We start from the raw sequence: 227521 nt of genomic DNA on the forward strand, positions 1-227521 counted from the left end.
GGCGAAATTCGTCGTGCCAGCCGCTGCGCCATCCGCTGACGTCAGCTTGTACGTCATGCCATCAAAGCTGGCGCTGACCTCGTCGGCCTCGCTCTTCGACGAAAAATTTATGGCCTTCGTGGAAAAGTCGCCCGAGCGAAGATAGCTGATCGCCGGGTCGAAAATGCCGCTGAAGATGAAGGCATCGATGGCATAGGTAAAATCGGTTCTCGGCTGTCCGGGCGCCGTGAAATTCCCGGAAACATTGAGGGAATTGTTCCCTTCGACGCTCCAAAGGCCGGTATCGAGTGGTGTAGCGAACATCGACCAAGGCGTCAGGCCGGTGATTGCAAAGCTGCCCGGCTCGACCTTCTTCAAGAGCTTCACGAAATCATAGATGATCTCGTAGCGTGTCCCTGCTGGGTTCACGGTCACGAAGCCGTCTTTTGCCACACTCTTCGGCAGCAGCTTCGTCAGGCTTTCCTCGACCTGCTTTGCCCCGGCCTGGTTGATGTCGGCGGCATAGGCTGCAGATGCCAAGGCGAGCGCAATCGTGCTCGTTGCCGCAATGAGATTGACCCGCATACCTGAATTCCTCCGCCGCTTGCGTTTTGCGAGCATGTGAGGTTTCCGCACGACAGATGTCAAGGCGTGTTGCAGCGCCGCAGTCAGGCCGCCGCGTCGGTCTTCACGGCAACTGTCGAGCCATCGACTACGCCTGCACCGTCAGCATTGACGAAGGCCTCGATGTCAAGACGCGGCATCGGCCTTCCGAACAGAAAGCCCTGCACCTGCATGCAACCTTCGCGGCGAAGGAAATCGACATGCTCCTCCCGTTCCACGCCCTCGGCGAGAACCGGAATATCAAGGCTCTGCGCCAGAATAAGCGTCGAGCGGACAATCGCAGCCGACTGTTTGTTGGTGACGACGCCGTCGACGAAGGCACGATCGATCTTGATCTTGTCGAACGGGAAACTCTGCAACGTCGACAGCGAGGAATAGCCCGTGCCGTAGTCGTCCATTGCCACCTTGACGCCAAGCGCCTTCAGCCGCCGGATGGCATTCAGCGCATGCCCGTGGTCGGCAATGATGCCGGATTCCGTGATCTCGAGCTCGAGCCGCGGAGCCGCCAGACCCGTTTCCACCAGGATCTGATGGACGATCTGCGGCAGGCGGCTATCGGCGAGCTGCTGGGCCGCCACGTTGACGGCTATGTTCAACGGGTTCCTCCAGCTGGCCGCTTCGACGCAGGCGCTGCGCAGCACCCATTCGCCGAGTTCCATGATGAACCCCGTCTTCTCGGCGATCGGGATGAATTCCGCTGGCGAGATATGGCCGCGCGTCGGATGCTTCCAGCGCAGCAGCACTTCGAAGCCCAGCACCTCGCGCGTCACGGTATCGTTCTGCTGCTGATAGAACAGTTCGAATTCGCCCTTCTTCAGCCCTTCACGCATCTCGATCGCCAGCGCGTTTCGTTCCCGCGCCGCCTCGTCCATCGAGGGGTCGTAGAAGCAGATGCTGCTTCCCGCCGTCGTCTTGGCGCGGTACATGGCGACATCGGCCTGCGAAAGCAGGTCGTCGATGGTGCGCGCCCTGTCAGGGAAACTGGAAATGCCGATGCTGGATCCGACGCTGAGCGATTGGCCGTTCCAATCGACAGGCCGCTCGATCTCGTCGAGCAGGCGTTGTGCTACGCTCCTGGCCTCCGAACGGCCGGCATGATCGCGCATCACGACCACGAATTCATCACCGCCGACGCGGGCTGCAAACTGTCCCTTCTGCATGACCTTCGCCAGCCGCTCGCCGATCGCCCGGAGCACGGCGTCACCAGCGGCATGACCGTGGACGTCGTTGATTTCCTTGAACCGATCAAGGTCGAAGCAGAGGACGGCGACGTTCCAGCCGATTTCATGGGTGTTTTTGGTGGCAGTCGCCAGATGTTCGTTCAGCGCCGAGCGGTTTGCAAGGTTCGTCAGCGGATCGTGTAGCGACAGATGGCGATAGCGGGCGACGGCCGCTTCGGTCGACTGCATGTCGATGATGTAGGTGGAGGCGCCGAGAAGCAGGATGATGATCATGACTGCGCCGACAAGGCTGGTCATCACGCCGACGGAGAGAATTTCGCGGGGGACGGACACGGTTGCGTCGGGAACAATCGTCATGCCCGCCATGCCGAGGAAGTGCGTCGAAACGATTGCAAGGATCAGCGGCAGGGCGGCGGCGACCGGGCTGAAACGTGTCGTCGGGCGGGCAACCCGGCTCGTCACGAAGGCGCCGAACCCGGCCGCTGCAATCAGCGAGCAGATGACATAGGCGCTGTTCCACTGGATATCGCCGGCCACCCTGTAGCCTTCGATGCCGACATAGTGCATGGCTGCCACGCCAAGTCCGACGATGGCGCCGCCGGCCTCGACAAGCGCGTCCCGGCTTCGCATCGAGGCCACGGTAAAGCCGATCATCGTGGAGGCGATTCCAATGAAAAGCGACAGCAGCGTCAAATCGGGCTCATAGCCGCTGAGCGCCGGCGCCCGGAAACCGAGCATGGCAATAAAATGCGTCGTCCAGATCGTCGCGCCGCCAACGAACCCTGACAGGAACAACCAATTGAATTTTTGGAGCCCTTGGGTGCGCCGAACCCGCGAGAAAAGCCGTACCGTCAGCAAAGAGCCGAGAAGGCAGATGACCGTTGCAAAGATCAGGTGCGGCCAGCTATGGTCGACGGCAATGCAGGAGACGAGACGGAGCATGAGAAGGACCAGGTTGTGATTGGTCCCTGATAGCCGCCGTGACATTCTGTATTCGTTAATCTCGCGGGAAATCCGGCTTTATGGTTAAGCCTTCGCGATCGCCTTCAATTCTGAAATCGTTCCCTCGCCGACAGCGTGTCCGGGTTCCTGGCCGTTGCCGATGGCAAGGGAGCAGCTTGCGTTTCCGGTGCATCTATACTATAGCGCACGCGTCCGCGCAGACACCCTTGGAGGCAACGCGGATGAGGATGGGGTAACCCGCCTCCAGTTCCGCGGCAAGCATTGGCCTGCGCGGGGCTCTCCAAATAACCTCGGAAGGAAAAGTCATGAGCCACGAAAGCTACGAGCTCAAGGCCGAGGCGCGCGAACGGGTTGGTAAGGGGTCCGCCCGTGAACTTCGCCGCAACGGTTTGATTCCCGCTGTCATCTATGGTGACAAGCAGGCCCCCATTTCTATCGCTCTCAGCACCAATGAGGTGACGAAGCGCATTCACGCAGGTGGCTTCATGACCACCATCGCGACCATCGAAGTCGACGGCAAGACGTACAAGGTTCTGCCGAAGGACTATCAGCTCGATCCGGTCCGCGACTTCACGATGCACGTGGACTTCCTGCGCGTTTCCGGCAACACCCAGGTTACCGTTGAAATCCCGGTTCACTTCATCAACGAAGAAAAGTCCCAGGGTCTCAAGGCTGGCGGCGTCCTGAACATCGTTCGTCACGAAATCGAAGTGCAGTGCCCGGCCGATGCGATCCCGGAATTCTTCAACGTTGACCTGAGCGGCAAGAAGATCGGCGACAGCATCCACATCTCCGACCTCACCCTGCCGAAGGGTGTGGCGACGGTTATCGCGGACCGTGACTTCACGATCGCAACGATCATCGCCCCGGCTGGCGGCGTTGACGAAACGGTCGAAGAAGAAGGCGAAGCCGAAGCCTGATCGCTTCCATAATTTGTAAAGCATAAGGCCCGCTTTCTGACGAAAGCGGGCCTTTTCATTTGCGCGCGAGGAGCCCGTTTCAGCAACATTTAATACATTTCATGGAAGCATGCCGGTAGGTTTTTGAAGACCGGCGGGCGTAGAAAACCGTGAACGCAAAGTGCGGCTGGGGGCAAACGGAACAATGAACAATTCCGTTGAAAATCGTTTTTTGGCAATCATTTGCGGAGCTTTGCTCCTCTTCGTTGCTCCACTGTTCGTGCTTTTCCTTTTTCTTTCTTCCGAGCGCGCAGACAAGGAAATACGCGACCACATCTCGGTTCTTCTTGTCGCCATTCTCAGGCGCTCGCAAAGCCGCTCTGGGACCTCGATGATGACAGCGTAACCCAGATCAGCGCGACGACCGTTTCGCAGGGCGCCATCGTCAAGGTTCAGGTCCGGGATCAATCCGGCCAGCTCGACGTGACGCAATCGACAATACCGAAATCGTTCAACGGCAATCTCGTCCAGGTGTCGCGCGCGATCATATACAATACCATCGACGGCCCGAAGAATCTGGGCACCATCTCCGTCTTCTATCCGGCACTTGGCCTCTTCTCCGGCCTCAAGCACGAAGAGGTCGTCTTCATGTCGATCTTCATCTTCGCAGTGCTTGCCGTCTTCAGTGCGGCATTGATCGGCAATCGCATCTTTATCATCCGGCCGCTGATGCGCCTGACGGCAGCCGTCGAGGCCACCCGTCAACTCGGCTCGCGGCATCACGTCAACTGGCAATCGAACGACGAGATGGGCCGTCTGGCCCGCGGCTTCAACGAAATGCAATCGAAGCTCGAAAGCGAGGAATGCGAATTGAAGCTCGCGCATCGCCGTGCTGTCGACATCTACGACCTGACGCCGGCCATGCTGTTTTCGCTCGATGAGGATGATCGCATAACCGCCGTCAGCGACTACTGGCTCGTCGCGACCGGCTACGACCGGCCGCGCGTGATCGGCTGCAGGTTCGCAGATCTCGTGACATCCGATACGCGCGAAGCCTTCCTCAAGCGAAAGAACGACCTCGACGGCGGCGCCGCAGTCGACGTGACGGTAAAGTTCATATGCGCCGATGGCAGCCTCATGGATGTGCTCATCCTGGAATCGACAGCAGCCACTGCGGGTCATGACCGGCTCTCGCTATCGGTCATGACCGATGTCACGGAGCTGAAAGCCTCCGAAGCACGCAACCACCAGCAAGCCATCCGGGATCATCTGACCGGCCTGCTGAACCGCCAGGGCTTCGAAACGGTGCTCGACGCCAAGATCCTCGAAGTAGACGCCGCCGGCCAGGAACTCGCCTGCCTGTTCGTCGATCTCGACCGCTTCAAATGGATCAACGACAATCTCGGCCATGCCGAGGGCGACAGGGCGCTGCGTGAGTTTGTCGACCGGCTGAAGAGGCATCTGGCGCCATCGGATCAGGCGGCCCGCCTCGGTGGTGACGAATTCGCGATCCTTCTGCCGGCAAAGGACGCGGCCCGGCGGGCAAGCGCAATGGCCGAGCAGATCGCCTCCATCTTCATCGAGCCGTTCGGTCCGGATCTGCATCTGAGCGCCAGCGTCGGCATCGCCATCTACCCGCGCCATGCCTCGAACGCCGCCGAGTTGTTGCAGAAGTCGGATATGGCCATGTACGCGAAGAAGCGCGACGGCAAGAATGGCGCGCAACTCTTCGACACCAGCATGATGGACCACACGCGCGCTCGCGCCGAAATCGAGAACTATATTGAAGCCGGTCTCGCGGAGGACTGGTTCGACGCCTACCTGCAACCGATCGTCAGCCTGAACGGCCGCGGCGTTGCCGGTTTCGAGGCACTCATGCGCCTCAATCATCCGCAAAAGGGTTTGATGGCACCGGCGCAAATCATCAATGTCGCGGAGGAAACGGCCAAGATCGTTCGCGTCGGCAACGTCATCATGGAAAAGGCGATCGCCCATCTTGCGGCCATTTCCCGCCTCCCCGGCATGCAGGACAGCTATCTCGCCATCAACTTCTCGCCGCTGCAATTCGAAGCTGCCCTGCCCGCGCGGCTTGCCGCACTGCTCGGCCGCCACGGTATCCGCCCCCAGCGCATCGTCGTGGAAATCACAGAGGCGGTGCTGATGCACAACAATCCGCAAATCCGCACGATTGTCGCCGAGATGCGCCGCTTCGGCTGCCGGATTGCCCTCGACGACTTCGGCACGGGTTATTCGTCGCTGAGTTATCTCAACCGCTTCCCAGTCGATATCATCAAGATCGACCAGTCGTTCACGCAGTCGATCAACGACGCCAACGACGACGTTCGCGACAAGAGCCGTACGCTGGTGGAGAGCATCACAACGCTGTCTCACAAGATGGGGTGCATCGTCATTGCCGAGGGCATCGAGAGAGAGGACGAATGCCAGACCTTGCACAAAATGGGCCTCGACTTCGGCCAGGGATACCTATTCCATCGCCCGCAGCAAGCTGCGGCTCTGATCGAGCGTCTGTCTGCGACTGAACAGCGCATTGCGCGGGCCTCTTGAACCCAGAAAGGCAACACCATGAAGAAACTGCTGCTTTTCACTCTTTTGAGCATCTGCGCCTCCAGCCAAGCCATTGCAGCCGGCGTAATGCTCGCCACCGAGGAATACCCTCCCTTCAGCTACCGTGATGGAAAGACAATCAAGGGCGCTTCGGTCGAGCAAGTCGAAAAGGTCATGAAAGACGCCGGCATCGACTACAAGATCGAGATGATGCCTTGGGCCAGGGCCTACAATCTCGCCCAGACCACGCCTATGAGCTGCGTTTTCACGACCGCTCACAGCGCGAAACGCGACCCTATGTTCAGGTGGGTCGAGCCGTTGCTGGTCGATCGCAACATCCTCATCACCAGGTCCGGGTCAGGTGTGACAGCGAAGAACCTTGAGGAAGCGAGGCAATATACCGTCGGAACACAGCGCGACGATTATACAGAGGTGACGCTGAAGGAGAACGGCTTCACCAAGCTCGACGTCGCCACCGACTTCAACGCCACACTGCGCAAGCTGCTCAATGGTCGCATCGACATGATGCCGATCTCCGAGATCTACTTCGGCAAGCTCAAGGCGGAACAGCCGTTGGAGAAGCTCACGCTGCTCTCCTCACAGCCGATGGGGATCGCCTGCGAGAAGGACTTCCCAAGCGATCTGCTGGCCAAGATGCAGGCCGCGTTGGACAAGCTGATCGGCGATGGCACACAGCAAACCATCTTCACCAAGTATGGTCTAAGCTCGGCAGACTGATTTTTCTGCGCTTGCGGCCTCCGCGCCTTGACTTTGACGCCGTTTCGCGGTGGTGAACGATAACGCACATTTCAAGGAATGAACGAGCCATGCTGATCATCGCGGGTCTCGGCAATGCCGGCGGCAAGTACGCCGGAAACCGCCACAATATCGGCTTCATGGCTGCTGATGCCATCCACCGCCGCCATAATTTTTCGCCTTGGTCGAAGAAGTTCAAGGCTGAGATCGCCGAGGGCGAGATCGCCGGCGAGAAGGTGCTGCTCATCAAGCCGCAGACCTACATGAACCTCTCTGGTGAGGCCGTCGGCGAGGCCATGCGCTTCTATAAGCTGCAGCCCACCGACCTCGTCGCGATCTATGACGAACTCGACCTGCCGCCGGGCAAGGCGCGCCTGAAGACGGGCGGTGGCCATGGCGGCCACAACGGCATCAAGTCGTTGGACGCCCATTGCGGCAAGGACTATCGCCGCCTGCGCCTTGGCATCGGCCACCCCGGCGTCAAGGAACTGGTGCAGCATCACGTTCTCGGCGACTTCGCCAAGGCCGATCAGGCGTGGCTTGAGCCGCTGCTGCATGCCCTTGCCGACAACGCCGACATGCTGGTTCGCAAGGAAGACTCTCAGCTGATGAACAAGCTGGCGCTGGCGCTTGGCGGAAAAGCCGAAGAAGAAAAGCCGAAGCCGGAGAAGAAACCAACGGCGAAGTCTCATATCCACCAGGCTCGCAATCACAATCAGCCGAAGATGCCTGCAACCGGCCCGATGGCCGAAATGCTGAAGAAGATGTTCGGCAACAAGGGCGATTGAACCATGTCTGCCGGCGCGCTCATCATTCGCGCTGCTAAGGCACGCGACCTGCCCGGCCTGCTTGCCCTCTATCGTGAGCTGAACCCTGCCGATCCGACCATGGACCGCGCGCACGCCGAAGAGCGGTTTGGAGCTATCCGCGCGCAACCCGGCATGACGGTCTTCATCGGCGTCGCGGGCAAAACCGTCGCGGCGTCGGTGACGCTGGTCGTCGTCCCCAACGTGACCAGGAATGGCGCGTCCTATGCGCTGATCGACAACGTCGTCACCGCGGCCGATTACAGGCAGCGGGGGTATGGACGAGCCCTGATCCGGTACGCCAGCGCCGCAGCCTTTAAGGCCGGCTGCTATAAGGTGATGTTTCTGACCGGCTCGAAGGATCCGGCAACACTGCGCTTCGATGAGAATTGCGGCTTCGTCCAGGACAAGACCGGCTATCAGATCAGGCGACCGGCAGCCGGCTCATAGCAGCCCGATCGTGTGGAGCCTGAAAAGCAAGAGGTTCCAGACCCACGAAAGACCCCTTTCGATCAGCCAGGCCATGGCAATGGAAACACCCGGCGAAAACAGCATAGCCAGCAGACCGCCGACGACGCTCAGCATGCAGGAAATGCGGAAATTCTTGAGGCTGTCGAGACGATAATAGCCGCTGTCGTCATATTCGGTCCCGAAGAGCAGATCCGGAAGATTGTAACCACTCGACAGTGGCAAATCCATCAGAGGCCTGTCGGTTACGCGGTCAGGCAGAACGTTGAAGACCGCCCGGCAGAGATGACCGATCGCGCCAAGAAGGGCAAAAAGCCCCGCCGCCACAAAGTAGTGCCATGTTGCTGCCTCGCCCTGCATGAACGCCTCCGCTGCTGCGGACATTCTGCCTGAAAACAGCGGATGTCAGATTAAGGAGCCTGGTTAAGAGATCGCCAAGCTATTCCTCGGGCTCCGCCGTCAACATCAGCGGAAACCCGGCCTGCTTGGCATAGTCCATCGCCTCCTTGACCTTGGTCTCGGCGATATCCTTCGTGCAGACCACGACGACGCTCGATCCCAGCTTGTGCGCCGTCATCATCACGCGGTAGCCGACCTCCTCGCTCATGCGGAACACAGCCTTGAGGATCATCACCACGAATTCGCGCGGCGTATAGTCGTCGTTGAAGAGAATGACCTTGTAGAGCTTCGGCCGATCCAGCTTCGGTTTCGACTTTGTCTTCGGTTTAAGGGCAATACCGTTGTCACTCATCGGAAACCCACCCGTTGATGACATGGAGAGGCGAGAACAGTGCATCGATATCTATATTGCGCTGCAAAGGCGGGCGTTCAACCCCTCAGAATGCAAGAGACTTGCGCGAAAAGCTTGACCGCAAGGCGCGTTTTATCCCATAGCCAGCACCAACGAATTCAAGAACAGCAGGTTTCAGGCCATGGGCTTCAAATGCGGTATCGTCGGTTTGCCGAACGTCGGCAAATCGACCCTCTTCAACGCGCTGACCAAGACGGCGCAGGCGCAGGCGGCGAACTATCCCTTCTGCACGATCGAGCCGAACACCGGCGAAGTCGCGGTGCCGGACCCGCGCATGCAGAAGCTCGCAGCGATCGCCGGCTCCAAGGAAATCATCCCGACCCGGATCTCCTTCGTCGACATCGCCGGCCTCGTGCGCGGTGCATCGAAGGGTGAAGGCCTTGGCAACAAGTTCCTCGCCAACATCCGCGAAGTCGATGCCGTCGTGCATGTGCTGCGCTGCTTCGAGGACGACGACATCACCCACGTCGAGGGCCGCATCAACCCGGTCGGCGATGCCGACACGATCGAGACCGAGCTGATGCTCGCCGACCTCGAAAGCCTTGAGCGCCGCGTCGAGCAGACGCGCAAGCGCGCCGCCAGCAAAGACAAGGAATCGCTGGCGCAACTGCCTGTCATGGAAGCCGTGATCAAGCTCTTGAACGAGGGCAAGCCTGCACGCCTGCTTCTCAAGACGCTGGCGCCTGAGGAGATCGAGATCCTCAAGGGTCTCAACCTCCTGACCTCGCATCCGGTGCTCTACGTCTGCAACGTCGCCGAAGCCGATGCCTCGACCGGCAACGAGCACACCAAGGCCGTGGCCGCCATGGCGATGGAACAGGGCGCCGAATGCGTCATCATATCGGCTGCGATCGAATCCGAAGTGGCACAACTGCCGGAAGAAGAAGCCGTGGAGTTCCTGTCGGCGCTCGGCCTTGAGGAAGCCGGTCTTGATCGGTTGATCCGCGCCGGCTACCACCTGCTCGACCTGATCACCTATTTCACCGTAGGCCCCAAGGAAACCCGCGCCTGGACGATCGTCCGCGGCACCAAGGCGCCTGCCGCCGCCGGCGTGATCCACACCGATTTTGAACGCGGCTTCATCCGCGCCTTCACGATCGCCTATGACGACTACATCAACTTCAAGGGTGAAGTCGGCGCCAAGGAAGCAGGCAAAGGCCGGGACGAAGGCAAGGAATATGTCGTCCAGGACGGCGACGTGATCCACTTCCGCTTCAATACCTGACGCGAACTGAGAAACTGCCGCCTATGCCGGTGGCAGTTTCTCCTGCATGGCAGCCGGCAGCGTCCGTATGACGAGCCGCCGGAGCGGCATCCATCCGGTGCCGATGACGAGCACGATCGCGCCGACGGTCAGAAGCGTGATGTAGATGTAGGTATCGACAGAGGCGTCCCCCTGGCGGAAGATGCCGTAGAGCGCAAAGCCCAGCGACAGTAGTCCTGACGTCACGAATGCGCGCCGGTCGATGATGAGGCCGATCAGCATGAGCGCGACGACCGTCGCAACCACCACGGGCGTACGAAACGATACTGTCTGCAGCGCAGCAAGCGTACCGCCGCTCAGACCGGCAAGCGAAATGACGCTGTAGAGCAAAGCCGGTGCTGCGCCGAGATGGAGCCAGAAGGCAATATCGGAATTGACTGTACGACGAAGCGGGTCGCGCAGATCGAATTTCATGGCCAGTGCGAAAAGACCGACCGCGCATATGATCGCGATGATCGACAACACGACGGGATGATTGACCTCGAAGAGGGGATCGCCGCTGAGCCAGCCGAGGGTGCGCAAAACCAGCTGCAGAACAACCACCGCCGCCCCTATGATCGTGAGCGCAAGGGCGAGCGGGATGCGATACAGCAAATAGAAGAGACCGAACACAACCGGAAAGGCGAGCGTGTACTGCAGTGCCACGTTGCCGCCTATGGCAATGACAGCAGGGGAGCCTTCCAGCCAGCGCGCAGCCACCACTGCGGTCCAGAGCGCAAGCGTGACGGTCAAGGCGACAGCAGGCAATGCCAGCCTCTGGCGTCGAACAAGGATCTCCGCAAGAACGACGATTGCCGGCAACACCGCGAAGACCGAAGCGATGCCCCACAGCCCTGCCAGCGCCACGATGATGCCGATCGTAATCAGCACATCGTGAAAGCCGCGCACGAAACTCGGCGTCTCGGTGTCTGAGAAAGCTGTCGGCTCCGCGCGCTGCTCCACCGGCTGGCCATCCGCCTTGACGCCGCGCTCGATCAGAAACGGCAGAAGCCGCTCAGCAGCCCGGACTGGAATGATACCCTCACGTGTGGCTTCATCGAGGATCAATTTCAATTCGGGCATGGTCAAAATCTCGCGGGGTTCGTTGAGTCGCGTCGAATGCTATTGTAGTCGTTCTGAAACGCCAAAGCGGGGAAGAGAAATTTGTCCGATCAGAAACTTGCCTTCGAAGATTTCCAGCCGGGGCGACGTTTTGCACTCGGCCCGAGGCCGGTCACGGCAGCGGAGATCATCGCGTTCGCCCGCGAATTCGACCCGCAGCCGATGCATCTCGACGAGGCGGCCGGCCGCGCCAGCATCCTCGGTGGGTTGGCAGCATCCGGGTGGCATACGTCCGCACTGTTCATGCGCATGATGGCGGAGAGCTTCCTCATCAACTCGTTCTCTCAAGGCGCGCCCGGCGTCGATGTCATGGAATGGCGAAAGCCTGTTCTTGCCGGAGACACGCTTTCGGGCCATTCGACAGTCATGGAGACCCGTGCGCTGCGCTCCAGGCCCGGCATCGGCATGGTGAAGTTCCGCCATGAGGTTGAGAACCAGAAAGGCAAACTCGTCTGCGTGGCCGAGAATTCGATCATGTTCGTCCTGCGTGAAGCGCTGGAGAAGACCGCATGATCATGGCAGAACGCTACGCCAGCGGCGAGAAGACCGAAATCGGCAGCTACCTATTCACGGCCGAACGGATCGTTCGCTTTGCCGAGCGCTTCGACCCTCAACTGTTCCACATGGACGCGGAAGCCGCAAAGGCTACGCTCTTTGGCGGTCTCTGCGCTTCGGGATGGCACACTTGCGCGGCATGGATGAAGACCTTCGTCGCCTACTGGAGCGCAGAATGCGCTCGACTGACCGGCGAGGGCATCAAGCCGCCCAAGCTTGGCCCCTCCCCTGGCTTTCAGAAGCTTCAGTGGCTGCGGCCCGTCTTCGCCGGCGAGGAAGTGACTTATTCCGTCACGTTTCTTTCCAGCCGCCCCCTGGCGTCGCATCCGGGGCGTCGGTTGAACACTATCGTCTGCGAGGGCGCGATCGCTGACGGCGCGCCGGTCATCCGGTTCGAGAGCACCGTCATCGAATTCGAGTGATCGCGGGGCTCAGTGGCCTGAGAATTCCACCAGGGTTCGAACGTCGACGCCGAGATCCTCCAGCTTCCTGCGGCCGCCGAGATCCGGCAGGTCGATGACGAAGCAGGCTGAAACGACCTGCGCCCCCATTTGCCGCAGGAGCTGTGTGGCGGCCACCGCCGTTCCTCCAGTGGCGATCAGATCATCGACGAGGATGACCTTCTCGCCTGGCTGCACCGCATCCAGGTGCATCTCCATTTCGTCGACACCATATTCCAGGCTATAAGCGACACGCACGGTATCGCGTGGCAGCTTGCCTTTCTTGCGGATCGGTACGAACCCCGCCGAAAGCTGATGCGCCACCGCACCGCCCAGAATGAAGCCCCGCGCTTCGGTTCCGGCAATCTTGTCGATCTTCAGGCCTGCATAGGGCTGCACCAGTTCATCGACGGCGCGGCGGAAGGCGCGCGGATTGCCGAGAAGCGTGGTGATGTCACGGAAAATAATGCCGGGCTTTGGGTAGTCCGGGATGGAGCGGATGCTGGCTGCAAGCTCCGAAATCGTATCACTCATGGAGTATCCATATTCTGCAGGGCTTCATTCGGCGCACCCTATCAATTGCCACTGTCGGAACCAACAAAAAAGGCGGCACGAAGGCCGCCTTTCCCTAGATCCTGGAGCAAAGCTCTCAGTGTTCCTTGTTCGCATAGACCGAACGCTTGGTCAGATAGATCAGTCCCGTGAAGATCACCAGGAAGACCATGACCATGAAGCCGGTGCGCTTGCGATCTTCGAGATGCGGCTCGGCAGCCCACATCAAGAAGGACGAGACGTCCTTGGCGTACTGGTCGACCGTCGCCGGCGCACCGTCGTCATAGCTCACCTGGCCGTCGGACAGCGGCTTCGGCATCGCCAGAGCAGCGGCATTGGCGAAGTACGGGTTATAGTGCGTCCCATCGGCCACCTGAACGCCGGCCGGCGGCTGCTGGTCGTAGCCGGTCAGCAGCGAGTAGATGTAGTCAGGGCCACCTTCCTGATAACCGCCGACGAACGGGATCATGTCGATCAGGAATTGCGGGAAACCACGTTCGATGCCGCGCGCCTTGGCAATCAGCGAGAAATCCGGGGGCGCCGCGCCATTGTTGGCCGCTGCCGCCGCTTCGTGGTTCGGGAACGGCGATGGGAAGTAATCCGACGGGATGGCCTTGCGGGTGAACATGTCACCGCTGGCGTTCGGACCGTCCTGAACCTCGTAGTTGGCGGCAAAGGCCTTCACCTGAGCGTCCGAGTAGCCAAGATCCCCAAGCGTTCGGAAGGGCACAAGGCTCATCGAATGACAGGCCGCACAGACTTCCGTGTAGACCTTCAGACCGCGCTGCAACTGGCCCTTATCGTAGTGGCCGACAGGGCCGGCAAAGGTCCAGTGTTCATGCTTGGGATGAAGCAGCGGATAGTGCGGCGTCTCGCCTTCGGCATGATGCGCCGGCTCGGCGCCGTTCGAGGCGGCTTCCTGGGCGAATGCTGCGCCGCTCAAACCGGCGACGACAGCAAGCGACAGGAGGCTTGTAACAAGCTTTTTCATGTTTCTCTTCCCTTCCTGTCGCACGCTCAGGCCTTGACCGGCTCAGCGGCGGCAGCCTTGTTGCGCTTTTCCAGAACCGCTTCCGTAATTGAATTTGGCAAGCGGCGCGGCGTCTCGACGAGGCCGAGAACCGGCATGGCGACCAGGAAGAAGGCGAAGTATAGCAGCGTGCAGATCTGCGAGATGGTGGTGAACAGGCCCTCGGCAGGCTGGGAACCGAGCCAACCGAGAACGATGGCATTGGCGACGAACAGCCAGTAGAACACCCTGTACCACGGGCGATAGACAGCCGAGCGAACCTTCGACGTATCGAGCCAGGGCAGGAAGAACAGCACGATGATGGCGCCGAACATGACCAGGACGCCGGCGAGCTTGGAGTCGATCGGTCCGATGTTGAAGGTGATCGAGCGCAGCATCGCGTAGAACGGCAGGAAGTACCATTCCGGAACGATGTGGGCAGGCGTCTTCAACGGATCAGCCGGAATGTAGTTGTCCGGGTGGCCAAGGAAGTTCGGCATGTAGAAGACGAAGTAGGCGTAGACCAGCAGGAAGATCGACACACCAAGCGCATCCTTGAGGGTCGCGTAAGGTGTGAAGCGAACGGTATCCGTCTTGGTCTTGACCTCGACGCCGGTCGGATTCGTCTGACCGACAACGTGCAGCGCCCAGATATGCAGGACGACGACGCCGGCAATGACGAAGGGCAGCAGGTAGTGCAGCGAGAAGAAGCGGTTCAGCGTCGGGTTCTCGACGGCGAAACCACCGAGCAGGAACTGCTGGATCCACTCGCCGACCAGCGGGAATGCGGAGAAGAAGCCGGTGATAACGGTCGCGCCCCAGAAGGACATCTGACCCCAGGGCAGAACGTAGCCCATGAAGCCGGTCGCCATCATCAGGAGGTAGATGAGGACGCCGAGGATCCAGAGGATCTCACGCGGCGCCTTGTAGGAGCCGTAGTAGAGACCACGGGCGATGTGCAGATAGACGGCAACGAAGAAGAAGGAGGCGCCGTTGGCGTGCATATAGCGCAGCAGCCAGCCATGGTTGACGTCACGCATGATCTTCTCGACGGAGTTGAACGCAACCGTCGTTTCCGCGGCATAGTGCATGGCAAGCACGACGCCGGTTAAGATCTGCACGATGAGCATGACGGCAAGCATGGCGCCGAAGGTATAGGCATAGTTCAGGTTCCGCGGAACCGGATATGCGACGAAACTGTCGTAGACCATGCGCGGCAAAGGCAGGCGCGAATCGATCCACTTCTCTAGGCCGGTTGATGGCTCGTAGCTGGAATGGCCACTCATAAATCAGTCCCCCTCAACCGATCTTGATTACTTTATCGGAAATGAACGAATAGGTCGGGATCGCCAGGTTCTGCGGCGCCGGACCTTTGCGGATGCGGCCGGCCGTATCGTAGACCGAGCCATGGCAGGGACAGAACCAACCATTGTATTCGCCGGCCTGGCCGAGCGGGATGCAGCCGAGATGGGTGCACGAACCGATCATGACGATCCAGTTTTCCTTGTCCTTGCCGGCGGAACGGTCAACGCCAGTCGCCTGGGCGTCTGAAGGCAGGTTGGCGTTGCGCGCGACCGGATCCTTCAGATCGGACAGCGCAACCTCATCGGCAGCCTTCACTTCCTCAGGGGTACGGTTGCGGATGAAGATCGGCTTGCCGCGCCACTTGGCGGTCAGCGACATTCCGGGCTCGAGGCTGGAAACGTCGACTTCGATGGAAGCCAGAGCCAGCGTGGAGGCATCCGGACGCATCTGATCGATAAACGGCCAAGCGACCGAAACGGCGCCGACAGCGCCCGCCATACCAGTGGTGAGATAAAGGAAATCACGGCGAGTGGGCTCGCCCGTGATCTCGCTTGTCGTTTCGTGTTCGCTCACGGCTTAAACCATCCTCTACGCAATTTTTGCGGAACTCCGCCTTCCCCTCGCGGCGGCGAATCTGTCGCGACACAATTCGACCTTAGATTCCCCACCAATCCGGCGCGTTCTAAGCTTGATCGCAAATTATGTCCAGCCTTGGCAAGGCCATGTGGGCACAATGTCGCGGGAATTTTCAGATGATTTTCGAAGACAATCACATGCTTGCCACAGTTGTGCATTGCACCAATTCGAACCTCGTGCTAGGCGACCGCCACAAACCTCTCCCCATCCCAGCGCCCGCCGATGAAAGACACTTTATACTGCATAGGGAGTGTTCTCCTCTCGCTGTTACTGGCGCTGGTGTCTTTGCGCTATATCACACATGTGTGGCTTCTGGCCTTCGTCTATAGCTTTCAGATCCACTTTGCTCTGGTTGCGATCGCAGGCTGCCTGGTCCTTCTCATCCTCAGGCGGCACTGGTATGCCTACGTGCTGCTTTCCATCGCCGCGATGTTGCTTGGACATGGCGTGATCATGCTGCGGGAGTTTGAGGCACCCCCGGCACGTGCCGAGACGCCACCGCTTTTCAGGCTGATGTCCTTCAATATCGAGCACGAGAACGTCTCCAATGCAGCCCGCATTGCGGATTTCATCATCGCCTCGAATGCGGATGTCGTGAACATCCTGGAGGCTGCACCCCTTCGCCCGCACATCGCGCGCCTGTCTGGCACATATCCCTATCACATAGGCTGCGGTGCGGAGACCAACGAATGCGACACGCTTGTCCTCTCGAAGCGGCCGTTTGTCGACAAGAAGGTCAGCAGCCTAGGTGAGCTTTGGCGCAACCGGCTGACGCGCTCTGCCATCGACTTCGACGGAACCAAGGTCAATTTCCTGGCAGCCCACCTCGCCAAACCCTATTTCGATGACTTCCAGACAGACGAACTCGTCGATCTCAGATCGGCGGCAGGTGCGATCGACGGCCCGCTCGTTCTTGCCGGAGACTTCAATTCCGCAATCGCCGACCCACACATCCAGCGTTTGATGCGCAGGGCCGGCTTTCACTCCGTCTTTCCGGAACCGGCGACCTGGCCGATCAGGGCGGGCCGCCTCGGCATCGGCATCGACCACGTCCTCGCCCGCCCTCCGCTGCGGCTGAAGTCGGTCGAACGGATCGAAGACAATATGGGGTCAAACCACTTTGGCCTCATGGCCGAGTTTGCGGTCGACGGTTGACAGAGGCGTCGACGCCTCGAAATCGGTGGCGAGGAACCCGCCTGATTGCCGTGCCCAGAGTTCGGCATAGAGACCGCCACGCTTCAGCAGGGTCTCGTGTGTTCCCTCTTCGATGATCTCGCCCTCGTCGACGACGATCAATCGGTCGAGGGCGGCAATGGTCGAGAGCCGATGCGCGATGGCCAGCACCGTCTTGCCTTGCATCAGGCCGATCAGGTTGGATTGGATTGCCTCTTCCACCTCGGAATCCAGCGCCGAGGTGGCTTCGTCGAGCACGAGGATCGGCGCATCCTTCAGCATGATGCGTGCAATCGCGATGCGCTGGCGCTGACCGCCGGAGAGCTTCACGCCACGTTCCCCGACATGTGCATCGAAGCCGTTGCGGCCATTCTGGTCCTGCAGGCGCTCGATGAAGCCAAGCGCTTCTGCGCGCCGCGCCGCCTCCATCAGCCGCGCCTCGCCCGCATCAGGGCGCCCAAACAGGATATTGTCCCGGACCGAGCGATGCAGCAGCGACGTATCCTGGCTGACGACGCCGATCTGCATGCGCAGGGTTTCCTGCCTGACGGCTGCAATGTCCTGGCCATCGACCAATATCTGTCCGCCTTCGAGGTCGTAGAGGCGCAACAGCAGGTTCACCAGTGTGGACTTGCCAGCACCGGAGCGCCCGACGATACCGACCTTCTCCCCCGGTTCGATCGTCAGCGAGAAGTTGTCGATGACACCGCTTTCCCTGCCGTAGTGGAAGGAGACGTTCTCGAAGCGGATGCCGGGCTGTCGGATGACAAGGTCGGGCGCGTCGGGGCGATCGACCAGTCCGAGCGGCTGCGAAATCAGCTCGGCAGCATTCTGGATCGTGCCGAGGTTGCGCATGATGCCGTTGAACTGGGTCATCAGCCGACCCAGAAGGAAGTTGAGGCGCAAGACAAGCGCAAGCGAGAACGCCACAGCACCGGAACTGACAAGGCCGGCCAGCCACAAATGAACGCAGAGCGCCGCCATCGTGACGATCATGATGCCCGAGAGCAGCGCCATCGAGGCGCGTACGCCGGTGATGAAGCGCGTGAACCGCAGCACCGTCTCCTGATAGAAGTCGAAGCCTTGCCGCATGTAGCGGTCGCTCTCCTCATCGCGCGCAAACAGCTTCAAGGTCTGGATATTGCTGTACGCGTCCACCATGCGCCCGTTGATCATCGAGGCGGCTTCAGCTGTTTGGCGGGAATGAAACCGGATGCGCGGCACGAAATAGCGCGCCAGAACGGCGAAGGCGCACAGCCAGCAGAGCACGACCACGGCAAGCGAGAAATCGAGGCCTGCGACGAGCACCAGCGTCGTCGCCGCATAAATGCCGACGAACCAGACACTCTCCATCAGCGACGTGACCAAGTCGCCCGTGGCCTGCCCGGCCGACCAGACCTTGGTGACGATGCGACCCGAGAAATCGCTTTGGAAGAAGGACAGCGATTGTTTCGAAACATGCAGATAGGATTGCCAGCGCGCCAGGTTGTAGAAGCCGGGCGTGATCACCTGCTGATCGACGAGCGCGATCAACAGCGCGACGACAAAGCGGACAATGCCGATAAGAACGAGCATGCTGAACAACTCGGCGCCGTGCGCGGCAAGGAGACCGCTCCAGCCTGCCGCCGGCGTGATCGTCGAAAGAATATCCACGAGCCGCCCGACGAACCAGAACAGTGCCGCCTCGATCGCCGCCGACATCCCGCCGAGCAGGAGCATCGCCACGAACGGCGCCTTCGCTTGACCGATATAGAACCAGACGAATCCAAACGTAGAGCGCGGTGGTTGAATGTTTTCCCGCGGCGCAAAGGGATTAATCCAATTTTCGAAAGCACGGAGGAGTCGTTTTATCAGCATATTTGCGATATAGGCTTAATAGCCGGAGCGGGAAAGCGACGGCCCCAGGGCGCAACCCTATATTTTCGTAACAATCGGTAACAACAACGGCATCGTCGTTGAATGAGACTGACCTCGTCACAATCTCGGGGTACAATGGATTCTTACGGGAGACGGCCGCGATGCAAGCAAGAAAGGCAATCATGTCGAGTATTCCGCTGCCGCTTGCGGCACGACTTGATGCACTCGTTGAACAGTTGGACATATCCTACGACCAAGCTATTGCCGAGGCGATCTCTGCGTGGATCGATCGTGAGGAAGAGCGGCGTCTGTTCGCATTGCGTACGCTTGCGTCGACCAATAGCATGCTTGTCGAAGGAAACCGGGTGAAAGATTGGGCAGACAGCCTCTGACCCCACATCCATAGACTTAAAAAGAGAAGCCCTCTCCGCATCTGCAGGGAGGGCTTCTGGTTTATTCGGCCGCCTCTTCCGCCTCTTCCGAATGATCGGCCAGGAAGCCGCCCGATTGCCGGCTCCACAGGTCCGCATAGATGCCGCCTTGTTCGACAAGCTCGACATGGGCGCCGGCCTGGATGATCCTGCCCTTGTCGAGCACGATCAGACGGTCCATCTCGGTCAGGGTCGACAGGCGATGTGCGATTGCAATCACCGTCTTGCCTTCCATCAGCGCGAACAGGTTCTCCTGGATCGCCGCTTCGACCTCGGAGTCGAGCGCCGATGTCGCCTCGTCGAGGACCAAAATCGGCGCGTCCTTCAAGAAGACGCGGGCGATCGCGATGCGCTGGCGCTGACCGCCGGAGAGCTTGACACCACGCTCGCCAACCTGCGCGTCGAGCCCCTTGCGGCCCTGCATGTCGACAAGCCCGTCGATGAATTCCCAGGCGTTGGCCCGCTTGGCGGCTTCGATCACCTGGGCATCTGTCGCCTCGGGGCGGCCATAGGCGATGTTGTCGCGGATCGAACGGTGCAGCAGGGAGGTATCCTGCGTCACGACGCCGATCAGTTCGCGTAGGCTCTCCTGAGAAACGGTCGAGACGTCCTGCCCATCGATGGTGATGCGGCCAGCCTCCAGATCGTAGAAGCGCAGCAGCAGGTTCATCAGTGTGGTCTTGCCGGCGCCGGAACGACCGACCAGACCGACCTTCTCGCCCGCCTTGATGTCGAGAGAGAGACTGTCGATGACGCCCTTGCCCTTGCCGTAATGGAAGCGGATGCGGTCGTAGTGGATTGCACCCTTCTTGGCAGACAGTTGCGGCGCGCCCGGCTCGTCGACGATGTCGTGTTTCTTCGTCATCATTTCCATGCCGTCATAGACCGTGCCGATGTTCTCGAACAGCGCCGAGACCTCCCACATAATCCACTGCGACATGCCGTTGACGCGCATGGCAAGACCGATCGCGATGGCAATGGCGCCGACGGAGATCTGTCCGTTCAGCCAGAACCAGATGGACAGGCCCGACACCACGAACAACGCCACGCAGTTGTTCATGTAGACGGCGATGTGAAACAACGTGACGCGGCGCATCTGCGCATGAACGGTTCCAAGGAACTCCTCCATACCGCTACGCGCATAGGTCTCCTCGCGGCCGGCATGCGAAAACAGCTTGACCGTCGCGATGTTCGTGTAGCTGTCGACCACCCGACCCGTCATGATCGAGCGCGCATCCGCCTGCTGCGCCGCGATCCTGCGCAGCCGTGGCACGAAGTAGGACACGATGGCGACGTAGACGGCGAGCCAGACGAGGATCGGGATCATCAGCCGCCAGTCGGCAGCAGCGATGACGATGATCATCGACAGGAAATACGTCACGACATAGACGAAGACATCAAGGATCTTCATCGTCGTTTCACGCACCGCAAGCGAGGTCTGCATCACCTTCGTCGCAACGCGTCCGGCAAACTCGTTGGCAAAGAACGTCATGCTGTGACGCAGCAGGAAGCGGTGCATCTGCCAGCGCGCGATCATCGGGTAGTTGCCGAGAAGCACCTGATGCATGATGAGCGAATCTATGCCCGCCGCCAGCGGCAGGCCGATGAGGATCAACGCTCCCATCCATGCCAGCCTCGGCCACTCCGTTTGCAGGAACGTTGCCTTGTCGGCATTCGTCAGCCAGTCCACGATGTCGCCGAGGAACTGGAAGAGAGCCACCTCACCGACGGCGATCAGCGCCGTCAGGACCGCCATGATGGCAAGCCACGGTGCTGCCGGCTTCGTATAGTGCCAGCAAAAAGCAAAAAGGCCCTTCGGAGGAGCAACCGGCTCCTCGCTCGGGAAGGGGTTAAGTCGCTGTTCGAACCAGCCAAACATGAAAATGCTCCGAAACTTCGCAGTTCCGGCCTCCCGGCTCGGCCAAAAAGGGGGCGCTTGAGCTCATATGGGAACCGGATGTTCACGAGGCGAGGCCACGACAGCCGCGCAATGGATTACAAATGGGAATTCAGGAAAGAAATGGCACTAGGCGTGCCAGATCGCCACTCGTGGGTTCACGCGTCGAGAGCGCATACGCGGCAATATTTCCATCTGGCGCTCCCTGCTGGCGATTAAAAGATATGCACCGATAACGCGAATTCGATGAAATTTCCAGCCCCGATCTGCCGGAAATTGAACATTTCAGGGTCAAAATGCGTCCTATTGCACCGAAATCACAGTTGCAATAGGTCTCGTTCGACGAAAACCGAAGAAGACGACCGCACCATGGCAGACCTCAGACTAGCCCTCTATCAGCCTGACATCCCCGGCAATACCGGTACCATCCTGCGTCTTGCCGCCTGCCTCGGCTTTGGTGTCGATATCATCGAGCCGGCGGGCTTTGATATATCGGACCGAAACCTCAAGCGGGCCGGCATGGATTACATCGCCGCAGCCGCCCTCACCCGCCACGTCAATTGGGATCGCTTCGAAGATTGGCGAAAGAACACCGGCCGACGCCTGGTGCTGGCATCCACCAAGTCGTCCGGCCGTTACACCGACTTCGCGTTTCACGCCGACGACATCCTGCTTTTCGGCCGCGAAAGCGCCGGCGTCCCGGACCACGTGCATACGGCAGCCGACGCCCGGATCCTTGTTCCGATGGTTGAAGGTCAACGCTCGATCAATGTTGCCGTCTCGGCCGCGATGATCGTCGGAGAAGCCATGCGGCAGACTGTCTGGGGTTGATTTCCGGCCCGGTGACATGAAATGCCGATAGAGCCCCAGAATATGTCGCGAACGGCGTTGTGAATTTTCCTGAGCGGCGTATAGTTTTTAGCCGGACAATTAAAAAAGTGTGCGGAAGGCCATGTTTTCAATCACTTGGCAAAGAGAGATTCGAACAGGAAGGCGCCTGTTCGCATAAGAGACAAAAGAAACGGTAGAATGGAATCGACGATCGTCATGATCAACCTGTTCGGCGCGGTAGCCCTGCTACTGTTTGGCCTGGCACAGGTAAAGGACGGCGTTTCCCGAGCGTTTGGAGCGCGACTGCGCAGCGGCCTTGCGACCGGCACCCGCAGTGGCTTGCGCTCGTTCGCGTCCGGCTTCGTCGCCACGGTCGCGCTGCAGAGCTCGACCGCGACGGCCCTGATGGTCGCCTCCTTCGTCGAGCGCGAACTGGTGAAGCAGCGCATGGCGCAAGTCGTCCTGCTCGGCGCCAATGTCGGAACCGCGGTGACCGCCTGGATCGTCGCCACCGGCATCGCGTGGCTGTCTCCTCTGGTGATCCTTGCCGGAATGATCCTTCATCGCAGCGGCTCGTCGGCACGACAGGGCGGCGGCGCGGCCCTGATCGGCATCGGCCTGATGCTGCTGTCGCTGCATCTCCTGAGCAGCGCCACCGAGCCGATGCGGCAGTCGCCCGCCCTTAGTGCCTTCATCGCCCTGCTCGACAATGCCTGGCCGGTCGCACTTGCCTTTGCCACCGGCATCGCCTTCATCTCGTCGTCGAGCCTTGCCGCCGTCGTTCTCATTCTATCGCTTGCCTCGACGGGCATCCTGTCGGCCGGACTGGTCATCGTGCTGGTGCTCGGCGCCAACCTCGGCGGCGCCGTTCCCCCGGTCATTGCCTCGCTCGGCGGGCCGGCAGCCGCCAAGCGCGTCACACTGGGCAATCTGATCGTGCGGGCAACCGGCTGCCTGATCGCGTTGCCGCTCGCAGGCTACGGCGCGGAACTGCTGGCAACGCTGCCGCTGGCGCCGGCAAAACTGCCCGTCGACGCCCATCTCGGCTTCAACCTGATCCTCGCGGCGCTTGCCTGGCCCTTCTCGCGCCCACTCTCGCGGCTGATGCTGAGACTGGTGCCTGACGACACGCAGCCAGACAGCGCACCGAGATACCTCGACCAGCATGAACTTTCGACGCCTGTTGTCGCCCTCGCCAGCGCGACGCGGGAAGTGCTCGGCGTCGGCGATCTGATCGAACGCATGTTGTTGCGCGCCTCGAACGCTTTTGAAAACAACGAGCTGGCGAAGCTCAAGGAAATCCCGTCGCTGGAAAAGCGGGTCGACAGCCTGCAGCAGGAGGTGAAAATCTACCTGTCCAAGCTCGGCCACGCCGGTCTGAGCGAAGAGGATGGTCGCCGCTCCATCGTCATCATCGACTACGCGATCAACCTCGAACATATCGGTGACATCATCGAGAAGGGCCTGACGCCGCAGGTTTCGAAGAAGGTTTCGCTGGGCCTGAAATTTTCCGAGGAGGGCTACGAGGAACTGCGCAAGCTCTTCCACCTGACGATCGACAATCTGCGCATCGCCCAGACGATCCTCGTCACCCGCGACTTCAACCTTGCCAAGCAGCTGATGGAGGTGAAGGTCGAGGTTCGCCGGATGGAGAAGCAGTCCTCGGAACGACATCTGGAGCGCCTGCGCCACGGTCGCGCTGACAGCCTGCAGACAAGCTCATTGCACCTGGACATGCTGCGCGACCTGAAGCGCATCAACGCCCACATTGTTTCGGTCGCACACCCGATCCTCGACGAAAGCGGACTGCTCATCGAAAGCAGGCTGAAAGGCGCCGCCGAGTAACGCCGCTCAGTCGGCCGACGGCAGCCGGCGCATCGTGAATTCGATCTGGTCGCCTTCCAGCTGGCGCCAGCTCTCGACTTCCGTCCAATATGCAGCCTTGGGATATTCGTCGAACCATTCGCGCGCCTTGGCGCGGGCCTCGAGGAGATTGAGGCAATAGGTTTGTCGGACGAAACGGTCGTTCTTGCGGGGCGTGCCTTCCGCCCGGTGGGCAGCAATCCGTCGCTTGAGACCGTCGAACGACGGAGGTCCAGGAATTTTCGTCATGTGCCTACCTCTGTCGGAAAAAGGTAATATCGAAAATCGCGTTTTGCGAGTCGAATCTGAGGAAGCCTCAATCACCTGCTCTGCTGGCAGGACCCTGCCCCAGCTGCTATCAGAGCAGCAAAGACGAAAGCGCGAGTCGACTGGCGACCCGCTCGGAGAGAGACAGAATGGAAAGACCGGAACTTCCGATCGGCCTGCCGGATGATATCGAAGAGAAGAAGTCGACTGCCCGGGCATGGTTCGAAAGTCTTCGCGACACGATCTGCTCCTCGTTCGAAGCGCTGGAAGACGAACTCTCCGGCCCGCTCTGCGATAGAGAGCCGGGCCGCTTTGTGGCGAAGGACTGGTCGCGCGAAAATGGTGCCGGTGGCGGCGGCCGCATGTCGATGATGCACGGCCGCGTCTTCGAGAAGGTTGGGGTGCACACCTCCACCGTCTACGGAGAGTTCGCGCCGGACCTGCGCGCCCAGATGCCCGGCGCCAAGGAGGACCCTCGCTTCTGGGCCTCGGGCATTTCGCTGATCGCCCATCCTGTCAATCCCAACGTGCCGGCCGTTCACATGAACACGCGCATGGTGGTCACCTCGAGCCGCTGGTTTGGGGGCGGCGCCGACCTGACGCCGGTGCTTGATCGCCGCCGCACGCAGGAAGACGAGGACAGCCAGCTCTTCCACAAGGCCATGGAGATTGCCTGCCGAAGCCACTCCGGTGTCGCCGACTACGCCGCCTACAAGACGTGGTGCGACGAGTATTTCTTCCTCAAGCACCGCAACGAGCCGCGCGGCATCGGCGGCATCTTCTATGATTGGCTGCACTCCCGTGAGGAGGCCGGCGGCTGGGACGCCGATTTCGCCTTCACCCGCGACGTCGGAAGGGCGTTTGCCATGGTTTATCCACGGATCGTTCGCTCCAACCTCAATAAACCGTGGACAGACGCGGATCGTGACGAACAATTGATTCGCCGTGGACGCTATGTTGAGTTCAATTTGCTCTATGATCGAGGTACAATCTTTGGCCTCAAGACAGGAGGAAACGTAGAGTCCATTCTCTCATCCTTACCCCCGCTCGTCCGCTGGCCGTGACCTGACAAAAAAACGCGCCGGGAGGGCTTAAATTCGGAGACTGGACTACTAAGTTTATGCATGTACGCGTAACAATCGCAGGAGGATTGTCATGACGATACAAAGCAGCTCTGCAGCACCGGCGGGTGCTCCGGAGCCTCGCCCGCCCATCGATACGCCGGAGTTTTTGAGCCGGATTGCCGAAGGGTTTCGGGCGAAGAGTGGGTCCGATCTGCCACTTTCGTGCTTTATCGAGCAAGTGAAGCTTCAGCTGGCCGGTGGTAAGACGCCGGAAGAACTTGATCGTCTGGCAAAGATTCAGGACAGCAAAGCAGCAATCGATTGCTTCAGAGCCTGGGCGATGCCCGATTAACAAGAAAATGAAAAACCGGCCGGTCCTTCGCGCCGGCCGGAACCTTCCTACCGCTTCGAACATTCAGGCATTACGCAGCGCGTGACGTCGTTGAAATCCGAAAGAAGGAGGAAAGAATGAGACTCTTCGAATGTGGCACGCTCGTCCCCGGATGCGACTGGCATACCAGGGCGAATGATGATGCCGAAATCGTCCGCCGCGCTGTCGAGCATATGCGCAACGCCCACGGCGAAACCGTCATCCGCGAAAACATGATCGAGAACATCAAGGCTCGGATCCGCAACGAGGCGACGGCGGCCTGAGCTATTTTGTCAGATCATTCAGCCGGGCGAGCAGCGCCGCCCGGTCCGGCGTGAAGTTTTCCTCGACCCAGATGTCTTCCAATGCCGACAGCGTCTCACCGACCGGCTTCCCGGCCGGCACGCCCGCGCCCATGACGTCGCCGCCATTGATCGGGAACTTTGGTTTTTTCCAGTTTTCAGCCAGTTCGAGCAGCTTGCCGAGCCTTGCGCAGCGAGCCATCTCCTGCATGTCGGCTTCCGCCTTGCCCCGCGCCGTTGCCAGTGCAAGTTTCAAGCGGGTTGCAATCCCGTCCGCGCCGTGCCGATAGAGCAGCCGCGCAAAGGCGGCCGAAGACAATTCATCGTTGATAACGGGCGCCCTGGTCCACGCTTTGAAATAGGCGGCTTCCGCATTGGCGAGCTTGAGGCGCCTTGCCATCTTCTCCAGGCGATCGGCATCGCAAGGAACGATGGCGGCGAGGCGCAGAAGCGGGTCCGGCTTCCAGCCAAGCGCCCTCTCCGTGTTGATCAGCGTCGGAATGGTGTCGATCCCCCACTTCTCCGTCTCCGGCAGGATTTCGCTGAGCACGCCGACCTGTCGCATCCACAAGAGCGCCCGCCCGGGATCCTCCACGCTGAACAGCTTACGGAGTTCCGACCAGACCCGTTCGGCAGAAAGCGTCTTCAGCTTGGCGCGAGCCGATGCGCACGCCCTCAGCCCCTCGGCATCCGGACGGCCCGAACCATAATAGGCGAAAAACCGGAAAAATCGCAGGATACGCAGATAGTCCTCGGCAACACGCGTCGCGGCGTCCCCGATGAAGCGGATGTTGCGCTTCTCGATATCGGCAAGTCCACCGACCAGGTCGATCACATCGCCCTTGGAGTCGACATAAAGCGCATTGATCGTCAGGTCGCGGCGCTCCGCGTCAGTCTGCCAATCCGAGCTGAAGGCAACCTTGGCCCGGCGTCCGTCGGTCTCGACATCGGCCCTCAGCGTCGTGATTTCGAAGGGCTTGCCGTCGATGACAAGGGTCACCGTACCATGTGCAACGCCTGTCGGAACGGCTTTGATGGCAGCGGCGGCGGCGCGTTTGATGACCTGTTCCGGCGTGAGTGTCGTGGCCACGTCGATATCGCTGACGGGCAGACCCATCAGGCTGTTGCGGACCGCCCCGCCGACGACGCGCCCCTCTGCGCCGTCGGCGTTGAGAAGCGACAACACGCGTGTCAGAGCCGGATCCTTAAACCAAGCCTCGTGGCCAAGGTTGGTCATGCATAGAGCCTTTCATAGAGGGTGCGGACGATGCCCGCGGTAATGCCCCAGATCATCCGGCTTTCATAGGGCATCCGGTAGAAATGTCGTTCGAGACCGTCGAGCACACGCCTGTCGCGGCTGTGATTGGCCGGGTTCATGAGAAAGGACAGCGGCACTTCGAAGACGTCATCCACCTCGGTGGGGTTAAGCTTCAATTCGAAGCCGCGCCGGACGACCGCGAGCACCGGCGTAATACGGAAGCCAGTCGACGCGAGGTAGTTCGGAAGCCGCGCCACGGTCTCGACAAACGACCCGTCGATACCGATTTCCTCCTCGGTTTCCCGGATTGCAGCTCTTTCTGCGGATCCGTCGATGGCATCGATCTTGCCGCCCGGAAACGCGATCTGTCCGGAATGTTTGCGCAGTGTCGCTGTGCGCTGCGTGAAGATGACATGCGCCTCGTCCCCGTCGTCGATCACCGGCACCAGGACCGCAGCATCACGAAGCTTGAAGGACTCCACCTGCGCGACGATATCAGGATTGAGGATGTGATCGCCGTGGTCGCGCCATGACATATCCACCGGTCCGCCGCTCTGATGAAGCGCGCGACGACGAAATTCGGCCGCGGAATAGAGCGCGTGGCGGTCAGTCAAAACGTTGTTCATCGGGAAAGCTTATCCAGTTCGTCCGCCGGCATGACGGCAAACGTCACGCCACCGGAGCGCAGGCAGAACATCGTCTTGCCATCGACCTCAAGGCGTTCGCCGCATTCGACGAGTTCGTACATGATCGGGCGGGAAACCAGCGCCTCCAGTTGCCCGCGCACATGAAGATAGGGCTTCAACTGGCTGTTTTCGCCGTGAATTACAAAGCGGAGAGGATGCTCCACTCCGGCCTCTATCACGTCGCCAACATTGGTCCGGAACGTCAGCAACGGCTCGCCATCTCTTTCGCCGGCATTCATTTCAACCGCCACAAAGGGTGCGTCGACGACCCGGATGCCGACCTTTTCCACAGGCGTTACAAGATACGTCTTCCCGTCCTCATCCTTTCGGAGGACCGTTGAAAACAGTCTGACGAGCGGCGCCCGGCCGATCGGCGTTCCCATGTAGAACCATGTGCCGTCGGCGCGGATTTCCATGTCGATATCGCCACAGAAGGGCGGGTTCCATTTATCGACGGGAGGAAGCCCGCGCGTTTTGCTGCCCGCATCGCCGGCGGCGCGTGAAATCAGCGCTGCAAGACCGGCCGCGTCCGTCGTTGCTTTGATCTCTTCGGCTGCCATTCTTCTGTCCCGGTTTGTGTTTAACTCCAGAAGGTCACGAGATAGTCATTCGGAACCAACTTGTCAGCCCGCAACATCTCCATAACTCTATCTGGTATGAGGCTTGCGAGTAAGTCTGCCGATTCGCGACGAATGATATCAGCCGCTGGAGATGCCTAATGGGTATGATGAAGACCGAAGCCCCGCTTGATGAAAAGGCGATCGTCGCCGCGGCCGAGAAGGCACTTGCAGATATCGCCGCCATCCGGGGCGAAGTCTCCAAGGTGATCTTCGGCCAGGAAAGCGTCGTCGAGAACACCCTGCTTGCGGTTCTCTCGGGCGGCCATGCCCTGCTGGTGGGTGTGCCGGGTCTCGCCAAGACCAAACTCGTCACCACGCTCGGCGAAGTGCTTGGCCTCGCCTCCAACCGCATCCAGTTCACGCCGGATCTGATGCCGTCCGACATTCTTGGCTCGGAGGTGATGGACCAGGACGAGAGCGGCCGCCGCTCCTTCCGTTTCGTCAAGGGACCCGTGTTCGCCCAGCTCCTCATGGCCGACGAAATCAACCGCGCGTCGCCGCGCACGCAGTCGGCTTTGCTGCAGTCGATGCAGGAGTACCACATCACCGTCGCCGGTCATCGCTACGACCTGCCGGCCCCATTCCACGTCCTCGCCACTCAAAATCCACTGGAGCAGGAAGGCACCTACCCCTTGCCCGAGGCACAGCTCGACCGCTTCCTTCTCCAGGTCGACGTCCACTATCCGGAGCTCGCTGCCGAGCGACAGATCCTGCTCGAGACGACTGGCATCGGCGAAACGGCGCCGCAAGCAATCCTGAGTGCCGAGCGCCTCGTCGAAATCCAGACGCTCATCCGCCAGATGCCGGTGAGCGACAAAGTGGTCGACGCCATCCTCGCGCTTGTCCGTTCCGCCCGTCCGGGTCAGGGAAACGCCTCGACCGACAAGAACGTCGCCTGGGGTCCCGGCCCACGTGCCGGCCAGGCCATGATGCTCTGCGCCCGCGCCCGTGCCCTCTACGAAGGCCGCCTCGCACCGTCTGTCGACGACGTCCACGCGCTCGCCGAACCCGTCCTGCAGCACCGCATGGCGCTGACATTCGCGGCGCGCGCAGAAGGCATGTCGGTTCGTGATGTCATTGCCGCGCTGGTCAAGCAGGCCAAGGGATAAGGAAGCGTCTGCGTGGCACCCATCGGACAGATCGTCAATGCGACTTCGGGCAACGACGCCCTTGCTCGCGCAAGGCAGCGGGCAAGCCTGGTGCCGGATTGTCTGGTCGAGGCCAAGCGCATCGCCAACACGGTGATCGCCGGTTGGCATGGCCGCCGCAAACGCGGTATCGGCGAGAATTTCTGGCAGTTCCGTCCCTATACCGAGGGCGAGAGCCTGTCGCGCATCGATTGGCGCCGGTCCGCGCGCGACGATCACACCTACATCCGCGACCGCGAGTGGGAGGCTGCCCATACGATCTGGCTCTGGGCCGACATGTCTCCCTCGATGATGTACAAATCGACTTTCGGAAACGCCTCGAAGGAAGGCCGGGCACTCGTCATCATGCTGGCGCTTGCAGAGATTCTCGCGCGCTCCGGCGAGCGCATCGGATGCCCAGGCGTCATGGAACCGATCGCCGCGCGCAACGCTGCAGAGCGACTTGCAACGGCATTGATGCATACTCCGCTGAGCGGAGGCCTCCCGGAAACGGCCATGATTCGCGGCTGGAGCGAACTTGTGCTGATCGGTGATTTCCTCGACGACGCGCGTGCGGTCATGGCGCGCATCGGTCCCTTGGCGCGGCGCGGTCTGCGCGGCCACGTGATCGAGATCGCCGACCCGGCCGAAGAGCTCTTCCCCTATGATGGCCGCACCGAATTCACCGATCCCGAGACCGGTTCGAAACTGACAACCGGCCGCGCCGAGCATATCCGCGAAGCCTATACCCGCGCCTATCTCGGCCGCAGGGACGATCTCGGCCAGGCGCTGCGCCACATGGGCTGGACCTTTGTCAGCCATCGCACCGACCATCTCGCCTCCGAAGCACTGGTCGCCGTTCACATGTATCTGTCGGGTATGCCGGCCAGCGCGACGCATGGAGGGCAACGATGAACGCCCTTCCCTTCGCTTTCGCCTATCCTGCAATCCTCGGCGCGCTCGTCGCCCTGCCGATCATATGGTGGCTGCTGCGATTGACGCCGCCGCGCCCGAAGACCGAAGTCTTCCCGCCGCTGAAGATTCTCGCGACGGTTCTGAAGCGAGAGGAAACCCCGGCCCAGAGCCCCTGGTGGCTGACGCTGCTGCGCATGCTGCTTGCCGCGGCCGTCATCCTGGCGATCGCCGACCCTGTCTTCAATCCACGCGCGAATTCAATCGCTGCCGGCGGTCCGCTCGTGCTCTTTGTTGACAATGGCTGGGCTACGTCGCCGGATTGGGATCAGCGCGTCAAGACCGCCGACGCGCTGATTGACGACGCGGAAGCGGCCGGGACCCCTGTTGCCATCGCCTTCACCGCCGATCCGACCAACGACGCGGTTCCAGGAACGGCGTCCGTTGCCCGCGACAAGCTGCGCGCCGCGCAGCCGAAGCCGCTCGTGCCCGACCGCCAGCGCGCGTTTGAGGCGCTGCGTGCCGCCTTGAACGGCGTCCATCCCGGCACCCTCGCCTTCCTCACCGATGGCGCCGCCGCAAGCGACAGCGACGCAACGATCCGCCAACTTTCCGACCTCTCGCCTGCCCAGTTGCGCTTGGTGTCCGGCGACGCGGCCGAGACGATCGCCATCACGTCAGCCAACAATGCCGCGGATGCGATGACGGTGACCGCCACGCGCCTCGACAGCGCGGGTGCCGCATCGCTGCCCATGACCGCGCAGGATACACAAGGTCGCGCAATCGCCGCCGGTTCGATCGACTTCCAACAGGGGCAGAGCGTTGCCACTGGATCGATCACCGCACCGTTTGAAATGCGCAACGACTTCGCGCGCGTCAGCATTGACAGCCACGCCACGGCAGGCGCCGTGCATCTGCTCGATGATGGCTTCAAGCGCCGCCGCGTCGTCCTATTGTCCGGCGAAGTCGGCGATACGTTCCAGCCGCTGCTTTCGCCGCTCTATTACATTCAGCGCGCCCTGCAGCCCTATGCCGATCTGATAGAGCCGAACACGCCCGATCTCGCGTCCTCGATCCCGGATCTCCTGACGCAGAATCCGTCCGTGATCATCATGGCTGACATCGGCCGCCTGCCCCAGGAAACCTACGCGCCGTTGCAGCGCTGGATCGCGAATGGCGGAACCTTGATCCGCTTTGCCGGGCCGCGCCTTGCCGCCGCTCCGGCCGACGACCCGCTGGTTCCGGTCACGCTGCGCCAGGGCGAGCGTGCGCTTGGCGGCGCGCTGTCCTGGGCCGAACCGCAGCCGCTGGCCGAGTTTCCGGGATTCGGCCCGTTCGCTGGAATGGCGAAGCCGACGGACGTCACCATCAAGCGTCAGGTTCTCGCTGAGCCGACGCCTGATCTCGCCGAGCGCACCTGGGCAAGCCTTGCCGATGGGACACCGCTCGTGACCACGAAGCCGATCAATGCCGGCCGGATCGTCCTCTTCCACGTCAGCGCCGAGGCCACGTGGTCCAACCTGCCGATTTCGGGCAATTTCGTCGAAATGCTGCGCCGCCTCGTCCAGTTGTCGCGCTCGGGTGGTGTCAACGCCGAAGCGAATGGCGCTTCGAGCGCCGAGGCGTTGCCACCCTTCCGCCTGTTGACGGCCAGGGGCGCGCTGACGACCGAGACCGGCACAGCGCGTCCGCTGATCCCCAACGCGAAGGTCACGCCGCTTGCCAGCTTTGACAACCCGCCTGGCCTGTATGGGTCCGAGGAAGGATTTACCGCTCTGAACGTGCTGCCGAAGAACGCCGAACTGAGGCCACTCGACACGTCGGGGATCACCATCGTTCGCGAGGGACTGATCGGCGGTGAAACCTGGTCTGCAAAGCCTGCCCTGTTCCTGATCGCCTTCCTGCTGCTGCTGGCCGACAGCCTGATCGTGATGTTCATGAGCGGCGCCTTCTCGCGGCTGCGCCCAGCGGCCCGCACGGCAGCGCTTGTCGCCGTTGCTCTGAGTGCAGCAATCTTGCTGCAGCCCGGACAATCGCATGCAGATGACGCCAAGCCAGGCGACGAGCAGATCTTCCAGCGGCTCGACAATACGCACCTCGCCTTCGTCGTTACCGGCGAACAGGACGTCGATCGTATCTCCGAACGGGGGCTCGAGGGCCTGACGGACTTCCTGACCTATCGCACCACACTGGAGCCGTCGCCACCTGTTGGTCTGGATCTCACGAAGGATGAGCTCGCCTTCTACCCGATCATCTATTGGCCCGTCTCGGCGACCGCGCCGATGCCTTCGGCAGCGGCGATCAACAAGATTGACGCCTACATGCGCTCCGGCGGAACTGTGCTCTTCGACACACGCGACCAGTTCAGCGCACTCGACAACAATGGCGGCTCGGTCAGCGCCAATGGCGAGCGGCTGCAGCAGATCCTTGCCAATCTCGATATTCCGCCGTTGGAACCAGTGCCATCGGACCACGTGCTGACGAAATCCTTCTACCTGCTGTCGAGCTTCCCCGGCCGCTACACCGGAAGCCCCCTCTGGATCGAAGCGCGACAGGAAAACCGTGCCGCGGATGCCAAGTCGACCGGCACGGCAGACGGCGTTTCGCCGATCCTCATCACGGGCAACGACTTTGCCGGCGCCTGGGCCGTCGACGACAACGGGGTGCCGATGTTGCCGACGGTTCCGCCGGACGAGACGCAGCGCGAATACGCCTACCGCAGCGGCGTCAACATCATGATGTATATGCTGACCGGCAACTACAAGACCGATCAGGTCCACGTTCCCGCTCTCCTGGAACGGTTGGGACAGTGACATGACGGTTGATTTTTCGCCTTTCATTCCTTGGCCGGTCCTGGCGGGTCTGGCAGTCATTGTCGTCGCAACCGCCGCCTTTGCCATCTGGCGCCGGGTGCGCGGTGCCTGGATCCGCTCGATTGCTGCGCTTGCTTTGCTGACCGCCCTCGCCAACCCGCTGTTGCTGCAGGAAGATCGCGAGCAACTGTCGACCGTCGTGCCCGTCATCGTCGACCGCAGCCAGAGCCAAGAGACGCCTGAACGCATCAAGATGACCGACGATGCCCTGGCGCAGTTGAAGGAGCGTCTTGCTCGCTTCCCCAATATCGAACCGCGCTACGTCGACGCGACGGAACCGGACGATTCCGACGCACCCTCGACCCGGCTGTTCAACGCGCTTTCCGCGGCTGTCGCGGATGTGCCGCCCGCGCGCATTGGCGGCGCGATCATGCTGACGGACGGCGAGGTCCATGACGTTCCCGCCGTCAACCAGGCACTTGGCTTCGATGCACCGATCCACGGCCTGATCACGGGTAAAGCCAACGAATTCGACCGCCGTATCGAAGTCGTCAAGGCACCACGCTTCGGCATCGTCAACGAGGAGCAGCAATTGCTGCTGCGCGTCTTCGACGACGGCCCAAGCCCAGGCGGCACGGCCAATGTCACGGTCAAGCTCAACGGCAACGAGATCGCCACGCTCCAGGCCACGCCCGGTCGCGACACGCCGTTTTCGTTCAAGGTCGAACGCGGCGGCAGCAACGTTCTCGAATTTTCGGTCAGCGGCCTTCCAGGCGAGGTTACCGAGGCAAACAACCGCGCCGTCCATGTGATTGACGGCATTCGCGAGAACCTGCGCGTTCTGCTTGTCTCCGGCGAGCCGCATGCCGGCGAACGCGCCTGGCGCAACCTCCTGAAATCGGATGCGTCGGTGGATCTCGTCCATTTCACCATCCTGCGCCCGCCCGAAAAGCAGGACGGCACGCCGATCAACGAGCTGTCGCTGATCGCCTTCCCGACCCGCGAGCTGTTCGTCGACAAGATCAAGGACTTCGACCTGATCATCTTCGACCGCTACCAGCACCGTGGCGTGCTGCCGATCCTCTACTACGACTACATCGCCCAGTATGTGGAAAATGGCGGCGCCCTTTTGATCGCAGCTGGCCCTGAACACGCCGGCCAGGATTCGATTGCGCTGACGCCGCTGTCATCCGTGCTGCCGGCCGCCCCGACCGGCCAGATGATCGAGAAGGCGTTCTATCCCAGGCTTTCGGAAGAGGGCCGCAAGCATCCGGTCACCCGTGGCCTCGACGGATCCGCTGACGAGCCGCCTCATTGGGGCCGGTGGTTCCGCAGTGTCGATGTCGAGCCGCCGCAGGGCCAGACGGTAATGGTCGGAGCCGACAACCATCCGCTCCTCGTTCTCAATCGCGCCGGACAGGGTCGCGTCGCCATGCTGCTCTCCGACCAGGGCTGGCTGTGGGCCCGTGGCTTCGAGGGCGGTGGTCCGCATGTGTCGCTCTATCGCCGCGTCGCCCACTGGCTGATGAAAGAGCCGGCCCTTGAGGAAGAGGCGCTGACCGCTCGGGCATCCGGTCGCACGCTGGAGATCACGCGCCAGACGATCGGCGCCAACCCCGGCAACGCGACGGTGCGCTATCCCTCCGGCAAGACGGAGACGCTGACGCTGACGCAAGCCGAGCCCGGCCTCTTCAAAGCCGAGAAGAAGATGGACGAGATCGGCCTCTTCGAAATCAGGAACGGCGAGATGACGACGCTCGTTCATGTCGGCGCGGTCGATGCGCCGGAATTCAAGGCGATGATCTCGACGAGCGAGGCGTTGAAGCCCATTGCCGACAAGTCGAAGGGCCTCGTCACCCGCGTTTCCGATGCCAGCGGCGGGATCAGCATTCCGCCGATCCTGCCGGTTCGTGGCCAGGTCCGCGTTGCCGACAACGATCGCATGCAGATCCACCTTACCAACGAAACGGTGCTGAAAGGCATCAACACGCTGCCGCTGTTTGCCGGCTTCGCCGGTGTCGGTATCCTGTTGCTTGCATTCGGCGCCATGTGGTGGCGCGAAGGGCGTTAGCGGCATGGCTGAGTTTGAGGTCACAGGCTCGCCCGCTGCCGATGATCTCACGACGATCGGCGACGCGCTCTCGGCGTTCAATCTCGATGATGTTGGCCCTTCCGAACGCCGGCCGCTCGCGGTTCTCATTCGTGATACCGATGGAAACGTCAGCGGAGGCCTTTCCGGCTATACCGCCTGGGGCTGGCTGTTCACGCAGTTGCTGTACATTCCCGACAAGGAACGGGGCAAGGGCATGGCTGGCCAGATCCTTGCGTTGGCCGAAGAGGAAGCGGCCGCACGCGGCTGCCGCGGTGCCTGGATCGATACATTCAATCCGCAGGCGCTGCGGGCATACCAGCGCCAAGGCTACGAGATCTTCGGCGAATTGCCTGAATTCCCGAAAGGCCGCACCCGCACATTTCTGCGCAAGTGTCTCGATTAGACGCCGCAACAAGGTGCGCGATTTCGCCAGACATCGATGCTCCACCGTCCGGCCGAACGGTGGAGCACTGGTCGCTTTCAGCTGTCAGACGGCAATCTTTCCACCGCCGACCTTGGTGATCGCAACGACAGCCGGTCGGACCGGCATGTCCTCCTTGAAGTCCGGCCAGCGGGTGGAGAGATCCTCATAGTAGGACGGACGACCGTGGCCCGACCAGTCGTCGCCGCCGTCGCCGGGATGTTGCACGGCTACGAATGCCGTCTGGTCGTCCGGCAAAAAGAGCGGGCCGCAGAGCTCGGCACCCACCGGAACACGGTAGAAGAGCTTGGAGGTTGCGCGCGCGTCGCCTTCGGTGTCGACGGCCCAGAGACCGTCGGTGCGGCCTGTCGCCTTGTTGTTATTGCCGTCGGTCGCGACCCAGAGGCGGCCGGCAGCATCGATGGAACAGTTATCCGGCATGCCGAACCAGCCGTTCTTCGTCGTTTCGGTCGAGAAGGAAGCGCCGACGGCTGCGACGGCAGGGTCTCCACACTTCAGCAGGACTTCCCACTTGCCCGAGGTTGCCCCGAAGGCACCGCCATCCTCGGTGATCTCGATGATATGGCCGAAGGCGTTGTCGGCACGCGGATTGGCCGCGTCCACTTGCTCGGGCTTGCGCTTCGTGTTGTTGGTAAGCATCACATAGACCTTGCCGGTGACGGCATTGGGTTCGATGTCTTCCGGCCGGTCCATCTTCGTCGCCCCGAGCAGGTCCGCCGCGCGGCGGGTCTCGATCAGCACCTCGGCCTGGCTGGCAAAGCCGTTTTCCGCTGTCAACGGCCCCTGGCCGTGGACAACAGGCAACCACTGCAGCGTCCCGTCCTCGGTGAACTTGGCGACATAAAGCGTCCCTTCGTCGAGCAGCTTCATGTTGGCAGTGCGGTCGTTGGCCATGTAGGTGCCCGACGTCACGAACTTGTAGACGTAGTCGAAACGTTCGTCGTCGCCGAGGTAGAAGACGACGCGGCCATCCTTGTCGACGATCGATGCAGCGCCTTCGTGCTTCGTGCGTCCAAGCGCGCTGCGCTTCTTCGGGGTCGACGTCGGATCGAGGACATCGACCTCGACGATCCAGCCGAAGCGATTGGGTTCGTTTGGCTCCTTTGCAACATTGAAGCGGTCATAGAAGTGTGCCCACTCATAGGCGCCTTCCGGCACGCCGTAGCGCTTATGGTTCGCCGCCTCCTTGTGATCGGCAGGCAGTTCGCCGGAGAAATAGCCATGGAAATTTTCCTCGGCCATAATGTAGGTGCCCCAGGGCGTGACGCCGCCGGCGCAGTTGTTGAACGTGCCGATTACCTTGGTGCCGGTCGTATCGGCGGATGTCTTGACGCGCTCATGGCCCGCCACCGGACCGGTCAGTTCCGTCTCGGTCACCGAGGTTATGCGGCGATTGTACTTGCCGTCCGGCACGACCTGCCACTTGCCGTCGGCTTTTCGGATCTCGACGATCGTGCCGCCGTGAGCAGCCATCTCGATATCGACCTGCTCCTTGGTAAGCTTCGCTTGCTTGATCTTGCCGTCGGCGATCGTCACCAGGCCGGGGAACATCAAGTGCGGGTTTGTGTATTCGTGATTGACGACGAGGATACCGTGCTTTGACGAGCCATCGATCGGAATATAGCCGACATAATCGTTGTTGTAGCCGAACTGTCGGCTCTGCGCCGCAGCCGACTGTTGCTTCGGGTCGAAGACCGGCGAATCGGAGAAAAGGGCATCGCCCCAGCGCAAGAGAATATCGGCATTGTAGCCCTCGGCGACATGGTGGTCCGCATCGACGCCGGCCTCGACTTCAGTGAAGGAGAAGGCGGAGCCGCCTGCAGCGCGAGCCTTTTGCGCGCTCAACAGCGCGATTGGGCTGACAGTCGCGGCAATAGCCGAAACGGCAAGCGATCCTTGAAGGAAACCGCGACGCGAGAAGCGCCGGCCAATGATCTCCCCCATGGTGGGATTGTCGCAGCGGTTATGGCCGTCGCCGTCGGCATCCTCAAGCTGGCTGGTCGGAAAGATTTGTTTCTGTGAAATATGTTCGGTCATCGAACTACCCCCATCATATTGACACCACAGGTCCGCTTTGGAGCGCTTCCAAAGTCTAGGGAGCGCGCATGACAGTCGTGTGATCAACTGAATTTGACGTGGGGATGGCGATGCCTGGATCGGCCGCCCGCACACGTTTTTGCACACATTGCCGGTGCCGGAATCAGCTGAGCGCTGCCTGGCGCGTTTCTGCGTCGATCGCCATCGCGGCAAAGGCCGCCACGACCAGCAGGCCCGCAAACAGGCCGATGGCCAGGCCCAATCCACCTGATACGACGAATGCCATCAGGGACGGAGCAAGCAGCCCGCCGAGGCGCGCCATCGCGCCTGCCGATCCCATGCCCGTCGCCCGCGATGCGGTGGGGTAGAGCTCCGGCGTAAAGGCATAGAGCGCGCCCCACGTCCCGAGCAGCGCGAAGCTCATGACCAGCAGCGACGCGCCAACCAGCATGTCGCTCGGAGAAACCACGAAGAGCAGGCACCCCAGCGCAGAAAGCAGGCAGAAACAGATCAGCGTCGGCCTGCGCCCCCAAGCCTCGACGCCATAGGCGGCAAGCGCGTAGCCAGGTACCTGGGCAAGTGCGACGAACACCAGAAAGCCGTATCCGCGGACGAAGCCGAACCCGTCGCCGGCCAGCTTCGCCGGCATCCAGGTGAAGACGCCGTAGTAGGAAACGGAAACCAGGAACCAGATCGCCAGGATCAGTGCGCTTCGGCGACGAAGCTCTTCTGAGAAGATCCCTTCCGCCACCTGCGGCGTCGCGACGATCTCGTCGTCGGACCGCAGGGGCGCTTTTTGGTGCAGCGCCAGCATCCTGTTGACGATCATCTTGGCCTCGCCTGTCCGTCCGGTCCGAATGAGGTAGAGGGGAGATTCAGGAACGAAGAAGCGCAGCGTCAGGCCCAGCAGTGCCGGCAGTGCGGTGACCGCGAAAATATAGCGCCAGGGATCGCTCACCCCGGCAACGCTCGCAGCCCAGGCAGCCAATGCGACGATCAGCGTTCCGATCGCCCAGAAGCCTTCCAGCGCGACCAGCCAGCGGCCACGGCTCTTGGTGGGCAGGAACTCGGCCATCATCGCGTAGTCGACCGGCAACGTTCCGCCGACCGCCATGCCGGTGAGGAAGCGCAGCACGAGCAGGCTGGTAAAATCGGCAGCGAAGATCGAAAGCGTGCCGAAAAGCGCGTCGCAGGCAACCGTTGCGATCAACACCTGGCGCCGTCCGACCTTGTCGGCCAGGCGGCCGAAGGCGACGGCGCCGATGAGCATGCCGAGAAAGAACAGCGTGCCGGTCTGCAGAGCTTGCGGAACTGTCAATCCAAAGGTGGCTGCAATCGAGGCTGCGGTGAAGCCGACGGCGAGCACCTGCATTGCGTCCGCCGTCCAGACAAGTCCGAAGATGCCGATCAAGCGCCGCTGGAAAGAACCGGTCCCGGCGCGATCCAGCGCCTCGTCCATGGAAATGCGGCTCATGCTCAAAGCCCTTCAAGCTACTGAAAGATCACGCGAAGCGCGCGCCGAGGCGTAAGGCTCAATACCGCACGCGATCTATTTCCGCCAGCCGATAGTTCCCTTGAGCCTTACATGCGCATCCTCGGCGAGCGGCACCACCAGCACGCGCGCCGGATCGACTGGGCCCGGAAACGTCAGCGCATTGTGGGCAACCTTCTCGAAGCCGAGCGGGCAGTAGTAAGGCGGGTCGCCGATGAGAATGACCGCCTCCGACCCCTTGCGCCGCGCTGCGTCGACGGCAATCCGGACCAGTTCCCGGCCGATACCGCGACCCTTGTGGGACGGCCGAACGGCCAGCGGCCCAAGCAGGTGTCCATTGACCGAACCGGCTTGGACGGGCGTCATTCGCACCGATGCGATCGTTTCCCCGTCATCGGTGCAAATGAAGGAAAGCAAAAGGTCGTGTGGCCCCTGCTCGCGGATTCGGGCTGCGGCCCGCGTATGCCGGCCGGGACCGAAAGCTTCTTCGTTGATGTGTTCGATAGCAGCGTCGTGCGACGCATCCTCAGTGAGGTAGACCAGATCGTGCTTGTGCATGATGAGACGGAAACCGGATAGACAGAATTGATGGATCTCGAGCACGCCCTTTGGCGTTCGGGAGCATCAGCGTCGTCGCAGGTTTCTCGGGGCAAACATCAAATCGGGTTCCAGAAGTGTGAAATGGCCGATAGCAGGAAAAATTTCGGTCGTCCAACGGAAATTTAGCGGGAGACCACGCGACGTGACGCAGTGTTCAATCTTTGCCGCCTGCAAAGAAGCAAGAGCTGCGATATGTTCTGCCCCAGGATAATCTGAAGGATTACAACATGGGCATGCTGGTTGACGGCGTCTGGCATGACGTCTGGTACGATACAAAAGAAACCAAGGGGCACTTCAAGCGCGCCGCTTCGCAGTTTCGAAACTGGATTACGGCGGATGGAGCCCCTGGCCCTTCCGGTGCAGGCGGTTTCAAGGCCGAAGCCGACCGCTACCACCTTTACGTTTCGCTGGCGTGCCCTTGGGCGCACCGCACGCTGATCTTTCGCAAACTCAAGAAACTCGATGATCTCATCACCGTTTCCATCGTTGATCCCCTCATGCTGTCGCATGGCTGGGAGTTCAAGATCGGTGACGGCGCCACCGGCGACCATCTCTTCGGCGCCAAGACGCTATCGGAAATCTACGTGAAGGCCGATCCGCACTATTCCGGCCGCGTGACGGTGCCGGTCCTGTGGGACAAGAAGGCCAACACAATCGTCAACAACGAGTCTTCCGAGATCATCAGGATGTTCAACAGCGCCTTTGATCATCTGACCGGCTCAACTGTTGATTTTTATCCGCAGGATCTGCGCGCCGACATCGATGACGTCAATACCGTCGTCTACGATACCGTCAACAACGGCGTCTACAAGGCGGGCTTCGCCACGACGCAGGACGCCTACGGGGAGAATGTCGTCAGGCTTTTCGAAACGCTTGATATGCTCGAAGACCGTCTTTCCAAGGGTCGTTATCTCTTCGGCGATCGGCTGACCGAGGCCGATTGGCGGCTGTTCACGACATTGGTTCGCTTCGATGCCGTCTATGTCGGTCACTTCAAGTGCAACATCCGCCGCATCGACGACTACCCCAATCTGTCGGCCTACCTGCGCGACCTCTATCAGACGGCGGGCGTCAAGGAGACGGTGAATTTCCGCCATATCAAGGACCACTACTATCGCAGCCACAAGACGATCAATCCGACCGGCATTGTGCCTATCGGCCCGGCGCTCGATCTCGATCGCCCGCATGGCCGTGCCCGACTGGCAGCGGCCTAGCCCTGGGCTCTACCAGACGTGGGCGGGCTCCCGCTCGCCCGCCAGTTCAGCCAGGCGACGACGCGTCGCGTCAGTGGTGCCAGACGGCAGATCATCGATCGCGAAGAAGCCGCACTCGACGATTTCCCTGTCCGCTGGGCGCGGTGCGGTCTGCTCCACCTGTGTCTTATAGAAGAGAACATGGTCGCGTCGGCTGGCGGCCGTGTTGAAATAGATGTGAAACAGCTGCGGGCGACCGAGAATACGCAGGTTCCCCTCCTCACGAAGTTCCTTGATCAGCGCCTCCTCGGCAGTCTCATTGCGCTCAAGCCCGCCGCCGGGCATATGCCAGCCGGGCACGTAGCTGTGCCGCACGAGAAAGATGCGGCCCGCCGAATCGAAGCAGGCCGCCCGCACGCCCATCGTCATTCCGCGCGCGATCGCGAAATAGACATGCACGATACGCATCAGGAATCGCGACTGCCAGGGGCGGATGGTACCGATCACGCTTTTTCCAATTCCATTAATCCGTTCAAGCAGATGTGTTTGAATTGCAGAGTTACTGGGCTATGTGTCGTCGCATGTTCAAGCTCGCGCACATCTCCGATATCCATCTCGGCCCCCTCCCTCGCCTTTCCGTCCGCGAGCTCTTCTCCAAACGCATTACCGGCTTTGTGAACTGGCATCGCAACAGGCGCAAGCACCTTTTCGGCAGCACGCTGGATCTGTTGCTCGATGACATACGCGCGAAGCAAGCCGATCATCTGGCGGTCACCGGCGACCTGGTGAACCTCGCGAGCGGCTTGGAGATCCGCGCCGCCGCCGCATGGCTGAAAGAACTCGGCGACCCCGCAGACAATTCCGTCGTACCCGGAAACCATGATGCCTACGTCCCCGGTGCCTACGAAAAGTCGGTGCGTGCCTGGTATGACAATGTGCGCGGTGATCTTGCACCGGCTGAGTGGCAGGAAGACCGCCACGTTTTTCCCTACCTCCGCGTTCGCGGCAAGGTCGCCATCGTCGGCTGCTCGACTGCGGTCGCAACGCCCCCTTTCGCCGCCAGCGGCTTCTTCGGTGAACGCCAGGCCCGTGATACCGTGAACATGCTGCGTGCCGCTGGCGAGGCCGGCCTGTTTCGGGTCGTGATGATCCATCATCCGCCCATTCGTGGCGCAACGTCCTTCTACAAGCGGATGATCGGCATCCGCCGCTTCGGTGCCGTGATCTCCACCGGCGGCGCAGAACTGGTGCTCCACGGCCATACTCATTTGAACACGCTCCACTGGCTGCGCGGCCAGACTGGTCCCGTCCCCGTGGTCGGCATCGCCTCGGCATCGCAAGGGCCTGGAGGGCTGAAACCTCGCGCCGCCTACAATCTCTTCACGATCGATGGCTCTCCCGGCGCGTGGGAACTGACCGGCGAGCGCTTCAGCATCAACTCCATGGGCGACAGCATGGGCAGCGAAAGTGCAGATATTTTCAAGGCTTAGCGCCATTTTTGGAATCATCTTGTCGCCGAGCTCACTCGGAAACTCAAAATGACGATATCTTGAATTCGGAAGGCATCCGCGGCCTTGGCAATTGGCGATCGCCACGTACACTCGTTATCTCTGGACCCATCCATTCACGGAGCGTTGCATGCACGTGGCATCCTTTAGCCTTCGCGGCCTGGCGTTGGCCGGTTCCCTTGCCGTCGCCGTCTCTTCCGCAGCCTTTGCCATTGGCGACGAGAGCGACGAAACGAAGCCGCCGCCAAAGACCGAGACGACGACGAAATGCACCGACGGCAAGATCTGGGACGCAAAGCGCAAGGAGTGCGTGGTTGCGAAGAAGAGCTCGTTCAACGACGACGACCTCTACAAGGCAGCCCGCGAATTCGCCTATGCCGGCCAATTCGACAACGCCCTGACCGTGCTTCTCCTTGCCAGGAACCAGAACGATGCGCGCATCCTGAACTACCTCGGCTACGCCAACCGCAAGGCGGGCAGAATGGAACTGGGGATGTCGTATTACCGCAAGGCGCTGCAGGCCGACGAGAACTATGTTCTGGCACGGTCATACATGGGACAAGCTTTGGTGGAACAGGGTGATGTGCAGGGAGCGCGCGTCCAGCTCGTCGAGATGGGATCGGGGCGGCGAGCAGACATGGGCCTACCGCTCGCTACTGAAAACATTAAACGGCTACCGCACGTATTGAGGTTTGCCGCACTGGTGCCAGCGAAGAAAAGCTTTGAGAACCCGTGGGATACGCCGCCGGATGCTTGCGAAGTATCAGGTACTTGTTTCATAAAGGACACAGAAGCGATATAAATCGATTTCCTGCTGGGCGTTCTGCCCGAACGCCCATGCACTACTTGGAAAGACCATGCGTCAACCCGTGACGACCATCGATATCAGACGCGATCTGGTGGGCCTTCTGCCCCGGCTGCGGCGTTTCGCGATGACCCTTGCAGGTGACGCAGCGAGCGCCGACGAGCTCGTGCAGGCGGCTTGTCAGCGCGCCATCGCCAAAAGCAACCAGTGGAACGGCGAAGGCCGTCTGGAAAGCTGGGTTTACACCCTCGCCCGCCAGCAATGGAGCGATGACCATCGTCGTCGCAAGGCTCATACCTCTACTAAGACCAATGTGACCGATATCCGTGAGGCGAGCCGCGACCGCGCCTCGCTCATCGATCCCGATGTCATCCACCGCATGGTTTCCGAGATGCCAGAAGGCACCTCCAGCGCGTTTCTGCTGGTCGTCGTCGAGGGGCGCAGCTATCAACAGACGGCCGACATTATGGGTGTTGCCGTCAACATCGTCGTCTCACAACTCGCGGCGGCGAAACTGCACTTCGCCAGCGTCGCGGACAATGATCCTCACAGGTACTGAATTGCTCGATTTCAAGAAACTGCCGCTCGATGCTCAGCTGACCGCCCTGCTGGACGGTGAGGCGACGCCAGAACAGAAGCAGGAGCTCGAGCAGCGCTTGGCAACCGACGAAGGCGCCAAGCGGCTCTACGACAAGCTGCGGCACGGTGCGGACTTCGGGAAGCACCGTTTCGACGATATTCTCAAGGAGCCCGTTCCCCTTGCGCTCGTTCGGTCGATCAAGAGCGTACAGCCGCCGAAGGCTCCGGTTGCTGCACGCCTTTCGCGGCCTTCGCTGAAGCTTGCGCCGACCGGTCCGCAGGCTCTTGCCGCGGCAATCATCCTGTTCGTTGCCGGGTGCGGCATCGGTTATTTCGCCGCCGGCAGCACCAGCACCGTGCAGTCGGCGCAGCCGACAACGATCGAAGCCGCCTCGGATTCGAGCGAGTGGTTGACAGACGTCATCGCCAACCAACGTCTGATCGCCCGCCAGCCGCGTCATATTTTCGAAGTGCCGTCGACACAGGCGGAGGAAATTTCCACCTGGCTGACCTCAACGGTCGGCGTTGCGTTCCGCGTGCCAGACCTGTCAGATCAGGGCTGGACCTTCCAGGGCGCACGGATCTTCATCGGCGCCGGCCGGCCGGTCGGTCAGCTCGTCTACACGAGCTCCGATGGCGACCTTGCTTCCATCTGCTTCCGCAAGGACAACTTGCCCTCCGAGGCCGACGATTTCAAGGAAACGATCAAGGACGAGATCGGTGTGGTCGCCTGGCACAATGCCGGTACGTCCTATGTGCTCGTCGGCCCATCGTCGGAAGCCTCGCTCGGCCAGCTCGCGATGCAGGTCGCCACGTCGATCTGAGACGGTTTAGGCAACCGGCCACACGTGGCGCTAGGTAGCGACCGGTGCGCCCTATTCTCAGCAAGTTCCCGGAAAGAGGCGCAGCGGAGGAGACCGCTGCGCAGATCTTGTCAGGCCTTTCCGACCTTGACCTCGAGCACGCGGTTCGCCGCCGACACGATCGCTTCCAGCGACGCGCCGACGATGTTGGTGCTGATGCCAGCGCCGAAAAGCTTGCCGCCCGGATAGGAGGTCTCGACGTAGGAGATGGCGGCAGCATTAGAGCCGTGCTGCAACGAATGCTCCGAATAGTCCTCGACCGACATTTCGATGCCGAGATAGTGCGAGAGTGCATTGATGAAGCCGTCGACCGGGCCGTTGCCCCTGCCTTCGATGCGCTTCGTCTCACCATTGTCGGTAATCTCGGCAGCGACGATGCGCTGCCCCTTGTGCTCCGGATCGGCATAGGTGTGGTGGTCGACGAACTTGATGCGGCCCTTGGGCTGGGTCACGTAGCGCTCGATAAAGCGGTCATAAATCTTCCGTGACGGCAGCTCCTTGCCCTCTTCGTCGGTGATCCGCTGGATGTCCTCGCGGAATTCCACCTGCAGGTTGCGCGGCAGGTTGAGCCCGTAGTCCTGCTGCAGGATATAGGCGATGCCGCCCTTGCCGGACTGCGAGTTGATGCGGATGATCGCCTCGTAGGAACGGCCGACATCCTGCGGATCGATCGGCAGGTAGGGCACTTCCCAGACCGGGTGATTGGCGACCTTGATCGCCTTCATACCCTTGTTGATCGCATCCTGGTGGGAGCCGGAGAAGGCGGTATAGACCAGTTCGCCGACATAAGGGTGGCGCTCGCCGATCGGCATCTGGTTCGAATACTCGAACACTTCCTTCATGCGAACGATATTGGAGCAGTCGATCTGCGGGTCGACGCCCTGCGTGAACATGTTCAGCGCCATGGTGACGACATCGACGTTGCCGGTGCGCTCGCCATTGCCGAACAGCGTGCCCTCGACACGGTCTGCACCCGCCAGCAGTGCCAACTCGGCAGCGGCGATACCGGTGCCGCGGTCGTTGTGCGGATGCAACGAAATGATCAGGTTCTCGCGATTGTCGAGATTGCGGCACATCCACTCGATCTGGTCGGCATAGACGTTTGGAGTCGCCATTTCGACGGTGGACGGCAGGTTGATGATCAGCTTGTTGTCAGGCGTCGGCTTCATCACCTCGATGACGGCGTTGCAGATGTCTAAAGCCACGTCGAGTTCGGTGCCGGTGAAGCTCTCAGGCGAATATTCGAAACGATAGCCGCCGCCGGCCTTCGCCGCCATGTCGGAGATCATCTTCGCAGCATCGACTGCGATCTGCTTGATGCCCTGGACGTCCTTGGCGAACACGACACGACGCTGCAATTCGCTGGTCGAATTGTAGAAGTGAACGATCGGACGGTTCGCGCCTTCCAGCGCCTCAAAGGTGCGGGTGATCAGCTCCGGACGGCACTGCACCAGCACCTGCAGCGATACGTCGTCCGGCACGTTGCCCTGCTCCACGCACCAGCGCGCGAAGTCGAAATCGGTCTGCGACGCCGACGGGAAACCGATCTCGATTTCCTTGAAACCCATGTCGAGCAGCAGTTGAAACATCCGGGCCTTGCGGTCGTGGCCCATCGGGTCGACCAGCGCCTGGTTGCCGTCGCGCAAGTCAACCGAACACCAGATCGGCGCCTTGGTCAGCGTCTTGGACGGCCATGTGCGGTCCGGGATGTTCACCTGCGGATAAGGGCGGTACTTGATCGCCGCGTCGGGCATGCCTTTGGTCTGGGAGCCGGTGTTCGTGTCCATGTCTTTTCTTCCTCTTCCCGTCATCTGGCCAGCCGCGTCATAACGTATCGGGTCTGGCTTGGCGATGACGAATCCGGTGCGAATGCAATCCGGTTGATCAGCTTTCGGGATTGGTCACGAGGAGCGATGGCCTGGGCGGGCTTTCGGCCGCCGGGCGCTCCTCAATGGACCCGGCAACCGCGCGTAAGGCCGAGGAGAAGAAGCGAGGTAAGGGCGCGCGTATTGTCGCGGAGCGCGATGCGCCCGCGTGCAATCTGCTCAGAAATCATGATGCCCGTGCTCTTCATGGTCGCGCTTATAGCCGGGCTACAAAAAACTGGCAATCCCTCCGCCTATTTTTTCGCCGCTTGCACAAGACGTGACAATGCCAGCATCAGCCCTCCGCCGAGCAATCCCCAGAATGCGCCGGAGATACCGGCGAAGGAGACACCGGATGCGGTCACCAGAAACGTGATGGCTGCCGCCTCCCGCGATTCCGGCGCCTGGAAGGCGGCCATGGCCGAACCCGAGAAGGCGCCGACCAGCGCCAGCCCGGCCACGGCCTGGATCAGGATCGGCGGCGCGAGCGCCACGAAGGTCGTCACTGCGCCGGCAAGCAGCCCGAGAATGACATAGGAGATGCCTGAGACCAGGACCGCCCAGTAGCGCCGCGCCGGATCGGGATGCGCGTCCTGGCCAGCGCACATCGCCGCGGTAATCGCAGCAAGGTTCACCGCATGGCCTCCAAACGGCGCCGACAGTATCGAGAACAGGCCGGTCACGGAAAAGAGTGGCCCGGGCTTTGGCGCATAGCCATTCACCTTCAAGACCGCAATGCCGGGAATGTTCTGCGACGCCATAGTCACGATGAAGAGCGGCAGGGCGATGGAAATGAAAGCCGGCAGATTGAAGACAGGAGCCACGAACGCGACAGGGGGCCGCAGCGCCTGTTCGATCGAACCGAGCGCCCCTTGGGGAATGTCCACGCCGAAGGCTACCACCAGGACGAAAGCCGCTAGAGCCGCCGGCACCGCCCAGAGCCGCTTGAACGCGCCGACGACGATCCACGCCAGTACGATCGGCAAGCCAAGTAGCGGGTTGAAGCCGATCGCCCTGACCGGCGCAAAGCACAACCCGATCAGCACACCAGCGAGCATCGCATTGGCAAGAGGCGCGGGAATAGCCGCGACTGCCCGGCCGAGCGGCTTGAACAGGCCGGCAATAACGATCAGCAACGCGCAGATAAGAAACGCTCCGACCGCCGCATTGAACCCACCTTCGACCACACCGGTACTTGCAAGGAGCGCCCCACCCGGAGTGGACCATGCGATACTGATGGGCACACGCGTCACGGTGCTGAGCACGATCGCGCAAAGCCCCAGCGAGATCGACAGCGCCATAAGGCCCGACGCGGCCTGCGCATCCGTCGCGCCGACACTCTGCAGGCCATGCAGCACGACCGCGAAGGAGCTGGCAAATCCCACGAAAGTGGTGAGAACGCCCATGAACAGGGTTTGCACGGAGAAGTCTTTAAGCATGGCGGGACTCGAACTGAATGCAACTGCCGCATGGAGCATTAGACGTGGAAAGAACACAAGCCCGCGACGGCCAAGTTCCGTTCCCCTGCACCATCGAGCCGTCTTGCAAAAGAGACGCTCCCAATATTCGAAATACTGTTGACCTGTCCCCTGGGGCTGCCCCGATAAGCAGGGCGACAAACAAGCAACGAGGTGAGTCGTGGATCATTCCGCACACTTTTTGAGCCCGTCCGAGGCGGCAGCGCGGCTAGGTATCTCCATCAAGGCGCTGCGGATCTATGAGCAACGCGGCCTCGTCGACCCCCTGCGCACATCTTCCGGCTGGCGCGCATACGGGCCGGATGAGATGGCCCGCGCTGGCGAGATTGTGGGATTTCGTGCACTCGGCCTCAGCCTCACACAGATTGCGCAGGTTCTGAAGGGTGATCGCGGCGGCCTCGAACACGGACTCGCCTTGCACCAGGCATCGCTCGAAAACGGTGTGCAACGGCTCATCGAAACGATCGGCCGCGTCGCGACGTTCCGCAGGGCCATCGCCGCGGGCCACGCCCCGTCCCCTGCCCAACTGGCCTCGATCATGCCAACGTCTCCGGTTCTTGCAGTCTTTGAACTGCCTTGGCCATGGGGCGGTGAACGTTTTGAACTGCGAGACGTCAAGGCTCTGAACTACATCATCGGTCCGCTTGGAAGCGGCAAGACGCGGCTCGCCCATGCCATTGCTGACGCGTTGCCGGATGCCCGCTTCCTGGGGCTCGATCGCGCCGCCGCGACGAGCGCCGATATCGATGCGCGATTGGATATCGATCCGGCATCGAAGGCGCGCTTCCTGCAAGCCCTCGACTGGCTTATCGATGAGGGCGCCACCGCCTCACTCGCCTTGATCGCGCTTCTCGCCGAGTTGGAGGGGCAGCACCAGGGAATGCTCATCATCGACATGATCGAGCAGGGATTGGATCAGGCCACGCAGGAAGCCTTGATTTCTTACCTACGCAATCGTCCCGCAACCGCGCGCACTCTTTTCATGCTGACGCGTTCGAAGATGATCCTGGATCTCAGCGCGGTGACACCGAATGAAGCAATCATCTTTTGTCCGGCCAACCATAACCCACCGATGACCGTGCATCCCTATCCGGGGGCGCCGGGTTATGAGGCGGTCGCAACCTGCCTGGCGTCGCCGGATGTCCGCGCACGCACGGAAGGCGTCATCGCCTGGCGGCCCGCGGTCGCTTGACAGTGGACCTTGCCTCCTGAGTTACGACGCGCGCCGGACGACGAAGATCATCTCCTCGGCGTTTCGCTCGTCGAAAGGCTGGCGGTCCCAATCGCCGTAAACGGCGTCGGCGCGCAGCCCGGACGCCTGCAGGTGCCGCTCGATATCGTTGCGCGACAGAAACAGCAGCTCGCTTTTTGAGACAAGCGTCTCTTCGGGGAAATGATAGCGGGTTTCGAAATGGGCCCGCCCTTCCCCGTAAGAGACCACGTCGCGCGTCTTGCGAACGACAAGCCCGTCGTGAATGACCTCGAACACACCGCCGTCCCAACGTGCTTTCCAGTCTATTGCGGGATTGCGAGTCTCAAAGACGATCCGGCCGCCATCCGCCAGATGCTCGCGCATGACGGCAAGGGTTGCGAGGATGGCGTTCTCATCGAGCAATACCTGAAAGGCATGGCCGGTCATGATGATCAGATCGAAGCGTTTTTCAGATCGAAAGTCCTGCGAGTAACACTCTACCCATTCGATGCCGCAGCCATTCGGTTTGCGTCTAGCGATTTCGAGCATCCGTGCTGAAGGATCGGCGCCGGTCACGTCATGGCCACCTGCCGCGTAGGCATCGCAGATCAGCCCGGTGCCGCAGCCAAGATCGAGAATTGATTCGGCCCGCCGTCCGCCAGCGAGAGATAGAAATCGCGATCCTCCGACCAACCGCAGGCAAGATCATAAAGGGCTGCCAGACGCGGATGCTCATAGTGTAGATCGGGCATGTGGAAACCCCGCTCACCTCGGCTCGGGAAACAAAAAAACGCCCTCACCCGCCATCCAGCAAGCAAGGGCGCTTCTCATAGCACGAAATCAGATCTCGGACTGCGACGTTACAATGCGAGAAACGAGGCCGTAAGCCTTGGCTTCTTCCGCAGACAGCCAGTAGTCGCGGTCGGTATCGGCAGCGATCTTCTCGTAAGGCTGGCCGGTGGCCTCGGACATGATCTTGTTCAGACGCTCGTTCATCTTGATGATCTCGCGAGCCTGGATTTCAATGTCGGATGCCATGCCGCGCGTGCCGCCGGAGGGTTGGTGCAACAGGAAGCGCGTGTTCGGCAGGCAAATGCGCTGTTCCTTCGGCGCCGCGACAAAGATCAGCGCGCCCGCCGATGCGACCCAGCCCGTTCCGATCATCCAGACCTTCGGCTTGATGAACTTGATCATGTCATGGATCGAATCGCCGGATTCGACATGACCGCCAGGCGAGTTGACATAGATGCGAATGTCCTCGTCATTGGCCGCGGAAAGCGCCACAAGCTGCGTGCAGACCTTCTGCGCGAGTTCCTGCGTGATCGGCCCGTAGATGAAGATCGAACGCGACTTGAAAAGGTTCGCCTCCGTTTCCTTGCCGAGCGGCAGTTCCTTCGTCTTGTCGTCCTGTTCTTCTTCTTCGTACATTCGAACCTCTCTTACGTCGAATTCGGGTTCCCCGCACATAGTGCGACTCCATGCGTAAAACAATGCGGGAAAAAGACAAGCCACGGAACGGATGAAGATATGGTTAGGCAGCCCGGCGGCTTACCGAAATGTAACTTGGCGCGGCTTTGAAAAGTCGAAATCCGTTCCTACGTCATCCCTAGCGCAAATCGCCAGCAACAGAGGAGACCGGCCATGTCACCTGAAGAACGCCAATTGTTGACCGCCCTTTTCGAGCGCGTCCGCACCGCATCGGCAACGCCGCGTGACCATGACGCCGAAGCGCTGATCGATCAGGGAACGCGCGAGCAACCGTATGCCACCTATTATCTGGCGCAGGCTGTGATCGTGCAGGAAAAGGGCCTCGAAGCGGCGGCCAATCACATCAAGCAGTTGGAAGAGCGCATTCGTCTGCTCGAAGCCGACCAGAGCGAATATCACAAGGCTGAACAGGGCGGCGGCTTCTTGAGCTCGATCTTCGGCAGCAGCCAGAGCCCGCAGCAGCCGGCGTCCCCCCCGCCTTCCTCAGGAGGCCCATGGGGAAGCGCCCCGCGCCAGCAGATCCAGCAGGATCGCGGCTTCGACACTGCCCCGCGCGCCATGCCACAGCAACCGACCGGGCCCTGGAGCCCGCAGGCGGCGGCGCCCTCCGCAGGCGGCAGCTTCCTGCAGGGAGCGCTCGGCACCGCGGCAGGCGTCGCAGGTGGCATGCTGCTTGCCAACTCGCTGAGCGGGATCTTCGGGAGCCACATGTCGTCGCTTGGCTGGGGTTCACCGCTTGCCGGCAACAATCCCTTCGGCAACGCGCCGACCGAAGAGACCGTCATCAACAACTACTTCAGCAACGACGGGGACAAGCAGCAGGCAGCTGACAACACCACAAGTAACGATAAAAGCGACGACAACGACGCTGCCGGTCTGCAACAGGCAGACTACGACACCAACGATGACGCCTCTGCCGACAACGATCAATCCGACGTCGGCAATGACGACAGCTTCAACGTCTGAGGCGGTCTGGTTGCCTTCGCTTGGTGCCAGTCTGTCGGTCGCGGCGCACGACGATGCTCCCATCCGTTCTCGGACGTATATCAGCAACCGACAGATCAACCTTGACGAGAGAGGCGGAGTTCTCGATAAGGTCGGAAGCGTTATGACGGTGCAGCAGGCAAGAGCGTAGTGAATATCCTTATTATCAGTCGCAGGTCAGAGCACGAGAGAAGGCATTTTCAGTCTCAACAGATGGCGAGACTTGGATTGGAGTATCGTTTTCTTGATGCGTTTGAAGCAAGCGACCTATCGCCTGAAGACTGCCAGGGAGCCGCGAACAACTGGCCAAGTCCGACGCTTCGCCAGGACATAGCCTGCTTCACCTCGCATAGAATGGCATGGAACGCCGTCGTAGAGCGAAACGAAAAGACAATCATACTGGAAGACGATGCCGTCCTTTCGAGTGATATTGGCGACGTGATAACGACGATCCGCGACCGAGATGACGATTGGAATTGCGTCTACGATCTGGAGTTCGTCCCTCAGCCCCATATCGTGGCAAAGTCGCCGCTTTGGATAGATGATCGCACGGGCCACAAGGCCACGCGCGTCTTTCAAAATCGGCTCGGCCTGGCTGGCTATGTCATCGGCCCGCGAGCAGCCACCAGAATGCTTGAGGATACGAGGACGTATGCGCTGGTCGACGCGCATTTCTGGCATCGATCGTGGGTGACGGCCCTTCAGATCGAACCCGCTCCGGTCGTCCAGCTGCGTTTTATCGGCGACAGCACGGTCAGGGCGGCGCCCTTCCTTCGGACATCCGAAGACGATGCATTCAGGCCAAAGAGCAAGCTGCGCAAGCATTTCATGCGCTTGCGTCTCGAGCTCGTGAAGGCGCGCAATCTTATGCGAGCCGCCCATTTTCGAAGCGAGAAGCGCCAAATCCATATGGATCGCGCCAAGTTCACACTCGCGCCCGACCACGACAAGGTTTGAATTCCGGGACTCCCAGTCAAATCAACCCAGCCGCCGTCCGTTGGCGGCGGGATAACGGTGCTGTGTTGGTCAAACGAACGCCTCAGCCGCGACCGCGATAGGTCGCGACGCCCTGGTCGGGCAGCCACACGTTCTCCGGCGGCTTGCCGGTCTGCCAGAACACGTCGATCGGAATGCCACCGCGCGGATACCAGTAGGCGCCGATCCTGAGCCACTTCGGATCGAGCAGCTCGACCAGCCGCTTGGCGATATAGATCGAGCAATCCTCGTGGAAAGCGCCGTGGTTGCGGAAGGCATGCAGGAACAGCTTCAGCGACTTCGATTCCACCAGCCAGTCGTTCGGAATGTAGTCGATCACGATGTGGGCGAAATCGGGCTGCCCCGTCATCGGGCAAAGCGACGTGAACTCCGGCGCAGTGAAGCGGACGACATAGTCGGTGCCGGCGTGGCTCGACGGCACCCTCTCCAGCACCGCTTCCTCGGGTGATTTCGGAGATTCTGTCTGGCTGCCCAGCATGGACAGGTTGGACACGTCTGTGGTGGGCATTCAAGCCTCCTTGATGACTTTGACGCGGATGCCATGGGCTTTTTCACCCTCAGGCTCAACGTGAATGGCGATGCTGGAGCCCGGATGCGCTGCACGGATGGCATCTTCAAGGCGGTCGCAGATATCGTGCGCCTGCCTTACAGACAGGGCGGCCGGCACGACAAGGTGAAAATCGACGAAGGTGACAGTGCCGGCGCGGCGCGTCTTCAGGTCGTGCACGCCGATGGAGCCCGTGGCGTGCGTGGCGATCGCCTGCATAATCGCCTCTTCCTCATCGGGTGTGACCGCCTGATCCATCAGGCCGCCGATCGAATGCCAGATCACCTTGAAGCCCTGGTAGAGAATGTTGATGGCGACCAGAATGGCGAGCACTGGGTCGAAGATCGCATAACCGGTGGCCAGCGCCAGCAGCAGGCCGGCGAGAACGCCGACGGAGGTGACGACGTCGGACATGATGTGCTGACCATCCGCCGTCAGCGCCGCCGATCGGTACTTGCGTCCGGTCTTGATCAGGAGTTGCGCCCAGACGGCATTGATCACGCCGGCGACAAAGTTGATCGCCAGGCCGAGGGCCGGCGCATCCAGCATCCGCGGATCGGAGAGATGCCCGATCGCCTCATTGACGATCAGCAACGCCGCCACGACGATCAGTGCGCCCTCGGTCACCGCCGAAAAATATTCCGCCTTGTGATGGCCGAAGGGATGATCGTGGTCGGCCGGTTTCTGCGCATAGCGGATGACGAAGAAGGCGACGAAGGCGGCAACGACGTTCACCGTCGATTCCAGCCCGTCCGACAGCAACGCCACCGAGCCTGTCACCCACCATGCGACCATCTTCAAGCCCATGACGCCGAGCGACATCGGGATACCCCAGAGCGCCAGCCGCCGAACCGTAAGACTGCCCTTTTCGTTCATCTTCATCCCCTGCGCAGACATCGGTGCGGATGCGAATGAATTGCAGAAACCAGCCCATTCAAACGCAAAACCGCCCGCGCGAAAATCGCACAGGCGGCCCATGCGGCTCATATGTGTGATGATACCCATTTTGTCAAACAGGATCCGCAAGAAAGATCTCGACGGGTCGCCGTCGCAAACGGCGATCCTGACCGGTCGACGCGAATGCCGGGCGCGACCTCGGTCGCTAAGTACTCTCGGCCGGGCTTGAGGACGTCGATACTGCCGCACTTTCGGCTGTGAAACTGATTGATTGCGGCCAACGGAGGAGTGCCGCTTCGCCGGCTGGCGTCAGGGCATAGACACCCTTCTCCCGCCGTTCGAACCAGCCATACACATTGCCGAGCAGGATCTTCCCCGCATCCGGTGCCAGCGCCTTCATGTCGCGCGGCCGCACGAGCCCTTGATTGAGTACTGCGGCGCAGATGAGCGCCCGCTGGCGATAGGCCGTCATGATCGGCGCACGCGAGCCGCCGCCGACGGCCGGATCGCCGCGTCGGTGCTGATGTTCCTTGACGAGCCGCGACCGGCGCTTCGGATTGGTGCGCGGCATCGGCGAGACGGAACTGACGATGACGCTGACTTGTCCGGTATCGGAAACGCCGAGCATGCCGATCCCCAGCCGACGGCAAAGATCGCGATAGCGCTTGTCCGCCTCGCGGCCTCGTCCCTTGGCCGAAACGCGAGCCGCAATCCACACTTCATCACTCATCACAGCCCGATCGACCGCCTGTAGGACAAGCTCCAGATTGAAGCTGAGCTTCAGCTCACACACCACGACGACGGGCGGCTCACCCTCGCTCAAGCCGACGAGATCGCATCCGCCGATCTCGCCTTTGACGACATAGCCCGCAGCCTCCAGAAAGCTTTTCACCGGCAGGTAGAGCGAGGTTTCCATCATGGGTCGAGGTTATCAGGGGTTGATATCGGCGATGTCACCGTGCCGGACAATGAGCCGCGGCGACGACATATCGCCGGTCTCTTCATCGACCATCACGGCATAGGCCGCGACGCCGACGAAACGCGAGGCCATGGAGGTGGCAATCTTCTCCGCGCTGATGGCATTCGATGCCTGGCGCATCTCGCCCGGCACCAGATTGCCCCGGTTCTTACGGTACGGGAGCACGATAAATTTCTCAGCATTGGCCACGACGTTATTCCTCATTCATCGTTCCCGAAATGTTCTGATTTGTTGCAGGATGTCAATCAGAACCTGCCGGCTCTCGTCGCTGGTGTCCGAACTGCACACTGTCAAGCCGATGCGAGGCGAGGAGCGTGGGCGGCACAAAATCGTCCGCGCCGCCAAGGCGGCAGCCGCGCAAGATCGCAGTTCACGGCAGATTGTCGGAGACGGCTTCATGAGCAAATGCGGCCTGATCATTGTGGAGCCACAGGGAAGCTCTGAGCATCCATGGCAGCGCCGTCCACCACCCGGAAACGAGACCGGCCTGACGCAACGCCGTGGCAGTCCAGGTGTTGCACCCCAGGAAGGCATTGAAATAGCCCTCGGCTTCAAAGAAGGCATCGTTCTCGCCATAGGAGAATCCCGCCAGCGGCATCGGCTTGTCGACCTGCTTCGCGAAACTGCCGAGAACCAACCCGAGCAGGCGCCGGTATCCCTCCGCGCCGACATCGACTGCCACGACGCTCGGGTGATCGAGCGGAATGTCGCCGGCCAGCGAAACATGCATCACGGAATTGTCGGGGCTGAAGCACTTGAAGACCGGCATCGCCTTCAGGTCTGCCCAGGTCGGCGTTTCCGAATAGAACGACCGGCCTGCCCATCCGAGGATGATGTAGCCAAGGTTCGGGTCGTCCAGATCAAGCGCGCCGTCACGAAGGAAGCCGAACCGCGCAAGAGTGTCGGCGTCAACCGGCACGGCGATGTCGCTGTGGATCGGATTGCTGAGGACGAGGATGCGATGACGGACATCTCCCGGGGTCGGATCGTCGCGCCAGATCGGCCTTGGCAATCCGATGCCGGCCGCAGTTGCCGCAGCGATCAGCGCGATGATTTCAGGATCTTCAGGAGCACGCGGCCATCCATAGCCCCGGCGGCATGGCCACCACATTGGCCATGCCGCCGATTATCTCCAAGGAGGCCGAGACGGCCTCGCCTGAAGCGTCGTCTCAGGCCGCCTTTGTCTTTGCCTTGCGCGACAGATGGGCGACGACGTTCTCGATCATCCGCATGCCGGCATCGCCGCCAAGCGTCATGATCGATTCCGGGTGGAACTGCACGGCCGCAATCGGTTCCTTGTCGTGCTCGATGCCCATGATCGTGCCGTCTTCGCTTTCCGCCGTGATGATAAAATCACGCGGCAAGGTCGAGGGATCGGCGAAGATCGAGTGATAGCGGCCGACCGTCACCTCCTTGCCGAGGCCGGAGAAGACGATGCCCGGTTCCAGCACACGGATGCGCGACGGCTTGCCGTGCATCGGCAGCGCCAGATGGCGGAGTTCGCCGCCATAGGCCTCGGCCAGCGCCTGCAGTCCGAGGCAGACGCCGAAGATCGGCAGGTTGCGCGCCCGCGCCTTCTTGATCGTCGCCTTGCAATCGAAATCCTTCGGATTGCCGGGACCCGGCGACAGCACGACCAGATCCGGATCCAGCCGGTCGAAGATCTCGTCCGGCACCGGCGTGCGAACCGTCGAAACGGTCGCGCCGGTCTGGCGGAAGTAGTTGGCCAGCGTATGTACGAAGCTGTCCTCGTGATCAACAAGCAGGATATTGACGCCCTTGCCGACGGCAGCGACGTCGCGGCTGACCTTGCCGGAGTTGCCGGCCCTGGCATCGCGGATGGCGGAAAGCATGGCGGAGGCCTTCAGTTCGGTTTCGGCTTCTTCTTCGTGCGGATCGGAATCGTTGAGCAAGGTCGCCCCTGCCCTGACCTCCGCGATCCCGTCCTTGATCCGAACCGTGCGCAGCGTCAGGCCAGTGTTCATGTCGCCGTTGAAGCCGACCATGCCGATCGCCCCGCCGTACCAGGCGCGCGGGCTCTTCTCATGGCTTTCAATGAAGCGCATCGCCCAGAGCTTCGGCGCGCCGGTTACCGTCACGGCCCAGGCGTGGCTGAGGAAGCCGTCAAAAGCGTCCATGTCGTCGCGCAGCCGGCCCTCGATGTGGTCGACGGTGTGGATCAAGCGCGAATACATCTCGATCTGGCGGCGGCCGATGACCTTCACCGAGCCGGGTTCGCAAACGCGGCTCTTGTCATTGCGGTCGACGTCCGAGCACATCGTCAGCTCGGATTCGTCCTTCTTGGAATTCAGAAGCTTCAGGATCTGCTCGCTATCGGCGATCGGGTCCTCGCCACGCTTGATCGTGCCCGAGATCGGGCAGGTCTCGATGCGTCGGCCGGACACACGCACGAACATTTCAGGCGAGGCGCCGACCAGATACTCCTGGTTTCCAAGATTGATGAAGAAGGAATAGGGCGACGGGTTGATCGCCTTCAGGCGCTTGGAAATGTCGGACGGCTTGCTGTCGCAGCGCTCCATGAATTTCTGGCCGGGCACCACCTCGAAGAGATCACCTTTGCGGAAGCTTTCCTTGGCCTTCACCACCAACTCGGCATACTCGCCGGGGCGATGGTCGCTCTTCGGCGGAATGACGTTGGTGCGCTGGAACGGCTCGGCCGGAATGTCGCCCGCCTTGTCCTCGGTCGAAAGCCCGCTCTTTTCGAAATCGTAACGGTCGATCCAGGCCTTGGCAGAGTAGTTGTCGACGACGAGGATTTCATCCGGCAGATAGAGAACCATGTCGCGCTGGTCGGACGGGCGCGTCAGCTTCAGGTCGATTGCATCGAACTGGAAGGCAAGGTCGTAGCCGAAGGCGCCATAAAAGCCGAGGTTCGCATCCGCCTGCGAATGGAAGAGATCGGTGATAGCGCGCAGCACCGTGAAGATCGTCGGGATCTTCGAGCGTTCTTCCTCGGTAAAGGCGCGCTCCGGCGTCTTCACCGTCAAATCGAGGCGCCGCGCCGTGGAGGCGCCGAGCACCAGATCGGAGACCGTCTTCAAGCGCTCGGTAATGAAGGAGAGGATCACCTCACCGCGCTCGTTGTAGGCCTCGATCCAAACGTCGCGGCCATGGCAAGAAATCCCGAGTGGCGGATCGACGACGGCAGTGTCCCAGCGGGTATAACGGCCCGGATATTCGTAGTTCGACGAAAACACGGCGCCGCGGCGCTCGTCGAGCTTGTCGATATAAGAGGAGACCGCATCGGCATAGGGGATCGCCCGCCGCTGCCGGGTGACGGTAATCCCGCCCCGCGTCTCGTAGATTTCCGCTCCGTCATCCCGAAGGATCGTTACCATTGTTCCACTCCGTTATCGGGGCCCGGATGACAGGCAGCCTTAAAAACAAAAAAGCCGCCTGGCGTTTTCCGGGCGGCTCACTCGTCGTCTTTGGACACGATTGGTCGAGGCCGCCTCAGCGAGCCCACCACCAAACTGCAATGTTCAAGGACGTGTTCATGGGCGAAATTGTTAGCGTGAGATCGGATCGAGCGCAAGAGCCGAATCCGGGAATGAAAAAGGGCGGCCCAATGGCCGCCCTCCACATCTTAATGCCACTGGTTCAGAATCTGGCCTTGGCTGTCACCATGAAGGTACGACCGCGACCGGTGTCGATCGCCGTGCTCTGGATCGTGCTGGAAGCCGGCGTGTAGGTCTTGTCGAAGACGTTCGTCACGCTCGCCGTCAATTCCAGACCATTTTCCCACTTGTAGTTGGCAAAGAGGTCGACAACGCCATAGCCACTCATGAATCGTGGGCGCCCGGCATTCGTTGCATTGATTTGCCCGATGTCAGCCTTTCCGGCAGCGTAGAGGCGCGTGCCGAGTGTCAGGCGTTGATCTTCAAGGAAGCGCCCACCGAGGGTACCGCTGAAGATGTTTTCCGGAAGATAGCTCTGCACACCGAAGCCGTTGACCTGCGACGGAAGATTGGTATCGGTATGGGTATAGGCAAGATCGCCGAAGACGAAGCCCGCGTCGTACGCCGCCTGGATTTCAATGCCGCGAACGTTTGACGTACCGGGGTTGTTGACGAAGAAGGTCTGCCTGCCGCCTCCGGCAAACGCACCGGTGATGTAGTTGTCGATGTTGTCGTTGAAGTAGTTGGCTTTGAAGCGGAAGCTGTCGCCTGCATCCAGAATGCCATCCAGCTTGATGTTGGCGCCGACTTCCCAGCCCTTGGAGGTTTCCGGCTCCAGGAAAGGATTCGGGAAAAAGGTCTGGCCGGTAGAACCGGGGTGTGAGCCGCCAGCGAAGGTTTCATTGAGGGTCGGCGCGCGCTGGGTCTCAGCATACGTCACATAAGGCTGGAACCACTCGGTCGGATTCAGCGCAAAGGTGACACTGGGGTCCAGGCGCCCGTCGGACTTATCGACGCTATAAGGACCGGCCGGCATGCCCAGCGGATTGCCTGCGACGACAGAACCCGAACCGTCAAGATTGAAATGATTGTAGCGCAGGCCAAGCGTCAGATCCGCCATGCCGTAGGTCAACGTGGTTGTGTCGAAGACGCCGAGGATGCCGCTCTTGCCGCTACCGTTGACGCCACCCAAGGGCTGCGTCCGGCTGTTGATCACGTCGTAATCGTCGCGGAAATACTCGACACCATAGTTCGTGGAGACGGCGACGTCGCCAATGTCGAATTTGGAGGTGTTGGAAACGTCGAAGCCAATCCCGGTATCGGTAATCCGGCGACCGGCGGCCGCACCGCCGCCCGTGGCGTTCGTGTCATATTTCATCTCAAGGTGGTTGTAGTAAAAGTCCGTCTTGAAATCGATCAGCTCGTTGTCGCTGGGCGTATAGGCGTAGCTCGCGGCAAACGTCTTGTTCTTCACGTTCTGGAAATAGGAATTCGCGAAGAAGTCGTTGTCGTAGGTGATGCCGCCGAATTTGATCGTGTTTTCCGCATTCGGCGTAATCTCAGCCTTCAGCATGCCGGAAAGCAGATCCTGCTCGGTGAAAGGCACGGTAACGCCGTCGCCGTTCTCGTAGTTGCCCGGATCGCTCTTGCTGATACCGCCAAGGACGGCAAAGACATCATTGAACCGATAGGCGCCAATGGCCGATTCGGACCAACCAAGTTCGTTGGTTCCGACCGTCGCTGAGACGATACCACCGTAGTTCTTGTCGCCCTGGATCAGATCATCGATCTCGTAGGTTCGGAAATTGACTGTCCCGGCCAGTGCACCGCCGCCGATACCGGTGACTGCACCGCGGGTCACGTCGATGCCTGCCAGGAAGGCTGGATCCACATAGGTAAATCCTTGCGCCTCGTGGCCGGTGAAGCGGAAATTCTGGCGAACGCCATCGATCGACATGTTGACGCGGCCGGAGCCTTCGAAGCCGCGAATGTTCACGGCCACCCCCGGGTTCTGAGGATTGTTGGCCGTCGACGTTCCGGGAACACTGCGCAGCAGATCATCAGTGCCCTGACCGGACTGGAGGTTGATCTGGTCCGCGGTGACCGTGCTGAAAGGACCCGCCTTGTTGTAGGGATCGTTGGCCGCCTGCCGGCTGCCCTTCACGATGATTGGCGAGAGGAAGGTATCGCCCTCGTTCTTGGCCTTCTGCTCTTCGGCCGTCTGGGCAGTCGAAGGCGCGCTTTGCGCAAAAGCGATGGCGCAAGGCAAAACAATGGCGAGTGTTGTGCAGGCGAGTAGAACCGAGCGCGAGTGCCGGACGATCATGAAATCAACCCCTTGAGAAAAATATCCACCGGGCTGGCTGGTCGTGACGCGGTTGCGTTCTCGATGGGCTGGCTAGGCTTTCTGGCGACGTTTTTCGCCTTCTTTTTGCCGCATAAAAAACATGAGTTTAATTGTCAATATATCGGGAGCCAGTTATCTTGATTTAATAAATCATATTTTCATCGTAGCGATCAACGTTGCGATATTGCAACGAAAACCGCATCCGCACGTTCCCCTCCCGGGTCAACATACAACGGGTGGATGCGTGAAGAATATCATCGTGATTCTATCGGCACTGGGCTGCATCGGGCTTTTGACCGACGCACGTCTGCCGGACGAGGGCCCTTTTCCGGCGGTCCGTCCAGGTCAATCCAATACTGCAGCGCCCACCCCGCAACTTCCCCCGATACCTGAACCGAAACCGGAGCGAAGCGATGCTGACACGCCGCCCGCCAAACAGGGGCCTCCCGATTTTTCCAACCAGCCGGAAAAGCAGGGGCCGAAACTTCCCTCGCAGCAGACGCTGGAAGAGCAGCATCTGACGATCGCCGCAGAGAGCGATGCCGAGCATTCGGAATGTGAGAGGGAGCTTCAGGTCCTCGGCGTTGTCTTCAAGGATATCGCGCGCATCGACGATGGCAACGGCTGCGGAATCGACAAACCGATCAAGGTTTCCGAGGCTTTGCCGGGAATCAAATTGAAGCCCGAGGCGGTGTTTCGCTGTCCTGTCGCTCTCGCCTTGGCCCGCTGGATGAAGGAAAGCGTCATCCCGGCGGCAAGCGTCGCCGCAAAAGACCAGGGCCACATCGTCGCCGTCAATCAGGCGTCCTCCTATATCTGCCGCCTGCGCAATGGCGCGGAAATCGGCAAGGTTTCCGAGCACGCGCGCGGCAATGCGGTCGACATTGCAAGCTTCAGCTTCGAAAAAGGCAAGGACGTCGCCGTTCAGCCGCGCCGGGAGGATCCAACGCTGATCGGCGCCTTCCAGCGGACGATCAGCGCCGCCGGCTGCCTCTACTTCACGACGGTGCTGGACCCTGAAAGTGACGCAGCCCACGAAACGCACTTCCACCTCGACGTGTTGGAGCGGAACGGAGGATATCGCTACTGTCATTAGCGCGCCGTGCGTTCGAATGGGCGCACAAAGGACGCTCTAACTCTTTGAGCCCCCGCATCGTGCTTTCCGAAAATCGATTCCGATTTTTTCGCCGATGCTGTAGCTGGCGTCGCCACCTTAAAGGCGGATGTACCGGTTCAATGACCTGCGCGCCGCGTGCAGACATAGGGTTTCTTGATGCAGGCGATCGTCGGCGTCGAACAAGCGGCTTTGCCATCGACCACGGCGCAGGTCGAACACTGATCGCTAAATTCCATGCAATCGGGATGACCCTTCATGAAATCGGCCATGCTTTCGGCAACCGCCTGCTCGTCGGCCATAGCGCTGTTGGCGAGCAGCAAAAGGACCGCGGCCGCTGCGAAAGCACAGCGTCGAGTATAGCCACAGAGCGACATCGTCGTTTCCAATCCAAGCCGGGCGAACCGCACTAACGCCTTGCGTTGCTGAAAGGTTCAGAACAACCCCTCGATATAGCCCTGATCATTGAGGTAGATCCGCTCCGCCGAGGGCGATCTCGGCAGGCCGGGCATGGTCATGATTTCGCCGGTGATTGCGACCACGAAGCCGGCCCCCGCCGAGAGGCGGACTTCGCGCACCGGCACGATATGTCCTTCTGGCGCGCCGCGCAGGTTCGGATCGGTCGAAAAGGAGTATTGTGTCTTGGCCATGCAGACCGGCAGGTGCCCGTAACCCTGCTCCTCCCAGGCCAGCAGCTGGTCTCTCACAGCCTTGTCCGCCGTCACCTCGCCCGCGTGATAGATCTTCGAGGCCACGATCTCGATCTTCTCGAACAGGGAGACATCGTCGGGATAGAGCGGCTCGAATCTCGACTGTCCCGATTCCGCAAGTTCGACCACCTTGTAGGCAAGCTCCTCGATGCCGGCAGAACCCTCGGCCCAGTGCCGGCACAGGATCGCCTCCGCCCCCAGGCGGGAGACATACTCCCTCACCGCTGCGACTTCCGCATCCGTATCCGAGACAAAATGATTGATGGCGACGACGACGGGAACGCCGAACTTGCGAACATTGGCGATATGGCGGCCGAGGTTGGAGCAGCCCTTCTTCAGCGCGGCGACATTCTCCGTTCCGAGATCGTCCTTCCTCACCCCGCCATTCATCTTGAGCGCGCGCACCGTCGCAACGATGACGGCGGCATCGGGCTTCAATCCGGCTTTGCGGCATTTGATATCGAAGAATTTCTCGGCACCGAGATCCGCACCGAAACCCGCTTCGGTCACGACGTAGTCGCCGAGCTTCAACGCCGTCTTGGTGGCGATCACCGAGTTGCAGCCATGCGCGATATTGGCAAAGGGGCCTCCATGCACGAAGGCCGGATTGTTTTCCAATGTCTGGACGAGGTTGGGCTGCATGGCATCCTTCAGGAGAACCGCCATCGCGCCGTCCGCCTTCAAGTCGCGGGCATAGACGGCCGTTTTGTCGCGGCGGTAGCCGACGATGATATTGCCGAGACGCTCCTCCAGATCGTTGAGATCCCTGGCGAGGCAGAGAATGGCCATCACCTCGGAAGCCACCGTGATGTCGAAGCCGTTCTGCCTGGGAAAGCCGTTGGCGACGCCGCCCAGCGAGGAGACCATCTCGCGCAGCGCACGGTCGTTCATGTCCATCACGCGCCGCCACGTGACGCGCCTGAGATCGATATCCTGTTCGTTGCCCCAATAGATGTGATTGTCGATCATCGCGGCAAGCAGGTTATGGGCGGAGGTGATGGCGTGGAAATCGCCGGTGAAATGCAGGTTGATGTCCTCCATCGGAATGACCTGCGCATAGCCGCCGCCCGCAGCGCCGCCCTTCACCCCGAAGCATGGTCCGAGCGAAGCCTCGCGGATGCAGACGATGGCCTTCTTGCCGATCCGGTTCAGCCCATCGCCGAGGCCGACGGTCGTCGTCGTCTTGCCCTCGCCTGCCGGTGTCGGATTGATTGCCGTGACGAGGATCAGCTTGCCATCGGGCTTCTCTGCCTGCGCGGCAATGAATTGGGCGCTGAGCTTGGCCTTGTCATGCCCGTATGGCGCCAGTTGCTCGGCCGGAATGCCGAGCTTTGCACCGATTTCGAAGATCGGCTTCTTATCCGCCGCGCGCGCGATCTCGATGTCGGATTTGTATGGTGCCATCCCCGTTTCCCCACTCTTGTCTGCGCGCGATCGGCGCCACATATGTTTCAACGGGATAGCGAAATATGCCGCGACTGTGAATAGTGCACTGGTTGCCCAACGCTCGTCCAAGCCGCTATCAGTCAGACATCGAACCTATCCATTGCGAGGACAAGACATGAAATCACTCGAACTCATTGTCGAGCGCATCATCCTTTCGAGCTGACCAAAAAGCGAAGATAACGGACAAGATCTGATCCCGAAATGATTCGAAAGTCCTTGGCGCCTGGCCGCGGGCGCCCCCGGAATTCCGGCCCGCACGGGCGCTCAGTCGCCTTCGCACAGATGGAATGGTCCATTCCGTCTCCTTGGGTTGCGTTTCCAGCGGGCATGAAAACAACCATAGGCCGATCGCTGTGGTTAAAGTAATACAATTGAAATTAATCACTGCGCGCCGCGCTGTTTGGCACTAGCAAATATATCAGTTTGCATATTCTATTGCGCTGATATGAAGGTAAGCAGGGACGCATTCATGTCTTACATGACGACCTCGGAACGGCAGCTGTCTCTCGTCACGGAGATTTCAGCGGCCAACACCAGGGCCGAATTCGCACAAGCTCTCGTTGGGGCAGCACGCGCTTACGGTTTCCGGCATGTAACCTTGATGCATGCCCCCGCTCCCGAAAGCACTCTTCTCAAAACCCTTCTCATCGAAACCTCGCTTCCATCCGCATACTTCAACCAGTTTGACCGCGCCCGCATCATGCGCTTTCCGACGCTGCCGACGGGAATGGGCGACTCGGCCCTGCCGCGTTCCTGGAACCTTTCCGACAATGCCTGCGACAGTATTTTCCCGGATGAGTTGAGCAAGCTTCTGCGCGCCTTCGGCATACCGACGGGCGTCGCGGTGCCCGCCTATACACGCGACAGTGAGCGAATCCTGTTCTGGCTGGCGGGCGACCGCCAAGCGGTCGGGCAGACGGAGCTCAACGAACTCACCATGGTGACCCTCCATTTGCTCGACGCGTATCACCGCACGAAGCAATCGAAGCTCATGGAACACCCGCCCCTTTCTGCCCGCGAACGGGAGGTCGTCCGCTGGACGGCACAGGGAAAAACGTCGATCGAGATCGGCCAGATCCTTTCGCTATCCGATCACACCGTGAACGCCTATATGACAAGCGCCATCAAAAAGCTCGACTGCGTGAACCGGACGCAGCTTGTCGCCAAGGCGATCCGGATGAAACTGATCAACTGAACAAGGTGCTCAGCGATCGAGTACGGAGCGAATCTCGACGAGATTCGACCGGACGCGAAGAATGTAGAAGCCCATCGTCGCCAGATGGCTCGGCATGATCCAGCCGTCTTCCCGACCGTTGGAAATAATTGCCGGCTGGATCTGCAACGCCGCCTGGAACTGCCTCGTCGTTGCGCTAAAGATTGCGCCCAGATTGCGCTCCGCGACGACTTGGGAAAAGTCGGATTGTGCGGCCGCAAGGATCGCGTAGTAGGCATAAAGCTGACCGTAGGCGAACCAGAAGCGGTCGTCGGCGCGTGTATCGAACCAGCCGCGATGATGGTTCTGCGAGCGGTCGGCGAGCACATCAGAGGTGCTGCCGAGATCGTTGGCGATGCGGTCGACGAACTGGATCAGGTTGTCCGCGCGTCCATCGAAGATCGCGTTGCAGGCGGCTAGGTCGGCATTGAATTTGCGCAGGCTTTCGAGAGCGGAGCGATAATAGCTTGGTGTCGGCGTCTTCGGCCCGAACGGATCAAGTCCGAAATACCAGCTGTACTCGTCGAACTGCAAATTTCCGCGCGCCCTTTGCAGATCGTTGTTGATCCCCGACGTGCCCCGCACGCGGCCAAGCGTATCGACGAGTTCGACCGAGGTGCGACGGACCGCCTGGTTCACGCCACGCTGAAACGACGCCTTGTTGTCGAGGAACGGCGTGTGATCCCAGTCGATGCCGAAGAAGCCGAGACGATAGAGGAGCATGGAGGAGATCCACGCATTCTGATTGACGTTGAAGTCCGTCAGATCGGCGGCGACATCGACGATGGCCGAGCGCTGGCAGGTCTTCGTCGCCGACCCGTCTGTTGTCGGCAGTTCCTGACCGGCGGGAACCTTGCGCTCCGAAAGTCGATACTCGTTCACGAAAGAAGGGTTGAACCCGGACCAGACCTGCGTCTGCCAGATGAAATAGCAATAGAGAACAGCAAGCAGCCCGAGAAAGCCAAGGATCGGCAACCGGACCATCCATGTGCGCTGTACATACCAGCCACGGGCGGCGATAAATGGCCAGAAAGCCCAGGCGAAGAAGATCCGCGCAAAGCGTGCGATGGTCCGGCCGATCAGCCTGAAAAACCCGGCGATCCGGTCGAGCATCGTCTTCTCCTTGCCGTGATCGGCGAACGTTGTTTGCGCACTGACATATGCGCTCGCTCCGGCAAGGACAATATCATGCTGATATTATTGTTTCTTCGGCGAGAGGCTAAGAGCGCAGAAAGCGGAAGCGCAGACGCTTGGAGATTTTCGTCGTATCGATGATCGGCCCGCCGGAGCTTTCCTCCGGCGCCTGCTGGAAGGCCCCGAACTTGCTCGCGAAGACGGCGTCTGCCATCCGCTTGCGATGCTCCAATTCCTGCGGCACCAGCATGTTACGCTCAAACAGTTCAATCGGACCGGCAATGGCGGGAAAGAGTTCGGCTGAAATCTGGACCTTCGAACCCGGAATGTCCGTGTCGACCTGTGCCTGATAGATCAGCAGTCGCTCTTCGGTGTCGATCACCATCTTGCGGCTGAGGGCGTTGCACTGGCCGACCTGGCTATTCAGGGCATCGACGAAAACCTGGAAGAGATTGATGAAGCGTTCGCGGCGCTGGCTATCCTCGCGCATTGCGCGTTCTTCATCGGCAACGCGGCCAGCGTCCGCCTTCAGGGCGCGCCGCTCTTCTTCCATGCGCTCCCATTCGGCCTTGCTTCCGTAAAGGCCAATCCTGCCCTGCGTCGTCAGCGCCCTGGCATTCAATTCCCGGATGCGGAGGCGCGCGATATCGATCTTGTCGACAAGCCGACGGCGCTGCTCGACGACACCGATCAGCCCATGCTCCCCCAACTTATGAAAGTCGATGCCAATCGTGCGGTAGCTCGCGATGACACCCGTGGTGGCATCCGACTTCACCAGCAGGTCGCGCAGCCGCTCCACAACAGGAGCAGCGCGCACCCGCGCGCTATGGCGACGCCACATCCGCTGGCGCGAAAAGCGACCGATGAATCTTTCGCCCGCCGTCAGGCCACGGAAGCTGTCGAGATCCGACGAAACCTTGATCGTCAGCGTATCGAGGACGGAAACGAGTTCCGCGAGGAGATTGGTCAGGCTCGCGCCGTTTGCGACAAACGCCTGGAAGCGGCCGTTCTCGACAAGGAAGCGCTCATCGTCGACCGCGGCCCCATGGCGTGCAAACTCGCTGATGAACTCGACGCAGACCCTGGCTTCAAGACGCAACTGTTCCACGAGCGCTCGCGCGGCTTCCAGCTGCGTGTCGAAGGAAAAAGGCTTGCGCACGGGGACGCCTCCATCAATCGGTTATGGCGAAATGGCTCGGTTATGGCGAAACTAGCGCATAAGCCGCCGAACCGGAATCGATTTGAGGAACGGTCATACCGCTTCGGCGAGCCATTCCCCGTTCATGGCGTCATCCCAATGGCGCCGGCACAGAGACACGTACTTTTCGTTGCCGCCGACATCGATCTGCGCGCCTTCGCGCAGCACCTTTCCTTCTGCGTCGAGGCGTACCACCATCGTCGCCTTGCGCCCGCAATGGCAGATCGTCCGGACCTCGCGCATCTCGTCGGCGATCGCAAGAAGCTCCTCAGACGCGGGAAACAGTTTCCCTTGAAAATCGGTCCTGAGCCCATAGACCATGACCGGAATGTTCATGCGGTCGACGATCCGGGCGAGCTGCCAGACATGTTCGCGCGTCATGAAATGAGCTTCGTCGACGAAGACGCAAGCGATTGGCTCCCCCTCCTTGCTGAGGTCGCCGATCAAGGCCTGCAAGTCCGCTTCCGGTTCGAAGCCGACGGCGCTCGCCTTGAGCCCGATCCGGGAGCCGATAATCCCCTTTCCGACGCGCTCGTCGAAGGCCGCAATCAGCAAAACGACACGCATGCCGCGCTCCTCGTAATTATAGGAGGCCTGCAGCAGCATCGTCGACTTGCCGGCATTCATGGTCGAGTAGTTAAAATAGAGTTTTGCCATCGTTTTCTCCGTCTTTCGCTTTTTGGAAGCTCGAAACTGCGAAGAAAAGTCCCTCATTTTGATAATCACAGGAAAATCGAGGCCAGAAACCGTCAAAACCCTTGAAAACCCGGCATTCCGCGAAAAATGCCCTACGTCGCAATCGGGTACTGCAATGCGGCGCAAACGCGCTCGGGTCGCTTGTAAAACTCGGCTATTGGTGATTGGCTTGGGAACGCAAGACTGGGAGTCAAAAATGAAAACGACAAGCGCATTCAAACTGACCACCGCCACCGCAGTTGCCGCTCTCTCTGTTGCAACAGCAGCATTCGCCGCAGATCCCGATAGCTGCTTGGCCGTGCGTCTTTCAGACGTCGGCTGGACGGACATCACCGCCACCACCGCCACCGCCGCAGTCATTCTGAAGAACCTCGGCTACGAGCCGGATGTTAAGGTTCTCTCGGTTCCGGTCACCTATCAGTCGATGAAAAACAAGGACATCGACGTGTTCCTCGGCAACTGGATGCCGGCCCAGAAGAAGGACGTCCAGCCCTACCTCGATGAAAAGACTGTCGATTCCCTCGGCGTCAACCTCGAGGGCGCCAAGTACACGCTCGCGACCAATGCCAAGGGCGTTGAACTCGGCATCAAGGATTTCGGCGACATCGGCAAGCACAAGGACGAGCTCGACGGCAAGATCTACGGGATCGAGCCGGGCAACGACGGCAACCGCCTCGTCATGACCCTGATCGAAAAGAACGAGATGGGAATGGGCGGCCTTGAACTCGTGGAGTCCTCCGAACAAGGCATGCTGGCGCAGGTCGCCCGCGCCGAAAAGGAAGGCAAGCCGGTCGTATTCCTCGGTTGGGCGCCCCATCCGATGAACGAAAACTTCAAGATGACCTATCTGACGGGCGGCGACAGCACCTTCGGTCCGAACTTCGGTGGCGCGACGGTCTACACCAACACCCGTGCCGGCTACACCACCGAATGCCCCAACGTCGGCAAGTTCATCTCGAACCTGAAGTTCAATCTGGAAATGGAAAACCAGATCATGGGCAAGATCCTCAACGATGGTGAGGATCCGCAGGTCGCCGCGACCGAGTGGCTGAAGGCAAATCCGAACGCAGTCGATCCCTGGCTCGCAGGCATCACGACGAAGGATGGCAAGGACGCCCTTGCCGCCGTGAAGTCGGGCCTTGGCCTTTGAAACTGATGAACGGGGCGGCCCTCGCCGCCCCTTCTTGTTTCACCTCGATCTTTGCTCTTTCGGATAGGCGCGCTCCTTGAATTGGATCACCGACTATAAAATTCCTATTGGCCCGCTCGCCAAATCGACCGTCGATTGGCTGACATCGAGCGGCGAGTGGTTTTTCGACCGGCTTGCATTCTTTTTATCGCACGTTATCAATGCGTTGCTCTTCATTCTGCAAGCCCCGCATCCGCTCATCGTGCTGGCTGCGATCGTTGGGATCGCCTATTGGCTGCGCCGCTCGATCGGCGTCGCGGTCTTCACCCTGCTCGGCTTGCTGCTGATCATGAACCAGGGCTACTGGAAGGAGACGACGGAAACGCTGGCGCTCGTCCTGGCGTCGACGTTCGTCAGCATGGCGATCGGCATTCCGCTCGGTATCGCCGGGGCTCGACGCGCCTGGGTGTTTTCCATCATGCGGCCGGTCCTCGACCTGATGCAGACGATTCCGACCTTCGTGTACCTCATCCCAGCGCTCATTCTCTTCGGCCTCGGCATGGTTCCGGGCCTGATCGCAACCGTCATTTTCGCGATCCCCGCCCCAATCCGTCTGACGCGCCTCGGCATCATCTCGACCCCCTCCTCGCTCGTGGAGGCCGCGGAATCGTTCGGCGCGACGCCAATGCAGGTGCTGCGCAAGGTCGAGCTTCCCTTCGCCATGCCGCAGATCATGGCCGGCCTCACGCAGACGATCATGCTTTCTCTCTCGATGGTGGTTATCGCCGCGCTCGTCGGCGCCGATGGTCTCGGAAAGCCGGTGGTGCGCGCGCTCAATACGGTCAACGTCGCCATGGGCTTCCAAGCGGGTCTCTGTATCGTCATTCTTGCGATTATTCTCGACCGCATGTTCCGTGCGACAGGTGAAGGAGAAGGCGTATGACCGCGGTCCGCTTCGACAACGTCAGCATCGTCTTCGGCGACAAGCCGGAAAACGCCCTCGCCTTGGCCGATCAGGGCAAGAACCGCGACGAGATCGGTGCTGCGACTGGCCTCGTTCTCGGCGTGGCGGATGCCTCGCTCTCGGTTCAGGAAGGCGAGATTTTGGTCCTCATGGGACTTTCGGGCTCCGGCAAGTCGACCCTGCTGCGTGCGGTGAACGGGCTGGCGCCCGTCGTGCGCGGCGAGGTGTCGGTTGCAACGTCGAATGGGCCTTGCAATCCCTACAAGACCACTGCCAAGGGCTTGCGCGACTTGCGCATGCATACCGTTTCGATGGTCTTCCAGCAGTTCGCGCTGCTGCCGTGGCGCACCGTGGCGGAGAATGTCGGCTTCGGCCTTGAGCTTGCAGGTATGGCGGAAGCCGAGCGCAAGAAGCGCGTGGGCGAACAACTCGAACTCGTCAACCTGACGAAATGGGCCGACCGCAAGGTCAACGAGCTGTCCGGCGGCATGCAGCAGCGTGTCGGCCTGGCGCGTGCCTTTGCGACTGGTGCGCCGATCCTTTTGATGGACGAGCCGTTCTCGGCGCTCGATCCGCTGATCCGCACGCGCCTGCAGGATGAGCTTCTCGAGTTCCAGCGGCGGCTGAAGAAGACCATCCTGTTTGTCAGTCACGATCTCGACGAGGCGTTCCGCATCGGCAACCGCATCGCCATCATGGAGGGCGGGCGCATCATCCAGTGCGGCACGCCGCAGGAAATCGTCAAGAACCCGGCCGACCAGTACGTCGCCGATTTCGTCCAGCACATGAACCCGATCAGCATGCTGACTGCGCAGGACGTGATGCAGCCCGGGCTCGGTCATGCAGCGGCGGGCGCCAGCGTCAGCGGCACGGCGCGTGTCGAGACGCCACTGATCGACATTCTCGATGCGCTGTCGCGCCAGCCCGGAAGCATCGGCGTCGTGGAAAACGGCGCCATCGTTGGCACCATCTCGGCGCAGGATATCGTCGAAGGCTTGACCCAGCACCGGCGCAAAGAACAGGCTTGATCCCGCCGTCCGCTTCCGCCAGAAAGTGGACATGAAAGATCAAGCTTCCGTTCTCAGGGAAACGGACGGAGAAGCCCGCAAGCTCGCTCGCACGCTTCTCCGCTCCGCCCGCTACGCCGCAATTGCCGTTCTCGATCCCGCGACCGGCTTCCCCTTTGCGAGCCGCGTCCTGCTCGGCACCGACATCGATGGCGTTCCCGTCATTCTCGTCTCGGGTCTGTCGACGCATACGCGCGCGCTCGACGCCGATCGTCGGGCCTCGCTCCTGACGGGTGAGCCCGGCAAGGGCGATCCGCTTGCCCATGCCCGCCTGACAACCCAATGCCTTGCCGAACCGGTCGAGCGCGACAGCGAGGTCCATGCGCGAATTCGTAGCCGCTTCCTCAACCGCCATGCCAAGGCAAAGCTCTACATCGATTTCCCGGACTTCCGCTTCTTCCGGCTTGTGCCGCAGTCGGCAAGCCTCAATGGCGGATTTGGTCGCGCCTATCTTCTGCAAGGCGACGACCTGACGATTCGATCCTCCGGCAGCGAGGCCGTGGCGGCGCAAGCCGACGCGATAGTGCAAGAATTGCTAGGTAAGCGCCCCGATTTCGCCGCGACGATCGCAGCGGGCCTGAAGGCAGGCAACGGTGATTGGCGCATTTGTGGAGTCGATTGCGCCGGTTTCGATCTGATTTCGGGAGATTTTCTCTTGCGTTTCGAGTTTGACGCCGTCGCGCAAGGGGTTGAGGACGTTTATTCACATATATCTAACATAAAATACGCAATACCTGAAATTTAGCTATATACAATCTTGACGCGGTATTGATAGTTTTCGCCGTCCGGCATTGAGCGGGAACATGCGTTTTTGAAATTAGTTTCACATCGGGAAGAAGATATGGACACAATCGATTTAACCGCCAACGCAAACGTTGCAGCTGCCTTGTTGTCGGCCATGGCAAATCCGAAGAGACTCCTCATTCTGTGCAACCTCGTTAAGGGGGAAATTCCGGTCGGCGCGCTCGCGCAGCAGGTCGGCTTGAGCCAGTCCGCTCTCTCGCAGCACCTGTCCAAGCTGCGCGCGCAGAAGCTGGTAAAGACGCGCCGTGACGCCCAGACCATTTACTATTCCAGCAATTCCGAGCCGGTTCTCAGGATCCTTGAAGCCCTCACCGACATTTATGCCGTTCAGAGCCGCGCAAAGTCTGCGGCGTAAGGACGCGCTGACATAATGTCAGCCTATAAGTCGCGCTGCCGAGGGGATGTATCCCGGAATAGTGCGGCATTTCATTTCAGCACCTGAGTATTGGTTTTAGACCGGCAGGAATGCCGGTCTATTTTTTTGAAATGGTGCTCACCGATGCGGCGGCAGGGAAAGCCAGGTCGGCGATATTTGATCGTGGGCGACGCCCAGGCGGCAATGTCCGCGGCTTGACGCCCCGACAGGCGCTGATAATTTGACCGGGCAGTCAAAAACTGCCTCAGCAATACCGGGAACGGCCTCCGAAACGGCCATGGAGAACAGCATGTCCAACCGCCTCAATACCACGCCAAACGACCTTCGGGCCTTTTGGATGCCCTTCACTGCGAACCGTCAGTTCAAGAAGGAGCCGCGTCTGTTCGTCGGCGCCAAGGACATGTACTACACGACCCATGATGGCCGTCAGGTGCTCGACGGCACTGCCGGCCTCTGGTGCGTGAATGCCGGCCATTGCCGGCCGAAGATCACCGAGGCGATCCGCGAACAGGCCGGCGAGCTCGACTATGCACCGGCCTTCCAGCTCGGCCATCCCAAGGCCTTCGAGCTGGCCAACCGCCTTGTCGACATCGCACCCGAAGGCATGGACCACGTCCTCTATACAAATTCGGGATCGGAATCGGTCGAGACCGCCCTCAAGGTCGCCCTCGCCTATCATCGCGTGAAGGGCGATGGCTCCCGGTTCCGCCTGATCGGCCGCGAGCGCGGCTATCACGGCGTCAACTTCGGCGGCATCTCAGTCGGTGGCATCGTCTCCAACCGCAAGATGTTCGGCACGCTGCTGACGGGCGTCGATCACATGCCGCACACCCACCAGCCGGGCAAAAACGCCTTCACGCGCGGCCAGCCGGAGCATGGCGGCGATCTCGCGACCGAGCTCGAGCGTATCGTCACGCTGCATGACGCCTCCACCATCGCCGCCGTCATCGTCGAGCCGATCGCCGGCTCGACCGGGGTCCTGATCCCGCCGAAGGGCTACCTGCAGAAACTCCGCGAGATCTGCACCAAGCACGGTATCCTCTTGATCTTCGACGAAGTCATTACCGGCTTCGGCCGCCTGGGCGCGCCGTTCGCTGCCCAGTATTACGACGTCAAGCCTGATATGATCACCACCGCAAAAGGCCTGACCAACGGGGTCATTCCGATGGGCGCCGTCTTCGTGACCGCAGAGATCCATGACGCGTTCATGAACGGCCCGGAGCACATGATCGAGTTCATGCACGGCTACACCTACTCCGGCAATCCGATCGCTTCGGCGGCAGCGCTTGCGACGCTCGATACCTACAAGGAGGAAGGTCTGCTGACCCGCGCTGCGGAACTCTCCGACTACTGGGCCGACGCGCTGCACTCCTTGAAGGATTGCCCGAATGTCATCGACATCAGGAACACCGGTCTGATCGGCGCCATCGAACTGGACCCGATTGCCGGCGAGCCGACCAAGCGCGCCTTCACGGCCTTCCTGAAAGCCTACGAGAAGGGCCTGCTGATCCGCACCACCGGCGACATCATCGCGCTCTCGCCGCCGCTGATCATCGAGAAACACCACATCGACGAACTCTTCGCAAAACTGCGCGAAATTCTGCAAAACAACATCTGATATCGGCGGCGGTAGAGTGCCGCATTCAATCCTCTCCCCTGAGGGGGAGAGGCATCAAACGCGATTTGCACAAAACACGCGATGACCGGCCACCGCCTTGGTCGTCATGCACCGAATGACATCTCTATCAAGCCAAGACCTGAATCGCGTTACGGGTCTCCGCCACCGCATTTTTCCGCCAGAAAGGCCACGTTCCTTTCGATCGGAGATCATTGCCATGTTCACAAGACTGCTTGCGCTTTTCTGTCTGTTGCTCGTCGTCACATCCTCTGCCTATCCAGCCTCTGCTGCGTCGGGCTTTCGCGAAATGACCATCCCGGGCACTGCGAGCGATCATCCTTTGCATCTCAGCCTCTGGTATCCCACGGGTGCCGACACTGAACCGACCCGGCTTGGCGAGACGCCTGCCTTCGTCGGCCTTCCCGTCATCCGGGATGCCGACCCCGCGCCCGGCCCACACCCTCTGGTTATTCTCTCGCATGGCTACGGCGGAAGCTGGCGCAACCTCGCCTGGCTCGCCAGCGAACTCGTCGACCGAGGGTATGTCGTGGCCGCCCCAGATCACCCCGGCACGACCACCTTGGACATGGGGCCGGCGGACACCGTGACGCTCTGGAAGCGCCCCACCGACATCAGCCGGGCAATCGATGCCGTCCTTGGCGACACAACGCTCACCGGCGGCATTGCAGCCAACCGCATCGCCGCCATCGGCCATTCACTTGGCGGATGGACCGTCGTCGAACTCGCCGGCGGCCGCTTCGACGCCGAGGGTGTGATGACGGACTGCTTGGCGCAGTTCGGCGCCCTCTATTGCAAGATCTTTTCCGCACTCGGCGTTGGCCGCGATCCGGCAGCCACCGCAGCACTCGGCGCGGATCTCAGCGACAGCAGGCTCGGCGCGATCGTCACCCTCGACCTCGGCCCTGGGCGCGGTTTCACCCCACAGAGCCTCGCTGCAGTGCAGATACCCCTGCTTGTCCTTAGCGCCGGCGAGAACATTGATCCGCAGACGGCGCAAAGAGCTGGCATCGCAGCGACCAACAAGGACTCGTTCTATCTGGCCGGGCATCTGCCTTCGGCAACGACGCAATTTACTCTGGTTGCCGGCGCACTGCATTTCAGCTTCATGCAACTCTGCAAGCCGGGCGCAGCCGCACTGATCGAGGAAGAGGCGCCTGGTGAAAGCATCGTCTGCCGGGATGCGGCCGGCGCCAATCGACAATCGATCCACAGGCAGGTCAGCGACATGACTCTTGCCTTTCTAGCCAGAGCGCTTGCCACGAAATAGATGGCGCAGCGGAACAGACGGAACCGCGGATTTTCGTGTGAAAGTCGTGATTGCGGCGCAGCTCATTACAGAATTCGTCAAAAGTGGCGATCGATTTGCTATCTTCTTGCTTAATTGCCGTGAAATTCCTAAGAAACTTGCTGCGCACTCGCCGAAGCCAAACATGGAAGGCGGGTGTCTCGGCCGCGCAGCTGCTCATCGTCTCTTGGCGCATCCCGCAAGGGTTGTTGTACGATCTGGGTTCGCCGCTGCGGTACTCAAATCGCGGGTTTGAAACCCACCCAAGGAGAAAGAAAATGAGTCTGAAGACGTTGTCGGGCGCGACCCTCGTCGCCTCCCTTGCCTTTGCGCCGCTCGCCCATGCAGACATCACCATCGGCCTTATCGCGCCGCTGACCGGTCCGGTCGCTGCCTATGGCGATCAAGTGAAGAATGGCGCGCAGGCCGCTGTTGACGAGATCAACAAGAAGGGCGGCATCCTCGGCGAAAAAGTCATCCTCAAATATGCCGACGATGCCGGCGAGCCCAAGCAGGGCGTTTCCGCTGCAAACCAGATCGTCGGCGACGGCATCCGCTTCGTCGTCGGCCCGGTCACCTCAGGCGTCGCGATCCCGGCATCCGACGTTCTCGCCGAGAACGGCGTGCTGATGGTCACCCCGACTGCAACCGCCCCGGACCTGACCAAGCGCGGCCTCGCCAACGTCCTGCGCACCTGCGGTCGTGACGACCAGCAGGCCGAAGTCTCTGCCAACTACGTCCTGAAGAACTTCAAGGACAAGCGCGTCGCGATCATCAACGACAAGGGCGCTTACGGCAAGGGTCTGGCAGACGCCTTCAAGGCCACGCTGAACGCCGGCGGCATCAAGGAAGTTTTCGACGACTCGCTGACGCCAGGCGACAAGGACTTCAGCGCGCTGACCACTCGCCTGAAGGCCGAGAAGGTCGATGTCGTCTATTTCGGCGGCTATCACCCGGAAGGCGGCCTGCTGGCCCGCCAGCTGCATGACCTCTCGGTCAACGCCGTCATCATCGGCGGCGACGGCCTCTCAAACAGCGAGTTCTGGAACATCGGCACCGATGCGGCCGGCGGCACGATCTTCACCAACGCGGTGGACGCAACCAAGAGCCCGGACTCCAAGGCAGCGTCCGACGCGCTTGCCGCCAAGAGCATTCCGGCTGAAGCCTTCACGCTCAACGCCTACGCCGCAGTCGAAGTCCTGAAGGCAGGCATCGAGAAGGCCGGCAGCGCCGAAGATTCCGAAGCAGTCGCCAAGGCGCTGAAGGGCGGCGAGCCGATCTCGACGGCAATCGGCAAGCTGACCTACGGCGAAACCGGCGACCTGACCTCGCAGAGCTTCGCGCTCTACAAGTGGGAAGGCGGCAAGATCGTGCCGGCTGAGTAAGTCTTTCGATCTCTTCGATTTTTTGCCGGGCGCCCGTTTGGGGCGCCCGATTTCATTTGTGGAACGGGCATCTCACTGCAGCAAGCCAATCTCGCTTTGTCGCGCACATCGGCTATAACTGGACAAAAGCCAGCACGAGGATGCCCATGACCGCCAAGCTCGAACGCCTCATCGACCAGGGAACGGGACGCCTGCCTGCCGATATCGTGCTGAAAGGCGGACGCTTCTTCGATCTCGTGACCGGCGAACTTGTGGCATCGGATATCGCCATCGCCCAGGATCGCATCGTCGGCACATGCTCCAACTACGATGGCGAAACCGAAATCGATATTTCAGGCAAGATCGTCGTGCCTGGTTTCATCGACACGCATCTCCATATCGAGTCCTCGCTGGTGACGCCGCATGAGTTCGACCGCTGCGTCCTGCCCTATGGCATTACCACCGCCATCTGCGATCCGCATGAGATCGCCAATGTCCTTGGCACCGAAGGCATCCAGTACTTCCTGGATTCCTCCCTCGAGACGATCATGGACATCCGCGTCCAGCTTTCCTCCTGCGTCCCCGCCACGCATCTGGAAACATCGGGCGCCGATCTGCCGATCGAGCGGCTCCTTCCATTTCGCAGTCACCCGAAGGTCATCGGCCTTGCCGAGTTCATGAACTTCCCCGGCGTGATCCACAAGGATCCCATCTGCATGGCCAAGCTCGACGCCTTCCAGGGCGAGCATATCGACGGCCACGCGCCCCTGCTAACGGGCAACGACCTGAACGGTTATCTCGCTGCCGGCATCCGCACGGAACACGAATGCACGAGCGCTGCCGAAGCGCTGGAAAAGATCCGCAAGGGCATGCACATCCTCGTGCGTGAGGGCTCCGTGTCGAAAGACCTCGTGGCGCTGATGCCGATCATCACCGAGCGCCTGTCGCCGTATCTCGCGCTCTGCACCGACGACCGCAATCCGCTCGACATCGCCGAGCACGGCCATCTCGACTACATGATCCGCACCGCCATCAAGAACGGCGTCGAGCCGCTGGCCATCTACCGCGCCGCATCGATCTCTGCGGCGCGTGCCTTCGGGCTGAGAGATCGCGGCCTCGTCGCACCCGGCTGGCGCGCCGACCTCGTGGTCATCGACAGCCTGGCAAACTGCCGCGCCGACATCGTCTTTGCAGCCGGACGCCAGGTGACAGCGGAGCTTTTTGCAGCGCGCAAGCCGGTGGAGCCGGTCGGCCTCGACAGCGTCAAAGCCCGGCCCGTCAACGCCGCCCACTTCGGCGTCCCGGTAGCCGATGGTGAAACGCCTGTCATCGGCGTCACCCCCGGCAAGATCATCACCGAGCATCGCCGCTACCGGCTTCCGGTGAAGGGCAACCAGAGCGATGTCGATCTTAGCAACGACATCATCAAGGTCGCCGTCATCGAGCGGCACGGCAAGAACGGCAACCATGCCAACGGCTTCGTCCAGGGCTTCGGTCTCAACAAGGGCGCGATCGCTTCAACCGTCGGCCATGACAGCCACAACATCTGCGTCGTCGGCGTCGGCGAGGATGACATGGCGCTCGCTGCCAACCGTCTCAGCGAAATCAAGGGCGGCTTCGTGGTCGTCGAGGACGGCAAGATCACCGGCGAGATCGCCCTGCCCGTTGCCGGGCTGATGAGCCTCGAGCCCTACGAGACGGTGCGCGACACGCTCCACCATCTACGCCAAGCCGCCTATGCGCTCGGCACGACGCTGGAAGAACCCTTCCTGCAGGTCGCCTTCCTGCCGCTGCCGGTCATCCCGCACCTGAAGATCTCAGACCGCGGAATGGTGGATGTCGACACGTTCGCGTTGATCGGGTGAGTGCCTAGCCCGCTACCCGCGCGCAGAACGCATCCAGCGCTGCCAGCTTGATCGGCCCGGTTCCGATCACCGCCTCGAAACCCGGCATCGCCAGGCGTTCTCCGATCACCATTCTCGCCGGTGGCTCGAACTGTGCCGGCTTGCGCGTCAGGTTGAAGACGAAGAGCAGCTTCTCGCTTCCCTTCTGTCGCGTGAAGGCCAGAAGGTCCTGATTGGTCCCGATGAATTCCATCGTCCCGTCGAGCAACGCTGGATGGCTTTTGCGGAATTCGAGCGTCTGCCTGTAGTGATGCAGCACCGATTGCGGGTCGTTTTCCTGCGTATCGACCGAAAGAGCTGCCTGCTCGTAAGGCACAGGCAGCCACGACCTCTGCGCACCCGTGAAGCCGGCATGCGCCTTGGCAGCCTCCCAGGGCATCGGCGTGCGGCACCCGTCGCGTCCCTTGAAGGCCGGCCAGAAGCGGATGCCGTAGGGGTCACGCAGATCCTCGAAAGCAAGCTCGGCCTCCGGAAGTCCCAGTTCCTCGCCTTGATAGAGGCAGATCGAGCCGCGCAATGTTGCCAGCACCGACATGGCGAGCTTGGCGACGACAGGCCGCTCCGCTTCGGTCTTGGCAAAGCGGCTGACATGGCGGTTGACGTCGTGGTTCGAGAAGGCCCAGCAGACCCATCCATCCGCAACCGATGTCTGGAAGGCGTCGACGCAGCTGCGGATATGCGTGGCGGTGAAATCCGGCCCGAGCAGGTCGAAGGTGTAGCACATATGCAGTTTGTCGCCGCCGCCCGTATAGGCGGCCACTGTCTTCAATGAGCGGGCGCCGTCGCCAACCTCGCCGACCGCCGTGCGCGCCTCGTATCGGTTAAGCAAGGCCCGGAACCGCTGGAGGAAGCCGATATTCTCCGGCTGCGTCTTGTCATAGAGGTGGTTCTGCATGCCGTAGGGGTTCGTATCGGGTGCATCAAGGCCGGCATCGCTCTCGTCGGGCGCGTGCGCAGGGTTGTCGCGAAGCAGCTTGTCGCAGAAGTAATAATTGACCGTGTCGAGGCGAAAGCCGTCGACGCCGCGGTCGAGCCAGAACTTCACCGTGGCAAGCACGGCGTCCTGAACCTGCGCGCTGTGGAAGTTGAGATCCGGCTGCGAGGTCAGGAAGTTGTGCTGGTAATACTGCCGGCGCACGCCATCCCATTCCCATCCCGGCCCGCCAAAGATCGACAGCCAGTTGTTGGGCGCCGTGCCGTCGGGCTTCGGATTGGCCCAGACATACCAGTCCGCCTTGGGATTGGTCCGGCTCGAGCGGCTCTCGACGAACCAGGGATGAACGTCCGACGTATGGGAGATCACCTGGTCAATGACGACCTTGATGCCGAACCCGTGAGCCGTCGTCATCATCTCGTCGAAATCGGCAAGCGTGCCGAAAATCGGATCGACATCGCAATAGTCCGCAACATCGTAGCCCATATCGGCCATGGGCGACTTGAAGAACGGCGACAACCAGATGGCATCGACACCGAGGCTGGCGATATAGGGCAATCGCCGGGTAATGCCCTTCAGGTCGCCTAAACCATCTCCGTTCGTATCCTGAAAGGAACGCGGATAAACCTGATAAATCACAGCACCCCGCCACCAGTCCGCAGTCTTGTCCGCAACCGACATCAGCCGTTCCTCTCCTGCATCATCCGATGGTGCCCACACTAAAGCGGGAGAGACAAAATACAACCTTCAGCCGGGATCTGCCGCGCAGCCATGCTTCTTCATCTTGCGCCTGATCTTTTCGCGCTTCTTGATGTCTTTGCTCGGCAGCTTTCCGCCCGTCACATTGCGCTCCATGACGGCAAGCGTCGCGCAGTCCATCTTGCGCCCCTTTCCGCCACCGCCGTGCCCATAAACCAACGTCGCCGACACGATTGCTGCAGCTCCAATCGACAAAGCCAGGGGAAATCTTGTAACAGCGCGCATCGGTTCGCTCCGGGAGAACCTGCCTGTCGGCAATATGCGCTTCCTGTTCGGTTCAGGCAATTTCCCCGAAGGATGCAGCCGCCGCCAGTTCATAGCTTGTCAGGAAGGTGCTCTGCGCGTATCAGCGAAACGGGAAATTCAGGGAGGCTTTCTGTGAGCGGGCGTTTTTTATCGATCGGTGAATGCATGGTGGAGCTTTCGCAGGCCGGCGCCGGTCTGTTGCGCAAGGGCTTTGCCGGCGATACGCTGAACACCGCCTGGTATGCCCGCGCCTGCCTGCCGGCCGATTGGTCGGTGGAGTATTTTACCGCGCTCGGCGACGACGCCATGTCCGATGAGATGATCGCCTTCTTCAAGGAAGCCGACATCGGTACCGGGTTTATAGGCCGCATAAAGGGCAAGGCGCCCGGCCTCTACATGATCAGCCTGAAGGATGGCGAACGCTCCTTCAGCTATTGGCGAGACAACTCCGCGGCCCGCCAACTCGCGGCCGACGCGGAACTCCTGCGTGAGGCGATCGAGGCCTGCGACGTCATCTATTTCTCCGGCATCACGCTTGCAATCCTGTCACGCAATGACGCCGACACGTTGCTGGCCGAGGTCCGCCGCGCCAAGGCGGCCGGCAAGCTTGTCGCCTTCGACCCGAACATCCGTCCACGTCTCTGGTCGAGCTACGACGTGATGCATGCGACGATCAGCGAAGGCGCGCGCGCCGCCTCCCTCGTATTGCCGAGCTTCGATGACGAGGCGGTTCACTTCGGCGACGTCTCGATATCGGCAACGATAAAGCGATATCGGACGCTCGGGGCGAGCGACGTCGTCGTCAAGAATGGTGCCGAGGGTGCCACGCTGAGTTTCGATGGCGTGGAGAGCTTTGTTGCCGCCGAAAAGGTCGAGCAGGTCGTCGACACGACAAGTGCCGGCGACAGTTTCAATGGCGCATTTCTCGCGCGCTATCTCGAGACCAAGGACGCGCCGGGGGCTGCGGCATTTGCGGCAAAGGTCGCCGCTCGCGTGGTCAGCGAACACGGCGCCCTCGTCGCACGCGAAAAGCTCGGCTTGAAGACGACCTGATCAGCAACGAGCCCCGCAAAAGATCGCAGTCTGTCGGCGCAATGCGACTGTCATATTTCCATCATCGACGACCGCCAGAATGAGAGGCGCGGGAACGAGTCTCCGGGCCTGCCCGGAATTGAGCCGACGCCACTGCGGGCGCGGCATGGATGGAATTGGGGCGTGCTGCAAGGGATGTCGGATGTTGGAAGCGACGAAAGCCGGGCCGTGTCTCGGTTGGGCGTGGCGGAACGGCTCGTTATTGTCAGCGATGCCTGGCATCCGCAGGTCAATGGCGTCGTTCGCTCGATCGAGAACACCAATCGCGAACTGGCGACGATGGGGATCGAAGTGGCGATGGTGACGCCGCAGGGCTTTCACAGCATCCCCTGCCCCACCTATCCCGAAATTCGTCTTTCGATCGCCAATTATCGCCGCGTCGCGCGCGAGATCGAAAAGCACATGCCGTCCTACGTCCACATCGCGACGGAAGGCCCTCTGGGTCTCACGGCGCGGCGCTGGTGCCTGAGGAACCGCATGCCGTTTTCCACCAGCTATCACACCCGCTTTCCGGAATATGTCTCGGCGCGACTGCCCGTGCCGAAGAGCTGGCTTTATGCTTTCGTGCGCTGGTTCCACAATTCCGGCGCCGGCTGCATGGTCGCAACCCCCAGTCTTGCGCGTGAACTCTCCGAGAAAGGCATCCGAAACCTGATGCCATGGAGCCGAGGCATCGACGCGAACCAGTTCCGCCCGATGCCACTGGAGGAGGCGCCGTTCGGCCTGCCCCGCCCAATCTTCATGACGGTTGGCCGGGTGGCGTTGGAAAAGAACCTTCCGGCCTTTCTGGATCTCAATCTGCCCGGAACGAAGGTCGTCGTGGGTGACGGACCCGCCCGCGCCGAACTCGAGAAGCGCTACCCGAATGTACGTTTCACCGGTCTGAAGGTCGGCGAGGAACTGGCAGGGGCTTATGCCCAGGCGGACGTCTTCGTGTTCCCATCGCTGACCGATACGTTCGGCAATACGATCTTGGAGGCGCTCGCCTCCGGCGTTCCCGTCGCTGCCTATCCCGTGACCGGCCCGCTCGACATCATCGGCGAGGACAACGAGGTCGGCGCACTCGACAACGAGCTGAGGACAGCCTGCTTGGCAGCTCTGTCTGCCTCGCGCGAAAAGGCCCGCGATCTGGCCCTGCAATATTCGTGGGAAGCTGCGACCACGCAGTTCATCAACAACATTCGCGCCGCCAATGGCGTCATCACGCCAAAATGGAAAAAGGCTTGGCAATTTGCCGCCAAGTCGCTGCCAAGAACGAAAAAGCCCGGCGAAACCGCCGGGCCTATCTCGTCTGGAACCTGATCCACTTATTTCCTGAGCGCGTCGCGCAGCGTCTGGGTGGCGACGGAAATCGCGCTGCGTACCGCCGGTGTCTCGGCAATGGCGTTGAGAAGCACAAAGTCGTGGATCGTCCCGTTATAGCGGATCGAGGTCACCTTGACGCCGGCCTGGCTCAGCTTCCGGCCATAGGCCTCACCTTCGTCGCGCAGCACGTCGTTCTCATCGGTGATGATCAGTGCCGGCGGCAGGCCGTTCAGCTGATCGAGCGATGCCTGCAGCGGTGAAGCAGTCGGTTGCTTGCGCTTGGCTTCATCGGGCAGATAGGCGTTCCAGAACCACTTCATCGCCTCCTTCGTCAGCCACGGACCGTTGGCGAACTGGTTGTAGGAGCCGGTCTCGAAGTTGGCGTCCGTCACCGGATAGAAAAGAACCTGTTGGTCGATCGCCGGGCCGCCGCGCTCCTTGGCAAGCAAGGTGACTGCCGCCGCCATGTTGCCGCCCACGCTATCGCCGGCCACCGCCAGGCGGCTTGCGTCGACATTGAATTCCTTCTCATGCTCGGCGACATATTTCGTGGCGGCGTAGGCCTGCTCGATCGCGATCGGATAGCGCGCCTCCGGCGAGCGCTCGTAGTCAACGAAGACGACGGCGGCCTTGGCGCCATTGGCGATTTCGCGCACGAGGCGGTCATGCGTGTCGGCATCGCCGAGAACCCAACCGCCGCCGTGGAAATACATCACGACAGGAAGCTTGCCCTTCGCACTTTCCGGACGAACGATGCGCAACTTGATGCTGCCGGTCGGACCGGCCTTGATCGTCCCGTTTTCTTCCTTTGCCGCAAGCTTCTTGACGTCGCCCTTCTGCGCGCCAGCAAGCACGCCACGGGCGTCGGCGGGAGACAGCGTATAAATCGGCTTGGCGCCGGCCAGCGCGTCGATGAACTTTTGGGTCGTCGGTTCCAGTACCGGATCGGCCGCGGCGCCGAAGGTGGTGGCTGCCAGGATAGTTGCTGCGGAGACTGCGGTCTTTACGGTCGACATTGTTTTGTCCTTCCGGTTGCGGTTCGTCGTGAACACGCATTTTATTTATCGTGCGATTATTTATTGTACGATATAAAACTCGGCATGGCTCCCATGCGAAAAACTTCATTGCGATTATTTATCGCGCGATATATTGTTGCGCAATTTTGGAGATCACAGATATGAGCGACGATCTGAACCTCGACGATTTCGTCTGCTTCGCGCTTTACACCGCGAACCACGCTATGAACCGCGTCTACAAGCCGCTGCTTGACGCCCTGGACCTCACATACCCGCAATATCTGGTGATGGTCACCCTCTGGAACGAAGACGGTCAGACCGTCGGCGGCATTGGTGAGAAGCTGCTCCTCGAGTCGAGCACCCTCACCCCGCTTCTTAAGCGCCTGGAAGCGATAGGCTACGTCAAGCGCGAGCGTGGCAAGAACGATGAGCGCGTCGTCATCATCCGCTTGACCGGGGAAGGCCGGGAACTCAGACAACGCGCGGCTGCCATCCCCCGCTGCATCGCCGAGGCGTCAGGCAGGGAATTCGCAGAACTGAAGCGGCTAGGGGCCGACGTCATCGCACTGCGCGACGCGCTGCAACGCAAAACGGCCTAAACTCCGCTGCCGACTAGGTCCGTCGCTTCTTCGACTCGTACGGATTGTCAGGCGAGCGGTAGTGGATGCGGATCGGCACGCTCGGCATGTCGAAATCAGCACGCAGGCCATTGATCAGATAACGCGTATAGGATTCCGGCAACGCGTCCGAACGCGTGCAGGAAATCATGAAGGCCGGCGGGCGCGCCTTCACCTGCGTCATGTACTTGAGCTTGATGCGGCGGCCGGAGACTGCCGGCGGCGGGTGCTGCACCTGCTGCTGTTCCAGCCAGCGATTGAGGCGCGCCGTCGAAATGCGCTTGTTCCAGACCTCGTCCGTATCGATGATCGACTGCATCAGCTTGTCGAGACCACGCCCCGTCTGGCCGGAGATCGGTACAGCGCGGATGCCGCGCGCCTGCGGCAGCAGCCGGTCGGTCTTTTCGCGCAGATCGGCCAAAACCGCCTGCGGATCCTCGATCATGTCCCACTTGTTGAAGGCGAGCACAGCAGCACGGCCCTCACGCAGCACCAGATCGACGATGTGCAGATCCTGTTTCTCGAACGGGATCGTCGCGTCGAAGACGACGACGACGAGTTCGGCAAAGCGGATGGCGCGCAGCGCATCGGCGACCGAAAGCTTTTCCAGCTTCTCGATCACCTTTGCCTTGCGGCGCATGCCTGCCGTGTCGAACATCTTGATCGTGCGGCCGCGCCAGTCCCACTCGACGGAGATGGAATCGCGCGTAATACCGGCTTCCGGCCCGGTCAGCAGCCGGTCTTCGCCGAGGAAGCGATTGATCAGCGTCGACTTGCCGGCATTCGGGCGGCCGACGATCGCCACGCGCAGCGGCTTGCTGTCGTCGTAAGCCGGCTCTTCCTCGCCGTCGGCGCCGGTCGACTGCGGGATATCGACATCAGTGACGGCGACATCTTCCTTCGGTGGAAACGCACGCTCCTCGCCAAGCGCCGCAACGATCGCGTCGCGCAGGTCGAGCATACCCTGTCCGTGTTCGGCCGAAATCGGCGTGGGCTCCCCGAGGCCCAGCGAGTAGGCATCATAGAAACCAGCGTCGGAGCCGCGCGCTTCGGACTTGTTGGCGACCAGTATCACCGGTTTGCCGCGACGGCGCAGCATCTCGGCGAGCGCCGTATCGACAGGCGTCAGACCGGTCTTGGCGTCGACGACGAACAGAGAGAGATCGGCTTCGTCGATCGCCGCCTCGGTCTGCGCGCGCATCCGCCCCTGCAGGCTCTCTTCGTGGGCCTCCTCAAGGCCAGCGGTGTCGACGATGGTAAAGCGCAGGTCGACCAGCCGCGCGTCGCCGGGGCGGCGGTCGCGGGTGACACCCGGCGTGTCATCGACGAGCGCCAGCTTCTTTCCAACCAAGCGGTTGAAAAGCGTCGACTTGCCAACATTCGGGCGACCGACGATGGCGACCGTAAAGCTCATTGAAATTCCTTACATTCAGCCCTGTGCGGCGGGCGCCTTGCCGGATGCGGTGATGTTATCAAGCATCATCTGGGCACGATTGGCAACATTGCGCGGGCTCTGCGCATCATCGGCGATCGCCTGGAACCATTGGCGCGCCTGCGTCATGTTGCCGGCCTTATAGGCGGCAAGGCCGAGTGCCTCGCGGGCGGAGTGACGGAAGGCGTTGCCGGGAACAGCCATTTCCTCGACATGCGCGGAAACCTGATCGTAGGTGCCACCTTCGATCAGCAGCCAGCCAGCCCGCATCTTGGCGGCATCGCGAACGGCCTGTGGTGCTGCGTTGTCCTTGCCGATCACGTCGAAGGCGGAAACGGCACCTGGTGTATCGCCCTTCTGCGCCAGCACGGTGGCTGCACGCATCCGCGCCAGGATCGGGTAAGCTCCGTGACCTTCCTTTTCCAGCTTATTGAGCGCGGCCAGCGCCTCGTCGTTCTTGTTCTCGTCAGCGAGCTTCATGGCAGCAATGAACTGGTCGCCCGTGCCGGAGGACTGGTTGTCGTCCCAATACTCATAGACCTTGTAGCCGACGGTACCGAGGACGATCAGGACGGCAAGCGCAATCAGGTAGCGGCCGAACCGGCGCCATGCGCCCTTCACTTGGTCGGAACGCAGTTCTTCATTGACTTCACGAATGAAGCTGTCGTCGTTGAATGCCATTCTCGTCTCCGGCCGCGGATATGCTTCGTCATGCGGGTTGCACGCACATTGTGGGCCTTCTACCCCATTTTTCAGCAGTTGTAAGGGGGATTGGAAAGATTCGTCACATAACGATCGGCGCCACGCCAATCAACAGCTCGTGCAGCTTGAACGTGATGAGTGCCCAGGCAACGACGCCGATGATCACGGCATAGAGATCATACTTTCCCGAGACGAAAGGACGCAGGGTGAGCTCGCCGGCGCGCTCGCGGCGCTTCAGCGCAATGCGCAGGATCACGCCCCATGCGAGGAAGGCACCGAACAGCAGCACCGAGGAAGTCTCGCCGTTGGCCAAGAGGTGTGAGAAAGCCCAGATCTTCACCGACAGCACCATAGGATGCTTTGTCTTGACCGCGATATGCCCCGCCGGTAGCAGCGAGGCGACGAGACAGATGATGGCGAGCAGCATCAGCGTCAGGGTGACGTGCGCCATCCATACCGGCGGGGTGTAGAGCATGCCAGTCACCTGGCGGGCCTGACCAAAGCCGTAGATCAGCAGGATCAGCGAGAGGATGCTGACAATGGAGTAAGCGATCTTCCAGCCGTGCTCGCCGAGGCTGTCGATCATGGACTGTCGAAGGCCGGGCGCAATGACGCGGATCAGATGAAGCCCGAGGAAAATGATGATCCCGACGATTAGCAATGTCATGGCGATCTCCTGTGCGTTTTCCGAGACTTAGCCGCAGCCGGCGAAAAACGCCAGCGTCACCGCAGCTTCGCCGCATTTCTGTAACAGGAAAGCCGCAAACAAATTGTCGCGGTGTCCATGTTTCATTCGTTTTTCAAAGCCTCCCTCGCTCTTTCTTTGTTCATTCCCGGCGCAGCGGGCGCCAACGACCAGCCGAAGCAGCTGGTGATGATCTCGTTCGACGGTGCGCACGACAATGCGCTCTGGCAGAAAAGCCGTGAGATGGCGGCGAAGAACGGCGCGCATTTCACCTACTTCCTCTCCTGCACCTTCCTGATGAACCAGGCCGCCAAAAAGGCCTATCAGGCACCGCACCAGAAACAGGGCAAGTCGAATGTCGGCTTCGCCCAGAGCGACGACGAAATCCGCGAGCGGCTCGGCAATATCTGGCACGCCCACCTCGAGGGCCACGACATCTCGAGCCATGCCTGCGGCCATTTCGACGGGCGGCAGTGGAGCGAGGCCGACTGGTCGAAAGAATTCGCGACCTTCCATGCCACGCTGAAGAACGCCTGGAAGAGCGTCGATCTCGAAGAGCCGAACGGCTGGCAGGAGTTGGTCGACCACGGCATCCGTGGCTTTCGTGCACCCTACCTCTCGGCAACGCCGGGCGCAGACATGATCGCTGCGGAGAAGACGGCTGGCTTCGCCTATGACGCAAGCCTGGTGACCAAGGGACCGGCCATTCCGGTCGAGGAAGCCGGCATCGTGCGCTTCGGCTTGCCGCTGATCCCTGAAGGCCCGCGCGAGAAGCCGATTATCGGCATGGACTACAACCTGTTCGTTCGACACTCCAATGGCACTGAGGACAAGGCCGATTCGAAGGCATTCGAAGACCGCTCCTATGCGGCCTTCAAGGAGGCATTCGACAAGCAGTATTCAGGCAACCGCATCCCGCTGCAGCTCGGCTTCCATTTCGTGGAGATGAACGGCGGCGCTTATTGGCGCGCGCTCGACCGGCTTGTCAGCGATGTCTGTCGCCGCGCCGATGTCGCCTGCGTCAGCTATTCCGAGGCGATCCCGATGATCGAGGCGCGCGGCAAGTTGCTGGCGCAGACGCAGACCTCGGGGCTTTAAGCGAGCATTGCGGCGCCTTACATCCTTCCCTGTGCTTGCAGCGAATGAAAAACGCCGCGCGTCAGCCTGACGCGCGGCGTTTGTTTTCACCGAACGATAGCGTTAGCCGTCGGCGTGGATGATGCCTGCTTCGCGCTCCAGGTAGCGCTGGTCGATATCAGGCAGCGGCTCGCCCTCGATCGCGGATTCGAAGGTGCGCAGGCGCTTGTAGATCGACAAGAGTTCAACGATCGTCGTCCAGGAGTTGACGAGATACTGGAACGAGCCGCGCACCTGATCGAAGACATTGTTGATCTGCGTCAGCAGGCCGAGCGTCAGCTTGCCGGCCACGATCGACGGCACGAGCACGATCAGGCTGAACAGGTTGTCGGCCTGCAGATAGAAAATGCGGGCGACGTTGAAATACATGTAGTGGAAATAGAGCCGGAAATAGTTGCGGCGCACGTTGGCGAAGAGTTCGGCGACCGTCGGCGGCGTTGCCCGGTCGGCATGGTCTTCGCCGTAGACGAGTTCCTTGCGGTAGGATGCTTCGACGCGCTGGTTGCGGAACTCCAACCCCGGCAGCTTGATGCCGACGAGCCCGAGGAAGACAGTGCCGAAGATCGACCAGAAGAGCGCTGCCCAGACGAGCGCATGCGGCACCTCGCCGATCAGCGGCAGCTCGGTGATGTTGGAGCCGATCTTGAACAGCACGGGCAGGAAGGCGATCAGCGTCATGACCGAGCTGACGAGGCTGACGCCGAGGCTTTCAACCGTCGAGGAGAAGCGCATCGTGTCTTCCTGAACACGCTGCGAGGCACCCTCGATGTGTCGAAGCTTCGGCCAGTGCGCCATGTAGTATTCGTTCATCGCCGTGCGCCAGCGGAAAATCCAGTGGCTGACGAAGAAGAGATTGAGGACACCGACGGTGATCGCCACGAAGGCGATGCCGGCAAAGCCGAGCATGCCGAGGTAGAGCTGCGCTGCAGTGACCGGTGCCGTTTTCGCGAGAGCCTGCTGAATGAGATCATAGAACGGTCCGTACCAGGCATTGATGGCGACGCTCACCTGAACCGAGAAATAGGTATTGAAGATGATCAGCGCGGAGCCCAGCACCGACCACATCTGCCAGCGGTGCGGGCTATAGGTGAACCAGAAACTGGCAAAGAGCGCGACCGCCAACACATAGTAGATGTAGAACCACAGGAACGGGGCCGACCAGAAGACAGACACACCAATCGGCGCCTCCTGACCTGACGCCAGGGGCGGCAGGCCGACCACCGCACCGAGGCCGGAACCCACGAAATACCAAATGAGAACGGCAAGAAGCGCCCAAGCAACAGCTGAGATGAAGAAGAGGCTAGGCTTGGGGAAGTAGGATACGAACACGGGAGAGCTTGCTTTCCTGAACTGGAGTCTTCGGAGTCTCTAAACAGACCAATTGCGGCGAAAACTACGGCAGTTCGCAAAGAGCGGCAATGGGCTGACCCCATTGTTACGCACTTGTAACGCGCTATGACAACGTCCTGGTGACCGGTGTCACCAGCGCCGCGCACACCAGCAGCGCCGCGGCCGCGGCATAGGTCGGCGTCGTGAAGCTGCCCGTTTGCTCGGCCATCCACCCCGCGACAATGGGGCCGATGATCTGCCCGGATCCGAATGCTGCCGTCATCGTCGCGAGTATCCGGCGCGGGCTGGCGGGGGACAGTTTGCGACCGATCTGCAGGCCATAAGCGGTAATCGCGAGGAAGGTTGCCCCAAACAGCGCGCCACCGATGAGCGGCGCTACCGAATGCGGCAGGAGAACGGTTGCCAGCACGCCGACCGCCTCGATCAGCAGTGCGGCCACGTACACCTTCCCCAGTCCGAGCGGGCGGACGAACGGCTTCCAGGCAAAGAGCGCCACCGAAGCGGTCAGACCGGCGATGAACCAGCAAAGAAACTCAACGATCGGCCCGGCAGCATCCATGCGCGCGATCGTGACCAGAAACGTGCCGGTGATCACATAGCCGAAGCCGAATAGGCCATAAGATGCGGTCACAAGCAGCATCGGTGGGCTCCAGACGATCCGCGGTTCCCTGCCGGTCTGTGCCGCGACAGCCGGGCCTGCCGGCAGCAACCACCAGACCGCTATCAGGCTGACTGCCGAATAGACCGCACCACCGATCCAGGACGCTCGCCACGCCTCAGCGCTGCCGTGATAAAACAGCCCGATCAGTAGCACCATGACGGACGAGAGCGCGATACCGGCGCCTGGACCACCGAAATGCGCCGCCTGCACATGGTCGTTGCCAGCGATCGCGCCGTGGCTGAGCACGATCTGCGAACTGAAAACGAGAGCGAAGGCGCTGGCAACGCCGGCGAGGAAACGGATGACGGCAAAGGCCGGAACGGATGTCGTCATGGCCATGGCGGCAAGGAGGACCGCGGTTGCCGCAAGAGCAAGGAGCGCGACCTTGCGCTCGCGTCCTTCTGCCCAGCCATAGGCGGCCAGAACGGCACCGACGAGATAACCGACGAAATTCGCTGAGGCGATAAAGCCCGCATCTGCGGCCGAAAGCGGCACGCCGCTGATCATGCTCGGCAGGATCGGCGTGTAGGAAAAACGGCCGAACCCCATGGCGGCGGCCATGGCGATTGCGCCTGCCAGCCCGGTTCGGAACAGGTTTTCGGAGGAGGTGTCATTGCGTGCCAACATGGTCTGCTTATCGCGCTGCAGCATGACGCCGACAATCAAGATTTTCTGATCGATCGATCAATTGCACGAAATCATCCCTTCGCTCCTTGAAAGCGATTATCTTAAGATATATGTTTTAAGACATAGTGAAAGATACATCGAAGGAGTGACCTATGAGAGGTTTCAGAGGCGGAATGATGGGCGGCGGCGGTTTTCGCATGGGGCGGAAATTCGCGTCGGGCGACTTGCAGCTGGTGATTCTGGCGCTGCTGGTGGAACAGCCCCGCCACGGCTACGAGCTGATCAAGCTTTTGGAAGAGCGCTCAGGCGGCTTCTATGTTCCAAGCCCCGGCGTCATCTATCCGGCGCTGACTTACCTGGAAGAAACCGGTCTTGCCGATGTCGAGAGCGAGGGCGCCAAGAAGCTCTATAGCATCACCGAGAGCGGCCGCAGGCTCGTCGAGGAGAACCGCACGATGATCGACGTGACGCTCTCCAAGTTGGAGGGGATTGCTTCGAAGATGGCGCATGTCCGCAAGATCTTCGACCCCGAAAGCCGCGTTGGCGAACGAGACGATGACGGCTTTCCGGACGACAAAACCGAAGTTGCGGCGGCGCGCATGTTGCTGAAATCCGCGCTTAGGCTGCGCTATCCCTGGTCGAAGGATGAAGCCAAGCGCATCGCCGGCATTCTCGAGCGCGCGGCCGGCGAAATTCTTGCCGGCGGCCGTTCGGGCGCCTAACGCCTCAGGCGCCGCCTTCCGGCAGCGTCAGGATGACAGGACCATTTCGCGTGGCGACGATCGTGTGCTCGTATTGCACGGTCGGTGCCTCCGGGTCCGCGTAGAGCGTCCAGGCATCGTCGCCTCCCTCCGCCCATGTTGCGCCGAGCGAGAGGAAAGGCTCGACCGTGAAGACAAGGCCTTCCGTTATCATCCGCTTCTCGGATGGATCCGGCCAGGTCGAGAGCTCGGCCGGCTCTTCGTGTAGCGAACGGCCGATCCCGTGGCTCGCCAGATTGGCGACAAGGGTATAGCGGTTCTTCACGGCAAAGGCGCCGACAGCCTGGCCGATCCTGGCGAGAGGCTCGCCTGATTTCACCTGGTTGAGGCCGACCCACAGCGCCCGCTTGCCGTCGCGGCAGAGCTTCTCGATCTTCGACTTGTGCGGCGCAAGGCTGAAGGACGCACCGGTATCGGAAAAGAAACCGTCCTTTTCCGCCGATACGTCGATATTGACGAGGTCCCCCGGACGAATGACGCGCTGGCCCGGAATGCCATGGGCGATTTCCTCGTTGACGCTGATGCAGGTCGCACCGGGAAACTGGTAGCAAAGTTCGGGCGCGGAGCGCGCACCGGCTTCCTCCAGCACTTTACGGCCAATCTGATCGAGTTCCAGCGTCGTGATACCGGGTTCAAGCGATGCGCTCATCACCTGCAAGGCATTGGCGCAGATGCGGCCGATTTCCTTCAGCTTGAGGAGTTCGTCTTCGCTTTCAATGATCATGGATCTCTACCCGGCCTTCTTCGGCCGGTCGGCCGGCTCTCGATCAGGATGAGAGCACGACTGCGTTCGGAATCCAATTCATCCTTTACGGCATCATGCTCCAGCTTCAGGCGGTGGCTTTCGCCTCTTCGTCGCTTTCAGTCAATGCCTTTCTGACGATCGGCGCGACTTTCGTGCCGTACAACTCGATGCCGCGCATGATCTGGTCGTGCGGCATCAGGCCGATGGCCATCTGCAGCAGAAAGCGGTCATTCTTGAACAGTCGGTGATGCGCGATGATCTTCTCCGCCACCAGTTCCGGCTCTCCCACGAAGAGCGCGCCGTTGGGTCCGCGCGACATGTCGAAATGCGCCCGGTTCGTCGGTCCCCAGCCGCGTTCGCGGCCAATCCGGTTCATGACCTCAGCCTGCGGACCGTAGAACTGGTCGGCGGCAGCCTCCGTCGTATCCGCAATGAAGCCGTGCACGTTGATGCTGGTCTTGAGCTTCGACGCCTCCTGCCCGGCCCGGCGCGCCGCCTCGCGGTAGAGATCGAACAACGGCGCGAAGCGCCGCGGCTCACCGCCGATGATAGCCAGTGCTACCGGCAAGCCCATCGCGCCTGCACGCGCCAGCGATTGCGGCGTGCCGCCGACGGCGATCCACAAAGGCAAGGGCTCCTGCAGCGGCCGCGGATAAACCCCGCGCCCATTGATCGGCGCACGCAGTTCGCCCGACCAACTGACCGTCTCGTTGTCGCAAAGGGCCACCAGCAGGTCGAGCTTTTCCGCAAACAGCTGGTCGTAGTCTTCCAGATTATAGCCGAAGAGCGGGAAGGACTCGATGAACGAGCCTCGCCCCGCCATGATCTCGGCACGCCCATTGGAAAGCAGGTCGAGTGTCGCGAACTGCTGGAAGACCCGCACCGGATCATCCGAACTGAGCACGGTCACGGCGCTGGTCAGTCTGATATTCTTGGTTTTCACGGCAGCGGCGGCCAAGGCGACGGCGGGAGCGGAAGCGGCATAGTCCGGCCGGTGGTGCTCGCCCAGTCCGAACACATCGAGCCCGACCTGGTCGGCGAGTTCGATTTCCTCGATCAGATGCTTCAGGCGCTCAGCCCCTTCCTCACCCTTGCTTCGGCTCGGAACCGGGTTCACGTCGGCAAAAGTGTAGAGGCCTAGTTCCATGGTTCGCATCCCGTTGAATTCACTGATGGAGATAAGGATGACGCAGCCCTAGCGCAAATACAAATTCTGGAACCGATCGTTCGAGAATATCGATAGGCAGCATCGCCGCGACTCCGGCCGCGGCGGAATTTCCGTTCTGAAATCAACGACTTCAGACCTTGAATGGAATCATTTTCCGAAGGACTTCGTATCTGAGATAAAGGCCACCCCAGGCAATCAGCCCGAGATAGACCCCGAACAGCAGGTGCGAAAAGATCGGGCTTCCCACCCGCAGATGCGTCGCGATCGCGCCGCCGAGCAAACCCGTAAGAAGGATTGCCCCGAGCACCGACGTCCGCGGGATTGCATAAAGAAGTGCGCACAACAGCGTCACGATACCGAGACCCCGGGCAAGCATCGGATCACCCGAATAGCCGAGCGCAGTCATCGTCTCGGTGACCGGCGCGATCGGCACCAGCTTGATCGCCCCGTCGAAAACGAGGAAGGCAACGATCAACCCGCTCATCAGCGTGCCGGTCACGGTTTGCCAACGCGGAAGCCCCGCATGTGATTCAATGATTGCAGACATGCCTGTATCCCCCTGTTTCGATTCCCGTTTCAGATCCTGGCAAGCAACTCGGCGAGTTGGTCGGCGCATTTGCCCCAGCCTTCGTGGAAGCCCATCTGCTCGTGCTGTTCCTTGTCGGCCGCCGTCCAGTGTCGGGCCTTGGCGGTGTATTTCGTCCGCCCGTTGCCGAGGTCTTCGAGCAGGATGATGCCGACGAAGAACGGCTTTTCGGATGGCACCCAGGCACTGGTGAATGCATCGGTGAAAACGATCTTCTCGTTTTCGACGATCTCCAGATAGACCCCGCGGTTCGGAAACTCCTGACCATCGGGGTTGCGCATGACGATGAGGTTCGAGCCGCCGGGACGCACGTCGAGCTTGGCGTCTGCGATGCTCCATGGACGCGGAACGAACCATTCCTTCATCAGCACAGGATCGGTCCAGGCCTTGAAGATCTTCTCGCGCGGGGCATCGAATTCCCGGACGAGAACCAGTTCGTGTTGGGCTTCTGCGATCATTTCAGCATTCCTCCTGTTGAGCGAAACCTGTTTTCGATCAGGTTGTTACAAGGACGTAGGAGGTTTTCCGGTTCCGACAACCGGATATGACGTTTGAGAATTATTTCGCGATCGGTTGCGCCGCCCCGTGGACGAGGCTGTCGATCTGCTGGCGGATGTGGGCAGCTTCCGCTGCGGAATGAGCAAGCGCAATGGCGCGATCGAAGGCCTCGTGCGCCTCACGGGTGCGACCGAGTTGCTTCAGCAGGCCGCCGCGCAGACCGTGGTAGTAGAAATAGCCGTCGAGCTTGTCGCCGAGTGTTTCGACAAGTGCCAGCGCCTCTTGCGGGCCGCTGAGCTTGGAGACCGCGACGGCGCGGTTGAGCGTGATCACCGGCGACGGCTGGACACGCTCCAGCGCAAGATAAAGCAGCTCGATCTCTTCCCAATCGGTATCTTCGGCGCGCTTGGCACGAGAATGCAGCGCCGCGATCGCGGCCTGCAGCTGGTAGGGTCCGGGCTGGCGATGACGGATGGCCTTGTCGAGCAGCGCCAGCGCCTCGTTGATCAGCTCGCGATTCCAGAGCGAGCGGTCCTGATCCTCGAGCAATACGATATCGTTTTCGCGGTTAAAGCGGGCCCGACGCCGCGAAATCTGCAGCAGCATCAGCGCAAGCAGGCCCATCAGCTCTGGCTCGCCGGGAAAGATGCGCAGCAAAAGACGCGCGAGCCGGATCGCCTCGTCGCTGAAAGCGCATGCCTCGTGCTTCGGATCGGCTTGGCTGTAGCCCTCGTTGAAGATCAGATAGATCATCGTGCTGACGATTGAGAGCCGTTCGGCACGTTCCTGCGCATCCGGCGTCTCGAAGGGCACGCCGGCCTTGGCAACGCGCGCCTTGGCTCGCGTGATCCGCTGCTCCATGGCGCTTTCGCCGACGAGGAAGGCACGCGCGATCTGCTGCACGGTAAGCCCCGAGACGATGCGCAGCGCCAAAGCGATCTGCTGCGTGGCCGGCAGATCCGGGTGGCAGCAGATGAAGAGCAGCCGCAGGATATCGTCGCGATAGTTGGAATCGTCCAACCGTTCGGCAATGTCGCTTTCGGCGTCGCCGGTATCGGAAATCAGTTCCTCATCGGGAAGCGCCTGTGTCTTCGAGCGCTTGCGCACAGCGTCGATGCCGCTGTTGCGGCCGACGAAGATCAGCCATGCCGTCGGATCGCGCGGCGGTCCCTTGTCCGGCCAGGTGCGGATGGCGCGCAGGCAGGCCTCCTGAAAGGCCTCCTCCGCGATATCGAGATCGCGGAAGTATCTGAGCAGGGCGCCAAGCGCCTTCGGCCGGGCCGAAGCAAGCGTCACATCGATCCAGGCAATGTCTGTCATGTCGAAGAAGCTCCCGGCCGGAACACGTAGAACGGCCGAATTTCATAAGAGGTGGAACCCGGATTGACCGCAGACAGCTCCTTCGAGAAGGCGACCGCCTCCTCCAGAGTATCGAAATCAACCACGTAAAAACCGAGGAGCGCTTCCTTCGTCTCCGCAAACGGACCGTCGAGGACAAGCGGCTCTTCCTTGCCCTTGCGCACGGTGGTGGCCGCGGTCGTCGGCATCAGCCGGCCCACAGGACCAAGCTTGCCACGCTCGGCCAATGGCGCCTGGACGGCATAAAGCTTCGCCATCACGGCCTCCTCCTCCTCCTTGGTCCAGGAGAACACCGTCTCTTCATTCGCATAACAAAGGATTGCATAAAGCATGTCTTACTCCTCTTCCTGAATGACGAAGGAGTAGCGCGACATCCGACAGGACGCAGCAAAAAATTACAGCGCACAGAAGGAGATGCTAAGTGTTCGCCGGCAGCGCCAGGCGTGGCGAATGCGGCGTAAGGCAAAACAGACGGCCGTCCGCGACGCAGCCGTCCTGGCTGAACACTGCCGGGACTGGAGAGCGCTACGCTACCTCAGCCCCATCTGTTCGGCCTGACCCGACGGCAACGGCCTCCTGCACTGCCAACTCCGCCATGGCCAACGCGGCCTGGCGGGTCTTGGCGGCGGCGACGAAGCGGCCGTTATGGCAGAACGTTGCGCCCGCCACGCCGCAAGCGGCCTCAAGATCGCCATTGGTCAGGCCGGCCCAGGCTGCGGGCAGATCTGCCCGCAGCTCGAACCCCTCTTCCGCGCGTCGAATGCCGGTCACGCACCAATCCTTTTCCCGCGGATGAACGACAAACAGCAGGTGGTCGGCGCCTGCCTTCACGATGGCGGGACGGAAAGGCATTCCTGTTGGAAGTTCCAGAACGCGCGCTTGACCGGCACGCTCGATTGCCTGAAAGACCAGCGCTTCGGCCCGCAATTTGGCAGCGCCTTTGGCAATCTTCGCCTCGACGAAACTGCGGGCAATGGCGACGGCGTTTTGGAATCCGCGATCTTCGGCCTCCGGATCCGTCTCGTCGAAAGCCGGCTTCAAGGTTTCCAGCAGGGCCGGCAGCGTCAGCCCGGCCAGTGGGCCCGACGGGCTGAGCACACCGTTGTCCGTGAGATCGACCGGCAGCACGAAGCTTAGATCGAAGGCGGCATGCACCGCCTCGATGTTTGCCTCCGGAACGCCGGCGGCGACGAGGTAGTCGCGGCCGTAGTGCTTCCAGATCAGACCGAACGAGCTGTAGGGCTGCCCACCCTCGCGCAGGGGCGCGCCACGCTGATGGTGATCGAAAATGCGCGCGGAGGCGTCATATCCGCCACCGACGTCATAGATGATGCGGTCCGCGCCCGGCGTGATCCACTCCGACGCCCTGCTGCGGATCAGGCGGGCTTGCGGGAAAAGCCGGGTCAGGATGACGCTGGACAGCACTTCGTCGGCATGGAAGCCACCGGAATGGGTGACGAGGAAATCGGGGATCATGCCAGGATGCGCCTTGTGTTTGCTGGGGGCCGCTTGCGGTTGGCACCACATAACCATTGCTGGCCGCCATCTCAACCGGTCATTTGCCGAACAGAGGGTCGCGATCGAAGCACGGTGGGTGTCGCCCGCCAACTGTGGCTTGCATTCGGTCCGCGCCATCAAGCCGCCACCTTTGGTCGGAATTGCTCGGCAATCTCAAACGTCATACTTCCGAGACAATCGTGAAACCCGCTTTCCGCCTGCTTGCCGCCTTTGCGCTCCTCGCTTGCCTCGACGACGGCGTTCTTGCCGCGTCCGCGCCGGAGAACTTCATCTATACGAGCTCTGGCGATCTGGATGCGGCACGCCCGCTTCTCAGCCGGCCCGACATTGGTGGCGCGCAGATCGTCTACAACTGGCGCCAACTCGAGACGGCGAAGGATCAATATGATTTCTCTGCGATCAAGGCCGATCTTGCCGTCATCAAAGGCCTGAACAAGAAGCTTTTCATCCAGATCCAGGACCGTTTCTTCGAACCGAAGGCAGCAAACGTTCCCGACTATCTGATGACGGGCAAGGAGTATGGTGGCGGCATCACGGCGCAGTTCGACAACCCCGGCGAGAGCAAGCCAGTCGGCTCCGGCTGGGTGGCGCAGCAGTGGAACCCGGCGCTACGCCAACGCTACCAGGCGCTGCTCGCAGCCCTTGCCGAAAAATTCGACGGCGACGTCTATGGCGTCAATCTACCGGAGACCGCCATCGATCTCGATCCGAAACACGAGCCGGAAGGCTACAGCTGCGACGCCTACTTCCAGGGCGAGATGGAAAATCTTGCCTTCGCCCGCAAGGCCTTCAACAAGAGCAAGGTCGTTCAGTACGTCAATTTCTGGCCCTGCGAATGGGAGAACGACCACAATTACATGGGGCGGCTTTTCGAGTTCGCGGCGAAAAATGGCGTCGGCCTCGGCGGACCTGATATCGTCCCCTACCGCAAGGCCCAGATGAAGAATTCCTATCCTTTCTTCAACAAATACAAGGGCAAGCTCGCCTTCGTCGGCCTCGCGGTTCAGGAGCCAACCTTGACCTACAGAAATCCGAAGACGAAGAAGCCGTTCACCAAGGACGAGTTCGTTGCCTTTGCCGGTGACTATCTCGGCGCCGACATCATCTTCTGGAGCACCGCGACGCCGTGGTTGCATCGCTGACGCAGCGATTTGGCGGCATCTGGCTCTCCGCGAATGCACGCTCGCGGTGCAAATTTCGCCGCACCCCTCGTTTTTGACGTATTTGGCCTATCTATTTCGCTGCACTGCACAAATCGGAGGGCGGTCATTGCAGCAGAAAACCCGCATCGATTGGCTGGATATCGCCAAGGGTATGTCCATCATTCTTGTGGTGATCTACCACACCCTCCTCTACCACGACGTCCACGACATGGCCCCTGACCTCTATGCGCGCCTTAGCAGCATCATGACGCCGATCCGGATGCCATTGTTCTTTACGGTTTCCGGCTTCCTGGCTGCCTCGGCGATGCGTGCCTCGTGGGGCGACTTCCTGCGCCGTAAGATCTGGCAGCTCGTCTATCTCTTCGCGATCTGGAACACCGCGCGCTGGCTGTTCTTCCGTTACGTGCAGACGAACGTTCTGGTGCCGACCGAAGGAAGCGACCCCTATCAATTGCTCGAAATGTGGTGGGCGCCAAACACCGGCATCTGGTTCATCTGGGCGCTCGCCATCTTCATGGTCGCGACGAAGCTTCTCTCCCCCATCCGCCGCCCGACCACAATCGCAATTGCCGCAATGATCTCGATCCTGACCTTCGGCGAGCACCTGTCGATCGATCTCTTCACCCACCGCAACGTGCTGCAGTATTTCGTCTTTTTCCTATTCGGCTGCTGGTACGGGAAGCCGGTGGTCAACGCGATCACGGAGCGGCCGCTGCTGACGGCTTGTGCGGGCTTGCTCATCTTCGCCGCGCTCTACGTGCTGCGCTGGAGACTGCAGGCGATCGAGAAAGGTAGCTGGGCGCTGGTCTCCTCGATCGCCGGTCTTGCGTGGCTATGCGGGACGGCCGTACTGATGTCGCGTTTGCAATCGGTGCGCCATGCCTTCGCCTATTTCGGGCGCAACACGCTGCCGGTCTACGTGACCCATGTGATGATCGTGTCACTGGTGGTCGCCCTGGCTGCCACGATCGTTGGAAGCAATGCGGCAAGCGGCTACATCACCGCGCCGCTGGTGGTCGTCTTTGCGATCGGCCTATCGCTTGCGATCAGGGCAATCGCCGATCGCAGCTGTGCCGGCTGGCTCTACACGCCGCCGACGCGGCGGCAACGGCAGGCCGTGCCCGCCTGAATGGCCGCAATCTCAGGAGCTAGGCGGCGGGCTCGATGGAAACTGCCACGCCGCGGCGCAGCGAATTGCTGACCATACAGATCGCCTTCGCCCGCTCGACCACCTGCTCGGCGCTGGTGCCGTCTTGCCCATGGCAAGCGACTTTCATCACCGCCGATTTCGCAATGATCGGCTTGCCCTCGAGCTCCAGGATGACCGAGATTGCGATCTTCCCAAGTGAGACGCCCATCTCGTCAGCGGCGTAGCGCAGGTCGTTGCAGAAGCAACCGCCGAGCGCCAATGCCAGAAGCTGCGCGCCATTGAACCCGAGCCCCTGCCCGCCGGCCTTACCCTCGGGACGATCGACAACGACGGTGTGCGAACCTGCCCATCCCATCGCCGCCTGCGTGCCCTCGACATTCCGCAACTCCACCGTGACTGTAACCATGCCAACTCCTCCGCGGCTGAACAGGCAAGTCTTAGAGCGCCGCAGTTTGGCGCGATGCGACCGGAAACTCGGTGCATATTATCCGCATCGATCCGACGGGAGACAAGGACATGACGCCCTCACCGTATTTGAATGACCCCAAGGTCTACATCGACACCGACACCTTCATCGATCTCATCAACAAAAAGACACGGTGCCTAATTTGTTGCGAAGCCCTCGAGAGCAAGGTGGTCAACCGGGAACACGTCCTGCCCAAATGGATTCTGCGGAAGTACGACCTTTACGACAAGGAGATCACTGTGCCCCACGAATACCATGGTCGGCGATACGATCGCCACACCTTCCCCTGCTGCAAGGACTGCAATTCGCTGCTTGGAAGGAAGCTGGAGCAGCCGGTGCGACGATTGACGGAAGGCGGATACGCGAAACGTCTACGACACCTTGACGATGACGGGCACCGTCTGCTGTTTCCTGGCTTTCCTGGATGTTCCTGAAATTCCTGATAAAGGACGGCGCCATCGCGATCAACCCGGATCACCGCGTGGACGCCGTCGTGCAAGACAAGAGCACGGATTGGGCGACACTCCATCACATCCATTGCCTCGCCAGATCCCCCTATACCGGCGCACGCATTGCAGGAGACGTTCACCATCCTGCAGGCACTGGAAATCTGCGCGGATATGGCGGCAACGACAACGCGGATCAACAGCAAGCCCATCTACTTCACGCGCATAGATCAAGCCACGGGCCGTCCCTCGATCCATGCGGACCTACCCGTCCACGAAGAAAATCCTGTCGATCCGCGCACGCGCGCCGCAATATTCGAACTCGTCTACAGGGAGCATCTGCCGCACCTGAAGATAGCGGGCAGCGACGTGTCCGCCCTGCAGGCCATCAGGGAGAACCGTTTGACCTTCCTCGATCATCGGATAAGCCGGGCGGCCACCGAAATACTGGAATAGACAATTGCTTCCGGTATTTGCGGACGTTTGCTGAGATCGACGGCGCCGTCAGGCATCCGCAAGCGTGCGCTTGACGGCGCTGCGCCAGCCCTTGAGCTTCGCCGCACGCGTCTTCTCGTCCATGGCGGGTTCAAAGCGATGGTTGCGCTTCCAGCTCTTGGCGAAGCTTTCACGATCCGGCCAGACACCGGCCCTGCTGCCGGCAAGCCATGCCGCTCCGAGCGCCGTGGTTTCGAGAATGACCGGCCGGTCGACGGGCGCGTCGAGAATGTCTGCCAGCCGCTGCATCGTCCAGTCGGAGGCGACCATGCCACCATCGACGCGAAGAACGGTGCTCTCCACGCCGCCCTTCCAGTCCTTGTGCATGGCGTCAAGCAGATCGCGGGACTGGTAGCAGACCGCCTCGAGGGCAGCGCGGGCGAATTCCTTCGGGCCGCTGTTGCGCGTCAGGCCGAAGATCGCCCCGCGCGCATTCGCATCCCAATGCGGCGCGCCAAGACCGGTGAAGGCGGGAACCAGATAGACTTCCTGCGTCGGATCGGCAGCATCGGCAAGCTCGCCGGTGCGAGATGCCGTATCGATGATGCCGAGCCCGTCGCGAAGCCATTGCACGGCAGCGCCCGCGATGAAGATCGAGCCTTCCAGCGCATAGGTCGTTTCGCCGTTCAGCCGATAGGCGATCGTCGTCAGCAGCCGGTTCTTCGAACCCACGATGTCGCTGCCCGTGTTGAGCAGCGCGAAGCAGCCGGTGCCGTAGGTCGATTTCATCATGCCGGGCTCGAAGCAGGCCTGTCCGATGGTCGCCGCATGCTGATCGCCGGCGACGCCGAAGATGGGAATCTCCGCGCCAAGAATGGCTTTCTCGGTAATGCCGAAATCGTCGGCGCAGTCCTTCACCTCAGGCAGCATCGCCGCCGGAACACGCAGGATATCGAGCAGAGCCTTGTCCCAGCAATTGTCGGAAATGTTATACATCAACGTGCGGGAGGCGTTCGTCGCATCGGTCGCGAACACCTTGCCACCGGTCAGCCGCCAGATCAGGAAGGCATCGACGGTGCCGAAGCACAATTCGCCCTTGGCGGCGCGGGCCCGCGCACCTTTGACGTTGGCGAGCAGCCACGAGAGCTTGGTGCCAGAGAAATACGGATCAAGAAGAAGGCCGGTCTTCTTGGTGAATGTCTTTTCGAGATCCTGTCTTTTCAACTTGTCGCAATAACTTGCCGTGCGGCGGTCCTGCCAGACGATTGCGTTGTGGATCGGTTTGCCGCTTTCGCGTTCCCAGACGACGACGGTCTCGCGCTGATTGGTAATGCCGAGCGCCGCGATGTCCTTTGCCTGGATCCTGGCTTCACGGATCGCCATTTTGATGGTCGAGACGACGGAATCCCAGATTTCCTCCGGATCGTGCTCCACCCAACCGGATCGAGGGTAGATCTGGCGGAACTCCTTCTGGCCCGCACCGGCGATCTGCATTTGGCCATCGAAGACGATCGCCCGCGTCGATGTCGTCCCCTGATCGATTGCCAGAACATATCCGCTCATGCCAGTCCTCCCGCTGATCGTGATTATCGGGAGAAATCAATAAGACAGGAGGGCGGGCGATGAAAGAACCTAGCCACCTCTTCGACACAAGAGATTTGCCGTCAGCGCGATTGCCAGCAGTGATGCTTTGCGCATAACCTCAACTCTATTGCGTCGCAAAACGGCTTGAGGAGAAGAGAATGGCCAGAACAATCGTCGTCACCGGATCCACCAGCGGCATCGGCCTTGCGATCGCGACAGCCTTTGCCGGCAAGGGCGACAACGTCGTCATCAACGGTTTCGGAAAGCCCGAGGAAATCAAGGCGATAGTCGAGAAGCTTGAATCGGCCTCGAAGGCGAAGGTGATCCATCATCCGGCCGACATGACGAAACCAGCTGAAATCGCGGACCTGATCGAAACTGCCGCGAGGACCTGCGGTTCCGTCGATGTGCTGGTCAACAATGCCGGCATCCAGCATGTCGAGAAGATCGAGGATTTCCCGATCGAAAAGTGGGACCAGATCATCGCGATCAATCTGTCCAGCTCGTTTCACACCATGCGTGCCGCGATCCCGCTGATGAAGGCGAGGAAAAAGGGACGCATCATCAACATCGCCTCCGCGCACGGCTTGGTCGCCTCTCCGTTCAAATCCGCCTATGTCGCGGCAAAGCATGGTATATTGGGCCTGACGAAGACGGCGGCACTGGAACTTGCCGAATTTGGCGTGACCGTGAACGCCATCTGCCCGGGCTATGTGCTGACGCCTCTCGTCGAGAAACAGATACCGGATACGGCCAAGGCACGCGGCATGACCGAGGAGCAGGTCAAGACCGAAGTGATCCTCAAGGCCCAGCCGACGCATGAATTCGTCAAGGCGGAAGAGATTGGGGCGCTGGCTCTCTACCTCGCAAGCGACGAAGCCCGGCAGGTGACCGGCACCCACATCTCGATTGACGGTGGCTGGACCGCGGCATAACCATTCAAAATAAAGATAAAAACCAAGGAACGATATGAACGACAGCATCCGCTTCATCCTGAATGGCGAGGACGTCACGCTTGGCGATGTCCGGCCGACCGAGACGCTTCTCGATTATCTCCGGTTGAAGCGCCGGCTGACCGGCACGAAGGAAGGATGCGCGGAGGGCGATTGCGGCGCCTGCACCGTCCTTGTGGGACGGCTGATCGACGGCAAGCTGCATTATGAACCCGTCAACGCCTGCATTCGCTTCATGGGGTCTTTGAATGCCACCCATGTCGTCACCGTCGAGCATCTGGCCGCCAGGGACGGTTCGCTGCATCCGGTACAGCAGGCAATGGTCGATTGCCACGGCTCGCAATGCGGCTTCTGTACGCCGGGTTTCGTCATGTCGATGTATGGCCTCTGGCTTTCCAACGACAAGCCGGTTCGCGCCGACATCGAAAAAGCCCTGCAAGGCAATCTCTGTCGTTGCACCGGTTACGAGCCGATCGTGAAAGCCGCCGAGCAGGTGAGCCGCACCCGCCCGAGCGCACTCTTCGACCCGCTCGAAAAGACCCGCTCGGATATCATCTCGCGCCTCTGGGCGATGCGGAACAGCGAGACGATCTCGATCACGACGGTGGAGGGCCGGCTGGTCCTGCCGGGATCGCTGGACGCGCTGGCGCGTGTGCTGTGCGAAGAGCCGACCGCCACCATCGTCGCGGGATCGACCGATGTGGGCCTCTGGGTGACCAAGCAGATGCGCGCCTTGAACCCGGTCGTCTTTATAAACCATCTGACCGATCTGCAGTCGATCACCGCTGGCGACGGCGGCTTCACGATCGGCGCCGGCGTGACCTACAGCCGCGCCTTCGAAACCATCGCCAGCAAGGTGCCGACCCTCGGCCGCCTCATCGACCGCATCGGCGGAGATCAGGTGCGCAACATGGGCACGATCGGCGGCAACATCGCCAACGGTTCGCCGATCGGCGATATGCCACCGCCACTGATTGCCCTCGGCGCCACGGTGAAGCTGCGTTCTCTGGCCGGAACGCGCATGCTGCGTCTGGAAGATTTCTTCATCGATTATGGCAAGCAGGATCGCCGACCGGGCGAGTTCGTCGAGAGCATCTTCGTGCCCTATCCCGCCGAGGCGACCCAGTTTGCCGTCTACAAGATCACCAAGCGCCGCGATGAGGACATCACGGCGGTTCTCGGCGCCTTCTACCTGACACTGGATACGGAGGGAGACGTCAACGACATCCGCATCGCCTTCGGGGGCATGGCCGCAACACCGAAGCGTGCCCGCAGCGTCGAGAATGCGCTCATGGGCAAGCCTTGGAGCGAGACGACGATCGAAACCGTCCGGGCCGAGTTCGACGCCGACTTCCAGCCGCTGACCGACTGGCGCGCGACGGCCGAATACCGTCAGTTGACCGCCAAGAACCTTCTGACCCGTTTCTATCTGGAAACGTCAGGCACATCGGCGGAATTGAGGCGTTTCGAGGAGGTGGCATAAATGGACAAGTCAACTCTCCCCGACCCAAAGTTTATCATATCAGGCGCGATGCATGGCTCGCTGCGCCACGATTCAGCGCACAAGCACGTTACCGGCACCGCCGACTATATCGACGACCTGCCCGAGCCTGCCGACCTGCTGCATGGCGCACTCGGCCTGTCCGACCGGGCGCACGCCGAGATCATCAGCATGGACCTTTCCGAGGTCAAGGCGACACCGGGTGTCATCTGGGTTTTCACCGGCAAGGACGTGCCCGGCGTCAATGACGTCAGTTCGAACGGCAGCCACGACGAGCCGCTGCTGGCCGAACACAAGGTCGAATTTCACAACCAGCCGATCTTCGCCGTCATTGCCGAAACGCGCGAGATCGCCCGCCGCGCCGCCCGCAAGGCAAAGATCGAATATCGCGACCTGCCGCACTGGAGCGATATCGACGGCGCGCTTGAAAATGGCAGCCCGCTCGTCATCACGCCGATGACCTTGCAGCGCGGCGATGCCAAGGGCGAGATGGAGAACGCCCCGCGCCGATTGAAGGGCCTGATGCGGATCGGCGGCCAGGAGCACTTCTATCTCGAAAGCCACATTGCCGTGGCCATCCCCGGCGAGGACGACGAGGTCGCCATCTGGTCATCCACCCAGCATCCGAGCGAGATCCAGCATATTGTGGGCCACGTCCTCGATATCGCGTCGAACGCGGTGACGGTGAACGTGCGCCGCATGGGCGGCGGTTTCGGCGGCAAGGAGACGCAGGGCAACCAGTTTGCCGCCCTGGCGGCGATTGCCGCCAAGACACTGAAGCGCGCCATCAAGTTTCGTCCTGATCGCGACGAGGACATGGCCGCAACCGGCAAGCGCCACGACTTCCTTGTCGACTACGAGATCGGCTTCGATGACGAAGGCCGCATCCACGCAGTCGACGCCACCTATGCCGCGCGCTGCGGCTTCTCCTCGGATCTTTCCGGCCCTGTAACGGACCGGGCGCTGTTCCACGCAGATTCCAGCTATTTCTATCCGCATGTCCATCTGACATCGAAGCCGCTGAAGACCCACACCGTGTCCAACACCGCCTTCCGCGGTTTTGGCGGGCCACAGGGCATGCTCGGGGCTGAACGCTTCATCGAAGAGATCGCCTATGCGCTCGGCAAGGACCCGCTCGACGTCCGCAAGCTGAACTTCTACGGCCAGCCGGGCTCCGGCCGCACGTTGACCCCCTACCATCAAGAGGTCGAAGACAGCATCCTCGAACGCATCGTCAGCGAACTGGAAGAAAGCGCCGAGTACCAAGCGCGCCGCAACGCCATCATCGCGTTCAACCGCGACAGCCGCTACATTCGCAAAGGCATTGCGCTGACGCCAGTCAAGTTCGGCATCTCCTTCACCATGACAGCGTTCAACCAGGCCGGCGCCCTCGTCCACGTCTATCAGGATGGTTCAATCCACCTGAACCACGGCGGCACCGAAATGGGCCAGGGGCTATACACCAAGGTCGCGCAGGTGCTCGCCGACAGCTTTCAGGTCGATATCGAGCATGTGAAGATCACGGCAACGACGACCGGCAAGGTGCCCAACACGTCGGCCACCGCGGCATCCTCCGGATCGGACCTGAACGGCATGGCGGCCTACGATGCCGCCCGCCAGATCAAGGAACGGCTGGTTGCCTTTGCCGCCGAAAAATGGGGCGTACCTCCGACGGACGTTGTCTTCCTGCCCAATCGCGTCAGGGTTGGCGACAAGGAGTTCCCCTTCCCTGATTTCATCAAGCAGGCCTATTTGGCCCGCGTCCAGCTTTCCGCCGCCGGATTCTATAAAACCCCGAAGATCCATTGGGATCGTGCAGCCGGCCGCGGCACGCCGTTCTACTACTATTCCTATGGCGCAGCCTGCTCGGAGGTCTCGATTGATACACTCACCGGCGAATACCTCGTCGAACGCACCGATATCCTGCACGATGTCGGCCGCTCGCTGAACCCGGCGATCGATATCGGCCAGGTGGAGGGCGCATTCATTCAGGGCATGGGCTGGCTGACAACGGAGGAACTGTGGTGGGACGACAAGGGCCGGCTGCGCACGCACGCGCCTTCGACCTACAAGATCCCCCTCGCCTCCGATCGCCCGAAGATTTTCAACGTGCGTCTTGCCGAATGGTCGGAGAATACTGAACACACGATCGGCCGCTCCAAGGCCGTCGGCGAACCGCCGCTCATGCTGGCGATCTCAGTGCTGGAGGCGCTTTCCATGGCCGTTGCCAGTGTTGCCAACTACAAGGTCTGCCCGCAGCTCGATTCACCGGCAACGCCCGAGCGGGTGTTGATGGCCGTGGAGAGAATGAAGAAGGCATAGGCTGAAGTGGCAGCATCTCGGGGCACTGCCACTCCAATCTCACGGCTTACCGCCGGAACTCGCTGTTGTAGCGCGGCTCGCGCCCGTCCATGAAACCGAGGTCGCGCTTGATGCGATCCGGCATACCCTCGAATTCCAGCCTATCCCATCCCGAAAGCCGACGCAGCAGTCTCCGGCCAAGGTCGGACAGCCAACTGGAAGTCCCGGCAGCCCTTGCCTGCCTGTCCTGTACGATAGCGGCGCAATCCATAACATCACCTCAACAATCTGATCCGTTGGGTTGCAGATTGCGCCAATAAATGCTGAAATTCCAATCGAACGCTCGTCTGGATGCATAAAGAGAACTTATCCATGAAGCTGTCGAAGCAGTTTCCCCTGAACGCGCTGCGCGTATTTGAGGCCGTCGCGCGGCTTGGCAGTTTCACCAAGGCCGGCGACGAACTCGGCATGACGCAGACGGCCGTCAGCTACCAGGTGAAGCTGCTGGAGGAGAATATCGGCGAGCCCCTCTTTATGCGGCGCCCGCGCCATATCAGACTGACCGACGCCGGCGAACGGCTGGCGCCCAAAGTGACGGAGGCCTTCGCCATATTGCACGAAGCGATGGCCTCGGTTCGCGGAGCAGCCGAGGAAACGCTGCTCATTCACTCCGCGCCGACCTTCGCCTCGCAATGGCTGGCGCGTCATCTCGGCTCGTTTCACCTCAAATATCCCGCCACCGCCGTACGTCTGATCACATCGGACTCGCTGATCGATTTTGCCAGGGAGCCCGCCGACATCGCGATCCGCAGCGGCAAGGGCGAGTGGCCGGGCCTCGTGTCCCACCGGCTGCTGGCGATCGATTTCACTCCGATGCTGAGCCCCGAACTTGCGGCCAGTGCCGGCGGCATCCACCAGCCGAGCGATCTCCTCAAGTTGCGACTGATCGATGCCGGCGACTCGTGGTGGACGTCATGGTTCGAGGCGGCCGGTGTCGCCGATCCCGACCTTGCGGGCAGACCGCGCAGCCGGCTCGGCGCGCAATCCTTCGAGGCGAGTGCTGCCCTGGCGGGGCAGGGCGTGGCGATCCTGACGCCGGCATTCTATCGCGATGACCTTGCCGCCGGTCGGCTGCTCCAGCCCTTTCCAATCCTCTGCAGCGACAACGATTGGGACTACTGGCTGGCCTACCCGGAAAGCCGCCGCAATGTTCCTAAAATCAAAGCATTTCGAAACTGGATTCTCGAGGAAATGGACGTCGCCGCGACCAACGGAAGCTAATAGCCCATCTGCGGCGCGTAGAAGCAGCGCGGCGTATCCTCGTTCGGGAACAGGCAGAGATGGTAGTCGCCGTCACCGGAGCGCATTGCCTTGCCCATGGGAAGGAGGAAGACATGCGCATGCGTGACAAGCCTGTGATCGCCTGGCAACAACGTCACCCGATAGCCATGCGGCGTAATTGCCACGCTTTTTGGCGGGATCATCTGGCAGTCTCCAGTTTCGCTGTCGCCGTTGCAACAGAAGGGCTCGTAGCTCCAGCCTGAAGGCGCATCATGGGCCTGAACACAGGACGCGAATGCAATCATCACACACACAAGAATGCTGCGCATTGGCATCTTCTCCGTTGATGAATGCGCCGCCGGAATGAAGCGGTTTTCACCTCATCCCGACGGCCTCAAAAATGAAATTGTAATCGAACCGTGACATTTCAAGCCACTTTTCATGCTGCAAAGCGGCCTCGACAGACCGCCCATTCAAGGACGCCTAACCATTCCGCGTGGTTTGCGGACAGCAGTCCGCAAACGGGCTCCATGATCGCGAGATCACCGCCATGAGGGAGCATCCAATGCAAAAGCGTCGACATCTTGGCTTGGCATACATTCTTTTGGTTCGCGCGCGTTGAATGTACAGGAACGCATCCCGCAGGAGGACGATCCTGACACGCGCGCGGTCGGTGAGCTTCGCCGTCCTGGCAGCCCGCCCAACATCATTGATATGGTTTGCATATTGCAGCCCCTATCAGGACAGGCTGTCGTTTCCGTCTAAGGGCGAGATAAGGGCGGAATGCATATCTGAAGCCGCCGGCGACGGGAGCTGGAGCGTTGTTTCGATCTTCAAAAAAAGCAGGTAGGCCTGCGGAGAATACGCGCTCGACCTGATTGCCGAACATGAAATCATGGCCTCAGGCGCTGAAAGCGTCGCATGTGCAGTCCACTCGCATGAAGCATTTTCAAAAATTCGTTACCGTGGGCGACGCTGCGGTGTACACGTTAGAGCCCCGGCTGGCGCCTTATCCCCTTTCCTCCGCGCGCGACTTTCTGCAATGTGGCGAGACTGAAGAACAGGGGAACTCCATGTATGAATACGCCATAGCGTGGGAATGGCTGGCCTTTGCGGCCCGCTGGTTCCACGTCATCACCGCGATTGCCTGGATCGGCTCGTCCTTTTATTTCATTGCACTCGATCTCGGTTTGGTGAAACGGCCGCATCTTCCGCCGGGCGCCTATGGCGAGGAATGGCAGGTTCACGGCGGCGGCTTCTATCATATCCAAAAGTATCTCGTGGCCCCGGCGCAGATGCCGGAGCACCTGACCTGGTTCAAGTACGAAAGCTACTTTACCTGGCTATCGGGCTTTCTGATGCTCTGCATCGTCTATTACGGCGGCGCCGACCTCTTCCTCATCGACCGCCATGTGCTCGACATCAACGCCCCGGTGGCGATCCTGATCTCGCTCGCCTCGTTGGCCGTCGGCTGGATCGTTTACGACCTGCTGTGCAAGTCGCCGCTCGGCAAGAACACCTGGGGCCTGATGGTCGTGCTTTACGCCGTGATCGTCTTCATGGGCTGGGGCTACACGCAGCTCTTCACCGGCCGCGCCGCCTTCCTGCATCTCGGCGCCTTCACGGCAACGATCATGTCGGCCAACGTCTTCATGATCATCATCCCGAACCAGAAGATCGTCGTCGCCGACCTGATCGCCGGGCGCACGCCCGATGCGAAGTACGGCGCGATCGCCAAGCAGCGCTCGCTCCACAACAACTACCTGACGCTGCCCGTCATCTTCTTCATGCTGTCGAACCACTATCCGCTGGCGTTTGGCACCGCCTACAACTGGGTGATCGCCGCCCTCGTCTTCCTGATGGGCGTCACCATCCGCCACTGGTTCAACACGACGCATGCCCGCAAGGGACGCCCGACCTGGACCTGGATCGTCACCCTCATCCTCTTCATCCTGATCATGTGGCTGTCGACGGCGCCGAAGGTGCTGACCGGCGAGAAGGAGGCGCAGGCTGTCGCGCCCGCCTTCCAGCAATTCGCCGGTGACCCGCATTTTCCCGCGGTCAAGCAGCTTGTCGGCACACGCTGTTCCATGTGCCATGCCGCCGAGCCGGTCTATGAAGGACTGGCGCGGCCGCCGAACAACGTGATCCTGGAAACCGATGCGGAAATTGCCGCTCACGCCCGCGAGATCTATATACAGGCGGGTCGCAGCCACGCCATGCCGCCCGGCAACGTCACCGACATCACCCCGGACGAGCGCAAACTGCTCGTCGCCTGGTTCGAAAGCGCAGTCGAAGGCAAACAGGAATGACCTCAGCCGCCCTTCGTGCCCTGCTTCTCGCTTCCACGCTGACCGCCTGCGGCCAGAGCGGCGTGGATGCCGCGGCGCCGGAGGGTCGCTTGGCGGCACCCGCGGGCGATTTTTCCGGCGATCTGAACGCCCTCGGCACCGAACCCTTCTGGGCGATCAGGATCCGCTCCGACAGCATCACCTTCAGCCGCCCCGGCGCTGAAGACGTGAAAAGCGTCAACCCAGGCCCGGTGGCCAAGAAGGAAAGAGCCAGCTGGACGGTCCCCGGTGGACCGGCTCCCTTCAAGCTGACGCTGACCAAGGGGGATTGCTCCGACGGCATGTCCGATCGCCACTACCCGCTCAACGCGGTTCTGGCGTTCGGGGACAAGACGATGTACGGCTGCGCCGCCACGCCGGCGGCAATCGCGGCCCAGCCGGCACCGTGACGCGAAAACCGCCGCGTTCGGACAATCGACAGAGGGGCAGAACGCCATGACACACACACTTCTCCGCGGCCGGCTGCTCACCTTTCTGCGTGCGCCGCAAGAGCTTGGCGACACCGGAAGCTACCTCTACGAGAGTGATGGCGGGCTGTTGATCAAGGATGGCCTCATCGTTGCCTGTGGCGCTTACGACAAGGTGAGCGCAAAAGCCCCCGCCGACGTCGTGGCCGTCGATCATCGGCCGCATCTGATCATGCCGGGTTTCATCGACACGCATGTTCATTTCCCGCAGATGCAGGTGATTGCCTCCTATGCGGCAAACCTGCTGGAATGGCTAAACACCTATACCTTCCCGGAGGAATGCCGCTTCGTCGAAAGCGCCCATGCCGCGCGCATCGCCACGCATTTCTACGACGAGCTCGTCCGCCACGGAACGACGACGGCGGTCGCCTACTGCTCCGTCCACAAGGCCTCCGCCGATGCGTTCTTCGCCGAGGCGTTGAGACGCAAGATGCGCATGGTCGGCGGCAAGGTGATGATGGACCGCAACGCCCCGCAAGGACTGCTGGACACGCCTCAGATGGGCTACGACGAGACCCGCCAGATCATCGCCGAATGGCATGGCAAGGGCCGCTGCCACGTCGCCATCACACCGCGCTTCGCGATCACCTCGACCCCGGCGCAGATGGAAGCCACCCAGGCACTCGCCCGCGAGTTTCCCGACCTGCACATCCAGACGCACCTCTCGGAAAATCACGACGAAATCAAGTTCACCTGCGAGCTTTATCCCGAGGCGATCGATTATACCGATGTCTATGCGCGCTACGGCCTGCTTGGTGACAGGACGCTCTTCGGCCACTGCATTCATCTCTCGGATCGCGAGGCCGATGCGATGAGCGAGACAGGCTCGGTCGCCGTGCACTGCCCGACCTCGAACCTCTTCCTCGGCTCCGGCCTCTTCCCGCTGAAGGCGCTTGCGCGCCGTGAGAAGTCGGTGCGCATCGGTGTCGCGACCGATATCGGCGGCGGTTCCAGCTATTCCATGCTGCGCACGATGGACGAGGCTTACAAGATCCAGCAATTGCTTGGCGAACGCCTGAATCCGCTCGAAAGCTATTACCACATGACGCTCGGCAACGCCCGATCGCTGTCGCTCGACGACCGGATCGGCACGCTCGATGTCGGCTCGGACGCCGATATCGTCGTCCTCAATGCTGCCGCCACCCCGGCCATGGCACTGAAGATGGAAGTGGTGAAGACGCTGCCGGAAGAGCTGTTCCTGCTGCAGACGATGGGGGACGACCGCGCGATCGTCGAGACATACGTTTCCGGGGTCGCGGCGAAGAGCACCATTTAAGTTTCTGCGCTGCTTGTAAGAACCCGCACCGAACCGATGGGTGGCTCCTATCGCTCACGCGCGATAACGAAGCGCGTTGACGAGCAGCGAAAACGCCGGCGAGGCCTGCCGGCGGCTCGGATAATACAGATGGTAGCCGTGGAACGGCGCACACCAATCCTCAAGCACCCGGACGAGCCCGCCTGCCGAGAGATGTTGCTGCACCAGCATTTCCGGCATGTAGGCCAGGCCGAGCCCCGAAAGCGCCGCGTTCAACCGGAGCTGGATATTGTTGAACACCAGCTGCCCCTCGACGCGCACCTTCAATTCACGGCCGTCCTTCTCGAATTCCCAGGAATAGACGCCGCCATAGGTCGGAAGGCGCAGGTTGATGCAGTTATGGTCGGTCAGATCGGCAGGTATCTCCGGTTTGGGTCGCTGTTCGAAATAGGCTGGCGCCCCCACCACCGCCATCCGCATATCCGGTCCGATGCGCACCGCAATCATGTCCTTCGCCACCTGCTCGCCCAACCGCACGCCGGCATCGTAGCGCTCGGCGACGATGTCGGTCAGCCCGTAGTCGACGATGATCTCGACGTTGATGTCAGGATAGTGCGGAAGCAGCTTTTCGAGCGCCGGCCATAGAATGGCATCGGCCGCATGCTCGCCGGCATTGATGCGGATTGTGCCCGCCGGCTTCTCGCGAAACTCGCTGAGTGCTGCCAATTCGCTCTCGATCTCGTCGAAGCGCGGCCCGATCGAGGTCAGCAACCGCTCGCCCGCCTCCGTTGGCGACACGCTGCGCGTCGTACGCGTCAGCAGCCGAAGCCCGAGCCGGGTTTCAAGCCCGCGGATCGTGTGGCTGAGGGCGGATTGCGACACGCCGAGCTTGGCCGCTGCCTTGGTGAAGCTCTTTTCCCGCGCCACGGCCAGAAAGGCCACAAGATCGTTGATCGATTGGCGCGTCATTCATGAATCTCCCTCATAAGCGTTTGCGATTTATACCATCTAATCGCAAGAAACCGAACGCCCTAAATCTCTTCTCCGACACAGCCAGCCTAGCACCGGGCTGCGAAGTCACGAAAGGACGAGAGATGAAAATCAAGCGAAACGGCTCCGATCCATCCGCCAAGGGACCGGTGGATTATTTCACCGGAACGGTCCGGATCGACGCGCCGTTCCAGGCGACAGCGCCGGCGCGCGTCGGCGGCGCAACCGTGACCTTCGAGCCGGGCGCACGCACGGCCTGGCACACCCATCCGCTCGGCCAGACGTTGATCGTCATTTCAGGCAGCGGTCGGGCGCAGCGCGAAGGCGGCCCGGTCGAGGAGATCCGCGTCGGCGACATTGTCTGGTTCGAACCGGGCGAGAAGCACTGGCACGGTGCCTCCGCTACCACCGCCATGACCCACATTGCGATCGCCGAAGCCCGCGACGGCAAGGTGGTCGACTGGATGGAAAAGGTCACCGACGAGCAATACCAGAACTAAACGAGGAGCTGGCATGAAAGAGGCCGCGGCCGCTGAGAGAACGGATCACCGAGATGCAGTTGATGATCGAGGGACAGTCACACTTCCAGCCTTTCGGCTTATCCTATTGGGGTTTTGCAAATCTCAACAAGGGAGTTGGAAGCACGACTGCCTCTTATGATTACCATATCGGCGTCGACTACCACAAATCCTATAGCCACCTGGTGGTTCAGGACAGCAATGGCAAGACGCTGAGATCCGGCCGGGTGAAGAACGAGCGACAGTCGCTGGGCGGGTTTCTGGAGCGCTACCGCGAGAACTCGCATGCGGTTGTCGAAGCGACGCGCGACTGGATGGTGATGTACGACTGGCTCGACGACATTTGTGATGATGTCGTCCTCGCCCATCCCTGGAAGGTCAAGGCGATCGCCGACGCCAAGATCAAGACCGACAAGATCGATGCGACGGTGCTGGCGCATCTGCTCAGAGCCGACCTGGTGCCCGAAGCCTGGGCGCCAAGCGAGAGATCGCGAGACCTTCGCGTCGCGCTGCGCGAGCGGATGTTTTACGTCCGGCTGCGCACGATGACGAAGAATCGCATCGTCACGGTGTTCGACCGTTATCCGGAGCAGACGACACAGTTGAAGAAGCTCGGTGATCTGTTTGGCAAGGCCGGACGCGTTCAGCTGGCGCAGGTCAACGTCTCGCCGATCGACCGCATCCAGATCGATCGTGGCCTCGACTTCATCGGCGACATCGATGTGCGGATCAAGCAATCGGAAGCAACGATCCGGGCGATGACCAAGGCCAATACCAACGTCAAGCTGTTGAAGACGATCCCCGGCATCGGCGAGTTCTTCGCCCGACTGATCGACGCAGAAATCGACGATATCGGCCGCTTCCGCAACCCGAAGAAGCTCGCCGCCTATGCCGGACTGGTGCCGTCGACCTATTCCTCCGGCGGCAAGACCTTCCACGGCAAGATCATCAAGCAGGGCAACAAGTGGCTGCGCTGGGCCTTTGTTGAAGCCGTCACCCCTGCCATCGCCAGCGATCCGCAGCTTCGAGCCCAGTATGAACACCTGAGGTTCAGAGGAGTGAACAAGGCGCGGGTTGCCATCGCGCGCAAGCTTTTGACGATCGCCTTCCAGATCCTGCGGGACCAGCGCGCTTACGAGCTGCGCGGCGAAAGCCCCACGGAAGGCGCGTCGAGATATCCCGGTTGTCCTGATGTTTACTTAGCGAGCCCGGCAGGACTGGGCTGCGCTCATCGAGGAGAATGGGAAACCGGGAGCCGAACGCCACCCTGTGACCGAAGCCAGAAGCGGCATTAGGGCACGCATTGGAGAATGGTTCGAGAGCCGCAGGACGGAAACATTCTGTCCCGCGGAACGGAAGACTTGGCCGATCGGCGAGAACGCCGGTCAAAACGAAACCGAACCCAAGGAAAGCCGCCAATTGAAGGCGTTTTGCCCCTTGTGTTCTTTCATTGGAGATACCAGTGCAGAAGCGTACACTTGGAACGAGCGGCCTCGAAGTATCCGCCATCGGCCTCGGATGCATGGGCCTTAGCTATGGCTACGGTCCGGCGACGGACGCGCAGGACGCCATCAAGCTGATCCGCGCCGCCTTCGAACGCGGCGTCACCTTCTTCGACACCGCGGAGGCCTACGGTCCGTACCAGAACGAAACACTGCTCGGCGAGGCGCTGGCGCCCTTCCGTGACAAGGTCATTATCGCGACCAAATTCGGCTTCAACTTCGGCCCGGACGGCGCTCAGAGCGGTATGAATAGCCGACCCGCCCATATCCGGGAGGTCGCCGATGCGGCGTTGAAGCGTCTCAACACCGACGTCATCGATCTTTTCTACCAGCACCGCGTCGATCCCGACGTGCCGATCGAGGACGTCGCTGGCACCGTCAGGGAGCTGATCCGCGAAGGCAAGGTCAAGCATTTCGGCCTGTCTTGCTCGAAGGCGGCGGCGGCATCAACGGCAGCTTTCTGTCCGCCGGGCTCATCGACGAGATCAGTCTCCTCATCCTGCCTGTCGCCGACGGCAGCCTAAACGTGCCGACCACGTTCGATCGCCCCACAGGGCCGGCAACGCGTTTGTCGCTCATATCCGTCGAGCAACTGGAAGGCGATGTCGTCTACCTGCGCTATCGCCCTTGGTAATGCGGGACGAACGGGCTGATGGATAGCTGCGGCGTATCAGCCCGACCACGAAATCGACTTCAACGCGTCCATAACAACCCGCACGATTGGCACGCTGCGGATGTCGGCATGGACGACGAGCCACAGTTCTCGCGTCAGCGGGCGCGGTTGAGGGATCGCTTCGACAAGATCATCCAGGCCGGCCAGCATGAAATTCGGCAGCATGCCGATGCCGCCGCCGGCACGCGCTGCGGCGAGCTGAAACTCCAGCGTCGTTGCCCGGAGCGCCACCTTGCGGCCCTCCGCTGCCTCGCCAAGCAGCATCGATTGCGGCGCGCTCGCCATCGTTTCGTCATAGGCGATGAAGGTCCTTTGCTCCTCCGGCGTCGCCGCAAGATAAGCAGCCGTGGCATAAAAGCCGAAAGCGACATCTCCGAGCTTGCTGATGACGAAGTTGCCCTGCTCGGGCTTCGTCATGCGAACGGCAATATCCGCCTCCCGCCGGTCGAGTGAGGCGTAGCGTGTCTCGCCGACGATCGTGATGCCGATATCGGGATGCCGACCGCGCAACGCGACCAGTGCGGCCGGCAGCAATGCCGCAGCGAGCGTTGGCGGCGCGCTGATCCTGACCTCCCCGGCAAGCGTCGCACCGGCAGCAAGCCCCAGCCTCTCGATCGCAACGGCCTCCTCGCCCATGCGCTCGGCCATCGCCGCCACCCGCTCGCCTTCCGGCGTCAGCAGAATGCGGCGCCCGCGCCGGTCGACCAGCTTCACGCCCGTCTGCTCCTCGAGTCCGGCAACCCGCCGGGAAACCGTCGCATGCTCGACTCCGAGAGCACGCGCAGCCCCGAGCAATGTGCCGGCCCGCGCCAAGGCAGCAAAGTAGCGAAGGCTTTCCCAATCGATCATTGTTCATTTTTTCCCATTGAATGACAATCAATAGGGAATTTTCGATCAAGACGCCACGCGCAATGATGGCTGCAACAGCAATCGGAGTGCGCTTTCATGGACAGGGTCGTTACACTTCTCGCGCCGGGCGGCATCGAGCAATTACAGGTTTCGGAACAGACGCCGCAGGATCCGGGCGCAACTGAAATCCGGATACGCCATGATGCGGTCGGCATGAACTTCCTCGACATCTACCACCGGCGCGGGCTCTACCCGTTGCCTGCCTACCCCGCCGTGCTCGGTGTCGAAGGTTCCGGCGTCGTGGAAGCAGTCGGAAGGGAGGTCACCGACCTGAAGGCCGGCGACCGCGTTGTCTACGCTGGCGCGCCTGTCGGCGCCTATGCCGCGACACGACTGCTTCCGGCGGCGCGCGCCATCCGCCTGCCTGATAGCGTGCCCTCACAGGTTGCCGCTGCCTCCATGCTGAAGGGGCTGACGGCCTATATGCTGCTGACCAAGACCTACCGCATCGAGCCCGGAACCACCGTCCTCGTCCATGCAGCCGCCGGAGGTCTCGGAAGCATCCTCGTGCCGTGGGCCAAGCATCTTGGCGCCACCGTCATCGGAACCGTCAGCTCGGAGGAAAAGGCAGAGCTTGCCCACGCATATGGCGCCGATCACCTGATCGTCGGCCGCGATGCCGATGTCGTTGGCGCCGTGAAGACGGTGACCGATAACAGAGGCGTTGACGTTGCCTATGACGGCATCGGCGGCGGGATGCTCGCAAAGTCCATTCGGGCCGTCCGTCCGCTCGGCGTCGTGGCAACCATCGGACAGGCCGGCGGACCGATCCCGCCCGTCTCAGTCGACGAGCTCCGTCCGGGCAAATGGCTGACGCATCCGAGCATCATGGCCTACATCACGGATACCGCCAGCTACCTGGCGGCAGCCGAGGCGGTGGTCGCAATGCTGGCATCCGGCATCGCTGCAACGATCGCCCGCGAATACGCTTTGGAGGAGGCTGCGCTAGCCCAGCAATTCCTCGAAGAGGGCCGTGCCGCAGGCAGTCTGATTCTTGTTCCATAGGCAACGAAAGAGATACACAAAGCCTCGGAAATCATGTTAAGGGCCATGGCGTTATTCCGATGTGAAAGTCTTATCCATGGCCACTCCTCTCACGATCGCCGACCTGAAAAGTCTCGCCCAGCGCCGCGTCCCGAAGATGTTTTTCGACTATGCGGATTCCGGTGCCTGGACAGAGTCGACCTACCAGGCGAACGAGAGCGATTTCTCCAAGATCAAGCTGCGCCAGCGCGTGCTCGTCGACATGACGAACCGCACGCTGGAGACGACGATGATCGGCCAGAAGGTGGCAATGCCGGTGGCCCTTGCCCCGACCGGCATGACCGGCATGCAGCATGCCGACGGCGAAATGCTGGCCGCCCGCGCCGCCGAGGAATTCGGCGTTCCCTTCACGCTGTCGACGATGAGCATCTGCTCGATCGAAGATGTCGCCTCGGTCACCACGAAGCCCTTCTGGTTCCAGCTCTACGTGATGCGCGATAAGGACTTCGTGCTCAACCTGATCAACCGCGCCAAGGCGGCGAAGTGTTCTGCCCTCGTCCTGACCGCCGATCTGCAGATTCTCGGCCAGCGCCATAAGGACCTGCGCAACGGCCTTTCGGCACCGCCGAAGTTCACGCCGAAGCACATCTGGCAGATGGCGACGCGCCCCTTCTGGTGCCTGGACATGCTACAGACGAAGCGCCGCACCTTCGGCAACATCGTCGGGCACGCCAAGAACGTTTCGGACCTCTCCTCGCTGTCGTCCTGGACGGCAGAGCAGTTCGACCCGCAGCTTTCCTGGGCCAACGTTGCCTGGATCAAGGAACAATGGGGCGGTCCGCTGATCATCAAGGGCATCTGCGACGTCGAGGATGCGAAGGCGGCAGCTGAAACCGGCGCCGATGCCATCATCGTCTCCAACCATGGCGGCCGTCAGCTCGATGGCGCTCCCTCTTCGATCAGCATGCTGCCTGATATCGTCGACGCCGTCGGCCACAAGATCGAGGTGCATCTGGACGGCGGCATTCGCTCCGGCCAGGACGTGCTGAAGGCGATCGCCCTTGGCGCCAAGGGCACCTATATCGGCCGCCCCTTCCTCTACGGCCTCGGCGCCATGGGTAAGGATGGCGTTACACTCGCCCTCAACATCCTGCGCAAGGAAATGGATGTCACCATGGCTCTTTGCGGCAAGCGCGACATCAACGACGTCAACTCGTCAATCATCGCTGGCCGGCAGTAGATTACGGCATCCAGCCTGTCGCAAGCGCGCCTGCCCAATCCGGGCGGGCGTTTTCTTTGGCGAGGCAGGACATGGCCATATGGTCGTAGGCAACGGCTCGGAAGTCCGGCAGCCAGCCAGCCTCGCCCTTCTCTAGGATGCAATAGGACGCCAGGGGGTGGCCGGTCTCGACCTTGTGGTAGTGTGGCGCGTCATCGTCATAGGCGGGGCAGCCGACGCTACCGGGATTGACGATGAGCCTGTTGTCGCTGAGGCGGACCATTCGCGGGATATGGCTGTGGCCGCAGAGGATCAGCGGGAAATCCGTGCCTTTCGCCAGCGCCTCGATCTCCGCGAGCGGCTTCAGGAATACGTGACCTTCGACGGACACGGACTCCAGCCAGTAGATGTTGTCGTTCGCCGGCGTCGCGTGGCAAAGATAGATTTCGTCACGGTAGACCGCACTTGTCGGCAGGCGGCGCAGCCATTGCAGGTCCTCCTCGTTCAGCTGGCCGAAAGCAGCGGCGTCGGAGGCATGCATGGCTTTTGGCGCCTGTTCAATCAGATAGCGATCGTGATTGCCGCGCACGGTCAACATGTCGAGCGCCCGCAGGCGCTCGGCGGTTCGCGCCGCCGTCAGCGGCCCGCTGAAGCAATCGCCGAGATTGACGATATCGCCAATCCCCAGCGCTGCGATGTCGGCAAGCACCGCTTCCAGCGCGAGATGATTGCCATGGATGTCTGCAATGGCGGCAAAACGCATGGTCTAGCTGCCGCGATAGGTCGAATAGCCATAGGGCGAGATCAACAGCGGCACGTGATAATGCGCGGTCACGTCGGCGATGCCGAAACGGATGGGCACGAGATCCAGAAAGGCCGGATGCGGCAGGGCGATACCCGCCGCGCGCAGGTAGTCGCCAGCGTGGAAGAGCAGTTCGTAGGTTCCCGCCTTAAAGCTGTCGCCGATCAAGATAGGTCCGCCATCGACGCGGCCATCGGAATTTGTACTGACCGTCTTGATGTGGCGACGGAAGTCCCCATCCAGATGGAAGAGATCGATCCGCAGCCCTACGGCCGGTTTGCCGGCGGCGGTATCGAGAACGTGTGTGGTCAGTCCGGTCATAGGATCGGCTCGCTGATGATGAACGGGGTTTCGAAGAAGTATTCTTCCAGATTGTTACCGGGCCCCTCACGGTCTACGACGAGGAAGTCGCTGGCGGCGCCGAGAGACATCAGCGGATGATGCCAGACATTGCGGCGATAGTTCACGCCCTGATCGCCTCGGGCCAGGAACACCCGAGGGCGACCGGGCCTGCCTTCGTCCTCGGACACGACAACGAGGTAGGGGCGGCCGGAGATCGGCGAAAAGCTCTGGCTGCCGAACGGATGCCGCTCCATCATGCCGACTTCGTAGGGAAAGGCACGCGGCTGACCGCGGAAGAGATTGATGATGACGCGCGCGCCCTCGCCCGCTGCTTCGGCGGCGGCCAGTGCATGGAAGCGCTCCGTCGTGCCATTGTTGATATAGCGCAGCGTTGCCGGATCGGCTTCGATCACGTCGCCGAAGGGCGCGAAGGCAGATTTGGTGAGGGGAAGAATGTCGAGACGTTGGTTCACAGGATTATTCGCCTTGGATGCGCCAATGGCGTATCGATTGAAGCTGCGAGATCAGGTCGGTCAAATCACTTCGCACGGTGCCCCAAATGGCCGAAAGGTCCGCGCGGTAGTAGTCGTGCACGATCAGATTGCGCATTCCCTTTATCTTTGCCCAGGGAAGTTCAGCGTGATCGCGGATGAAATCAGGATGGCTAACGCCGATCCGAGCTGCGGCCTCGCCTAAGAGGACGAGTGACATGGTCACGGCGAGTTGGGTTCTAAGATCGGCCTGGAAAGCGTTCTCGGTCATGCCCTCCGTCAGCGCGCGTGCCTGCTCGGCAGCTTGCTGCATACGATCGACATATTCCACGAGCCGTTCTGTGCTCATACGACGATCGCTTCTAAGAGAACGCGTTCCCGTATCTTGTCTGGAAGACCCCCGGGCGTTACCAGATCCACCTTCACGCCAAGTGTCTCCGTCAATTCCTCCAGCAACCCGCCAAGATCGAACAATGTCGTGCCTGGCAAGGTGTCGACCAAGATATCTAGATCGCTATCGGGCCGATCCTCGCCGCGCGCCACGGAGCCGAAGACACGCGGGTTCGTCGCGTTGAAGCGCTTCGTCGCTTCGCGGATCGCCTGCCTGTTCTTCTCCAGCACTTCTGAGGGCTTCATGGCGCAACTATAAGTCACGGAGGCGAAAGAGAAAAGCCGTACGACTGGGCAGTCTCAACGCCCCGGCAACATCGTTTCGAGGCGCAGCAGCGCAATGCGCTCGACCTCAGCCATGGCGGTGGTGAACTCCTCGTCGCGGCTGTTGTCGATGCGCTTTTCGAAGGCCGCGAGAATATCGTCCTTGTTCAGCCCCTTTACGGCGATGATGAACGGAAAGCCGAATTTTTCGACATAGGCGGCGTTGAGTTCGGTGAACCGTGCGTGCTCCTCGGCGCTCAGGCGATCGAGCCCGGCGCCGGCCTGTTCCTTTTTGCTGTCTTCCGTCAGCTCGCCTGCTATCGCAAGGCGCCCGGCAAGATCGGGATGAGCGCGCAGCACGCCGAGCCTCTCTTCCGGGCTTGCTGCACGAAAGATGGCGACGAGCGCCGTGTGCACACGATCCACGGTCAGTTCATCACCGATGAAACCGTCGTCATAGGTGCGCTCGGCAACGAACGGCGAATGCTCAAAGACGCCGCCATAACGTGATACGAACTCGTCCCGCGAAAGCATCAGATCGTCTCCGGCTTGTGGTGGGCATGCCAGTGCTGTGCGATCTCGATGCGCCGCGGGATCCACACCTTGTCATGCTTCAGCACGTATTCCATGAACCGCTTCAGCGCCGCCGCGCGGCCCGGGCGACCGACAAGTCGGCAGTGCAGGCCGACCGACATCATCTTGGGGCTGCCTGCCTTGCCTTCGTCATACAGCGTATCAAAGGCATCCTTGAGGTAGGTGAAAAACTGGTCGCCCGAATTGAAGCCCTGTGGCGTGGCAAACCGCATGTCGTTGGTTTCGAGCGTATAGGGAATGATGAGGAACGGATTGTCATCGATGCCCTTCACCCAAAACGGCAGGTCGTCGGCATAGGAGTCAGAAGAATAGAGGAACCCTCCCTCTTCCATAACGAGACGCAGCGTGTTGTCCGAGGGCTTGCCCTGATACATGCCGTAGGGACGCTCGCCGGTCAGCGCCGTGTGCAGGCGCACGGCTTCCTGAATATGCTTGCGCTCGACGTCTTCCTGGAAGTCCTTGTATTCCAGCCAGCGGTAGCCATGGCTGGCGATTTCCCAGCCGGCTTCCTTCATGGCCGCGACGGCCTCGGGGTTGCGCGCCATGGCGAGCGTCACGCCATAAACGGTCGCCTGTACCTTGAGTTCCGTGAACAGGCGCCACAACCGCCAGAAACCGGCGCGCGAGCCATATTCATAGATCGACTCCATGTTGAGGTTGCGTTGGCTCTGCCAGGGTGCAGCGCCGACGATTTCCGACAGAAGGTTTTCGGAGGCCGGATCGCCGTCTAGAATGCAGCTCTCGCCGCCCTCTTCGTAATTGATGACGAACTGGACGGCCACGCGGGCATCGCCCGGCCACTTCGGATCGGGCGTATTGCGTCCATAGCCGATGAGATTGCGCGGATAGGTCTCGGATACCATGAAATCACCTTCCTGAAAGTCGGCGAAACGGTAACATCCGCAGACGGAATGTCGAGACGGAAAGTACGCAACAGAGTTTCGCCTTTGCGGCACAAACCCTTAGGCTAACGCAGGAACACGATCCCGCCGAGCGCTGACCTTGCCCATCGGATGCAGCGAATGCACGCGAAACGGCCCGCCATTCCCTTCCTCGATCATCAACGCAACGTTGGCGACCTTCACGCGATCGGCAAGTACCGGCTCGAAGACGGCCCGAAGCGCCTGCTCGACCCGTGGCATGTCGCAGTGGCTGACGGGGCCGGTCAGCGGCATGTGAAAACGAAATTCGTCCATCACATAGGGGCTTCCCCAGCGGTGCAGATTGGCGAACTGCGCCGCAGATAGACCACCCGGATCGGTCCGCTCGATTTCCGCCTCGCTCAACGGCGCGCGGAATCGATCGAACTCCTGAACAACGGCACTGGCAAGGTAGTGGGCGTGTTCGCAGGGCAGCGACGGAACGAGACTGTAGAACGCACCGAGCCGGGCCACCTCCAGACGATTGATGTGAAACGGCGTCAGTGTGCCGCAGAAGCGCATAAGATCGCGCAAAAGTTGCGCCTCCGTCACATCGGCGGCAAGGCGAAAGGGTGCCTTCAGGACACCGTGAAAACCATAGCGGCGCGGCATCGCCGTATGGAAAGCGATCTCGTGAATGCTCAGGCCGCGTATTGCGGTCGGCTCGACCGTCTCGCCGGAAAACACGTTCCGACCCAACCAATTTGCGGCCACATATGAGAGCGGGTCGCTCGCAGCGGGCGTGAAGCAAATCGCATAGCGCATCACATTTCCTCCGTAGACAAACGGCGCAGCCCTCCGTCGGCGCCGCGATTGCGCTAGCAGATAGGTGATTTGCGTGACAGATTGACGAAAGGCAGGAAACGCTAATTCACGTTTAGCGTGACGCTACGCGGATGTGATTGGCAAGCAGGAAGCTTTCGGGCAGCGCAAAGGGCGGCTGACGACCGGCGGCCAGGTGGACCGCGACCGCCGCCAGATGGTGCGCCAGACCGAAGCTGACCTTGAAGCCGCCCGTCAAGGCGACAAGGCTGTCATGATCTGGATGCGCGCCAACCATCGGATCACGGTCGATCGCCTTCGGCCGCAGACCGGCCCATCGTTCGACAATGGGCGCGCCTTGCAATGCCGGCACCAGTTGTGCGGCTGCCTCAATCAGTGCGTCCAGCTGTCGATCGGTCGAGAACGGCTCGTCGAAGCGAACCTCGCTCGTGCTGCCGATGGCGACATGACCGCCCTCATGCGCAACAATATACAGCCCATCGCGGAAGATCGTCGGCATGGACGGGTCCACGTCGACTTTCAGCAATGCCGCCTGGCCTTTGACGGGCTGGCCGAGCGGCCTTGAAAGACCCCCGGTGCTGCGCTCGAGCAAGGGAAAGGATTGGTGGCCCGCGGCCACAATGCATTGGCTGAAAGTAACGTCGCCCATGCTGGTCTTTGCGACCTTGCGCTGAAGATCGAAACCATCGACCGAAACGTGCTCGGCAACGCGGACATGCCGTGCGTCACGCAGGAATGCAGCGAGTACAGCGATGAGAGAGAGCGGGGCAACTCTGGCGGCAAGCGTGTCGTGCACGAAGCCACTTTGGCCAGCCGCTCCGTCGAGCCAATTCTCTTGGGGAGGCCTGTCGAGCACATGCCAGTGGAAGCGCCGCTCGCCCGCGATCCAGCGCTCCTCAGCATCCCGGGAATGGCCAAGCGCGATCTTACGCAAATGCGGCTTCGGCAACGGAATGAGACGCCCTGAGCGGCGATAGCCGGTGGAAAGGCCCGTCTGCTGTTCCAACGCTGCAATCTCCGCTTCCAGCGAAACCAGCGCATCGAACTGAAATTGCTTCTTGGCGTTCCACTTGTCCGGCATATGCGCCATGAGGGCTCCCAGCAGGCCACCGCTTGCGCCGTGGCCGAGCCGATCGGCGTCGACGAGCAACGCATCGATGCCGAGACGCTCCGCGTGAACTGCCGCCCACAGCCCCATGATCCCGCCGCCGACGATCAGCAGGGCAGTCGATGATTGACCGGAAGACAAGGCCGGACTATCGGCTTTGGTCATGACAGATACGGATCCCGAAAAAATCGCTGGCGCGCACCAGCCGCTTGAGTGGCGCGACGGCGATATGCCCTATTCACCGGCCTTTGGCGACCATTTTTATTGCCAGACTGACGGCAGGTTGGAATGCGGGCATGTCTTCCTTGCCGGCAACGGCCTGCCGCAACGCTGGCAGGTTCACGGCGACTTCCTGATCGGCGAGCTCGGCTTCGGCACCGGTTTGAACTTTGCCGAGACATGGCGCCAGTGGAAGCTCAATCGGCGCACGGGGCAGCAACTGCACTTCATGTCGTTCGAGCTTTATCCGATGCACCGCGAGGAAATCGATCGTGCGCTTTCTCATTGGACCGAGATCGATGCCGAACGGCAAGCCCTGGCGGCAGCATGGCCAGAAACGCCGCAGGCAACGGTATCGCTGAGGCTTGATGACCAGACATCCCTCAGCGTCGTCTGCGGCCGCGCTCTTGAAGGCGTTGCGGCCACCGAGGCCGGCTTCGATGCCTGGTATCTCGATGGCTTCGCCCCGTCGCGCAACGCCGACATGTGGTCTGCGGAATTGATGCACCTCGTCTGCGACAAGACGAAGCCGAACGGAACCTTTGCGACCTATGCCGCGGCCGGCTTTGTCCGGCGCAACCTGATTGCGGCAGGCTTTGTGGTGGAGCGTCGAAGCGGCTTTGCCGGAAAGCGCGAGATGCTGTGCGGCATCAAATCCTAGCTCGCCGAGCGCCCAGCCTGTTGCTCGCTTCGGCCCAACCACAGCTCCAGCTTCTCTTCGAGCAGTTCCGGGCTGATCGGCTTTGACATGTAATCGTCCATGCCTGCCTCCAGGCAGAGATCGCGGTCGGCCTCCAGCGCATGCGCTGTCACTCCGATAATTGGCACGCGATGGCCTTGTCCGCGCTCGCGATTGCGTATTGCGCGCGTCGCGTCATGGCCGTTCATCACGGGCATCGAGACATCCATCATGATGATGCGTGGGGTATAACGGTCAAATGCCTCGACGGCCTCCCAACCGTTGCCGACAACGAGAAAGTTGCGGCCGGTTTCCTGCAATATCTGCGTGAAGACGATCTGGTTGACCTCGTTGTCTTCCGCAACCAGCACATCGATGAACTCGCGCGGTGCACGTTCGCGAGGTTGGACCTTGGGGAGCGGCGGCGGTGCCGCCTGAACGCTGGGCGGCATGGTGACAACAGCGGCAATCTGCTTCGCCCGGCTCGCACGCACGACGTCAACAATGGTGTTCCTCAGCACGCTGGCCCGCGCCGGCTTCATCAGATAGGCTTGGCCGTTAAGCGCTGCGAACTCTTTTTCGGCCCCGGAAATGCCCATCGACGTGAGAAAGATGATCGGCAGACGCTCGAAGCGCCTGTCGATGCGCAGTTTCCGTGCGATCTCGGCACCATTCATGCCCGGTATCGGGTCGTCGAGCACGACTGCATCGATCCCTATACCAAACTCGTCCGCAGCCTCGAGGATTGCAAATGCCGCGGGTCCGTCTTCGGCTGCCGCGCCATCGAAGCCCCAAAGCGCCAATTGCTCGGTTAAAATCTGTCGGTTGACCACGTTGTCGTCGACGATGAGAACACGCGCACCCCTGACGTTGACGGGCAGCGGCTTTGCCAGGCGCGCCGCGGCCACGACGAAAGGCAGGTTCACGGTAAAGACCGAGCCTTCCCCCGGCTGACTGTCCACCTCGAGGTTGCCGCCAAACAAGTCGACCAGTCCTGCCGTGATGGCAAGGCCAAGTCCGGTTCCCTCGTGGCGACGCGTGGAGGATGCGTCGATTTGCGAGAACTTGTCAAAAATGGACTCGAGCTTGTCGCCCGGAATGCCGATGCCGGTATCCTTAACCCGGATGTTCGCCATGAACTCGTCTGGCGCGCCCGGTGTGAAGCCGACGTCCACAAGGACGTGACCACGCTCCGTGAACTTCACGGCATTGCCGACGAGATTGGCGATGATCTGCCGGAAGCGCCCCGCGTCGCCGATCACGGCCGACGGCAAATCAGGCGCCGTGCGCACCAGCAGCTCTATGTTTTTTTCGGCTGCCGGTGACGACAGAAGGGTCGCAACATCCTCGATCGCCTCGACCAGGTCGAACGTCGTGTGCCGGAGCGTCATCTGGCCGGCATCGATCTTGGAGAAATCAAGAATGTCGTTGATGATCGTCACTAGCGCATTGCCTGATTTGACGATGATATCGATGAACGTCTTCTGACGCGTATCGAGATTGGTCTTCGCCAGCAATTCAGCCATGCCGAGAACACCGTTCATGGGTGTCCGGATCTCATGGCTCATGTTCGCCAGGAACTCCGATTTGACGCGATCGGCGGCTTCCGCCCGTGACAGGAGCCGCTCGAGCTCGGCCTCGCGCTCCTTTGCTTCGGTAACGTCGGTGAACAGCGCAATCCAATGCTGGCGCTCACTGATGGTAGCATCCAGGTTGACCCAACGCTCTCCGGCGACATGGAATGGCGTCGAGATCGGTTTCTTGGCCGCGATGTTGTCACGCCAAGTCGTGAGAATTTCATCCTCCTGACCATGAAAATCCCCACGTCGAGCGCAGAACCGGAAGAGGTCGATCCATCCCCGGCCGACAGCCAGGTACTCGGGCGGAATGGCGAGGATGTCGCTGAGTGGGTCGCTGGCGAGTAGGATGATCCCGTCCTGCACGATCAAAAGGCCCTGGGACATCGCACGTGTCGCGTCGTGCATCAGATCGCCCAGATGCTCGAGCGCTGCGCGCGTTTCGTGGACTTCCTTTTCGCGCTCACGGACCGCAGTCACATCAGCATAGGAAAGCAGAACCCGGCCATTGGAGAGACCTCGGCCATCGAAAAGCACTCGCTTGCCGCCAACCCAGCCGAGTTCCACCGGCTGCTGTCGCCTCTCAGCCGCCTGGAAATGCGCCTCACGCCGCGCAAGGATCTGTTCAGGTGTCAACCTGGCGCCGTAGCGTCCGAGCTCGTGACTATGACGGATCACGTCGATGAAGGCCCAGCCGTCAAAGCGGTGGTCGCGCGGTAGATCCCAGACATCGTAGAACTCGTCATTGGCGTAGAGAACATTGCGCTTGTCGTCGAGGATCATGACGCCGACGGGAAGAGCGCGAAGGATGTTTTGGAGATCCTCTGTCAGAGCCTGGCTGCGTGCCAAGGCCGACGCCGAACGGCTATCGCTGCCATGACGCAAGGCCTTCCTTTCGAAAAGACCCAATATGTAGACACGGTCTTCGGACGGCGAGAAGCTCTCTATTCGCACCCGCTCATGCCCGACAGCACCGGCGTCGAAGCAAACGGCACTTTCCTCGCTTGCGAAGACGAGAGCACGCCGTTCCTTGTCCTCGCGGATCTGGTCTTCCGGCGTATCAACGAGTTCGCGGCTCCTGCGCCCGATGAAATCGGAGATTTCCTTTCCGAAGAAGGACGCATAGGCCTCGTTGACGGCCACGTAGCGAAGCTCACTGTTCTTGACATAGGCAGGGTGCTCCAGATCCGCGATCCGGCGGCAGGCCAGTTCGAGAAGGTCCCCGCTCGATGTCAAAATTGGTCCTCGGTCAGGAAAAGCTTGTGCATCGATCGACTATAAACGGGCGCTCTTTAACAAGGCTTTAACCATAATTGTCGCCGGCCTCGAACAGGCGCGAGCAATCCGCGCTTTCGCCGGGCACGGTCGATCAGCGATCATCCGTGGCAGCGGACCAAATCGAGTAAACATCCCGGAATTGTGGTATAGTTTCACTCGTTTCTAGAATGGACCCGTTCAGTTGGCCCGTATACCCGAACGGTTTTGCCTGACGGCTTCAAGAACAAGCTTCGTCTGCGAAAGGAGACGACCATGTCCGTACTTCATAAAAGCGTGGCGGCGGGCTTAATGGCATTGATCCTGACTGGTGCATCCCTCATCCCGGCAACACCCGCAAATGCCAACAGTGACTTCTGGGGTGGCGTCGCCGCTGGAGCCGTCGGCGGCATTCTGCTGTCGCAGGTTGCACGCCCCTACCCTTATTATGGCTACTACCCGGGCGCGTACTACAGGCCATACTACAGGCCCTACTACAACTCCTATTATAGGCCTTACTACGGCTACAGACCGTACTACAGGCCTTATTCGGCGTATCGGAGCCCCTACAGACCCTACTATTCGCGGTACTACTACGCGCCTCGCTGCCATATCGAATGGCGACGCAGCGGTTGGGGCGAAGCTTACCGGACAAGGGTCTGCTACTGAGATCTGCGTGGCTTGGGGGCGTGGCCGGGCTTTGCGGCCGCCGCTCCCTGAACCGGTGCTCTTGACTTTTGGCCCGAACTAGACCAAATGCAGGCCAGCTTTCACCTTCCGGCCGCCGCGTGAGCGTGCCCCTGCCAGCAAATAGGATGCAGGAAGAAGGACAAAAGCGCATTTCATACAGGCCGCATCCCAAGACGCGGCAGAAGCGCTGGAAAGCTTTTTCCAACAAGACAAGTTCCCACTTCACGCGGGGTTCTTGACGCCAGAATGACACCGGGCCGCACTCTGCGATCCGGCGGATTTGTTTTGGCGCGCCCTAAAAAGGTTATGACTTGACCAATTTTGAATCGCTTGGTGTGTCCAAGCCGATCGTCGCTACACTTTTCCAGCTCGGCATCGAAACGCCGACCCCTATCCAGGAAAAGGCAATCCCGCTTCTCCTTCAAGGCCGTGACCTCATCGGCCTCGCCCAGACCGGCACCGGCAAGACGGCTGCCTTCGGCCTGCCGCTGATCGAAAAGCTCATCCCCGAAGAACGCCGCCCGGACAACCGCACGACCCGTACGCTGATCCTGGCGCCGACCCGCGAACTGGTGAACCAGATCGCCCAGAACCTGAAGAACTTCCTGCGCAAGTCTCATCTGCGCATCAACGTCGTCGTCGGCGGCGTGTCGATCAACAAGCAGCAGTTGCAGCTTGAAAAGGGCACGGACATTCTCGTTGCCACGCCGGGCCGCCTGCTCGACCTCGTCAACCGTCGCGCCATCGGCCTCACCGCCGTGCGCTACCTTGTGCTCGACGAAGCCGACCAGATGCTCGACCTCGGCTTCGTGCACGACCTGCGCAAGATCTCCAAAATGGTGCCGAAGAAGCGCCAGACCATGCTGTTTTCGGCCACCATGCCGAAGGCGATCGCCGATCTCGCTGCCGACTTCCTGACCGATCCGGTCAAGGTCGAAGTCACGCCTCCCGGCAAGGCTGCCGACAAGGTCGAACAGTATGTTCACTTCGTCAACGGCAAGAACGACAAGACCGATCTCCTGAAGAAGTCGCTCTCCGAAAACCCCGATGGCCGGGCCATCGTATTCCTGCGCACCAAGCACGGCGCCGAGAAGCTGATGAAGCACCTCGAGCATGTCGGCTATTCCGTTGCCTCGATCCACGGCAACAAGAGCCAGGGCCAGCGCGAGCGCGCCCTCAAGGCCTTCAAGGACGGCGACATCAAGACGTTGATCGCCACCGACGTCGCTGCCCGCGGCATCGACATTCCGGCCGTCAGCCACGTCTACAACTACGACCTGCCTGAAGTCGCCGAAGCCTATGTCCACCGTATCGGCCGTACGGCCCGTGCCGGTCGCGACGGCATCGCGATTGCCTTCTGCGCGCCTGACGAGTCGCGCCTGCTGCGCGACATCGAGCGCCTGATGAGCATCAACATCGCCGTTGCCAGCGGCGAAGCCCCTGCCAACATGAACGCGACCCCACGCCGCGGCAATGGCAACGGCAATGGCGGCAACCGCGGCCAGGGTCGTGGCGGTGAAGGTCGCGGCGGCGAAGGCCGTGGCGAACATAACCGCTCGGGCGGTCGTCCGGAGCGTCGTCCGCGTCGCGAAGGCGAAGGCGGCGAAGTGCGCGCCAACAACGAGGAACGGCGCGAGCGTCGTCCGCGTCCGGAGCGCCAACCCCAGTCCCAGCGCAACGAGGACTTCCGCGGCCAGCGCCGTGGCGAGCCTACGCCTGCCGTCGGTCCCGACAATGATCTGGCCACGACGTCCGACTTCCGTGCGGCCCGCAATTCGCAGCGCCCGCAACATGGCAACCATGCCAATGGCAGTGATGCAAACCGTCATCATCCCGGCGGTGGCGCACGCAACGCCCACGGTCGTGCGGCCCGCAAGCACGGTGAAGACCGCGGCGCGCAAGCCAATGCCGGCGGTGGCGAGCGCGGCGAACGTCGCGAAGGCAACGGCGGCAACCGCCGCCCTTCGCGCGGTGGCAACGGTGGTCAGCGCCGCGAACGCGCCTGATTAAAGAGAGGGGGCGGGAGAAATCCCGCCCTTCAAAACGTGCGTCTTGAGGCGCCAGATCGATTCCCATTATTTCAATCCTACCTTGTAGCAACCGGTCAGCTGCGTTAGCATGAGGGTGCTGCTGTAGGGCGCGTCGGCCTCAGGCCGGAGGGGCGTTGCCCGCCTACGACAACGTCGAATGTAGTGCGCGCCCATGCCCAATATCGAAAACCTTCGAAAGCAAGCCAAGACCTACCTGCGATGGCATCGCCAACGGTACTATCCCGTGGCGGCGCAAATCAGGTGGATCCTGCCCGGATATCGAGACCAAAGCGATCGAGAGATACTGGACGCAGATTTCAAGCTCAGCGACGCCCAGGAGCTTGTTGCCAGAAAGCATGGCTTTGCGAATTGGCCGGCGCTGATCAAAGGGATCGAAGCCATGACAGACACGCCAGTCCTCAATAGCAACGGCTCGCTTATCATATCGGCGCAGCCGCAACTCTTCGTCGCCGACCTCGATGCCGCATTCCGGTTTTATGTCCAGCAGCTCGGCTTTAAAGTCGCATTTTCCTATGGAGAGCCGCCGTTTTATGCCCAGGTCTTTCGCGATGGCGCCTGCTTGAATCTGCGAAAGGTCGGCGTGCCAGCTTTCGATGCCGGCTTCAGAGCCCGAGAGGTCGATGCCCTTTCCGCAACCCTGACACTCGACGATCCGAAGCCGTTGTTCCTGGAATATCAGGCGGCCGGTGTCCCGTTTCATCAGTCTCTACGGACCGAGCCATGGGGTGCACGCACCTTCATCGTGCGGGATCCGGATGCAAACCTGATCGCCTTTTCAGGCGGCGATATCTAGGCGCGCCTCATCGTGGCCATATCTCGTGAAGGCACGCTCGCCGGTCGGTTCGTCAGATAGACGCCGGCAACGACCACGATGGTGCCGAGGATCAGGGGCAGCGTCAGCGGCTCGCCGAAAGCGATAAAGGCCTCGAGCGCCACCGTTGGCGGCATCAGATAGATGAGCGAAGCCGCCCGCGAGACCTGACCGCGACGGATGAGATAGAGCAGCAGTCCGACGCCGCCCATCGAGAGCCCGAATACCGACCAGATGAGCGCCGCGATGGCCTGCGCCGACGCATCGAAATGCATGCGCTCGAAAGTAAGCATCAGCGGCAACGTGACGATCAACGCACCGACATATTGTAGCGTGGCGATCGGCAGAAGGTTGCCGGTCTGCAGATGTTTCTTTTGATAGAGCGTTCCGTAAGTGACGGAACACATGGCGATAAGGTTGATTGCCAACGGCAGCGCCGCATGCGCCAGATCAGCGGTGGCGGGATCGAAGAGCTTCGGCGATATCGCCATGGCGATGCCGAGGAAACCGAGCAGCAGACCAAGCCTCTGGACGCCCTGCAGGCGCTCGCCGACGAGCAGCGGCGCAGCCATTGCCGTGAGAAGCGGCTGCAGGGCGGCAATGATGCCTGATACCCCCGCCGGCACGCCATTCGCGATCGCCCACCATAGGCCGGCGAGATAGAAGCCATGCAGGAACACACCGGAATAGACCGCCTTGAAAGCAACCGCCCTGCCGGGCCACGCCGCGCGCATCACCAGGCAAAGGCTGAAAAACGCCAGCCCCGACAACGCGTAACGCACCGCAAGGAAGGTAAAGGGCTCCGAGTGGAGGGCGGCGTATTTCGCCACGACCCAGCCGGTCGACCAGAGAAGAACGAAAATGGCGGGTGCAAAGCGATCAAGCGACATAAATTGATCCTGGGGGCAATGGATTGCGGTGGGGATAGCCGACCGATGGGCTGCCCGTCAAAGGCGAACCGCTGATCCTTACCTGAAGTTTCGTTGATGCTGGGCGCAGCCTCCATCCGACCCTGCGCCCGAAATTGAATCGGATGCCGATTTGAAAATGATCAACTGCTCACATTTTGAGCGATCGCTGAGGATTGACGACAGGAGCGCCGACGCCTGCTTTCGATAAATGCCCAGTTTTTCGACTGTTTTGGCCGTCGGAAGGTTTTTACGAATCTCGCCTTCAAACTGTGCATGGTTCTTGCATTGCTATTTGCATTGTATTCAAATGAACAAAAAAGGGGAGCCACACCTTTGGCATTTGATGAAATGATCACCGCGGACGAAAGTCCGCGTCCGCCATATGAAAAATACTTTGAGTGGTACAATAGCCAAGATCGAACGCATCTGATTGCCAAATCGCAGGACGCGGAAAACATCTTCCGCAAGACTGGCATTACATTTGCGGTCTACGGACACGCTGACTCCTCCGAAAAGCTCATCCCCTTCGACATCATCCCCCGCATCATTTCCGGCCGCGAATGGCGCAAGCTCGCTCAGGGCATCGAGCAGCGGGTCATTGCCCTCAACGCCTTTCTCGATGACATCTACCACAAACAGGAAATCATTCGCGCCGGGCGCATTCCGCGTGAGCTGATCGAGAGGAACGATACCTTCCTGCCCGAGATGATCGGCTTCCGGCCGCCCGGAGGGGTCTACACCCACATCGTCGGCACCGATATCGTGCGCACCGGCGAGGATGAATTCTACGTGCTGGAGGACAACGCCCGCACGCCTTCCGGTGTCAGCTACATGCTGGAAAACCGGGAAACGATGATGCAGATGTTCCCGGAACTGTTCCACACCAACAAGGTCCGGCCGGTCGAGGACTATCCCTACCTGCTGCGCCAGAGCCTGGCATCGCTTGCGCCTCCGGGCTGCAAGGGCAAGCCGCGCGTCGCCGTTTTGACCCCCGGGATCTACAATTCGGCGTATTACGAGCACTCGTTCCTGGCCGACACGATGGGCGTCGAGCTTGTCGAAGGCTCGGATTTGCGCGTCATCGACGGCAAGGTGAAGATGCGCACAACGCGCGGCTACGAGGCGATCGACGTGCTCTACCGCCGCGTCGACGACGACTTCCTCGATCCCCTCACCTTCCGACCGGATTCCGCGCTCGGCATCCCGGGGATCATGGATGTCTACCGCTCCGGTAACATCACCATCGCCAATGCACCCGGTACCGGCATATCGGACGACAAGGCGATCTATTCCTATATGCCCGAGATCGTCGAGTTCTACACTGGGCGCAAGCCGATCCTGGAAAACGTGCCGACCTGGCGCTGTTCCGAGCCGCAAAGCCTCAGATACGTGCTCGAGCATCTGGAAGAACTCGTCGTCAAGGAAGTACACGGTTCAGGCGGTTATGGCATGCTCGTCGGCCCGACAGCTTCGAAGAAGGAACGCGCCGACTTTGGCGAGAAGTTGAAGGCGAAGCCTGCCAACTACATCGCACAGCCGACGCTTTCGCTTTCGACCGTGCCAATCCTCGTCAACAAGGGAATTGCGCCGCGCCATGTGGACCTGCGCCCCTATGTTCTCGTCTCCGACAAGGTGCAGATCATCCCCGGCGGTCTGACCCGTGTAGCCCTGAAACAGGGTTCGCTGGTGGTCAACTCCAGCCAGGGCGGCGGCACAAAAGATACCTGGGTATTGGAGGACTGATGCTCGGAAGAACCGCAAACGGACTCTACTGGATGTTCCGTTACTTCGAGCGCGCCGAGAACATCGCGCGCCTCATCGATGCCGGTCTTCGCATGTCGCTGACACGAAGCGGAACCGGTGACGACGATTGGGATGGCGTCCTGCAAAGTGCGGGCGTGCGCGAGACCTACGACGAAGGCCACAGCAAGCTGACAAGCGCTGATGCCATCGACTACCTGCTGCGCGATCGCACCAATCCCTCGAGCGTCATGTCCTGCGTCGACTACGGGCGAAACAATGCCCGTATGGTGCGCACGGCGCTGACCCGCGAAACCTGGGAGGCGACCAACGAGTTCTGGATCGAACTCAAGGCTCTGCTCTCCAAGAGGCTGAAGCCGGCGGAACTGCCTGAAGCAATCGATGCCATCAAGCATCGCGCCGGGCTAATCCGCGGCGCCTTCCATGGTTCCATGCTCAGAAACGAGCTCTATAACTTCGCGCGCATCGGCACCTTCATCGAGCGCGCCGACAATACGAGCCGCATTCTCGACGTGAAGTACTATGTGCTGCTGCCCTCGGTCTCTGCCGTCGGCACGTCGATCGACAATATCCAGTGGGAATCGATCCTGCGGTCGGTCTCCGCCCACCGCTCCTATAGCTGGGCCTATGACGGGGAGTATCGCGCCATGAACATCGCCGACTTCCTGATCCTCAATGGCCAGATGCCGCGCTCGCTCGCCTACTGCTACGAGAAGATCGTCAGCGAACTCGGCTATCTCGCCAAGGACTACGGCGAGCGGCTGCCGGCGCACGGCACGGCAGACGCCATCCGCAAGACGCTCCAGACACGTGCCATCAAGGAGATCATGGATCAGGGCCTGCATGAATTTCTCGAGGATTTCGTCACGCGCAACAACCAGCTCGGCATGGAAATTTCCGACGGCTACCGGTTCTACGTATAGGCGGGCATCACATGAAACTTAAGATCAGCCACGTCACCGAATATCACTACGACGAACCGTCAACCTTCTCGCTGCAGCGGCTGCGACTGACGCCGCCGACCATGGTTGGGCAAACGGTCCTCAACTGGTCGCTACATGTCGAAGGCGCCAAGCCTGAAGTCGAGTATGACGATCAGTTCGGCAACCACGTCAACCTGGTCTCTCTCGACGGTGAGCAGCGGACGACACGCATCGTCGCCGAAGGCGAAATCGAAACAGCAGATCAAAACGGCGTCCTCGGCCCTCACCGCGGGTTCTGCCCGCTCTGGCTGTTCCTGCGCGAGACGCCGAGGACGAAGCCCGGCAAGCTTGTCAAGGAGCTGATCAAAGGCGTGAGCGGCGAAAACGAGCTCGCCCGCATGCATGCGCTGATGTCCGGGATTCATGAGATGGTGGCCTACCGGCCCGGGACGAGCGACACGGAAACGACAGCGGAGCAGGCGTTGGAGAAGAAGAGCGGCGTCTGTCAGGACCACGCCCATATCTTTGTCGCCGCCGCGCGGAGCCTCGGGGTGCCAGCCCGCTACGTCTCCGGTTACCTGATGATGGAAGAGAAGGTCGAGCAGGCGGCGACCCACGCCTGGGGCGAAGCGCATGTCCCCGGCCTCGGTTGGGTCGGCTTCGACCCCGCCAACAATATCTGCCCTGACGCGCGCTATGTGCGTGTCGCCTCCGGCCTCTGCTACCGCGATGCAGCGCCGGTTTCGGGGATGCGCATCGGCACGCCGGGAGAAAAGCTCTCTGTCGTTGTCAAGGTGGAAGATCAGGGACAGATGCAGAGCCAGAGCTGAGCGGCTCGCCTGGGAAGAACTCACTATCGGATTAGCCGAGCCGCCGCAGGGCGGCTCGGATCGTTTTGGGCGCTCGTTAGGCCAGCGTGTAAGCCGTCTTGACGGTCGTGTAGAACTCGGCGGCGTACTTACCCTGCTCGCGCGGGCCATAAGACGAACCCTTGCGGCCGCCGAACGGAACGTGGAAATCGACGCCTGCGGTCGGCAGGTTGACCATCACCATCCCAGCTTCGGAGTTGCGCTTGAAGTGCGTCGCATGTTTCAGGCTGGTCGTTGCGATCCCGGCCGACAGGCCGAATGGCGTGTCGTTGGCGGTCGCCAGCGCCTCTTCATAATCCTTAACGCGGATGACGGAGACAACGGGTCCGAAGATTTCCTCGCGCGAGATGCGCATCTGGTTCGTGGCTTCCGTAAAGAGTGTCGGCTGCAGATAGAAGCCGGGCGTCTCGCGGGTGATGAGTTCGCCGCCAAAGGCGAGCTTGGCGCCTTCTTGTTTGCCGATCTCGATGTAGTCGGTATCGGTCTTGAGCTGCCTTTCGTCGACAACCGGGCCGATGTGGGTGCCTGATTTCAAGGCGTTGTCGACGACCAGCGTCTTCAGCTTCTCCGTTAGCGACGCGACGAACGTGTCGTGGATGCCTTCGGTGACGATCAGGCGCGACGACGCTGTGCAGCGCTGGCCGGTGGAGAAGAAGCCAGAATTGGCGGCTGCCTCGACGGCGACGTTGAGGTCGGCATCATCGAGAACGACCATCGGGTTCTTGCCGCCCATTTCGAGCTGGAACTTGCGGTTATGCTCAATCGAGGCGGCTGCGACGCGGCGTCCCGTGCCGGTCGAACCGGTAAAAGTGATGCCGGCGACATCTGCACTGTCGAGCATCGCCTGGCCGACCACCGAACCCTTGCCCATGACCAAGTTCAGCACGCCTTTCGGCAGGCCCGCACGATGCAGGATGTCGACGATCGCCCAGGAGCAGCCCGGAACGAGTTCGGCCGGCTTGAAGACGATGGTGTTCCCGTAGCACAGCGCCGGCGCGATCTTCCAGGCGGGAATCGCAATTGGGAAGTTCCAGGGCGTGATGATGCCAATGACGCCGAGCGGATCACGGGTGATCTCGACGCCGATATTCGGACGGACCGACGGAATGATCTCGCCTGCGAGCCGCAGCGCTTCACCGGCGAAGAATTCGAAAATCTGCGAAGCGCGGATCGTCTCGCCGATCGCTTCGGGTAGCGTCTTGCCCTCTTCGCGGGCAAGCAGGGCGCCGACCTCGTCCTTGCGCGCCATGATCTCGTCACCGGCCTTTTTGAGGATGACGTGACGTTCCCAGATGCCGGAGCGCGACCATGCCGGGAAGGCTGCCTTGGCGGCGGCAATGGCATTCTTGGTGTCTTCGACCGTACCATCCGCATAGAGGCCGACAACCTCGTTGGTATCCGACGGATTGATGTTCTTGGTCGCGTCCGAGCCGACCCATTCGCCGGCAATTAGGTTTTGATAAATGGTCATGGGCTGATTGGGCCTCCTTCACCGTTCTATGAAAAACGGTCCGGACGCAAAGCGCCCGGGCCTTTTCGAAATCAGAGCTGCTTGACGGCAATCTCTTCTTCGGCGGCAATCTTAAGCGGGTTGCGCAGCGGCAGGCCGAATTCGGCGACTTCGATTTCGAAGACGTCGCCCTCTTCCGCCTTTATGCCTTCCGCAAAGGAGAGCGTCGCAGTGCCGAACATATGGACGTGAACGTCGCCCGGCACGCGGAACAGGCCGTATTTGAAGTGGTGATATTCGAGGTTGGCGAAGGTGTGCGACATGTTCGCCTCGCCCGAAAGGAAGGGCTTCTCGAAGATCACCTTGTCGCCGCGCTTGATCCGCGAGGTGCCGCGGATGTCGTCCGGTGCCGCGCCGATGCGGATTTCCGGGCCGAAGCTTGCCGGACGCAGCTTGGAATGCGCGAGGTAGAGGTAGTTGATCCGCTCGGTGACGTGATCGGAGAATTCGTTCGACAGAGCGAAACCGATGCGGAACGGCGTGCCGTCTTCCGCAATCACATAGATGCCGGCCATTTCAGGCTCTTCGCCGCCGTCGAGCGCGAAGGAAGGCGAGACCAGCGGCGTGCCGGGAGCGGCCGAGCCGTAGCCGTTGCCCTTGTAGAACCACTCGGGCTGAACGCCCTTCTCGCCGGCTTTCGGCTTGCCGTTCTCAAGGCCCATCTTGAACATCTTCATCGAGTCGGTGAGCGTCTCTTCAGCCGCCTCGGAGGTCTTCTTGTGCATCGAGTCGCGCGTCGCGGCCGAACCCAGATGCGTAAGACCGGTGCCCGTCAGATGCAGGTGCGCAGCATCAGGATGCGTCATCGGCGGCAGAAACTTGCCTTCGGCATACGCCTTTTCGAGATCAACCGCATCGCCGAGGCCATGCGCTTCGATCACGGAAACCAGCGACTTGCCGCCATTTGCTGCTTCCATGGCCAGCGCGTAGACGCTGCCGGCGTTCTTGACGGCTTTCGCGATACCGCCCGGCTCGCGCACGGCGACGATGATCTCTCCGTTCGAACCCTTGATCTGCGAAATGAGCACGGTCTTCATCCTTTTTTTCGATAGCGCGGAAAATGCTCCGCCAATCCGGCTCTAGAATGAACCGGATTGGTAAGTTCACATGACTGCGAATACGTGGGCGGCGCCGGAGCGCTTAGCCCTTGTTCTTGTTGTAGACGTCGAAGAAGACGGCAGCCAGAAGCACCAGTCCCTTGACCATCTGCTGGAAGTCGATACCGAGGCCGACGATCGACATGCCGTTGTTCATGACACCCATGATGAAAGCGCCGATGACAGCACCGGTGATCTTGCCAACGCCGCCGGACGCCGAGGCACCGCCTATGAAGCACGCTGCGATAACGTCGAGTTCGAAGCCGACGCCTGCCTTCGGGGTCGCCGAGTTCAGGCGAGCCGCAACGATCATGCCGGCGAGACCAGCAAGAACACCCATGTTGACGAAGGTGTAGAAGCTCAGCCGCTCGGTGTTGATACCGGAAAGCTTGGTGGCCTTTTCGTTGCCGCCCATTGCGTAGACACGGCGGCCAATCGTGGTGCGGCGCGTCACGAAGGTGTAGGCGGCGATCAGCACGAGCATGACAACGAGAACGTTCGGCAGGCCCCTGTAGGTCGAGAGCTGGAAGCCGAGGAACAGGATCGCCAGCGCGATGATGACGTTCTGTGCAACGAAGAAACCATACGGCTCGACATCGATGCCGTGGCTCTCGTTCACCTTGCGGCGACGCCAGGCAAGGAAGAACAGCACGACCGGGATGATGACGGTCAGGATCAGCGAGGTCGAATGCAGCGGGATGCCCGCGATATCGATCATATCGCCTGGCAGGAAGCCCGTGCTGATGACCTGGAAGTCTTTCGGGAACGGGCCAATGTTCTTGCCGCCGAGCACGAACAGCGTCAGTCCGCGGAACACCAGCATGCCGGCGAGCGTCACGATGAAGGCCGGGATACGGTGATAGGCGATCCAGTAACCCTGAGCGGCGCCGATAACACCACCGATGATCAGGCAGAGAATGCCGGCCAGCACATAGTTCATTTGCAAATTGACGGTCAGGATGGCCGCTATCGCGCCGACGAAGGCGACGATCGAGCCGACAGAAAGGTCAATATGTCCGGCCACGATGACGAGCAGCATGCCGAGCGCCATGATGACGATGAACGAGTTCTGCAGAACGAGGTTCGTCAGGTTGACGGGCTTGAAGAGAATGCCGCCCGTATAGAATTGGAAGAACACCATGATCGCGACGAGCGCGATGAGCATGCCGTATTCACGAATGTTGCTTCGGATATAGTCCGCAACGGAAACGACGTTGCTTTCCTCGGTGGCTGAAGGGTTGACCGGAGTCATTGTTTCTTCTCCCCTGAGCGCATGATAGCGCGCATGATGGTTTCTTGGCTCGCCTCTCCCTTTGGCAGTTCCGCAACGATACGTCCTTCATTCATGACGTAGATGCGGTCGCACGTGCCAAGCAGTTCCGGCATTTCCGATGAGATCATCAGAACGCCTTTGCCGTCGGCGGCGAGCTGGTTGATGATAGTATAGATTTCGTATTTCGCACCGACATCGATACCGCGTGTGGGCTCGTCGAGGATCAAAACGTCGGGATCGGAGAACAGCCACTTCGACAGCACGACCTTCTGCTGGTTGCCGCCCGAGAGATTGACCGCTTCCTGGAAGATGCTGGAGCTGCGGATGCGCAGCTTCGAGCGGTAGTCCGATGCGACCTTCGATTCCTTGATACTGTCGATAACCGTGGCGCTCGACACGCCGGCCAGATTGGCGAGCGTCGTGTTGTGAACGATGTTCTCGCCGAGCACGAGGCCGAGATGCTTGCGGTCTTCGGTCACGTAGGCGAGACCGGCATCGATCGCCTTGCGAACGGTGCTGACATCGACTTCCTTGCCGTGCATGAAGACGTCGCCATGGATCTTGTGTCCGTAGGACTTTCCGAACAGGCTCATGGCGAATTCGGTGCGGCCGGCGCCCATCAGACCGGCGATGCCAACCACTTCGCCCTTGCGGACGGTGACGTTGATATCGTGCAGGACCTGGCGGTCACGATGATGCTGGTGATAGGCGTTCCAGTTCTTCACCTCGAGGATCGTCTCGCCGATCGGCACGGAGCGCGGCGGGTAACGATCGGCGAGCTCGCGGCCCACCATGTTCTTGATGATGATGTCTTCGCTGATCTCTTCGGTCTGACAGTCGAGCGTCTTGACCGTCATGCCGTCGCGCAGAACCGTGATCTGGTCGGCGACCTTGCGCACTTCGTTCAGCTTGTGCGTGATGATGATCGAGGTCAGGCCCTGGTTGCGGAACTCGATCAGAAGTTCGAGCAGCGCGTCGGAATCCCTTTCATTGAGCGACGCCGTCGGCTCGTCGAGGATCAGCAGCTTGACGCTCTTCGACAGTGCCTTGGCGATTTCGACCAGCTGCTGCTTGCCGACGCCAATGTCGGTGACGAGCGTTTCCGGCGACTCCTTGAGGCCAACCTTGCTCAGCAGCTCTTTCGTGCGCTTGAAGGCTTCCTGCCACTTGATGATGCCGTTCTGGGCGACTTCGTTGCCGAGGAAGATGTTTTCGGCGATCGACAGGAGCGGCACCAGGGCCAGTTCCTGGTGAATGATGACGATACCGATTTCTTCGGAATCCTTGAGTGCCTTGAAATGACGGACGTCGCCTTCGTAGACAATGTCGCCGTCGTAGGTTCCGGCCGGGTAGACGCCGGAGAGAACTTTCATCAGGGTCGACTTTCCGGCCCCGTTTTCACCCACCAATGCGTGGATCTCACCCTGTCGAACCTTGAGGTTCACATTCTCAAGCGCCTTCACGCCTGGGAACGTCTTGGTGATGTTCCGCATTTCGAGGATTGTATTGTCCATGGTCATAATCCAGCGCCAGCAGCCAAAAGGGGCTCGGCGATCATAAAATTGAAGACCGGAACCTGCAAGCAGCGGGTTCCGGCCAACTTGGTACAATTATTACTTCAGCTGGTCAGCCTTGTAGTAACCGCCTTCGACGAGGATCTTCTCGTAGTTGGTCTTGTCAACTGCAACAGGGGTCAGCAGGTAGGACGGAACAACCTTGACACCGTTGTCGTAGGTCTTGGTGTCGTTGACTTCAGGCTCCTTGCCTTCCATCAGAGCGTTGACCATGCCGACGGTAACCTTTGCGAGGTCACGGGTGTCCTTGAAGATCGTGGAGTGCTGCTCGCCAGCGATGATCGACTTGACCGACGGAACTTCAGCGTCCTGGCCGGAAACGACCGGGAGCGGCTGGTCCGGGGTGCCGTAGCCAACGCCCTTCAGCGACGAGATGATGCCGATGGACAGACCGTCGTAAGGCGACAGAACTGCATTGACCTTCGCGTCGGTGTAGTTAGCCGAGAGCAGGTTGTCCATACGAGCCTGGGCCGTTGCCGCGTCCCAACGCAGCGTACCGACCTTGTCCATGCCGGTCTGGCCAGACTTCACGACGAGCTTGCCGCTGTCGATATAAGGCTGCAGGACAGACATAGCGCCGTCATAGAAGAAGAAGGCGTTGTTGTCGTCCGGCGAACCGCCGAAGAGCTCGATGTTGAACGGGCCCTTGCCATCCTTGAGGCCGAGGGCGTCAACGATGGAGGTTGCCTGCAGAACGCCGACCTTGAAGTTGTCGAACGTCGCATAGTAGTCGACGTTGGCCGAGTCGCGGATCAGGCGGTCGTAAGCGATGACCTTGATACCGGCGTCATGAGCCTTCTGGAGAACGTCGGAAAGCGTCGTGCCGTCGATAGCGGCGATGACGAGAACCTTTGCGCCCTTCGTGACCATGTTCTCAATCTGAGACAGCTGGTTCGGAATGTCGTCGTCAGCGTACTGCAGGTCGGTGCTGTAACCGGCTTCCTGAAGCTGCTTGACGATGTTGTTACCGTCGTCGATCCAGCGTGCGGACGACTTGGTAGGCATTGCGATACCGACAGTCCCCTTGTCGGCAGCCATAGCCGGCATAACGAACGACGCGACGCCGAAGGCCGCCGCTGCCATCAATGAGATAATGGATTTCATATCTCTCTCTCCCTTAGTTAATAAACGCGCGGACGAAAAATCGCCCGCCCCGAAACTGTGGCAGGTTCCGTCTTGGATCATACTTCAGATGGTGAGAAACGAAGTAGGTCTCCTCCACGCTCTCACACGTGTTGAGTGCCAACCAGCACACGGCGGCAAACTGGTATGGATTCCCATAACTGTCAAATAGAATAACTGGTAAAGTGCATAACAATTTTGGTATATCGTTAAAAAGTATTACTTTTGATGGAACGCGGTTGGGAGGCCGCAACCATGGCGTTCATTTCAGACCCGCAGACGCATGCCCATGTAGACATTCCAACGGATATTTTCGGCGATGACGCCCTTTTGAGATCGGGGCTCAAGCTGAATCACCTACGGATGATCGTCGCAATCGAAGATAGCGGGCAGATTTCCGCCGCTGCCGAGGTATTGAACATTTCGCAGCCAGCGGCATCGCGAATCCTGTCGGAAATGGAGTCGATCGTTAAGACGCCACTGTACGAACGCGTCGCACGTGGCGTCGTGCTGACGACCTTCGGACTGGCACTTGCCCGACGGGCGCGAAAGATCATGCTGGAGCTGCGCGAGGCCGGCCGGGAGATTGCCGAACTGAAGACCGGAAAGGGCGGCGCCGTGTTCATCGGCGCGGTCACCGCGCCAGCCATGAGCCTCGTCGTACCAGCGATTAAGCGCGTCAGAAGCGCCCTGCCCGGCATAGAGGTCACCATACAGGTCGAAACGAGCAACGTGCTTACCCGCGAACTGCTCGCCGCCCGGCATGACTTCATCATCAGTCGCATTCCCGACGATCTCAATCCACGCCTGTTCCAGGTCCAGGAGATCGGCGTGGAGAAGGCCTGCCTGATCGTGCGGGGCGGCCACCCGCTCCTGAAGAAGAAAAAGGTCGCCACCCTCGAAGACCTTCCACGATACGACTGGGTGTTTCAGCCACCCGGGACGCTGCTGCGCCGGACGATCGAGGACCTGTTCCTCTCTCGCGGCGTGCCGCTGCCGGAAAATATCGTCAACACGTCTTCCCTGCTGCTCACCTGTGCCACGGTTTGCCAGACGGATGCGATCGCTCCAATCGCGCTTGGCGTCGCGCAATTCCTGGCGACCCACAAGTCGAAGGCATCGGATGTCCGGGTGCTGCCGATCGATTTCGACATCAACGTCAGGCCCTACAGCCTGATCACGGTCAAGGAGCGGGCACTGCCCCCAAGCGCACGGCTGCTCTATGACCTGGTGCTTGCCGAGAGCAAGAAGGCGGCTGCGAGCTGACAAGCTTTGCACCACCTTGCTCGCATTTAATGCCGCCTCCAAAGGAGGTGGCAATCATGCTGTTCGGGAAATCCGTATTCCAGTCCGTGCTCGACCGCCTGAAAGCGGAGGACGATGAGACTGCCGAACAGGATGCACCTGCTGCCGCCCGTGTGAGCGGCCTCAACACCGGCCTCGCCTTCGACGTCATGGAAGGGGTCTCGGCATCGTCAGCGCGACCCGACCAGGCGTATGTCGAGACATTCGAATTCGCCCCTGCGAAGACCGTGGCAAAGCAGTCGCCGCCTCCTGAACCCGAGCCCGAGCCCGTGATGCCCGACTATCTCGTGCGTGTCACACCGGAAAACGTTGCAGCCGAACTGGATATTTCGGCGCGCGATACGGTCCAAAGCCTGAGCGAAAAGCGCCGCGCCTTTGCCAAGAAGAATCACCCCGATCGTGTTGATCCGCCGTTTCGTGAGAACGCCACGAAACGGATGACGATCGCGAATCTGCTGATCGACCAGGCCTTGCGGCGCCTTGGCCGCTGACTACTCCGCGTCCTTCGTGTCTTCCTCGTCATCGGGAGATGGCGTGGCGGTCTCCGCCGACTGCGGCTTGTAGTTCCAAAACAGCATATAGGCCGCGTAGACGCCGGCGCCGCCCGACAGGACCGCCCAGAATGGATCTCCGGTAATGATTTCGACCAGCGCCCAGCCGAAGCAAACGGCCACAATCAGAATGCGTGCCCAGAGCGGGCGATAGGCCGGATGGTTCGGATCGATAAGTTGCATATTTATCCCGCGCCGTATTTCGATCACATGTCTTTAGGATGGATTTTACAAATGTGAAAGAGCCGCGGGCTTGACGCGGCACCCATTAAATGGAATGAAAATTCCACAATCAGCAAAATTCGGTTCATTTGTTCCGAATTCAAGGGAGGTTCTCATGACTGTCAGATTTGGTCTTCTCGGTGCCGGCCGCATTGGCAAGGTTCATGCGAAGGCCGTCAGCGGCGATGCCAACGCCAAGCTCGTCGCCGTTGCCGACGCCTTTCCGCAGGCCGCCGAGGCGATCGCATCGGCCTACGGCTGTGAGGTTCGCACAATCGAGGCGATCGAAGCCGCCAAGGATATCGACGCCGTCGTCATCTGCACGCCGACCGACACCCATGCCGATCTGATCGAGCGCTTCGCGCGCGCCGGCAAGGCGATCTTCTGTGAAAAGCCGATCGATCTTAACGTTGCCCGCGTCAAGGCTTGCATCAAGGTCGTTGACGAAACCAAGGCCAAGCTGATGGTTGGCTTCAACCGTCGTTTCGATCCGCATTTCATGGCCGTTCGCAAAACCATCGATGATGGCCGCATCGGCGAGGTCGAAATGGTGACGATCACGTCGCGCGATCCGGGCGCCCCGCCGGTCGACTATATCAAGCGTTCGGGCGGCATCTTCCGCGACATGACCATCCATGATTTCGACATGGCCCGCTTCCTGCTCGGCGAAGAGCCGGTCGCAGTCAGCGCCACCGCCGCGGTCCTCGTCGACAAGGCCATCGGCGAAGCCGGCGACTACGACAGCGTTTCGGTGATCCTGCAGACCAAATCCGGCAAGCAGGCGATCATCTCCAACTCGCGCCGCGCCACATATGGCTACGACCAACGCATCGAGGTGCACGGCTCCAAGGGTATGGTCGCAGCCGAGAACCAGCGCCCGGTGTCGATCGAGGTCGCCAACGGCGACGGCTACACGCGCCCGCCGCTGCACGACTTCTTCATGACCCGCTACACCGAAGCCTATGCCAACGAGATCGCGAGCTTCATCGCCGCGATCGAGAAGGGCGCAAAAATTGCGCCTTCCGGCGCCGATGGCCTGGCAGCGCTGGCGCTTGCCGATGCTGCCGTGCAGTCCGTCAAGGAAGGCAAACTCATCAAGATCGGCTGACGGCCCTCTCCCGACCGAAAGCCACCTGTGAGATGGCCGGGCCCCTGCCCGGCCATCTCTCGTTTCGACCGCAGGCTAGCCTTGGTCGGCTCCATGGATGCCGGACATGACGATATCCTGGTCGATCACCGACAATGCCCTGTCCAGATGCCCCTCGAAGACGAGGTTCGGTTCATCGGGCACCACCCGGATCTCGGGCATTCCCTCCATCCGCACGACATGCGCCTGGCCAAGGCCCTCCTCGACCCCCTGCCGCAACAGGTCATAATAGCGCGTTCCCGGTCCCGTGATCGCGATCGGCATACGTTCCGTCAGGCTCAACAGCCGCGAAAGCCCGTTTCCGAGCGCGATCCCAGCCTGCCTGAACGCAAAGGCAGACATGCGATGTCCTTGGCGCGCGTGCGCAGCGATCTTGTCGAGCTCGGCAACCGGCACGAACTTGGCTGGGATCGTGTCGAGCGGCACCTCGAAGGCCATTCGTAGAATGGCGTAGAAGCCGGCATAGGCCTCGATGCATCCCTTGCTGCCACAGCGGCACAGGCCGCCATTGGCCATGTGCAGCATATGGCCGAAATTCGGCGCCGAGATCTCACGCTCCCCCTGCCCTGTGCGCCGGACGATGCCGAGGCCGATGCTATGTCCGAGCGACAACGCCGCCAGCGAGCGGAACTCCGCGGGCCTGGTATTCTCCTCATGCGCGCCGAGCGCCGCCGCAACCAGCTGCGTCTCGTTGCCGAGAATGATTTTGGCCTGCCAGGCCGGCCGCAACACCGATTCGAAGTCGATCTGTTTGCTGCCGAAAATCGGCGACCAGACCAACGCCGGTTCGGTGGGGTGCACGAGACCTTTGCTGCTGATCGATATCAGCAGCACTTTTTCCTTGGGAAGCTTTGAGCGGGCAAGAATGCGTGAAAGCCCCTCCCTGATGGAGGCAACGAAACGCTCGGCTCCGGCAGGATCATGGGATCGTTCCTCGCTGAACCGGTCGATGAGCCTACCGGCATAGTCGACCAGCGAGTACTGGACGCCATCCGACGAGATGATCACGACGACAAGGTAGCCACAGTCGCGCCGTTGCCGAAACAACACGCGCGGGCGCCCCCTCCCGCTGGTGGCCTGCTGCTCGGATTTCTCGATGATTTGCGCTTTTTCGAGGTCGGCGGTGATCGCCGAGATCGTTGCGGAAGAAAGCTTCGTAGAGTCGGAAATCTCGGTATGCGCCAGCGCGCCATGTCTTCGAAGCGCGGCGAGCACGAGGACGCTATTTCGCTGCCGGACCAATTCCGTGCTCGACTTGGTCAGCATATATGCCGGCCCTCTCCCCTCGCATTCCGCCCTTATTCACACCTCATCTCCAGCCGTTTCAGCAACGGAAATTAAGCTGGTAGTGCAGTGTTGACAGTTGAAAAAATCTCTGACACTAAATTTCTCGACTGTCGAGAAAATAATTCGAACTTCTCGTCAGCGAACCGCGGCGGCCGGAGGAACCACTGGCTGGGGCTGGCCGCAACTCACTCGGGAGGATAATTATGAAGTCAATTTTGAAGCTGATGGCCGGGGCGGCCATCCTCGTGTCGGTCCACACTGCCGCCATGGCTGCTGATCTCGTCGTTGGCGTTTCCTGGTCGAACTTCCAGGAAGAACGTTGGAAGACCGACGAAGCTGCCATCAAGAAGGCACTGGAAGCCAAGGGCGCCAAGTACATTTCTGCTGACGCCCAGTCGTCTGCCGCAAAGCAGCTGACCGACGTTGAATCGCTGATTTCGCAGGGCGCGAACGCACTCATCATCCTCGCTCAAGACTCCGACGCAATCGGCCCGGCCATCGAAAAGGCTGCCGCTGAAGGCATTCCGGTCGTCGGCTACGACCGCCTGATCGAAAACCCGGCTGCCTTCTACATCACCTTCGACAACAAGGAAGTCGGCCGCCTCCAGGCGGAAGGCGTGTTCAAGGTCAAGCCGGAAGGTAATTACGTCTTTATCAAGGGCTCCTCGTCCGACCCGAATGCGAACTTCCTGTTCTCGGGCCAGATGGAAGTGCTGAAGGCCGCCGTCGATGCCGGCAAGATCAAGAACGTCGGCGAAGCCTACACCGACGGCTGGCTTCCGGAAAATGCACAGCGCAACATGGAGCAGTTCCTGACTGCGAGCAACAACAAGGTTGACGCTGTTGTTGCTTCGAACGACGGCACCGCCGGTGGTGCGATTGCAGCCCTCGACGCCCAGGGCCTCGCCGGCTCTGTACCGGTTTCCGGCCAGGACGCCGACAAGGCAGCCCTGAACCGCGTCGCGCTTGGCACGCAGACGGTCTCCGTCTGGAAGGACTCGCGTGAACTCGGCAAGCGCGCCGCTGAAATCGCCCTCGACCTCGCAGGCGGCAAGAAGATGACCGAAATCGAAGGTGTCCAGACTTTCGACGGCGGCGCCAAGAAGGTCGCCATGGAATCGGTCTTCCTGAAGCCGCTGCCGATCACCAAGGAGAACCTGAACGTCGTCATCGACGCCGGCTGGATCTCCAAGGCTGAAGCTTGCCAGGGCGTCAAGGCCGGCAGCGTCAAGGCTTGCGACTAATCGACCTGCGCAAGGCATAGATTGCCGGCGCCGCAACGGCTGAAACCGTTGCGGCGCCGGATGCGGATTTGAGCCGTCGCTCGATGGTCTATCCGCCTCACCCAACCATCGCGGCCTTGATTCCCTGCCGGTTTCATGTCGCGGGACAGAGCGACCGAAATTCCGGGCGCACGGCGATGGTCAGTACAAGAACGGGGCGAAGCCGCGGGCATCGACGTGATGCCGAGCGGATCAGACGTCCAAACAGTGGGGGAACGGCAAACCCATGGCCGAAATGGTAAAATCCACAACTTCAAGCGGACCGAGCATGGCTGAGGGCAACCTCATCAGCCGCTTCTTCCGCGCGACCGAAATCGACACGCGCCTTCTCGGTATGATCGGCGCGCTGCTCATCATCTGGATCGGCTTTCACATCATTACCGGCGGCCTGTTTCTGACGCCGAGAAATCTCTGGAACCTTTCGGTTCAGACAACCGACATCGCGATCATGACGACCGGCATGGTTCTCATCATCGTGACGCGCAACATCGACCTTTCCGTCGGCTCCGTACTTGGCCTCTGCGCCATGATCATGGGTGTCACGCAGGCAAAAGTCCTGCCTGAGTTCATCGGTTTCGACAGCCCGTTTACCTGGATCATCACCCTGATCGTCGGCCTCATCGCCGGCGCCCTGATCGGCACCTTCCAGGGCCTCATCATCGCCTTCCTGAACGTTCCCTCCTTCATCGTGACGCTCGGCGGCCTGCTTGTCTGGCGCGGCGCAACCTGGCTCGTCACCAGCGGCCAGACGGTCGCTCCGATGGACCAGACCTTTCGCGTCATGGGCGGCGGTGCCGAAGGCTCGATCGGCGCGACCTGGAGCTGGATCGTCGGCGTGCTCGCCTGCCTTTTCGTCATCGGCAGCATCGTCAACTCCCGCCGCCAGCGCAAGCGTTTCGGCTTCCCGCGACGTCCCGTCTGGGCCGAGTACTTCCTGTCAGCACTCTCCTGCGCGTTGATCCTCGGTGCCGTCTGGATCGCCAACAGCTACTACTGGCCGATCAATATCGCCAAAAGATACGCCGAAGCGAACAGCATTCCGTGGCCTGAAACCGGCCTGGATATCCCCTACGGCATTGCCGTTCCGGTTCTGATTGCCATTGTCGTCGGGATCATCATGACCTTCATCGCCACCCGCCTGCGCTTCGGCCGTTATGTCTTCGCGATCGGCGGCAACCCTGAGGCGGCAGAACTCGCCGGCATCAAGACCCGCTGGGTCACCGTCCGCATCTTCGCGCTGATGGGCATTCTCGCCGCCGTCGCGGCAGCCATCTCGACGGCGCGCCTCAACGCCGCCACCAATGCTCAAGGTACGCTCGACGAGCTATATACCATCGCTGCAGCCGTTATCGGCGGCACATCGCTTGCAGGCGGTACCGGCACGATTGCCGGCGCCATGCTCGGCGCGCTCGTGATGCAGTCGCTGCAGTCAGGGATGGTACTGGCCCATGTCGACACGCCGCTGCAGAGCGTCGTCGTCGGTGCGGTGCTCGTCGTCGCCGTCTGGCTCGACACTGTCTATCGTTCGCGTGCCAAGTAAGAGGAGTCCTAGATATGACTGATCAACGCACTCCCCAGAGCCAGAACGCTCCTCTTGTGGAACTCAAGAACATCTCGATCTCCTTCGGCGGTATCCACGCCGTGGACAATGCTTCGGTCGACCTCTACCCCGGCGAAGTCGTCGCGCTTCTCGGCCATAACGGCGCCGGTAAGTCGACGTTGATCAAGATCCTCTCGGGCGCCTACAAGCGCGACAGCGGCGAAATCCTCATCAACGGCGAGCCGGCCGACATCCGCAATCCGCGCGATGCAAAGAAGTACGGCATCGAGACGATCTATCAGACGCTCGCCGTCGCCGATAACGTCGACGCCGCCGCCAACCTCTACCTCGGACGCGAGATCCGCACGAAGTGGGGCACGCTCGATGACGTCGCCATGGAGGCCTCGGCCCGTGAAGTGATGGGACGTCTCAACCCGAACTTCCGCCGCTTCAAGGAGCCGGTGAAGGCGCTCTCCGGCGGCCAGCGGCAGTCGGTGGCGATTGCGCGCGCGATCCTCTTCAACGCCCGCATCCTGATCATGGACGAGCCGACGGCCGCCCTTGGTCCCCAGGAAACGGCGCAGGTCGGTGAGCTGATCAAGCAGTTGAAGAAGGAAGGCATCGGCATCTTCCTGATCAGCCACGACATCCACGACGTCTTCGATCTTGCCGACCGCGTCTCGGTAATGAAGAACGGCCAGGTGGTCGGCCATGCCCGCACCGAGGACGTCACCAAGGATGAAGTGCTCGGCATGATCATCCTCGGCAAGGTGCCGCCCAAGGCCATCCCCGGCCCCGGCGCCATGCAGGTCTGACCCCCAGACGTGAGATATAAAAGTCCGCCGCGCACAAGAACGGCGGACTTTTCATTTTGTAGATTGAAGCCAGCGAGAAGCTAGGCTAAGAACCACGCATCGGACAGGCGATTCAAACGCCTGCGGCATGCACCCGTAGCTCAGCTGGATAGAGTGTTGGATTCCGATTCCAAAGGTCACAGGTTCGAATCCTGTCGGGTGCGCCATCTCCATGAATGTCCAGCCCGGAGACATAGGTAACAAAACGTACCTAACACATGGGTGACAACCTCGTGCCGAACGGGTTGTCGATGGTTTGCAAAGTCCTCTGCTCCAGGTCGATATCTCCCAGATCATAGTGCATGAAGCTGACGAGCCAAATACCGTCGTCGACTTCCTTGATTCCGAGTTTCTGGCCGGCCAGCACGGTCGAGATATTGATCTTCTTGCGGTAGATGCAGATGCGGCGGCAATTGGTCACCAGTGCGTCACGGTCGTGGAACGGATAATCGATCTCCGGCAGCCCGTTATATCGGCGCGCCGATGGTGTGTAGAGATCGACCGGCGTCTTCATCGCCAGAGCTTCATGCGAACCCGGAGAGCTGGACCGGGTTTGACGACGGACGGCCGATGGCTTCTCCTCGTATTACAATCGGAGTGAAAAGACGTGTCAAATCGAGAGCTTTCGGATCCGATCACCATGCGACTTCCAACCGACGTCCTTGCGGAGATGGAAGAAATCGCGGAAATCTGCGGCCGCACCCGGAGTTGGGTGGTCGTCCGGGCGCTGAAATCGTATCTAGCCGCAGAAGGAAGGGAGATCATCGAAATCGACCGCGCCCGGCGAGACGTCGAAGCTGGCAACGGATATGATCTCGACGATGTCATCGACGAGCTTGAGGGCATCGTCAAAGGCGCAGCGGCGTGAAGGTCACGGTCTCTCCAGCCGCACGAGAATAATCACGACAGAAGGCAGATATCTCCGGGCGCGGCATGAAGAAGCTCCGTCAGGCGCTGTCACAATTTCCGGAAATGGGCAGACAGACAGACGAGATGCCAGCTCCGGGAGTCCTGCGCTTCGCAATGGGTTCTTACCTTGTTGACTATGAGGTCGGCGAAGGTCGTCATCCTCAAGATGAGGCACGGGCGGCAACGCCCGCTAGGCGTGCGATTGACCAGGGACCATTGTTAGCCCCGGATTTCGGTTCGGGGCGTCAGCGTTACCGCCCCGACCGACGTTATCAGTGCGCAGCAGTCATTTTGTCAAAGACCCCGAGCTTCTTGAGGGAACTCACCAGACCAGTGAGCGCAATCACCACAACGAATAGCGCCAGAAGCACAATCGCGTAAGACAACTCCTGGTCCGATATGGAGTCGGCCGCGATTCGATAAAATTCCGTCGCCAGCAACGCGATCAGTGTCGACGACATCGTGGAATAGTCCTTGGCAATAACCCGCTTCGCATTGAAAGCCATTCCCTCTGTCGATGCCGAGAACGCACTCAACTTGAGTCCCCATCTGGGGACATCGCGGCAATATGCGCTGTACGCGTCACCGAATTTGTCAGCCAGAAATTCCTCTTCAGCGTAGATGATGCACTGGTAGATGAAGCCGAATAACAAGCATCCGACGATGACGACTACTGGATCGCCGTGGAACAGGAAAAGCCCCGAGTAAACGAGCATGTTCCCGACGTACAACGGGTTGCGACAGACGCCGAACATGCCTTCCGTAACCAAGTCCTTGGCATAGACCCGTTTGTTAAGACCGCCTCGCTTGATGTAAGCGTATCCAATTACGGTTGCGCGCAATAGCAAACCTGCGAGTACTATTAGCAATGCGACGATATCCGTCCACTGCTTGAGTGCTGCGCTACCCAGAACCGTCGTCGTCGGTGGCGCGGCAATAAACAATGCAACGATGATCAGCGGAAACGCCTGGTTTCGGTACTTGAAAAAGAACGTCCCGATCGTGAGCATGAGATTTTTCATGACAAACCGTCTTACTTTACCGCGACAATGCCGCAGAAGTTATACCACCGGAAGAACACCTCCGTGCTCTTGAACCCCACCTCCTTGAGCAATTGGAGGTTCTCCTCGAGGCGGTAAGGAATGAGCACGTTTTCCAGGGCCTCCCTCTTCTTCGATATTTCGATCGAGGAGTATCCGTTACGCCGCTTGAAGTCATAGTAGTGGTCGATGAAGAGCCGGTTGAAAGTCGTGTCCTCGCTGGTCAACTTTTCGATCAGTAGCAAACATCCGTGCTCGTTGAGCCCGTCGTAGATCGTCTTCATGACACGTTCGCGAAAGAGCGGACGCACAAATTGAAGCGTTAGGAGCATCGTCACGACGCTAGCGTTTTCAACAGAGAAGCCGCGGTGAAGGTCGCCTGTTACCAGATCGATTGATCGGTTTGTTCCTGATGCCTCGATCTTCTCCGCCGCCTTCTTGAGCATGTCGGGAGCATTATCGATTCCGACGAAATCCACGTGATTGTCGACGATGTGGTCCAGCGCGAGCAGCGTCGTAGCCGTCGAGCAGCCAATGTCATAGAGGTGCGACTGAGGTTGCGCAAAATCCCGGGCCAGTTCGCAAACCATGCGCTGCATCTCCCCGTAGAACGGGACCGAGCGGCTTACCATGTCGTCGAATACGTTTGCGACGGTGGAATTGAATGCAAAGTCCGCAACCGCATCCCGTTCGTCGGCGAACACCTCGTCACGAGAATTCGTATGCAGGATAAGACGGTTGGACGGCTCGGTCATATCCGCTCCAGATGTACAGCAATGTTAGATGGGCGTGCTTTTCCCCAAAGCACACCCGGCGCGCAGCGATTTGGTCACAGAAGTCTGACGCCAACCTGAAAGCGCCGAATTTCACACGAATTGAGGAAGGAACCGCCTGAAGGTAAGCCAGCAGGCGAAGGACCAGACTGAGCCCGCACACCACCCGAAGAGCACATCGGTCGGAAAATGTACGCCGAGGTAGATTCGGCTAATGCCTATCGTGCAGATGAGCGCGACAGCAACAAGGAATACATATGCTTTCTGGGCTGGCGAACGTAGAAATCGGACCGCGACAGTTGCCAATGTCAGATAGGTTGCGGCGGAAACCATAGCGTGACCGCTGGGAAAACTAGCATCGCCGACGGGCACCAGATGGGTGACTACGTCCGGACGGGGTCTCGCGGTCCATATCTTCAGTGCATTGCTGCATAGCCAGCCGCCTGCGAAGCCAACTGCAAGGTACAAGGCATCGACCCGTCGACGCGCAACCAGCAGGAAGCCGATAGTGGCCAGCGTGATCAACAGGAGCACCGCCACTCCGCCCAGGCTCGTGTAGTTCACCATCGCTGTCTTTACCCAGGCGGGTCCGAGAGGCAGGGCAACATCGTCCGCGTGCCTCAACGAGAGAAGAAAAGCCTGATCCCACGCAAGCGTATCGCCTTCGCGAACCTCCACCGCGGCGTAGAATAGTGTCGCGATACCTAGCAGTAGAAGAGCAAAGGGTAGAACCCGATAAGCGACCGTCCAACTCAGGCGCGCCCGTGCATGGCAGATCGCTCGCCTCATTGCTTGATTTGCCTCATTCGTGCGGAAAGTTCGTCCAGGTTGAAAGGTTTAACGAGGAAATCATTCGCTCCTCCCTTCATTCCCGCCAGCCGATCGCTGTACTGGTCTTGTGCCGTCATGATGATAACCGGAACCTTGTCATTTCCTCCGCGGATGTCGCGCAGGAGCGAAAGGCCATTGCCGTCCGGCAGACGCAGATCCAGGAGTACCAGGTCATACTTCTTCGATACCAGCCTACGGGTAGCCTCCTTCAGGTTCATGCACCAATCGACGCGGTGCGCATCAGCCACCACATGGGCTGATACTGCGTCCCCGATGTCGATGTTGTCTTCGATGACAAGCACATTCACCGCATCACGTTCCTATGTGTTGCGTCGCCGTTGCGTGGTTGTGATTTTCAAGAGTTCCCACTCCTGCACTTCGCGAATACGTCGAGCTTCTGCTCGTAGACGGACGTCTCCACGTTCATCATCCCGAGCACGCTATGGAAAAGGTTGTCGTGGGAGGTTGGAGCGGTCGCTTCCTTTCGTAGGCAGGACGTGTCCAGATCCATTGATTTGGTAAAATCGTCGTCAAACCACGTCAGGAACGGCACGTGCGTCTGCTGCGAGGGAGCGAAAAGGTATGGCGTTCCATGTAGGTAGAGCCCCTTCTCACCGAGGGATTCCCCGTGATCGGACATGTAAATCAGGCCCGTCGCGATCTTCCCCGAACGAGCCTTCAGATGGTCGATGACGGTCGCGAGGAAGTAGTCGGTGTAGAGTATCGAGTTGTCGTAGGCGTTGATGATCTCTCCTACCTGGCACTTGCCAAGCTCCGGGGTTCGACAATCCGGAAAAAACTTTCCCTGGTGTTCAGGGTATCGGAGATAATAAGCGGGTCCGTGGCTCCCGAGCTGATGGAGTACAAGGACGCTGTCGCCTTTGACGTGGTCCAGCCAGTCATCGAGTTTGTCCAGGAAGATGCCATCCAGGCACTCACCCTGCTGGCAGAACCGCGGGTCTTTCGAGTTCGCCAAGTCGACGTATTTGATCCGATCAGCGACACCCTTGCTCCCGGTGTTGTTGTCAAACCACGCCACGTCAATGCCGGCATGCGCCAGCACGTCTACTAGCGTTTCGTTGGCCATCGCCTTCGCATGAGTGAAATCCGAGCGCGTGAACCGCGAGAACATGCAGGGAATTGACGTCGCGGTAGCCGTGCCGCAACTCATAGTATTCGGGAAATAGACGACGTTCGCGACTTTGAGCCGCGGATTGGTCTCCCGTTGGTATCCGCCGAGTGAGAAGTTCTCCGCACGCGCGGTCTCGCCCGCGACAATGACCGTAACCCGCGGCTTGTTGATGGGCGGCTCGGGCGACTTGACCGTGGCGTCGACTCCGACAGATTGAACGACGATCGAAGCCTCTTTCCCAGCATCTAGGAAATAGCGAGCGGTACTGACGATCGGTGTGACAGGATTGAAGCTCTTAGAGATGTCCCGCCGCTCCCTGACGGCTGCCGTGTACTCCCGCGAGTATGTTACGCCGCAGATGCCGAAGATCGCGAGTGAGGCGAGGATTGCAATGAGGTTCCAGAAGAACTTTCGCATAAACGTGCGATGATCAACCTTCGTCCAGACTATGAGCAACGATGGCACGATGCCGAAGATGGCAACATGCGTAAGGAAATCAGAGGTGATCAAATGCTGGGCTTCCGCCGGCGTTGTCTCCATAGCGTTGCGGATCATGTCGCTGTCGATGACCACCCCGAATGTGTCGGTGAAATGAGATGCCACCGCCGCGACGACGACCAGGAAGATCAGAAACGGCTTGATGAGGTACTTGGTTGAAAATGGGGTGATTGCGGCAACGAACAGTGCGAGCATCGCGAGATACAGAGCCCAAAGCGGACCACTTCCGCTTCCAAGATAGTCGGTGACCTTCTGCCAGAATGTGTTGTTGCAGAAGACAAGGATGTAGCAGCTTGTAAGTATGCAGAGCGGGATGCTGCCAATCTTCGGCCGCAGCGAGCTCACTTTTGTGGGCACTGTCGTCAATTTAACCTCTCCAACGCAAGCGCGTGTTTTGGAGGCAATTGCTGACAGACACCTGAAGCTGGAAAGATGAACAATTATGTCCAGATTCGTCGGGTCACGGCTTCCCATCACTTGGCTTCTGGTTACAAACGTGATCGATTGCAGTTCACTCAACGATTGCTGCGCTTGGTATGGATACCACTTCTGATTTTAGCCCAGCGCCGGAACATGCGATCGCTTCGGCCTGTCGACCCAGTTCGGACTCGCTGGGGGCGTTTGCGGAAGGAGGCGGATTCCTAGACATGCTACGAGCAAAGTGCTGTGGCATCTTGATATCTCGTATCGTGACATCGCCGATGTCGGTACCGAAGAAGACTACCTCTATACCATTATCAAGGACGCCGGCTTCCTGCAGGATCGCGCCAAGCGGCGTGCCTGCCCAGCGGGCGTTGCCGATGCCGCCGGTGAAAAAGGGGAAGCCGTGGTTGCCCGAGCATTCCACTGTGAAAACGACCTCTTGCCGAGGCCGCGCCTTGATGGCGTCGAGCGTCAAGTTCAAGGGCTTTTTGACGAGGCCCTCGTCGATCGTTGGTCGATTGAAGGTGCCGATGTAACAAATCCCTCAAGTGCCAAGCGCCTTGCGGCCTCCTCGAAGTGCGGTGTCAGACCTAACTTGTCATGAGCCACAATTTCACCGGGGTGAGGCTCCGTGTCGGTGTCGGGGCGGGCGACATAGCAGTCAAGTTTGCCCCAATCCACATCGATAGCCACCCTTTCGGTGCGCAATCGCGGGTCGTCGTTGCCGATTTGAGGCGCACTTGCATATTCCGACACATGGCACAAGGCAGCCTTGCTATGGCTGCCCTGCCGGCCCAGCATTCTGCCGTATCAAGAAGAAACATCCGGCGCTTCATACGTGCAAGGAAGTTCAAATGACTTCGATCTCCGTTGGGGCAAGACATACTAGCGCAATTCTCCGAGCGTAAAAACCAGCGGCGCAGAGGGCGTGCTTGGGACCCGAACCACGCGGCCTACTCGCACACCGGAGCCTGGACAACTTGGAACCTGGCGAGCCAAAGCTCAAATAGATGCGCACATGTCGCGTTTAAGGTGACCGTCAGCATCGGCGTCCAAATAGCAATGCGTGATCAATATTCTCCGCAAATTTTAAGATCGCCCCGACGCGTGACGGAGGCATGTTTGCTAGGGAGGCCGCCTCGTGGACCCTTTGGTCCATCCATCCTCGACCGAATCTTTCATCCTGTCCCCTCCAACCCGCGCAAGCTTCGGGCTATCCCGCTCGATGCACTGCAAGCCCACGAGGTCGATGATCTGGTTTCTCCATGCTCGTTGTTTGACCGGAGGACGGTCGGCCTGCGGCCGACTATCCGGAAAACAATCTGACGGGCGAGGTCGTGGACAGCGCCTTCCACGGTCGCTGTTGGCGGCTTCAGGTGAAGATTGGTGACGACCCGGTCGACTGGTCCCGCGGGGAGCAGAAAGGTGCCCTCCCGCATTTTCGCTCCCTCCGGAGCGATGCACCGTTTTGCCCGCATGAAATTCAAAGATCGAAACGGAAAAATCAAATGACAACGATAACAGGCATAACCTCGACGATGACGGCGTCATTCCTCGGCTCCCTTGTTGAGGTTGTAGAAGCCTTCACCATCATACTGGCGGTCGGCGTGACGCAGAGCTGGCGGCCGGCGTTTATCGGAACGGGCCTCGCCCTCGCGGTTCTGGCAATCCTCGTGCTGGCGCTCGGACCGCTGCTTGGAATGATACCCATCGAACTCATGCAGTTCGTGATTGGGACCCTGCTGATACTGTTCGGCTTGCGGTGGCTTCGCAAGGCGATCCTGCGGGCGTCCGGGTTCATCGCCCTTCACGACGAAGAAAAGGCATTCGCGGAGGAAACCGACAACCTTCGACGCCAGGCATCGGATAGACGAGCGAACGTTCTTGCCGCGATCGCTGCCTTCAAGGCAGTTCTGCTCGAAGGGGTCGAAGTCGTTTTCATCGTCATCGCCACTGGCGCTGGCCACGGCATGATCGGTTATGCGAGCATCGGCGCGTTGGCTGCTTGCTTGCTGGTACTGGTTATCGGCCTCTTTGTGCACAAGCCCCTTTCGACCGTCCCCGAGAACAGCTTGAAGTTCGTGGTCGGCCTGCTCCTCAGCGCGTTCGGCATCTTCTGGGTAGGCGAGGGCATCGGCGCGGGTTGGCCGGGAGCTGATCTGTCGCTGATCGCCATCCTCGCGGTGTTGATCGTCGTGTCGTTCGGTCTGGTCCGGATGCTCCAACAGTATTTTGACTCCCATACAAAGCAGGTAGCACGATGAATTTCCTGAAACTGGTCCTGAAAGAAACAATTGGCCTGTTCATCGACGACGGGGCACTCGCACTGCTCACGATCGCGCTGATCGCCCTGGTCGGCGTCCTGGTGACGCTCGAGGGTATCGATGGGTTGCTCGGCGCGTGCATCCTCTTCCTTGGATGCCTGCTCATCCTCGCGGAAAGCGTCGCGAGGGCAGCACGCCGGAAATTCAAAGGCTGACCGGGCCGTAGTAGAGGGCAGCCTTGCAATTACCAGGTGGCTGATTACCTGCTCATTTCCGCATATAGCCCATTGTATTGGCAGCAAGATTTCCCAATAAACTAAAACTCCATGGAACCATTTGGGGGGCTCGTTTCCTCTTCAGAATTACCAAATCGTGGCCGCCGAACTTGTCCGCTAGCGTTGCGAATCACAGGCGCGACAGACGGGGTCGACAGCGTCAATTCTGGAGATCGAAAATGAAAAATTGGTTTTGTCAGAAGTTGTTGCGGTGATTGCCGCAAGCACGGGAATGGGTGTAGTGGACACGGCAGCCTTGCGCTGTTGTCCCTACTCTGTTGCAAGGGATATACTTGGCACGCCTGCCAGGAATATCGCAGCCACCGAGGCGGCGATGAGAGGCTTGGATCCGAACATTGTCCGTCTCCCGCGAAAGAGGCCACAGCCGTGGCCTCGATGCCTCAGTGGCGGCGTGATTGCCGCCACCGTCATAGATTCGGATTACGACTTGGAGACCGCTTCCATGGCGTCCGCCAGCGTGGAGGTGGCGTTTTTCTTGCAATAGGCGGCGACCTTCTCCGCATTGGCGTGGGCCTTGTCGCCATCGATCATGGCACTGCCAGCTTTGCCGTGAACGTACCCGTTTACCCACATCGCCACACCGATGGTCTTCGCGGCGGGCATGTCGCCGACATCCTTGCAGGTGAGTTTCGACATGTCCACTTCCGCGGCCAACGCCTGGCTTGTCAAGCCAATACCTGCAACTGCTATTGCGATTGAAACAAGGCGTATCATGATCTTCCTCCCAAATTCGCCCGTTGCCAGAGCGAGGGCTCGTGTGTGTGGTGGTATGTTTGGAAACCACAAGGCGCCGTGGCCAGGATCGACCGCGGCAGATCGTAATTTAGAAACAACTAATAATAGCACGATACGTTGAGGAATACGCGTAATTTTATCGCGCTCTCTGGCGACACGAACGACAGTGGAGGGTGCGTCGCGATCGATCTGTCAGTCCTTCCAGACCGCTGTCGTTATAGCGGTGATGATCTTGTGACCGGTCTTGCGGGAGATGCAGAATTCGCGGCACAGCGCCGCTATCTTCTCGCCATCCAGAACCCGCGCAACGAATTTGAGACGCTCGTCCATGCGGTTGCACTTCTGCCAAGGCACCTTCGCTCTCCTCGCAAAGGCAAAAAGTGTAACCCATGTCTCCGGTTTGAACTGTCACCCCTCTCTCGGGAAGGACACTTACCATGCCAAGGCTTTTTCTGGTCTTGGTCACGAATTGGTCACTCCGTTCTGCGCCACCCGCCGCGCCCCGTCGCATAGCAGCCTGATTGCGATTGTTGCGGCATTAAGAGGCAATCATCTCAAGCTGTCGGCACAGTGCCACCGTCGATGGTGTATTCGGTCCCGGTGATTGCGCTCGCACGAGGGGACACGAGAAAAGCGATCAAATCCGCGACTTCCTCTGGCTTGGCCGGTCTGCCGAGCGGTATGCCTCCCAACCCCTTCATGATGATCTGCTTGCCGCCTTCGTAGTCCGTGCCAGCTTCATAGGCCAAACGCTGTGCCAAGCGCACGGCCGCCTCCGTTTCTACCCAGCCTGGCGAAACTCGCACGACGCGAATGCCCTTCGGCGTGACCTCTTTCGAGAGGCTCTTGCTGTAGGTCGAAAGCGCAGCTTTCGCCGCAGCGTAGGCAGTCGTGGACTCGGGGAGCGGTAACTGGTGCTGAATCGACGTAACATGAATGATGACGCCTGATCCCTGTTCAAGCATTAGCGGAAGCAATGCGCGGTCGATGCGAACGGCAGACATGAGATTTTGGTTGAGCGCCTTTGCCCATTCGTCGTCGCTAAGGGCTGCGAAGCCTCCAGCAGGCGCACTCGACCCACCCAAAACATTGACAATGATGTCGATGCCACCGAGTTGTTCCGTGACCGCTCGGGCGACCGCCTCGCAGCCTTCAGCCGTTGCAAGGTCGGCGGCGACATAAAGCGGACCGCCGGCGGACGGCGGCGGAACCGAACGCGCCGACGTCAGCACGGTCGCGCCAGCATCCAGCAGCGTTGCGACAACCGCCGCGCCAACGCCTTGCGTTCCGCCACTTACCAGTGCGCGCTTGCCTTGCAAATCGAGGCTAAAACTCATAGCGCCGTCTCCAGCGCCGCAATCTTTCCGCCTTCCAGTACAAAGAAATATCGCAGATCGACGGGGCTTCCGGGGAAGTTGCCGACGAGGTGGCTGGTGACGATCACCTTGCCATCAGCGCGCTCTATCTTAAGCGGCTCACTCGTATATTCATACTTTGCCGACGCTTCGGCCTTCCAGCGCGCAATTGCGGCTCGTCCCTTGTAGGTATTACCTTCGTCTTTTACGATGGCGTTCTCAGTAAAACACTTGGCAACAGCATTACCGTCGCCCTTGTCAGCCGTGAAGTAGTCAGCAATTGGCTTTGGCAGATCAATCATTTACATGGCCTCTCTGGTTAAGCCTTGTACGGCCAGCGGGATTGCGCGGAATTAAGTATGGCGATACGCTATCAAAATGACAAGAACACACGAAAAAGTAAGGTACATACCAAAAGGTAAGGTTGGCACCTATACACGCGAAATGGCGGCGGAGGGCGTCGAGCAGGCATTGAAGCTGTTGGAAGGGCGGTGGAAGCTCACCATCCTGTTTCACCTGTTTGGTGGCCGGATCATGCGGTTTTCCGATTTGGAGCGCGGCATCCCCTTGATTTCACAGAAAATGCTGATCCAGCAGCTTCGACAGATGGAGAAGGACGGGATCGTCCGTCGCATTGTCCATCATCAGGTGCCGCCAAAGGTCGAATATGGCCTGACAGATTGGGGGCAGGCGCTATGCCCGGCACTCGACGCCTTGCTGACCTGGGCAGCAGAGCGTCCGGCGCCCGACAGCGCTGAAGGAGATTAGCTGCCCGTCGGCATGACATCTCTAACTTTCGCGTATGTGAAACACGCGAAAGTTAAAATTCTGGGGCGGGGCTGATAAAGGTGCGCGTTTTCATAATGTTCACAATAATGGTCATTAAGCGGCTTTTGGTTCACGTTCGCGGACATAGCTGGCACAATGCGTTTTGGGCGTTCTGAGCGCATCAGTTGATTTAACGTTCATAATCGTGTACACTAACTGCTATAGCGACTACGATCGTGAACGCAATGGACAAGAACGCATCATATAACCTGCCTATCCCCGTCCGGCGTGCCCTGCGCAAGCTGGGCCAGGATATCCGCGATGCACGGCGGCGGCGGCGCATTCCCTCGGCAATCCTAGCCGAGCGCGCCTCGATCAGCCGCACAACCCTTGTCAAGGTCGAGAAGGGCGACGCGGGAGTGTCGCTTGGCACCTATGCCACCATATTATTTGTGCTTGGATTGATTGATCGTCTTTCCACCCTTGCGGACGTGCGGCACGACCCGCGCGGACTGGAGCTGGAAGAAGAGCATCTGCCGAGACGCATCAGACGCCCCAAGAGCCCCCAGCCCTCGAAGGACGGATGATGGATCAGGAAACGCTCGTCTATGTCGACCTTGGCGGCGCCTCCCATCTTGTCGGGAAGCTCTGGGCACATATGCGCAAGAACCGCGAAAGCGCCACTTTCGAGTATGCGCCGTCATGGCTTGAGAATGGACAGCGTTTTGCTCTGGAGCCTGCCTTGAACCTCGGCGAGGGCGCGTTCCACACTGCGGCCGACAGATTCATGTTCGGCTCAATCGGCGATTCCGCACCCGACCGGTGGGGCCGCGCTTTGATGCGCCGGCCGAAAGACGCCGCGCTGAAAAAGCCGGGGAACCGCCGCGCACTCTGGGAGAAATCGACTATCTTCTCGCGGTCGATGACGAGGCTAGGCAGGGAGCCTTGCGTTTTGCTGGCAAGGAAGGCGGGCCCTTCCTCGCGGATCACGAGGACGCCACACGCATCCCGCCGCTGATTGAACTGCCGAGGCTGCTGGCCGCTACCGAGCGCATCATTGATGATGATCATGATGGTCATGATGATGATGAGGATGAGAATTTGCGACTGCTTCTTGCGCCGGGCTCCTCCCTCGGCGGCGCGCGTCCGAAGGCGTCCGTCAGAGACAGGGACGGCGCGCTCGTCATCGCAAAGTTTCCGCACAAGGATGACGAATTCAATACCGTCGCCTGGGAGGCCGTTGCACTGTCTCTTGCGGCGAGGGCCGGGATAGCGACCGCCGCATCACAGTTTGAGCATATCGCCGAAAAGCCGGTGCTGCTGCTCCGCCGCTTTGATCGTGACGGCGCGACCCGCATTCCGTTTCTGTCAGCCATGAGCATGCTGGGCGCAAAGGATAACGAGCCGCACAGCTATCTGGAGATCGTCGATGCCCTGCGGCAGAGCGGTGCGAGAGCGAAAGAAGACATGCGCGAGTTATGGCGGCGCATTGTCTTCACGATCATGATCTCGAATTCAGACGACCATATGCGCAATCACGGCTTTCTCTACACAGGCCCTGACGGCTGGGCTCTTTCCCCTGCCTATGATCTCAACCCCGTTCCGGTCGATATCAAACCGCGTGTTCTCTCGACGGCGATTGACCTCGACGACCAAACTGCCTCTCTCGACGTGGCATTGTCCGTCGCAGATTATTTTGAACTGAAGCCCGCACAGGCGCGCGGGATCGCGGCCGAGGTTGCCGCCAGCGTTTCCTGCTGGAGAGACGAGGCCGGGCGCATTGGGCTCAGCGTAAGGGAGTGTGATCGTATGGCGTCAGCCTTCGAGCATGGCGATCTTGCGGCGGCATTGAAGAAATAGCTGACGGCTTGCCGGACGGCTTCAGAAATTATAACGCACGAACAAGGACATACGAGTTCCCAGTTTCATCCTCTCCGGCGCGCTAAATTGTTGTGGTCCCGGCGTTATTCGACAGGCCCTTTCGCCAGGGTCTTCACAAGGCGGACGTCATCGTCGGCGGCCGGCGGCACGGCATCTGCTTCAACGCCCTGGCCTTCCTGCCTCAGCCACCAGACCGACAGCTTCGACAGATTGTAGAGCCCGTTCGGCTGGCGAACGGCTCTCAACGTGATGGCAGCGTCGTGATCGAAGGAGCCCGTCGCGCGACTCCACCCCGTATCCGGTCGGAAACAGCGGTTTTGGTGCTCTCGCCTTTCAAGCCCTTCACCGCGGGAACGGTTCCGGCTCCCGTTTCCCGCGCAAGAGACTTTACCCCCGGCATTTCATGACTAGCGGCGTCGCCTTTGGCCTTCGCTGCGGGGGGTCTCTGAGATCTTTCGCAGAAAGCTGCGAAGCTTCGACAGGAACATCTCGGGCGCTTCAGCATCGTCGCTCTGACGCGCAACCACGTCCCTGCGGTTCATTTCCTGCCCCCTGCGAGCCAATACTTCAAAGCTCTTGACGAGATCCGGCCGTACCGCGATGGCGTCACCCACGCCCTGTTTGTCAAGGCTGTAAGCGGTCACGGGTGTCAGTGCGGTAGCGGTTGCCGCGTAGGGTGTCCCTGTGATCATGCCGATCGCCCCAAGGCTGCTGCCCGGCCCCAATCGGAAGATCACTTCGGGCCATTCGGGAGTATCATTCGAAATCTCCACGGTGCCCGACGCCAGAATGAACAGCACTTTCGGATCATCGCCCTGCTTCATGAGTTTGTCGCCCGCCGCAAACCACACCTCGACCAGATGCTCCGCCAAGAGAATTCGATCGGACTCGGCGAGCACTCCGAACCAGTCAGACTCCTGGAGGAGCGTTGCTGCGCTTGGAACGTCCAAGCGCGCTCGGATCGGGACACCCGGAACGGCAAGTGCAATGCCCGCGTGGCGAAGATGGGATTGAACGTGGCCCAGCAGTTCGGTACGGGCTGCGACGAGCACTTCGATGCTTGGAATGGAAAAGCTGATGTCATAGGCCACGCCATCGCCCTCAAGTCCCGTGCGGGCGACACTGGGCGGCGGCGTCGCGGACAGCAACATGCAGGTTTTGACTGCCGCGTTCAGAACCGCCATACAACGATCCGGCAGTTCGTTCGCCGCGAGCTTCACCGTGATTGAGACGCGACGGATGTTCGTCGGCATACTGTGGTTCACCAGGCGTGCCTTAGCCATCACGCTGTTGGGAACGATGGCAACGTCCCCGTTCGGCGTCGCAATGTGCGTGGAGCGCCAGTTTACCTGTATGACCCGGCCTTCGATCCCGCCTTCTACCCAAACCAGATCGCCGGGACTGTAGGGCCGCTCGATGCCAACGGCGATCCCGGAGAATACGTCTGACAAGCTACTCTGAAGCGCTAAGCCCAACACGATCGCAATGACGCCGGAGGTGGCAAGAAGGCCGCCGACCGGAACGGCGAAGACGAAGTTGATCACGGCGAACAGCGTCAGAAGATGGATGATCCCGGCCATCAGGTCAGAGACGATGCGGGTTTCTCGTGGCTTGGCCTCGAACACCACGAACAGCCGGACAATGCCGATTGCACACTGGGCCGCGATAAGCCACCATCCGACCTCGATAAGTTGCTGCCATATTCGGGCGCCGGGCTGCACGGTATCAAATTCCGGACCAAACGGTGAGCCCACCGTTCGCAGCACGAGATATGTGAGCGCGATGAAAGCCGCCAGCTGCCACGCGGCTCTCGCCCAAAGCGGCCATCCTCGCGTCATCAACGGCACGATCATCGCCGCAAACAACAGCAAAGTTGCACTGATCTGAGCGGCTTCTTTCGTCATGTTGAAATCCGATTGATAGAAGAAACCCGGCAACTACGCCGTCGCGGGCCGGGAGAATGTAAACTTCGGAACCCCGAAGGAACAAGTGCTGGCGGCTTCCTGACTCTCGGGATTTTCTTCTTTCTTCCGAACTGCCAACCAAACGGCAAACGATTCCCTGTAGCCCTGTAGCTGCTATAATAGCAATTAGCCATGCGCAGCGTGCGTGTCTTACTGTATCCTCGCGTTGCCTCACGCGTAGGCTACTTCAATGCACCGGCACCTGTCATAATATTGGCATATGGAGGGCGGCTTCGATGAAAGACAATCAAGGCGCTAGGTATCGGATCTGCGAGGACGCTTTCGGCATTTTCTCGGTGATCGATGACGCCATAGGTCTTCCCGCCGAAGTAGGAGTGACGTTCGTTCTTTTGCAAAAGCCGGAAGCACACGATTTTCTCACCTGGCTTCGACGAGGGTATCATCCTCCACGACTGCAATCTTCTTCGACCCGACGCAGTCAGCGAATGTCAAACGAGGCAATTGGATTCAAACGATACCCGGTAAAGGTTTATCCCGTGCCTGCGGCTCTACAGCTCGCTCGAACCGTTCTTCACCAAGACCTGGCGGCCGAGTGAGGTCGAAGTCGTTAAGTGGTCAGCGAGCGAACGCGATAGCATCGCGTCAGGGATCGGCCACCGCTTGGCCGATCCGTCCATCCTCGATTTCATTTCGAACGGCTGTTTGCGGGACCAAAACTTAGTCGAATAAACGTGTTTCGCTACCCTTTCCGGACAAGGCCGTCTTCCGCTACCGGCCAGAAGCAAACGAAAGCGCGGGCCAACCTTAGGCAATAGCCCATTCCATTAAGGCGTTCTGGGCATGCAGCAAGAATGCCTTTGCAGTGCGGCTTTGACATACTGGGTGCGACATTGCATCGGCAGTCATCCGGAGGCGCAATCATCTCGGAACAAAGGGGCGGTTTCATCGGAATCGGCACACTGCCCCTGTAGGATTTTTCCATGAATGTACGTCAAGAACGCCGCTTTAGGGATTAGTATGAAGACGGCTCCGAACTGCATCTAATTGGCACGGGATGCGAAGGTCCGTACTTTCAGCTGGTTGGCATTTTGGAGGATGGCCTCCGGAAGGCCGGGTTGCCGAGTGACGTGCCGTTCGGCTTGTGCCGATCCAGGACGAACACGGCTCCGCTCGGTTATCAACTGGGACTGTATCCTGGAAACGTCGGTACTTCATACTGCGCACATCCCGGCGCGGTCCTCATTGAATTACGTGGCTTTCGCGGCCATGTGATCGGCAATGCACGTAGCGTCTTCACCAACGCCAAACAGCAGCCCGGACTTGAAAGTATGCATCCAATGCAGCCCAAGGAAATACAGAATTCGGCCAGTTGGTGACGTTCCTGAACAGGTGCGCCGCCTTTGTCGAACAATGTCCAGCCAACCAAACTCTAAAGAGTATCCAAGCTACCTCCGGTTTGCACCGAAAGAGGTGACAATAGGCCGACCGACGCGGCACACGCGGCAGATCGAAGGGGGCACCGGGGGTTACCGCGTGCTGCATATCCGATGGGTCGCTCAGAAATTTGCAACAAACATTCCGGGGTCGGCGTTTAGGTGTAACAAGGTAACAAGAAGGCGAACCAATGCCCTACAAGCGGTACGGTTTAGAGGAGAACTCAGACGGCAGTTGGCGTGTCATAGACTACCGTGAAGGAAAGGCTGCGGAAAAGAACGGAGAGGTTCTCGATCGGTTACCCCACGATACCGCTAGCAACCTTGAATTTATCCTTAACGCCCAAGAGAAAGGGAAGAGGACGGCTAAGGTCGCGCCACAGCAGCACCCAAAGGCACACCTCATGGCAGCCGTGCGGTATAGCCGTCGCGAGAACCTAAACAACTACTGGACAGTCGTCGATGCAGTCACCGGTCAGCCGGTCGTTATCGATGGGGTGGTCATGGATATGCTTCTCGACGAGGAGGCCGAGGAACTGGTCGAGCGGCTGAACCGTAATGAGAATGAATATGGACCCTTTAAGCGGCCCTAATGTCCACCCTATGGAAGGAGGCTCGCCTCTGTCGGTCGCGCTAGATGCCTCTCCGATTTGGACGATAATCTGTTCCAAACAGAGGGAAAATATAGCGCGCACGCGGCTAAACTGTAAGCGCGATTTTCGATGCGTATTGACGCCTGTTCCACACCGAACGGCGGATAGCATCGGTCGCGGTATCCGGCTCTATTCGGTCGTGGAGGTCTTGGAGAAGTTGAACGGGAGCAGGTCGCCGATGTCGGCATTCTCTTCGCGCTGTGGCAACTCGGTGAGTACGTGGCGCAGCCAGATCAGAGGGTCGACGCCACAGGCGCGGCATGTCAGCATCAGACTGTAAATCACAGCACTGGCCTTGGCTCCGTCAGCAGTGTCGCTGAACAGCCACGATTTTCTTCCGGTCGCAAAAACCCTGATGTCGCGTTCCAGGATGTTGTTATCGATCGGCATCCTGCCGTCGCTGGTGTAGCGCGTCAGATAATCCCATTGGTTCAGGGTGTAGGACACAGCATCGCCGAGCTTGGTATCCGGCACGACCTTCGGCGCGATGTTATCGAGCCACGTCTTGAGGGCGTTCAGGACAGGCAAACTGTGCTGTTGCCGGAAGCGGCGAATGCAGGCGGCCTGCGTTTCACCGGCGTCGGGCTTTATCTCTCGCGCCTGCCTCTCGATCCGGTAGAGCTGCTCGAAGAACCTGAGCGCTTGCTCCGGCGGGCCGCCGCCATTCTTTCTTGCCTTGAGGGCTTCGACGAAGCGCCGCCTGGAGTGAGCCATGCATCCGACATGGGTTGCGCCATGCAATGTGCGCCAGGCTGTGTAGCCATCGCTCACCAATATGCCGCGGTAGTCACCAAGGAAGGTCTGCGGGTGGATCTGGCCGCGCCCGGGCTGATAATCGAGCAGTACGATTGGCTGGTCACTGTCCTCGCCGCTGCGATAGGCCCACATGTACGATGTGCTGGTGGCCTCCTTGTCCTTTTCCTTGAGGACTTGAACCGTCGTCTCATCGCCATGAATGAGAGGCTGCGATCGCAACCGCAGTTTCAGCGCATCATAGATGCGGTGCAGATGCTTCTCGCTTGAGCCGATGACCCAGTGAGCGAGAGCGCCGCGGCTGATCGGAACACCAGCACGCTCGAATGTCTGAGCCACGCGGTAAAGCGGTGTGCCGTCGACGTATTTGTGGACGAGCGCGAAGGCTAACGTCGAGGCGGTAGCGATGCTGCCCGGCAGGGGCTGCGTCGGCATCGGTGCGATCACGACGGGTGTGTTGATCCCGGTGCGGTCGCAATGGCGGCAAGCGTACTTGAACCGCACATTCTGTAGGACCTTTGCCTTGACCTCGATATGGAGCTGCTCGGTAACAGCCTCGCCCATGCGATGCATCTGACCCTGGCAGCAGGGACAAGACTTCTGATCGTCGGGGAGGTCATATTCGACGCGCTCGCGTGGCAGGTCTTCTGGCAGAGGTCTGCGTCCACGCTTCTTTCCCGTTTGACCTTCTACCGCTGGCAGGCCGGTGTCCGGAAGCTCGACAACATCGCCTGCTTCGCTGCCATCCTCGACCGCAGCCTCTTCGGCCTCGTTGAAGAGACGATCAATGTGCTTTTCACTGCGGGGGGCAAAGCGATGGAGTTTTGCCAGTGCAAGCTCTTCTTCCAGCTTGACGACCCGCTGCGAGAGCGCTTCCTTCTCGGCTTTGAGCGCAGCGATTTCGGCAGCATTGGCTGCCAATTGCGCCATCAGTTCTGCAATGCTCGGTTCGCCGGTGCGAGTCATCAGATTCTTGAATCTGAACCGCCCAGCCGCGTCAACTGCTCAATTCGACATCCGTCAGCCGGCAATCTGATATTGCCGCACCGGATGGCGCACCATTGCGTCGATATCGATGCCATCGAGGATCCAGTGAAGCTGTTCTGTCGTCAGCATGACCACCGGCACCTCGCAACGGGGCCATCTGAACCTGTCCTCGGTCAACCGCTTCAGGACCATCACAAAACCGGAACGATCAAAAAACAGCAGCTTCATTCGGTCACGCCGGCGATTGCAGAAGGCAAAAACCGCAGGCGCAAACGGATCCAGCGCCATCGTCTCCTGGACCAGGACCGCCAGGCTGTTGATGCCCGCGCGGAAGTCGATCGGTTCGCGATGCAGGTAAACCTTGAGATCACCGCCCAGTCTGAACATGACCCAGCGCTCCTATGATTGCTTCCAGCACTTCCACACCGGCGCACTCGACGGTCAGGCTGACCCCGTTCGGCAGGAGTGCGCTCACCTTGGATGCGGGAAGGCACTGGCTCAATGGCTTGGTCTTCTTCAGATCGCCAGCAGAACCCGAGTGCATATCCGGAGCAATCTGAACCGGAACGAACGCCGAGGCCAAAGGCAATTGACGCTCCGCTCTGGACTTCTTCATCCACTTCCGGACGAGATTCGCATTGACGCCGTGCTCCAGCGCCAGCCGCGAGACCGAAACGCCGGGTTCTAAGCACGCCGCGACAAGCTGATCTCTCGACGCAGGGTCATATCGACGGCGGCCGTCGCGACCAACAAGCCGTACCTGCAGTTTAGGAGCATCTTCATCCATGATTTGGTGTCCACCTATTTTTTGGTGGACGCTTCATGCCTCACAGCACTCCGCTACAGAAGGCGCACAGAAATTAGCGCTTACGCTAAACTCATATTGCCCTAAAGGGCAATGACAAGCGTTTAGAAAACGGCTTCACAACTGATACCCGCCAAACCACAGAATGCCCTATTGTTCTGGACCAAGTGTTGTCACCGTGCACTTGCGCCAACATTAGGACTATCTCATCATGCTTGCAACATGCGACCTTGGGGGGCTCCTGCATGGCTCCGCTGGAGTGTTGAACCGACTTGCAGGTAGGAGCAATGACTGTGTCAGAAAATTCTCTCAAACTCCTGAGTTATATCGTCCTTCTGACATCAATAGCTACATCTGCGCACGCCCAGTCCAGTGAGGAGCTAGCGAAAAAGCTCTCGAACCCGATTGCCTCTCTGATCAGCGTGCCATTCCAGTTCAACTATGACCAAGGGTACGGCCCCCAAGATGGCGATCACGCTACGCTGAATATTCAGCCGGTGATTCCGTTTTCACTCAATGAAGACTGGAACCTCATATCCCGAACAATCCTGCCTGTGACCTGGCAGGACGACATCGCTGGCCCGTCAGGCGAGCAGTTCGGGCTTGGGGACACGCTGCAGAGTTTCTTCCTGTCGCCTGCCAAGCCAACTGAAAGTGGAATCATCTGGGGCGTCGGCCCTGCATTCCTTCTGCCCACCGGCACCGACGAACTCCTCGGAACAGGAAAGTGGGGCGCAGGTCCAACTGGCGTTGCTCTAAAGCAGGAAGGTCCCTGGACATTCGGCATACTGGCAAACCATATTTGGTCGTTTGCCGGACAGAGCGACCGTGCTGACGTCAGTTCGACGTATCTACAGCCTTTCATTTCTTATACGACGCCTGAAGCCTGGACGTTTTCATTGAACACCGAGAGTACATACGACTGGGAAGCCAAGGACTGGTCGGTCCCGATCAACTTCCAGGTCTCAAAGATTGTAAAGTTCGGCGAACAGCCCGTAAGCTTTGGCATAGGTGCGCGTTACTGGGCGCAATCACCGGAAAACGGACCGGACGGCTGGGGAGTTCGGGCGGTCGTCACCTTCTTGTTCCCGAAATAGAGCGACCGCGACGGCTGCAGCGTTTGTCTGACTAGCCTTCACCGGAAAGTTCCTCGCGCAATCAGCCATGTGCACCACACCGAGAACAGAAATGCAACGGCAACAGCCCACACGGGATGTTCAAGTGCGGCCATCCAGAAATCGAGACCTGTCCCGCATACTGCTTCCAAGGCGGCCAGCAAATGTCGACCCCCCAATATCCCACCATCTCGACCTTCTGCCAACCGGTCGGTACATCTTGCGGGATGAAGATTAAGGGGCAGGCTGCGGCCAAGCGACCCCGTCGGCACCATGAGCCAGCCGTGAAAGCAGGCCTGCTTCGCGGCGCAATATCCGGTGTTTGCGGATATTTACGTCCCAGTCATGACCGCAGTCCTCGAAACTGCTTAAAGAATCTAGTTCGAGGTGTGAGCGGGACACCGCGTACGTCTATCCTGTAATATGCTGATGAGATGCTTTTAAACAATTGGCGTTTTCCGGTCGTTATCGATGGGCTGCGATTGCCGGTCCAAGTCCATCACCTCTACCCAGAATCACCCGCCTCGTCCCGCTATGACTTGCCATGCAGACGTCGATCATCCCGTCATTTCGCAAACCACTGCCGTGTTTTTGCCTTTCGCCTTGGCCTCGTAGAGACACTTGTCGGCGTGCCTCATCATCTTTTCGAGAGTCGGCGTGGAGGAGTTGGTCCAGGCAGCTCCTACGCTTGCTTCGACAAGCACGACACCTTCCTTCAAGTCGATAGGCGCGGCCAGTTCAGCTACGATACGACCTGCAACTCGCTCAGCGACTTCACCGCCACCTTCGAGAACAACGACAAATTCGTCTCCGCCCAACCGGCATACGGCATCACTGGGTCGGACCGCCGCCTTCAATCTCGAGGCCGTCTCGATTAGAACCTGGTCGCCGGCGGCATGACCTAAGCTGTCGTTGACCTCCTTGAAGCCATCGAGATCGATCGTGAGCACCAGTCGGCCCTTCTCCTTGCTCATGCGATCGAACTTCTTCTGCAGGCCGCGCCGATTGAAAAGTCCTGTTAGCACGTCGGTGTCAGCATTGGCCTCAAGTTCGGCGCGTCGCAGGTGTTCTTCAGTAAAGTCGATCACCACGCCAATTATACGGAAGGGTGTTCCCTGAGCGTCCCGAAGCAGACGCCTGTCGCAACGCATCCAGCGCTCTCCTTCGGTGGTTCGAAGGCGATATTCCGCTACAGCCTTGTCGACCTCCCCTTGTAGAAGCGGCGTCAGGTTGGCAGCAGGATGATCATCTGGGTGTACGTTGGCGAGGTATGCGTTCAGGTCCATTCGGCCGGCTTGGGGTCCGCCGATGTAACGCGCCAGCCGGTCCGACGTCTCGAAACTCTTTGTCTGCAGGTCCATGTGCCAAAAACCGCCCCTCACCGCCTCCATGGCGAGTTCCAACTGTGCCGCGCGTTCCAAGAGTTGACGTTCAATCCGGCGAGCCTCCGTCACGTCCTCGATCATCGCCAGCAGTCGCGCAACCTCCCCTGACGGTTTCCGCATTGCTGTCACCGTCAGGCATGCTTCAACCACCGAGTTGTCCGGTCTCAAGTATCTCTTATCGAGCCGATAGCCGTCCCTCTTTCCACGGAGGACATCATTGAACAGGTTCATGTCCGTTTCCAAATCGTCCGGATGCGTTATGTGGCCAAATGGGACATCGGTCAGATCGTCGCGCGCTCGAGCGAGCATGGTGGCAAGACTTCCGTTCACCTTGACGATCTCCCCAGAAGGACTAACCAGCGCAACGCCGATCGGCGCAGCTTCAAACGCGTAGTCGAAAAGAGCACCGCGCTCCTCCGCCGAATGTGCCGACTCTCGATACAACGGCTTAACGTTTCCAGATTGCTTCAATGATCTCTCCGCTGAAGGTTCTTGCGACGGCCGAGGTGACATGATGACAGGGCAATGAGGGGGTTTGATGTCCGATGAATATCGTGTCTGTGCGATCTTGAGCTATTTGCGATTCTGGAGAAGATTGCGGGCCAGATACAAAGATGAATGCGTTGGACTGTCCCGCTGGCACGCTTTCGACGTTGTCCTGAATCGTGCCAATTTCTCGACGAGGAATCTGGAGGGTTATGTGAGGTCGGATAGGACAGTGGCGTCATACTCGGCCGACCTCACATAAGCCGGATTGAACGAAGGCGCGGGTTGTTTGGCACTATGGGGATTGCGTTCTGCGTCCGGTTCCGGCGCGGTGATGCGGTGGCCCTGAGGGCGCGCAATCAAGTGGCAGACGGCGAGGTTTTACATGATTGTCGAAGCGCAATGTCGCGGGTCGCTGTGCCGGTTGTGCCGATATGGATGCATTTGCGCCTACGGATCGAACATCTGGCCTGGTTCCAGGCAGCGACGATTGTCCGCCGGAACGGCGTCCAAGTCGGCGGGTGATATGGGTCGTCTGCCGATCGCCTGATGTCATGATGTGTCACATCGGAATGAAGATGACCGTGCTTGAGCGGGTCGGATGTTGGCCTTCATCCGACGCATCGGCCGGTCACATTCGGGGCATGTGAAGGGGTAGCCTTGATTTGGGTTGAGGCAATGCGGTTGCTCGGCCGACGTCGACCGCTGGCCCAGCAGGTCCCGACAGAGGGCGATGCGTTGCCGGCGATGGCTATTGGCGAGAAAGCCGAAGTGACGCATACGGTGAAAGCCGTCGGGTAGTACGTGGAGAAGGAAGCGCCGGATAAACTCGAGCGGGTCAAGGCGCATGATCTTCTCGCGATCATGTCCTTGGCGTCGATAGTCCTTCCACCGGAAGTCGACATGCTCGTCATCGGCACCGACGATACGACTGTTGGCGATGGCCACACGATGGGTGTATCTGCCGAGATAGGCGAGCACTTGGTCCGGTCCGCCAAACGGCGGCTTGGCGTAGACGACCCATTCACTGCGACGGGCGTGCGCGAGATGGCTGGTGAAAGCGGTGGGGTCGGCAAGGCGTGCAAGCGCGTTGGAGAAGCGAAGTTTACGCTGAGCGAAGGCGTCAGCAAGGGCCGTCAGAAAGAGCCGCCGGAAGACACGCGATAGAACTCGGACGGGCAAGAAAAAGCCCGGCCGGGATGCGATCCACTTTGACTTATCCGGTGAGAGACCGCCGCCTGGTATGACGCAGTGGACGTGGGGATGGTGGGTCATCGCCTGGCCCCAGGTGTGAAGCACGGCGATGATACCGATCTCGGCACCCAGCCGTTTAGGGTCGGCGGCGACCGTCTGCAGCGTCTGGGCTGCGATCCGCATCAGCAGTGCGTAGACGACCGCCTTGTTGTGGAAGGCTATCTCGGCGATGCCAGGCGGTAGTGTGAAGACCACATGGAAGTACTGGACCGGCAAGAGATCGCAGATGCGGGCCGCGACCCATCCCCTGCGAGCTATGCCCTGGCACTTCGGGCAGTGACGATTGCGGCAGGAATTATAGGAGATGCGAGTCGTGCCACACTCATCGCAGGCATCGACATGGCCGCCGAGCCTGGGTGTGCGGCAAGCTTCGATCGCGCCCATGACACGTCGTTCGCCACGACTAAGATGACCGGCGTTCTCTCGCCTGTAGCAGCCACCGTGTCGCCGAAAGATGTCGGCAACTTCGAAAGCGGGGCGCAACCGATTATGATACCGGCGGCGTCACCTCCAGTCGCAATCGGTCGAGCGGGCTTGCCGTGGAGCGGATCGTGTCGGTGGAAACCCGCGTGTAATGTGCCGTGCTCGACAGGTGTGCATGACCGAGCAGTACTTGGATAATACGAATATCGGTGCCGTTCTCCAGCAAGTGGGTGGCAAAACTGTGCCGCAATGTATGGATGGTGACCCGCTTGGCCAGTCCCGTTGCTGCAACCGCCGAACGACAAGCGGCATGCAACACCGTCGGCTCGATCGGCTTGTCAGGATTGCGTCCGGGAAAGAGCAGCGTCTTGGGCCTCGTCAAGCGCCAATAGCTGCGTAGGATGCCGAGCAGTTCCGGCGACAGCATGACGTAGCGGGCTTTGCCGCCCTTGCCATGGCGGATATGAATCACCATGCGCGAGCTGTCGATATCACCGATGCTTAGTCCGCAGACTTCCGAGACCCTGAGACCGGCTCCATAGGCGCAGGTTAGTGCCACACGCGCCTTCAGGCTGGAGACAGCTTCCAGGAATTGGACTACCTCGTCCGTCGACAGAACGATAGGTAGCTTCCGCGGTGCGCGGGCATAGGGGATGCGCTCCGGGATCTCATTCTGACCGAGCGTGACCCCATAAAAAAACCGCAGCGCGCAGACGATCTGGTTCAATGCCGCCCAGGATATTCCACCTGAGACAAGGTAGACTTGGAACGCGCGGACATCTTCAAGATCAAGCCGATCCGGCGAGTGGCCGAAATGGCGGCTGAACTTCTGGACGGCATTGATATAGGATCGTTGGGTGGCCGGAGACAGATTGCGGACCGTCATGTCCTCGATCATCCGGCGGCGAAGAGGGCTTATCTCGGCCATCTGGACCTCCTGTCTGAAGGGTGGGTTTGCAACACCCTCATCCTCTCAGCCAGGAGGCTCTTCTCAAAGCCCGCCGCAATTGCCGCGGTAGCGGCTTAGTTCAATCACAAAGCCAGCCCGACACGCGCATTTGAGTACTGCAAACCGCCGCCAACGCTCGTCCACTGGGCGAGAGCGACATCCTCGCGAACCCGAACGATCGGCTCTGCGCTTTTCGGCCAGGGCCGTCTTCCGCTATCGGCCGCCCATAGCGGATATCAGCTTGGATCCCCTTAAATCTCACGTAGGTTTGAGTCCATCGCGCCAAGCAATCGCTTCTTGCTCGACCCGGACAGCGTCCTCGACGGCAATCACGGGTCGTGCCTGGAATTCAAAAGCGGGCCAGGTCGAGCATGCCTTATGAACGGCCAACGGATCGTCGCAGTCCACCAACATATGCCCACCCCATTCGCCCACTCGCACAACGAACAACTCGATCTTGAAATTGGCCGGCGCTTTCCATTGAGTGAAAACCTCCAGTATCCGCTTCTGGGCATTCTCGTACTCCGCAGGCGATCCCTGCGGACGTTCGAACCAACTGATCATGTACTTCATCTTCATCCTCCACTATTTGAGCTGAAATCCTCGGGCCGAATTATCCTCGAAGCCTTGCGCAATTGGGATTCTTAGACACCTCTGTTGTTGGTCCGAAGCTGCCTCTGATGGCACGACCAGAGTTTCTGAATTTCTGACGGCGGCTTCACACCGAGAGCTTCGCGTGCACCGAAGCGCGCTCAGGATTTGCGGCCGAAAATAGTGTCGTACCGGTCCCGCGCGTTCAGATACCCAGTCATGGCACGTGCTAGGTCAAGCGATAAGCGAACTTGAGGTGCGTTTTCCAAGACAGCTACCTCATCGGTACTTCGATCTACGACACGGTCGGTTCCGTGCTTTTCCGGCTGAATTTCGTACCTCATCGCTGCATCTGACTAAGTCTTTCAGCGCGATCAAAACCGGATGTTGAATCTTCCGGCGGGGAAGGAAAAGACACTCATAGAGAGAGAGAGAGAGAGAGAGAGAGAGAGAGAGAGAGACGAGTGAACAATCCGCCCTTCAAAGGCCCCTTTAGTGCCTCCTCGTCCCGCCCCTACCGTCGCAGGATACAGCATCTCGCGGATTGCATTGAAATCATTGATGAGGAGAGGCTGCCCTTGTCTATCGCCGCGAAGGAGTCGAATGGCGATTGGCGCATCGGCACGCTGACCCACTGGTCAAGGGGTGAGCCTCGAAAGGCGGCCTTCCTTGCACGCTGAGCGGCGTTTGCGCTACGGCCGGCCGCACCGACGTCTGATTACCATGGTCCAGAGAGAAAATGGCGCACGGATGCGAACTATCTGTTCGGCACCCTTGATCGCCTTCGGCTTCTCCCCCACTCGAGCGATCCGGCGGGCTTCCCGGATGTTGTGTTCGATATCGGCTCCGGTAAGTCCTTCGGCTTCGTTCGACAGCACGCGCCTCCTTGTCAGGCCGAGGAATGCGCACGGACGGTCGCGACGGCCAGAGCGCAGGATGGCGGGGTCGATAAAGCGCGGATGGATCGGCCGCAAGGATGCAATGATCAGAAACAGTCGTGCAGAAACTGCTCTCCATGCACTGAAACCAGAGACAGAATTAGAGATACGAAATATACAACTTTTGATCGTGGCGAACCGGCCGATTTGGTAGCTAGCCCCCATTGCCGTTTTTGTTCAGTTTCGGGCCATCTGTCATTGGGGGATGAACGATGGCCGCATACCGATTGTGCATGAACGTCGAAGGCTGGTCCATCATCGACCAAGCCACGCTTGCACCAGTCCGACTTGACGGCGTTCCGCTCGCCTCGATGAAGTCCGACGAAGCGAAGCATATGCTGTCAATCCTCAAGGGCATCGACCGGGTGCGAGCGGCCTCGAGATGGTGGGCGTCATTTGCCAAGAAGAAGCGGCCTCCTGCGCAACGAACGCGGATCGAAGCGCCCGGATTGGGCGACTTTGAGGTGCTCAGACCGTTGACGGGCTTTCGCGGATCCGGACCGAGGCGAAACCAATGAACTACTTGGCGGAAGGGGTGAAGCGCGTGTTGTCCCTGCGTACGCGGGCGAAGGCAGGACAGTCGTTTTCATCCGGAGGCTGGGCTGGAAGGAGTGGCTTCTTTTCGTACAGTAATCGGCTTCGCAGGAAGACCGTCGAGCGCTTCACAATACCAATGATCGAGAGAGGAACAACAGATGCCAAGTATCGACCGTCAGCGCCGCAATTCGGAAATCGATAGGGAGATTGGCGAGCGCCTCCGGCAGCTTCGACAGATGCGCGGGATGACGCAGACGACGCTTGGGAAAGCTGTGAATGTGACGTTTCAACAGATGCAAAAGTACGAAAGAGGGTTCAACCGGATCGCCGCGTTTCTGCAGATCCATGAGCTGTCGGGGCGCGACAATGGGTGATGATCCGAGCGAAGGAATTCGACGAGCCTTGGAATTGCTGCCAATCCGAAATCTCGACCTGCAGGTTTACGCCAGCAACGTTCGATGGTGGGCCGACTTTGCACAGCAATACGCGGATGCCGACAAAGCTTCCGACGAAATGCGCGCCAGTGGACGGATCGTAGCAGTTTTGGAGGAGTTCGAATCCATCTGTCATGGCAAGCCGATATCATCGAAGGTGGATCTGATGATCGATTATGCACTGAGGCCGGCTTCTCCGATCTGTTTGTATCTGTCTTCTGGCTTCGCGTGGGGCGCTTCGGATGCCGGTTCCCGATAACGATTTCACGTTCGTAAAGGACGCCATGAAAGCTCTCTGTCGCGAGCATGGCATCGAGCGAGACAGGAAGGCCACAGTCGAGATCGCAGCGCTGCTGGTGGCCTTGGTGAAGGAAGGGATCCACGACGCGGAGGAACTCAAAGTCCTTGTCCGCGAAAGATGGATGGAGGCGGCCCCGCTTTTTCGCGGGGCGGACAGCCCGGCTGAGCCGCCCTCAAGGAGTTAGCTTAGCTAGTGTCCGTCCACAAACGGTAAACCGCTGAAATTATTGGAGGAATCGCGATATTGCCGCGGGCAAAGCCCGGCGGTTTCAGGTACACTTTAGATCAAGCCATTGATTCTAAAGACAAACCCGCAACCGCCGGAGCCGACAATGCGCCAAGAACGCACCGTCCAATCCAATATATTCGATCTTTTCGCCGAACACGAGATCGGCCGCGAGCTGAAAGCCATGTCGCAATGGCTGGATGAGCATCGTGATCTGCTCGGGCTGGTAGCGCAGGACCTGCGCCGCCACGGCGTCAAGGAGACCGGCCGCGAGGGCCTGCCGGCGGAGGCCGTGCTGCGTTGCGCCCTGCTCAAACAACACCGTCAGTTGAGTTATGAGGAGCTGGCCTTTCATCTGGAAGATTCCGCCTCGTTCCGGGCTTTTGCCCGGCTGCCATGGGGGTGCAGCCCGAAGAAGTCGGTCTTGCACAAGACGATCAGCGCGATCCGGGCCGGGACCTTTGAAGCGATCAATCGCGTGCTGTTGACAAGCGCCCGGCAGGACAAGGTGGAACGCGGCAAGGTCGTGCGCATCGACAGCACCGTCACTTCGGCGCTGATGCACGAACCGAGCGACAGCAGTCTTTTGTGGGACTGCGTGCGGGTGATGGTGCGGCTGTTGCAGCAGGCGGCTTCCTTGGGCAGCGCCATCTTATGGCACGATCACTGCCGCGCGGCGAAGAAGCGATCCCGGGCGATCCAATTTACCCGCGGTCGTCCGAAACGAGTTCAGCACTATCGCGCGCTGCTCAGGATCACGCGCACCACCTTGAGCTATCTCGAACAGGCGGCGGCGCAGCTGCCCTTGGCGGCGGGCCCGGCGGTCGAACGCTGGCAGGCCCAAGTCCGCCACTATAAGCCGCTGATCGAACGGATCATCGCCCAGACCGAGCGGCGGGTCCTGGCCGGCGAGGCGGTGCCGGCTGGCGACAAGCTGGTCAGTTTGTTCGAGCCGCATGCCGACATCATCGTCAAAGGCAGCCGCGACGTCGAGTATGGCCATAAGATCAATTTGACCACCGGCACAAGCGGGCTGATCCTCGACCTCGTCGTCGAAGCCGGCAACCCGGCCGACAGCGAGCGCTTGCTGCCGATGCTGGAGCGTCACATTGGCATCTGGGGCGAGCCGCCACGGCAGGCCGCCGCCGACGGCGGCTATGCCAGCCGCGAAAATCTGAGCGGAGCCAAGGCCTGGGGCGTGCGAGACATGGCCTTCCACAAGAAGTGCGGCCTCAAGATCGAAGACATGGTCAAAAGCCGTTGGGTCTATCGCAAGCTACGCAACTTCCGCGCCGGCATCGAGGCCGGCATCTCCTGCCTCAAACGCGCCTACGGCTTGGGGCGCTGCACCTGGCGTGGGCTCGACCACTTCAAGACTTATGTCTGGTCCTCGGTGGTCGCTTACAATCTCGCCCTCTTCGCCCGCCTCAGATCGAACTGACATCCCATGTCGCCAGCCAAAACCGGACCGGCGGAACGCCGGCAGTTCCCAATGCGCGCATTTCCACCAGAAATCCTGGCCGCCGCAATTAGCACCCATGAGCCACACCGCATGGCTTCAAAGCGGCCACCAAGCGGAACCCAAACGCGCTGCAAGCACAAGAAAACCAGCCGTTTATGGACGGAAACTAGCTAGGCTTGCCCGTTTACCGATCGATCCCCAGAGCCACGCCGGTTGCGAAATCGACGATCGTGCGATCGCTTTCGTCCTGCGCCGCTCCGCTGCACGGTCAGCGCCGAGAGAGACCGCTGCCTCCGAGCTAAATTAGGGCGAGATGTGATCCGACCTCGATTTCTCAATCGCAGACTCGTCGGCACCTTCGGCAGAGATCGCGGGTTCTTGAAGTGGCGGACCGCAACTGCAGCCGAGCTTGAAGCCATCGCGATGATCGGTGCACCTCTCAATGAGAGCGAAAGAGACGTCGCGAAGAGGCGCTGAGATTGGCATCAGAGCCTGGACCTCATCGAACAAAGTAAAACTCCACCGTTGGCGGCCTGGGGACATCGATACCCTGAGGCCAGCCGTTTAAGGTTTGAGATCGAGCAGAGCGCGACCGGTTCCATCCATGGCGAAGGGCACGGATGCATGTTGGTGGGACACCATCCAGCGGCCATCGCGCTTCACCAGGCCAAGGGTTTGACGAAACCAAAGATCGACCTCGGTGCCGTCAGTTTTAGTTCCCGTCATGCGCGTCAGACCACTCCAGAAAGCAACATCTCCGCCGACCGTTAGCTTGGCATCGCAAACATCGCCACCGATCGGACCTTCCCAGGTATTGAACCACGCCTGCAGGCCTGCCTCGTCCTTGCCGTGATAGACGAGCGGCGGTGCTAGCGAAAACTCGACGGAATCCCCGGTTTCGTAGGAAAGTGCGCCCTTGGCATCTTTTTCGCCGAGCGCGGAAGCGCGCATCGTTAGCATGGCGATAATCGCCTCTTCTTCGATATTGACTTTGGTTTCGTTGCTCATTGGCCGTTCTCCTATTCTGTTCAAGCGGAGGACGAACGGGGGAACGACAATCCGACACCGACACACGAAGCTAGTGGAAATTTCGCGCCTTCACCTTCAAGGTGTCGTTGTGGAGATCCGGGATGAAGATGCCCGGCGGCTGAATCGCAGGCTTCGGCTTGTCCCTTGGGTTCGGCCCGCCGCCATGCGCAAACTCGTCTCCCCTGCCCGTCGGTAGGGTGAAGTGTCGCGGTCGGCAAGCCCTGACAGGCCGCCCGACAGATCGAAGAGCGGCTGTGGCACGAGATGGACCGCGTCGCCCTCTCGCTGGATCTTCAAATTGATCGCCATCATCGACGATCCGAGGACCACGCGGCGGCGCTTCTCGAACAAAGACGACCAGATTGGCCGGACCCGTCTCGTCCTCGATGGTGATGAACATGACACCTTTCGCACTGCCCGGCTTCTGTCGAACCAGAACGACACCCGCGGTCATCAGCCAGCGACCGTCGCGCGCGTTTATAGCCTCCGAGCATGCGACGATGTTCGGCTTCGCGGAAATCCAGGTCGTATCGTTCGCCGACTTGTACGCAGGAAAAATCATGGCGGCTCTGGTTAGGCAGCATCCGCGCGACCTGTTCGACATACGGGATTTGTTAGCGGCCGAAGGGATAAGCGAAGCCATTCGCCAGGCCTTTTGTCGTTTATCTGATCAGCCACGGCAGGCCCATTGCTGAAGTGCTCGCACCGGGTCGCAATGATATTAAGGCGGAGTGCGAGCAGAACGTTGATGGCATGGCCGTCGAGGACGTCGCGCCTTGATACGCAACGGGCGGCGCGGGAGCAGCTAGTCGAAACCATTGCCGGCGCCATGCCGGCACCTCATCGCAAGTTTCTGGTCGGATTCAAGAAGCGGACGCCGGATTGGGAAAAGCTTGGACTCCCTGATGCGGCAGAACCTCCGGCGGTTGAATTCAAACAACTCAATCTCGATAAGCTGCCGGACGATGTGCGCGCAAAGTTGGTCGAGAGGCTTTCGAAGGTTCTTGGAATTGAAGATGGCTGAGGCTGAGGCTGGAGCGTTGTCAGCACAATTCAGTGTTCGGAATTAGCCGTGGTGTAAGGTTTAGGATGGATCAACTGTCAGTGGCGTCCGCGCTGGCGGGCCAGGGTACACAAGGAATGGGTCGGCGACGATCATGGCGATAGCTATGAGACGGCCATGCCTATCAACGTGATGGCAGCGTCGAAGGAGCCCGCTGCGCAAGAGACTTTGATGACGAAATCGAGTAGACCAGTGATCGTCGGCGATCACATCGGCGAGATCTCACCGATGAACTGGGAGGCCAGAGGATGATCCAAATAATAGCGGCGGCCGTGACGGCAGTCCTTGTCGCAAGCTGTACTGCCGTTTCGGGATCCTATTCGTCGCAAGGTTACGCGCCTATTCCCGGCAGCATCACCTACGGCGGCCAGCCCCGAACGAAGCTCGCGAGGTCGCCGATCGGCTCTTCGTTCCCCCATACGTTCACGGATCAGACGGGGCGCGAGGTCGAGGAGATCTATATCATCCAACCGGATCGAACTCTGCTTATCGTCCAGCGACACTATCGGCCATTTTTGGCCTGGAGCCGGAACTAAGGGGCGGTGCCCCAGAGCTAAGAACCCCCATGCCAGGAACGGTCATCTCGATCTGGGTCATCAATGAACTTGTTTGGTCGGCGATGCGAATGTCGGGCTGCCTATCTCGTCTGGATTGGTCTACACGATCCAGAACCTGACGCTCACTACTTGCGACTGGCAAATCCAGATCCAGTCCGCAATCGAAAGCTGAGGCTCATGCAACAAACTCGCGCACGGGCAGCGAGCCTCCGGTATCAATCATGCCACCGAAGTCTCCTTCGATCCCCGACTGCATCTCACTTCACCACCAGCGAGAATTCAAACCTGTCGACTGGAGACTGAATAGATACTCGTTCCTTTGCGCGAAAGTGCCGTCGGGATTGCGGGAAATGACGCCGCAGAAACGCCACCGCGTCGGACAGATGGAAAACCGATTCTGCTGCTCCCCTGATCGGACCGTTTGCCAGCGGAGATAGTCGTCATGCCGTGTTCTGCAGTCGCTCGCCGATATGCCTCGCCTGACTTGATGTTGTGCCCCTGGATTTCGTGACCGAAGAGCAGAGCCCTTATACCGGAGGACGCCACTCGCGTGAAAGCATCCTGCCTCGCACGAGCGCCTGCGCGTGCTGCCGCTCCCGGCGGGTGGCTGATGCCGTGGCGCTTGCTCGCGCGAACTGACGACCTGGTGCCGGTCGCTGCGACGCATGGCCGGCACAGACTGTGGCCCCCGGCAAAGGCAATGAAAATACGTGGCAACAATCCTGCGTCACGAGCTAGCTTAGCCAAATCCGCTGCCTACGCTTCTCCTTTGAAAAGAAGCTGAGCAGGCTGCAGGCTCTGCAATCATCGCTGTTCTGCGCTTGCTGCAGTCGTTTCATTCGGCGGAATATCGAAATAGAGAGTCGACTGTAAGTTTGACTTGCGACATTGTAGTATTGCTGCAGTTCCAGTGGGATGCACGTGATGCCGTACTCGCAAACACTCCCAGTCTACGCATCCGTCGTCGTGACGGGTATTATCGCGCCGCTGTTCGCATTGTCGGCTGCCGAAACGGCAGCGGTCAAATCTGCGCGGACCCAGTCGATATCAATTCTTGTCACAGCGAACCTCGAACAGCGAGAGCTGTCGGCGCCCGGCACCTCAATTGACTGGTGGCTGCGGGAGGATATCGTGCATACGTCCGAGGCGACGGATGGGACGAAGAGCGTCTTCAACCGAAATTGGCTAGCGGGCGATCAGCTCCGCGGCTCTCATTGATCAACTTGGCAGGCCCAATCGAACGCCGAATGATCGATTGATCCAGACGCACTCGAGATCAAGTTGCGCGGCGGCTCATATACGCCCCCACTACAGCCATCCGCCGGTAAAGCCGGCGCGGCGCAACCCCCTGACGACAGGTTCGCAATTGCGCATCAGATTCCATAGGAAGCCGGTGCGATAATTCTCGATCATCAGCGCCACCGGCCCCTGATCGATCCCGAAATGGTAAGGGCTGATCCACCAGCCAGTTGGACTGTTTCCATCCTTGAACGTCTGATTGAACGATGGCTTGAAGCCGTAAAGCCGCGTCATCCCAAGATTCATGCTCGCGAAATTACGGACGGTTGGAATGACGATCTCGGGCGCAAAAGGCAGGGATGCCACGACAACCCAGGGCGATACGGTGCCGTCATCCGGCCCGAACGGAGCGCCGCGGGCGATGTAGTCGAAGAAATCGCGGCGCACCCCGTCGATCTCCGCTGTCTGCCAGCCGGGACCATCGCTCGCGGTAAATCCCCAGCAATGCTCGCCATAGCCCTCGAAATCCATAGGATTTCGGATCGCATATTCCTGCTGGACGAAGGCCGCTTGCCGGCTGTTCTGGAAATAGTCGCTGTTATGCTCGCACATGAATTCGTCGCGGATGCCGCGAAAATCGATCCACATATGCGACAGCTGATGCGTGAAGAGCGGACCGGAATAGAGCAGTTCGCGCCCGAAGATGTTCCGCCATTCGTAGCTTTCAGTGTAAGCCGCATAGCTTTCCGGCGGCAGCGGATACGACGGCGATCCAAGCCCCAGTATGTAGAGAAGTAGGCCTTCGTCATAACCGCGCCAGCGGTAAGGAATGAAGCCGCTCTCCGGTCGCCAGCCGTGCGTCAGCGTCGCACCCTGGTCACGCGCCCAATTCCAGTCTGCTCGCTGGTACAGCGACATCGCAAGTTGCCTGATCTTCGTTTCTTCAGCCGTCTCCCCGTCAAAATAGGTGGCGACCGTCAGCGCGCCGGCAAAAAGAAAGGCCGAGTCGATCGTCGACAGCTCGCATTCCCACACCCGGCGTCCCGTCTCGATGTCGAGAAAATGATAGAAGAAGCCCTTATAGCCGGAGGCGTCCGGCTCCGGTCCTTGGTGACATTGCAGCAGAAATTCGAGCCGCCGCCGGGCAATCTTGGCCGCAAACTCGCGAATGATGACGCCACGCTCGACGACGATTGGAATGGTGGCGAGTGCCATGCCGATGGCCGCGATGCTCGCCGGTGCGCCATCTTGCGTCTTGTCGCGAACCAACCCGTTATCGGGGTTCGTACAATGCAGGTAGTAGAGCACCGACGAGAACTGCAATCGCGCAAAGTCCTGGTCGCTCGGCGCGGCCTCCATGTTTGGCGCAGTCAACACCTCAATCATGAGTCACCATCCGCATAGCTTCGAAATTCGCATTCTTGGCGTAGGCCGTCGCAGCCGATACACAGGTCGCCGGCCTGACCACGGCAGGAGTGATTTGCGTATCGCGTCGGCGTCATCGCTGTAGGGCGGCCGCCCCGCTGCACATTTTGCGGTCTGCGCCTTAGGTATTGTCGCCTTCCGTCGACGTCCTATGCGTTCTTGCTGGCTGCCCCTGGACACCCCACTTCCAACCGGTGATTTCGGGCATGTCGTCGCCGTGTTTTTCAATGTATTGCCGGTGCTCGATCAGCTTCTCGCGGATCGCTTGCTTGAAGTAGGCGGCGCGGGACCCGAGTTGCGGCAACCGATCGATGACGTCTTCGACAAGGTGGAAGCGATCGAGCTGGTTCAGAACGACCATGTCGAAGGGCGTCGTGGTCGTCCCCTCCTCCTTGTATCCGCGCACGTGTAGATTGCCGTGGTTGGTGCGCCGGTAGGTCAGTCGGTGGATCAGCCAGGGATATCCATGGAACGCAAAGATGATCGGCTTGTCCTTGGTGAAGAGCGCATCGAAATCGCGGTCGGAAAGCCCATGAGGGTGCTCGCTTGATGGCTGCAACTTCATGAGGTTGACGACGTTGATGACGCGCACCTTCAACTCCGGCATATGTTCGCGGATCAATTGCACCGCCGCCAGCGTCTCCAGCGTTGGCACGTCGCCACAGCACGCCATCACCACATCGGGTTCCGAGCCCCGATCGTTGCTCGCCCACTCCCAGATGCCGAGACCTTCGGCGCAGTGCTTAACCGCCTGATCCATGGTCAGCCACTGCGGCGCCGGTTGCTTTCCAGCCACGACGACGTTCACATAATTGCGGCTGCGCAGGCAATGATCGGTGACCGAAAGCAGCGTATTCGCGTCCGCCGGGAGATAGACGCGGATCACCTCTGCCTTCTTGTTGACGACATGGTCGATGAAACCCGGATCCTGGTGGCTGAAGCCATTGTGATCCTGTCGCCAGACATGCGAGCTCAGGAAATAGTTGAGCGATCCAATGGGCCGCCTCCACGGGATGTGGTTGCAGACCTTCAGCCATTTGGCGTGCTGGTTAAACATCGAGTCGATGATGTGGATGAAGGCTTCGTAGCAGGAAAAGAAGCCGTGCCGTCCCGTCAGCAGATAACCCTCCAGCCAGCCTTGGCATTGATGCTCGCTCAGAACCTCCATGATGCGCCCGTCGGGCGACAGGTGATCATCCTCGGGATAGATTTCCGCCATGTAGCAGCGATTGGTGACCTCGAGCACATCCTGCCAGCGGTTCGAGTTGTTCTCGTCGGGACTGAACAGCCGGAAGTTGTTGCTGTTCAGGTTCAGCTTCATGACGTCGCGCAGAAACTTGCCCATGACCCGGGCGGATTCGGTCGTCGTCGCTCCCGGGCTCGGCACGGAAACGGCGTAGTCGCGGAAATCCGGCATCTTCAGGTCACGGAGCAGCAAGCCACCATTTGCGTGCGGATTGTCACTCATCCGGCGATTCCCGGCCGGGGCTAGCGAGGCGAACTCGGCGCGCAGCTTGCCGTCGTCATCGAAGAGCTCTCCAGGCTTGTAGGTCTGCATCCAATGCTGAAGGATTTCGATATGCTTCGGCTTGTCCATGTCGCCCATCGGGACCTGGTGCGACCGCCAGTAATCCTCGCATTTCTTGCCGTCGATTTCGCTCGGGCAGGTCCAGCCCTTTGGCGTGCGGAAAACGATCATCGGCCACGCTGGGCGTTTCAGATTGCCCTTCTCGCGAGCCTCCGTCCAGATCCGCTTGATCTCTGCGACGGCTGTATCCATCGCTGCCGCCAGCTGCTGCTGCACCTTGTCGGGATCGTGCCCCTCCACGAAAAGCGGCGCATAACCCATCCCCTCGAAGAATTTCCGCAATTCGTGCTCTGGGATGCGGGCGAGGAAGCATGGATTGGCGATCTTGTATCCGTTGAGATGCAGGATCGGCAGCACGCATCCGTCACGGGCGGGATTGAGAAACTTATTGCCATGCCATCCCGTCGCAAGCGGACCGGTTTCCGCCTCCCCGTCGCCGACCACACAGGCAACGATCAGATCGGGATTGTCAAAGGCCGCGCCATAGGCATGGCTCAAGGCATAGCCCAGTTCGCCGCCTTCGTGGATGCTTCCCGGCGTTTCGGGAGCGACGTGGCTCGGAATGCCGCCGGGAAAGCTGAATTGCTTGAACAGTCCCTTCATCCCCTCGGCGTCTTGGCCGATATTCGGGTAGACTTCGCTGTAGGTCCCTTCCAGATAGGCATGTGCGACCAGCGACGGGCCGCCATGGCCCGGCCCGATCACGTAGATCATGTTGAGGTCGTCGCGCTTGATCACGCGGTTCAAATGCACATAAAGCATGTTCAAGCCGGGCGACGTTCCCCAGTGGCCAAGCAGCCTTGGCTTGATGTGCTCCCGCTTGAGAGGTTCCTTCAGGAGCGGATTATCAAGCAGATAAATCTGTCCGACCGAAAGATAGTTCGACGCGCGCCAGTAGGCGTCCATCAAGCGGAGTTCGTCTGCCCCAAGCGGAGCGGTCTTTGTCTGATAGCTGTCAGTTGAAAGAGCTGCATTGGTCATCGTCAGCCTCCTATCGACTTTCTTGTCGTCTCAGTCTCCGTGCTGCGCGTCGCCACCGTTTGCGCGGCTATACGGCGTCTTCCACTGCCATGCGCCACTATCGTCAAGGTCCAGGATGGCGTCATAGGACGATATTCTGGCGGCGCTCCTAATATGAACGCAGGCGATGCCGTCACCTTCTGTAAGGCGAGTCATAATCCGGAACAGCACATCCTAACCCACCATAACCTCGGTCCTCTCAAGGAAAATGACATGCGGCTTCGCGATGGATAAGCTCGCCAACATCCACAGGCGCTGCTCTGTTGGCGTCAGAAACGTAGGTCATTCCACTTCTTGTCGAAATCCCTCTGCTTTAGAAATGCGCTCGAGTCTCAATTCGGCAAGTAGCATCGAAATCCGCTCGTCCGGGATTTCTGCGTTCACAGCCAGTGGGACGATCAGCTGTCGAAGCGTACTCGGCGGAAAATAGGGTTGCTGCGGCAGGAAGCGTATCCCTGGGCGCAGAATTCGGCCAGAACCTGGATAAGCAACGCCCGCGGCGGCTCTGAAAAGCGCAAGCAGGAACGAGAGGGTCGTCACGGCAAACGCGCGGATATCTTTTGAGATGCGCTGATCGGGATGCGAGAGCTCGCTCGTAACATCGAGGCGATAGTATGCTCCATCCGTCAGACAAAGCTTGACGGCGCGGCGCGTCAGTTCTTCCATGCCTCTCCCCTTTGCGTCGCGTCATTGCCCAAGCTTGACCCTAAAGATGAAGCCCCGCTATTCGCGCGACATAGGTTGGAGCCCAACGTCGAACAACATCCTGACAACTTTCCACCCTCAAATGCAGGCCCGGGTGGGAGCCAGTTGCCCCTTCGTTTCCTCAAAGCGTCCTCGGCCGTACTGATAAACTCCAGAACATCCTTGCCTGTGCGCGCGAGCTCACAAACGTTCCATGGGCCAGAACATAGGTCGTCCAAGACATTCCGCCACTGACTTGACGGGAGCCGTCAACCTCCAGCCGATTTGCTGATCCGCTGAACAACGATGGCCCAGAGATCTCGACGTTGAGGGGTTAAGATTTGAGGTCGTGTGCCTGCCCTGACGCTCGCAGTTCCTTGAGGTATTGCCCACGCAACTTCTCCCGTCAGATCCGCCTACGGCTTTGGCTTTGCCGTCCAGCATGCCGCCATTGGGCAAGAAAATTGTGGTCGACCACGACACAATTTTATCGGGAAAAGGAACATTTGGGGCCGCCTGCGAAGAGCCCGAAGTCCGGCCTTCTGCGCGGGGCTAAGGCGCAGGTACACCGCCCCCACGAAAGTAACGATGGCCAACGCGATTGGGCTCGCGTCGACCACCGTTCTCAGGACGTTGGGATTCCGTCGCCGTGGTTAGGCAGGCTGGGTCGCCGTGTCGTCATCCGATGCCGGCCGGCCGTCCAGAGCGCCACTCCAGAGCGTCAGAACCAAGGCTCCCACGACAAGGATTGCGCCAACCCATGGTGTTGCCCCAAGCCCCAGTGAGGATTCGACCACGAGGCCGCCGATCCATGCGCCCGCGGCAATGCCAAGGTTGAAGGCCGCGATATTCAGGGCCGATGCGACGTCAACGGCGGCGGGGCGAACCTGCTTTGCCAACTGCACAACATAGATCTGCAGGCCAGGCACGTTGGCAAAGGAGAGGAAGCCGAGTGCAGCCAGCGTCGGAACGGCCAGCCAGGGCGACGGCGCTGTGAAGCTGAAGAGGACCAGCACGATCGCCTGGGCAATGAACAATCCGGTCAAGGCGCGTACCGGGCTGCGGTTGGCGAGCCGGCCGCCGGCAACATTGCCGATGGCGATGGCGATGCCGTAGACCACGAGGATGAGACTGACGGTGCCCGCCGCAAACCCGGTGATCTCCTGTAGGATCGACGCAAGGAATGTAAAGGCGACGAATGTGCCACCGTATCCGAGCGCGGTCATCGCGAAGACGATGAGCAGGCGTCCGCTGCCGAGCACGCGGATCTGATCGCCGATGCTGGCGGCCGGCGCCTTCTTCAGGCTTGACGGAAGAAGCACGGCAATTGCAAGGAAGGCGATCGCGCCGAGGCCGGCAACGGCGGCAAAGGTCGCACGCCAGCCGAAGATCTGACCGATCAGCGTGCCGAGCGGAACGCCGGTGACGATGGCGACGGTTAGGCCCATGAACATCATGGCGATTGCCGAGGCGCGGCGGTTTTCGGGGACGAGATCGGCTGCAATCGTCGAGCCGACCGAGAAAAAGACGCCATGCGCAAAAGCCGAAAGCACACGCGCAACCAGCAACGGCGCGTAGCTTGGGCTGATTGCCGCCATCCCGTTACCGATGATGAAGAGCGCCATTAGGCCGAGAAGCAGTGGTTTCCTTTCGATACGTCCCGTCAGCGCCGTCAGCACCGGTGCGCCGAAGGTGACACCCAGCGCGTAGACGCTGACGATCAACCCAGCCAGCGGCAGGCTGATCTGAAGATCTGTAGCGACCGTCGGCAACAGGCCGACGATGACGAATTCTGTGGTTCCGATCGCATAGGCCGCGATCGTCAAAGCAAAGAGAGCAATTGGCATAGTGCGCCTCGAATGATCTGCCGGTCTGCCGGCGTGGTTGACTGGCGAACATATGGAGGCCCTGGATTTCAGTGATAAGCGGTCACTCAATCCAAAGATCTGTGAAACGAATTCACAGAAAGTAGAGATTTCCCGCTGTGGGGTTGTGGAGGCTGAGACCCGATGGGCAGCGCACAGGGAGCGCAGCCCCGTCTCCGGCTCGTTGCGGTTCGGTAACACTCGCCCAAAACTCGTCGCGGCGCGTGGGCATTTCGCGCGAACTGCGCCTAACATCTGCGTCGTTGCTGTAAAGTCCTTTCACTTTAGCCCGGCCACCGTAAGGTGCTTGCGTTTTCAATGAGGGAACCGGCAACGTGATCGCTGCCCGCACTGTTCGGACACTTGTACCGTTGCTCGTCGCCGCACTTCTTGCCGGTTGTGGTCATCCAAGCGGCGTCATGACGCCCATTGTACTGACGGCGGCAACGCCGAAGACCTCGCAGGTGAGCATGCTGGTCGCGACAACCCGCGAACCGTCTGGCGACCCAGCAACGCTGTTTACCGGCGAACGCAGCCCGAAACCTTACTTGACGGCGGTCGACGTCTCGATACCGCCAAAGCGGGCGCCCGGCACCGTGCAATGGCCGAAACGCCTGCCGCCCAATCCAGCGACCGACTTTGCGGTGACCAGTGTCAAGGAGATCGACACAGTTCCGCAGGGGCGCGCCTGGTTCCGCCAGAACATCCAGGGCGGGCACGCGCTGGTCTTCGTCCATGGCTTCAACAACAAATACGAGGACTCGGTCTTCCGCCTGGCCCAGATCGTCCACGATTCCGGCATGCAGGCGACTCCGCTCCTCTTCACGTGGCCATCACGCGCACAACTCACGGCCTACGAATACGACAAGGAAAGCACCAACTATTCGCGCACGGCGCTCGAGCAGGCGTTGCGAACGCTCGCAGCCGACGCGGATGTCAAGGACATCACCATCCTCGCCCACTCCATGGGCACCTGGCTCACCATGGAGGCGCTGCGGCAGATGGGTATTCGCGACGGCCATGTGAACAGCAAGATTCACAACGTCATCCTCGCATCCCCGGATATCGATATCCAGGTCTTTGCCAAGCAGTTCGCCGAGATGGGAACGCCAACGCCGAAATTCACGATCTTCGTATCCCAGGATGACAAGGCGCTTGCCGTGTCGAGCTTCATCACCGGCCGTGTCTCGCGTCTCGGCGCGATTGACCCGACCGTGGAACCCTATCGCTCGAAACTCGAAGCCGCCGGCATTACGGCGATCGATCTTACCAAGGTCAAAGGCGAAGGCCTGAACCATGGCAAGTTCGCCGAAAGTCCTGAAAGCGTTCAGCTGATTGGCCAACGCATCATCACCGGACAGACGCTGACGGATTCGAACGTCTCGCTCGGCCAGGGTCTGACCGCTGTGGTCGGCGGAACGGTGACAACCATCGGCAACGTGGCTGCCACGGCCGTCGCCGCGCCGGTCACCGTGCTTGAGCAGCCAATCCAGGGCAACAGGCGTCCTGCCGATGAAACTCTGCAGGGAGACCTCAAGCCGCAACCGCTCACCCGGAGACAAGAAGCATTTCTGCTCGTTGTTACGATTTGGCCATCGCTTGTTACCGTAACGTACTTACCGGGTGACGCTTTCAGTGGGACCGTGCGGTCGTCGAAAACGCGACGACCGTTCAGCAGTGCCGTCTTGGCCTGCTCCACAAGGAGAGCGTAAATGTTGAATGACATGCAGGGAAAAGGGAGATCGCTATGAGTGCATCTCTCTCAATGCGGCTTCGGCGCGCCGGCGCAGGGCTTGCCATAGCGCTGGCCTCCACCTCGCTCAGCTATGGGGCTGCTCAAGCGCAGCAGGCGGCACCTGCCCAGAATACGGCCAAACCGAACATCCTGGTCATCTTCGGCGACGACATCGGCCAGACCAACATCAGCGCCTATTCGATGGGGGTCGTGGGCTACAAGACGCCCAATATCGACCGCATTGCCAAGGAAGGCACGCTGTTCACGGACTACTATGCCGAAAACAGCTGCACGGCCGGTCGCTCGACATTCATCACCGGGCAGGTCTGCCTTCGAACGGGTCTTTGCAAGGTAGGCATCCCCGGAGCGACGGTCGGTCTGCAGGCGCGTGACATTACCATCGCACAGGCGCTAAAGCCGCTTGGTTACGCAACGGGCCAGTTTGGCAAGAACCATCTTGGCGACCGCGACGAATTCCTGCCCACGAAGCACGGTTTCGACGAGTTTTTCGGCAACCTCTATCATCTGAATGCCGAGGAAGAGCCGGAGCGTCCCTACTATCCGAAGAACGACCAGGAATTCGTGAAGGCCAATTCGCCGCGCGGCGTGCTGCATTCCTTCGCGGATGGCAGGGTCGAGGATACCGGTGCGCTGAACCGCAAGCGGATGGAAACGATCGACGATGAAACGACTGCTGCGGCCATCGATTTCATCCAGCGGCAGGCCAAGGAAGGAAAGCCCTTCTTTACCTGGATGAACACCACCCGCATGCACGCGTTCACGCATGTTCGAGAACCGATGCAGGGCCAAAGTGGCATGCCGGGCAACGAATACGCCGACGGCATGATCGAGCACGACGGCGATGTCGGCAAACTGCTGAAGACGCTGGACGATCTCAAAATCGCGGACAACACGATCGTCGTCTATACGACGGACAATGGTCCCAACCAATGGTCATGGCCGGATGCGGCGACGACGTCGTTCCGAAGCGAAAAGGACACCAACTGGGAAGGCGCATTCCGCGTTCCCGCGATGGTTCGTTGGCCCGGTCACATCAAGGCGGGCGAAGTGTCGAATGAGATGATGTCCGGACTTGACTGGTTCCCGACCCCGCTTGCAGCAGCCGGCGATACCGACATCAAGGAACGGCTTGTCAATGGTGCGAGCATCAACGGCAACCAGTTCAAGGTCCATCTCGACGGCTACAACCAGCTTCCCTACCTGACGGGGCAGCAGCCGAAGTCGGGACGCGAGGACTTCAACTATTTCAACGATGACGGGGAATTGGTTGCTTATCGCTATGGCAACTGGAAGATCGTCTTTTGCGAACAGCGAGAGCCAGGAGGCTTCCAGGTCTGGGCAAACCCGTTCACCTGCCTGCGCGCGCCCAAGGTCTTCAACCTGCGCATGGACCCCTACGAGCGAGCGGATACCGTCTCCGACCAGTATTACGACTGGCTGGCGCAGAACGCCTATCTCATCCAATACGGCGTCTACCGGGTCGCTCCCTTCCTGCAGACATTCAAGGATTATCCTCCGAGCCAGCGCTCGGCGAGCTTCAGTATCGACCAGATGGTCGACGCCCTGATGCGCAGTGTGGATCAAGGCCCAGCCGTCGGGAAATAGCAAAGCGCCATGAGCGGGTTGGCTTTTTGAGCGGCCCGCTCGATCTTGTTCACGGTGGAGCCATGACAGCACGCGCCGATAGCCTCGATAGACGACGGGCACCTTCACGCTGCCTCCCGCAACGATTAAATTCAGCTCCTCCGATGACGGCAAGTTCGCTCGAGGCACCGCACAGTTGCCACCGACGCAGTTCCCAGCTGGCTGCCCAACCGGCAGCGACAGCGACGCGCTTCCTTTCGCGGTCCGCGGCGTCACCATCACACAGTCGTTCGATCGCGATCGCGCCAACCTCAAGGCAAGCGAAGCCCCGGTACGAACCGTGGTCGTCTTCGCCGGGAATACGCAGGCGATGATGATCCCGCCGCGACCGAGCAGCTACGCTCGATCGAGCGGCGCTGGCGACCGCGATGACGCGAAACAGGCGGGCGCAGCGAGACACGCCCCGCACGACGCGCGGAAATTCACTACCCGCGTTGAATCCTGAGGCTGGAGCAGCAGATTTACGCCTGATGTAACGTTTTGTGGAAGGCGTGTTACCGTAACGTACTTACGGGTGACGCAACATGTGGCGATACTCGGGCAGGCTTTCGGAGGCGACGATGGCACTGGCATATGACACAGCACACCGGCAGCAACGTCAGGGCGACGACAATGGCGACCTCGTCTGGATACCTGGCCGGACCTTCGTGATGGGTTCCAACGAGCACTACCCGGAAGAGGCCCCGGCTCATCCTGTTACCGTCGACGGCTTCTGGATCGAGGCGACGCCTGTCACGAACCGCAAATTCCAGGAATTCGTCAAGGCGACCGGCCATGTTACCCTCGCCGAGAAAACGCCAGACCCGAAAGATTATCCCGGCGCCCTGCCGAACATGCTGCGGGCCGGATCTCTCGTCTTCACACCGCCGAAATCGGTGACCGGCACGGACATCGGGCAGTGGTGGAAATTCAAGTTCGGCGTCAACTGGCGGCGGCCCTATGGCGGGCTGAGCGATCTCCGCGGCAAGCTCGACCATCCAGTCGTTCACGTCGCATATTGCGATGCGAAGGCCTATGCCGAATGGGCGGGAATGGACCTGCCGACGGAAGCCGAGTGGGAACTCGCTGCCCGCGGTGGGCTTGACGACACTGAGTTTGCCTGGGGCGACGAACTCATGCCCAACGGTGTTGCGATGGCCAACACGTGGCAAGGCACGTTCCCGACGCACAGCACGAAGCTTGCAGGTAAGGACCGAACAACGCCCGTGCGTTCCTTTCCGCCCAACGGCTACGGCGCCTATGACCTGATCGGCAACGTCTGGGAGTGGACGTCGGACTACTGGTCCACGCGCCATCCGGAACCCGCGCCGAAAGCCTGTTGCATCCCAGAGAACCCCCGCGGCGGCGGGAAAGAGGCGAGCTACGATCCCAACCAACCGAACATTCTCATCCCGAGGCGCGTATTAAAGGGTGGCTCGCATCTTTGCGCCCCGAACTATTGCCGCCGCTATCGCCCGGCCGCTCGTCACGCCGAGCCGGAAGACACCTCGACCAGCCATGTCGGCTTTCGCTGCATCAAGCGCGTTGCAACCTGACTGGGAGCATCTCGATGTCTCGATCTGTGCGCGTCTTCCTGCTTTTCCTGCTGCTCCCGGTGAGCGCATTCGCGCAGGAGCTTCCTTCCTGGAATGACGGCAAGTCGAAGCAGGCAATCGTGGACTTCGTCAACAAGGTCACCACGGAGGGCGGCGCCGACTACGTGGCGCCCGAGGACCGTATCGCCGTCTTCGACAACGATGGTACGCTCTGGACCGAGCAGCCATTTTATTTTCAGCTTGGCTTCATACTGGATCGGGTCAAGGCGCTCGCCCCGGAGCATCCAGAGTGGAAGGAGAAGGAGCCCTTCAAGTCGATCCTCGCTGGCGATCTCAAGGGCATCGCCAAGAGCGGCGAACGGGGCATCGTCGAGCTTGCGATGGAGACCCATGCCGGCATGACGAGCGAGGATTTCCGCAAGATCGTCAACGACTGGTTTTCCACAGCAAGACACCCGAAGACCGGCAAGCCATACAACGAGATGACATTCCTGCCCATGCACGAAGTGCTGGACTACCTGCGTGCAAAGGGGTTCAAGACGTTCATCGTCTCGGGCGGCGGCGTCGAGTTCATGCGCCCGATGACCGAGAAGGCATACGGCATCCCGCCTGAACAGGTCGTCGGCAGCACGATTACGACGCAATATGCGCTGGTCGACGACACGCCGGTCCTGAACCGGCTCTTGAAGATCGATTTCGTCGATGATGGCCCCGGCAAGCCCGTGGGCATCAACAAGTTCATCGGCAGGCGCCCGGTCTTTGCCGCCGGCAATTCGGACGGAGACTATGAAATGCTGCGCTGGGTGATGGCTGGCCAAGGGCCTCACTTCGCAATGATCATTCATCATACCGATGCAGATCGGGAATACGCATATGATCGCAAATCTGACTTCGGAAGGCTCGACAGGGCGCTTGACGAGGCTGCTGCACGCAACTGGCTGCTCGTCGACATGAAGGCCGACTGGAAGAAGATTTACGCGTTCGATCAATAGGTCCCAGCTGGCGCTTCTGCCGGCCGGGTGCTCCATACCCTCGCTATCAAACGAAAGGAACGGACAATGTCGGAACTCGTCGTGATCGGCTTTGATGCCATGGATGAAGCAGACAAGGTGCTGCTGAAGTTGCACAACCTGAAGAAGGAATACCTCGTCGATCTCGAAGATGCTGTCGTTGTGGTCCGCGACGAGGCCGGCAAGGTCCATCTCAAGCAGAGCCTCAACCTGACAGCAATCGGCGCCACGTCGGGCCTGTTGTCCGGCTCTCTCTGGGGCGGCCTCGTCGGCTTGCTATTCCTCAATCCGCTCGCGGGCTTTGCGATCGGCGGCCTCGTCGGCGCAGGCACCGGCGCGATCTCCGGCTCGCTCGCCGACTATGGCATCGACGACGAGTTCATCAAGTCTCTTGGCGGGACGATACCGAATTCCTCCTCCGCTCTCTTCGTCCTCGTGCGCAAAGCGCAACCGGAGAAGGTTCTCGCCGAGCTCCAGGGGCTGCGTGGCCGCGTCCTGAAAACCTCGCTGGCGCCGGATCAGGAGGAGCGGCTGCGCAAGGCGCTCTCAGGCAGCCCGAGCGAAGCCGCATCCACATGATCCGCAGCGGCGGCCCTGCTCGCACCGAGGGTGGGATCGGGGCCGCTTTCGAAGCTGAGGTCGGTTCTTCCGATGGTTTGCGGTTGCTGCGAGGCCGCGCGATACTACTCCTCCTGATTGGCAGGCTGGCGCATTCGCGAGGGCGAAACATTGGCAATCATCTCAACTGCGCCACCGCCTCGGAAATGGCGAGTTCTGGCACTCATCACTCGGTTCACCTTCCGGCTGGCAGTCACCGCCTTCACGGGATGGTTTGCCCTCGCCGCTTTCTACCAGGCCCCGTCTCCATGGAAATGGCCGATCATCGCCGCCGGCTTGCTCACCGGACTGATCACCATTCTGACCGTCAGGCGGCGGCCGCTGCTCGTTGGTGTGCTTGTGCTCGCAGCAATGCTGGCGGTTTCCTACTGGTGGAGCAGCATCAAGCCAAGCAATGATCGGGACTGGGCGACCGACGTTGCCCACGGCGTCACCGCAACGATAGCAGGCGATGAGATCACACTGCACAATATCCGGAGTTTTCGATGGCGGACGACCGAAGACTTCGACCCGGTTTGGCAAACCGGGACGTATGATCTCGCTTCGCTACAGTCAGTGGACCTGCTTAACTCGGTCTGGAGCAATCCGGCAATTGCTCATACCCTCGTCAGCTTTGGTTTTGCGGACGGTCGCTACGTCGTATTCTCGGCAGAGATCCGAAAGGAACGAGGCGAAGCGTTTTCGGAGATCGGCGGCTTCTTCAAGGAGTTCGAACTGGTCCTGATTGCGGCCGAAGAAAACGACATCGTCCGGCTACGCACCAACATCCGCCGGGAAACCGTGTCACTCTATCCTCTTCAAGTCTCCGCAAAGGTAGCACGCACGCTCTTCCTGTCCTATCTCGAGAAGGCCAACGCGCTTTCGGTGCAGCCCGAATTCTATCAGACGATCACGGCAAACTGCACGACCATCGTCTTCAAGCTCGCCCGGCTGATCGACCCTGGCATCCCGCTCGACTGGCGCATTATCGTATCCGGCTACCTGCCGGACTATCTTTACGACCGCGGCCTGATCCGCACCGACGTCCCCCTCTCGCAGGTAAAGAAAAAAGCCGAGATCAGCGGCCGGGCGCAAGCTGTCCCTGCGTCGAACGCCTACTCGAGGTTCATCCGGCCAACATTGGACGGCGGTTGACAGCGTAGACGAGGCCGCGTTTCATGAGTTGAGTTGGCGCGGAGATCTTCATCCAGTGTTGCGACTGTTTTGGCACTCTCATTGCCGCAGTTGTTCGGCATGGCCGATGTGAGCCGGGCGCCGGAGGTTATAGACGAAGCCAGCTTCGCTCCATCGCCGTTGGCAAAGCCATTCCGGGTTCGAATTTGTCGAGTTTCGAGGCCGCTTTGGTTTGTGTCCTTTATCCATATCAGGACCACGTGGGAAACGACGTTGCAATGGCGCACAAGGTCAATGCGCACCTCGACACGACCGAGTATGCGGCAGGTGAAAGTTGCTGGTCGATCGTTTTGGCAGGCAGTGAGACCATTGAGCTTGTCACGTTCTGGCGATCAAGCCAGCTCGACATTCTAGCAAAGCACGAGATCTCGGCGGTCGCCGCGGCGATGCTCCCGGAACATTTCACCCCAAGGGGCTGTGCCGACGGCGCAAATGCCGCCATGACCGAGATCGAGCTTGGCGATCGCACCTATGTTGTGCTTGGTGAGATCGACTGAAGCTGCAACATCGATCCAGCGGGGCAGTGGGCAAATGCAAGAGGCTAGGCGCCTGTGTTGTCGCACGCCGTGATCATCGTGTGAGCTTGTCTGCCGAACCTCGCTGCGCGACCGCCATGGACGATCCTGCGTCGCTAAAAGGCGGTCGCCAAACCCTCGGTCTTGAAGCGGGCACCCGCTTTCGTCAGCCCTTCTTCGATGGCCGCGGAAAGTACCGGCTGATAGCGTCTGGGCGCCATTTTCTCACGGAAGGTCGTCTCGAAGTCCGGCGCAAGCTGGCGGAGCTCGGCAAGTCGCTGCACCGCTTCATCCGACCCAAGCTGCCCGAGTGCAGCAACCCGGAGGATGCTAATCAGGAAAGTACTGTCACTGACCTGCTCGCACAACAGCGAGGCCTCCGACCAATCCTTTCGTCGGTAAGCGTCCAATGCGAGCACGAGAACCGCGTCGCGTGGAACGACATCAACTGATCGGCCGGCATCCCGCGCAAGAGAAACACCCGCATCGAAATAGCCTGACTGGAACAGCACGAGACCAAGTTTTGCCGCTGCATCGGGGTTGTTGGGGTTGAGCGCCAGCGCGCGGTTGCCCGCAGCGATCGCCGCGTCGACCCGTCCACTGTAGAATTGTGACAACATCAGAGCGACGTGAGCCCGATCGGAGAGCGGTGCCAAGGAGACTGCCCGACTGGCAAGCTCGAGCGCACGTGCGATCTTGCTGTCGTCGGCAGCCTCCGCCTGCGCCGCCGCCAGCAACGCCGAGAGCGCTGCCGTTGCGTCGGCATCAAAACTGTTTGCTGCGATTGTTCGCTCCAAGCAATCGATCGTGCGTGCGAAGCTCGATGCCTTGCCATCGTCCAACTGGTATTCGGCCCGAAGCACGCATGCATTGCCAAGCGATCCCTCAGAGGCGGTGTACGTTTCGATATTGTTGATGACGCCGCGTGTCGCAGCGAAGCGGCGTGCGAGTTGGGCAACCAGTTCATCTCGGACCGCTGCAACCGTCCTGCCACTGGTGTCGACGCTTTCAAGGCCGGATTTGAGAAGGTCGCCCGTCGCAGTGTCCACGATCTGCCACCAGATGCTGCGGTCGTCGCCATCACCATAATACTTCATGTCGATTGCATAGGCGTTCGACTTGGCCGGACGCAACACGGAGGCAAGCGGGCGTTCACGTCGTTGGGCTTGCGAAACGGTCAATGTCTGAAATTGCGTAAGGGCGGTCAGCAGCATGTCCCGAGTGACAGAGGCCTCGCCGCGCAACCCCTCATCGACCGCGGTCAGGGTGACTGCGACGGTAGGCTTGGCCGTCGTGACGGGGCGCGACGCATAAACGGCGACACCGCCGGCCACGGCGGCAATCATCAGCAGCCCCAGAGTTGCGGCCGTCACCCAGGGTCGGGCCGGGACAGCGGGCACAACCGCTGAGGGAGCTTGCTCGAGAACGAGATCTGCGGGTTTTCCGCAGGCAGTTGCGGGATGCTCTCGATCATAGATGTGTGGGAAGCCCCCCGTAGACCGCGTGAAAACGGCAACGTAGCGCCCCCTCGGCAACTGAACTGTGACACCACCCTCCTCCCCGAAAGCCTCGTAATACTGGCTGAGAGAGGATCGCAACCGGCTGAGCTCAATGCGGACGATGGGATCGAGCGACGGATCGAAATTGCTTTGTCGGCCAAGCACATCGACGGCGATAGAAAAGGCTTTCACACCCTCCGCACAACCGGCGAATTGCCGTTCCACGATATATCTGAGGATGCTCCGGCTTCTTTCGGTGGCCCTAAACCGCTCGTCGGCGAGCAGACGGTCCAGCTCTGCGCGGGCTTGCGGGCATGCGACTTCGTGATCCCCGCCATGCTGTTCTTCAGCCTTCATCACTGCCGCCCCTGCTGCGCGATGCTCAATGCCAAGTAGAACAGATGGGGTAATCGCGCAGAAAACAAGAGGTTGCAACACGAAATGCTAACAAAACCGAAACGCGATCAAGGCCGGCGCTGCCACTGGTCCTAATCCAGGAAGCCGTCTCCGCGCTCAAGACAGTACTTGACGACATCTGCCTCTATCTCTGCACAGACGATTTCATACTCATGGACCATCGCGTGGTTCGTATCTGCGACAACACTTCTCAACCGATCGAGCATGGAACTCGCATCTTCATAGGCTTCGCAAAGGCTGCCAAGAGATTCCGACTTCTCTCCGATCAGTTGAAGTTGCCCGCGGACCGCGGGCAGCTTCAGCATCAGACGGCGCAGGCCTCGCCGCTCAGCGCCAGTAGGCGTTCTTGCCTTGTCGTATTCCTTGCCCATGAAGACCACCCCGGCTTCGGTCGGCTTCGTTTCATGCCACTTTATCGACCTGGCGATACGGTGGAAGTACGCAACGGTAACAGACCGCTTTAACAGCTGACGCCGGCCCCCTGTTGCGTCGGCATTTACAGTCGTGCACTCGCATGGAACCAACGCGCCTGCAGCAAAACTTGCTGAACTCGGCCGAGTATTGATCGGCCACCGTACCAGTCACAGGCGGATCGGGGCATACTCAAATTCGTTGCGATAGGCGCGTGCGCGTTGCCCTCAAACTGGCATCAGCGTGAAGAGCTCCTGCGCGCGATTGACGCCTCGTAGTGCATGCAGCCCTATCGAATGCAGGCTGTCCATCTGCGGCGGTGGAATGATCGCCACAAAGCTGGCCGACATCAGCAGCCGGCGCTGTAGCGACCGACAGAGAGAGACGATGCGGCTGACTTCGTTCACCGCTGGCCCGATGACCGTAAAATCAAGCCGATCCTCGCTGCCGATATTGCCGTAGAAGACCTCGCCGAGGTGAAGGCCGAGATAGACGTCGGTCACAGGCCGGCCCTCGATGCGGCGCTGCGCGTTCAGATCGAGCAGGCGCTTGTCGAGCAGCGAGCGGGCGTTGAGCGCCGCACAACAAGCCTCGCTCGAACGCCGGCCCTTGAAGATGGCCAGTGTCCCGTCCCCCATCAGCTTGAGCACTTCGCCGCCGGCTTCCTGGACCGACGAGATCACTGCGTCGGCATAATCATTGAGCATCGGAATGATCTCTTCCGGGTCGACGGTGTCGGAGATATGCGTGAAATTGGCGAGATCGGAAAACCAGAGCGCCGCCGAGATGCGCTCGCTTTTGCCGCGGGTGATCTTACCGTGAAGTACCTGGTTGGCCGCATCCTGCCCGAGGTAGACTTTGGCAATCGTGCCCGCCACGCCGCTGATCGTCACGCATTTGACCGCCAACGCCAGACAGGGCAGCAGATCGCGCAACACGGCGATATCGCTGTCTGTAAAACCCTCGTTGGATCGCGTGGCGAAGTGCGAGAAAAAGCAGTCGATTTCGCCGATCGTCCCACCGTCTCCGAACCGATGCGCCATGGCGATGAAGTCCGTGAAACCCGCGGCCTTCAAATCGTCAAGCAGATAAAAATCGGCCGGATCACTATTGTTCAGGTTTCTGCGGAGCTCTCCAAATCCTGTCGTTTCCAGATGGTGAAATGCGGAACGAAGCCAATTGTCGGCAATCGCGCCGGGGCCGGCGAAGCCGTATTCCGACACGCGCTCAATCGCCTCCCTGCTGTCCCAGCGGAACGCGCGCCGTTCATAGATCGGGTGCAGCGTGTCCATGACGGCCACGGAACGCTCGATCGGAAGTCCATTGATGCGGCACTGTTCGCAAAAGCCGGCGAGCAGGTCTGCTTCCGCCACGCCCTTGAGCCCGCTCTGCATGAGCCAGGCGGTGATTTCTATGACGTGGCGATCGTCCACGGCTGTCTCCTGGAACCGGGCGTCCATTTTCTTTTTCTGGGCCGAGCGGCTTTGCCGGGTCGGATCCTTGTTGCCGGTCATCGGTGGGACGCCCGGACCGGTGAACTTACAGGTTGCGAAGGCGGCTCCTGGAGCCGCCTCGATCAATTGACGATGGTGACGCTTGCCGTGAGACCGGCGACGAGGGCCGTGTCGTCGGGCAGCGCATCGAGCGCCACACGTACCGGCACGCGCTGAGCCAGCCGAACCCAGGTGAAAGTCGGGGTAACATTGGCGAGCTGGGCGCCGGAATCGCTTCGCTCCCGGTCCTCGATGCCGCCGGCGATGCCGTCGACATGCCCCTTGAGAGGCGTCTTGCTGCCCATCAGATAGACGAGCGCGGGATCGCCGATCTTGATGCGGTCCAGCTTATTCTCTTCGAAATAGCCCGCCACGTAATAGGAATCGCTGTCGATCAACGCGGTCACAGCAGTGCCAGCCGCTACATAATTGCCGGGCTTCATGGAGAAGTTGGTCAGCACACCATTGACCGGCGCACGCACCACTGAGCGGTCCAGATTGAGCTTTGCGGTGTCGCGGCTGATGACGGCTTGGTTATAGGCGGCTTCGTCCTGTTGGACGGTTGTTTCGGCCTGCTGGATCTTCTGCCGCGTCACGGAGCTCTCGCCGAGTTTGCGATAAAGCTCGAGATCGCTTCTTGCCATATCGAGCGCCGCCTTGCTGCTCTCCATCTGCGTTTCGGCCTGACGCAGGGCGAGGGTAAAGCGCGCCTGGTCGATGCGGAAGATCACATCACCCTTGCGGACGGGCTGATTGTCCTTTGTATACACGTCACTGACGATCCCGGAGACATCGGCAGCGAGCCGTACGACGTCGGCGCGGACCTTGCCGTCCCGCGTCCAGGGCTCGTCCATGTAGTAATCCCACAGATGCCAGCCGAGCACTCCGGCCAGGGCAACGAAGGCGCCGGTGAGCAGGAAACGACCGGAATGAGCGAGAAGCGATTTCATAATGACACCTTGTTCAAAGACAGCGCGATGGCGCCAAGCAGGCAGAAATACATGGCCGTATCGAAGAGCGGCCGATGCCAGACCAGTCGATAGAAGCCGACGGAAGCCAGCAACCGCCGCAGGATGGCATTGAGGAGGTAGGCTGCGAATGCGATCGCTGCGAGCGTCGGGATGAAGACCCCGTAAATATCGATATCAGGCCTCATGCGGCATGTTCCTTTGCAGTTCTTCCTCCCCCGCCAGCCGCAGCGATCTGAGGGAGGCAGGCTGCATCAGGGTAGAGGGTGTATCGGAGCGCGGTCATGGAGCGGCGTGCGCCTTCGATCGCCGAAGAGCTGCCGGCCCCGACCAATGCGGCGAGCGACTGGTCCAACGTTTTGAGCAGGTTTTCGTCGGGTTGGGCGTCGCGGCTCTGCTGCTTGCGCTGATAATGCGCTGCAATGCCCGACAACACGGTCTCGATCGGCTCGCGTTTGTCGCGCGATACCAATTGCTTGTGGCGTTGCAGATCGAGCGTGTTGAGGCCATTGCGCAGATCCCGCAGGATATCGGTCTGTGCGATGGCGGACTCGGCCGGGATCATCGCGAGACGCGGCGCGACGAGGCCGAGGCGATCGACCATCCGGTAAAGCAATTTCGTGAAATCGACCTCCTCGGGACGACGTGCGGCGGCAACGATATCGGTCCAGCCGGACCGCAGCAGCCGGTAGGCCGTCCATTCAGCGCCTACCGAGCGAACGAGAACTGTCGTTCCGCAAGCAATCACCATTCCGATGATCATTGCCCCATTCGAATTGACGAAAGAGGCAAGATCCAGATTCAGGCGGTCCTGCAGCGTCAGCATGTTCGGCAGATTCACGCAAAAGCCCATGCCGTAGAGAGCAAGGGACGGCCTGGTCATCAGGAGCCCCGCCGGCACGAGCATCAACCCGAGTGCGGCAGCGAGTTCGACATAGCTGTGGATCAGCGGCATCAGGCCGTACTCGAAGACGAAAGCTGCAATCACCGTCACGATCGCGACGTTTACGAATTTGATCATCATCGGGGCAGGATCATCCATCGACGAAAAGATGCAGCAGAGCACACCGGCCATCATCGCAGCCGCGCTGCCCTGAGGCCAACCGGTATAGATCCAGAGCGCCGTCGCAATGAACGTCGCCAACATCACGGACAGGCCCGAGTGAATGGCCATGCCGTAGTCCTTGTGAATTGGTGCCCGATCGAAGGACGTGCCGAACCGGCGCCAACGAAGATCGTGATGGGACCCCGAACCGATATCCTGGCGGAGGCTGAGACAGTCTCCCCATATCTGCACGAGATCGCGGATGCGGGCGGTGAGATTATGAGCAAGCAGCCCGTTCCACTCCTGTTGTTCGCGCCCCTCCTCCTCGGCCTTCGCCCTCAGGGCAAGGAACTGCTGGCGCTTGTCCTCGGCAAGGGGCGCGCCGCTTTCAAGCAGTGCCGTGGCTTCGCTTACCAGTGCAGCAATGGCAGGCGTGAATTTGCCCGCCGTTGCCTTCTCGAGCGCGTGCAGCACGTCGGCCAAACCCGAAACAATCGGCAGCATCGCGACCATGCGCTGCTGCAACATTCTGGTGCGACCGACGATATCGCGCAGCGCCGAAGTGTCATAAGCGACGTGGGTGGTAAAGCTGTGGAGATCGACCGCATCGGCAGCGAGCCGGCGGGCAGCGGCCAGAAGCGAGGGATCCCGTCCCCTGCCGTTCAGCGTGCCGATCGCGAGTTCGGCGCCATCGCGCAGCCACGCATTGATGCGAGCAGCCAGAACCGGCCCGGCATGCCTGGGAAAGAAAATGCGATTGACGACCGCCGCACAGATGATGCCGAGCGCGATTTCCTCGACGCGGGCAGTTGCATAGGTGAAAGCGGTATCCGGGTTTGCGACAATCGGGAAGCCGGTCAGAGCGGTCGTATATCCGGCGAGCATGAAACTGTAGCTGCGCGGTGTCCGGTCGAGCAGGCTGACGCCAAGGCAAAAGGCCATCCACAGCGCGATCGCGAGCGTCAGCAGTTCCGGCGAATTGACGAGGTTCGGGATCAGGATCACCGTAACGGTTCCGCCGAGCGCGGTACCGATCAGGCGATAGAGCGCCTTCGACGTGCTGGCACCCGACAGGGGATGGGCAACGATGTAAACCGTGCCCACCGCCCAATAGGGATTCGTCAGGTCGAAGCAAAGCGCAATGCCAAGTGCGAGCATCGCCGCCGCGAAGGTCTTGATGGAAAAAACGACGTCTCCCAGGCTGGGATCGATCGTGTTCTTGCTACTCGTCATTTTCCTGTATTCCGGATAACGTCGCGGTCTTCGCCGCGATGGCGCGCAGGACCTCCAGGGCGGCCTCGACCTGTTCAGGATCAAGGTCGCCAAGGATCTGTGCTCGCAGCTCCGCCGCACAGCTCTCGGCGCGCTCGGCGACCGCTGTGCCTCCTCCGGTGAGTTGCACCAGCTTGATGCGCCGGTCCGCCTCATCCGGAACCCGGCAGATCAAGCCGTCATTTTCCAAACTGTCGAGAACTCGCACAAGGGTCGGGCCTTCCACACCGACCCTTTCGGCCAGAACGCCCTGCGGTATCCGGTCGCCATGTCGAAGCAGCGCTATCAAGGGTGCAGCGCTCGCGTCAGACAGGCTGTGCTCGGTCAGCACGGCGTTCAAAGCCCGGCGCCACCCGCGCCCACAGATCATAAGCAAGGGTGCGAACTCGGCCCACGTTTGTTTCAGATTCGTCGTCATGAAATTAGATAACATCCTATCGATTAGAATACAATGATATTCTTCGAGGTAGAGATGATTGTGGATAGGGACCGTTCTCGTCGCCCGCCTCCCGGTTCGTCATCATGTGTGCTTTCCTTCAGGACTGTGGTTAAAGGGTCTTGAGGAAGTTAAAAATTAACCATAGGCGGTAATAGTTTCTTAGAGAATCGCCGAGCATCCCGTTGGAGACCCTATGCGCCGATATGCAATCCTTGCCGCACTGTCTGTTCTGTCGGGCTGTGTGAGTGGCCCGGACCATGTTCCCCCGGAGATGCCGCTTCCGGCGAAGTTCAGCGAGGGCGGCGCCAAGAACATCGGCGACGTGTCGACGGCGGCCTGGTGGACGGCCTATCGCGACACCCGGCTGAACGGTCTGGTGGTTGACGGGCTGAACGAGAACCTTACGGTTCAGCAGGCGCTGGAGCGCATCAATGCGGCTGCCGGCGGCGTCACCGTTGCCGGGGCCGGCTCGCTGCCGAGCCTGTTGGTCGGCGCCAGCCACACCACCAGCGGCAGCATGGGCGAGCGCCGCACGGCGAGCGGCGCCACCAACATCAGCGGCGGCGAAGCCAACGTCTCCTGGCTGCTCGACCTGTTCGGCCAGTACCGGCGCTCGAAGGAAAGCGCCCAGGCGAGCCTCGATGCCGCCTATTCCAGCGCCGACGTCGCCAAGCTCACCTATCTGCAGGACCTGGTGAACTCCTACATCGACCTGCGCTTCTTCCAGGAGCGCCTGGCGCTGTCGCGCGCCAACCTGAAGTCGCGCAAGGAAACCTACCAGCTGACCCAGTTCCAGCTCGAAGCCGGTGCCGCCTCGCGCCTCGACGTCGTCCAGGCCGAAGGTCTGGTGCAGTCGACGCAGGCCGAAATCCCCGGGCTGGAGACCAATATCCGCGTCGCCGCCCACCACATTGCCACGCTGCTCGGCCAGCCGGCCGGCTCGCTGCTCGGCGAGCTGTTGAAGGCCGCGCCGCAGCCGATCTTCCGCGGCGGCATCGCCTCCGGCATCCCGGCCGACCTGATCCGCAACCGGCCCGACATTCGCGTTGCCGAGCGCAATCTGGCGGCGGCTACCGCCAATATCGGCGTCGCCATCTCGCAGCTCTACCCGACGATCACCCTGTCGGGCTCGATCTCGCCGACCTATGTCAAGCCGGCCGGCTTCTCCGGCGGCAGCCTGACCACCTGGTCGTTCGGCCCGACCCTGACGCTGCCGATCTTCGACGGCGGTCAACTGCGCGCCAATGTCGACATCGCCAAGTCCGATGCCAAGACGCAGTATCTGGCCTGGAAGCAGACGGTGCTGACTGCTGTCGAAGAGGTCGAGAACGCCCTGTCGGCGGTGCGCCGCGACGCCCAGACGGTGGAAGCGCTGCGCGCCCAGGTCAAGACGACCCAGGAAACCCTGGAACTGTCGACCGCCAGCTACAAGGACGGCGCCTCCTCGCTGCTCGACGTGCTCGATGCGCAGCGCCAGGTATCGCTGGCCCAGGCGAGCCTGGCCGCCTCCATCCAGCAGATGGCCAAGGACTATGTCTCCCTCAACGTCGCCATCGGCGGCGGCTACAATCCGGGCGCACCCAGAACCACCGCGCCGCCAAAGGCAAGCTGAGCAACAGCAGACAAAAAGCCCGGCAATCGCGGGCAGCCTGCCCCATGTGGAATCGCACCATCAGCAAGCGCCTGAACCGCTTGCTGATGGTCCATTTTATTGGTGCTACCTGCCGAAGACATCTTCGTTGAGCCGGTTGCCGCCGGACTCCGATTTTGCGACGATGCAAAAATCAGACGTTAAACTGCCGCTTTGATTGGGATATTTGCGACAGGACTGAACTGGACGTTACAATGAGCCGTTTTTGGAGTCCGCTGGTTCACTCCTTGACCCCCTACGTTGCGGGGGAACAACCGACAATGAGCGGCTTGGTCAAATTAAACACCAATGAAAATCCTTACGGCACATCGCCCCGCGCCCTCGTTGCGATCGCAGAGGCAGCAAACGATACTCTCCGGCTCTATCCGGATCCGACAGCCCTGCGACTGCGCGAGGTGATTGCTGCGCGTTATGGCCGCGATCCCGATGAAGTGTTCGTTGGAAACGGCTCGGACGAGGTTCTGGCACATACTTTCCATGCCCTTCTCAACCATGAAGAGCCGCTGCTTTTTCCCGACATAACCTACAGCTTCTATCCAACGTACTGCCGCCTGTACGGAATACATTTCCGTCGAATTCCTCTCGATGAAAACATGCAGGTTCGAATTGAGGACTACCGGCAATCTTGCGGAGCAATCATCCTGCCGGAATCCCAATGCACCAACAGGCATTGCGCGACCGCTCTCTGAAATAGAAACCTTGATCCGGCAACATCCCGATCAAGTGATCGTCATTGACGAGGCATATGTGGATTTCGGCTGTGAAAGCGCCATCCCGCTCGTGAAAGAATATCCGAACCTTGTTGTTGTTCAGACCTTCTCAAAATCTCGGGGCCTCGCCGGGCTCCGCGTTGGCTTTGCCGTTGGACAACGGCCGCTGATTGAAGCACTGGAAAGGGTCAAGGACAGTTTCAACTCCTATCCGCTGGATAGGCTCGCTTTGGCCGGAACAATTGCGTCCTGGGAAGATGAAGATTGGTTTCGCCAGTACCGCGATTTGATTGTGGCGAGCCGGGAGCGCCTAACCGTGGCACTCCAAGGGCTTGGTTTTGACGTCCTTGAATCATCCGCCAATTTTCTATTTGCACGGCATCCCGAAAAATCCGGTGCGGACTTGGCCGCGGGACTACGGGACAAAGCAATCTTGGTCCGGCATTTTCCCATGGAACGCATAGAAAACTATCTTCGTATCAGCATTGGGACAGATGCTGAGTGCGATCAGCTGGTGGCAGCTTTCAGACAAATACTGACCTAATTCATGTTCGGAAATTTGAGAGCGACCGGTGGAGTGTCGTTGTGAGGAAAACCTCATTCGAGAGCGAAAGCATTGTTTAACGAAAACGGCCCATATCAGCAGTGCTGGAAGTACCATATGAGTGCATGCGCGGCCGCCGTTTTCCTTTTGATGCGGCCAGGCGGCCGCGTCTCAACCGGCCTCATGCACTTAACCGTACCGGCTAACCACTCTATGAGCATCCTGTTGAAAACGTCTCTGATTGTGGCACCTTGCGGCCATGACAAGCATCCGCTCTCCGAAATATAGCGCCGAAGATATGCGACGCTCGCGAGAATGCGAAGCTGTCTGTAAAGTGGCGGTCACCGATATTGTCCGTCGCGCGGTAGCGGCGGGATGCGGGAAGAGGAAATCGCTCTTCATCTCGCAGATGCAGCAGACAATCATGTGATCTACCTGGCAACGAAGCCGGAAGCGCAGGCTGATGGCAGCCAACAGCAACTGACAGGCGTCGCTGTCGGCCGGTCCCGGACAAGCCGAATAGGCGTGTGCGCTCATCAAAACAGCCACATCGACGTGAACTCCAGACGCATTGTGGCGTGAGGCTCTCGATCGATCCCGGAAAAATGGCCCGGCCTCTTTTCGTCCAGCGATCGGCGTTTAATTCTGCGGTCTGTTTCTGAAGGCTTCCGCTTCCGCGTAGAACTTCTTTTCCCATTCCTTGTGCTTATCCAGCCCCTCACGAATGAAGGGCGTGAACACGGCGAGGTTCATCAGCACCCAATTGACGAAGCTGGCCGGGAACTTCAAAGGCTTCACGAAGTCGACAAAGAGCACCACGCGCGTCTTGTCGGTGTGGTTCCAGGCCTCGTGCTCATAAGCATCATCAAAGATCAGGACTTTTCCCTCCTGCCAGTGGCAGATCTGGTCCTTCACCCGGATAGCAAGCTTGTCCGACGGTTCCGGTACGATTATGCCGAGATGCAGGCGAAGCACGCCATTGTAAGGTCCGCGATGCGCCGGCAGGTGTTTGCCGGGCTCGAAGATCGAGAACATGGCGGTTTTCAATCCCGGTATCTTTTGCACCGCCTCCCAGGTTTGCGGGCACGCCTTGATGTTCTGTTGCGACGTCACACCGAACCCGACGAGGAAGAATGTCTTCCAGCCGCTATCACTTGTAATCGTCTTCACGTCAGTCGAGATGTCCTGGAATGTCGGCAGTTCGCTCTGCCGCACGAGCACACGGTCCAGTTCGGACCGGATCTGCGGCCACGCCTTCTCCATCTCGGCGGCCCAGGGGAACGTCGTGGTATCATAGACCGGCGGATTGCCGAGCTCGGCATATCTGAAGTTCAGCTTTTCGGCCCATGCGACGATACCCATGAAGAAGCGCGTGATCGCGCTCGGCCGATCCATCGGCGCGATGCCGGCAGTGTTAAAGGATTGGCCCTTGGTTGCGGATGGATTTTCAGAAAGGTCTGCGTCAGCGGTACCGTCGGTCATGGGTTGTCCAATTCGTAGAATAGGCTGTGAAAAGTTCAAGAAGATATGGATATGGCGCCATTTTTCACAAGCCCGCGCGGCGGCGGTCAAATGTCGCGACGACATTCGGGGGATCGCAGCGGGTCAAGGTGGCGCGCCAGATGATCCCGGATGCGGGCGAAATCAATGGGAGACGGATTTTGAGAAAAGATTGACCACCAGCACGCCGACGACGATCAGCCCCAGCCCGATGATCGCCGGCGCATCGAGCCGCTGCTTGAAATAGATGAGGCCGACAGCGGAAATCAGCACGATGCCGAGCGCGCTCCAGATTGCATAGGCGATGCCGACGGGAATGACCTTCAGCGTTATCGACAGGCAATAGAACGCGGCAGCGTAGCAGATGACCAGAACAGCCGTCGGCCCGACGCGGGTGAACTGCTGCGACAATTGCAGCGCCGTCGTGCCAATGACCTCCAGCGCGATCGCAGCAAAGAGCAGCGCGTAGACGACAGCGGGAGCCATGGCGGGGTCCTACTCTACTTGTTGGTGAGTTCGACGAGACGGGCAATCAGCGCATGCCGATCGCCGCCGTTGTCATGGCTGCCGAGCATGTCGGCAAGCCAGAGGCCGTCAGCCGCAAACCGAACGATCTGCGCATCGACGGACGAATCCGTGCCGACGTATTCCTCCGTCCGCTCCTGCACCCACGCGCGCCAGCGATGCCGAAGCCGTGGCTCAGCAAGCAACGCGACCGTGACCTGAGCCCAATGGGCCGCCTCGTCGGAACTCTCCCTGAGATCGGCGACGGCACGCAGATAGACCCTGCTGAAACGGCCATGCGGCACCGGGTCTTCACGCATGCGATCATTGATATCAGCGTCAAAACGATCCAGGAGGCTTTCGAAAAGGGCATCCAGCAGCGCATTCTTCGTCGGGAAGTGGTGCAACAGTCCGCCCTTGCTGACCCCTGAGGCGCCGGACACGGCATCCAGTGTCACAGCAGCCATACCGTGCTCCATCGTCAGGCGAGCGGCCACATCCAGCAACTGCTGGCGCACAATGAGAGGCTGTTTGCGGCGATGATGAGCGAGTGACATCTCCATAAAAGATACCGTCCAGACGGTTTTGTCAAGAAATTTGTCACCGGCAGACCGGCGACGGGCGAATTGCCGCGTACTGATCCAGGCGGTTGCGGTCGTCTTCCTCGCAGTGCATTAAGAGTTGGATTTCGAGGAATGTAACCGTGACGGAAAAAGTCATTACCCTTTACGAGGCAATTGGCGGCGGCGCGGCCGTGCGTGCGCTGGCGCACCGCTTCTATGAGCTGATGGATACGCTGCCCGAGGCCCACCATGTCCGCGCCGTCCATCCGCCATCACTGGACGGCAGCCAGGAGAAATTCTACGAATACCTGACAGGGTATTTCGGCGGCCCACCGCTCTACACCGACAAGCGCGGCCATCCACGCCTCAGAAGCCGACATTTCGTTGCCAAGATCGGTCCCGTGGAACGCGACGAATGGCTGCTCTGCTTTCGCCGCGCACTTGAGGAAACCATCGCCAATCCGAAGCTGCGCGAGATCATCCTGCCGCCCATCGAACGGCTCGCATATCACATGCAGAACAAGGAATAGGACCAGCCATGACGCTGAACGCGCGTATTGCGCCGCTACTTTATCTGTTTGCCGGCCTGTTCGGCTTTGCCGGCGTGGCGCTGGCGGCTGCCGCAGCGCATGGCGGCGACGACGCGCATCTCGTCGCTTCGGCCTCGGCAATGTGCCTGGCGCACGGTCCTACCCTGCTTGCCCTTGCCATCGGCGCCGAGAAGCTGAGGACCGCATGGCTTGCCGGCATACTGATAGGTGCTGGTACACTTCTGTTTGCCGGCGATCTCGTCGCTTTGCGCTATGCGGGTTCCGGTTTGTTTCCGATGGCCGCACCCACGGGCGGATTTGCCATGATGTTCGGCTGGCTGGCGATCGCGGTGGGCGCCTTCATCCGCCGAGGCTGATCGATGAGCTGACGGGTATGCGCTCAAACCGAAAGCAGATTGCCATGCGGGTCATGGATATAGCATTCTTCCATACCCCAAGGCCGTCGCTCGAGCGGGGTCAGAGGCACTTATTCGGCATGCAGCGCGGCAATTCGACCGCCACGCAGTAGACGGCCGTCGCCTCGCATAGCGCTCGCTCGCGCGCCAGCTGCAACTCCATCTCGTCGCGACGCAGGATCAGACAGTCTGGAGACTGGTGGATGATCCGGTCGAAGCCAAGATCGTCACGATAAAAGGCCAGCGTCTCGGCGATGGCAGCACCGGCAGGACTTCGACACGATCCGGGTCCTGCTCGGCCATTCAGATGCCGGCCACGACGTTGAAGCCTTCGAAAACCGGCGGCCCCTTGTACATTGCCATGCGCTCACCGGCACTGCGGTGTGCGGCGCGAAAGTTTTCGGACTTCGTCCAGTTCACGAAGTCCTCCTCGCTCTGCCAGAGGGTGTGCGAGGAAAACAGCGTGTAATCCTCCTGCGTATTCGTCCTGCCCCGCAGCAGGCGGAACTCGACGAAGCCTGGAACCTGCGAGAGGCTGGAATCGCGATTGCGCCAGACATCCTCGAAGGATGCCTCCGATCCGATCGCAGCCTTGAAGCGGTTCATCGCAATATACATGGCAGGATCCTTACCCTTTGCCTTTCACGCCAGCGCGCTCAGGCGCGAAGGCCACAACATTATTGCCGTTTGCAGCCTCCAAACCAAGCGGCTTTTCCGGCTGCTGCCCGGGCGTCCGTGCCTCCAAGAGCGGAAACTCCGATACGTTGGGATAGTCTGTCCGCCGCTCAACATTGCGCAGCAGCAGATCGTAAAGCTCCGGCATAAGGCCGTCACCTCTTTGAGCGGCAAGCTTGTGCAGGCCGATCATCATGACCCCGTCAGGGCGTTCTCCATTCATCGGGAATTGTCTCGTTCGTTCATTGTCTGCAGCGCGCGTTCCAGACTGGACTTGCTGCCGTTTCGAAGCGGAATGAAAGCCTTGCCGAATTTCTTGCAGCCCGTCTTCACGCGCAGGCAGGCATCGTGGCTGATACAGTCGATCGGGCAAAAGACGCAGTCGACCGAGGGAAGCACGGTATCGATGCGGGAGACGGCCTCGCGCAAACCACCGTCGTGGTGGATCAGCTCTGCCCCAAAGTTGCTTGCGATCTGGCGAAGATGCGCCACCTGGCAGTCCCGTCCGCCGACATACAGGAAACTGCGTCCATCAAGTTTGGACCGCCCGGACGCTTCCTGAACCGTCTCGATATTCGCATTGACGCGGATCTCGCGGTTGGAACCCTTCTTCGTCTTTCGAGCCATTGCCCACCCGTTCGCTCGTTGATCGTCACACGAACCCTGCGTGTGCGAGCGGACCTTATTAAACTTGATTTTTAGAGTAAAGTATAAAGTTGATTATTACAGTCATATTTTATCAGCGCCCCCCAACCTGAAACGGGAGAGTAAACGACCAAGCCGGTTTTCCCGCGGGCAGCGGCTGAAACGGTGCGGCGCGGTGGACGGCATCGACAGTCACTTGATCCAGCTGCGGGTTTCCCGAGCTTCGCGCGACTCTAACGCTGCTCAAGGCGCCTGAGGAAACGATTGTCAGGCTAAGCGAGACGCTCGCTGGCTCGCGCTTTAGCGCGGAGGGAACCCTAAGCGCACGGAGAACGCGGGACCGCACTTTGCCGGGATAGTTGGCGACAACCGCACTACCTGCACCGCCGCTGTTGCCAGCGCCGCGCGAGTTCTGGCTCGACGTTGCCGTTTCCGTTCCGTCCACCAATCCCTTCTTGGAGTCCTGCTTGTTTTCACCGCCCGACCCCGCAGATGGTTTTGCCTTCTTCGGCGGCTCCTTCTTCTCGACCGGCTTTTTGACAGGCTTTTGCGCCTTCGGCTTGGGTTCAAGCGTCGGCTTATCCGGTTGCGGAGCGACCGCCGCTGTTTCCATCGGCTGGACCGGCTTAACCTCCTGCGGTGCGGCCTGGGCAACGGGAGGCGTCTCGGCAGGAACCTCCGGCGGCACTTCGGTCGCCATCGGCTGCACCACGGATGTCTCGGCAGGCGATAGCGAGGTCAGGACTTCGGATTGCGCGGCAACGACGTTTTCCGGGGAAACGCGCGTGACCTCTTGCGCCGGCGCAACAGCCACCGGTTCTTTGGGCTCTGTCTCCGTCGGCATCATCGCAGTCGGCTGCACAGTCTGCGTCTGAACGGTCTCGGCCACGATCTCCTCAGGCGGTGGCTCTTCAGCTTTTTCGCCTGCGGCCGCCTGGTCCGCCTCTGAATCGCCAAGGATAATAACACTCACCACCTCGCCGGCCTCTTCAACCGGATCGTGTGGTGTGACCACGAACCCGACGACCAGGATCGCGATGACAGCCACATGGCAAGCAAGAGAGCTGAGACAAGCCATCACCGCATGACGCTGATGTGGTCTTGCGCTCTCATCCTTTTCGACGCTGGCATCCATCGATGGCGCGGCAGTGACGGTGTTGCTCGCACTCTGCGGATCCTGCGGGAAGGATTCAATCAATGCCAGGCGGGCGTAGTGGATGGAGACCTCGGCGGCCGGCTGGCGCGGCACGTTACGAAGATCCGACAATTCATGCCCGGGATGCATGCCGGGATTGTTGTCGTTCATTCCGCTGTCGGCGACCGGCTCCTCAACGAGAATGACTCTCGATTTGGATTTTGCTGAAACTGCCATTTGTGCCTGCCTCGGCCCGTTGAAACAGAAAGCCGCCGGCTGTCATGCCGGCGAACCACTCAACCCTCGAAAGGAATGGAAACCTGTGAACGGGTGACAAGACCCTTCATGCACTCTCCCGTGGCCGGGCCGTCGCAAACCGGCGCATCGTTGATCAACAGGCGCGTCACGCTCTCGCATGTGACGTTCGGCATGTCGAACTGGCGCACGCGCTTCTTGCCTTGCGGCAGATCGCGGAAGTCCAACACGGTCACCCGGTCGACCGCATTCCTGTCGTTGAAGAAAGCAAGCTCGAAGGAGATCTTGTTGATCGGCGCGGCGAGATTGTTGAGCGCAACGAAGGTCATCGTGCAGCCCTTCTGCGAGGGCGCGAGGCCGTTCAGCTCGACCTCGAGGGCTTTGGCCGGCGACGCCGCTGCAGCATCCTGAGCAAGAACCTGTGACGCACTCGCAACCACGATCAGACCGCTCGTCAAAAGCGCTGCAATCTTGCTCACTGCTATTTCCTCCATCATCAGACTCTAAACTTGAGTTGCAAACTCCGCTATTGCGTCATTAAAAAATGATGACTATGAGAGTCAAGATAATTATGGATTTTCCCGGCGTTGGGCGCCGCGGATCGAGCGGACATAACCGACCGACAATGATGGTTGAGAAGCCAGATACCTTTCGTCACGCGTCGCTGCAGCGCGAACCAACGGCAGAAATGCGCGTTTTGGAAAGTGCAGACATTTTTCGCGGAGCGACCGAGATCATGATCCGTCACGATGGCGTGGTCTACCGCATGAAAATCACCCGTCAGGGCAAACTCATTCTCAATAAGTAGGGCTAGGACATGACTGAGACCACGAAACCGGCTCCCGCCGACATTCGCGCATTTCGCGCAGAAAATCCGAAGATGCGTGAGCGCGATATCGCGGCTCAGCTTCAGATTTCCGAAGCCGCGCTCGTCGCGGCCGAGGTTGGCATCAGCGCAACCCGCATCGATGGCAGCGCTTTGAAGCTTCTGCAGCGGGTCGCTGAACTCGGCGAGGTCATGGCCCTTTCTCGCAACGAAAGCGCCGTTCACGAGAAGATCGGCGTTTACGAAAACATCACCGCCGGACCGCACGCCTCGATCGTCCTTGGGGAAAACATCGACTTGCGCATTTTCCCCAATCGCTGGGCGCACGGCTTTGCTGTTTCCAAGAGAGACGGCGAACAGGAGCGTCTCAGCCTGCAATACTTCGACAAGGCTGGAAACGCAGTTCACAAGGTCCATCTTCGCCCGAACTCGAATGTCGAGGCTTATCACGCCATCGTCCGGGATCTGACGCTTGAGGATCAGTCGCAGGAATTCGTCGCCGATCCGACACCCTCGTCGATAAACGAGAGCGGCGAGGTCACGCGTGACGAGCTACGCCAGCACTGGAGCAAGCTCACCGACACGCATGAGTTCTTTGGGATGCTGCGCAAGCTGAAGATCGGTCGCCAGGTCGCCGTCCGCACTGTCGGCGACGACTATGCCTGGCAGCTCGACAACACGGCGACGGCAGAGATGATGCACGCTTCGGTCAAGGCAGGCCTGCCTGTCATGTGCTTCGTGGCCAACAACGGAATCGTCCAGATCCATTCCGGCCCGATCGTCAACGTGCAGCCGATGGGTCCGTGGATCAACGTTCTCGATCCGACCTTCCACTTGCACCTTCGTCAGGATCACATTGCCGAGACCTGGGCCGTGCGCAAGCCGACGAAGGACGGCCATGTGACCTCGCTCGAGGCATACAATGCCGATGGCGAAATGATCATCCAGTTCTTCGGCAAGCGGAAGGAAGGCACCGAGGAGCGCGACGACTGGCGCTCCATCATGGAAACCCTGCCGCGCACAGGAACAAGCGTCGCGGCGTGAGAAGGGGTTGAAGATGCGTAAGGAACCGCGCCACAAGCGGCTTTGGGCACTGGCGTTTTCGGCGGCGGCGATCGTGCTGTCGCTGGCTCCCGTCTCGGATTCCCTGGCGGCCGAGAAACTGGATACGACGCGCCTCGTATCGGTCGGCGGCGACGTCACCGAGATCGTCTACGCGCTGGGTGAGCAGGATCGGTTGATCGCCCGCGACACGACGAGCATGTATCCCGAAGCGGCGATGAAGCTGCCCGACGTCGGCTACATGCGCGCCCTGTCGCCGGAAGGCATCCTTGCGATGAACCCGACGGCCATCATCGCCATCGAAGGATCCGGACCTCCGGAAGCACTGAATGTTCTAAAGAGCGCCAGCGTTCCGTTCGAGACCGTCCCGAATGCCTATACGCGTGAGGGCATCCTCGCGAAGATCGACCGCGTCGGCGAACTTCTTGGGCAGCCGGACAAGGCAAAGGCATTGGAAGAAAGGGTCGGCGCAGACCTCGACGCGGCGATTTCCGACGCCAAGAAGCGGCCCGAAAGCGAGCGCAAGCGTGTCCTCTTTATCCTCAGCATGCAGGGCGGCAAGATCATGGCATCCGGTACCGGCACTGCCGCCGACGGCATCATCAAGCTTTCGGGCTCCGTCAATGCCGTGGGCAACGTCCCCGGCTACAAGCCGCTGACCGACGAAGCGATCGTGGAAGCAAAGCCCGACGTCATTTTGATGATGAACCGCGGCGATGGTTCGGGTACTGGCAATGAAGACCTTCTCAAGCAGCCCGCACTGGCCCTGACACCGGCGGCGCAGAACAAGGCGATCGTCCGTATGGACGGCCTGCACCTGCTTGGTTTCGGCCCCCGCACTGCAGGCGCCGTCCGTGAGTTGAACGCGGCGATCTACGGGAACTGACGATGGCTCTTCAGGACGCCATGGGACAGAAGCGTGCGATGTTTTCGCTGACAGGTCTGCGGGAGCGTCACAGGACGGGCGATCGCAGCCGCCTCGCCCTGCTGGCGATCGTTCTGCTTGCGGTCGGCTCCGTCCTGTCCCTGTTGTTTTCGGTGACAACGGGCGCTTCCAACGCCTCGTTCCTCGACGTCATTGCCAAGGTGGCCGGTTCAGATGATGCGCTGAACGCACGCGATCGGATCATCATCTTTGATATCCGCATGCCCCGCGCGATCCTGGGTTTCCTGGTCGGTGGATCGCTTGCCGTCTCGGGCGCCATCATGCAGGGCCTGTTCCGCAATCCGCTTGCCGATCCTGGACTTGTCGGCGTGTCCTCAGGGGCCAGTCTCGGCGCAGTGGTGATCATCGTGCTCGCCAGCACCTTTGCCGCACCGCTCTACACGCTGCTCGGCATCTACGCACTGCCGATCGCAGCCTTCTGCGGCGGCCTCGCCAGCACGTGGCTGCTCTACCGGATCGCAACTGGGTACGGCCAGACCTCGGTTGCCACGATGCTGCTTGCCGGCATCGCGCTCGGCTCGCTTGCCGGTGCGCTCACCGGGCTTTTGATCTACATGGCCAATGATCAGCAACTGCGAGACCTCACTTTCTGGGGGATGGGATCACTTGCTGGAGCGACATGGGCAAAGATTGCCGCCGCAGCGCCAATCATTCTTCTCTCCTTTGCCGCCATACCGTTCATGGCCCGGGGCCTGAACGCCATCACGCTCGGCGAAGCGACGGCTTTTCACATGGGCGTCCCCGTCCAGCGGCTGAAGAATATCGCCATCGTCAGCGTTGCCGCTGCAACTGGTGCTTCGGTCGCGGTGAGTGGGGGCATCGGTTTCGTCGGCATTGTGGTTCCGCATGTGCTGCGAATGTCGATCGGCCCCGATCACCGCTTCCTGCTGCCAGCCTCCGCCCTTCTCGGCGGCTCGTTGCTGATTTTCGCCGATGTCCTTGCGAGGACGATCGTCGCGCCGGCCGAACTGCCGATCGGCATCATTACGGCGGCCGTCGGCGGCCCGTTCTTCCTGTGGATTCTGTTGCGGCATCGCGCACGCCTTGCCCTTTGAGTATCGAGCAATGATCGAAGTATCCGGCGTTTCCGTACGCCTTTCCGGCAAGACCATCGTTCGTCAGGTCGGCTTTACCGCACGGGCTGGTCAGCTGACGGCGATTGCCGGTCCGAACGGTTCAGGCAAGACGACCACGATGAAGGCCGTCTCGGGCGAACTCCCCTACGCGGGCACCATTCGCCTCAATGGGCAGGATGTGAGCGCGCTGCAGCCATGGCAGCTGGCGACGATGCGTGGCGTGCTGCCGCAGGCAAGCACCATCTCCTTCCCGTTCATGGTGCGCGAAGTGGTCCGGATGGGCTTGACCACTGGCGTCAATCGTAACCCTGATAAAGTAGAACAGATTGCCGCCAATGCACTGACGGCTGTCGACCTCGAGGGCTTCGAAGGACGCTTCTATCAGGAGCTTTCGGGCGGTGAGCAGCAGCGCGTACAGCTCGCCCGCGTTCTGTGCCAGATCGCCGAGCCGGTCATCGACGGAAAGCCGTGCTGGCTCCTGCTCGACGAGCCGGTATCGAGCCTCGACATCAGCCATCAGTTGACCATCATGACATTGGCGCGCAAATTCTGCGAAGCTGGCGGCGGCGTCATCGCAGTCATGCACGACCTCAACCTGACTGCGCTCTTCGCCGACGAGATGATCCTCATGAAATCAGGGCAGGTGGCTGCGGCTGGTGGCGTCCGCGACGTGCTGACGGATGAGACCATGGAAACCGTCTTTGGCTGTGCCCTGCGGATCAACCAGGTTCCAGCGGACGGCACACCCTTCGTCCTTGCCCACAGTGCAGTTCAGACCTGATACAATCCAGCGTAGCGGAACTTTTGAGAAGCGGCCGCGTTAAGCAATTGATGATGTGGGTCATTGCCGGGCGACAATCTTCATGCAACCTTCGGCGGCGGCCCTGTGTTGAACCAGGCCGCGTAGAGCGCGCCTTACCGATGGAGAAAATCGTGGCCTCTTCGCTCCTCCACCCCCTCCGCAGCCGGCGCAATGGCGGCACGCTTCACAACATTGAATCCACCATCGAAGAGCAGATCGAAACTCTTCGCGACGACATCGCGGCCCTGACGAAGATCGCTGGAAAGCAATCGCGCAAGTCGGGTGATCGACTTCGCTATCAGGCAGCAGCCGGCTACGACGATCTACTCTCCCGCAGCGAGGACCTGATCCACGAATTGCGGGGGGGTTACCTACGCGGCGCGCATGAAGTGCGCAACACGGTACGCCGGCACCCTGTAGCCACCATCGGGGCGGCGGCAGCCTTCGGGCTTGTCCTCGCCCTCCTTGCCCGCCGTTAAGGAGACGAGATGCTCTTTTCGCTCCTCAGCCTGCTGGTAGGCACGAGTGTTCACCGAACCGTTGCGCGGACGAAGCGCAACGGTATTTTCGTGGCGATTGCCGTCGTACTCTTGTTGACCGCCTATACACTCGCCGTCGTTGCCGGCGCGATATGGCTCTCCGGCATTTATGGACCCATAGGCGCGGCGCTATTCCTGGCTGCCGCAGCGCTGCTGATCGCGATCGTCGTCCTCGTTATCATGATGGTGATCAATGCGCAGGAAGCGCGCCGTGCGGCGGAGCGCAGACAGGCGCTGGAATCGCTTGCGGCCGCCGGTATAGGCCTCATCCGCGCCCAGCCGTTGCTGACGGCGGGTGTTCTCGCAGCCGTGGTCGCGGCCAACCTCTTGGGCTCCAAGCGCAACGACGACTGACACTCCATCGTTCACCCGAAAAAAGGCCGGCCGTTCACCCGAAAAAAGGCCGGCGCCGTGAGGCAGCCGGCCTTTTTGGGTCGAGCTGGGCATGTCAGAAGGCGAAGGCTTTGGACGTCAGCGGCGAGGATGTTGCATCTGGCCCGAAATCGGCCTCGCCGGAAATCTGAAGCAGTTCCTGGAGACGCTGGCGGGCACGATTGACGCGGCTCTTGATCGTGCCGACGGCACATCCGCAGATTTCCGCGGCTTCTTCGTAGGAGAACCCCGATGCGCCGACCAGAATGATCGCTTCACGCTGGTCCGGGGGCAGCTGATCGAGCGCCTTCTTGAAATCCTGAAGATCGAGCGCGCCATACTGCGACGGGTGCATCGCCATCGACTCGGTGAACAAGCCATCGCTATCCTGGATTTCGCGTCCGCTCTTGCGCATCTGGCTGTAAAGCTCGTTGCGCAGGATCGTAAAGAGCCAGGCCTTCATGTTGGTGCCCATCTCGAAATGATCCTGCTTTGCCCAGGCCTTCATGATCGTGTCCTGAACAAGATCGTCCGCCCGGTCATGCCGGCCAATCAGCGAGATGGCAAAGGCTCGCAGACTCGGTAGCGACGCAAGGAGTTCGCGCTTGAAGCTTGGTTGCTGCTTTTCCATGGAGCCACCTTACTTCGCGGCCTTGGCCGAAGCGACCAGTTCAGCCTGGTCAAGCTTCTCGAGCAAATCGAGAAAGCGCTCCGGAATCGCTTCTTCCTGCACGGCAGCATAAAGCGATCGTAACTTCACCCCGATCTGGCTGTTCGGGTCCAGGATATCGCTTGCGCGCATTTCCAGCCGCTGCCGATCTTTTTCATTCTTGCGTGTCGTCATCAATCGTCACTTTACTCGTTATCCGCCCGTTCTGCCACGTCGCCTTGATTAAGTTCGTCTTAACTACATCAGCCGCTTGGGCCGGCTGATTGGCGAACATCCCGTCGCGTGTCATGAAACAAATGCGATGAGCCCTCTGTTTGTAGGCACGATAATGCTGCTGAGAAAAAAAAGTTCCTACATATCAGGAACATTTTTACAGTCCGTGGCGTTTTAATCGCCATTGAGGCCTCTCACCGGCCTATTGGGAGCTATAAATGACACTTTCGACTCGAATTGCGCCGCACCTTCCTTATCTGCGTCGTTATTCCCGCGCGCTTACTGGAACGCAAACGTCGGGCGACGCGTATGTAGCCGCCGTCCTCGAGGCAATCATTACCGATATATCCATTTTCCCGGATACCGCGGATGACCGCGTTGCATTGTACAAACTTTTCACCACGCTGTTTGGTTCCGTCACAGTCCAGATCCCTGAACCTGCCTCGCCTTACGCGTGGGAGCAGCGCGCAACGCTGAACCTCGCCAAGGTTTCGCCGCTCGCGCGCCAGGCTTTTATCCTCGCCTCCGTCGAGAACTTCCGGGTTGGAGAGATTGCCGAGATCCTGGGCGTGGAAGAGGACGAAGTCGTCAGCCTGCTCGACAACGCATCGCGCGAAATCTCTCGCCAGGTTGCCACGGACGTCATGATCATCGAGGACGAGCCGCTGATCGCGATGGACATCGAACAAATGGTGGAAAGCCTCGGCCACCGGGTGACCGGCATCGCCCGTACGCATGCCGAAGCGGTTGCGCTTTATAACAGGACCCGGCCGGGCATGGTTTTGGCAGATATCCAGCTTGCCGACGGCAGCTCCGGCATCGATGCGGTCAACGACATTCTCAAGACTGCGAGCGTGCCGGTGATCTTCATCACCGCCTTTCCCGAGCGACTGCTGACGGGCGAACGGCCGGAGCCGACCTTCCTGGTCACGAAGCCGTTCAATCCGGACATGGTCAAGGCATTGATCAGTCAGGCACTTTTCTTCAACCAATCCACCAAGGCCGCCGCCTGAAGAAATGGCGACTTGAGGAACAAAGGGAACGGGAATGCGTTTCGGTGAATCTGGAACGCTTTTCCGGCCTTAAGGTTTTTTTTTAGCGCTTTCTTCTAGGATAAGCTTCCCGATCAATGGGCACCCTCCTCCGCCGTGAGGAAAGATCAAAATGGGAAAGGCGACTAGGTGAACAGGAATGAACCAGTGCCCGGCATGTCCTTCGCGCCGGAAGGCAGAGTGGTTCTACTGCAGCGCGCGCTCGCAAGTGCCGGGATTTCAGTGATCTACCAGGATCCTGGCCTGTCGATCATCTATGCCGATAACCTTCCTGCGTATTTTCAGCCGCTTGCAATACCGGGCGGAACTGACGCAGATCTCTTCGGCGAGACACATGGGCGCAACCTGGAGAAGCTGAAGCAGCAGGTATTCGAAACCGGGAAGCAGATGACAGCCGAGGTCGACATTTCGATCGACGGGGAAATGCGCACGTACGAACTGAAGATCCAGCGCGCTGGCACGGATCACGCCATGGGCATCCTCTCCGTCATATCCGAGGTGACGGAGGCACGGCATCGCGAAAAGGTGCTGAAGTCCCTTCTTCGCGAGCTATCGCACCGCTCGAAGAACCTTCTGGCCATTATTCAGGGCATCGCCACACAAACGGCCCGTAACACCATATCGCTGGATAGCTTTCTGGCGAAATTCCGCGGGCGATTGCAATCGCTCTCGAACTCGCAGGACTTGATTACTGACTCCAGTTGGCGCGGTGCCTTCCTGTTCGAACTGGCTGAAAAGCAGTTCGCCCCCTATTGGCCTGAGACCGCAGGACCGCTGCCGATCTCCGGGATAAACGTCCACCTGACACCCAATGCCGCCGTGCATGTCGGCCTGGCGCTGCACGAATTGATCGTCAATTCGGCTTCCTATGGAGCGATCGCTGGCAGCAAACCTGCTGTCACCTTGAGCTGCCACGAAGTGGCCTCTGCCGGGCGAAAGGCAATCGAGGTTTCATGGTCGGAGACGCTGTGCGATCCGACAGAGATTCATGAATTCAGCGACAACAGCTTCGGCAAGACGGTGCTCGAGCGCGTCGTCCCCTCCTCGGTAAACGGCAAGGCCGAACTCACGCTGGTACCAGGCCGGATCGAATATCATCTGGTCATCCCTGACGCCGAGTTCGAGATTCTCCGGCGTCCTCCTCGACAGGCAGCGATGCGCTAAACGAAGAACAGCCAGTGCGAGGGCGGCGCACCGGCTGTTCTTTCACTCATCGGGAGGGGACCGTGAGTAGGTCCGAACGATGTTTTGGGGGCGCGCATGTTGGGTCGATGCGGTCATCGTTCGGATACCGCAGTAACGGGCAAGTATCCGAATGGTTCCCCGAACGGACGAGAAAAAATCGATTTTTTCATTTTTTATTTCAAGGACGCGGCCAAGGGCGGACGGCGCTCCGAAACCAGCAAAAATAGCCCCATTAAAACAATATGATAAACGGCATGCATCGCAAAAATTTTACCGTTTGATAAATTTTTTAACCTGAGTTACGCTTCCCCCTACTGGCCGTTTACCAATAATGAGGGAACTTCAATGGAACGACTGGGAACTGGGATTCGTGCAGGCCGGCTTTCGCCCGCCGAGTACGAGTCGAACTTCTCCGATCTTCATCCGCGCCTCGACAAGCACGAGGCGCTGGTGGCAGCCGACCGCTGCTATTTCTGCTACGACGCGCCGTGCATGACGGCCTGTCCCACCTCCATCGACATTCCGCTCTTCATCCGGCAGATCGCCACCGGCAATCCGCTCGGATCGGCCAAGACGATCTTCGACCAGAATATCCTGGGCGGCATGTGCGCTCGCGTCTGTCCCACCGAAGAGTTGTGCGAGCAGGCCTGCGTGCGCAACACGGCAGAAGAGCGACCCGTCGAAATCGGCCGCCTGCAGCGCTACGCCACCGACACGGCCATGCAGGCAGACAAGCAGTTTTACAGCCGCCCCGCTCTGACCGGAAAGACGATTGCCGTCGTCGGCGCGGGCCCGGCAGGTCTTGCCGCTGCCCATCGCCTCGCCGTGAAGGGCCATGACGTCGTCATCTACGACGGAAGGCCGAAGTCAGGCGGCCTCAACGAATATGGCATCGCCACCTACAAGACAGTCGACGACTTCGCGCAGCAGGAAGTGGACTACGTTCTGGCGATCGGCGGCATTGAAGTCCGCCACGACCAGCAACTTGGCCGTGATTTCTCTCTCGCCGATCTGCAATCGCGATATGACGCCGTTTTCGTCGG

Annotated in this window: 222 protein-coding genes, 1 tRNA gene and 14 pseudogenes (2 of these 237 only partly in view); 116 read left to right on the top strand and 121 right to left on the bottom strand. The window is 60.3% G+C overall.

The window, feature by feature from the left end; all coding sequences use genetic code 11:
- A protein-coding gene (locus LPU83_RS52785) for a hypothetical protein (RefSeq protein WP_024313868.1) crosses the window boundary here: on the bottom strand, positions 1-564 show its 5' end (the start). The gene continues 891 nt to the left of window position 1, outside the view; only the first 564 of its 1455 coding nucleotides appear in the window; the start codon lies at positions 562-564; its stop codon lies beyond the left edge, outside the window.
- A gap of 83 nt (positions 565-647) precedes the next feature.
- Positions 648-2726, bottom strand: a complete 2079-nt coding sequence (locus LPU83_RS52790; RefSeq protein WP_024313869.1) for a putative bifunctional diguanylate cyclase/phosphodiesterase — start codon at positions 2724-2726, stop codon at positions 648-650.
- A 326-nt stretch (positions 2727-3052) separates the two neighbouring features.
- On the opposite strand from LPU83_RS52790, the gene LPU83_RS52795 reads away from it, so the two are divergent.
- From LPU83_RS52795 to LPU83_RS52815, 5 genes and pseudogenes are all read left to right on the top strand, one after another.
- A complete protein-coding gene (locus LPU83_RS52795) occupies positions 3053-3667 on the top strand; it encodes a 50S ribosomal protein L25/general stress protein Ctc (protein WP_024313870.1) in 615 nt (204 codons plus the stop codon).
- 184 nt (positions 3668-3851) lie between these two features.
- Positions 3852-6211: pseudogene (locus LPU83_RS52800) on the top strand (EAL domain-containing protein).
- Between the two features lie 18 nt (positions 6212-6229).
- Positions 6230-6949, top strand: coding sequence for a substrate-binding periplasmic protein (locus LPU83_RS52805; RefSeq protein WP_024313872.1), 720 nt, complete (start codon positions 6230-6232; stop codon positions 6947-6949).
- Positions 6950-7038: 89 nt separating this feature from the next.
- Positions 7039-7755, top strand: coding sequence for an aminoacyl-tRNA hydrolase (pth, locus tag LPU83_RS52810; RefSeq protein ID WP_024313873.1), 717 nt, complete (start codon positions 7039-7041; stop codon positions 7753-7755).
- A gap of 3 nt (positions 7756-7758) precedes the next feature.
- Positions 7759-8223: a GNAT family N-acetyltransferase gene (locus LPU83_RS52815; RefSeq protein WP_024313874.1), complete on the top strand. Its 465-nt coding sequence runs from the start codon at positions 7759-7761 to the stop codon at positions 8221-8223.
- On the opposite strand, the gene LPU83_RS52820 is transcribed toward LPU83_RS52815, so the two are convergent.
- Positions 8218-8601: a hypothetical protein gene (locus LPU83_RS52820; RefSeq protein WP_024313875.1), complete on the bottom strand. Its 384-nt coding sequence runs from the start codon at positions 8599-8601 to the stop codon at positions 8218-8220. The two genes, LPU83_RS52815 and LPU83_RS52820, sit on opposite strands and share 6 nt — an antisense overlap.
- A gap of 79 nt (positions 8602-8680) precedes the next feature.
- Positions 8681-8992: an ATP-dependent Clp protease adapter ClpS gene (gene clpS / locus LPU83_RS52825; RefSeq protein ID WP_024313876.1), complete on the bottom strand. Its 312-nt coding sequence runs from the start codon at positions 8990-8992 to the stop codon at positions 8681-8683.
- Between the two features lie 181 nt (positions 8993-9173).
- On the opposite strand from clpS, the gene ychF reads away from it, so the two are divergent.
- Positions 9174-10277 (top strand): redox-regulated ATPase YchF, encoded by a 1104-nt coding sequence (gene ychF, locus LPU83_RS52830; protein ID WP_024313877.1) that lies wholly within the window; start codon positions 9174-9176, stop codon positions 10275-10277.
- 21 nt (positions 10278-10298) lie between these two features.
- Here ychF and LPU83_RS52835 read toward each other — a convergent pair whose 3' ends face one another.
- The gene (locus tag LPU83_RS52835; RefSeq protein ID WP_024313878.1) at positions 10299-11378 is read right to left on the bottom strand and encodes a hypothetical protein; all 1080 of its coding nucleotides are present in this window, start codon (positions 11376-11378) and stop codon (positions 10299-10301) included.
- An 81-nt stretch (positions 11379-11459) separates the two neighbouring features.
- Between LPU83_RS52835 and LPU83_RS52840 the strand changes: the two genes are divergently transcribed.
- Entirely contained in the window at positions 11460-11930 is a 471-nt protein-coding gene (locus tag LPU83_RS52840) for a MaoC family dehydratase (protein ID WP_024313879.1), read from the top strand.
- Positions 11927-12394 (top strand): MaoC/PaaZ C-terminal domain-containing protein, encoded by a 468-nt coding sequence (locus LPU83_RS52845; protein WP_024313880.1) that lies wholly within the window; start codon positions 11927-11929, stop codon positions 12392-12394. The genes LPU83_RS52840 and LPU83_RS52845 overlap by 4 nt, the downstream gene beginning before the upstream one ends.
- A gap of 9 nt (positions 12395-12403) precedes the next feature.
- Here the strand turns inward: LPU83_RS52845 and LPU83_RS52850 are convergent, their stop codons facing one another.
- The 4 genes from LPU83_RS52850 to petA all read right to left on the bottom strand — a co-directional run bounded on the left by LPU83_RS52850 (position 12404) and on the right by petA (position 15851).
- A complete protein-coding gene (locus LPU83_RS52850; protein WP_024313881.1) occupies positions 12404-12946 on the bottom strand; it encodes an adenine phosphoribosyltransferase in 543 nt (180 codons plus the stop codon).
- A 115-nt stretch (positions 12947-13061) separates the two neighbouring features.
- A complete protein-coding gene (locus tag LPU83_RS52855) occupies positions 13062-13955 on the bottom strand; it encodes a cytochrome c1 (protein ID WP_024313882.1) in 894 nt (297 codons plus the stop codon).
- Positions 13956-13981: 26 nt separating this feature from the next.
- Complete coding sequence (locus LPU83_RS52860) at positions 13982-15259, bottom strand: cytochrome b (RefSeq protein ID WP_024313883.1); 1278 nt, start codon at positions 15257-15259, stop codon at positions 13982-13984.
- Positions 15260-15272: 13 nt separating this feature from the next.
- Positions 15273-15851: a ubiquinol-cytochrome c reductase iron-sulfur subunit gene (gene petA / locus LPU83_RS52865; protein ID WP_024313884.1), complete on the bottom strand. Its 579-nt coding sequence runs from the start codon at positions 15849-15851 to the stop codon at positions 15273-15275.
- Positions 15852-16136: 285 nt separating this feature from the next.
- On the opposite strand from petA, the gene LPU83_RS52870 reads away from it, so the two are divergent.
- On the top strand, positions 16137-17069 hold the full coding sequence (locus LPU83_RS52870; RefSeq protein WP_024313885.1) for an endonuclease/exonuclease/phosphatase family protein: 933 nt from the start codon (positions 16137-16139) through the stop codon (positions 17067-17069).
- Here the strand turns inward: LPU83_RS52870 and LPU83_RS52875 are convergent.
- A complete protein-coding gene (locus tag LPU83_RS52875) occupies positions 17025-18944 on the bottom strand; it encodes an ABC transporter ATP-binding protein (protein WP_024313886.1) in 1920 nt (639 codons plus the stop codon). The two genes, LPU83_RS52870 and LPU83_RS52875, sit on opposite strands and share 45 nt — an antisense overlap.
- 182 nt (positions 18945-19126) lie before the next feature.
- Here LPU83_RS52875 and LPU83_RS52880 point away from each other — a divergent pair, with 182 nt between their 5' ends.
- On the top strand, positions 19127-19336 hold the full coding sequence (locus LPU83_RS52880; protein ID WP_029709931.1) for a ribbon-helix-helix domain-containing protein: 210 nt from the start codon (positions 19127-19129) through the stop codon (positions 19334-19336).
- 61 nt (positions 19337-19397) lie between these two features.
- On the opposite strand, the gene LPU83_RS52885 is transcribed toward LPU83_RS52880, so the two are convergent.
- A complete protein-coding gene (locus LPU83_RS52885; RefSeq protein ID WP_024313888.1) occupies positions 19398-21254 on the bottom strand; it encodes an ABC transporter ATP-binding protein in 1857 nt (618 codons plus the stop codon).
- Between the two features lie 387 nt (positions 21255-21641).
- On the opposite strand from LPU83_RS52885, the gene LPU83_RS52890 reads away from it, so the two are divergent.
- Both LPU83_RS52890 and LPU83_RS52895 read left to right on the top strand, forming a co-directional pair.
- Positions 21642-22103, top strand: a complete 462-nt coding sequence (locus LPU83_RS52890) for a tRNA (cytidine(34)-2'-O)-methyltransferase (RefSeq protein ID WP_024313889.1) — start codon at positions 21642-21644, stop codon at positions 22101-22103.
- A gap of 198 nt (positions 22104-22301) precedes the next feature.
- Positions 22302-23948, top strand: coding sequence for a Na/Pi cotransporter family protein (locus tag LPU83_RS52895; RefSeq protein ID WP_024313890.1), 1647 nt, complete (start codon positions 22302-22304; stop codon positions 23946-23948).
- Between the two features lie 6 nt (positions 23949-23954).
- On the opposite strand, the gene LPU83_RS52900 is transcribed toward LPU83_RS52895, so the two are convergent.
- Positions 23955-24215, bottom strand: coding sequence for a hypothetical protein (locus tag LPU83_RS52900; RefSeq protein ID WP_024313891.1), 261 nt, complete (start codon positions 24213-24215; stop codon positions 23955-23957).
- Positions 24216-24382: 167 nt separating this feature from the next.
- Between LPU83_RS52900 and hemF the strand changes: the two genes are divergently transcribed.
- The 3 genes from hemF (at position 24383) to LPU83_RS52915 (ending at position 25951) form a co-directional block, all read left to right on the top strand.
- On the top strand, positions 24383-25297 hold the full coding sequence (gene hemF / locus LPU83_RS52905) for an oxygen-dependent coproporphyrinogen oxidase (protein WP_024313892.1): 915 nt from the start codon (positions 24383-24385) through the stop codon (positions 25295-25297).
- Positions 25298-25388: 91 nt separating this feature from the next.
- Positions 25389-25649 carry a hypothetical protein gene (locus tag LPU83_RS52910; RefSeq protein ID WP_024313893.1) on the top strand — a complete coding sequence of 87 codons (261 nt, stop codon included), beginning with the start codon at positions 25389-25391 and terminating at the stop codon, positions 25647-25649.
- 116 nt (positions 25650-25765) lie between these two features.
- Positions 25766-25951 carry a DUF1059 domain-containing protein gene (locus tag LPU83_RS52915; protein ID WP_024313894.1) on the top strand — a complete coding sequence of 62 codons (186 nt, stop codon included), beginning with the start codon at positions 25766-25768 and terminating at the stop codon, positions 25949-25951.
- Between the two features lies 1 nt (position 25952).
- Here LPU83_RS52915 and LPU83_RS52920 read toward each other — a convergent pair whose 3' ends face one another.
- Genes LPU83_RS52920 through LPU83_RS52930 form a run of 3 tightly spaced genes read right to left on the bottom strand, consistent with a single transcriptional unit; the run spans position 25953 to position 28473 of the window.
- Complete coding sequence (locus tag LPU83_RS52920) at positions 25953-27206, bottom strand: CCA tRNA nucleotidyltransferase (RefSeq protein ID WP_024313895.1); 1254 nt, start codon at positions 27204-27206, stop codon at positions 25953-25955.
- The gene (locus LPU83_RS52925; RefSeq protein ID WP_024313896.1) at positions 27203-27853 is read right to left on the bottom strand and encodes a CoA pyrophosphatase; all 651 of its coding nucleotides are present in this window, start codon (positions 27851-27853) and stop codon (positions 27203-27205) included. Before LPU83_RS52925 ends, LPU83_RS52920 begins: the two co-directional genes overlap by 4 nt.
- Entirely contained in the window at positions 27850-28473 is a 624-nt protein-coding gene (locus tag LPU83_RS52930) for a DUF1285 domain-containing protein (RefSeq protein WP_024313897.1), read from the bottom strand. The genes LPU83_RS52925 and LPU83_RS52930 overlap by 4 nt, the downstream gene beginning before the upstream one ends.
- Before the next feature lie 158 nt (positions 28474-28631).
- Between LPU83_RS52930 and LPU83_RS52935 the strand changes: the two genes are divergently transcribed.
- From LPU83_RS52935 to LPU83_RS52955, 5 genes are read left to right on the top strand one after another with little or no spacing between them, the layout of a single operon-like run.
- On the top strand, positions 28632-29642 hold the full coding sequence (locus tag LPU83_RS52935; RefSeq protein WP_024313898.1) for an AAA family ATPase: 1011 nt from the start codon (positions 28632-28634) through the stop codon (positions 29640-29642).
- A gap of 12 nt (positions 29643-29654) precedes the next feature.
- On the top strand, positions 29655-30575 hold the full coding sequence (locus LPU83_RS52940) for a DUF58 domain-containing protein (protein WP_024313899.1): 921 nt from the start codon (positions 29655-29657) through the stop codon (positions 30573-30575).
- A complete protein-coding gene (locus LPU83_RS52945; protein ID WP_024313900.1) occupies positions 30572-33385 on the top strand; it encodes a DUF4159 domain-containing protein in 2814 nt (937 codons plus the stop codon). Before LPU83_RS52940 ends, LPU83_RS52945 begins: the two co-directional genes overlap by 4 nt.
- A 1-nt stretch (position 33386) precedes the next feature.
- Entirely contained in the window at positions 33387-35456 is a 2070-nt protein-coding gene (locus LPU83_RS52950; protein ID WP_024313901.1) for a membrane protein, read from the top strand.
- 4 nt (positions 35457-35460) lie between these two features.
- Positions 35461-35880: a GNAT family N-acetyltransferase gene (locus LPU83_RS52955; protein ID WP_024313902.1), complete on the top strand. Its 420-nt coding sequence runs from the start codon at positions 35461-35463 to the stop codon at positions 35878-35880.
- Between the two features lie 84 nt (positions 35881-35964).
- Here the strand turns inward: LPU83_RS52955 and LPU83_RS52960 are convergent, their stop codons facing one another.
- The 3 genes and pseudogenes from LPU83_RS52960 to LPU83_RS52970 all read right to left on the bottom strand — a co-directional run bounded on the left by LPU83_RS52960 (position 35965) and on the right by LPU83_RS52970 (position 40073).
- Positions 35965-37956 (bottom strand): PhoX family protein, encoded by a 1992-nt coding sequence (locus LPU83_RS52960; RefSeq protein ID WP_024313903.1) that lies wholly within the window; start codon positions 37954-37956, stop codon positions 35965-35967.
- Positions 37957-38119: 163 nt separating this feature from the next.
- Positions 38120-39430, bottom strand: a complete 1311-nt coding sequence (locus tag LPU83_RS52965; protein ID WP_024313904.1) for an MFS transporter — start codon at positions 39428-39430, stop codon at positions 38120-38122.
- 75 nt (positions 39431-39505) lie between these two features.
- Positions 39506-40073, bottom strand: a pseudogene (locus LPU83_RS52970) (GNAT family N-acetyltransferase).
- A 202-nt stretch (positions 40074-40275) separates the two neighbouring features.
- Between LPU83_RS52970 and LPU83_RS52975 the strand changes: the two are divergent.
- Positions 40276-41262, top strand: coding sequence for a glutathione S-transferase family protein (locus LPU83_RS52975; RefSeq protein WP_024313906.1), 987 nt, complete (start codon positions 40276-40278; stop codon positions 41260-41262).
- Positions 41263-41271: 9 nt separating this feature from the next.
- Here LPU83_RS52975 and LPU83_RS52980 read toward each other — a convergent pair whose 3' ends face one another.
- Positions 41272-41709 (bottom strand): NUDIX domain-containing protein, encoded by a 438-nt coding sequence (locus LPU83_RS52980; protein ID WP_051166637.1) that lies wholly within the window; start codon positions 41707-41709, stop codon positions 41272-41274.
- Between the two features lie 113 nt (positions 41710-41822).
- Between LPU83_RS52980 and LPU83_RS52985 the strand changes: the two genes are divergently transcribed.
- From LPU83_RS52985 to LPU83_RS53000, 4 genes and pseudogenes are all read left to right on the top strand, one after another.
- Positions 41823-42731 (top strand): metallophosphoesterase family protein, encoded by a 909-nt coding sequence (locus tag LPU83_RS52985; protein ID WP_024313908.1) that lies wholly within the window; start codon positions 41823-41825, stop codon positions 42729-42731.
- Positions 42732-42879: 148 nt separating this feature from the next.
- Positions 42880-43438, top strand: a pseudogene (locus LPU83_RS52990) (hypothetical protein).
- A gap of 168 nt (positions 43439-43606) precedes the next feature.
- Positions 43607-44113, top strand: a complete 507-nt coding sequence (locus tag LPU83_RS52995; RefSeq protein WP_024313909.1) for an RNA polymerase sigma factor — start codon at positions 43607-43609, stop codon at positions 44111-44113.
- Position 44114: 1 nt separating this feature from the next.
- Positions 44115-44957, top strand: coding sequence for an anti-sigma factor family protein (locus tag LPU83_RS53000; RefSeq protein ID WP_024313910.1), 843 nt, complete (start codon positions 44115-44117; stop codon positions 44955-44957).
- Positions 44958-45067: 110 nt separating this feature from the next.
- Here the strand turns inward: LPU83_RS53000 and leuA are convergent, their stop codons facing one another.
- Entirely contained in the window at positions 45068-46783 is a 1716-nt protein-coding gene (gene leuA, locus LPU83_RS53005; protein ID WP_024313911.1) for a 2-isopropylmalate synthase, read from the bottom strand.
- Between the two features lie 332 nt (positions 46784-47115).
- Positions 47116-48300 carry a benzoate/H(+) symporter BenE family transporter gene (locus tag LPU83_RS53015; protein ID WP_024313912.1) on the bottom strand — a complete coding sequence of 395 codons (1185 nt, stop codon included), beginning with the start codon at positions 48298-48300 and terminating at the stop codon, positions 47116-47118.
- A 199-nt stretch (positions 48301-48499) separates the two neighbouring features.
- Between LPU83_RS53015 and LPU83_RS53020 the strand changes: the two genes are divergently transcribed.
- Positions 48500-49531, top strand: coding sequence for a MerR family transcriptional regulator (locus LPU83_RS53020; RefSeq protein ID WP_024313913.1), 1032 nt, complete (start codon positions 48500-48502; stop codon positions 49529-49531).
- A 21-nt stretch (positions 49532-49552) separates the two neighbouring features.
- On the opposite strand, the gene LPU83_RS53025 is transcribed toward LPU83_RS53020, so the two are convergent.
- From LPU83_RS53025 to LPU83_RS53030, 3 genes are all read right to left on the bottom strand, one after another.
- Positions 49553-50170: a class I SAM-dependent methyltransferase gene (locus LPU83_RS53025; protein WP_244656146.1), complete on the bottom strand. Its 618-nt coding sequence runs from the start codon at positions 50168-50170 to the stop codon at positions 49553-49555.
- Complete coding sequence (locus LPU83_RS74185) at positions 50140-50283, bottom strand: hypothetical protein (RefSeq protein WP_231052309.1); 144 nt, start codon at positions 50281-50283, stop codon at positions 50140-50142. The genes LPU83_RS53025 and LPU83_RS74185 overlap by 31 nt, the downstream gene beginning before the upstream one ends.
- 88 nt (positions 50284-50371) lie before the next feature.
- On the bottom strand, positions 50372-50959 hold the full coding sequence (locus LPU83_RS53030; RefSeq protein ID WP_024313914.1) for an ATP-dependent Clp protease proteolytic subunit: 588 nt from the start codon (positions 50957-50959) through the stop codon (positions 50372-50374).
- 213 nt (positions 50960-51172) lie between these two features.
- Between LPU83_RS53030 and LPU83_RS53035 the strand changes: the two genes are divergently transcribed.
- Positions 51173-51985: a DUF2076 domain-containing protein gene (locus tag LPU83_RS53035; RefSeq protein ID WP_024313915.1), complete on the top strand. Its 813-nt coding sequence runs from the start codon at positions 51173-51175 to the stop codon at positions 51983-51985.
- A gap of 168 nt (positions 51986-52153) precedes the next feature.
- On the top strand, positions 52154-52960 hold the full coding sequence (locus LPU83_RS53040; RefSeq protein ID WP_024313916.1) for a glycosyltransferase family 25 protein: 807 nt from the start codon (positions 52154-52156) through the stop codon (positions 52958-52960).
- Between the two features lie 82 nt (positions 52961-53042).
- Here the strand turns inward: LPU83_RS53040 and queF are convergent, their stop codons facing one another.
- From queF to LPU83_RS53075, 7 genes are all read right to left on the bottom strand, one after another.
- On the bottom strand, positions 53043-53507 hold the full coding sequence (gene queF, locus LPU83_RS53045; RefSeq protein ID WP_024313917.1) for a preQ(1) synthase: 465 nt from the start codon (positions 53505-53507) through the stop codon (positions 53043-53045).
- Positions 53508-54422, bottom strand: a complete 915-nt coding sequence (gene emfA / locus LPU83_RS53050; RefSeq protein ID WP_024313918.1) for a CDF family cation efflux transporter EmfA — start codon at positions 54420-54422, stop codon at positions 53508-53510.
- A gap of 226 nt (positions 54423-54648) precedes the next feature.
- Entirely contained in the window at positions 54649-55359 is a 711-nt protein-coding gene (locus tag LPU83_RS53055; RefSeq protein WP_024313919.1) for a DUF2161 domain-containing phosphodiesterase, read from the bottom strand.
- A 15-nt stretch (positions 55360-55374) separates the two neighbouring features.
- Positions 55375-55611, bottom strand: coding sequence for a hypothetical protein (locus tag LPU83_RS53060; RefSeq protein ID WP_024313920.1), 237 nt, complete (start codon positions 55609-55611; stop codon positions 55375-55377).
- 181 nt (positions 55612-55792) lie between these two features.
- Positions 55793-56533, bottom strand: coding sequence for a TIGR02117 family protein (locus LPU83_RS53065; protein WP_024313921.1), 741 nt, complete (start codon positions 56531-56533; stop codon positions 55793-55795).
- A 58-nt stretch (positions 56534-56591) separates the two neighbouring features.
- Positions 56592-58781, bottom strand: coding sequence for an anthranilate synthase (locus LPU83_RS53070; protein WP_024313922.1), 2190 nt, complete (start codon positions 58779-58781; stop codon positions 56592-56594).
- Positions 58782-59043: 262 nt separating this feature from the next.
- Positions 59044-61167 carry a TonB-dependent receptor domain-containing protein gene (locus LPU83_RS53075; RefSeq protein ID WP_024313923.1) on the bottom strand — a complete coding sequence of 708 codons (2124 nt, stop codon included), beginning with the start codon at positions 61165-61167 and terminating at the stop codon, positions 59044-59046.
- A 265-nt stretch (positions 61168-61432) separates the two neighbouring features.
- On the opposite strand from LPU83_RS53075, the gene LPU83_RS53080 reads away from it, so the two are divergent.
- The gene (locus LPU83_RS53080) at positions 61433-62284 is read left to right on the top strand and encodes an extensin-like domain-containing protein (RefSeq protein ID WP_024313924.1); all 852 of its coding nucleotides are present in this window, start codon (positions 61433-61435) and stop codon (positions 62282-62284) included.
- Positions 62285-62421: 137 nt separating this feature from the next.
- Here the strand turns inward: LPU83_RS53080 and LPU83_RS53085 are convergent, their stop codons facing one another.
- Together LPU83_RS53085 and LPU83_RS53090 are read right to left on the bottom strand one after the other, a co-directional pair.
- Positions 62422-62679, bottom strand: a complete 258-nt coding sequence (locus LPU83_RS53085) for a hypothetical protein (RefSeq protein ID WP_024313925.1) — start codon at positions 62677-62679, stop codon at positions 62422-62424.
- Between the two features lie 57 nt (positions 62680-62736).
- Positions 62737-64416: a formate--tetrahydrofolate ligase gene (locus tag LPU83_RS53090; protein WP_024313926.1), complete on the bottom strand. Its 1680-nt coding sequence runs from the start codon at positions 64414-64416 to the stop codon at positions 62737-62739.
- A gap of 511 nt (positions 64417-64927) precedes the next feature.
- Here LPU83_RS53090 and LPU83_RS53095 point away from each other — a divergent pair.
- On the top strand, positions 64928-65653 hold the full coding sequence (locus LPU83_RS53095) for a helix-turn-helix transcriptional regulator (protein ID WP_024313927.1): 726 nt from the start codon (positions 64928-64930) through the stop codon (positions 65651-65653).
- Between the two features lie 9 nt (positions 65654-65662).
- Here LPU83_RS53095 and LPU83_RS53100 read toward each other — a convergent pair whose 3' ends face one another.
- The 3 genes from LPU83_RS53100 to LPU83_RS53110 form a co-directional block, all read right to left on the bottom strand.
- The gene (locus LPU83_RS53100) at positions 65663-66784 is read right to left on the bottom strand and encodes a DUF2333 family protein (RefSeq protein WP_024313928.1); all 1122 of its coding nucleotides are present in this window, start codon (positions 66782-66784) and stop codon (positions 65663-65665) included.
- 106 nt (positions 66785-66890) lie between these two features.
- Positions 66891-67964 carry a hypothetical protein gene (locus LPU83_RS53105; RefSeq protein ID WP_024313929.1) on the bottom strand — a complete coding sequence of 358 codons (1074 nt, stop codon included), beginning with the start codon at positions 67962-67964 and terminating at the stop codon, positions 66891-66893.
- A gap of 93 nt (positions 67965-68057) precedes the next feature.
- Positions 68058-68660 (bottom strand): thymidine kinase, encoded by a 603-nt coding sequence (locus LPU83_RS53110; protein ID WP_024313930.1) that lies wholly within the window; start codon positions 68658-68660, stop codon positions 68058-68060.
- Between the two features lie 235 nt (positions 68661-68895).
- Here LPU83_RS53110 and LPU83_RS53115 point away from each other — a divergent pair, with 235 nt between their 5' ends.
- The 9 genes from LPU83_RS53115 to ade all read left to right on the top strand — a co-directional run bounded on the left by LPU83_RS53115 (position 68896) and on the right by ade (position 79192).
- A complete protein-coding gene (locus LPU83_RS53115) occupies positions 68896-69849 on the top strand; it encodes a choline ABC transporter substrate-binding protein (protein ID WP_024313931.1) in 954 nt (317 codons plus the stop codon).
- A 76-nt stretch (positions 69850-69925) separates the two neighbouring features.
- Positions 69926-70771, top strand: coding sequence for a choline ABC transporter permease subunit (choW, locus tag LPU83_RS53120; RefSeq protein ID WP_024313932.1), 846 nt, complete (start codon positions 69926-69928; stop codon positions 70769-70771).
- Positions 70768-71820, top strand: coding sequence for a choline ABC transporter ATP-binding protein (gene choV, locus LPU83_RS53125; protein WP_024313933.1), 1053 nt, complete (start codon positions 70768-70770; stop codon positions 71818-71820). The genes choW and choV overlap by 4 nt, the downstream gene beginning before the upstream one ends.
- A gap of 31 nt (positions 71821-71851) precedes the next feature.
- The gene (locus LPU83_RS53130; protein WP_024313934.1) at positions 71852-72604 is read left to right on the top strand and encodes a HugZ family pyridoxamine 5'-phosphate oxidase; all 753 of its coding nucleotides are present in this window, start codon (positions 71852-71854) and stop codon (positions 72602-72604) included.
- A 96-nt stretch (positions 72605-72700) separates the two neighbouring features.
- A complete protein-coding gene (locus LPU83_RS53135) occupies positions 72701-73018 on the top strand; it encodes an ArsR/SmtB family transcription factor (protein WP_024313935.1) in 318 nt (105 codons plus the stop codon).
- Between the two features lie 310 nt (positions 73019-73328).
- A complete protein-coding gene (aptA, locus tag LPU83_RS53140; RefSeq protein ID WP_024313936.1) occupies positions 73329-74657 on the top strand; it encodes an omega-aminotransferase AptA in 1329 nt (442 codons plus the stop codon).
- A 217-nt stretch (positions 74658-74874) separates the two neighbouring features.
- Complete coding sequence (locus LPU83_RS53145) at positions 74875-75945, top strand: alpha/beta hydrolase family protein (RefSeq protein WP_024313937.1); 1071 nt, start codon at positions 74875-74877, stop codon at positions 75943-75945.
- Positions 75946-76241: 296 nt separating this feature from the next.
- On the top strand, positions 76242-77348 hold the full coding sequence (locus LPU83_RS53150; protein ID WP_024313938.1) for a branched-chain amino acid ABC transporter substrate-binding protein: 1107 nt from the start codon (positions 76242-76244) through the stop codon (positions 77346-77348).
- Between the two features lie 146 nt (positions 77349-77494).
- A complete protein-coding gene (gene ade / locus LPU83_RS53155) occupies positions 77495-79192 on the top strand; it encodes an adenine deaminase (protein ID WP_024313939.1) in 1698 nt (565 codons plus the stop codon).
- Between the two features lie 4 nt (positions 79193-79196).
- Here the strand turns inward: ade and bglA are convergent, their stop codons facing one another.
- Both bglA and LPU83_RS53165 read right to left on the bottom strand, forming a co-directional pair.
- Complete coding sequence (bglA, locus tag LPU83_RS53160; RefSeq protein WP_024313940.1) at positions 79197-80846, bottom strand: beta-galactosidase BglA; 1650 nt, start codon at positions 80844-80846, stop codon at positions 79197-79199.
- A 66-nt stretch (positions 80847-80912) separates the two neighbouring features.
- Entirely contained in the window at positions 80913-81149 is a 237-nt protein-coding gene (locus LPU83_RS53165) for a hypothetical protein (protein ID WP_024313941.1), read from the bottom strand.
- A 153-nt stretch (positions 81150-81302) separates the two neighbouring features.
- On the opposite strand from LPU83_RS53165, the gene LPU83_RS53170 reads away from it, so the two are divergent.
- Positions 81303-82223: a sugar kinase gene (locus tag LPU83_RS53170; RefSeq protein ID WP_024313942.1), complete on the top strand. Its 921-nt coding sequence runs from the start codon at positions 81303-81305 to the stop codon at positions 82221-82223.
- Positions 82224-82397: 174 nt separating this feature from the next.
- Positions 82398-83564, top strand: a complete 1167-nt coding sequence (locus tag LPU83_RS53175) for a glycosyltransferase family 4 protein (protein ID WP_051166636.1) — start codon at positions 82398-82400, stop codon at positions 83562-83564.
- Positions 83565-83569: 5 nt separating this feature from the next.
- On the opposite strand, the gene LPU83_RS53180 is transcribed toward LPU83_RS53175, so the two are convergent.
- Entirely contained in the window at positions 83570-84583 is a 1014-nt protein-coding gene (locus LPU83_RS53180) for an alpha/beta hydrolase (protein WP_024313944.1), read from the bottom strand.
- 161 nt (positions 84584-84744) lie between these two features.
- Here LPU83_RS53180 and LPU83_RS53185 point away from each other — a divergent pair, with 161 nt between their 5' ends.
- Positions 84745-85182 carry a MarR family winged helix-turn-helix transcriptional regulator gene (locus LPU83_RS53185; protein WP_024313945.1) on the top strand — a complete coding sequence of 146 codons (438 nt, stop codon included), beginning with the start codon at positions 84745-84747 and terminating at the stop codon, positions 85180-85182.
- Positions 85183-85195: 13 nt separating this feature from the next.
- Here LPU83_RS53185 and der read toward each other — a convergent pair whose 3' ends face one another.
- The 3 genes from der to LPU83_RS53200 form a co-directional block, all read right to left on the bottom strand.
- Positions 85196-86614 carry a ribosome biogenesis GTPase Der gene (gene der, locus LPU83_RS53190; protein WP_024313946.1) on the bottom strand — a complete coding sequence of 473 codons (1419 nt, stop codon included), beginning with the start codon at positions 86612-86614 and terminating at the stop codon, positions 85196-85198.
- A gap of 15 nt (positions 86615-86629) precedes the next feature.
- Positions 86630-87313, bottom strand: coding sequence for a tetratricopeptide repeat protein (locus tag LPU83_RS53195; RefSeq protein WP_024313947.1), 684 nt, complete (start codon positions 87311-87313; stop codon positions 86630-86632).
- A 103-nt stretch (positions 87314-87416) separates the two neighbouring features.
- Positions 87417-88001 (bottom strand): NnrU family protein, encoded by a 585-nt coding sequence (locus LPU83_RS53200; protein ID WP_024313948.1) that lies wholly within the window; start codon positions 87999-88001, stop codon positions 87417-87419.
- Positions 88002-88118: 117 nt separating this feature from the next.
- Here LPU83_RS53200 and LPU83_RS53205 point away from each other — a divergent pair, with 117 nt between their 5' ends.
- Entirely contained in the window at positions 88119-89117 is a 999-nt protein-coding gene (locus LPU83_RS53205; protein WP_024313949.1) for a polysaccharide deacetylase family protein, read from the top strand.
- A gap of 102 nt (positions 89118-89219) precedes the next feature.
- Here LPU83_RS53205 and bacA read toward each other — a convergent pair whose 3' ends face one another.
- Complete coding sequence (gene bacA / locus LPU83_RS53210) at positions 89220-90485, bottom strand: bacteroid development protein BacA (protein WP_024313950.1); 1266 nt, start codon at positions 90483-90485, stop codon at positions 89220-89222.
- Positions 90486-90609: 124 nt separating this feature from the next.
- On the bottom strand, positions 90610-91818 hold the full coding sequence (locus LPU83_RS53215; RefSeq protein ID WP_024313951.1) for a YbfB/YjiJ family MFS transporter: 1209 nt from the start codon (positions 91816-91818) through the stop codon (positions 90610-90612).
- Positions 91819-91946: 128 nt separating this feature from the next.
- Between LPU83_RS53215 and LPU83_RS53220 the strand changes: the two genes are divergently transcribed.
- The gene (locus LPU83_RS53220) at positions 91947-92516 is read left to right on the top strand and encodes a PadR family transcriptional regulator (protein ID WP_024313952.1); all 570 of its coding nucleotides are present in this window, start codon (positions 91947-91949) and stop codon (positions 92514-92516) included.
- Positions 92517-92520: 4 nt separating this feature from the next.
- Here the strand turns inward: LPU83_RS53220 and map are convergent, their stop codons facing one another.
- The 7 genes from map to LPU83_RS53255 all read right to left on the bottom strand — a co-directional run bounded on the left by map (position 92521) and on the right by LPU83_RS53255 (position 98387).
- Positions 92521-93279, bottom strand: a complete 759-nt coding sequence (map, locus tag LPU83_RS53225; protein ID WP_024313953.1) for a type I methionyl aminopeptidase — start codon at positions 93277-93279, stop codon at positions 92521-92523.
- Between the two features lie 106 nt (positions 93280-93385).
- Positions 93386-94447, bottom strand: a complete 1062-nt coding sequence (locus LPU83_RS53230; RefSeq protein WP_037069929.1) for an LLM class flavin-dependent oxidoreductase — start codon at positions 94445-94447, stop codon at positions 93386-93388.
- Between the two features lie 151 nt (positions 94448-94598).
- Positions 94599-95015, bottom strand: a complete 417-nt coding sequence (locus LPU83_RS53235; RefSeq protein ID WP_024313955.1) for a DoxX family protein — start codon at positions 95013-95015, stop codon at positions 94599-94601.
- 29 nt (positions 95016-95044) lie between these two features.
- Complete coding sequence (locus LPU83_RS53240; protein ID WP_024313956.1) at positions 95045-95512, bottom strand: SRPBCC family protein; 468 nt, start codon at positions 95510-95512, stop codon at positions 95045-95047.
- A 100-nt stretch (positions 95513-95612) separates the two neighbouring features.
- Positions 95613-96872 carry an RNA polymerase sigma factor gene (locus LPU83_RS53245; RefSeq protein WP_024313957.1) on the bottom strand — a complete coding sequence of 420 codons (1260 nt, stop codon included), beginning with the start codon at positions 96870-96872 and terminating at the stop codon, positions 95613-95615.
- Positions 96869-97243 (bottom strand): YciI family protein, encoded by a 375-nt coding sequence (locus LPU83_RS53250; RefSeq protein ID WP_024313958.1) that lies wholly within the window; start codon positions 97241-97243, stop codon positions 96869-96871. The genes LPU83_RS53245 and LPU83_RS53250 overlap by 4 nt, the downstream gene beginning before the upstream one ends.
- A gap of 193 nt (positions 97244-97436) precedes the next feature.
- Positions 97437-98387 (bottom strand): MYG1 family protein, encoded by a 951-nt coding sequence (locus tag LPU83_RS53255; protein WP_024313959.1) that lies wholly within the window; start codon positions 98385-98387, stop codon positions 97437-97439.
- 221 nt (positions 98388-98608) lie between these two features.
- Here LPU83_RS53255 and LPU83_RS53260 point away from each other — a divergent pair, with 221 nt between their 5' ends.
- Entirely contained in the window at positions 98609-99571 is a 963-nt protein-coding gene (locus LPU83_RS53260; RefSeq protein WP_024313960.1) for a hypothetical protein, read from the top strand.
- Positions 99572-99698: 127 nt separating this feature from the next.
- On the top strand, positions 99699-100721 hold the full coding sequence (locus tag LPU83_RS53265) for an acyltransferase family protein (RefSeq protein ID WP_024313961.1): 1023 nt from the start codon (positions 99699-99701) through the stop codon (positions 100719-100721).
- Between the two features lie 19 nt (positions 100722-100740).
- Here LPU83_RS53265 and LPU83_RS53270 read toward each other — a convergent pair whose 3' ends face one another.
- Entirely contained in the window at positions 100741-101148 is a 408-nt protein-coding gene (locus LPU83_RS53270; protein WP_024313962.1) for an OsmC family protein, read from the bottom strand.
- A 71-nt stretch (positions 101149-101219) separates the two neighbouring features.
- On the opposite strand from LPU83_RS53270, the gene LPU83_RS74190 reads away from it, so the two are divergent.
- Together LPU83_RS74190 and LPU83_RS74195 are read left to right on the top strand one after the other, a co-directional pair.
- Complete coding sequence (locus LPU83_RS74190) at positions 101220-101642, top strand: hypothetical protein (protein ID WP_024313963.1); 423 nt, start codon at positions 101220-101222, stop codon at positions 101640-101642.
- 138 nt (positions 101643-101780) lie between these two features.
- A complete protein-coding gene (locus LPU83_RS74195; RefSeq protein WP_024313964.1) occupies positions 101781-102110 on the top strand; it encodes a hypothetical protein in 330 nt (109 codons plus the stop codon).
- 48 nt (positions 102111-102158) lie between these two features.
- On the opposite strand, the gene glpK is transcribed toward LPU83_RS74195, so the two are convergent.
- Positions 102159-103652 (bottom strand): glycerol kinase GlpK, encoded by a 1494-nt coding sequence (glpK, locus tag LPU83_RS53280; RefSeq protein WP_024313965.1) that lies wholly within the window; start codon positions 103650-103652, stop codon positions 102159-102161.
- Positions 103653-103831: 179 nt separating this feature from the next.
- On the opposite strand from glpK, the gene LPU83_RS53285 reads away from it, so the two are divergent.
- The 3 genes from LPU83_RS53285 to xdhB are packed head-to-tail and all read left to right on the top strand — an operon-like array spanning position 103832 to position 108449.
- Positions 103832-104608, top strand: coding sequence for a 3-hydroxybutyrate dehydrogenase (locus tag LPU83_RS53285; protein ID WP_024313966.1), 777 nt, complete (start codon positions 103832-103834; stop codon positions 104606-104608).
- A gap of 34 nt (positions 104609-104642) precedes the next feature.
- On the top strand, positions 104643-106109 hold the full coding sequence (gene xdhA, locus LPU83_RS53290; RefSeq protein WP_024313967.1) for a xanthine dehydrogenase small subunit: 1467 nt from the start codon (positions 104643-104645) through the stop codon (positions 106107-106109).
- Entirely contained in the window at positions 106110-108449 is a 2340-nt protein-coding gene (gene xdhB, locus LPU83_RS53295) for a xanthine dehydrogenase molybdopterin binding subunit (RefSeq protein ID WP_024313968.1), read from the top strand.
- A gap of 46 nt (positions 108450-108495) precedes the next feature.
- Here xdhB and LPU83_RS53300 read toward each other — a convergent pair whose 3' ends face one another.
- Entirely contained in the window at positions 108496-108699 is a 204-nt protein-coding gene (locus LPU83_RS53300; RefSeq protein WP_024313969.1) for a hypothetical protein, read from the bottom strand.
- A gap of 101 nt (positions 108700-108800) precedes the next feature.
- Between LPU83_RS53300 and LPU83_RS53305 the strand changes: the two genes are divergently transcribed.
- Positions 108801-109709: a LysR substrate-binding domain-containing protein gene (locus LPU83_RS53305; RefSeq protein WP_024313970.1), complete on the top strand. Its 909-nt coding sequence runs from the start codon at positions 108801-108803 to the stop codon at positions 109707-109709.
- Here the strand turns inward: LPU83_RS53305 and LPU83_RS53310 are convergent.
- Positions 109706-110038 carry a hypothetical protein gene (locus tag LPU83_RS53310; protein ID WP_024313971.1) on the bottom strand — a complete coding sequence of 111 codons (333 nt, stop codon included), beginning with the start codon at positions 110036-110038 and terminating at the stop codon, positions 109706-109708. The two genes, LPU83_RS53305 and LPU83_RS53310, sit on opposite strands and share 4 nt — an antisense overlap.
- A gap of 744 nt (positions 110039-110782) precedes the next feature.
- Between LPU83_RS53310 and LPU83_RS53315 the strand changes: the two genes are divergently transcribed.
- The 3 genes from LPU83_RS53315 to guaD are packed head-to-tail and all read left to right on the top strand — an operon-like array spanning position 110783 to position 113803.
- A complete protein-coding gene (locus LPU83_RS53315) occupies positions 110783-112021 on the top strand; it encodes a urate hydroxylase PuuD (protein WP_024313972.1) in 1239 nt (412 codons plus the stop codon).
- A complete protein-coding gene (locus LPU83_RS53320; RefSeq protein ID WP_024313973.1) occupies positions 112018-112449 on the top strand; it encodes a COG3650 family protein in 432 nt (143 codons plus the stop codon). The genes LPU83_RS53315 and LPU83_RS53320 overlap by 4 nt, the downstream gene beginning before the upstream one ends.
- Before the next feature lie 46 nt (positions 112450-112495).
- Complete coding sequence (guaD, locus tag LPU83_RS53325; protein WP_024313974.1) at positions 112496-113803, top strand: guanine deaminase; 1308 nt, start codon at positions 112496-112498, stop codon at positions 113801-113803.
- Between the two features lie 54 nt (positions 113804-113857).
- Here the strand turns inward: guaD and LPU83_RS53330 are convergent, their stop codons facing one another.
- A complete protein-coding gene (locus tag LPU83_RS53330; protein WP_024313975.1) occupies positions 113858-114751 on the bottom strand; it encodes a LysR family transcriptional regulator in 894 nt (297 codons plus the stop codon).
- Between the two features lie 125 nt (positions 114752-114876).
- Between LPU83_RS53330 and LPU83_RS53335 the strand changes: the two genes are divergently transcribed.
- From LPU83_RS53335 to LPU83_RS53350, 4 genes and pseudogenes are all read left to right on the top strand, one after another.
- Positions 114877-115272, top strand: a complete 396-nt coding sequence (locus LPU83_RS53335; RefSeq protein WP_024313976.1) for a (R)-mandelonitrile lyase — start codon at positions 114877-114879, stop codon at positions 115270-115272.
- 53 nt (positions 115273-115325) lie between these two features.
- Positions 115326-116482, top strand: a pseudogene (locus tag LPU83_RS53340) (IS110 family RNA-guided transposase).
- 270 nt (positions 116483-116752) lie between these two features.
- Positions 116753-117280, top strand: a pseudogene (locus tag LPU83_RS53345) (aldo/keto reductase); the annotation flags it as partial.
- A complete protein-coding gene (locus LPU83_RS53350) occupies positions 117217-117426 on the top strand; it encodes a dihydrofolate reductase family protein (protein ID WP_225039709.1) in 210 nt (69 codons plus the stop codon). The pseudogene LPU83_RS53345 and the gene LPU83_RS53350, both read left to right, overlap by 64 nt.
- Positions 117427-117462: 36 nt before the next feature.
- Here the strand turns inward: LPU83_RS53350 and LPU83_RS53355 are convergent, their stop codons facing one another.
- Positions 117463-118314, bottom strand: a complete 852-nt coding sequence (locus tag LPU83_RS53355; RefSeq protein WP_024317689.1) for a LysR family transcriptional regulator — start codon at positions 118312-118314, stop codon at positions 117463-117465.
- Between the two features lie 96 nt (positions 118315-118410).
- On the opposite strand from LPU83_RS53355, the gene LPU83_RS53360 reads away from it, so the two are divergent.
- Complete coding sequence (locus tag LPU83_RS53360; RefSeq protein ID WP_024317688.1) at positions 118411-119379, top strand: quinone oxidoreductase family protein; 969 nt, start codon at positions 118411-118413, stop codon at positions 119377-119379.
- Between the two features lie 76 nt (positions 119380-119455).
- On the top strand, positions 119456-120598 hold the full coding sequence (locus tag LPU83_RS53365; RefSeq protein WP_024317687.1) for an alpha-hydroxy acid oxidase: 1143 nt from the start codon (positions 119456-119458) through the stop codon (positions 120596-120598).
- A 1-nt stretch (position 120599) separates the two neighbouring features.
- Here the strand turns inward: LPU83_RS53365 and LPU83_RS53370 are convergent, their stop codons facing one another.
- The 9 genes from LPU83_RS53370 to LPU83_RS53410 all read right to left on the bottom strand — a co-directional run bounded on the left by LPU83_RS53370 (position 120600) and on the right by LPU83_RS53410 (position 126436).
- The gene (locus tag LPU83_RS53370; protein ID WP_024317686.1) at positions 120600-121340 is read right to left on the bottom strand and encodes a metallophosphoesterase family protein; all 741 of its coding nucleotides are present in this window, start codon (positions 121338-121340) and stop codon (positions 120600-120602) included.
- Between the two features lie 3 nt (positions 121341-121343).
- Positions 121344-121700 carry a hydroxyisourate hydrolase gene (uraH, locus tag LPU83_RS53375; RefSeq protein ID WP_024317685.1) on the bottom strand — a complete coding sequence of 119 codons (357 nt, stop codon included), beginning with the start codon at positions 121698-121700 and terminating at the stop codon, positions 121344-121346.
- Entirely contained in the window at positions 121697-122194 is a 498-nt protein-coding gene (locus LPU83_RS53380; protein ID WP_024317684.1) for an ureidoglycolate lyase, read from the bottom strand. Before LPU83_RS53380 ends, uraH begins: the two co-directional genes overlap by 4 nt.
- A gap of 4 nt (positions 122195-122198) precedes the next feature.
- On the bottom strand, positions 122199-122561 hold the full coding sequence (locus LPU83_RS53385; RefSeq protein WP_024317683.1) for a HepT-like ribonuclease domain-containing protein: 363 nt from the start codon (positions 122559-122561) through the stop codon (positions 122199-122201).
- Entirely contained in the window at positions 122558-122848 is a 291-nt protein-coding gene (locus LPU83_RS53390; protein ID WP_024317682.1) for a nucleotidyltransferase family protein, read from the bottom strand. The genes LPU83_RS53385 and LPU83_RS53390 overlap by 4 nt, the downstream gene beginning before the upstream one ends.
- 54 nt (positions 122849-122902) lie before the next feature.
- The gene (gene uraD, locus LPU83_RS53395; protein ID WP_024317681.1) at positions 122903-123400 is read right to left on the bottom strand and encodes a 2-oxo-4-hydroxy-4-carboxy-5-ureidoimidazoline decarboxylase; all 498 of its coding nucleotides are present in this window, start codon (positions 123398-123400) and stop codon (positions 122903-122905) included.
- The gene (gene puuE, locus LPU83_RS53400) at positions 123400-124323 is read right to left on the bottom strand and encodes an allantoinase PuuE (RefSeq protein ID WP_024317680.1); all 924 of its coding nucleotides are present in this window, start codon (positions 124321-124323) and stop codon (positions 123400-123402) included. Before puuE ends, uraD begins: the two co-directional genes overlap by 1 nt.
- Positions 124324-124422: 99 nt before the next feature.
- Positions 124423-125145, bottom strand: coding sequence for a DUF1045 domain-containing protein (locus LPU83_RS53405; RefSeq protein ID WP_024317679.1), 723 nt, complete (start codon positions 125143-125145; stop codon positions 124423-124425).
- Between the two features lie 112 nt (positions 125146-125257).
- Entirely contained in the window at positions 125258-126436 is a 1179-nt protein-coding gene (locus LPU83_RS53410; RefSeq protein ID WP_024317678.1) for an NAD(P)/FAD-dependent oxidoreductase, read from the bottom strand.
- Between LPU83_RS53410 and mnmC2 the strand changes: the two genes are divergently transcribed.
- Positions 126435-127151, top strand: a complete 717-nt coding sequence (gene mnmC2, locus LPU83_RS53415) for a tRNA (5-methylaminomethyl-2-thiouridine)(34)-methyltransferase MnmC2 (RefSeq protein WP_024317677.1) — start codon at positions 126435-126437, stop codon at positions 127149-127151. The genes LPU83_RS53410 and mnmC2 overlap by 2 nt on opposite strands.
- On the opposite strand, the gene LPU83_RS53420 is transcribed toward mnmC2, so the two are convergent.
- A complete protein-coding gene (locus tag LPU83_RS53420) occupies positions 127148-129982 on the bottom strand; it encodes a PAS domain-containing hybrid sensor histidine kinase/response regulator (RefSeq protein ID WP_024317676.1) in 2835 nt (944 codons plus the stop codon). The genes mnmC2 and LPU83_RS53420 overlap by 4 nt on opposite strands.
- A 294-nt stretch (positions 129983-130276) precedes the next feature.
- Here LPU83_RS53420 and LPU83_RS53425 point away from each other — a divergent pair, with 294 nt between their 5' ends.
- The 3 genes from LPU83_RS53425 (at position 130277) to LPU83_RS53435 (ending at position 133534) form a co-directional block, all read left to right on the top strand.
- Positions 130277-130669 (top strand): hypothetical protein, encoded by a 393-nt coding sequence (locus tag LPU83_RS53425; protein ID WP_082321224.1) that lies wholly within the window; start codon positions 130277-130279, stop codon positions 130667-130669.
- Positions 130670-131001: 332 nt separating this feature from the next.
- Positions 131002-132696 carry a DEAD/DEAH box helicase gene (locus LPU83_RS53430; protein ID WP_024317675.1) on the top strand — a complete coding sequence of 565 codons (1695 nt, stop codon included), beginning with the start codon at positions 131002-131004 and terminating at the stop codon, positions 132694-132696.
- 196 nt (positions 132697-132892) lie between these two features.
- Positions 132893-133534 (top strand): VOC family protein, encoded by a 642-nt coding sequence (locus LPU83_RS53435; protein ID WP_024317674.1) that lies wholly within the window; start codon positions 132893-132895, stop codon positions 133532-133534.
- Here the strand turns inward: LPU83_RS53435 and LPU83_RS53440 are convergent.
- The gene (locus LPU83_RS53440) at positions 133531-134442 is read right to left on the bottom strand and encodes a DMT family transporter (RefSeq protein ID WP_024317673.1); all 912 of its coding nucleotides are present in this window, start codon (positions 134440-134442) and stop codon (positions 133531-133533) included. The two genes, LPU83_RS53435 and LPU83_RS53440, sit on opposite strands and share 4 nt — an antisense overlap.
- Positions 134443-134796: 354 nt before the next feature.
- On the opposite strand from LPU83_RS53440, the gene LPU83_RS53445 reads away from it, so the two are divergent.
- The 3 genes from LPU83_RS53445 to LPU83_RS53455 are packed head-to-tail and all read left to right on the top strand — an operon-like array spanning position 134797 to position 137977.
- Positions 134797-136206, top strand: coding sequence for a circularly permuted type 2 ATP-grasp protein (locus LPU83_RS53445; protein WP_024317672.1), 1410 nt, complete (start codon positions 134797-134799; stop codon positions 136204-136206).
- Positions 136206-137147, top strand: a complete 942-nt coding sequence (locus LPU83_RS53450; RefSeq protein WP_024317671.1) for an alpha-E domain-containing protein — start codon at positions 136206-136208, stop codon at positions 137145-137147. The genes LPU83_RS53445 and LPU83_RS53450 overlap by 1 nt, the downstream gene beginning before the upstream one ends.
- 11 nt (positions 137148-137158) lie before the next feature.
- Complete coding sequence (locus LPU83_RS53455; protein ID WP_024317670.1) at positions 137159-137977, top strand: transglutaminase family protein; 819 nt, start codon at positions 137159-137161, stop codon at positions 137975-137977.
- A gap of 76 nt (positions 137978-138053) precedes the next feature.
- Here LPU83_RS53455 and LPU83_RS53460 read toward each other — a convergent pair whose 3' ends face one another.
- The 5 genes from LPU83_RS53460 to chvE all read right to left on the bottom strand — a co-directional run bounded on the left by LPU83_RS53460 (position 138054) and on the right by chvE (position 144574).
- Entirely contained in the window at positions 138054-139487 is a 1434-nt protein-coding gene (locus LPU83_RS53460) for an aldehyde dehydrogenase family protein (RefSeq protein ID WP_024317669.1), read from the bottom strand.
- A gap of 71 nt (positions 139488-139558) precedes the next feature.
- Complete coding sequence (gene araD1 / locus LPU83_RS53465) at positions 139559-140554, bottom strand: AraD1 family protein (RefSeq protein WP_024317668.1); 996 nt, start codon at positions 140552-140554, stop codon at positions 139559-139561.
- Positions 140555-140666: 112 nt separating this feature from the next.
- Positions 140667-141875 carry a multiple monosaccharide ABC transporter permease gene (gene mmsB / locus LPU83_RS53470; protein WP_024317667.1) on the bottom strand — a complete coding sequence of 403 codons (1209 nt, stop codon included), beginning with the start codon at positions 141873-141875 and terminating at the stop codon, positions 140667-140669.
- Positions 141872-143410, bottom strand: a complete 1539-nt coding sequence (gene mmsA, locus LPU83_RS53475) for a multiple monosaccharide ABC transporter ATP-binding protein (RefSeq protein ID WP_024317666.1) — start codon at positions 143408-143410, stop codon at positions 141872-141874. Before mmsA ends, mmsB begins: the two co-directional genes overlap by 4 nt.
- Positions 143411-143509: 99 nt before the next feature.
- Positions 143510-144574, bottom strand: a complete 1065-nt coding sequence (gene chvE / locus LPU83_RS53480; protein ID WP_024317665.1) for a multiple monosaccharide ABC transporter substrate-binding protein — start codon at positions 144572-144574, stop codon at positions 143510-143512.
- Positions 144575-144847: 273 nt separating this feature from the next.
- Between chvE and LPU83_RS53485 the strand changes: the two genes are divergently transcribed.
- Positions 144848-145858, top strand: coding sequence for a LysR family transcriptional regulator (locus tag LPU83_RS53485; protein ID WP_024317664.1), 1011 nt, complete (start codon positions 144848-144850; stop codon positions 145856-145858).
- A gap of 56 nt (positions 145859-145914) precedes the next feature.
- Complete coding sequence (locus tag LPU83_RS53490; protein ID WP_024317663.1) at positions 145915-146388, top strand: hypothetical protein; 474 nt, start codon at positions 145915-145917, stop codon at positions 146386-146388.
- Here LPU83_RS53490 and LPU83_RS53495 read toward each other — a convergent pair whose 3' ends face one another.
- Positions 146389-146631, bottom strand: coding sequence for a hypothetical protein (locus LPU83_RS53495; protein ID WP_024317662.1), 243 nt, complete (start codon positions 146629-146631; stop codon positions 146389-146391).
- Between the two features lie 154 nt (positions 146632-146785).
- Here LPU83_RS53495 and iolG point away from each other — a divergent pair, with 154 nt between their 5' ends.
- Positions 146786-147778 carry an inositol 2-dehydrogenase gene (iolG, locus tag LPU83_RS53500; RefSeq protein ID WP_024317661.1) on the top strand — a complete coding sequence of 331 codons (993 nt, stop codon included), beginning with the start codon at positions 146786-146788 and terminating at the stop codon, positions 147776-147778.
- A 75-nt stretch (positions 147779-147853) separates the two neighbouring features.
- Here the strand turns inward: iolG and LPU83_RS53505 are convergent, their stop codons facing one another.
- Entirely contained in the window at positions 147854-149083 is a 1230-nt protein-coding gene (locus LPU83_RS53505) for an ROK family transcriptional regulator (RefSeq protein ID WP_024317660.1), read from the bottom strand.
- 224 nt (positions 149084-149307) lie between these two features.
- Here LPU83_RS53505 and xylF point away from each other — a divergent pair, with 224 nt between their 5' ends.
- The 4 genes from xylF (at position 149308) to LPU83_RS53525 (ending at position 152948) form a co-directional block, all read left to right on the top strand.
- Complete coding sequence (xylF, locus tag LPU83_RS53510; RefSeq protein ID WP_024317659.1) at positions 149308-150348, top strand: D-xylose ABC transporter substrate-binding protein; 1041 nt, start codon at positions 149308-149310, stop codon at positions 150346-150348.
- Positions 150349-150613: 265 nt separating this feature from the next.
- Positions 150614-151927, top strand: coding sequence for a sugar ABC transporter permease (locus LPU83_RS53515; protein ID WP_024317658.1), 1314 nt, complete (start codon positions 150614-150616; stop codon positions 151925-151927).
- A 14-nt stretch (positions 151928-151941) separates the two neighbouring features.
- Entirely contained in the window at positions 151942-152742 is an 801-nt protein-coding gene (locus LPU83_RS53520; RefSeq protein WP_024317657.1) for an ATP-binding cassette domain-containing protein, read from the top strand.
- A 129-nt stretch (positions 152743-152871) separates the two neighbouring features.
- Positions 152872-152948: transfer RNA gene (locus tag LPU83_RS53525), tRNA-Arg, on the top strand.
- Positions 152949-152992: 44 nt separating this feature from the next.
- Here LPU83_RS53525 and LPU83_RS53530 read toward each other — a convergent pair.
- A pseudogene (locus tag LPU83_RS53530) lies at positions 152993-153310 on the bottom strand (IS481 family transposase); the annotation flags it as partial.
- 111 nt (positions 153311-153421) lie between these two features.
- Here LPU83_RS53530 and LPU83_RS53535 point away from each other — a divergent pair.
- Positions 153422-153649, top strand: coding sequence for a CopG family ribbon-helix-helix protein (locus tag LPU83_RS53535; protein WP_024317655.1), 228 nt, complete (start codon positions 153422-153424; stop codon positions 153647-153649).
- 313 nt (positions 153650-153962) lie between these two features.
- Here LPU83_RS53535 and LPU83_RS53540 read toward each other — a convergent pair whose 3' ends face one another.
- The 7 genes and pseudogenes from LPU83_RS53540 to LPU83_RS53570 all read right to left on the bottom strand — a co-directional run bounded on the left by LPU83_RS53540 (position 153963) and on the right by LPU83_RS53570 (position 159188).
- Positions 153963-154712, bottom strand: a complete 750-nt coding sequence (locus tag LPU83_RS53540; protein WP_037069939.1) for a methyltransferase family protein — start codon at positions 154710-154712, stop codon at positions 153963-153965.
- Positions 154713-154723: 11 nt separating this feature from the next.
- Positions 154724-155485: a carboxy-S-adenosyl-L-methionine synthase CmoA gene (gene cmoA / locus LPU83_RS53545; RefSeq protein ID WP_037069943.1), complete on the bottom strand. Its 762-nt coding sequence runs from the start codon at positions 155483-155485 to the stop codon at positions 154724-154726.
- A gap of 111 nt (positions 155486-155596) precedes the next feature.
- Complete coding sequence (locus LPU83_RS53550) at positions 155597-156070, bottom strand: phosphatase PAP2 family protein (RefSeq protein ID WP_244656125.1); 474 nt, start codon at positions 156068-156070, stop codon at positions 155597-155599.
- Positions 156071-156288: 218 nt separating this feature from the next.
- Positions 156289-156642 (bottom strand): response regulator transcription factor, encoded by a 354-nt coding sequence (locus tag LPU83_RS53555; protein ID WP_024318692.1) that lies wholly within the window; start codon positions 156640-156642, stop codon positions 156289-156291.
- A 47-nt stretch (positions 156643-156689) separates the two neighbouring features.
- The gene (locus LPU83_RS53560) at positions 156690-158330 is read right to left on the bottom strand and encodes a phosphoethanolamine transferase (protein WP_024318691.1); all 1641 of its coding nucleotides are present in this window, start codon (positions 158328-158330) and stop codon (positions 156690-156692) included.
- A gap of 277 nt (positions 158331-158607) precedes the next feature.
- Positions 158608-158919 (bottom strand): annotated as a pseudogene (locus LPU83_RS53565) (molybdopterin-dependent oxidoreductase); the annotation flags it as partial.
- Positions 158865-159188: a dienelactone hydrolase family protein gene (locus LPU83_RS53570; protein ID WP_112334083.1), complete on the bottom strand. Its 324-nt coding sequence runs from the start codon at positions 159186-159188 to the stop codon at positions 158865-158867. The gene LPU83_RS53570 and the pseudogene LPU83_RS53565, both read right to left, overlap by 55 nt.
- Positions 159189-159895: 707 nt before the next feature.
- Between LPU83_RS53570 and LPU83_RS53575 the strand changes: the two genes are divergently transcribed.
- Entirely contained in the window at positions 159896-160651 is a 756-nt protein-coding gene (locus LPU83_RS53575; protein WP_024318689.1) for a COG4280 domain-containing protein, read from the top strand.
- On the top strand, positions 160648-160866 hold the full coding sequence (locus LPU83_RS53580; RefSeq protein ID WP_024318688.1) for a hypothetical protein: 219 nt from the start codon (positions 160648-160650) through the stop codon (positions 160864-160866). The genes LPU83_RS53575 and LPU83_RS53580 overlap by 4 nt, the downstream gene beginning before the upstream one ends.
- 501 nt (positions 160867-161367) lie before the next feature.
- Here the strand turns inward: LPU83_RS53580 and LPU83_RS53585 are convergent.
- The 4 genes and pseudogenes from LPU83_RS53585 to LPU83_RS53600 all read right to left on the bottom strand — a co-directional run bounded on the left by LPU83_RS53585 (position 161368) and on the right by LPU83_RS53600 (position 163339).
- Positions 161368-161661 (bottom strand): HdeA/HdeB family chaperone, encoded by a 294-nt coding sequence (locus tag LPU83_RS53585; protein ID WP_024318687.1) that lies wholly within the window; start codon positions 161659-161661, stop codon positions 161368-161370.
- Between the two features lie 196 nt (positions 161662-161857).
- Positions 161858-162012: pseudogene (locus tag LPU83_RS53590) on the bottom strand (helix-turn-helix domain-containing protein); the annotation flags it as partial.
- Between the two features lie 224 nt (positions 162013-162236).
- Positions 162237-163019, bottom strand: coding sequence for an SDR family oxidoreductase (locus LPU83_RS53595; protein WP_024318686.1), 783 nt, complete (start codon positions 163017-163019; stop codon positions 162237-162239).
- Positions 163016-163339 (bottom strand): nuclear transport factor 2 family protein, encoded by a 324-nt coding sequence (locus LPU83_RS53600; protein WP_029710505.1) that lies wholly within the window; start codon positions 163337-163339, stop codon positions 163016-163018. The genes LPU83_RS53595 and LPU83_RS53600 overlap by 4 nt, the downstream gene beginning before the upstream one ends.
- A gap of 76 nt (positions 163340-163415) precedes the next feature.
- Between LPU83_RS53600 and LPU83_RS53605 the strand changes: the two genes are divergently transcribed.
- From LPU83_RS53605 to LPU83_RS53615, 4 genes are all read left to right on the top strand, one after another.
- Complete coding sequence (locus tag LPU83_RS53605) at positions 163416-163805, top strand: winged helix-turn-helix transcriptional regulator (RefSeq protein WP_024318684.1); 390 nt, start codon at positions 163416-163418, stop codon at positions 163803-163805.
- Positions 163806-164050: 245 nt separating this feature from the next.
- Positions 164051-164392 (top strand): XRE family transcriptional regulator, encoded by a 342-nt coding sequence (locus LPU83_RS53610; RefSeq protein ID WP_024318683.1) that lies wholly within the window; start codon positions 164051-164053, stop codon positions 164390-164392.
- Positions 164392-164823, top strand: a complete 432-nt coding sequence (locus tag LPU83_RS75365; protein WP_309475147.1) for a HipA N-terminal domain-containing protein — start codon at positions 164392-164394, stop codon at positions 164821-164823. The genes LPU83_RS53610 and LPU83_RS75365 overlap by 1 nt, the downstream gene beginning before the upstream one ends.
- Positions 164751-165665, top strand: coding sequence for a type II toxin-antitoxin system HipA family toxin (locus tag LPU83_RS53615; RefSeq protein WP_309475148.1), 915 nt, complete (start codon positions 164751-164753; stop codon positions 165663-165665). Before LPU83_RS75365 ends, LPU83_RS53615 begins: the two co-directional genes overlap by 73 nt.
- Before the next feature lie 104 nt (positions 165666-165769).
- Here the strand turns inward: LPU83_RS53615 and LPU83_RS53620 are convergent, their stop codons facing one another.
- Both LPU83_RS53620 and LPU83_RS53625 read right to left on the bottom strand, forming a co-directional pair.
- Positions 165770-165931, bottom strand: a complete 162-nt coding sequence (locus LPU83_RS53620) for a hypothetical protein (RefSeq protein WP_157997360.1) — start codon at positions 165929-165931, stop codon at positions 165770-165772.
- A 162-nt stretch (positions 165932-166093) separates the two neighbouring features.
- Positions 166094-167590 (bottom strand): mechanosensitive ion channel family protein, encoded by a 1497-nt coding sequence (locus LPU83_RS53625; RefSeq protein ID WP_141652623.1) that lies wholly within the window; start codon positions 167588-167590, stop codon positions 166094-166096.
- 296 nt (positions 167591-167886) lie between these two features.
- Here LPU83_RS53625 and LPU83_RS73620 point away from each other — a divergent pair, with 296 nt between their 5' ends.
- Complete coding sequence (locus tag LPU83_RS73620; protein WP_157997361.1) at positions 167887-168207, top strand: hypothetical protein; 321 nt, start codon at positions 167887-167889, stop codon at positions 168205-168207.
- Positions 168208-168415: 208 nt separating this feature from the next.
- On the opposite strand, the pseudogene LPU83_RS74200 reads toward LPU83_RS73620, so the two are convergent.
- Positions 168416-168517: pseudogene (locus LPU83_RS74200) on the bottom strand (ornithine carbamoyltransferase); the annotation flags it as partial.
- A 718-nt stretch (positions 168518-169235) separates the two neighbouring features.
- On the opposite strand from LPU83_RS74200, the gene LPU83_RS75370 reads away from it, so the two are divergent.
- Positions 169236-169637 carry a hypothetical protein gene (locus LPU83_RS75370; RefSeq protein WP_309475149.1) on the top strand — a complete coding sequence of 134 codons (402 nt, stop codon included), beginning with the start codon at positions 169236-169238 and terminating at the stop codon, positions 169635-169637.
- Positions 169638-169826: 189 nt separating this feature from the next.
- Here the strand turns inward: LPU83_RS75370 and tnpC are convergent, their stop codons facing one another.
- Genes tnpC through tnpA form a run of 3 tightly spaced genes read right to left on the bottom strand, consistent with a single transcriptional unit; the run spans position 169827 to position 172224 of the window.
- A complete protein-coding gene (gene tnpC / locus LPU83_RS53640) occupies positions 169827-171416 on the bottom strand; it encodes an IS66 family transposase (protein WP_037069545.1) in 1590 nt (529 codons plus the stop codon).
- A gap of 54 nt (positions 171417-171470) precedes the next feature.
- Entirely contained in the window at positions 171471-171824 is a 354-nt protein-coding gene (gene tnpB / locus LPU83_RS53645) for an IS66 family insertion sequence element accessory protein TnpB (RefSeq protein WP_037069548.1), read from the bottom strand.
- A complete protein-coding gene (tnpA, locus tag LPU83_RS53650; RefSeq protein ID WP_037069550.1) occupies positions 171805-172224 on the bottom strand; it encodes an IS66-like element accessory protein TnpA in 420 nt (139 codons plus the stop codon). Before tnpA ends, tnpB begins: the two co-directional genes overlap by 20 nt.
- Positions 172225-172529: 305 nt before the next feature.
- Between tnpA and LPU83_RS53655 the strand changes: the two genes are divergently transcribed.
- Positions 172530-173339 carry a hypothetical protein gene (locus LPU83_RS53655; RefSeq protein WP_029710669.1) on the top strand — a complete coding sequence of 270 codons (810 nt, stop codon included), beginning with the start codon at positions 172530-172532 and terminating at the stop codon, positions 173337-173339.
- Positions 173340-173914: 575 nt separating this feature from the next.
- On the opposite strand, the gene LPU83_RS53660 is transcribed toward LPU83_RS53655, so the two are convergent.
- From LPU83_RS53660 to LPU83_RS53675, 4 genes are all read right to left on the bottom strand, one after another.
- Positions 173915-175213, bottom strand: a complete 1299-nt coding sequence (locus LPU83_RS53660) for a diguanylate cyclase domain-containing protein (protein ID WP_162392081.1) — start codon at positions 175211-175213, stop codon at positions 173915-173917.
- 567 nt (positions 175214-175780) lie between these two features.
- Positions 175781-176965: an IS91 family transposase gene (locus tag LPU83_RS53665; RefSeq protein WP_082321227.1), complete on the bottom strand. Its 1185-nt coding sequence runs from the start codon at positions 176963-176965 to the stop codon at positions 175781-175783.
- Between the two features lie 4 nt (positions 176966-176969).
- Positions 176970-177833 carry a tyrosine-type recombinase/integrase gene (locus tag LPU83_RS53670; protein ID WP_037069958.1) on the bottom strand — a complete coding sequence of 288 codons (864 nt, stop codon included), beginning with the start codon at positions 177831-177833 and terminating at the stop codon, positions 176970-176972.
- 279 nt (positions 177834-178112) lie between these two features.
- On the bottom strand, positions 178113-178427 hold the full coding sequence (locus tag LPU83_RS53675) for a DUF3303 domain-containing protein (RefSeq protein ID WP_024318069.1): 315 nt from the start codon (positions 178425-178427) through the stop codon (positions 178113-178115).
- A gap of 1651 nt (positions 178428-180078) precedes the next feature.
- Between LPU83_RS53675 and LPU83_RS53680 the strand changes: the two genes are divergently transcribed.
- From LPU83_RS53680 to LPU83_RS53695, 4 genes are all read left to right on the top strand, one after another.
- Positions 180079-180294: a helix-turn-helix domain-containing protein gene (locus LPU83_RS53680; RefSeq protein ID WP_024318066.1), complete on the top strand. Its 216-nt coding sequence runs from the start codon at positions 180079-180081 to the stop codon at positions 180292-180294.
- Positions 180287-180613 (top strand): hypothetical protein, encoded by a 327-nt coding sequence (locus LPU83_RS73625; protein ID WP_024318065.1) that lies wholly within the window; start codon positions 180287-180289, stop codon positions 180611-180613. The genes LPU83_RS53680 and LPU83_RS73625 overlap by 8 nt, the downstream gene beginning before the upstream one ends.
- Positions 180597-180839, top strand: a complete 243-nt coding sequence (locus tag LPU83_RS53690) for a hypothetical protein (RefSeq protein ID WP_051509101.1) — start codon at positions 180597-180599, stop codon at positions 180837-180839. The genes LPU83_RS73625 and LPU83_RS53690 overlap by 17 nt, the downstream gene beginning before the upstream one ends.
- Before the next feature lie 147 nt (positions 180840-180986).
- Entirely contained in the window at positions 180987-182321 is a 1335-nt protein-coding gene (locus tag LPU83_RS53695; RefSeq protein ID WP_037069090.1) for an ISNCY family transposase, read from the top strand.
- A 585-nt stretch (positions 182322-182906) separates the two neighbouring features.
- On the opposite strand, the gene LPU83_RS53700 is transcribed toward LPU83_RS53695, so the two are convergent.
- Both LPU83_RS53700 and dnaE2 read right to left on the bottom strand, forming a co-directional pair.
- Positions 182907-183350 (bottom strand): YybH family protein, encoded by a 444-nt coding sequence (locus LPU83_RS53700; protein WP_024318062.1) that lies wholly within the window; start codon positions 183348-183350, stop codon positions 182907-182909.
- A gap of 70 nt (positions 183351-183420) precedes the next feature.
- A pseudogene (gene dnaE2, locus LPU83_RS53705) lies at positions 183421-183876 on the bottom strand (error-prone DNA polymerase); the annotation flags it as partial.
- Between dnaE2 and LPU83_RS74205 the strand changes: the two are divergent.
- The 5 genes from LPU83_RS74205 to LPU83_RS53720 all read left to right on the top strand — a co-directional run bounded on the left by LPU83_RS74205 (position 183872) and on the right by LPU83_RS53720 (position 186209).
- The gene (locus tag LPU83_RS74205) at positions 183872-184066 is read left to right on the top strand and encodes a nucleotidyl transferase AbiEii/AbiGii toxin family protein (protein ID WP_231052272.1); all 195 of its coding nucleotides are present in this window, start codon (positions 183872-183874) and stop codon (positions 184064-184066) included. The pseudogene dnaE2 and the gene LPU83_RS74205 overlap by 5 nt on opposite strands.
- A gap of 53 nt (positions 184067-184119) precedes the next feature.
- On the top strand, positions 184120-184395 hold the full coding sequence (locus tag LPU83_RS74210; protein WP_024318060.1) for a hypothetical protein: 276 nt from the start codon (positions 184120-184122) through the stop codon (positions 184393-184395).
- A 156-nt stretch (positions 184396-184551) separates the two neighbouring features.
- Positions 184552-184686 (top strand): hypothetical protein, encoded by a 135-nt coding sequence (locus tag LPU83_RS75170; protein ID WP_258579745.1) that lies wholly within the window; start codon positions 184552-184554, stop codon positions 184684-184686.
- A complete protein-coding gene (locus LPU83_RS53715; protein ID WP_024318059.1) occupies positions 184683-184970 on the top strand; it encodes a hypothetical protein in 288 nt (95 codons plus the stop codon). Before LPU83_RS75170 ends, LPU83_RS53715 begins: the two co-directional genes overlap by 4 nt.
- A 945-nt stretch (positions 184971-185915) precedes the next feature.
- Positions 185916-186209, top strand: a complete 294-nt coding sequence (locus LPU83_RS53720) for a hypothetical protein (protein WP_024318058.1) — start codon at positions 185916-185918, stop codon at positions 186207-186209.
- A gap of 90 nt (positions 186210-186299) precedes the next feature.
- Here LPU83_RS53720 and LPU83_RS53725 read toward each other — a convergent pair whose 3' ends face one another.
- The 4 genes and pseudogenes from LPU83_RS53725 to LPU83_RS53740 form a co-directional block, all read right to left on the bottom strand.
- Complete coding sequence (locus LPU83_RS53725) at positions 186300-187616, bottom strand: glucoamylase family protein (protein WP_024318057.1); 1317 nt, start codon at positions 187614-187616, stop codon at positions 186300-186302.
- A 160-nt stretch (positions 187617-187776) separates the two neighbouring features.
- Complete coding sequence (locus LPU83_RS53730; protein WP_082321228.1) at positions 187777-190224, bottom strand: phosphoketolase family protein; 2448 nt, start codon at positions 190222-190224, stop codon at positions 187777-187779.
- Between the two features lie 30 nt (positions 190225-190254).
- Positions 190255-190926, bottom strand: a pseudogene (locus LPU83_RS75850) (hypothetical protein); the annotation flags it as partial.
- Positions 190927-191600: 674 nt separating this feature from the next.
- Positions 191601-192794 carry an MFS transporter gene (locus tag LPU83_RS53740; protein ID WP_024318054.1) on the bottom strand — a complete coding sequence of 398 codons (1194 nt, stop codon included), beginning with the start codon at positions 192792-192794 and terminating at the stop codon, positions 191601-191603.
- Between the two features lie 437 nt (positions 192795-193231).
- On the opposite strand from LPU83_RS53740, the pseudogene LPU83_RS53745 reads away from it, so the two are divergent.
- From LPU83_RS53745 to LPU83_RS53780, 8 genes and pseudogenes are all read left to right on the top strand, one after another.
- Positions 193232-194368 (top strand): annotated as a pseudogene (locus LPU83_RS53745) (alpha/beta hydrolase); the annotation flags it as partial.
- A 191-nt stretch (positions 194369-194559) separates the two neighbouring features.
- Positions 194560-196173: an arylsulfatase gene (locus LPU83_RS53750; protein ID WP_024318052.1), complete on the top strand. Its 1614-nt coding sequence runs from the start codon at positions 194560-194562 to the stop codon at positions 196171-196173.
- A gap of 175 nt (positions 196174-196348) precedes the next feature.
- Complete coding sequence (locus tag LPU83_RS53755; protein WP_024318051.1) at positions 196349-196657, top strand: hypothetical protein; 309 nt, start codon at positions 196349-196351, stop codon at positions 196655-196657.
- A 115-nt stretch (positions 196658-196772) separates the two neighbouring features.
- Positions 196773-197747 (top strand): formylglycine-generating enzyme family protein, encoded by a 975-nt coding sequence (locus LPU83_RS53760; RefSeq protein ID WP_024318050.1) that lies wholly within the window; start codon positions 196773-196775, stop codon positions 197745-197747.
- A 14-nt stretch (positions 197748-197761) separates the two neighbouring features.
- Positions 197762-198739 carry an HAD family hydrolase gene (locus LPU83_RS53765; RefSeq protein WP_024318049.1) on the top strand — a complete coding sequence of 326 codons (978 nt, stop codon included), beginning with the start codon at positions 197762-197764 and terminating at the stop codon, positions 198737-198739.
- Positions 198740-198805: 66 nt separating this feature from the next.
- Complete coding sequence (locus LPU83_RS53770) at positions 198806-199336, top strand: DUF1269 domain-containing protein (protein ID WP_024318048.1); 531 nt, start codon at positions 198806-198808, stop codon at positions 199334-199336.
- 150 nt (positions 199337-199486) lie between these two features.
- Entirely contained in the window at positions 199487-200509 is a 1023-nt protein-coding gene (locus LPU83_RS53775; protein ID WP_024318047.1) for an Lnb N-terminal periplasmic domain-containing protein, read from the top strand.
- 257 nt (positions 200510-200766) lie between these two features.
- Positions 200767-201045, top strand: coding sequence for a hypothetical protein (locus LPU83_RS53780; protein ID WP_051166746.1), 279 nt, complete (start codon positions 200767-200769; stop codon positions 201043-201045).
- A 134-nt stretch (positions 201046-201179) separates the two neighbouring features.
- Here the strand turns inward: LPU83_RS53780 and LPU83_RS53785 are convergent, their stop codons facing one another.
- From LPU83_RS53785 to LPU83_RS53815, 7 genes are all read right to left on the bottom strand, one after another.
- Entirely contained in the window at positions 201180-202919 is a 1740-nt protein-coding gene (locus LPU83_RS53785) for a tetratricopeptide repeat protein (protein ID WP_024318045.1), read from the bottom strand.
- Between the two features lie 131 nt (positions 202920-203050).
- Positions 203051-203350 carry a hypothetical protein gene (locus LPU83_RS53790; protein ID WP_024318044.1) on the bottom strand — a complete coding sequence of 100 codons (300 nt, stop codon included), beginning with the start codon at positions 203348-203350 and terminating at the stop codon, positions 203051-203053.
- Between the two features lie 267 nt (positions 203351-203617).
- Positions 203618-204823, bottom strand: coding sequence for an adenylate/guanylate cyclase domain-containing protein (locus LPU83_RS53795; protein ID WP_037070336.1), 1206 nt, complete (start codon positions 204821-204823; stop codon positions 203618-203620).
- A gap of 143 nt (positions 204824-204966) precedes the next feature.
- Positions 204967-205833, bottom strand: a complete 867-nt coding sequence (locus LPU83_RS53800) for an efflux RND transporter periplasmic adaptor subunit (RefSeq protein WP_024318042.1) — start codon at positions 205831-205833, stop codon at positions 204967-204969.
- On the bottom strand, positions 205830-206039 hold the full coding sequence (locus tag LPU83_RS53805; RefSeq protein WP_024318041.1) for a DUF1656 domain-containing protein: 210 nt from the start codon (positions 206037-206039) through the stop codon (positions 205830-205832). Before LPU83_RS53805 ends, LPU83_RS53800 begins: the two co-directional genes overlap by 4 nt.
- Positions 206036-208129 carry an FUSC family protein gene (locus LPU83_RS53810; RefSeq protein ID WP_024318040.1) on the bottom strand — a complete coding sequence of 698 codons (2094 nt, stop codon included), beginning with the start codon at positions 208127-208129 and terminating at the stop codon, positions 206036-206038. Before LPU83_RS53810 ends, LPU83_RS53805 begins: the two co-directional genes overlap by 4 nt.
- On the bottom strand, positions 208119-208586 hold the full coding sequence (locus LPU83_RS53815; protein ID WP_037070338.1) for a MarR family winged helix-turn-helix transcriptional regulator: 468 nt from the start codon (positions 208584-208586) through the stop codon (positions 208119-208121). The genes LPU83_RS53810 and LPU83_RS53815 overlap by 11 nt, the downstream gene beginning before the upstream one ends.
- Positions 208587-208800: 214 nt before the next feature.
- Here LPU83_RS53815 and LPU83_RS53820 point away from each other — a divergent pair, with 214 nt between their 5' ends.
- Positions 208801-210219 carry an efflux transporter outer membrane subunit gene (locus LPU83_RS53820; RefSeq protein ID WP_024318038.1) on the top strand — a complete coding sequence of 473 codons (1419 nt, stop codon included), beginning with the start codon at positions 208801-208803 and terminating at the stop codon, positions 210217-210219.
- Positions 210220-210452: 233 nt separating this feature from the next.
- Positions 210453-211512: pseudogene (hisC, locus tag LPU83_RS53825) on the top strand (histidinol-phosphate transaminase).
- Positions 211513-212151: 639 nt separating this feature from the next.
- Here the strand turns inward: hisC and olsC are convergent.
- From olsC to LPU83_RS53840, 3 genes are all read right to left on the bottom strand, one after another.
- On the bottom strand, positions 212152-212994 hold the full coding sequence (gene olsC / locus LPU83_RS53830) for an ornithine lipid ester-linked acyl 2-hydroxylase OlsC (protein WP_024315728.1): 843 nt from the start codon (positions 212992-212994) through the stop codon (positions 212152-212154).
- 162 nt (positions 212995-213156) lie between these two features.
- The gene (locus LPU83_RS53835) at positions 213157-213498 is read right to left on the bottom strand and encodes an SMR family transporter (protein WP_024315727.1); all 342 of its coding nucleotides are present in this window, start codon (positions 213496-213498) and stop codon (positions 213157-213159) included.
- 14 nt (positions 213499-213512) lie between these two features.
- The gene (locus LPU83_RS53840; RefSeq protein ID WP_024315726.1) at positions 213513-214073 is read right to left on the bottom strand and encodes a TetR/AcrR family transcriptional regulator; all 561 of its coding nucleotides are present in this window, start codon (positions 214071-214073) and stop codon (positions 213513-213515) included.
- A gap of 146 nt (positions 214074-214219) precedes the next feature.
- Here LPU83_RS53840 and LPU83_RS53845 point away from each other — a divergent pair, with 146 nt between their 5' ends.
- Together LPU83_RS53845 and LPU83_RS53850 are read left to right on the top strand one after the other, a co-directional pair.
- Positions 214220-214609 carry a group II truncated hemoglobin gene (locus LPU83_RS53845; protein ID WP_024315725.1) on the top strand — a complete coding sequence of 130 codons (390 nt, stop codon included), beginning with the start codon at positions 214220-214222 and terminating at the stop codon, positions 214607-214609.
- An 8-nt stretch (positions 214610-214617) separates the two neighbouring features.
- The gene (locus tag LPU83_RS53850; protein ID WP_024315724.1) at positions 214618-214986 is read left to right on the top strand and encodes a DUF423 domain-containing protein; all 369 of its coding nucleotides are present in this window, start codon (positions 214618-214620) and stop codon (positions 214984-214986) included.
- Here the strand turns inward: LPU83_RS53850 and LPU83_RS74215 are convergent.
- The 6 genes and pseudogenes from LPU83_RS74215 to LPU83_RS53880 form a co-directional block, all read right to left on the bottom strand.
- Positions 214970-215328: pseudogene (locus LPU83_RS74215) on the bottom strand (VOC family protein). The gene LPU83_RS53850 and the pseudogene LPU83_RS74215 overlap by 17 nt on opposite strands.
- Positions 215329-215643, bottom strand: a complete 315-nt coding sequence (hmuQ, locus tag LPU83_RS53860; protein WP_024315723.1) for a heme-degrading protein HmuQ — start codon at positions 215641-215643, stop codon at positions 215329-215331.
- 10 nt (positions 215644-215653) lie between these two features.
- Entirely contained in the window at positions 215654-215923 is a 270-nt protein-coding gene (locus LPU83_RS53865; protein WP_024315722.1) for a hypothetical protein, read from the bottom strand.
- A complete protein-coding gene (locus LPU83_RS53870) occupies positions 215920-216327 on the bottom strand; it encodes a DUF2325 domain-containing protein (protein ID WP_024315721.1) in 408 nt (135 codons plus the stop codon). The genes LPU83_RS53865 and LPU83_RS53870 overlap by 4 nt, the downstream gene beginning before the upstream one ends.
- Before the next feature lie 112 nt (positions 216328-216439).
- Positions 216440-217717, bottom strand: coding sequence for a TonB family protein (locus tag LPU83_RS53875; protein WP_024315720.1), 1278 nt, complete (start codon positions 217715-217717; stop codon positions 216440-216442).
- A 59-nt stretch (positions 217718-217776) separates the two neighbouring features.
- The gene (locus LPU83_RS53880; protein WP_374046218.1) at positions 217777-218229 is read right to left on the bottom strand and encodes a hypothetical protein; all 453 of its coding nucleotides are present in this window, start codon (positions 218227-218229) and stop codon (positions 217777-217779) included.
- 131 nt (positions 218230-218360) lie between these two features.
- Here LPU83_RS53880 and hemP point away from each other — a divergent pair, with 131 nt between their 5' ends.
- From hemP to LPU83_RS53915, 7 genes are all read left to right on the top strand, one after another.
- Positions 218361-218543 carry a hemin uptake protein HemP gene (hemP, locus tag LPU83_RS53885; protein WP_024315718.1) on the top strand — a complete coding sequence of 61 codons (183 nt, stop codon included), beginning with the start codon at positions 218361-218363 and terminating at the stop codon, positions 218541-218543.
- A gap of 9 nt (positions 218544-218552) precedes the next feature.
- Complete coding sequence (locus LPU83_RS53890; protein WP_024315717.1) at positions 218553-219605, top strand: hemin-degrading factor; 1053 nt, start codon at positions 218553-218555, stop codon at positions 219603-219605.
- Positions 219606-219612: 7 nt separating this feature from the next.
- Positions 219613-220509: a heme/hemin ABC transporter substrate-binding protein gene (locus tag LPU83_RS53895; protein WP_037069968.1), complete on the top strand. Its 897-nt coding sequence runs from the start codon at positions 219613-219615 to the stop codon at positions 220507-220509.
- Positions 220510-220511: 2 nt separating this feature from the next.
- On the top strand, positions 220512-221624 hold the full coding sequence (locus LPU83_RS53900; protein WP_024315715.1) for a FecCD family ABC transporter permease: 1113 nt from the start codon (positions 220512-220514) through the stop codon (positions 221622-221624).
- A gap of 10 nt (positions 221625-221634) precedes the next feature.
- Positions 221635-222426: a heme ABC transporter ATP-binding protein gene (locus tag LPU83_RS53905; RefSeq protein WP_029710125.1), complete on the top strand. Its 792-nt coding sequence runs from the start codon at positions 221635-221637 to the stop codon at positions 222424-222426.
- Positions 222427-222566: 140 nt separating this feature from the next.
- A complete protein-coding gene (locus LPU83_RS53910) occupies positions 222567-222926 on the top strand; it encodes an ElaB/YgaM/YqjD family protein (RefSeq protein WP_176703586.1) in 360 nt (119 codons plus the stop codon).
- A gap of 9 nt (positions 222927-222935) precedes the next feature.
- On the top strand, positions 222936-223340 hold the full coding sequence (locus tag LPU83_RS53915) for a hypothetical protein (protein WP_024315713.1): 405 nt from the start codon (positions 222936-222938) through the stop codon (positions 223338-223340).
- A 94-nt stretch (positions 223341-223434) separates the two neighbouring features.
- On the opposite strand, the gene LPU83_RS53920 is transcribed toward LPU83_RS53915, so the two are convergent.
- Both LPU83_RS53920 and LPU83_RS53925 read right to left on the bottom strand, forming a co-directional pair.
- A complete protein-coding gene (locus tag LPU83_RS53920) occupies positions 223435-223989 on the bottom strand; it encodes an RNA polymerase sigma factor (RefSeq protein WP_016554882.1) in 555 nt (184 codons plus the stop codon).
- 9 nt (positions 223990-223998) lie between these two features.
- Positions 223999-224160 carry a NepR family anti-sigma factor gene (locus LPU83_RS53925; protein ID WP_225039840.1) on the bottom strand — a complete coding sequence of 54 codons (162 nt, stop codon included), beginning with the start codon at positions 224158-224160 and terminating at the stop codon, positions 223999-224001.
- A 299-nt stretch (positions 224161-224459) separates the two neighbouring features.
- Here LPU83_RS53925 and LPU83_RS53930 point away from each other — a divergent pair, with 299 nt between their 5' ends.
- From LPU83_RS53930 to LPU83_RS53940, 3 genes are all read left to right on the top strand, one after another.
- Complete coding sequence (locus LPU83_RS53930) at positions 224460-225254, top strand: response regulator (protein ID WP_024315711.1); 795 nt, start codon at positions 224460-224462, stop codon at positions 225252-225254.
- A gap of 195 nt (positions 225255-225449) precedes the next feature.
- The gene (locus tag LPU83_RS53935; protein WP_082321229.1) at positions 225450-226457 is read left to right on the top strand and encodes a sensor histidine kinase; all 1008 of its coding nucleotides are present in this window, start codon (positions 225450-225452) and stop codon (positions 226455-226457) included.
- Positions 226458-226823: 366 nt separating this feature from the next.
- Positions 226824-227521 carry the 5' portion of an NAD(P)-dependent oxidoreductase gene (locus LPU83_RS53940; protein ID WP_024315709.1) on the top strand. The gene runs 664 nt beyond the window's last position, so the window shows 698 of its 1362 coding nt (coding positions 1-698); its start codon is at positions 226824-226826; its stop codon lies beyond the right edge, outside the window.

Origin of the sequence: Rhizobium favelukesii, assembly GCF_000577275.2 — a bacterium.
Taxonomy (GTDB): Bacteria; Pseudomonadota; Alphaproteobacteria; order Rhizobiales; family Rhizobiaceae; genus Rhizobium; species Rhizobium favelukesii.

Bases quoted from the DNA above. Each gene is read 5' to 3' on its own strand.
- LPU83_RS53360 (WP_024317688.1), top strand. From the start codon at position 118,411: ATGGACAGGGTCGTTACACTTCTCGCGCCGGGCGGCATCGAGCAATTA.
- LPU83_RS53850 (WP_024315724.1), top strand. From the start codon at position 214,618: ATGACGCTGAACGCGCGTATTGCGCCGCTACTTTATCTGTTTGCCGGC.
- LPU83_RS53935 (WP_082321229.1), top strand. From the start codon at position 225,450: ATGTCCTTCGCGCCGGAAGGCAGAGTGGTTCTACTGCAGCGCGCGCTC.
- LPU83_RS53130 (WP_024313934.1), top strand. From the start codon at position 71,852: ATGAAAGATCAAGCTTCCGTTCTCAGGGAAACGGACGGAGAAGCCCGC.
- LPU83_RS53180 (WP_024313944.1), bottom strand. From the start codon at position 84,583: ATGTCGACCGTAAAGACCGCAGTCTCCGCAGCAACTATCCTGGCAGCC.
- LPU83_RS53250 (WP_024313958.1), bottom strand. From the start codon at position 97,243: ATGCTTTATGCAATCCTTTGTTATGCGAATGAAGAGACGGTGTTCTCC.
- LPU83_RS53355 (WP_024317689.1), bottom strand. From the start codon at position 118,314: ATGATCGATTGGGAAAGCCTTCGCTACTTTGCTGCCTTGGCGCGGGCC.
- LPU83_RS53030 (WP_024313914.1), bottom strand. From the start codon at position 50,959: ATGTACGAAGAAGAAGAACAGGACGACAAGACGAAGGAACTGCCGCTC.
- LPU83_RS53535 (WP_024317655.1), top strand. From the start codon at position 153,422: ATGCGACTTCCAACCGACGTCCTTGCGGAGATGGAAGAAATCGCGGAA.
- LPU83_RS74185 (WP_231052309.1), bottom strand. From the start codon at position 50,283: ATGCCCGATCTACACTATGAGCATCCGCGTCTGGCAGCCCTTTATGAT.
- mmsA (WP_024317666.1), bottom strand. From the start codon at position 143,410: ATGGACAATACAATCCTCGAAATGCGGAACATCACCAAGACGTTCCCA.
- mnmC2 (WP_024317677.1), top strand. From the start codon at position 126,435: ATGACAGATACGGATCCCGAAAAAATCGCTGGCGCGCACCAGCCGCTT.
- tnpC (WP_037069545.1), bottom strand. From the start codon at position 171,416: ATGACTCGCACCGGCGAACCGAGCATTGCAGAACTGATGGCGCAATTG.
- LPU83_RS53695 (WP_037069090.1), top strand. From the start codon at position 180,987: ATGCGCCAAGAACGCACCGTCCAATCCAATATATTCGATCTTTTCGCC.
- LPU83_RS53245 (WP_024313957.1), bottom strand. From the start codon at position 96,872: ATGACAGACATTGCCTGGATCGATGTGACGCTTGCTTCGGCCCGGCCG.
- LPU83_RS73620 (WP_157997361.1), top strand. From the start codon at position 167,887: ATGAAAGACAATCAAGGCGCTAGGTATCGGATCTGCGAGGACGCTTTC.
- LPU83_RS53460 (WP_024317669.1), bottom strand. From the start codon at position 139,487: ATGACCATTTATCAAAACCTAATTGCCGGCGAATGGGTCGGCTCGGAC.
- LPU83_RS53870 (WP_024315721.1), bottom strand. From the start codon at position 216,327: ATGGCTCGAAAGACGAAGAAGGGTTCCAACCGCGAGATCCGCGTCAAT.
- LPU83_RS53175 (WP_051166636.1), top strand. From the start codon at position 82,398: ATGTCGGATGTTGGAAGCGACGAAAGCCGGGCCGTGTCTCGGTTGGGC.
- LPU83_RS52875 (WP_024313886.1), bottom strand. From the start codon at position 18,944: ATGCTGATAAAACGACTCCTCCGTGCTTTCGAAAATTGGATTAATCCC.
- LPU83_RS53925 (WP_225039840.1), bottom strand. From the start codon at position 224,160: ATGCGCGCAAGCGATATCCTGGACCCGAACAGCCAGATCGGGGTGAAG.
- LPU83_RS53220 (WP_024313952.1), top strand. From the start codon at position 91,947: ATGAGAGGTTTCAGAGGCGGAATGATGGGCGGCGGCGGTTTTCGCATG.
- chvE (WP_024317665.1), bottom strand. From the start codon at position 144,574: ATGAAATCCATTATCTCATTGATGGCAGCGGCGGCCTTCGGCGTCGCG.
- LPU83_RS53915 (WP_024315713.1), top strand. From the start codon at position 222,936: ATGCTCTTTTCGCTCCTCAGCCTGCTGGTAGGCACGAGTGTTCACCGA.
- mmsB (WP_024317667.1), bottom strand. From the start codon at position 141,875: ATGACTCCGGTCAACCCTTCAGCCACCGAGGAAAGCAACGTCGTTTCC.
- LPU83_RS53385 (WP_024317683.1), bottom strand. From the start codon at position 122,561: ATGAGCACAGAACGGCTCGTGGAATATGTCGATCGTATGCAGCAAGCT.
- LPU83_RS53235 (WP_024313955.1), bottom strand. From the start codon at position 95,015: ATGTCTGCAATCATTGAATCACATGCGGGGCTTCCGCGTTGGCAAACC.
- xdhA (WP_024313967.1), top strand. From the start codon at position 104,643: ATGAACGACAGCATCCGCTTCATCCTGAATGGCGAGGACGTCACGCTT.
- LPU83_RS53505 (WP_024317660.1), bottom strand. From the start codon at position 149,083: ATGCTGACCAAGTCGAGCACGGAATTGGTCCGGCAGCGAAATAGCGTC.
- LPU83_RS53370 (WP_024317686.1), bottom strand. From the start codon at position 121,340: ATGCGTTTTGCCGCCATTGCAGACATCCATGGCAATCATCTCGCGCTG.
- LPU83_RS53230 (WP_037069929.1), bottom strand. From the start codon at position 94,447: ATGGAACTAGGCCTCTACACTTTTGCCGACGTGAACCCGGTTCCGAGC.
- LPU83_RS53740 (WP_024318054.1), bottom strand. From the start codon at position 192,794: ATGCCAATTGCTCTCTTTGCTTTGACGATCGCGGCCTATGCGATCGGA.
- LPU83_RS53760 (WP_024318050.1), top strand. From the start codon at position 196,773: ATGGCACTGGCATATGACACAGCACACCGGCAGCAACGTCAGGGCGAC.
- xdhB (WP_024313968.1), top strand. From the start codon at position 106,110: ATGGACAAGTCAACTCTCCCCGACCCAAAGTTTATCATATCAGGCGCG.
- LPU83_RS52955 (WP_024313902.1), top strand. From the start codon at position 35,461: ATGGCTGAGTTTGAGGTCACAGGCTCGCCCGCTGCCGATGATCTCACG.
- guaD (WP_024313974.1), top strand. From the start codon at position 112,496: ATGACACACACACTTCTCCGCGGCCGGCTGCTCACCTTTCTGCGTGCG.
- LPU83_RS53165 (WP_024313941.1), bottom strand. From the start codon at position 81,149: ATGCGCGCTGTTACAAGATTTCCCCTGGCTTTGTCGATTGGAGCTGCA.
- LPU83_RS53800 (WP_024318042.1), bottom strand. From the start codon at position 205,833: ATGAAATCGCTTCTCGCTCATTCCGGTCGTTTCCTGCTCACCGGCGCC.
- LPU83_RS53750 (WP_024318052.1), top strand. From the start codon at position 194,560: ATGAGTGCATCTCTCTCAATGCGGCTTCGGCGCGCCGGCGCAGGGCTT.
- der (WP_024313946.1), bottom strand. From the start codon at position 86,614: ATGAGCTTTACGGTCGCCATCGTCGGTCGCCCGAATGTTGGCAAGTCG.
- LPU83_RS53330 (WP_024313975.1), bottom strand. From the start codon at position 114,751: ATGACGCGCCAATCGATCAACGATCTTGTGGCCTTTCTGGCCGTGGCG.
- LPU83_RS52880 (WP_029709931.1), top strand. From the start codon at position 19,127: ATGTCGAGTATTCCGCTGCCGCTTGCGGCACGACTTGATGCACTCGTT.
- xylF (WP_024317659.1), top strand. From the start codon at position 149,308: ATGAAGTCAATTTTGAAGCTGATGGCCGGGGCGGCCATCCTCGTGTCG.
- hemP (WP_024315718.1), top strand. From the start codon at position 218,361: ATGATGGTTGAGAAGCCAGATACCTTTCGTCACGCGTCGCTGCAGCGC.
- LPU83_RS52850 (WP_024313881.1), bottom strand. From the start codon at position 12,946: ATGAGTGATACGATTTCGGAGCTTGCAGCCAGCATCCGCTCCATCCCG.
- LPU83_RS52985 (WP_024313908.1), top strand. From the start codon at position 41,823: ATGTTCAAGCTCGCGCACATCTCCGATATCCATCTCGGCCCCCTCCCT.
- LPU83_RS52845 (WP_024313880.1), top strand. From the start codon at position 11,927: ATGATCATGGCAGAACGCTACGCCAGCGGCGAGAAGACCGAAATCGGC.
- queF (WP_024313917.1), bottom strand. From the start codon at position 53,507: ATGCCCACCACAGACGTGTCCAACCTGTCCATGCTGGGCAGCCAGACA.
- LPU83_RS53770 (WP_024318048.1), top strand. From the start codon at position 198,806: ATGTCGGAACTCGTCGTGATCGGCTTTGATGCCATGGATGAAGCAGAC.
- LPU83_RS52960 (WP_024313903.1), bottom strand. From the start codon at position 37,956: ATGACCGAACATATTTCACAGAAACAAATCTTTCCGACCAGCCAGCTT.
- LPU83_RS52950 (WP_024313901.1), top strand. From the start codon at position 33,387: ATGACGGTTGATTTTTCGCCTTTCATTCCTTGGCCGGTCCTGGCGGGT.
- olsC (WP_024315728.1), bottom strand. From the start codon at position 212,994: ATGACCGACGGTACCGCTGACGCAGACCTTTCTGAAAATCCATCCGCA.
- LPU83_RS52820 (WP_024313875.1), bottom strand. From the start codon at position 8,601: ATGCAGGGCGAGGCAGCAACATGGCACTACTTTGTGGCGGCGGGGCTT.
- iolG (WP_024317661.1), top strand. From the start codon at position 146,786: ATGACTGTCAGATTTGGTCTTCTCGGTGCCGGCCGCATTGGCAAGGTT.
- LPU83_RS53300 (WP_024313969.1), bottom strand. From the start codon at position 108,699: ATGGATTGCGCCGCTATCGTACAGGACAGGCAGGCAAGGGCTGCCGGG.
- LPU83_RS74205 (WP_231052272.1), top strand. From the start codon at position 183,872: ATGTTCGGCTTCGCGGAAATCCAGGTCGTATCGTTCGCCGACTTGTAC.
- LPU83_RS53320 (WP_024313973.1), top strand. From the start codon at position 112,018: ATGACCTCAGCCGCCCTTCGTGCCCTGCTTCTCGCTTCCACGCTGACC.
- LPU83_RS53485 (WP_024317664.1), top strand. From the start codon at position 144,848: ATGGCGTTCATTTCAGACCCGCAGACGCATGCCCATGTAGACATTCCA.
- LPU83_RS52980 (WP_051166637.1), bottom strand. From the start codon at position 41,709: ATGCGTATCGTGCATGTCTATTTCGCGATCGCGCGCGGAATGACGATG.
- LPU83_RS53520 (WP_024317657.1), top strand. From the start codon at position 151,942: ATGACTGATCAACGCACTCCCCAGAGCCAGAACGCTCCTCTTGTGGAA.
- tnpA (WP_037069550.1), bottom strand. From the start codon at position 172,224: ATGGATGAAGATGCTCCTAAACTGCAGGTACGGCTTGTTGGTCGCGAC.
- hmuQ (WP_024315723.1), bottom strand. From the start codon at position 215,643: ATGTATATTGCGATGAACCGCTTCAAGGCTGCGATCGGATCGGAGGCA.
- uraD (WP_024317681.1), bottom strand. From the start codon at position 123,400: ATGCTTTCGCGGGACGAGTTCGTATCACGTTATGGCGGCGTCTTTGAG.
- aptA (WP_024313936.1), top strand. From the start codon at position 73,329: ATGTCCAACCGCCTCAATACCACGCCAAACGACCTTCGGGCCTTTTGG.
- LPU83_RS53790 (WP_024318044.1), bottom strand. From the start codon at position 203,350: ATGGGCAAGGAATACGACAAGGCAAGAACGCCTACTGGCGCTGAGCGG.
- tnpB (WP_037069548.1), bottom strand. From the start codon at position 171,824: ATGTTCAGACTGGGCGGTGATCTCAAGGTTTACCTGCATCGCGAACCG.
- LPU83_RS53035 (WP_024313915.1), top strand. From the start codon at position 51,173: ATGTCACCTGAAGAACGCCAATTGTTGACCGCCCTTTTCGAGCGCGTC.
- LPU83_RS53815 (WP_037070338.1), bottom strand. From the start codon at position 208,586: ATGACGACGAATCTGAAACAAACGTGGGCCGAGTTCGCACCCTTGCTT.
- uraH (WP_024317685.1), bottom strand. From the start codon at position 121,700: ATGACCGGACTGACCACACACGTTCTCGATACCGCCGCCGGCAAACCG.
- LPU83_RS53655 (WP_029710669.1), top strand. From the start codon at position 172,530: ATGACTGTGTCAGAAAATTCTCTCAAACTCCTGAGTTATATCGTCCTT.
- LPU83_RS53315 (WP_024313972.1), top strand. From the start codon at position 110,783: ATGTATGAATACGCCATAGCGTGGGAATGGCTGGCCTTTGCGGCCCGC.
- LPU83_RS53310 (WP_024313971.1), bottom strand. From the start codon at position 110,038: ATGCGCAGCATTCTTGTGTGTGTGATGATTGCATTCGCGTCCTGTGTT.
- LPU83_RS53305 (WP_024313970.1), top strand. From the start codon at position 108,801: ATGAAGCTGTCGAAGCAGTTTCCCCTGAACGCGCTGCGCGTATTTGAG.
- LPU83_RS53495 (WP_024317662.1), bottom strand. From the start codon at position 146,631: ATGCAACTTATCGATCCGAACCATCCGGCCTATCGCCCGCTCTGGGCA.
- LPU83_RS53605 (WP_024318684.1), top strand. From the start codon at position 163,416: ATGACAAGAACACACGAAAAAGTAAGGTACATACCAAAAGGTAAGGTT.
- LPU83_RS73625 (WP_024318065.1), top strand. From the start codon at position 180,287: ATGGGTGATGATCCGAGCGAAGGAATTCGACGAGCCTTGGAATTGCTG.
- LPU83_RS52815 (WP_024313874.1), top strand. From the start codon at position 7,759: ATGTCTGCCGGCGCGCTCATCATTCGCGCTGCTAAGGCACGCGACCTG.
- LPU83_RS53675 (WP_024318069.1), bottom strand. From the start codon at position 178,427: ATGAAGTACATGATCAGTTGGTTCGAACGTCCGCAGGGATCGCCTGCG.
- LPU83_RS53670 (WP_037069958.1), bottom strand. From the start codon at position 177,833: ATGGCCGAGATAAGCCCTCTTCGCCGCCGGATGATCGAGGACATGACG.
- LPU83_RS53720 (WP_024318058.1), top strand. From the start codon at position 185,916: ATGCCGTACTCGCAAACACTCCCAGTCTACGCATCCGTCGTCGTGACG.
- LPU83_RS53905 (WP_029710125.1), top strand. From the start codon at position 221,635: ATGATCGAAGTATCCGGCGTTTCCGTACGCCTTTCCGGCAAGACCATC.
- LPU83_RS53865 (WP_024315722.1), bottom strand. From the start codon at position 215,923: ATGAATGGAGAACGCCCTGACGGGGTCATGATGATCGGCCTGCACAAG.
- LPU83_RS53910 (WP_176703586.1), top strand. From the start codon at position 222,567: ATGGAGAAAATCGTGGCCTCTTCGCTCCTCCACCCCCTCCGCAGCCGG.
- LPU83_RS53200 (WP_024313948.1), bottom strand. From the start codon at position 88,001: ATGACATTGCTAATCGTCGGGATCATCATTTTCCTCGGGCTTCATCTG.
- map (WP_024313953.1), bottom strand. From the start codon at position 93,279: ATGATCATTGAAAGCGAAGACGAACTCCTCAAGCTGAAGGAAATCGGC.
- hemF (WP_024313892.1), top strand. From the start codon at position 24,383: ATGGAAAGACCGGAACTTCCGATCGGCCTGCCGGATGATATCGAAGAG.
- LPU83_RS53390 (WP_024317682.1), bottom strand. From the start codon at position 122,848: ATGAAGCCCTCAGAAGTGCTGGAGAAGAACAGGCAGGCGATCCGCGAA.
- LPU83_RS53595 (WP_024318686.1), bottom strand. From the start codon at position 163,019: ATGAGTTTTAGCCTCGATTTGCAAGGCAAGCGCGCACTGGTAAGTGGC.
- LPU83_RS53365 (WP_024317687.1), top strand. From the start codon at position 119,456: ATGGCCACTCCTCTCACGATCGCCGACCTGAAAAGTCTCGCCCAGCGC.
- LPU83_RS53890 (WP_024315717.1), top strand. From the start codon at position 218,553: ATGACTGAGACCACGAAACCGGCTCCCGCCGACATTCGCGCATTTCGC.
- LPU83_RS52975 (WP_024313906.1), top strand. From the start codon at position 40,276: ATGGGCATGCTGGTTGACGGCGTCTGGCATGACGTCTGGTACGATACA.
- emfA (WP_024313918.1), bottom strand. From the start codon at position 54,422: ATGAACGAAAAGGGCAGTCTTACGGTTCGGCGGCTGGCGCTCTGGGGT.
- LPU83_RS53550 (WP_244656125.1), bottom strand. From the start codon at position 156,070: ATGGTGAACTACACGAGCCTGGGCGGAGTGGCGGTGCTCCTGTTGATC.
- choV (WP_024313933.1), top strand. From the start codon at position 70,768: ATGACCGCGGTCCGCTTCGACAACGTCAGCATCGTCTTCGGCGACAAG.
- LPU83_RS53840 (WP_024315726.1), bottom strand. From the start codon at position 214,073: ATGTCACTCGCTCATCATCGCCGCAAACAGCCTCTCATTGTGCGCCAG.
- LPU83_RS53490 (WP_024317663.1), top strand. From the start codon at position 145,915: ATGCTGTTCGGGAAATCCGTATTCCAGTCCGTGCTCGACCGCCTGAAA.
- LPU83_RS52935 (WP_024313898.1), top strand. From the start codon at position 28,632: ATGGGTATGATGAAGACCGAAGCCCCGCTTGATGAAAAGGCGATCGTC.
- LPU83_RS52915 (WP_024313894.1), top strand. From the start codon at position 25,766: ATGAGACTCTTCGAATGTGGCACGCTCGTCCCCGGATGCGACTGGCAT.
- LPU83_RS53205 (WP_024313949.1), top strand. From the start codon at position 88,119: ATGTTTCATTCGTTTTTCAAAGCCTCCCTCGCTCTTTCTTTGTTCATT.
- LPU83_RS53405 (WP_024317679.1), bottom strand. From the start codon at position 125,145: ATGCGCTATGCGATTTGCTTCACGCCCGCTGCGAGCGACCCGCTCTCA.
- LPU83_RS53410 (WP_024317678.1), bottom strand. From the start codon at position 126,436: ATGACCAAAGCCGATAGTCCGGCCTTGTCTTCCGGTCAATCATCGACT.
- LPU83_RS53150 (WP_024313938.1), top strand. From the start codon at position 76,242: ATGAGTCTGAAGACGTTGTCGGGCGCGACCCTCGTCGCCTCCCTTGCC.
- LPU83_RS53215 (WP_024313951.1), bottom strand. From the start codon at position 91,818: ATGCTGCAGCGCGATAAGCAGACCATGTTGGCACGCAATGACACCTCC.
- LPU83_RS52855 (WP_024313882.1), bottom strand. From the start codon at position 13,955: ATGAAAAAGCTTGTTACAAGCCTCCTGTCGCTTGCTGTCGTCGCCGGT.
- LPU83_RS53700 (WP_024318062.1), bottom strand. From the start codon at position 183,350: ATGAGCAACGAAACCAAAGTCAATATCGAAGAAGAGGCGATTATCGCC.
- LPU83_RS53875 (WP_024315720.1), bottom strand. From the start codon at position 217,717: ATGGCAGTTTCAGCAAAATCCAAATCGAGAGTCATTCTCGTTGAGGAG.
- LPU83_RS53015 (WP_024313912.1), bottom strand. From the start codon at position 48,300: ATGCTTAAAGACTTCTCCGTGCAAACCCTGTTCATGGGCGTTCTCACC.
- LPU83_RS53575 (WP_024318689.1), top strand. From the start codon at position 159,896: ATGACAACGATAACAGGCATAACCTCGACGATGACGGCGTCATTCCTC.
- LPU83_RS53135 (WP_024313935.1), top strand. From the start codon at position 72,701: ATGGACACAATCGATTTAACCGCCAACGCAAACGTTGCAGCTGCCTTG.
- LPU83_RS53455 (WP_024317670.1), top strand. From the start codon at position 137,159: ATGAAACTTAAGATCAGCCACGTCACCGAATATCACTACGACGAACCG.
- LPU83_RS52925 (WP_024313896.1), bottom strand. From the start codon at position 27,853: ATGAACAACGTTTTGACTGACCGCCACGCGCTCTATTCCGCGGCCGAA.
- LPU83_RS53920 (WP_016554882.1), bottom strand. From the start codon at position 223,989: ATGGAAAAGCAGCAACCAAGCTTCAAGCGCGAACTCCTTGCGTCGCTA.
- LPU83_RS53570 (WP_112334083.1), bottom strand. From the start codon at position 159,188: ATGCTGGGCCGGCAGGGCAGCCATAGCAAGGCTGCCTTGTGCCATGTG.
- LPU83_RS53515 (WP_024317658.1), top strand. From the start codon at position 150,614: ATGGCCGAAATGGTAAAATCCACAACTTCAAGCGGACCGAGCATGGCT.
- LPU83_RS53090 (WP_024313926.1), bottom strand. From the start codon at position 64,416: ATGGCACCATACAAATCCGACATCGAGATCGCGCGCGCGGCGGATAAG.
- LPU83_RS75365 (WP_309475147.1), top strand. From the start codon at position 164,392: ATGGATCAGGAAACGCTCGTCTATGTCGACCTTGGCGGCGCCTCCCAT.
- LPU83_RS53055 (WP_024313919.1), bottom strand. From the start codon at position 55,359: ATGGAAACCTCGCTCTACCTGCCGGTGAAAAGCTTTCTGGAGGCTGCG.
- LPU83_RS53065 (WP_024313921.1), bottom strand. From the start codon at position 56,533: ATGTGGTGGCCATGCCGCCGGGGCTATGGATGGCCGCGTGCTCCTGAA.
- LPU83_RS53195 (WP_024313947.1), bottom strand. From the start codon at position 87,313: ATGGCATTCAACGACGACAGCTTCATTCGTGAAGTCAATGAAGAACTG.
- LPU83_RS53095 (WP_024313927.1), top strand. From the start codon at position 64,928: ATGTCTTACATGACGACCTCGGAACGGCAGCTGTCTCTCGTCACGGAG.
- LPU83_RS52870 (WP_024313885.1), top strand. From the start codon at position 16,137: ATGAAAGACACTTTATACTGCATAGGGAGTGTTCTCCTCTCGCTGTTA.
- puuE (WP_024317680.1), bottom strand. From the start codon at position 124,323: ATGGTATCCGAGACCTATCCGCGCAATCTCATCGGCTATGGACGCAAT.
- ychF (WP_024313877.1), top strand. From the start codon at position 9,174: ATGGGCTTCAAATGCGGTATCGTCGGTTTGCCGAACGTCGGCAAATCG.
- LPU83_RS53600 (WP_029710505.1), bottom strand. From the start codon at position 163,339: ATGATTGATCTGCCAAAGCCAATTGCTGACTACTTCACGGCTGACAAG.
- LPU83_RS52930 (WP_024313897.1), bottom strand. From the start codon at position 28,473: ATGGCAGCCGAAGAGATCAAAGCAACGACGGACGCGGCCGGTCTTGCA.
- LPU83_RS53805 (WP_024318041.1), bottom strand. From the start codon at position 206,039: ATGAGGCCTGATATCGATATTTACGGGGTCTTCATCCCGACGCTCGCA.
- bglA (WP_024313940.1), bottom strand. From the start codon at position 80,846: ATGTCGGTTGCGGACAAGACTGCGGACTGGTGGCGGGGTGCTGTGATT.
- LPU83_RS53585 (WP_024318687.1), bottom strand. From the start codon at position 161,661: ATGATACGCCTTGTTTCAATCGCAATAGCAGTTGCAGGTATTGGCTTG.
- LPU83_RS52900 (WP_024313891.1), bottom strand. From the start codon at position 24,215: ATGACGAAAATTCCTGGACCTCCGTCGTTCGACGGTCTCAAGCGACGG.
- LPU83_RS53880 (WP_374046218.1), bottom strand. From the start codon at position 218,229: ATGGAGGAAATAGCAGTGAGCAAGATTGCAGCGCTTTTGACGAGCGGT.
- LPU83_RS53785 (WP_024318045.1), bottom strand. From the start codon at position 202,919: ATGAAGGCTGAAGAACAGCATGGCGGGGATCACGAAGTCGCATGCCCG.
- LPU83_RS53900 (WP_024315715.1), top strand. From the start codon at position 220,512: ATGGCTCTTCAGGACGCCATGGGACAGAAGCGTGCGATGTTTTCGCTG.
- LPU83_RS53100 (WP_024313928.1), bottom strand. From the start codon at position 66,784: ATGCTCGACCGGATCGCCGGGTTTTTCAGGCTGATCGGCCGGACCATC.
- LPU83_RS53765 (WP_024318049.1), top strand. From the start codon at position 197,762: ATGTCTCGATCTGTGCGCGTCTTCCTGCTTTTCCTGCTGCTCCCGGTG.
- LPU83_RS52945 (WP_024313900.1), top strand. From the start codon at position 30,572: ATGAACGCCCTTCCCTTCGCTTTCGCCTATCCTGCAATCCTCGGCGCG.
- LPU83_RS53680 (WP_024318066.1), top strand. From the start codon at position 180,079: ATGCCAAGTATCGACCGTCAGCGCCGCAATTCGGAAATCGATAGGGAG.
- LPU83_RS53240 (WP_024313956.1), bottom strand. From the start codon at position 95,512: ATGATCGCAGAAGCCCAACACGAACTGGTTCTCGTCCGGGAATTCGAT.
- LPU83_RS53690 (WP_051509101.1), top strand. From the start codon at position 180,597: ATGCCGGTTCCCGATAACGATTTCACGTTCGTAAAGGACGCCATGAAA.
- LPU83_RS52890 (WP_024313889.1), top strand. From the start codon at position 21,642: ATGGCAGACCTCAGACTAGCCCTCTATCAGCCTGACATCCCCGGCAAT.
- LPU83_RS53255 (WP_024313959.1), bottom strand. From the start codon at position 98,387: ATGATCCCCGATTTCCTCGTCACCCATTCCGGTGGCTTCCATGCCGAC.
- clpS (WP_024313876.1), bottom strand. From the start codon at position 8,992: ATGAGTGACAACGGTATTGCCCTTAAACCGAAGACAAAGTCGAAACCG.
- LPU83_RS53085 (WP_024313925.1), bottom strand. From the start codon at position 62,679: ATGTCGCTCTGTGGCTATACTCGACGCTGTGCTTTCGCAGCGGCCGCG.
- LPU83_RS52790 (WP_024313869.1), bottom strand. From the start codon at position 2,726: ATGCTCCGTCTCGTCTCCTGCATTGCCGTCGACCATAGCTGGCCGCAC.
- LPU83_RS52885 (WP_024313888.1), bottom strand. From the start codon at position 21,254: ATGTTTGGCTGGTTCGAACAGCGACTTAACCCCTTCCCGAGCGAGGAG.
- LPU83_RS52895 (WP_024313890.1), top strand. From the start codon at position 22,302: ATGGAATCGACGATCGTCATGATCAACCTGTTCGGCGCGGTAGCCCTG.
- LPU83_RS52795 (WP_024313870.1), top strand. From the start codon at position 3,053: ATGAGCCACGAAAGCTACGAGCTCAAGGCCGAGGCGCGCGAACGGGTT.
- ade (WP_024313939.1), top strand. From the start codon at position 77,495: ATGACCGCCAAGCTCGAACGCCTCATCGACCAGGGAACGGGACGCCTG.
- LPU83_RS53185 (WP_024313945.1), top strand. From the start codon at position 84,745: ATGAGCGACGATCTGAACCTCGACGATTTCGTCTGCTTCGCGCTTTAC.
- LPU83_RS53725 (WP_024318057.1), bottom strand. From the start codon at position 187,616: ATGATTGAGGTGTTGACTGCGCCAAACATGGAGGCCGCGCCGAGCGAC.
- LPU83_RS74210 (WP_024318060.1), top strand. From the start codon at position 184,120: ATGGCATGGCCGTCGAGGACGTCGCGCCTTGATACGCAACGGGCGGCG.
- LPU83_RS53780 (WP_051166746.1), top strand. From the start codon at position 200,767: ATGGCGCACAAGGTCAATGCGCACCTCGACACGACCGAGTATGCGGCA.
- LPU83_RS53715 (WP_024318059.1), top strand. From the start codon at position 184,683: ATGATCCAAATAATAGCGGCGGCCGTGACGGCAGTCCTTGTCGCAAGC.
- LPU83_RS52920 (WP_024313895.1), bottom strand. From the start codon at position 27,206: ATGACCAACCTTGGCCACGAGGCTTGGTTTAAGGATCCGGCTCTGACA.
- glpK (WP_024313965.1), bottom strand. From the start codon at position 103,652: ATGAGCGGATATGTTCTGGCAATCGATCAGGGGACGACATCGACGCGG.
- LPU83_RS53335 (WP_024313976.1), top strand. From the start codon at position 114,877: ATGAAAATCAAGCGAAACGGCTCCGATCCATCCGCCAAGGGACCGGTG.
- LPU83_RS53270 (WP_024313962.1), bottom strand. From the start codon at position 101,148: ATGGTTACAGTCACGGTGGAGTTGCGGAATGTCGAGGGCACGCAGGCG.
- LPU83_RS52910 (WP_024313893.1), top strand. From the start codon at position 25,389: ATGACGATACAAAGCAGCTCTGCAGCACCGGCGGGTGCTCCGGAGCCT.
- LPU83_RS53070 (WP_024313922.1), bottom strand. From the start codon at position 58,781: ATGGTAACGATCCTTCGGGATGACGGAGCGGAAATCTACGAGACGCGG.
- LPU83_RS52995 (WP_024313909.1), top strand. From the start codon at position 43,607: ATGCGTCAACCCGTGACGACCATCGATATCAGACGCGATCTGGTGGGC.
- LPU83_RS53810 (WP_024318040.1), bottom strand. From the start codon at position 208,129: ATGACGAGTAGCAAGAACACGATCGATCCCAGCCTGGGAGACGTCGTT.
- LPU83_RS52860 (WP_024313883.1), bottom strand. From the start codon at position 15,259: ATGAGTGGCCATTCCAGCTACGAGCCATCAACCGGCCTAGAGAAGTGG.
- LPU83_RS53285 (WP_024313966.1), top strand. From the start codon at position 103,832: ATGGCCAGAACAATCGTCGTCACCGGATCCACCAGCGGCATCGGCCTT.
- LPU83_RS75370 (WP_309475149.1), top strand. From the start codon at position 169,236: ATGCCCTACAAGCGGTACGGTTTAGAGGAGAACTCAGACGGCAGTTGG.
- LPU83_RS52805 (WP_024313872.1), top strand. From the start codon at position 6,230: ATGAAGAAACTGCTGCTTTTCACTCTTTTGAGCATCTGCGCCTCCAGC.
- LPU83_RS53450 (WP_024317671.1), top strand. From the start codon at position 136,206: ATGCTCGGAAGAACCGCAAACGGACTCTACTGGATGTTCCGTTACTTC.
- LPU83_RS53625 (WP_141652623.1), bottom strand. From the start codon at position 167,590: ATGACGAAAGAAGCCGCTCAGATCAGTGCAACTTTGCTGTTGTTTGCG.
- LPU83_RS53580 (WP_024318688.1), top strand. From the start codon at position 160,648: ATGAATTTCCTGAAACTGGTCCTGAAAGAAACAATTGGCCTGTTCATC.
- LPU83_RS52965 (WP_024313904.1), bottom strand. From the start codon at position 39,430: ATGAGCCGCATTTCCATGGACGAGGCGCTGGATCGCGCCGGGACCGGT.
- LPU83_RS53730 (WP_082321228.1), bottom strand. From the start codon at position 190,224: ATGACCAATGCAGCTCTTTCAACTGACAGCTATCAGACAAAGACCGCT.
- LPU83_RS53610 (WP_024318683.1), top strand. From the start codon at position 164,051: ATGGACAAGAACGCATCATATAACCTGCCTATCCCCGTCCGGCGTGCC.
- LPU83_RS53440 (WP_024317673.1), bottom strand. From the start codon at position 134,442: ATGTCGCTTGATCGCTTTGCACCCGCCATTTTCGTTCTTCTCTGGTCG.
- LPU83_RS52835 (WP_024313878.1), bottom strand. From the start codon at position 11,378: ATGCCCGAATTGAAATTGATCCTCGATGAAGCCACACGTGAGGGTATC.
- LPU83_RS53820 (WP_024318038.1), top strand. From the start codon at position 208,801: ATGCGCCGATATGCAATCCTTGCCGCACTGTCTGTTCTGTCGGGCTGT.
- LPU83_RS53435 (WP_024317674.1), top strand. From the start codon at position 132,893: ATGCCCAATATCGAAAACCTTCGAAAGCAAGCCAAGACCTACCTGCGA.
- cmoA (WP_037069943.1), bottom strand. From the start codon at position 155,485: ATGACCGAGCCGTCCAACCGTCTTATCCTGCATACGAATTCTCGTGAC.
- LPU83_RS53075 (WP_024313923.1), bottom strand. From the start codon at position 61,167: ATGATCGTCCGGCACTCGCGCTCGGTTCTACTCGCCTGCACAACACTC.
- LPU83_RS53930 (WP_024315711.1), top strand. From the start codon at position 224,460: ATGACACTTTCGACTCGAATTGCGCCGCACCTTCCTTATCTGCGTCGT.
- LPU83_RS53835 (WP_024315727.1), bottom strand. From the start codon at position 213,498: ATGGCTCCCGCTGTCGTCTACGCGCTGCTCTTTGCTGCGATCGCGCTG.
- LPU83_RS53115 (WP_024313931.1), top strand. From the start codon at position 68,896: ATGAAAACGACAAGCGCATTCAAACTGACCACCGCCACCGCAGTTGCC.
- leuA (WP_024313911.1), bottom strand. From the start codon at position 46,783: ATGGACACGAACACCGGCTCCCAGACCAAAGGCATGCCCGACGCGGCG.
- pth (WP_024313873.1), top strand. From the start codon at position 7,039: ATGCTGATCATCGCGGGTCTCGGCAATGCCGGCGGCAAGTACGCCGGA.
- LPU83_RS53145 (WP_024313937.1), top strand. From the start codon at position 74,875: ATGTTCACAAGACTGCTTGCGCTTTTCTGTCTGTTGCTCGTCGTCACA.
- LPU83_RS53110 (WP_024313930.1), bottom strand. From the start codon at position 68,660: ATGGCAAAACTCTATTTTAACTACTCGACCATGAATGCCGGCAAGTCG.
- LPU83_RS53540 (WP_037069939.1), bottom strand. From the start codon at position 154,712: ATGAAAAATCTCATGCTCACGATCGGGACGTTCTTTTTCAAGTACCGA.
- LPU83_RS53425 (WP_082321224.1), top strand. From the start codon at position 130,277: ATGTCCGTACTTCATAAAAGCGTGGCGGCGGGCTTAATGGCATTGATC.
- LPU83_RS75170 (WP_258579745.1), top strand. From the start codon at position 184,552: ATGCCTATCAACGTGATGGCAGCGTCGAAGGAGCCCGCTGCGCAAGAG.